Source organism: Streptomyces sp. NPDC007025, from assembly GCF_042869455.1.
Classification (GTDB): Bacteria; Actinomycetota; Actinomycetes; order Streptomycetales; family Streptomycetaceae; genus Streptomyces.
The window spans coordinates 172,001-349,674 of record NZ_JBIAFT010000009.1; the positions used below are offsets into that span (position 1 = coordinate 172,001).

Below are 177,674 nucleotides of genomic sequence, written 5' to 3' on the forward strand. Positions count from 1 at the left end.
GAGACCGGCGGGCGGACGCCGCCCCCGCCTCCGCCGTCGCCCGGCTCGTCGCCCGGGTCCTCGCCCTGCTCGTCGTCCGGCTCGCTCGCCTCGCGCTCTGCCGCCTTGAGCCGCTTGTTCCGCACCCGCTTGGCGAGGGCCTTCATCTCGGGCTGGCGCTCCTTGAAGTCGGCCACCAGCGGGGTCGCGATGAAGATCGAGGAGTAGGCACCGGCGGCCAGACCGACGAACAGCGAGAGCGCGATGTCGTTGAGCATGCCGCCGCCGAGCATGCCGCCGCCGATGAACAGCAGACCGGCCACCGGCAGCAGCGCGACGACGGTGGTGTTGATGGAACGCACCAGCGTGCCGTTGATGCTGCGGTTGGCGATCTCGCTGTAGGTGTACTTGGTCTGCTTGGTGACGTTCTTGCTGCTCTCCCGCAGGCCGTCGAAGACCACGACCGTGTCGTAGAGCGAGTAGCCGAGAATCGTCAGCAGACCGATCACCGTGCCCGGGGTGACCTCGAACCCGACGAGCGAGTAGACACCGACGGTGATCGTGATGTCGTGGATCAGCGCGATGAGCGCGGCGAGCGCCATCCGCCACTCGAAGGCGATGGCGAGGTAGATCACCACCAGGATCATGAAGATCCCGAGCCCCTGCCACGCCTTGTTGGCGATCTGCTCGCCCCAGCTGGGACCGACCAGCTGGGCGTCGATCTTCTCCGGATTGACCTTCAGCTCGTCGGCCAGCTCCTCCTTGACCTGGGTGGAGGTCTTGGTGTCGACGGTGGCGATCTGCACGCGCTTACCGCCGTCACCCAGCTCCTGGACGATGGCCGTGTGCCCGGAGACCCGCTCGGCGGCCTCCGTGGTCTGCTGCACGGACGCCGAGGTCTTGGGCGTGGTGAAGACGGCACCGCCCTCGAACTCGATCCCCATGTTCAGACCGCGGACCACGAGCCCGACGATGGCCGTGATGGTGATCAGGATGGAGAGGCCGTACCAGAGCTTGCGGTGCCCGACGAAGTCGTAACCGACCTCACCGCGGTACAGCCGGGCGCCGAGAGTGCCGAGACGGGACACCTCAGACCTCCTTCGGGTCGGTGCTGACGGTGCCACGGCCGCGCCGCAGCGGGGGCCGGGCTCCGAGCCGCTTGGGATCGAGTCCGGACCAGGGGTGCCCGTCGGCGAAGAACGGCTTGCGGGCGAGCAGCGTCATGACCGGCTTGGTGAAGAAGAAGACCACGACGACGTCGAGCGCGGTGGTCAGACCGAGGGTGAAGGCGAAGCCCTGCACCTTGCCCACCGAGACGATGAACAGGACGGCAGCGGCCAGGAACGAGACGAAGTCGGAGACCAGGATGGTGCGGCGGGCGCGCGGCCAGGCGCGCTCGACCGCGGGCCGCAGGGTACGGCCCTCCCGCACCTCGTCCCGGATGCGTTCGAAGTAGACGATGAACGAGTCGGCCGTGATGCCGATGGCGACGATGGCGCCGCAGACCGCGGGGAGGTTGAGCGCGAAACTCATCGCCGGCCCCAGCAGCGTCATGATCGAGTACGTCATGGCCGCCGAGACGAGCAGGCTGAGGATGGCGATCAGCGACAGGCCGCGGTAGTAGGCGACGAGGTAGACGATCACCAGCGCGAGCCCGATGGCGCCCGCGATGAGGCCCGCCTTGAGCTGGTCGCTGCCGAGCGCCGCGGTCACCGTGGTGACGTCCGACTCCTCGAAGGAGAGCGGCAGCGCACCGTAGGAGAGGATGTTGCCCAGTTCCTCGGCGGACTCCTGGGTGAAGCTGCCGGAGATCTCCGCGTTGTTGGTCAGCTTCTGGTTGACGGTCGGGGCCGACTGGACCTGGCCGTCGAGCGCGATGGCGAACTGGTTCTGCGGCTGCGGCTTCTTCATCAGCTTGCCGGTGATCTCACCGAACTGGTCGGAGCCCTTGTCGCTGAACGACATCTGGACGATCCACTGACCGCGCTGCTGGTCGAAGACGGCCTTGGCCTTGCTGACGTTCTTGCCCTGCACGGCGACCGGGCCGAGCGCGTACTTGATCGGGTCGTTGGCGTCGCAGGCGACGATCGGCTCGGATCCCTTGGTGCTCGCGGCCTTCTCGCTGGCCTTGGCGCGGGCCTCCTTGGTGGTGCAGTCGAGCGCGTTCAGCTGCTTGGCCAGCGCGGCCGGTACGCCGGGCTGCTGCGGCTGCTGGGGCGGCGCCGTGGGCGGCGGGCTCTTCTTGCCGCCGGACTCGCTCGCCGAGGGGGTGGGGCTCTTGTCCGTCGTGGCGGTCTTCGCCGTCAGCCCCTCGGTCACGGCCCGGCCCTGACCGGAGGAGTCGGAGGAGGGGTTCGCCTGGTCGCCCTGGCTGCCCTGCTCCTTCTCGTCCTTCTGCTGCTTCTCGTCCTTCTGGTCCTGGCTCTTGTCCTGCTTGCCGGAGCCGGAGGGCGAGGGGGACGAGGAGGGCTGGGGCTGCTGGGACTTCCCGACCTGGGCCAGCGTCAGCACGGGCCGGAACGCGAGCTGCGCCGTGGTGCCCACCTGCTTGCGCGCCTGCTTGGAGTTGGTGCCCTTGGGGATGTTGACGATGATGTGCCGGTCGCCCTGGGTCTGGACCTCGGCCTCCGTCACACCGAGACCGTTGACGCGCCGCTCGATGATGCCGACGGCGGTGTTCATGTTGGTCTTGTTGATCGCGTTGGGCTTGCCCGGCTGATTCTTCGCCTCAAGGGTGATGCTGGTGCCACCCGCCAGGTCGATGCCCAGCCGGGGCGTCTTGTGACCCGAGGCGAACATCCCCGCGACCAGCCCGGCCGTGATCACCAGAATCAGCCCTAGGGAGCGCCATGGCTTCCCCTTGGCGCCGGAGGCCCTGCGACCCCTTTTCGGTGCTGCCACCTTCTCGTCTCTCCCTGTCCAACCGCCCGTGCCGCCCCGCGAGTTCGGCCGGGCGCGGCACAGCGGCGCGCGAAGTGGTCTGTGGACGTGCTACGCCGCCGGACCCGGTCCTCTCCCCCAGTCCGGCGGCGCTGACCTTACTTGGAGTCGGCGTCCTCGTCCCGCTTGGCGTCCTCGGCCTCGGCGGTGTCGGCCTTCGCCGCCTCCGCGCCCTTCGGCTCGTCGGACGCGTCGGCGGACTCCTCGCCCTCCTGCTTCCCGGCCTCCCCGGCGGCGTCGCCGTCGGCGTCCTTCTTCCGCAGGTCGGGCTTCGCGTCGGAGGAGGCGTCGTCCTCGTCCCGGGTCAGCGAGGACGCGTCGTCCGGGACGACGGTGTCGACGTCGAACTCCTCGCCCTCGGGACCGTTCGTGATGCGGTCGAACTCCTCGTCGGAGAGCACGGCGCCGATGGCGTTCTTGGCGAAGAGCGCGTGCGTGCCGGGCTCGATCTCCACGAGGACGCTGTCCTCGCGGATCTCCTTGACGACGGCGTACATGCCCCCGATGGTGCGGATGCCCGTGCCAGGCTGCATCTGGTCACGCATCTCGGCGGCCTGACGCTGCTTCTTCTTGGCGGAGCGAGTCATCAGGAACATGGCCCCGATGATCACAATGAACGGGAGCAGAGCAATAGGATCCACGGCGGAAGATATTCCTTCGCATGGCCGCGTCTCAGCGGCCTGGGTATTCGGGGTGGGCAAGCCTCCGCTAAGGGAGGGCGTCGGCGGAGTCTAAGCGAGCCTTCGCCGATGGAACAACGTCAAGCATGGCACCGAGGTTCCCCGCCCGACGAGTCTCCGCGCCGTCACGCTCCGAACAGGCCCTGTTGTCCCGGCCCTCCGGAAACCGGCCCCGAGGACTGCTGAGGCGGGGTGAGACCCAGGTGAGCCCATGCGGCCGGAGTGGCCACGCGGCCACGCGGAGTGCGGGCCAGCAGTCCCTCGCGCACGAGGAACGGCTCGGCCACTTCCTCCACTGTCTCACGCTCCTCGCCGACCGCGACGGCGAGCGTGGAGAGGCCGACGGGACCGCCGCCGAACAGCTTCAGCAGCGACCCGAGCACGGCGCGGTCGAGCCGGTCCAGACCGCGCCCGTCCACCTCGTAGACCTCCAGCGCGGCGCCGGCCACCGCACGGGTGATGACGCCGTCCGCCTTGACCTGTGCGTAGTCCCGCACTCTGCGCAGCAGCCGGTTGGCGATCCGCGGCGTGCCCCGGGAGCGCCCGGCGATCTCGACCGCGCCCTCCGGGTCCGTGCGCACCTCGAGCAGCTCGGCGGAGCGGCGGACGACCTGCTCCAGCTCGGCGGGCTCGTAGAACTCCATGTGCGCCGTGAAGCCGAAGCGGTCCCGCAGCGGCGGCGGCAGCAGCCCGGCCCGGGTGGTGGCGCCGACCAGCGTGAAGGGCGGCAGCTCCAGCGGGATGGCCGTCGCACCGGGCCCCTTGCCGACGATCACGTCGACCCGGAAGTCCTCCATGGCCATGTAGAGCATCTCCTCGGCCGGGCGGGACATCCGGTGGATCTCGTCCAGGAAGAGCACCTCGCCCTCCTGGAGGGAGGAGAGGATCGCCGCGAGGTCGCCCGCGTGCTGGATGGCCGGGCCGGAGGTGATGCGGATGGGGGCGCCCATCTCCGCCGCGATGATCATCGAGAGTGTGGTCTTGCCGAGTCCGGGGGCGCCGGACAGCAGGACGTGGTCGGCGGTGCCCCCGCGGGCGCGCGCGGCGCGCAGCACCAGATCGAGCTGCTCGCGCACCTTGGGCTGCCCGATGAACTCGCCCAGCTGCTTGGGGCGCAGCGCGGCCTCGACCGCCTGCTCGTCACCGTCGACCTCGGCGTCGACGAGCCGTTCCTCGGAGCTCATCGCGTCACCGTGCCCGGTTCAGGGACTGCAGGGCGGCCTTCAGCAGCACACCGACCTGGGGCTCGGCCCCCTCCGCCGCAACCGCCTCGGCCTGCGGCGCGACGGCCGTGACGGCCTCGTCCGCCTCCTTGGCGGCATACCCCAGCCCGACCAGCGCCGCGTGCAGCTGCTCCTGCCAGCCCGCGGCGGCCCCGGCCGCGGCACGCGAGGCGGGCACCGTGCCCAGCGGCGCTCCGAGCCGGTCCTTCAGCTCCAGCAGCAACTTCTGCGCGCCCTTCTTCCCGATCCCGGGCACGGCGGTCAGCGTCTTCTCGTCCCCGCCCGAGACGGCCAGCCGCAGCGCGTCGGGACTGTGCACCGCGAGCATCGCCTGGGCGAGCCGGGGCCCCACCCCGCTGGCGGTCTGCAGCAGTTCGAAGGTCTGCCGCTCGTCCTCGTCGGCGAACCCGTACAGGGTCAGCGAGTCCTCCCGCACGACCAGCGAGGTGGCGAGCCTGGCCTGCTCGCCGATGCGCAGCCCGGCGAGGGTGCCGGGGGTGCACTGGACCGCCATGCCGACCCCGCCGACCTCGATCACGGCGGAGTCGGGGCCGAGCGCGGCGACGGGTCCCGAGACGGAGGCAATCATCGGACTGTGCCTTTCGTGCGGTGCTGCGGACTGCCGGACTGCGGACGGCGGGCACGTGCGGAGGGGGCCGGCTGCCGGTCGGCGAGGGCCTGCTGCAGCCGGTTGTGCGCGGGGCCCCGCCAGATGTGGCAGACCGCGAGAGCCAGTGCGTCCGCGGCGTCGGCGGGCTTCGGCGCGGCGGACAGCCCCAGCAGGCGCGTCACCATCGCGCCGACCTGGGCCTTGTCGGCCCGCCCCGAGCCGGTCACCGCGGCCTTGACCTCGCTGGGCGTGTGCAGCGCCACGGGCAGCCCGCGCCGGGCCGCGCACAGCATGGCGACGGCGCTGGCCTGCGCGGTGCCCATGACCGTGCGGACGTTGTGCTGGCTGAACACCCGCTCCACGGCGACCGCTTCGGGGCGGTGCTCCTCCAGCCACTCCTCCAGCCCGCGCTCGATCAGCACCAGCCGGTCGGGGAGTTCCGCCTCGGCGGGCGTGCGGACCACACCGACACCCGCCATGGTCAGCCGCCGCCCGGCCACCCCGTCGACCACGCCGACACCGCAGCGGGTCAGCCCGGGGTCGACCCCCAGCACACGCAATGCCCTCCCCCTCTCCGTACGTTCTGCGCAATCGTCCCTGTGTTCCCGCAGGTTATCGGGAAGCACCGACAGAACGCAGAACCGACGGCCCGGCGGAGGTGTCTCCGCCGGGCCGTCCGGAGCCGTTGCCGACGGTCAGGGCGCCACCCGCCGGCGCGGGCCGCCACCGCGTCGCGTCCGCGCGACCACTCGGGCGGCGCTGTTACGCGGCAGCGCCGTGTCGCCGCTTACGCGGCAGCGCCGTGTCGCCGCTTACGCGTCGACCTTCGCCATCACATCGTCGGGCACGTCGAAGTTGGCGAAGACGTTCTGCACGTCGTCGCTGTCGTCCAGCGCGTCGATCAGCTTGAAGATCTTCCGTGCGCCGTCCTCGTCCAGCTCGACCTGCATGCTGGGGACGAAGCTGGCCTCGGCGGAGTCGTAGTCCATCCCGGCCTCGACGAGCGCGGTGCGCACCGCCACCAGGTCGGTGGCCTCGCTGATCACCTCGAAGTTCTCACCGAGGTCGTTGACTTCCTCGACGCCCGCCTCCAGGACGGCGGCGAGGACGTCGTCCTCGGAGCGGTCGCCCTTCGGGACGATGACGACGCCCTTGCGGTTGAACAGGTAGGCGACCGAACCCGGGTCGGCCATGGAGCCGCCGTTGCGGGTCATGGCGACCCGGACGTCGGACGCCGCGCGGTTGCGGTTGTCGGTCAGGCACTCGATCAGCACGGCGACACCGTTGGGGCCATAGCCCTCGTACATGATCGTCTCGTACTCGGCGCCGCCCGCCTCCAGGCCCGCGCCGCGCTTGACCGCGCTGTCGATGTTCTTGTTGGGAACCGACTGCTTCTTCGCCTTCTGGATGGCGTCGTAGAGGGTCGGATTGCCCTCCACGTCAGCCCCGCCCATCCGGGCCGCGACCTCGATGTTCTTGATCAGCTTCGCGAAGAGCTTGCCGCGCTTGGCATCGATCACGGCCTTCTTGTGCTTGGTGGTAGCCCACTTAGAGTGGCCGGACACAGCCTCGCTCCTTCACAGTCCCAACTACTTCTCGACGCGGAGATCCTACCGCCAGCCACTCAGTGTGCCGACCGCACCATCTCCGTGAACAGCGCGTGCACCCGCTGGTCACCGGTGAGCTCCGGGTGGAAGGCGGTGGCCAGCAGATGGCCCTGCCGGACGGCCACCGGGTGGCCGCCGCAGGAGGCCAGCGTCTCAGCCGCCGCCCCCGTCGACTCCACCCAGGGGGCACGGATGAAGACCCCCTCCACCGGGCCGCCGGGCACGGCCGGCATGTCGACCGCCGCCTCGAAGGACTCGTTCTGGCGCCCGAAAGCGTTACGGCGGACGATCATGTCGATGCCGCCGACGGTCTCCTGCCCGGAGCGGGGGTCGAGAATCTTGTCGGCGAGCATGATCATCCCGGCGCAGGAGCCATAGGCGGGCATCCCCCGGGACACCCGCTCGCGCAGCGGCTCCATGAGGCCGAAGGTGACCGCGAGCTTGCTGATCGTGGTCGACTCGCCGCCCGGGATGACCAGGCCGTCGACGGCGGCGAGTTCCTCGGGACGCCGGACCTGCACAGGTTCGGCGCCCGACGCCCGGAGGGCGGCCAGATGCTCGCGGACGTCGCCCTGGAGGGCGAGCACGCCGATGGTCGGCGCAGACACGGTCACGGTGCGGTCCTTCTTCGTCGCTGGGCTGTTCACCGGGCGGAGCCCGGTCCTCGTGCGGGGGGCAGGCCGGGGGCCGCACCGGTGAGCGCTGCGGCCTCCCGGCGCGGCACCGGGCGGGTCACCAGCCGCGGCTGGCGTAGCGCTCCGTCTCCGGCAGAGTGTCGCAGTTGATGCCGACCATGGCCTCGCCCAGGCCACGGGAGGCATCGGCGACGATCTTGGGGTCGTCGTAGAACGTGGTGGCCTTCACGATGGCCGCCGCGCGCTTGGCCGGGTCGCCGGACTTGAAGATCCCGGAGCCGACGAAGACGCCCTCGGCACCGAGCTGCCGCATCAGCGCCGCGTCCGCCGGGGTGGCCACACCGCCCGCGGAGAAGAGCACGACCGGCAGCCTGCCCGCCGCCGAGACCTCCTTGACCAGCTCGAACGGCGCACGCAGCTCCTTGGCCGCCGCGTAGAGCTCGTTGTCGTCCAGCACGGTCAGCTTGCCGATCTCGTTCTTGATCTGGCGCATGTGCCGGACGGCCTCGACGACGTTGCCGGTGCCCGCCTCGCCCTTGGAACGGATCATGGCCGCGCCCTCGGCGATCCGGCGCAGGGCCTCGCCCAGGTTGGTGGCGCCGCAGACGAACGGCGTGGTGAAGGCGAACTTGTCGCTGTGGTTGACCTCGTCGGCCGGGGTCAGGACCTCCGACTCGTCGATGTAGTCGACCCCCAGCGCCTGGAGGACCTGCGCCTCGACGAGGTGGCCGATGCGGGACTTGGCCATCACCGGGATCGAGACGGCTTCGATGATGCCCTCGATCATGTCCGGGTCGGACATCCGGGCCACGCCGCCGTCCTTGCGGATGTCGGCGGGCACGCGCTCCAGGGCCATCACGGCGACGGCGCCGGAGTCCTCGGCGATCTTCGCCTGCTCCGGCGTGACGACGTCCATGATCACGCCGCCCTTGAGCTGCTCGGCCATGCCCCGCTTGACGCGGGCGGTGCCGGTCTCGGGACGCTGTGCCGCGGCGGAGTCGGTGGCGGTGGACGGAGTTGACACGTTCGACCTCGCTGAAGGGGTGATGTTCGAGGGACCGCTCAGGTCCGAGAATCCACCCTCTCGAACCGGGCGGCCTGCGAAAAGGGCCAATCGCCGGGCTGTGGCCTGTACGGCTCGCACGGCCCGCGACAGGCCCGCGAGCGCACCGGCGCCCCGGCCGGGCCGGTCACTCCGCGGAGGGCTCCCGGCCCGGGTCGGCCGGCAGCAGCGGGGGCCCGTCGTCCATCTCGAACGCCAGCGGGAAGGGCGCGTGCCCGGCCAGCCGGAACCAGCGGACCGTACGGTGCCGCCGCAGCGCGCGGGCCGCACGCACCGCGTCGTTGTGGAACCGGCGCGCCATCGGCACCCTGCGCACCGCCGCGCTCAGCTCTGCGGCCGTCTCCCGGCCGCCCGGAGCCGCCCGGACGGCCTCGAACTGGGCGCTCTCGGCGAAGACGGCGCGCAGCGCCTGGCTCAGCTCGCTCTCCGCGACCTCGCGCTGGTCCTCGGCGGCCTGCCGGGCACCGTGCGCGGCCTGGTGCAGCACCATGGAGGCCGCCGGGTCCAGGACGCCGGCGGTGGCGAGTTCCTGGGCGATGGAGGCGCGGCGCAGCAGGGCGGCGTCCAGCGCGGCCCTGGCCGCGTCGATCCGTGCGTGCAGCCGGTCCAGCCGCCCGGCGGTCCAGCTCAGATAGACGCCCACGAGGAGCAGCGCGACGACGATCCAGATGACGGTGGTGAGGGTGGGCATCTCGGTCCCGGGGCTCAGTCCCGCGCGAGGCCGAACCGGGCCCGCAGCCCGGTGCGCTCGTCGGGGGCGACGGAGGCGGCGCCGTCCGTGACCGTCTCGTAGACGGCGAGGATGTCGGCACCGACGGTGGACCAGTCGAACCGCCGCACGTGCCGGGAGCCGCGCTCACGCAGGTCGGTACGGCGTGCGGGGTCGGCCAGGAGGCGTACGGCGGAGTCGGCCAGCGCGTCGGCGCGGCCGACCGGGAACAGCTCTCCGGCCGCTCCCCCGTCGAGCACCTGCTCGAAGGCGTCCAGGTCGCCGGCGAGCACCGGGGCACCGGCCGACATGGCCTCCACCAGGATGATCCCGAAGGACTCGCCCCCCGTGTTGGGCGCCACGTACAGGTCCACGCTGCGCAGCAGCCGCGCCTTGTCCTCGTCGCTGACCATGCCGAGGAACTCCACGCTCCCGCGCATGGCGGCCGGGAGCTGCGCCACCGCCTCCTGCTCGTCCCCCCGTCCGGCGACCAGCAGCCGGGTGCCGGGGGCCGCCTCCAGGATGGCCGGCAGCGCCTTCATCAGCACCGGCAGGCCCTTGCGCGGCTCGTCGATCCGGCCGATGAAGCCGATCGTGCGGCCGTCGGGGCCGCCCTGCCAGGCGGGCTCGGGCTCGGCGCGGGAGAAGAAGCCGACGTCCACCCCGTTGGGGATGGTGACCGCGTCGCCGCCCAGATGTTCGACCAGGGTGCGGCGCGCGTACTCGCTCACCGCGATCCGGGCGCTGATCTTCTCCAGCGCCGGCTGGAGGATGGGATACGCGGCGATCATCGCCCGGGAGCGCGGGTTGGAGGTGTGGAAGGTGGCGACGATGGGCCCCTGCGCCGCCCAGCACGCCAGCAGGGAGAGCGAGGGCGTGGCCGGTTCGTGGATGTGCAGCACGTCGAAGCGGCCCTCGTGCAGCCAGCGGCGGACCCGGGCGGCCGACAGGAAGCCGAAGTTCAGCCGCGCCACCGAACCGTTGTACGGCACGGGCACCGCGCGTCCGGCCGAGACGACGTAGGAGGGCAGCGGCGTCTCGTCGTCCGAGGGCGCCAGCACGGACACCTCGTGCCCCAGCCGGATCAGGTGCTCGGCCAGGTCGCGGACGTGGAACTGGACCCCGCCGGGCACGTCCCACGAGTAGGGGCAGACGACTCCGATCCTCATCCGCGCCCCCGTTCCGCGGCCGGTGCGAGGTCGGCGAGCCAGAAGCGCTGGAGCATGTGCCAGTCCTGCGGGTGCGCGGCGATCCCCGCGGCGAAGGTGTCGGCCAGGGTCTGCGTCATGGCCGCGACCCGCTCCCGGCGTCCCTCGATCGGCGGTACCGGGATCGGCTCGTGGACCCTGGCCCGCATCCTGGGCGGCGCCTCGTACCAGAGCGTCACCGGCATCAGCAGCGCACCGGTCTGCTGGGCGAGCAGCGCGGGGCCCGCGGGCATCCGGGTGGCCTCGCCGAAGAAGTCGACCTCGATCCCGGCGGCGGACAGATCACGGTCGGCGACCAGGCAGACGAAGCCGCCCGCGCGCAGCCTGCGGGCCAGCGTGCCGAACGCGGAGGCGCCGCCGTGCGGCAGCACCTCCATGCCCAGGCTCTCGCGGTAGGCGACGAACCGGTCGTAGAGGGTCGCGGGCTCGAGGCGCTCGGCGACGGTGGTGAAAGGGGTACGGGTCGCGGTCACGGCCCAGGCGCCGGCCAGGTCCCAGTTGCCCATGTGCGGCAGCGCGAGCACGACCCCGCGTCCGGCGGCGAGCCCGTCGTGGAGCAGGTGCGCGTCCTCGACGTGGACGCTGTCGAGGATGTGCCGCTCACTGTAGGCGGGCAGCCGGAAGGACTCCATCCAGTAGCGCAGATACGAGCGCATCCCGGCGCGGGAGAGCTGCCGCAGCTCCGCCGGGGAGGCGTCCGGGACCACCCGGGCGAGGTTCGCCTCCAGCCGGGCCACGCCCTTGCCGCGGCGCCGCCAGGCCGTGTCGGCCAGGCTGCGGCCGAGCCCGGCGGCCGCCGGCCCGGGCAGCTTCCGGACGCCCGCCCAGCCCAGTCCGTACAGCGCGTCGGTCAGCCGGCCGCGCAGCGCGCTCAAGCGGTCCTCCCGGGTTCCTCCGCCTCGTCCTGCGCGGCGCCCGCAGCGGCCTTCCGCTCCTCCGCCTCGGCGACCTCGGCGGCCTCCCGGCGTACCGTCACCACCCGCTGGCCGAGCGTGACGGCGCTGCCGGCGGCGACCACCCACAGCGCGATCGGCAGCAGCACACCCATGTAGGGGACGCCGAAAGTGGCCTCGAAGCCGGACAGGCCCGCGAGCACCAGCGTGATCACCAGCCGCTCGGCGCGCTCCACCAGGCCGTTCACGTCCACCGGCAGTCCGATGCTCTCGCCGCGCGCCTTGGTGTAGGAGACGACCTGCCCGCTGGCCAGGCAGAACAGCGTCACGGCGCACAGCACCAGATCGTCGCCGCGTCCCGCGTACCACAGCGCGATCCCGCCGAAGACGGCCGCGTCCGCCACCCGGTCGAGCGTGGAGTCGAGGAAGGCTCCCCAGCGGCTGGAGCGGCCGAGCTGCCGCGCCATGTTGCCGTCCACCATGTCCGAGAAGACGAACAACGTGATGACGACGGTGCCCCAGAAGAACTCGCCCTGCGGGTAGAAGACCAGGGCTCCCGCCATCACTCCCAGGGTGCCGACCAGGGTGACGGCGTCGGGGCTCACACCCCGGCGCAGCAGCATCGCGGCGAACGGGGTGAGAACACGCGTGAAGAATGCACGCGCGTACTTGTTCAGCATGACCGTCCCTGGTGCGTCGAGAGTGAGCCGGATGACGGTGTGGCCACCGGGTGGCCCATCGTAGTCACGCGGCGGCGGCGCCCGGCGCACACGGTCGGGTAGTGCCGTGTTCCACGTATGGACGCCCGCAGGCGGCGGTGCAAAGCTCGAAGGACCGCGGTCCTTCGCGACCGCTCGGTCCCCCCAGCGTGCTCCAGCAGGTGACGACCGGAAGGCGGGACACATGGCCGAGAAAGCGCACGCGCACCCCGGAGCCGCCGGCAGGGCGACGGCGGCCGACCACCCCGGCTCGATTCGGAACGTGGCGCTGGTCGGCCACAGCGGAGCAGGCAAGACGACGCTGGTGGAAGCCCTCGCCCTGGCCTCGGGCGCGATCGACCGGGCCGGCCGGGTGGAGGAGGGCACCTCGCTCTCCGACCACGACGAGATCGAGCAGCGGCGGCAGCGCTCCGTTCAGCTCTCGCTGGTTCCGCTGCGCTGGGACGGCATCCGGGTCAACCTCCTGGACACCCCGGGGTACGCGGATTTCGTCGGGGAGCTGCGGGCCGGACTGCGCGCCGCGGACGCCGCCCTCTTCGTGGTCTCGGCCACCGACGGGGTGGACGGAGCCACCCGGCTGCTGTGGCGGGAGTGCGCTGCCGTCGGTATGCCGCGGGCCATCGTCGTGACCCATCTGGACGCCGCCCGCGCCGACTTCGAGGAGATGACCGCGAGCTGCCGGCGGGAGCTGGGCGGCGACGATCCGGACACCGTCGTCCCGCTCTACCTGCCGGCACCAGGCGCTCGGCGCTCCGACGGCACGGCCCCGGTCACCGGTCTGATCGGACTGCTCACCGGACGGCTGTTCGACTACACGGGCGGGGAGCGCACCGAGCGTGACCCGGACGAGGGACATCGGCAGCTCGTCGCGGAGGCCAGGAACCGGCTGATCGAGGGGATCATCGCGCAGAGCGAGGACGAGTCCCTGATGGACCGCTACCTGGCCGGCGAGGAGTGCGACACCAAGACGCTCGTCGAGGACCTGGAGAAGGCCGTGGCCCGGGGCACGTTCCACCCCGTGCTGGCCGCAGCCCCCGCCGCCGGGAGCGCCCGGCAGGGACTGGGCACCGTCGAGCTGCTGGAGCTGGTCACCGGCGGCTTCCCCACCCCGGAGGAGCACGGGATCCCCGCCGTCACGGCGGCCGACGGCACGCCGCTCCCGCCGCTCGGCTGCGATCCGGACGGGCCACTGGCCGCCGAGGTCGTCAAGACCTCCTCCGACCCCTACGTGGGCCGGGTCTCCCTGGTGCGCGTCTTCTCCGGCACCCTGCGCCCGGACGAAACCGTGCACGTCGCCGGGCACGGCGCCACTGCCCCGGACCGGGAGGGCCGTCCACCGCACGAGGAGGACGAGCGCATCGGTGCGCTCTCCGCGCCGTTCGGCAAGCAGCAGCGCACGCTGGACGCGGCCATCGCGGGCGACCTCGCCTGCGTGGCCAAGCTCAGCCGGGCCGAGACCGGCGACACCCTCTCCGCCAAGGACCGCCCGCTGCTGATGGCTCCCTGGCGGATGCCCGACCCGCTGCTGCCCGTCGCCGTCCAGGCCCACAGCAAGGCGGACGAGGACAAACTCTCCCAGGGGCTGGCCCGGCTCGTGGCAGAGGACCCGACGATGCGGCTGGAGCAGAGCCCGGAGACCCGACAGCTCGTGCTGTGGTGCATGGGCGAGGCGCACCGGGACGTCGCGCTGGAGCGGCTGCGGTCCCGCTTCGGGGTGCGGGTGGACACCGTCGAGCACCGGGTGGCGCTGCGCGAGACGTTCGCCGCGGCCGCCCGGGGGCGCGGGCGGCATGTCAAGCAGTCCGGCGGGCACGGCCAGTACGCCATCTGCGAGATCACCGTCGAGCCGCTGCCCGCGGGTTCCGGGATCGAGTTCGTCGACAAGGTGGTGGGGGGTGCGGTACCGCGCCAGTTCATCCCTTCGGTGGAGAAGGGCGTCCGCGCGCAGGCGGCCAAGGGGGTGGTCGCCGACTATCCGCTGGTGGACGTGCGGATCACCCTCGTCGACGGCAAGGCGCACTCCGTCGACTCCTCGGACGCGGCCTTCCAGACGGCGGGCGCGCTCGCGCTGCGCGAGTGCGCGTCCGGGGCGGGGATCGCGCTGCTGGAGCCGGTGGCCGAGGTGGAGGTCGTGGTCCCCGACGATTATGTGGGCGCCGTGATGAGCGACCTCTCCTCCCGGCGCGGCCGGGTGCTGGGCACCGAACAGGCCGGTGCGGGCAGCACGGTGGTGCGCGCCTCGGTCCCCGAGATCGAGATCGACAGGTACGCGGTCGACCTGCGGGCGATGTCGCACGGCACCGGCCGGTTCTCGCGCGGGTACGCACGGCACGAGCCGATGCCGCCGCAGCACGCGGCACGCGTGCTCGAGGCGGAGGGCGGCCCCGCAGCGCGGTGAGACGCGGAGGCGCCGCCGGTGGCCCCAGCCGGGGAACCACTCGTGCGGGCGGTCGCTGCCGGCGCCCTCCCTGAGGCAAGATGTGTGCCGACCGCGGCAGTTGGGAAGCCGTCTGGCGTGGTCGGCGGCACCTCACCGGGCCTGCGCCGGGTCGGCACCGGGTGCCGCGAGCCTGATCCGAGCGGAGTGGGGGCCCAGTGGCCGGATTCGACGATCTCAGCAGCCAGCCCGACGTGGCAGCGGAGTTCACCCCGGGGGCCCAGGTGCCCATCTCCGGGTCGGGCGGGCAGACGGCTGCGTCCCAGGCGCTGGCCTCGGCTGCCTACCGCGACGACGAGGTCGAGAAGCTGGTCGCGGCCAACCCCGACGCCGGTTTCAAGAAGCCGCGGCTCTCCCTGTTCGAGCCCAACCTCGGTGAGGCGTACTCCCGGGCGGTGCAGACCCGGCTGCTCGGCGGCGCCCGCGCCCCGCTCATCCAGTCCTTCGGCATCGAACCGCAGACCATCGTGGAGCACTGCCTGGCCGCCACCCGGGTGCGCAAGCAGCGCGACGCGCGGCTGACCGGCGTGATGGTGCTTTTCGGGCTGCTGTTCCTGCCCGGGGTGCTGCTGTGGCTGCTGGCCTTCCAGTTGCGCCGCATGATCGCCGGGTCCAAGGACAAGCGGGCCGGGGCTGTCGGCATGGTGGTGCTGGTCGCCGTCGGGGCGCTGGCGGTGCTCTTCGCGATCAAGCTCCCGGTCAGCGGCTTCTGGGGGATCTATCTGCGGGCGATGCTGATCGCGCCGGTGGTCGGCGGGATGTGGGCCAAGCAGATCTGCGAGCGGTACGCCAAGGATCTGCGTGCCCGGTGGCAGAGCCTGCTGGGCGGCACCGGAGTCGGCGCCAAGATCCCCGAAGCGGTGCCCCAGGACCCGGGCGACGCGGGCGCCGAGCGCATCCGGCTGGGCCTGGCCAAGGTCGCCGCCGAGCAGGCCGGCAACCTGATCTACTACGCTGGCCCCAAGGGGATACTGGGCATGGGGACCCGGTGGGGCAGTTGGCAGCTGGCCGAGGAGCTGACACCGGCGCGGGAGGGCGAGGAGATCAACCCGTTCCGCAGCTGGGACGTCATCCGCGCCATCCACGACCAGCTCCGCCTCCTGGAGCGCGGCCCGCTGCACACCGGCGGCTTCCCCACCCCTTCGATACGGCACTGGGTGGTCTCCCCCATCGCCGAGGGAGCCAAGGCGGTCAAGCACCCCGAGGGCCAGGAGGTCGAGGGGTACCGCATCAAGGACTTCGAGATACAGCGCATCTGCAACGAGCAGCAGTTCGGCGCCGGCAACCGGCACTATCTGGGCGTCCAGTTCGTGCTGTGGGACGGCCAGTTGGTGATCACCCTGTTGATCAGCGTCACGGTGCTGCACCACACCCTGCGCATCGAGGTCACCGGCCACGCCCTGGGGCCCGTCGACGGGCTGTTCACCAGCGGCCCGCAGGCCAAGACCAAGGAGGTCGCCAAGAGCGTCAAGTTCTGGGAGACCCGCACGGTCAACCTGCCCCTGGTGGAGACCAAGGAGGTGGTGCGGCTCGCCGCGCGGGCTCCGCTGACCTGGTTCCCGCCCGTGCTGGACTTCCTCGGCGGCAAGCTCTCGCTGCCCGAACCGTTCGGTCTGCGGCACGCCTGGGCGAAGAAGCCGTGGCGGCACCGCTTCATGGCCGACGACGCGATGCGCGCCGCGACGCCCGTGCTGCGGGTCGTGCACGCGGCCGCCATCAAGGTGCTGGAGGAGAACGGCTGCAACGTCGAGCGGTTCGGCTCCCGTTCGCTCAACCTGAGCGCCGCCGTGCAGGACGCCAAGCCGTTCAAGGCCGACGTCTACGAAGCCTGAAGCCGAAACCGGCGTCTGGGACGCCTGAAGCCGAAGCCGACGCCGAGGTGCACGGCGCCGGAAGGCGGACGCGGCCGAGGTCTACGGCGCCTGGCGGGACGCCCGCGGGATCACCAGGCCTCGGCCAGCATCGCGCGAGTGTCCGCCAGGAGCTGCGGCAGGACCCGGGTGTGGCCGACGACCGGCATGAAGTTGGTGTCGCCGCCCCAGCGCGGCACCACGTGCTGGTGCAGATGGGCGGCGATACCGGCACCCGCCACCGCGCCCTGGTTCATGCCGATGTTGAAGCCGTGCGCTCCGGAGACCCGCCGCAGCACGGTCATCGCGCGCTTGGTGAACTCCGCCAGCTCCAGGGTCTCGGCCTCGTCCAGTTCGGTGTAGTCCGCCAGGTGCCGGAACGGCACGGTCATCAGATGGCCGCCGTTGTACGGGTAGAGGTTGAGCACCGCGTAGACCTTCTCGCCGCGGGCGATGATCAGACCGTCCGCGTCGGACTTCTCCGGGATGGTGCAGAAGGGGCAGCCGTCCTCGGCGCCGGGGCCGCTCGGCTTGTTCTCCCCCTGGATGTAGGCCATCCGGTGAGGTGTCCACAGGCGCTGGAACTGGTCCGGTGCCCCCACTCCGATCTGCTGCTCCGGCTCACTCGTCATGCCCGCCAGCTTATGCGCCGGGCGGCGCGGGACACGAGGAGGGGGCGGACCCGCCGCACGGCCGCCCTCTCCCCGCGTCACAGCGGATTCACCCGGGGTCACACCTGGACACGGCGCTCCACGGCGTCGAGGATCTCCGCGATCGCCTCGTCCTGGGGGATGCCGTTCTTCTGCGAGCCGTCGCGGTAGCGGAAGGACACCGCGCCGTTGGCGACGTCCTCGTCACCGGCGATCACCATGAACGGCACCTTGGACTTCTGGGCGTTGCGGATCTTCTTCTGCATCCGGTCGGAGGAGGAGTCCACCTCCATCCGCAGACCCTTGGCCTTGGCGGCGGCGGCGAACTCCGCCAGGTACGGCACATGGTCGTCGCCGATCGGGATGCCGACCGCCTGCACCGGTGCGAGCCACGCCGGGAAGGCGCCCGCGTAGTGCTCCAGGAGCACGGCGAAGAACCGCTCGATGGAGCCGAACAGCGCACGGTGGATCATCACCGGCTGCCGACGGGAGCCGTCGGCGGCGGTGTACTCGAGGCCGAACCTGGCGGGCTGCTGGAAGTCGACCTGGATGGTGGACATCTGCCAGGTGCGGCCGATGGCGTCCCGGGCCTGGACGGAGATCTTGGGCCCGTAGAAGGCGGCGCCGCCCGGGTCCATGACCAGGTCGAGGCCCTGCTTGCCCGCGGCCTGCCGCAGCGCCTCGGTGGCCTCCTCCCACTCCTCGTCGGTGCCCATGAACTTGTCCGACTCGGGGTCGCGGGTGGACAGTTCCAGGTAGAAGTCGCCGAGGCCGTAGTCGCGCAGCAGGTTCAGGACGAAGGTGAGCAGGTTGTCCAGCTCGTCCGGCATCTGCTCCTTGGTGCAGTAGATGTGCGAGTCGTCCTGGGTGAAGCCGCGGGCGCGGGTGAGCCCGTGGACGACGCCGGACTTCTCGTACCGGTAGACGGTGCCGAACTCGAACAGCCGCAGCGGCAGCTCCCGGTAGGACCGGCCGCGGGCGCGGAAGATGAGGTTGTGCATCGGGCAGTTCATCGCCTTGAGGCGGTAGTTCTGCTCGTCGAACTCCAGCGGCGGGAACATGCCGTCCGCGTAGTGCGGCAGGTGTCCGGAGATCTCGAAGAGCCGCTCCTTGGTGATGTGCGGCGTGTTGACGAAGTCGTAGCCGGACTCCTCGTGCCGCCGGCGCGAGTAGTCCTCCATCACCTTGCGGACGACGCCGCCCTTGGGATGGAAGACGGCGAGCCCGGAACCGAGCTCCTCGGGGATGGAGAAGAGGTCCAGTTCGGTGCCGAGCTTGCGGTGGTCGCGCTTCTCGGCCTCGGCGAGGAACTCCAGGTACTGCTTGAGCTCGTCCTTGGTGGGCCACGCGGTGCCGTAGATTCGCTGGAGCTGCGGGTTCTTCTCGCTGCCGCGCCAGTAGGCGGCCGCCGAGCGCATCAGCTTGAAGGCGGGGATCTGCCGGGTGGAGGGCAGGTGCGGGCCCCGGCACAGGTCCTTCCAGCACAGCTCGCCACTCTTGGCGTCGAGGTTGTCGTAGATGGTCAGCTCGCCGGACCCGACCTCGGCCGAGGCACCCTCGGCGGCATCGGCCGCGTTGCCCTTGAGGCCGATCAGCTCCAGCTTGTACGGCTCGTCCGCCAGCTCCTCGCGGGCGTCCTCGTCGGTGGTGACGCGGCGGGAGAAGCGCTGGCCCTGTTTCTGGATCTGCTGCATCTTCTTCTCGATGCGCTTGAGATCGTCGGGGGTGAAGGGCTCGGCCACGTCGAAGTCGTAGTAGAAGCCGTCCTTGACGGGCGGGCCGATGCCGAGCTTGGCGTCCGGGAAGAGCTCCTGGACGGCCTGGGCCAGCACGTGCGCGGTGGAGTGGCGGAGCACGGCCAGACCGTCGTCGCTGGTGATCTCGACGGGCTCCACCTCGTCGCCGTCGGCCAGTGGACGGGCGAGGTCCCGCAGCTCGCCGCCGATGCGCGCGGCGACGACGGAACGCTCCCCCTCGAAGAGCGCGGCGGCCGTAGTGCCCGTGGTCGCCACGCGCTCTTCCCGCTCGGAATCGCGTTGGATGGTCACACGGACATCAGACACCGGTCTCTCCTGACTCTCACCTGGGATACGCGGCCCGCGCCGCGCCGTCGAATCGTACCGAGCGATGGCGCCGGACCGCGAAACGGTCGCGGCCCGCGAGGGGAACCGGCCGCGAAGCCGGCCGCGGCGGCGGGGGACCCGGCGGACGCCGCCACGGCCCGCACCCGGCCGCGGCACCCGGCGGGCGGGTTCGGCTGCCGGTCAGCCGCCCACGCCGCGCTCGAAGTCGTCGAGCGCAGTGCGCAGCCGCTTCAGCAGCCGCTCCCGGGCCTCCTCGGGCACCGGGACGGGGGCGACGTCGTGCGCGCCGCTCAACCGCCGGAAGCCGCCCCGGCTCTCCAGCAGCCCGGCGATCCGCAGCGGCAGCCCCACCAGGTGGGAGTGGACGGCGCGGAGGTAGCCCTCGTCGTCCAGCCGGGCCCGCACCTGGGTCACCTCGGCGCCGGCCAGCACGTCGAGGCGCACCGAACCGGGCTCACCGGGCCGGGCGCGGCGCAGCCGTACGACGGTTCCCGTGACCCGCACCGGGACCGGGGGCTCGACGCGCACGTAGTGCCGCCCGGCGCGTTCGAGTGCGGGCAGGTCGGCCGGGGTGAAGACGAGGGCGGGGGGCCGTCGCGGGCAGTCCCGGGGCGCTCCGGCCGTGCGCGACCAGGCGAGAGTGATCCGCACCTCTTCGGTTCCGCGTACCAACTGGCACAGCGCGTCGGTGAGTTCGGCGCAGCAGCCGTCGGCGACGGCGGCGTCGAAGTGCTCGGTGGCGCCGGTGGCGCGGTAGCGGCACACGGCCCGGGCGGTCGCCCGCAGCGCGCGGCACAGCACGGCCAGCTCCCGGCCGCCGCCGTCGGGTGGCCCGGGCGGGGCCGAGGCGGTCAGCGTCCGTCCCGCCGCGCTCTCCTCGGGGGCCTCCGCGTACCGCGCCCGCCGGGTGAAGGCGTCCGCCCGGCGGTCGCCGCGGGCGCCGTGGAATCCGGCGCTCCGCTGTGTGGCCAGGGCTCCGGCGCGGAGCATCGCTCGGGCAGCGGTGCCCAGCTTCTGGCGCGCCCGCCAGGTGGCTGCCGTGTTGCCGGCGGGCAGTTCGCGTCTCCAGTGGATCTCGTCGTCGTCGGCGGCGCCTCGCATCACGCTCTCCGTGTCCCCGGCCACTCCCCTCCTTCTCCTGACCGCGGGGCGGGGTCGCAAAACGGAGCGGACGGCGGCGGATCGGGGGCGCGGGACGGGCATACGAAAGGCCGCAGCGTCTGCTGACGCCGCGGCCTCGGATGCTGCCGTACGGATACCGGGTGGGCGATACTGGGTTCGAACCAGTGACCTCTTCGGTGTGAACGAAGCGCTCTCCCACTGAGCTAATCGCCCCGGGTGTTCCGCCGTTGGCCCGGCGGCACGTGCAGAACAATACAGGGCGTCTCACTCTTCATCCAAACCCCTTTCCAGCAGGGTCCGCAGACCGTGCAGACCGCCGCGCATCATCAGCCGGTGGTTGGCGACGAAGAGGGGCCGGGCGGGGACGGCCAGCATGCGCAGCAGGCGCCTCTCGACCTCCACGTCCTGGGCGAAGAGCGCGACGCTGCCGCCGTCGGCGGCGCGTACGCTCCAGCGGGCCCAGCCGACCAGGTCGCCGCTCATGCCGACCTCCAGGATCCCGGCCGCCGGGTCGCGGCGCCGCGCGTGGAGCGCGATCGAGAGCCGGTAGGGCAGCGCGGCCCGGATGCGAAGGAGACCGCTGTCCTCGCCGGTCCGGGCGAACCCGCGCACCTGGGGCCACCACGCGGGGTACGCGTCGAGCCGCTCCAGCGCGGCGTAGACCCGGCTCGGCGGGGCCGCGACCGGCCAGACGGCGCGGAAGCGGTAGTGGTTCGGATCCACGGGCCGACCCTCCCGGGAACGGGACTCTACGACGCAGGGCCCGGAAGCTGGTCGCTTCCGGGCCCTGCGCATGGCGTGGGCGATACTGGGTTCGAACCAGTGACCTCTTCGGTGTGAACGAAGCGCTCTCCCACTGAGCTAATCGCCCGCCGGCGGGCACAACATTACCGCATGTCAGCGGGTGGTCATGACCATCAGGAGGACTGCCGGGCCGCCTGCCGGGCCGCTTTGCGCTCCTTACGGGCCGCGCGGCGGTCCTTGAGCCACCGGGTGCCCTCCCGGTACTTGCGCTTGGTCCACCGCAGCACGTGCTGTGCCCAGACGAACTCGGTCGCCCAGACCGCCATCCCGCCGAAGATCACGAGCCAGCCGGGACCGGGCAGCGGAAGCATGATCACGCCGCCGGTCACGATCGCCAGACCGACGACGAAGACCACCACGCGCCAGCTCAGGTGCAGCGGCCTGGACGCCTGGACGAACCTCGGCGCGCGGGAGCCGAGGGGTTTCTCCTCCCGTACCTCGGGCGGCATCGCGTCACTCTCCGCAGTCATGACAGACAAGGTACCTGACTCGTTTCGGCCAGTGCCGGTTCACTGGAATGGCCGCACCTCCCAAACCTACAAGAGCCGTACGAAGGAATCGATTCCGTACAAAACAGTCAGAGGGGTTTACAACCGGCGCGTAGGTGGCATGTCGATTGCGCCGACGTGCGAATCCCCGAGCGCACACTGAGCGAAAGGCCCTGGCGCTTATGAACACAACGGTGAGCTGTGAGCTGCACCTGCGCCTCGTTGTTTCGAGCGAGTCCTCACTGCCTGTACCAGCGGGCCTGCGGTACGACACGGCGGACCCCTACGCCGTGCACGCCACCTTCCACACCGGTGCCGAGGAGACCGTGGAGTGGGTCTTCGCCCGCGACCTCCTCGCCGAAGGGCTGCACAGGCCCACCGGCACCGGGGACGTCCGAGTCTGGCCGTCCCGCAGTCACGGACAGTCCGTGGCCTGCATCGCCCTCAGTTCCCCAGAGGGCGAGGCCCTGCTCGAGGCCCCGGCGCGGGCACTGGAATCCTTCCTCAAGCGGACCGACGCGGCCGTACCGCCCGGTACCGAGCACCGCCACTTCGACCTGGACACCGAGCTCTCGCACATCCTCGCGGAGAGCTGAGACCGCCGGTCACCGCGGCCGTCCGACTCGGGGCGACGGCCGACGGTCCGGCAGCCGTGTGCCACGGCACCGCTTCGTGTAACGGCACACTGCGACGCCGCCGCCGCGTACTCGTACGCGGCGGCGGCGTCGCTGCGTACGGCGACGGCGCCGGCACCGTCCGGAAACACCCGCCCTCGGACCGGAGCCCAGCGACTAGGCTTCCCCCCAGGCCGGAGGATTCCCGGACACGGCAGGAGCGGCCCGTGCAGATCAACCACGACACCCGGTGCGCGCTCGACCAGGCGGTCGAGCTGCTGAACACCATGGCGGACGGCGAGAACCCCGACACGCTGGTGTCCGTGGCAGACCTGCGCTCCTACGCGGAGCGCACCAACGTCAGCGGGGTCGGCGCGCTGTCCGAGGACGACGTGCGTGCCGTCCGCGCGGTGCGCGAGCGCTTCGCACAGGTGTTCGTCACGGAGGACACCCGCACCGCGGCCGGGCTGCTCAACGCACTGGTCGCCGAGGCGGGCACGACACCCCAGCTCACCGACCACGACGACTACGACTGGCATGTGCACTACTTCGCGCCCGGCGCCTCCGTCGCCCAGCACCTGGCGGCCGACTGCGGCATGGCGCTGGCGTTCGTCCTCGTCGCGGGCGAGCGCGACCGGCTGCGGCGCTGCTCGGCACCCGACTGCCGGCGGGTCTTCGTGGACCTGTCCCGCAACCGCTCCCGCCGCTACTGCGACAGCCGTACCTGCGGCAACCGCCTCCACGTGGCCGCCTACCGGGCACGGCGGCGGGAGTCGTCCGGGGGCGGCGTCCCGCGCTGAGCGCGCGCACCACCCGCGACGCCCGCCGCTGCCCGGCTCCGGCCGGCCCGTCAGAGCAGCAGCAGGTCGTGCGCCCCGGCGGCACCGAGCAGCACCGCGATCACGGCGAGGAACAGCATCAGCGGCGGTTGGGAGAGTGCGTACAGGCATCCCTTGGGCTCGGAGGGCGGCAGCTCGTCGAGCTCGATCGCGGAGTTCGGCGTCGTGTCCATCTCGCCGCGATCATGGCGCAGCCCCGGCTGCACCGGACGACTGCTCCACCCCTTTCCCGGTGGTTTCCGCCGGAAAGCCCGCTGTGCCGCGGTCTCGCGTGCTAGGGCCGTCCGGCACGCGGGGACGGCGCAGGTGGCCGGCCCGAGTGGGCCGGGCGAGTCGGCGGAGGGGCTAGATGCCGTGCTTCTTGAGGATGGCCTCGATGTCGGAGAAGTCCTCGCCCGGCTCGGCGCCCTTGGCCTTGCCTGCCGCGGGCCTGCCGGGTGCGGGCTGCTGCCGGGTGGCCGGCTGGCCGGACGCGGCGCCGAGCGCCGGGGCTCCCGCGGCGGGCTCCGCGGCCCGGGTCTCCCGGCGGGACGCCGCCGATCCACTGCGGGCGGCGGCCGCGCGGCCGATGATCCACAGCACGACGGCGCAGGCCAGCACGGCGAATCCGGCCCAGACGGTGGGCTTGAGCACCAGATCGGCCGCCCAGCTGCCGACCGCCTTGCCGATCTTGCCGCCGAGCCCGACCAGGCCCGACATCGCCAGCCCGACCGGCACCAGCGCGACGGCGGCCAGTCGCGTGGCGGCGGCGAAGCGACGCCGCCACGCCGTGAGGAAGGCGATGGCCAGGCCGGCCGCGGAGAGCGCGGCGCAGACGGTGGTGGTGAGCATGTCTCCATGGTCGCACCGGCCGGGCGGTGGCGGCCATGGCCGGGGCCGCGGTTCAGGGAGATCTCCGGGTAGGCCCCCTCCTGGGGGCTGAGAGACTGTCGCCATGGACAACCCCACCGACTCCGGCACCACCCTCCCGCAGCCCCGCGCCACCCTGGAGGTCTGGTGCGAGCTGCAGTGCCCGGACTGCCACCGCGCCCAGACCGATCTGCGGGCCCTGCGGGAGCGGTACGGCGACGCGCTGGAGATCCGGCTGCGGCACTTCCCGCTGGAGAAGCACAAGCACGCCTATGCGGCCGCCCAGGCGATCGAGGAGGCGTACGAGCAGGGCAAGGGTGAGGAGTACGCCGCGGCGGTGCTGGCGCGCACCGGGGAGCTGACCGAGCGGGGCGAGGCGCTGCTGGTCGAGGTGGCCCGCGAGCTGGCCCTGGACGCGGAGGAGTTCGAGACGGCCCTGATCGACGGACGGCATCTGCTGGCTGTCGACGCCGACCAGGCCGAGGGCAGGGCGATCGGGGTGACGGGCACCCCGACGTACGTGGTCGACGGGCAGCGGCTGGACGGCGGCAAGAGCCAGGAGGGGCTGCGCGCGCGCATCGAGGAGATCGCCGACCGGCTGCTGGGGCGCTGAGCGGCGGCTGTCGCAGCGGCGTCCTGAGCGTCACAGCAGCGGCTTGAGGTAGTGGCGCTCCACTGTCCGGTAGCCCAGCGAACCGTAGAGCCGCCGGGCCGGTGTGTTGCCGGCGAAGACGTTGAGTCCGAGACGGTGCGCCCCGGCCTCCAGGCAGACCGTCTCCGCGGCCAGCATCAGGGCGCGTCCGTGGCCCTCGCCCCGCCTTCCGGGCCGCACGCGGACGTCGTAGACCCAGGCGTGGACATCGTCGCGGGGCAGCCCGGTGAAGCCCAGCCAGAACGTGCCGACGGAGGTGCCCTCGCTGCTGAGGACGCGCAGCGCGGCCCCCGCCGTGGCGGCTCCTTCCGGCAGGTGCGTGCGCCGCCCGGCCGCGGACCGGGCGAGGGCCTGCTCCCGGGAGTGGCCGTTCTCGATCAGCCCGGCGACGAAGGTCGCGGCCTGCTCCTCCCACCAGGCGTCGAACTCGGCGTCGGCCAGCGGGCGCAGCGCGCGGCCCGGGGGCAGCCCGGGGCGGGTGTGCGGCGACGGCAGCGACGTGATCAGATGGCTGCTGCTCTCCGCGTATCCGAGCGCGGCCAGCAGGCGGACTCCCGCGGGAGTCCGCTCACGGCTCCCGTCGGGCTCGGCGGACGACTCGGCGTCTGGGGTCAGCGGGACACTCGCCTCGACACGGGTGCAGCCCCAGCCGCGCAGCACCTCCTCGGCGGCGAGTGCCGCCACGGCGCCGCGGCCCCGCCGCCGCTCCCCCGGCTCGACGTACAGCCGCAGCCGCCCGGGCGCCGGGCCCTCCTCCGGCGCTCGGCTGAGGTGCACGGTGCCCACGGGGCGGGAGTTGACCCGGATCTCGTAGGCGCGCGCGCGTCCGCCCTCGGGCGGGCGGATTTCCGGACCGGTGGGGCGCAATGTGGTCGTCACGGTGCCGTTCTACCCGGGCGGCCGCCAGGTGCCCACCTGCTGCGCCGCGGATCGCGCGGACCGGCACGCGTCCCCGCGGCGGCCCGCGGCGCCGCTACGGGTCGATGTCGGCCGCCGAACGCTCCTCGAAGATCCGCATGGCCTTGGCGGTGACCGGGCCCGGCGCGCCGGGCAGGGCACGTCCGTCCAGCCGCGCCACGGCCTGTACGTCGCGCAGGCTGGAGGTCACGAAGACCTCCTCGGCCCGCTCCAGCGCCGCCATCGGCAGATCCGTCTCGTGCGCGCCCGCCCACTCCAGGACCAGGGCCCGGGTGATCCCCGCCAGGCAGCCCGAGGCGAGCGGCGGTGTGTGCAGCTCGCCGTCGAGGACGATGAAGACGTTGGAGCCGGTGCCCTCGCACAGCCGGCCGTGGGTGTTGGCGAACAGGGCCTCGGTGGCCGCCTGTTGCCGGGCGCGGGCGAGCGCGACGACGTTCTCCGCGTACGAGGTGGTCTTCAGCCCGGTGACCGCGCCCCGCTCGTTCCGGGTCCAGGGAACGGTGACGACCGAGGTGGTGTCCGGGCGGCGGGTCGCCTCGCCGAGCGCGACCACGAGGGTGGGGCCCGCCTCGCCGCGGTCCGAGCCGAGCGGCGAGACGCCCCCGGTGTAGGTGATCCGCAGCCTGCCGTAGGGCATCGGGTTGGCCGCGGTGACCGCGTCGCAGGCCCGCCGCACCTCGTCCGCGTCGGGCTCGGGCAGGCCGAGGCCGCGCGCCGAGGAGGCGAGCCGCCGCAGATGCCGGGTGAGCGCGAACGGGGTGCCCTCCACGGTCCTGAGCGTCTCGAAGACCCCGTCCCCGACTGTCAGTCCGTGATCGAACACGGAGACGTTCGCGCTGTGTGCGTCCTGGAGTCCGCCGTCGAGCCAGATCTTCACTGCTGTTCACCTCGGGGAGCCGCTGGGGGCCGCTGTGTCACCGGACGGGCACCGGGCGTCGCCGAGCCGCGCGCTGCGGCCGCGGTGTTCTTGTCGTTCCCGGCGTTCTTGGAGTTCTCGTCGTACTCCCCCGACGCTACCGCGAGCAGCCGGGAAGCCTTCAGTTCCGTCTCCCGCCATTCCTGCTCCGGGTCGGAGTCCCAGATGATCCCCGCACCCGTGCCGAAGCGCAGCAGCGGGCGCGGGTGGTCGCGCTCGATCCAGAACGTGCGTATGCCGACGGCCAGCGCGCCCGTTCCGCGGTCGGCGTCGACCCAGCCGATGCCGCCGGTGTACGGGCCGCGCGGCGCCGTCTCCAGCGCGTCGATCAGCCGCAGCGCGGAGGACTTGGGGGCGCCGGTGATCGAGCCGGGCGGGAAGGTGCCCGCCAGCAGGCGCGCCCATCCGCCGGCTCCGCGGGCGGCGGGTCCGGCGGCCTCCGGCAGCTCGCCCCGGACGGTGGAGACCAGATGGACCAGGTTCCGGTAGGGCTCGGGTGCGCACAGCGCGGGGACGGTGATGGAGCCGGGCACGCACACCCGGCCGAGGTCGTTGCGGACCAGATCGGTGATCATCACGTTCTCGGCCCGCTCCTTCTCCCCCAGGTCGGCCGCGGAGCGGCCGGTGCCCTTGATGGGGCCGGACTCGACGGTGCGGTCCGCACGCCGCAGATACAGCTCCGGGGAGGCCGTGGCGATCTCCACACCGTGGGCCGGCAGGCGCACGGTGCCCGTGTAGGCCGCGGGGGTGCCGACGGCGAGCCTGGCGGTGAGCTGATCGACGTCGGCGGCCCCGGGGGCGGGGTCCGGTAGCGGCGCTGACAGCACCCGGCAGAGGTTGACCTGGTAGACGTCTCCGGCGCCGATGGCGGCGCGGATCCGCCGCACGCCCTCGGTGTAGGCGGCGCGGTCCAGCGAGCTGACCCAGTCGCCGGGTGCCGGGCCCCGCCAGCGGCCGGGCACCGGCGCGGGGAGCGGTGCAGGGCGTACGTCGCCGAAGCGGGCGCAGCACAGCCCGCCCTCGTAGTCGGCGACGACGGCCCACCATCCCGAGGAGTCGAGCGCCTCGGGGTCGCTGGTCACGTCGCGGAGGTCGGTGGCGAGATGGCCGCCCAAGCGGGCGAGCGGGGTCAGATCGGACACGGTTTCGAGTCTATGAGGACGGCGGGGGCGGCCACGCTGCGCAAACGGAATTTGAGCTGGCACGGGAATCCGCTAAAGTTCAACACGTCGCCGAGGTGCACGCGCCCCGGGGACGGCCTCCCGGGTGCGTCCCGGAAAAGGCACTGCGGACGTGGCTCAGTTGGTAGAGCATCACCTTGCCAAGGTGAGGGTCGCGAGTTCGAATCTCGTCGTCCGCTCGATGTGGGGACCTCCCGGGCCCCCACACCTGGTGGAGTGGCCGAGAGGCGAGGCAACGGCCTGCAAAGCCGTCTACACGGGTTCAAATCCCGTCTCCACCTCCAAGGACGATTAGCTCAGCGGGAGAGCGCTTCCCTGACACGGAAGAGGTCACTGGTTCAATCCCAGTATCGTCCACCGGGTCCGGTCACCACCGGACCTTCCGCGCGGTTAGCTCAGCGGGAGAGCGCTTCCCTGACACGGAAGAGGTCACTGGTTCAATCCCAGTACCGCGCACGGACGATTAGCTCAGCGGGAGAGCGCTTCCCTGACACGGAAGAGGTCACTGGTTCAATCCCAGTATCGTCCACACCTGATCGAGGGCCCCGGCGGATTCGCCGGGGCCCTCGCCCGTGTTCCGGGCTTCCGTAACCGCGGGCGTCGCGGACTCCCGTGCTGCGAGGCGGATCCGCGCTCAGGAGGAGAAGAGCATCCGCCCGAAGCCGCGGCGCCCGTGGTGGCCGTGGTGCCCGTGATGGCCGTGGCCGTACGAGCCGTGCTGCGGCGCGCCCCAGGCCGGGCCGGCGGGGTAGCCCTGCGGTCCGGGCGGCGGAGGCGCCGACTGCCCCCACTGCGCCTCCATCCTGGTGAGAGCCTCCAGCTCGCCGTAGTCGAGGAAGATTCCCCGGCAGCTGCCGCACTGCTCGATCTGCACACCGCTGCGGTTGTACGTGTGCATCGGCGCACCGCACTTGGGACACTGCATCATTCGTCGGATTCCTCTCCCTACCGGTTGCCCACCGGATCCCTCACCGGTGACCGGACACCCCCGGCCCCGGTCGGCACTGCTCCAGCCTACGGCCCCCGGGCCGCGGGGAGTTCGGGACCTGCGAAAGAGCCGCGATCCGGGCGCACGCGGCCACGCACGCCTCCTCCGCTTCGTCCAGGGAACGCCCCTCGGTGCCGGCCTTCGCGACGCCGAGCGCCGCGCTCTGCACCGTCAACGCCCGGGCCGGCGCGTCGAGATACGGCCACGGGTCGGGACCGGCCAGGGCGTGCGGGAGGCGCTCGGCGCGGGCGGCACCGGCCGCCGCGGCGACGCCGACGGTCCGGGCGTAGGCGCCGAGGAAGCACTCCCACACCGCCGCCGGAAGGAGCCCGGCCGCGAACCAGGCGGCGGGCCGCGCCAGATCCCAGGCCGGGTCGCCGAGCCCGAGGTCGTCGATGTCGATGAGCTGCCAGGGCCCGTCGGGCCGCGGATGGCGGACGAGCTGGCCGAGGTGGAAGTCACCGTGGCACAGGGTGCGGGAGGCCGGACCCGGCTCCTCGTCCCGGCACCAGGGCGGCAGCCCGGCCCATGCGCGCTCGACGACATCCGCCGACGCGCCATGCGCGCCCCGGGGTGCGCGCCGCATCCGCTCCAGGGCCCGGGCCGCCTTGGCCGGGCCGCGCATCGGCGGCAGCGGACCGGGGAGCCGTGCGGGCGCCGGGAGCGGCGCCGTGTGCAGCCGGGCCAGCAGCACACCCGCCGCTCCCCAGGGCGCTGCCGCCGCGTCGTCCGGGTCGACCGGGGCGCCGAGGGGCCACACGCTGCCGAGCCGACCGCCGGGCAGCGGCGAAGTGGCGGCGCCGGAGGCGGGAGGCAGTAGCACCCCGCGGTACTCCGGGGCCGCCGCGACCCGGATCCGCACCTCCAGCGCGGGCACTTCCACGTCGGGCGCGTGCGCCTTGGCGACCCGGTCGCCGACCCGCACGACGGCGGCGTCGGGACGATCGGCGAGCACGTCGCCCTGCCCCCGGGGATCACCGGCGAGCATGGCGAGGGACCGGTGCAGCGCGGGGCTGCCGCCGGGGCTCTGAGGATCGGCCACGAGTACTCCACGGGTTCGACGAGGGCACCGCAGGGCGCGCCGCTGGTCCGGGGGCGGCGTCCGGAGTACCGGACCGGCCGCCGGATACGCGAGAGCCCGGGCAGCTCCCCAGCTGCCCGGGCCTCGTGCCGTCCGCCGCACCCCCGTCCCCACGGGGCTGTAGAGCCGGAAGTCCCCGACCCGGTCCGCTCCACCGGGCCCGGGGCCGCTCAGGACCCCAGCATTCCGACCACGGACGACGCCTGTGTCAGCACCATCCGGCCCCAGCCCGAGACGAGGCCGAGGAGGAGGGCGAGTGGCAGCACCATGGCGGCGGCCACCAGCGGATGGCGACGGCCGCCGGGGCGGACGCCGAACTCCGCGAGTGCCGCGCGCCGCCCCTTCCCCGCGGGCGCCGTGCGCCCGGCCGTGTACGCCATGATCCGCTCCTGATCGTTGTCTGGAGCGGCGGACGTCCGACCTCGGGGGACGAGTGCTGCGCCCGCCGCTCGACAACCACATTAGGCAGGGCCGCCCGGGGCGGCGTCATGCGCGCGTACCGACTCGGGGCCTCCCGCAGGATGACGTGCGACGGGGCCGCCTACTCCCCAGGGTGGAGGGCGTCCCCGGCCCTCCCAGGGTCTTCCCCCAGGGAGTACCGCCGGCCGGTCCCCCATGCGGCCCGAGGGGGTGAGTTCTCTCACTCCCGCGCCGCCTCCCGGCCCTGGCCGAGCCGGTTCCTCCGGCCCGGCGGGGCGGAGGGCGCAGGCAGTCCCGCTGCACTGTCGGCCGGCGCGCCCACCGGGCCCGTCACCGCGTCAAACACCGTGCCGCGGGGCCGGTTTGACGGCGCGGAACCGGGGGCGCGGAGGCGTGCGGAACCGGCGCGTCCGGTGGAGTCCCCTACGACGACCGGGCTCTGACATCCCGTCTGGCGCCGCGTGCGCGGCCTATCGTCGGCTCGCCGCGGCAGTCCGTAAGCTGTGGTCGTCAGACGGACCGGACACCGGTGGGCTGCTCCCCCACCGGATGCCGGAGGTGGGCCACCGCCCACCGGACACCGGAGGTAGGAACGGACATGGCGATGATGCGGCTCCGGCGCGAGGACCCGCGAGTCGTCGGCTCGTTCAGGCTCCACCGGCGCCTGGGAGCCGGCGGTATGGGCGTGGTCTACCTGGGTTCCGACCGGCGCGGCCAGCGGGTCGCGCTGAAGGTGATCCGGCCGGACCTGGCCGAGGACCAGGAGTTCCGCTCCCGCTTCGCCCGCGAGGTGTCCGCCGCGCGGCGGATCCGCGGCGGATGTACCGCCCGGCTGGTGGCCGCGGACCTGGAGGCCGACCGCCCCTGGTTCGCCACCCAGTACGTGCCGGGTCCCTCGCTGCACGACAAGGTGAACGAGAACGGCCCGCTGCCCGCCGCGCAGGTCGCCTCGATCGGCGCCGCACTCGCCGAGGGCCTGGTGGCGGTGCACGAGGCGGGTGTCGTGCACCGCGATCTGAAGCCGTCGAACATCCTGCTGTCCCCCAAGGGCCCGCGCATCATCGATTTCGGTATCGCCTGGGCGACCGGCGCGAGCACGCTGACGCATGTGGGCACGGCGGTCGGCTCCCCCGGATTCCTGGCGCCCGAGCAGGTGCGGGGCGCGGCGGTCACCCCGGCGACGGACGTGTTCGCGCTGGGCGCCACGCTGGCGTACGCGGCCACGGCGGACTCCCCGTTCGGGCAGGGCAGTTCCGAGGTGATGCTCTACCGCGTGGTGCACGAGGAGCCGCTGCTGGACACCGTGCACGCGGCGCTGGCCCCGCTCGTCCACGCCTGTCTCGTCAAGTCGCCGGAGGACCGGCCCAGCACGCTGCAGCTCTCGCTGCGGCTCAAGGAGATCGCCGCGCGGGAGGCCCGCGGTCTGTCCGACGGCGGGGATCCCGCCCCGGGCGTCCGGGCGGCATGGCACGGTGAGCGGCCGGGGACGGGCGGGCGGTCCGCGTCCGGCGCGCGGCCCGCCGGGGAGCGCCGCCCCCGGGACCCGATGCAGCAGCGGACCCAGCGGGACACCGTCGGCTGGGAGCGCGAGCGGGCGGCGAGCGCCCCCCGGGCCTCGACTCCCCGCCCGGCACGTTCGACCGCGTCCGGCACCCCGCGGGCCGCGCGGGCCGCGCGGGACGGCGCGCATCCGACGGGCAACGGCTCGCGCAGGGACGCGCGTCCGCCCCGCCGCCCGGCGGCGCCGGCTCAGCGGGTCGGCGAGCGGACGACGAACGGCAGGCCGGCCGGGCCGCGGCCCGCCGCCCGGCGCGGGCGCCCCGGCGGGCTCGGTCCGGCAGCCCGCAAGAGGAGGCTGCTGCGGCAGCGGCTCATCGTCTTCGTGACGGTGACCCTGCTGGTCGCCCTCGGCATCGCGGTGGCCCAGGGGTGCGAGGGTCCCAAGCGCGGGCTCGGCAGCAGCTCCGTGCAGGTGCCGTGACCGGGAAACGGCACCTGCCGTGACCGGGGTGGCCGCGGGTGCCGCGGCCCGGAAGCCGGCCTCGGGCGCGCGGGGCCGGCGGACCGGCGGCGCCTCCCGGCCGGGGCACCGTACCGACGGCGGGCTGCGTGCGGCCCCGCCGATGCTCCCGGTTCGTCTCAGCCGGCCTGCCGCGCGACCGCGTAGAAGGCGACGGCTGCGGCGGCGCCCACATTGAGCGAGTCGACACCGTGCGCCATGGGGATGCGGACCCATTCGTCGGCGGCGCGCAGCGCGCGGGTGGACAGTCCGCTGCCCTCGGCGCCCAGCAGCAGGGCCGAGCGGTCCCCGCAGCGCCGGGTGACGGTGTCGATGGGGAGGGCCTTCTCGTCCGGCGTGAGGGCGAGCAACGGGAACCCGGCGTCGCGCACCGTCTCCAGGCCCTGCGGCCAGCTCTCCAGCCGGGCGTAGGGCACGGCGAACACGGCGCCCATGGAGACCTTGACCGAGCGGCGGTAGAGCGGGTCGGCGCAGTCGGGGGAGAGCAGTACGGCGTCCATGCCCAGCGCGGCGGCGCTGCGGAAGACGGCGCCGATGTTGGTGTGGTCGTTGACCGACTCCATGATCACGATGCGGCGCGCGGTGGCCAGCAGGTCCGCCGGCTTCGGCAGCGGCTTGCGCTGCATGGAAGCCAGGGCGCCGCGGTGCACGTGGTAGCCGGTGACACGCTCGGCCAGTTCCGGGCTGACGGCGTAGACAGGCGCGGGCACCTCGTCGATGACGTCGCGCATGACGTCGATCCACTTCGCGGACAGCAGCATCGAGCGCATCGCGTACCCCGCCTGCCGGGCCCGGCGGATCACCTTCTCGCCCTCGGCGATGAACAGCCCCTCGGCGGGCTCGCGCCTGCGCCGCAGTTCGACGTCGGTCAGTCCCGTGTAGTCGCCCAGCCGGGGATCGTCGGGCTCGTCGACGGTGACGAGCCCGCCGGCCGGCCGGTCGCCGGGGGTGGTGCCGGGGGAGGATGAGGTGACCACAGGCCGATACCGCCCTGTCCCGCTCGAAGTGCCAATGCGTCGATACCGCCGCGTACGGGGCGGTTGTCCGGGGCGTGCCCGGCGGATCACGGTGCGGTCGGGCCCACCGCCACCACGTCGCCGATCACGATGACGGCCGGCGGCCGTATGTCCTGCGCCGCGGCGCGGTCGGCCGCCGTCGCCAGGGTGGCGTCGACCCGCCGCTCGGTGGCCATGGTGCCCTCCTGGACGATGGCGACCGGGGTGTCGTCGGGGCGGCCGTGCGCGCGGAGCGCGGCGGCGATGGCGCCGAGGTTCTCCACCGCCATCAGCAGCACGAGCGTGCCCCGCAGCCGGGCGAGCGCGGTCCAGTCGACGAGCGAGCGCGGGTCGTCGGGCGGCACATGGCCGCTGACGACGGTGAACTCGTGGGCCACACCCCGGTGGGTGACGGGGATGCCGACCGCGCCGGGCACACTGATCGCGCTGGAGATGCCCGGGACGACGGTCACCTGCACCCCTTCGGCGGCGAGCTGCTCGGCCTCCTCCATGCCGCGGCCGAAGACGAACGGGTCGCCGCCCTTGAGCCGCACCACGGACCGCCCGGCCTTGGCATGCTCGACCAGGACCGCGTTGATGGCCCCCTGCGCCATCGCCCGGCCGTAGGGGATCTTGGCCGCGTCGATCACCTCGACGTGCGGCGGGAGTTCGTCCAGCAGGTCGCGGGGGCCCAGCCGGTCGGCGACGACCACGTCGGCCTGGGCCAGCAGCCGGCGGCCCCGCACCGTGATCAGGTCCGGGTCGCCGGGTCCGCCGCCGACGAGGGCGACGCCGGGGGTTCGGGGCCCGCGCTGTTCCGCGCCGAGCGTGCCGTCCCCGAGCCGGGCCACGACAGCGTCCCGGATGGCGGCCGCGCGGCGCGGGTCGCGTCCGGCCGCGCCGTGCTCCCCGCTGGTGAGGACGGCGACGGTGATGCCGTCGCTGCGGCCGGTAGCCGGGGTCCACGCGGTGCCCCGGTCCGCGTCGTCCGCGCGGACGCACCACACCCGGCGGGCCTCGGCCTCCGCGACGATGGCGGCGTTGACGGCGGCGTCGTCGGTGGCCGCCAGCGCGTACCAGGCCTCCGCGAGGTCGCCGTCCCGCCAGCCGCGGCGCTCCCAGGCGATCTCTCCGGCCGTCGCCATCGCTTCGACGGAGGGCGTGGCCTCGGGCGCGACGAGGGTGACCCGCGCACCCGCCGCCAGCAGCGCCGGGAGGCGGCGCTGCGCCACGGTGCCGCCGCCGACCAGTACGACGCGACGGCCGTCCAGGCGGAGTCCTACGGGGTAGGCGGGCGTGGCGGAGGTTTCCGACATCTGGGACGGCATCCTTCTCGAGAGGGCGGGCCGGCTCGTCCACCGAGCCGAGGACGACGCCGCTGCGGCGGTGGAGCGGCGGGGACGGTGAGGAACAGCCTATGCGGGACCGCCGGGCGGCGCTGTCTCGCAGGTCACGGGGTGGGTCGGGCACCCCCGCGCTCCTGGCGGGGTGCCGACCCGCGCCGGACGGGCCGCTTCGGCGTGCACCGGAGCGGCCCGTGGCGCGGGGCCGTTCAGCTCTTCTCGGTGACGCCGGCCGCGTCGAACGTGGCGACCTCGTGCATCGCGCGGGCCGCGCTCTGCACCATGGGCAGGGCCAGCAGCGCGCCCGTTCCCTCGCCGAGCCGCAGGTCGAGGTCGAGCAGCGGGCGCAGCCCCAGCTTGGTGAGCGCGGCGACATGGCCGGGCTCGGCGCTGCGGTGCCCGGCGATGCACGCGGCGAGCGCCTCGGGGGCCACGGCTCGCGCCACCAGCGCGGCGGCCCCCGCGCTGACACCGTCGAGGATGACCGGGGTGCGCAGCGAGGCACCGCCGAGGATCAGCCCGACCATCGCGGCGTGCTCCAGTCCGCCGAACGCCGAGAGCATCCCGAGGGGGTCGGCCGGGTCGGGCTGGTGCAGTTCCAGCGCACGGCGCACGACCTCGACCTTGCGGGCGTGCGTCTCGTCGTTGATGCCCGTACCGCGCCCGGTGACCTCGGCGGGGTCCGCGCCGGTGCAGGCGGCGATCAGCGCCGCGGAGGCGGTCGTGTTCGCGATGCCCATCTCGCCGGTGAGCAGTGCCTTGTTGCCGGCCGCGACCAGATCGCGGGCGGTCTCGATGCCCACCTCCAGGGCCCGCTCGACCTCTTCCTGGGTCAGCGCGGGGCCGGCGGTCATGTCCGCCGTCCCGGCCCGTACCTTGCGCGGCAGCAGACCGGGGGTGGTGGGCAGTTCGGCGGCGACGCCGACGTCCACGACGCACACCTCGGCACCCACCTGATTGGCGAACGCGTTGCAGACGGCGCCGCCGCCCAGGAAGTTGGCCACCATCTGCGCGGTGACCTCCTGGGGCCAGGGGGTCACGCCCTGCTGGTGCACCCCGTGGTCCCCCGCGAAGACCGCGACGGCGGCCGGTTCGGGCACCGGGGGCGGGCACTTGCGGGAGAGGCCGCACAGCTGGGCCGAGATGATCTCCAGCATGCCGAGCGCCCCGGACGGCTTCGTCATCCGCTTCTGCCGCTCCCACGCCTCGCCGAGGGCCTTGGCGTCCAGCGGGCGGATGGTGCTGAGCGTCTCGGCCAGCATGCCGGTGGGCTCGGCGCCGGGCAGCGCGCGGCGCCCGTAGGACTCCTCGTGGACCACCCACGACAGCGGGCGCCGCTTGGACCAGCCGGCCTGCATCAGCTCCGGCTCGCCCGGGAACTCGTCGACGTAGCCCACGCACAGGTAGGCGACGACCTCCAGATGTTCGGGCAGTTCCAGCGCGCGGACCATCTCGCGCTCGTCGAAGAAGCTGACCCAGCCCACGCCCAGGCCCTCGGCCCGCGCGGCGAGCCACAGGTTCTCCACGGCCAGCGCCGAGGAGTAGGGGGCCATCTGCGGTTGCGTGTGCCGCCCCAGCGTGTGCCGCCCGCCGCGCGTCGGGTCCGCGGTGACGACGATGTTGACGGGGGTGTCGAGGATCGCCTCGATCTTCATCTGCTTGAACTGCTTCGCCCGGGCCTTGGGCAGCGACTTGGCGTACGCCTGGCGCTGGCGCTCGGCCAGCTCGTGCATGGCGCGCCGGGTCTCCTCGGAGCGGATGACCACGAAGTCCCAGGGCTGCGAGTGCCCCACGCTGGGCGCGGTGTGCGCCGCCTCCAGAACGCGGAGCAGCACCTCGTGCGGGATCGGGTCGGGGCGGAAGCCGTTGCGGATGTCGCGCCGCTCGCGCATCAGCCGGTGCACGGCCTCCCGCTCGGCCTCGGCGAACCCGGGTGCCGGCTCGCCCGCGGGGACGGCGGATGCGGGCTGGTCCTGCGCGGCCCCGCCCTCGGGAGCCCCGCCGTCGGTGGCCTCGTTCACGAGGCCTTCGTTCTCGGGGCCTTCGTCCTCGGCGGACTGATCGACCGTGCGTTCACCGTCGGCGGCCGGGTCGACGGTGGCGGCGTCGGAGGCCGGTTGCCCTGCGGGCTCCGGCGCGCCGCTGGGCTCGGGGGCGGTGCCCTCGTCCGCGGCGAGTGCCCCCTCCGGCGTTCCGGCGGGCGCCTCGGGCTGGGCTTCGGGGGCGGCTGCGGCTTCGGGCACGGGTCCGGCCGGAGCGGTCTCGGGAACCGGGGCCGCCGCATGCGTGGCCTCGGCAGCGGCAGCGGCTTCCTCGGACGGCACGGGGCCGGACGCGGCACCGGATTCCACGGCCTCGGCGGACGGGCTGTCGGCGGCCTGCGCCGCGACGGACGGATCGTCGGCGGGCACGGCGGCGCTGTCGGCGGGGGCCGGGGACGCGGTACCGGGCCCGGTCGGCGAGGTGCCGGGGGCGTACTGCTCGGCGGCGGCCGGGTCGGACGCGGGGGTGCCGGCCGCGGGCACCGGCTCCGCGGCGGGCTCTCCGCCGGAGGCGTCGGCGTCCCCGGCGAGCGGCTCGGGCGCGGCGGACGGAGCGGGCTCCGCGGCGGGCTCCGCGGCGGGCTCCGCGGCAGCGGCGGAATCGTCCGCCACTGCGTCCGGGACCTCGGCGGTGGGCCCGGCCGGGCTCTGCGGCGCCTCTCCCTCGGCTGCGGCCTCCGGCGCCGCCGCGGCCGGTACCGCGCCGGCGCCGTGCGCTGCGGCCTCGGCAGCCGGTGCGGGGACGGCAGCCGGTGCGGGGACGGCGGCTTCGGAGGCCGCGGTGGCGTTCTCGGCGGGGCCGGGGTGCGCGTCCGCCGGCGTCCCGGGAGCAGCGGCTTCGGGGACTGGCATGGGCTCGGGCTCCTTAACGGGCTGCGCCTCGGACGCGGTGGTGCCCGGGGAGTCTGGTGCTGTTGCCTGCTCGGGGATCACGGGGCTGTCCGGCCGGGGGCCGGCGGGCTGCTCCGGGTCCTGGTTTATCGGAGGAGCGGTCGAGGGCGGAACGGCCGCCTCCTGCTGCGGCAGCGGTTCGCCGCCCTGCGCGGGAACGGTGGGCGCCTCACCGGGCTGCGCCTCCCGGCGCGGTCCGGGCACGGTGTCGTTGACGGGGCCGTTCTGTCCGGGCGCCTCTCCTTCCGGTTCCGGGGAGACCGTGGCAGCGGCAGCCGGATCGCTTTCGGCGGGCGCTTCGCGGGGCTGGGCGGGAGGCTGCTCCGTGTCATCCGCCGGCCCTTCCGGCGGTGCGGGAGCCGCGGCGGCGTCGGCCGGGGTCGGCGCCGCGGGGGCGTCGGCAGCGGCCTCGTCGGCGGGGACGCCGGCCTCGGCAGGGACGGGCTGCGGGGCCCGGCCGTCCTGCTGGGGCGGGAGCTGGCCCAACTGCGGTCCTGGCAGCGGTTCCTCGGCGGAGAGTGCGGGCTGGTCGGGCTGCGGCGCCGGGTCCTGCGCGGCGGCGGCCGGGGCGGCCTGCGCGGCGGTCTCCGGTACGGGCTGCCCGGCAGCGGGCTGCTGGGCCGCTGACTGCTGGGGCTCCGGTGGGGCCTGCGCTCCGGGGTGCTCGGCGGCCGGTGCGGGCGGAGCGGACTGCGGGGCGGCGGACTGGTCGGGCGCCGCCGGAGCGGCGCTCTGCGGGTCCATGACAGCAGGTGCTGTCCCCGGGAGGTCGCCGGACTGCTGTCCGGCCGGAGCGGCGCCCGCCACCTCCGCGGGCTGCGACTCCGCGGCCTGCGCCTCCTGTGCTGCGGCGGAGGGCACGGAGTCCTGCTGAGCGGGCGTCGCGGGCTGCGACTCGGCAGCGGGACGGCTCTCCCCGGCGGCGGACGGCTGCGGCGCGCCCTGCACCGGCGCGGCCTGCGGGGCCGAGGCGGCGGGCCGCGCGGCGGCGCGTTCGGAGAGCGGGCGCACGGTGCCGGACTGCTCGGGCACCGGCGGCCCGAGGTGCAGCGGGCGGCGCGGGCCGGAGCCGGAAGTGCTCTGCGTCGCGGGGGGCGCGGGCTGCGGCTGCTGGGGGGCGCGGACCGCGGTCATGTCGTACGCGCCGGAGTCCCGGCCGTCGACCTCGTGCGCTCCCTGGGCCGGGCCCGCCGCCTCGATCTGTTCCGCGGCCGGGACGGGCTGGGCCGCGGCCTGGGCCTCCTGTTGGTGCGCGGTGTCCTGCTGCCCGTATCCGTGCTGCGGCGCGTACGCGTCGGCGCCGGTCGCGGCGTGCGATGCCGGGGCGCCGTCCGGTCCGTACTCCGCTCCGGAGGGGAACCCGCCGTCCTGCGGCAGGGGGGCGGCGTCCTGCTGCGGCTGCCCGTACGGGCCGTACCCGTATCCGCCCTCCTGCTGGGGATGCGCTGCCGGCTGCCCGGGAGCGGGCAGCGGCTGCTCGTTCCAGGCGCTCTGCGCGGAGGGCATCAGCAGCAGGTCCTCTTCCTCCTGGATCTCCTGGGTCTCGTGGTTCGCATGAGGTTCGTGGTGAACGTGCGCGGCGTGAGCGGAGTGCGCCTGGGCCGCGTCCTGGACGTCGCCGCTGCCGTCGGCGAAGGAGTAGCCGCCGGAGTCCGGGATGTCCGGCTGTCCCTCCGGCTGCTGCCCGCCTGCGTTCTCCGGCAGCCCCTCGCCCGGGATCTGACCGGTGTCAGTCATGCGTTCCCCTCGCCCATCGCTAGTGCTCCTTCCAACCGGCGGACGGACCGCCGCGCCCCGCAGATGAAGAACGAGCACGCACTCTGTGCGGCACGTGCCTCCGGCTACACCATTCGGACAACGGCGGACGAAGCGTCAACCCCGAACGGTGGCACAACAGTCCATCAGCCTACCCGGCACGGGGAACCCCGCCCGCCAGGGGTGGGAGAGAAAGCGCACTTCGTCGCGGTTCGTCACGCACCACGTCACAGAAGTTCAGTTCCGCACAGCGGACAGCAGGAAGACGACGGAGCGTTCGGTCTCCGTCCACCCGGCGGTCTCCAGCCGCACCGACTGGAGCAGGGCGCACTCGACGGCGTATCCCCGCTCCCCGAGGGCCCGTCCGGCCGCCTCGGCCTCGTCCCGGGTGGTGGCGTGCGTGACGATGCGGGCGGGGCGGCGGTCCGCGACGGCGGTGACGGTGGCCGTGCCCCCGGCGCCGATCCGCACCACGTCGGGCTCGGGCAAGTCCTCCAGGATGTGCGGCGCGACGCCGTGCACGATCTCCAACTGGACGCCGAAGCGCCGCGCGGCCGCGTAGCCGCGACCGCAGGCGTCGGCGTCGCTGTCGACGGCGATGACCGCGGCCCCGAACCGCGCGGCCTCCACGGCGAACGCGCCGCTGCCCGCGCCGATGTCCCAGACGAGGTCCCCCGTGCGGGGCCCCAGCCAGGCCAGTTGGGCGGCGCGCAACTGCTCCGACTCGCCCGCCGGGCCGCCGCCGCTCCCCTCCGCCTGCTCTCCGGCGTACTCGGCCGTCGGCAGAGCCCAGCCGCGGACCGCGGGCGGGTAGCCGACCTCGTGACCCGCGAGCCATCCGGTGCCCTGGGTGGTGCCGCTGTCGGCGCCCGCCCCGCTGCCGCCGACGACGATCACCACGTTCGGGTCGCGCCAGGTGTGGTCGGCGACCTTGTCCGAGGTGAGGACGGTGACCTGCTCGCGCTCGGTGCCCAGAGCCTCGCAGATGACGAAGGTGCGGTGGACCCCGTTCAGCAGCAGGGCGAGTTCGGCGGGCCCGGCGCCGGGCGAGGTGAGCACGGCGACCTTGTTGTGCGCGCGGCAGACGTTGACCGCGCGGCGCAGCGTACGGCTGGTGGCGACCACGAGCTGGGCGTCGTCCCAGGGCATCCCGGCGCGGGCGAAGGCCGCGGCGACCGCGGAGACGGCGGGCACGACCTCGACCTCCAGGCCGTGCTCGGGGGCGCGCAGGGTGCGCACGACGCCGAAGAAGCCGGGGTCGCCGTCGGCCAGGACGACGGCCGTGCCGCGGTGGCGTGCGATGCGCCGCGCCGCGAGGGAGGTGCTGCCGAGCCGGATGCGCTCGGCGCGCGGCGGAACCTCGGGCAGGGCGAGATGGTGCGCCGCTCCGGCCACGAGGGTGGCCGCCGCGAGTGCCGAGCGGGCGGCGTCGGTCAGCGGCGAACCGTCCCACCCGATCACGGTGACGCGGTCGGCCATGGTGGGCTTCTCCTGGCTGGTCTGGGCACATCGCAGGTCGGGCCCACAGAGCGTACCCCCTGTCGCGGCGGGGCAGCGCCCACGCACCCCGCCGCGTCCGGCGCTCCGCGCCCCCGGGCCCAGCGGGGCCGTGTGTCAGTGCCGCCGGGGCCAGCCGGGGTGGGGCGCGTAGCCGCCGGTTCCGGCGAACTGGTCGAAGCTGCCGTCCAGGTCCTCGGGCAGCAGGCTCCAGACGATGAGGTCGGTGCGGATCTCCGCCCAGCCGCCCTGGGCCCCGGTCCGCGAGGCCCCGAAGTTCTCGGTGCGGGTGCGGGCTATCCAGGCGTTGCGCAGCACTCCCTCGCTGATGCAGCCCAGCTTCTGGGCCACCTGCTGGGCGGCGGTGTTGTCGGCCGCCGTGCGCAGCTCCAGGCGTTCGAACTTCTGGTCCTGGAAGAGCCAGTGGGCGACGGCGGCCAGCGACTCGGAGGCGTACCCCTCGCCGCGGGCCCAGGAGGCGGTGGCGTAGAGCGCGTGGGCGGAGAGCACGCGCCAGTCCGCGCCGTGCAACTCGACCAGACCCACGAGCCGCTGGGTGAGCAGTTCGGTCACGGCGAAGACGATGCCGTCGCCGGAGGTGCGTCGGGCGGGGGCGCCGCGGGTGACGAAGTCCCGGGCCCGGTCCCCGTCATAGGGCACGGGTGACGCCAGCCAGGCGGTGATCTGGTCGTCGGCCATCATCGCGGTCAGCGCGGGGACGTCCGCTTCCTCGAACGGGCGCAGCACGAGCCGGTCCGTGCTGATCGAGATGTCCGGGAAGGTCGAGGTCATGCGCCGCTCCTACACGTCGGGGTGCACAGCATGCAGCATCGGCACCGGGATGCGCAGCGCCGGGCCCGCCCCGACAGGCGGACCCGGCGCTGATCAGAGACTTGTCGACACGGGGACTTTCCCCGGTTCAGGCCGTGGGGTCACGATCCCACAGGCCCGAAGACCGGTTCGATCGCCCCCTGGTACTTGTCCTCGATGAACTTCTTCACCCGGGGGGAGTTCAGCAGCTCGGCGAGCTTCCGGATCCGCGGGTCGTCCTGCTTCCCGTCCTTGACCGCGAGGAAGTTGGCGTACGGGTTGCCCTCGGCCTTCTCCGCCACCAGCGCGTCCGAGGCCGGGTTGAGCCCGGCGTCGACGGCGTAGTTGCCGTTGACGACGGCGGCGTCCACGTCGTCGAGAGCGCGGGGGACCGCCGCGGCCTCCAGCTCCTTGAACTTCAGGCCCTTGGCGTCGGCGATGTCGCCGAGGGTGGCCTCGGGCCCCGCGCCGGGCTTCAGCCCGATGAGCCCGTGCTCGTCCAGCAGGTGCAGGGCGCGGCCCTCGTTGGTGCTGTCGTTGGGGACGGCCACGGTGTCCCCGGACCCGATGCCCCCGAGGCTCTTCTCCTTCCTGGAATAGAGGCCCAGCGGCTCCAGCTCGACGTTGACGACCGGCCTGATGTGGGTGTGCTGCTTCTCGTTGAAGTCGTCGAGGTAGGGCTTGTGCTGGAAGAAGTTGGCGTCGACCTCGCCGCTCTCGGTGGCGGTGTTGGGCACCACGTAGTCGTTGAACCTGCGGATGTCGAGCTTCAGCCCCTCCTTCTCGGCGAGGTGCTTCTCGACATACTCCAGGATCTCGGCGTGCGGGGTGGGCGAGGCGGCGATCCGGAGGGTCTGCTCGTCCTCACCGCCCCGGCCGGTGCCGTAGCCGATCAGGGCCAGCGGGACGACGACGGCCGCCGCCACCGCTGCGGTACGGCCGCGCCCCAGCCTGGCGAGCCGCCGCCCGGCGCCCCCGTCGGCGCCGCCTCCGCCGCCGCGAGCCGTCAGCAGCCGCACGACGGCGTCACCGACGAGCTGCACGGCGGTGACGACGACGATCAGCGCGACGACCGTGGCGACCATGACGCCGGTCTCGAAGCGCTGGTACCCGTACTGCACGGCCACCGAGCCGAGTCCGCCGCCGCCGACGGTGCCCGCCATCGCCGAGTACCCGATCAGCACGATCACGGTGGTGGTCAGTCCGGCCACCAGGGACGGCAGCGCCTGCGGGAGCAGCGCCTTGAAGACGACGGTGGGGGTGCCGCCGCCCATCGCCTGCACCGTCTCGACCAGGCCCCGGTCGACCTCCCGGACGGCGGTCTCCACCAGCCGCGCGAAGAACGGGATCGCGCCGATGGCGAGCGGCACCACGGCGGCCGTGGAGCCGACCGACTCGCCCACGACGAAACGGGTGAAGGGGATCAGCGCGATCAGCAGGATGATGAACGGCAGCGATCTGCCCACGTTCACCAGCGCGCCGAGCACGCGGTTCACGGGCGTGTTCCGCAGCATGCCGCCCTTGTCGGTGAGGACGAGCAGCAGCCCCAGGGGCAGGCCGCCGACCAGCGCGACGAGTGCGGAGCAGCCGACCATGTAGAGCGTGTCCCAGAAGCCCTGGAACAGCAGCGGCTGCATCTGTGACCAGCTCATTCGGCACCTCCCCCGGCGCGTGCGGCGGGCTGCCCGGCCGGGGCGGCCACCGCTTCCGTGCTCCGGTCGCCGGACGCCGCACCGGCGTCGTCCCCGGTGCCGCCGGCGACCGCGGCGACGTCGACGGTCAGGCCCTGCTCGCGCAGGAATCCGATCGGCACCACGTTCTCCTCGAATCCGCCGGGCAGCTCGATCCGCATCCGGCCCACCTGCTTGCCTGCGACGGTGTCCATGGCGGCGCCCAGGATGGAGATGTCGATGTTGTAGGTCCGCGACAGCTTGGAGATCACCGGCTCGGTCGCCGTCTCGCCGTGGAAGGTGACGTCGACGACCGTGCGGCCGGGCGCCGAGGGCTCCCCGCCGACCGGGAAGAGCTCACCGGCCAGTTCGGAGCCGGGCGTGGCCAGCAGCTCGGCGACGGTGCCGGACTCGGTGACGCGCCCGTTCCGCATCAGCGCGGCCGAGTCGCAGACCGCCTTGACGACGTCCATCTCGTGTGTGATCAGCAGCACCGTGAGGCCGAGCTGCTCCTTCAGGTCGCGCAGCAGCCGGAGGACGGAGCGGGTGGTCTCCGGGTCGAGCGCGGAGGTCGCCTCGTCGGAGAGCAGCACCTTGGGGTCGCCCGCGAGGGCGCGCGCGATGCCGACCCGCTGCTTCTGGCCGCCGGAGAGCTGGCCGGGGTAGGACCCGGCCCGGTCGGCGAGTCCGACCAGGTCGAGCAGCTCGTGCGCCTTGCGGGTGCGCTGCTGTCCGGAGTGGCCGAGGATCTCCAGCGGCAGTTCGACGTTGCCGAGCACGGTGCGCGAGGACAGCAGGTTGAAGTGCTGGAAGACCATGCCGATCCGGGCGCGGGCGGCGCGGAGCTCCTTGCCCGCGCGGTTGCCGCCGCCGGAGCGGGCGGCCAGGGCCGTGAGGTCCTGGCCGTCGACGGTGACGGTGCCGGAGGTGGGGCGTTCGAGCAGGTTGACGCAGCGGATGAGCGAGGACTTCCCGGCGCCGCTGCGGCCGACGACGCCGAACACCTCGCCTTCTTCGACGTGGAGGTCGACGCCGTCCAGCGCGGTGACCTCGCGGTCCCGCGTGCGGTAGACCTTTGTGAGGTCCGTTGTGGTGATCACAGAATCGTCCGTGGTGTCGGTGGGATGAGCGCTTGCGGTGCCGTCCGGGCAGGCGTGCGGCAGCGGTACGGGCAGAGCGGATCCACAGCTGCGTCGCACAGGGCGCGGGCGGTGTGCTCCCCGGCCTCCGGCCCGGCGGGCGGGGAGGGCGGGAGCGGCTCTGCCCGCGGTGCTCGGCACGCGGGCTCGTGACTCGCTTCGGGGCGCGAGTCGCCTCGGTCAGCTCAGGCGGGGGCCCTCAGCGGGCACACATTCGCCCGGTGGGCGACAGCCAGGCGCGCACAGGCATACAACGAGCACCGGGCGCCATCGTCGCCTCGGTCGCCAGGGTGCGGCAGCTCGTCGTGTTCATGGGGCAAAGTAAATCAGACCGGGCCGGCCGCACGGCGCACTCTGTCCGCATCGCGGACGGCCGGATGGACGCCGCTGGACATCGCTGGACACCGCACCGCCGTCCCGGCCGCGTTCAGTCCTCCGCGACGACCGTCACACCCGAGGCTGTGACCTGGGCCGTCACCGAACCGAGGTGCTCGACGACGACGTCGGCGCGCAACGCGTCGCGGGGGTGCGTTGTGGCCAACCCCACGGTGCCCATGCCCGCCCTGCGGCCCGCCTCCAGTCCGGCGGGCGCGTCCTCGAAGACCACGCACCGCGCGGGGTCGGCGCCCAGCCTCCGCGCCGCCAGCAGGTAGGGCTCCGGGTCGGGCTTGCCGCGGGTGATGTCGTCGGCGGCCACGAGAAGCGGCGCCTTGACACCCACCGCGCGCAGCCGGGCCTCCGCCAGTTCGCGGGTGGCCGAGGTGACCACGGCCCAGCTCCCCTCCGGCAGCGCGGCCAGCAGTCCGGCCGTACCGGGCAGTGCGACGGCGCCCCCGCGCGCCACGTCCTCGACCTCCAGACGGCCGATCCGGGCCACGGCCTCGGGGACCCGCTCGGCGGGCAGCAGGTCGCCCACGATGTCAGCGGCCGGGCGTCCGTGCAGCTCGACAGCGGCGAAGTCCTCCGGGCTGATCCCGTACTCCCGCGCCCAGGCCGTCCAGCAGCGGAGCACCGAGTCCATCGAGGAGAGCAGGGTGCCGTCGTTGTCGAACAGCAAGGTCACGGGGGCTTCGAACTTCATGCCGGGCAGCGTACGCGGGCGTCCGGGGGCGCACGTCGGCGGGCCCGGGCGCCCTTCTAGACTCCTTCGCATGCTCACCCCGCTCACCGTCACGCTCGCCGTGGCCGCGCTCGTGCTGGCCGCGTGGTGCGGCTGGGCGGCGTACCGCGACCAGCCCACCAAGGACTGGCACTTCCTCGGCATGGCCGTGGTGACCCTGCTCGCGCTGGCCCAGCTCGTGGTCGGCATCGTGCAGGCCGCGCGCGGCCACACGGCCGCCGACGGCTCGGTGATCTTCTTCTCCTACCTGGTCGGCGTGGTGGCCTGCGTGCCGGTGGTGGGGCTGCTCTCACTGACGGAGCGCACCAAGTGGGGCTCGCTGACGGTGGTCGCGGGCGCCGTCGTGCTGGCGGTGCTCCAGGTGCGGCTGTACGACATCTGGGGAGGCGGTACCGGTGGCTGAGGACACGAGGGACGAAGCGGCCGGCACCCCGGCGGACGGTACGGCGGATGCCGCGAGCGGGCGCGCGGGGATCAGCAGCGGGCCGGGCAAGCTCCTGGTCACGCTGTACGGGATCTTCACGGTGGGCGCGGCCTCACGCTCGGCCGTCCAGCTCTCCACCCGCTTCCACGAGGCGCCGCTGGCCTATCTGCTCTCGGCGGCCGCCGCGCTGGTGTACGCGTTCATCACGCTGTCCCTGGTGCGCGGCGGCGAGGGGGCCAGGCGGGCCGCGCTCGCCTGCTGCGCGCTGGAGCTGTTCGGCGTGCTGGCGGTGGGCACCTGGACCCTGGTGGAACCGTCCGCGTTCCCGGACGCCACGGTGTGGTCGGACTACGGCATGGGATACCTGTTCATCCCGGTGCTGCTGCCGGTGACGGGGCTGTGGTGGCTGCGGCGCGGCCACCACAGCCCGGCGGCTGCCGGAGCCTAGGCGCTGGCGGCGTACTCGGCGGCGTCCTTGGCGAGCGCCACCAGCGTCACGCGGCGGTCGCGCTCGGTGCCGACCGGGGTGTAGCCCAGCCGCCGGTACAGGCGCAGATTGCCCTCGCTTCGGCTGCCCGTCACCAGGTGGTAGCGCTTGGGTCCGAACGCGTCGGCCAGGTGGGACTCGACGGCGGCGAGCAGCCGCCCGCCCAGGCCGTGCCCCTGGAGACGGGGGTGCACGCACAGCCTGCCGATCCGCGCCGTGCCCTCGGCGTCGACCCTGCCGCGTACGGTGCCCACGACCTCCTCGCCCAGCCGGGCCACCAGCACGCAGCCCGCGGCGAGCTCGGCCTGCAGTTCCTCCAGCGTCTGGACCAGCGGCTCGATGCGGTAGTCGCCGTAGAGTTCCGCCTCGCTCTGGAAGCAGAGGTACTGGAGCTTCAGTATCTGTTCGGCGTCGCCTTCGTCCGCCGCAGAGATGGTCACGCTCATGCCCATGTGCGCATGCCTCCCCAAGTTGTGTGCGCACGGGCGCGGGAGAGTGAGGGTGCCGTGTCCGTGCTGTCTGCCCTGGTGACGCCGGTTGCCTCTCGCACCCTTCCCCTGGGTCCAGGTGGTGGAACCTGTGCCGCGAGCATTCTGCGCAGGCATTCCAGGCAGCGGGAACGCAGCGGCCCCAGCGCGCCCTGTGACATTCCCAACTCACGGGCGATTTGCGGGTATGTGGGGTCTTCCCGGGACAGCAGGGCGCCGAGCACGGCGGGGCAGCGCCCCGGCAGCCGGGCGACGGCCGCGGCCAGTTCGCGGCGGCGCTCGGCGGCCAGCAGCGGTGCCTCGGTGTCGCTGGCCGGATCGGCGGTGCCGTCGGACGCGGTGATCCGCTGCTGCCAGTCCGCGCGGGGCGGCGGCGGTCCGGCGGCCCCCGGCTGCTCGCACGGTCCGCGGGAGCCCCCGCGGGCCTCGGCGCGCACCGCGGCGGCCAGCCAGGCTGCGGGGTCGGCGGGCGGGCCGGACGCGCGCAGCCGCTCCAGCCAGCGCAACCGGACGCCCTGCAGCAGGTCCTCGGCATCGGTGCCGGGCAGCGCCGCGGCCTCGGCGGCGCACTCGGCCCACAGCAGTGCCCGCGGCTCCGGCTCCCGCGAGGCGGGCCGCGGCACGTGGGGTTCGCTCATACGCGGCTGCACGCGCGCCGCCCGTCCGCGGTTGCGGAACGGACGGCGCATCACTCGTGCGAGTGAGATCGGACCGGTCGGCCGCCTGGCTCGGAGGCACGGGCCGACGGGCAGCGTGCGAGGCGGCCCGGAGCGGTCAGCGGCGGTCGCGGAAGTCCGCGGCGGCCAGCAGCGCGGTGTCACAGTTGTCCGAGAAGATGCCGTCGATGCCTGTCTCGAACCAGCGCTTGAAGGCGCCGAACGCGTCGCCGTAGGCGTTCGGGTCGTCCCCCTTGCGGAAGTCGGCGGGCAGGAAGGTGTTCTCGTTGCGCATCGTGTACGGGTGCAGCACCAGCTTCCGGGCGTGCGCGTCGCGCACCAGGGTCGTCTCCTGGCCGAGCGAGCCGTCCTCCTCGCGGGGGATGATCAGGTCGAGGGTGGGGCCGATGCCCTGCGCGAAGCCGGCGATCCACGCCAGCCCTTCGGGCTTCACCAGGTCGGCGACGGTGCGCGGGTCGCCCGCCTCCACGAAGTCCCAGGGGCGCGAGGTGGGGCCGGAGAGCAGTACGACGCGGGGGCAGTCCACCAGCTTGTCCAGCCGCTGGATGCTGCTCGGCTCGAAGGACTGCAGGAAGTTGGGCGCGTGCGACTTGTGCCGCCCGTACCGCCGCAGCAGGGTGACCAGCCGCTTCTCCAGGCCGAGGCCCAGCTTGCGGAAGTAGGTGGGGTGCTTGGTCTCGATGTGCAGCCAGACCGGGCGCCCGCGCCGCCTGCCCTGCTTCTCGGCCCACTCCAGGACCTCGGCGAAGCTGGGCACCTCCCAGCGGCCGTCGTAGAGGGTGTTGCGCTGCCGCTGCTGCGGGATGCGTTCCTTGGCGCGCAGCGTCTTCAGCTCGCGGAGGGTGAAGTCCTCGGTGAACCAGCCGGTGAGCCGCTTCCCGTCGACCGTCTTGGTGGTCCGGCGGGAGGCGAACTCGGGGTGGTCGGAGACGTCGGTGGTGGCGGTGATGTCGTTCTCGTGCCGGCACACCAGGTGGCCGTCCTTGGTGGGGACGAGGTCCTGCTCGATGACGTCGGCGCCCATGTCGAGGGCGAGTTGGTAGGAGCCGAAGGTGTGCTCGGGGCGGTAGCCGCTGGTGCCCCGGTGCCCGATGACGGCCGGGGTCGGCAGCCGCCGGTGGCCGTGTCCGCGCCCGTCGGTGCGAGCCGCCGCGGCGTCCGCGGCCTGCGCCGTACCACCGCCGACCGCGACCGCACCCGTGCCCGCCGCGCCCAGCACCGCCGCGGCGCCGAGCACTGTTCTGCGACCCGGCTGCTGCTCCTGTCCCATGCGCTCTCCTCAGTCCCGGTGGCACCGATGTCCGGCCCTGCCACATGTCGGGCTGATCGTAGGACCGGCCGGGCGGCGGCGGGGAGACGTCCGTGCGAACACGGCCGAAACACCGGCCGGGCAGCGCGCCAGCAGCTGAGCAATACGGACGCAATCCACGTCAATTCCTCGTAACGGTGCAAGAAACCCGGTGTGCCGGGTACCCGGAGCGGCGAGTATCGTCCTCATCTGCGCTTCCGTGCGCATCGACCACGCGCACGGCCACACCGACTGGGCGGAGGGTCCGTTGTCCCGTTTCCGGCTGATCAAGGCAGTGCTCGGCCCGCTCCTGCGCGTGCTGTTCCGGCCGCGGGTCGAAGGGGCCGACCGCATCCCCGGCTCGGGTCCGGTGATCCTGGCCGGCAATCACCTCACGTTCATCGACTCGATGATCCTCCCCCTGGTGACCTCGCGGCAGGTCTTCTTCATCGGCAAGGACGAGTACGTCACCGGCAGGAGCCTCAAGGGGCGGCTGATGGCGTGGTTCTTCACCGGCGTCGGCATGATCCCCGTCGACCGGGACGGCGGACGCGGCGGCGTGGCCGCCCTGATGACCGGCCGCCGGGTGCTGGAGGAGGGGAACGTCTTCGCCATCTACCCCGAGGGCACCCGCTCCCCCGACGGCCGGCTCTACCGCGGCCGTACGGGCATCGCCCGGCTGGCCCTGATGACCGGCGCGCCGGTGGTGCCGTTCGCCATGATCGGCACGGACGAGGTGCAGCCGGGCGGCAACGGCCTCCCCCGGATCGGCGGCGGCCGGATCACCGTGCGGTTCGGCGAGCCGCTGGACTTCTCCCGGTACGAGGGCATGGACCGGGACCGCTATGTGCTCCGCGCGGTGACCGACGAGGTGATGAGCGACGTGATGGACCTGTCGGGCCAGGAGTACGTGGACGTCTACGCCACGAAGGCGAAGGCGGCCTGAGGAAGCGCCCGGGCCGCGGCGCGTCGTCCGCGGTCCGCGGGTCCGTCGGCCCCGGCGCGGGCCGGCTCCGACGGCCGGAGTCCGCGGCGTGCGTGCGGCGGCCGCCGCTCAGCTCTCCTCCAGCCGCTGCCCGCGCAACAGGCGCCAGGCCAGGAACGCGGCGGCGAGCAGGACGACGGCCCCGGCACCGGCCCCGTAGCGCAGTCCCTCGGTGAAGCTGTCGCGGGCGGCGTCCAGCAGTCCGGTCCCCGCGGCGGCGGGCAGCGCGTCCGCGGTCCGCACCGCCTCCCCCAGCGACTGCCGGGCGTGCTCGGCCGCGTCCGGGGAGACACCCGGCGGGGTGCCGAAGGAGCGGTAGACGCCGGTCACCACCGAGCCCAGCAGGGCGATGCCGAGCGCGGCGCCCAGTTCGTAGGCGGTCTCCGAGACCGCTGAGGCCGCGCCCGCCTGCTCCTTGGGAACGGTCGAGAGGATGACGTCCGCGGTCACGGTGAACGCCAGTCCCGCGCCCACCCCCACCACCAGCAGCACACCGCCCAGCAGCGGGTAGCTCGTCGTCGGCTGGAGCCACAGGCAGCCGCCGAGGGCGACGCCCACCGCGGCCAGCCCGCCGGAGACGGCTCCCCGCACGGAGGTACGACGGGCGACCCGGCCCGCGAACAGGCCCGCGACGACGGAGCCGATGGCCGCGGGCAGTTCGGCCAGACCGGCCTGGAGGGGGGAGCGGCCCTGCACCATCTGGAGGAACTGGGAGAGGAAGAAGACCAGCCCCGACAGCCCCAGGATGGTCAGCAGATCGGCGAGGACGGCGCCGCTGAAGCCGCGGTGGGCGAACAGCCGCATGTCCAGCAGCGGCGCGGGCAGCCGCAACTGGCGCCGCACGAACGCGTACAGCGCGCCCGCGCCGACCGCCGCGGCGCCCGCGGCGTCCCAGCGGAAGCCGTAGGCGGCGGTCTCCTTGACGGCGTAGACGAGCGCGATGAGACCCACCATCGACAGTCCGACGCTGGGCAGGTCCCAGGGGCCCGGCGCCGGATTCCTGGACTCCGGCAGCAGCTTGGCACCGACCAGCACCAGTACCCCCATCACCGGCAGGTTGATCAGGAAGACCGAGCCCCACCAGTAGTGCTCCAGCAGGAACCCGCCGACGACGGGACCGACGGCGGTGCCCGCGGCCGTCATCGCGCCCCAGATGCCCACGGCCAGGCTGCGCTCCCGCGGGTCGGGGAAGATGTTGCGGATCAGCGCGAGGGTGGCGGGCATCAGGGTGGCGCCCGCCACGCCCATCAGCGCCCGCCAAAGGATCATCGCCTCGGGGCTGTGCGCGTAGGCGGTGAGCACCGACAGCGCACCGAACGCCACCGACCCGGTCAGCAGCAGCTTCTTGCGGCCGATCCGGTCGCCGAGGCTGCCCATGGAGACCAGCATCGCGGCGATGACGAACGAGTAGACGTCGCCGATCCACAGCAGTTGGGTGCTGGAGGGCCGCAGGTCCTCGCTGAGGAAGGGCGCCGCCAGGCCGAGCACGGTGACGTCGATGCCGACCAGCAACACGGCGAGGACCAGTACGGCCAGCGCCAGCCACCGCAGCCGGGAGGGGCCGGTGTCCGCCGGGGTGCCGCCGGGACCGGCGGTCGTGGTGCTACTGCTCATTCCTCCACGCTCCGCCGTGCGCCGCCGAGCAGCAGCTCCGTGGTCATCCGTACCGAGTCGCGGGCCGCGACCCTGCCGTCCTGGACCGCCCAGGCCGAGGCGGTGATCAGGGCGTAGAGCGCTTCGGTCAGCCAGGCCGGGGACAGCTCGATCCGGAAGGCCCCCTGGCGCTGTCCGCGCTGGAAGAGGGCGCTGATGCGCTCGTCGATCCTGGTCCAGCCGGCGTGCTGCTCGCCGGGCTCGAAGAGCTGGTTCTCGGTGACCAGGAACCCGAGGAAGCCGGCCAGCGGCTCGGTCTCGGCGATGACCCGCCGCACCGCGTCGGCCGCGTCCCCCTCGTCCGTGCGGGCGGCGTCCAGTGCCGCGTCGAGGCGGCGGAGGCCGAGTTGTTCGAGCGCGCGGATGAGTGCCTCCCGCCCGGCGAAGTGCCGGTGCAGCGTCGCGCGGCTGATCCGGGCCGCCTTGGCGATGTCGTCCATGGAGGAGGTCGGCCGCCGGGTCAGGACGTCAGCGGCGGTGCTCAGCAGCTCTTCCCGATCCAGACTCATGAGACAACAGTACTCCATGTGAGACATGGATGTCGCACATGAGGCACGCAAAGCGCCCCGCCGCGGAAGTGCGGCGGGGCGTCGGCCGGGCCCGCGCGGGCCCGGCCGACGCGCGGCCGGCGCGCGGTCAGCGCGCGGTCAGCGCGGTCAGCGCCAGGCGCAGCTCCCCAGGGTGGCGCCCTTCTTCAGAGCTCGCTCGGCGGCCTTCTCCGGCAGCACCCGGGTCTTGCCGCGGCTCCCCTTGCCGGTGCACACCGCGGTGCGGTCCGCGTAGCCGGCGAGGTCCAGCAGGATCTGGTCCCAGTGCCGGTACTGCACGTCGTGGCCGCTGTCGTCGTAGCGGCGGGTGACCGGCTCGGCGGGCAGCGCGTCGGCCCAGCGGGCCTGCGTCGCGGGCGGGACGGTGGTGTCCTTGGCGCCCGTGTAGACGAAGGCCGGCGCCCGGAGTGCGGACAGGTCGGGGCCGGGGCGCTCGCAGTACAGCCGCTGCTCGTGGACCTGCGCCTCGGGGTCGCCCAGCTGGCCGCGCAGATAGTAGGAACGGGCGCCGTCCTCCTCGGCCCGGTCGGTGAACCCGGGGATCTTCCGCACCGGGCTGTCCTCGGGGAAGGCCCACCACGCGCGCGGATCGCGGATCTGCTCGCGGACGGCCGCCGCCAGCTCCGCGTCGCTCTTGCCGCAGTACCCGGGCTTCTCGCCGTAGGGCGGGAGCGCCGCCGCCAGGTGCAGGGAGGAGACGCGCCCGGGCGCGGCCGCGGCGAAGTGCGCCGCGTAGGGGCCGCCCCCGGAGATCGCGACCACGGGCGCCTTGCGGATGCCGAGCTTGTCGAGGACGGCGCGCACGTCGGAGGTGTAGTCCGCGAAGCCCAGCTTCGGGTCGAACTCCGTGTCGCCGAGACCGTTCCGCTCCACGGAGATCATCCGCAGGCCCAGCTTCTGCCGGGTGGTGCGCAGGAACTCCGTCATGCCCGAGGCGCGGGCCGTGGTGCCGGTACCGCCCATGAAGAGCACGGGGGTGCCGTCGCTCTCGCCGGTGTCCGCGTAGTGCACGGTGCGGCCCTCGTGGCGCAGCTGGTGCATCGGCGGGCCGAGCGGGTCGAACCGGTCCTGGACCACGGGCTTGGGCTTCCTGGAGGCTTCGGCCTGCGAGGCTCCGGCGGTGAAGCCGATTCCGCCGGCCACCGCGGCCACGGAGAGGGTGAGCGCCAGCGCGGCTCTCGATGCCTTTTTCATTTCTCGGTCTCCCAGTGTCTCAATGTGCGGAAGACCACCTGCCCCGGAGTCGGTTTAACATGCAACGAAATCCGCAGCTCTGCCGCTCCGCCCCCGGGGTGACCTGCGACGTCACTCCCAGGGCAGCTCGGCGCGGCGCCGCCAGTAGACCTCCGGCTCCTCCACGAGATCGCCCGGCAGGGCGAGTTGGGTCTCGTCCAGGTCGACCGCGGTGGCCAGCAGGTTGGCGTGCAGCGCGCCCACGGTGGCGGCGCCGGAGAGCACGACCCCGGCCCACGGCTGCCGCAGGACGGCGGCCAGCGCGACGGCATCCGGAGTGGCGTCAGCGGCCTCTGCCGCCAGGTGCAGGTCGCGGGGCTCCTGACCCCCTGCCAGCCGGCCGTTGGCCAAGGCCTCCTTGACCAGTACCGTCAGCCCCGCCTCGTGTGCCTCGGCCAGCGCGTCGGCGGCGGAGGTCTCCAGCAGGTTGTAGGTGCTCTGGACGGTACGGAAGAGCGGCTCGCCGTCCACCGTGACCGCCAGTGCCGCGCGGATGGCGTCGGCCTGCGCGGGGCCGCTGGTGCTGAAGCCGACCGTGACGCCCTCGGCGGCCAGTTCGGCAAGCCGCTGATGCAGCGCGGTGTCCGTCAGCGCGGGGCTGTCCGGGGTCACCGAGTGGATCTGGTAGAGGTCGAGCCGGTCCCCCAGCAGTTCCCGGCTCTCCGCGAGCTGCCGTTCGAACGCCGCCAGGGAGTGGTCCTTGACCTCGTGCACCTCGGCGTCCGTACGCCACTCGCCCACATAGGTGTAGCCCCACTTGCTGCCGACGACGACGTCGGCCTCCGGGTGCTCGCGCAGCCAGTCCGCCAGGAACTCCTCGGCACGCCCGTAGGAACGGGCCACGTCGAGGTAGCGCACGCCCTGCGCGTAGGCGGCGTCCAGGAGTTCGTACGTCCGGGCCCGCATCGCCTCGGGGGTGCGCTCCGCGGGCAGGTCCGCCTCCCGGCCGAGCGTGAGGTAGGCGGGACGGCCGACGGCGGCCAGCCCGAGGCCGAGATGGGCCGTCGGTGTGGTGGCAGAGGCGAGACGGGCGAAGGACATCGGCTGCTCCCGGCCGGACGGTGTCGAAGGTGGCGGCTCCGGACGTTCCACCGTACCCGGCATACGCCTCCGGACCCCGCACCCGGTGCGGGGGCCCGGAAGTGTCGCCGAGCGCGCTCCGGCACCGGGCGGACGCGCACACCCGCACGCCGTCCGCGGACCGGGATCCGGAGGGGCGGCGAGCGGCGGTCGGCCGGTCAGCGCTTGGCGTCCGCCCAGGCGCGCTGCCCGTCCAGGTCGGCGCGGAAGTCGGCGAGCTGCGCGGCCACCGCAGAGGGCGCGGTGCCGCCCTTGCCGTCCCGTGCCGCCAGCGCGCCCGGCACGTTCAGCACCTCGCGCACCTGGGGGGTGAGGTGCGGCGAGAGCGCGGCGAACTGCGCGTCGGTCAGCTCGTCCAGCTCGATGCCCGTACGCTCGCACTCCTGCACGCAGGCGCCCGCCACCTCGTGCGCCACCCGGAACGGGACACCCCGCTTGACCAGCCACTCGGCGATGTCCGTGGCCAGCGAGAACCCGGCGGGGGCCAGCTCGGCCATCCGGTCGCCGTGCACCGTCAGGGTCCCCATCATGCCGGTGAACGCGGGCAGCAGCAGCTCCAGTTGGTCGATGGAGTCGAAGACCGGCTCCTTGTCCTCCTGCAGGTCCCGGTTGTAGGCCAGCGGCAGCGCCTTGAGCGTCGCCATCAGCCCGGTCAGATTCCCGATCAGCCGGCCGGACTTGCCGCGCGCCAGCTCGGCGATGTCCGGGTTCTTCTTCTGCGGCATGATCGAGGAACCGGTCGAGAAGGCGTCGTGCAGGGTCACGAAGGAGAACTCCTTCGTGTTCCAGAGGATGACCTCCTCGGCGATCTTGGAGACGTCGACGCCGATCATCGCGGTGACGAACGCGAACTCCGCGACGAAGTCGCGGGAGGCCGTACCGTCGATCGAGTTCGCCGCGCTGCCGCCCTCGAAGCCCAGATCCGCGGCGACGGCCTCCGGGTCGAGGCCGAGCGACGACCCCGCCAGCGCGCCCGAGCCGTAGGGAGAGACCGCGGTGCGGGCGTCCCACTGCCGCAGCCGCTCCGCGTCCCGGGCGAGCGCCTGGGCGTGCGCCAGGACGTGGTGCGCGAAGAGGACGGGCTGGGCGTGCTGGAGGTGGGTGCGGCCCGGCATCGCCACCTCCGGGTGCGCCTCGGCGAGGCCGACGAGCGCACCCTGCAGATCGGCCAGCAGGCCGCCGAGGACCCGGGCGTGGTCCCGCAGGTACATCCGGAAGAGGGTGGCGACCTGGTCGTTGCGGGACCGGCCCGCGCGCAGCTTGCCGCCGAGGTCCTTGCCCAGCCGCTCCAGGAGCCCGCGCTCCAGGGCCGTGTGCACGTCCTCGTCGGCGATCGTGCCCTGGAAGTCGCCGGAGGCGACATCCCGTTCGAGCGCGTCCAGGCCGTCGAGCATCCGGCTCAGCTCGTCGCCGGTGAGCAGCCCGGCCGTGTGCAGGACGCGGGCGTGGGCGCGGGAGCCCGCGATGTCGTACGGCGCCAGGCGCCAGTCGAAATGGACCGATGCGGAGAGCTTTTCGAGGGCCTCCGCCGGGCCGTCCGCGAAGCGCCCGCCCCAGAGGCGGACGTCCCCGTTGTCGGCGCTGTCGCTGTTCTCGCTGCTCACTGGTGGGTGCCTGTCCGTGTGGTGGTGGAGAGTAACCCTGCCCCGCCCTTCCCGACGAACGGAAGGGCGGGGCAGGGCCGACGAGCTTACGCCTGCTGGTCGCGCTTGGCGGCCATCTTGCTGCTGAGGCCGAAGATCTCGATGAACCCCTTCGACATCGACTGGTCGAAGGTGTCCCCGGTGTCGTAGGTGGCCAGGTTGAAGTCGTACAGCGACTGGTCGGACCGGCGGCCGGTCACCACCGCGCGCCCGCCGTGCAGCGTCATCCGGATGTCGCCCGAGACGTGCTGGTTGGCCTCGTCGATGAAGCCGTCCAGGGCCCGCTTGAGCGGGGAGAACCACATGCCGTCGTAGACCAGCTCGGTCCACCGCTGCTCGACCTGCCGCTTGTAGCGGGCCAGCTCGCGCTCGACGGTGACGTTCTCCAGCTCCTGGTGGGCGGTGATCAGCGCGATGCCGCCCGGGGACTCGTAGACCTCGCGGGACTTGATGCCCACCAGCCGGTCCTCGACCATGTCGATCCGGCCGATGCCCTGGGCTCCGGCCCGCTCGTTGAGCTGCTGGACGGCCTGCAGGACGGTGACGGGCTTGCCGTCCAGGGCGACGGGCACGCCCTTCTCGAAGGTGATGACGACCTCGTCGGCCTCCCGCGGGGTGGCGGGGTTGGAGGTGTACTCGTACACGTCCTCGATCGGGGCGTTCCAGATGTCCTCGAGGAAGCCGGTCTCCACCGCGCGGCCGAAGACGTTCTGGTCGATGGAGTAGGGCGACTTCTTGGACGTCGCGATGGGCAGGCCCTTCTCCTCGCAGAAGGCGATGGCCTTGTCCCGGGTCATGGCGTAGTCGCGGACCGGCGCGATGCACTTCAGCTCGGGGGCGAGGGAGGAGATGCCGGCCTCGAACCGCACCTGGTCGTTGCCCTTGCCGGTGCAGCCGTGCGCGACCGTGCCGGCGCCGTGCTTCCGGGCGGCGCTCACCAGGTGCTTGACGATGGTGGGCCGGGAGAGGGCGGAGACCAGCGGGTAGCGGTCCATGTAGAGCGCGTTGGCCTTGATCGCCGGCAGGCAGTAGTCCTCGGCGAACTCGTCCTTGGCGTCGGCGACCTCGGCCTCGACGGCACCGCAGGCCAGCGCGCGCTTGCGGATGACATCCAGGTCCTCGCCGCCCTGGCCGACATCGACGGCGACGGCGACGACCTCGGCACCGGTCTCCTCGGCGATCCAGCCGATGCAGACTGAGGTGTCCAGACCGCCTGAGTAGGCGAGTACGACGCGCTCGGTCACTGGCTTCTCCTTACGTGCATGCGCTGACTGGTATAAGTATGCACTCCACCGTATGTTTCGTCAACGCGTGCCTGACCTGCGACAACGCGCGCGTGACGGAGAACGCAGGCGCCCGGTACCGCCGGACCGGCCTCTCTGCCGCCGGAGGCGCGGGAGGGGCCCCAGCCGCCCGCGACGGGGGACGCACCGGCGACCGGGGCCGCCCCACGCGGCTACCCCATGGGCCGAGCGGCTACCCGATGGCGCGTACCAGGAGCGTCCCCACCGTCCGCGGACCCGGCGGCGCCTCGACGACGCGGACCGTCGGCGCGATGAAACCGTGCTCGCCGTCCTCCTCGGGGAGGCCGGGCACGGGGTGCAGGTAGCAGCCCACGACACGGTCGCACCGTTCCGTGTGCCCATAAGGGTGCAGGATGAAGGCGTGCCGGCCCATGTCGACGGTGCTGCTCGGCGAGCGCAGCCGCCCTCGTTCCGTGCGCAGGCGGCGAGGAACGCCCCGGTCTGGGCGACGATCCGCTCCGCGAACGGGGAGGTCGAACCCGAGGTGGTTCTTGACGATGCGGCTCGGGAGACGGTCGGCCCTGTCCGCGCCGAGGATCGCTCGGCCTGTCATGGCCTCCATGGCGCACGCCAAGGGACCACCCCTTCTGTGGCGTCCGGCGTGCGGTCGCACGCCGGACGCGGTTGGCCTTGCCCCTCGGTGACCGACGCGCGTTGCACTGGACCCCCTGTGCACGACGGTCCACCTGGGTGGGGTCAGGGGGCGTGCAGCAGCCGCGCCCCGGCGTGCTTCTCCCGCCAGTGGAGGTGCAGGACGTCGTGGAGGACGGCCTCCAGCTTCGGCTCCTCCTGGTGCTGGGCGCGGGTGATCTGGGAGCGGTACTGGTCGCAGTAGACGCACGGCACGTGCTCGCGGTCCGCCGAGTCCGGGTCGACGTTGGTCACGGTCATGGCGTGTCGTCCGGTTCGGCGATCTCGACGGGCAGGGCGGCGCTGCGGTCGGGGCATGCGGCGAGGAGGGCCAGGGCGGCCTCCATCTGCTGGCACCAGTTCTGGGGCAGGCTGTCGAGCGGCACGGTGAACAGGGCGAGATCGCTGTGGAGTCGGGCTGCTTGTTGCAGGTCGGCTGCGTAGTGGGTTCCGCTGCCGGCGGGCCAGGTCAGGTTCTGGTGCCGGGCGTGCCAGGCGAGGCGCCGCAGGCAGTCGGCGCGGGCGCCGGGCCCGGCGAGGTTCCATAGGGCGTGGAGGAAGGGCGAGTCCAGGCTGCGACGGCCGTGCCGGTGCAGGTGCTCGCGCAACTGGCGGCGCAGGGACTGGACGGGGCTGTCGGGATTGTCAGGCACGGGGCTTGTCCTTCGGGGAGTCGCATACGCGGCAGCGGATGCGGACGACGCGGCCCTGGTCGTCGGCGCCGGACGTGGGGCTGAGCGGCTTCTTGCACCGCGGGCAGGCGCCGTACCAAGTGCCGCGGCGGGCCGTGGACGTTGCGGGTTCAGTCGGCATGGCGAGCGCCCCCTGGTCGGCAGCGCGGACACGCGCAGGGCGGCCACACCGAGCTGACGGGGCAGCGCCTGCCGCCGCGGAGTGTGCGCTGCCGGGTCCAGGTGCGTCCGCCGTCGCGCGAGACGCGCAGGCGCAGCCGGCTCACCGCCGGGCTCCCACGCGGTGGGGCACCGCGGTGTCGTAGGCGGCCCGCTGGGATGCCTCGGCCTCGGTCAGGTCATCGACCCGGGCCGTCCACTCCGCACCGTGCGGGGTGACGAGCCGGACGTGCTCGGCGTCCAGGACGGTCTGCACCCGGCCCACCCACGCGGGCTCCGGCGGCATCCTCTGCCGAGTGGCCTCGTCCACCACGTAGTCACCGCGCCCATAGCGGGCGGCACCCGCGGTCATCGCACAGCCAGGGATTGGCTTTTGCCGCATACGGCCACTGGCCAACTTCGGGTCCGGCCGCCGTAGGTCATCTGCATCGCGTCTGCGGGCGACAGTTCACCCTGCACGACCCCGCGCACTATGCACGCCTCGCCATGGAGACGGGCGGTATTGATCGCCAGTTGGGCAACGCCCTTCAGTGACCTGTTCTGGAGCATTCCACAGCCCATCTGCGTGCCGGTTTCGGACACTCAGATGGTGCAGTGGAAGAGTTGCCACAACTGCTACATGGTGTGGCAGCTCCGCTCACCCGGTCATACCGCGCGACACCAGAGCGCGTAGTCGGAGATATCCTCACGATCGGCACGCTTCAACCGGCGAAGTGTGGCGATGTCCTCACGAACCCACCTGTGATCACGCACATGCTGAGGGGCGATCCGCCGCGCCAGCTTCAACGACTCGAACGCGTCTTCCACCAGACCAGCCCACAGCTGAGCACGGGCAACCTCGATGTAAAAACCCGATCGGCGTTCGGCAGGAAGGTCGCGCGCAGGGGCCCATCTGTGCGCGATATCCAGCGCCCGCTGAAGGTGCTGACCCCCCAGGCTCACGGCCAGAGACACCTCGTGCACGCGAACCGAGGAAGGACCGAATGCGGTGCCGTAATAGAGCCCTTCGGATACCGCATCAGCGCATCGGCGAGCCGCGCCGATGTGCAGCATGGCCGCGTCTTCACGCCTTGCACGACCCGCGATGACTGCTGCCCGCATATGGAGCGCCCCGCGAGTCGCCGTCACCGTGTCTTTCCCCGTCCGAGGTGCGGTGTCCAAGGCGTTCTCCAGCGCACGTAGTCCTGGGCAGTGAGCCTGAGCAGCGAAGAACGTCTCGCAGCGCACGTAGGCGACAGTCACATCGAGCAGCGGATCCTCTGCCGTCGGCGCAGCCCACCTCATGAGTTCCACCAACCGCGCCGACAGATCCTGGTAGCCGAACTTGTAGGCCACCGCGTCTGCTGTGCGATACGCCGCGACTAGAAGCCGGGCAGCCTCCGGTCGGTCAGCGCCACTCGCTCCGTCCAGCGCCCTTGCAAGCTCTTCCAGAAGCCCCGGCAGATTGCGGGCGATACGCAGGTACTGGGCCCCGACCCGCCAGTCGACCGCCTCTGATACCGCCGCGCGCAGCTCATCGAGGGAGCGCACTGGCCCGTCCTCCGGCAGGTCGTACGTTGCGATCACCCGGGACAGCGCAGGGATCTCGTCGTGCACGCGGGAATCAGTGTGCCCACGGTGCCCCAGCAGGCGCGCCGGATCCACACTCAAGGCCGCGGCCAGCGCATCGAGGACATCGTCCCCCGGCATCCGCGCACCTCGCTCGATCGCGCGCACCGTGCTGTAGGAGACGCCCGCCGCATCGGCCAGTCCCTTCTGCGTCAAGCGGACGAGTCGACGGGCAGCAGCGATGCGCTTCCCGATCTCGTAGCGCGGGTCCACGGGCATGCTGGTACTCCGTTCCGTGCAGCCACAGAGAACGGTAGCGGTTGGCGCCCCTTCAGATTGAGCCTTCGGTGGGACACCACGTCTGAGAAGCCAACGCCTCGGGCAAGTCGAGAATGCTGCCTACTCGGAAGTCTGGTGCCGGGTTGTCCATGTCCGCCCACAAGTGGCCCCAGGGGCCGCGGCGAAGCAGGCAGGTGCGCAGTCCCGCGTGTGCGGCAGGCGCCACATCGTTCGCCGGATGGTCGCCCACGTACAGAGTGGCGGCCGGTTCGCTTCCCGCCGTCGCCAGAATGCGCTCGAAGAAGGCCGCGGCAGGCTTTGCGCACCCCCACTCACCGGACGTGGAGATCGTGTCGGCCGGAAGGTCGAGGCTCCGCAACAGCTGGCCGACACGGGCTGTCTGATTCCCCGCAACGTGCACCCGGTAGCCGGCAGAGCGGAGGGCTGCCAGGCCCGGCCGCACGTCGCTGTACAGATCTGAATCGTCGAGGATCTCGCCGAGACCAGCAGCCTCCATCGCTGCCCGCTCCGAAGCCAGATCCATGCCAGGGCGGAGCAATCGGATGGCGTCCGCGTTGTCCCGCCCCTGGGCGACAACTGCCCCGACGAGGGCTGAGAGCGTATGCCGCGGGACGTCGAGCCAGTCGGCCCAGCGCCCCCAGTGGCGGTCGTCGCGGGTGAGGGTCTCCCCGACATCGAAGACGATGCTGGTAATCATCAGCGTCAGCCTACGGGTGCCCTGCCTTGCACTGCGGTGCACCCGGGACCGCAAGGACCGGGCGCTGCGGCGCACGGCGGTGTCCCGCGGACCCACCCTCGGGCGGATGCACGATGACCGGTGCCGCTTGGACACGCCCCTCGCTCAGCCTCGCTCGCCCAGCACTTCCGCCAGCACCCGGGTGTGGGCGAGCGAGAGGTCCTTGGAAGCCGTCAGCAGGGTGAGCACCCGGGCGCCGGAGGCCGCCCGGAGGAGCTCGTCGAGGCCCTCGGCTCCGGCGTCCGTGGCCAGTTCGGCGCGGTAGCGCTCGGCGAACTCCGCGAAGCGCTCCGGGGTGTGTCCGTACCACTTGCGCAGCTCGGCGCTGGGGGCGGCCTGCTTGCACCAGGCGTCCAGTGCGGCCTCCTCCTTGCGCAACCCGCGCGGCCAGAGGCGGTCCACGAGGACGCGGGCGCCGTCCTCGGCGGGCTCGGGCGTCTCGTAGACGCGGCGGACCCGGATCCTCGGCTTCTTCTCGGCAGCCATGCGGCCAGGGTGCGGCCGGTCACCCGGCTCCGCATGTTGACGCCGTTCACATCGTTGTTCTAGATTCCCGCCATGACAGACTTCGCGGCCCTCGCCCGGCAGACGTGGCACCAGCTCGAACCCGGCTACGCCTCCGTCTACTTCTCCCCCGAGGTCGCCGCGCGGACCGGCGCCCTCGGCTACGACACCGGAGTGCGCTGGCCCTCCTACTTCGCCCTCCGCGCGGCCCCGCTCGGGGCCGCCACCGCCCCGCTGGTGACAGCACTCTTCTACAGCTTCGACCCACGCACGGTCGCCGAGCACGTTCCCGGCGTCTGGCGGACCGCCTCGCCCGAGGCCGTGCTGGAGGCCCGGATCCGGGGCGTGGACGCGACACTGCGCACCATGCTCGGCGACGGCCTCGCCGACCCGGGCCTCGCCGAGGCGGCCGAGCTGGCCCGTACCGCCGCCGAGGCGGCCGACCTCGCGGGCCGTCCGCTGGCAGCCGCCAACGCCGCGCTGGAGTGGCCGGCCGAGCCGCATCTGGTGCTGTGGCAGGCCGCGAACATCCTGCGGGAGCACCGCGGCGACGGCCACCTGGCGGCACTGCAGGCCGCCGGACTGGACGGCTGCGAGGCACTGGTGTCCTTCGCGTCGATCGGTGCGGCACCGGTGGCGAACTTCGCCTCGCGCGGCTGGAGCGAGCAGGCGTGGGCGGCGGCCCGTGCCCGGCTCGCCGACCGGGGGCTGCTCGACGCCGACGGCGCCGCCACCGAGCGGGGACGCGCGGTGCGGGACGAGGTGGAGCGGATGACCGACGAACTGTCCGCAGGGCCGTACCGGACGCTGGGCGAGGCGGGCTGCGCACGACTGGCGGAACTGAACCGACCCGTCCTCTCGGCCGTGGTCGCCTCCGGGCTGCTGCCCGCGCAGTCCACGCTGGGCATCCTCACCGTCCGCGCGCCCGGGCCGCGGTGAACCGGACCGGGGGAGCGGATCCCGGCCTCCGCTCCCCCGGCCGTCTCCCCCAACGGCACCCGGGGCGGGCCCGGATGCCCCACCACTCGCGGATCACATCGCGAGACAGCTCTTGCCAACCGGCCCCACCAGGGCGTTCTCTCTGCGGGTGCGAACCGGACAGCAGAACACCCCGCCCCACTCCGACGACTCCCCCGAGACGGCCGCCGAGCAGCGCGGAGCGCGCCGTGCGGTGACGCTCTTCCCGCTCCTGGTCCTGCTGGCGGGCGCGCTCGGCCTGCTCAGCCCCGGCAGCTTCACGGGCGGCGCCGAGGCGGTGCCCTACCTGCTCGGGGTCGTGATGTTCTGCATGGGGCTGACGATGACGGTGCCGGACTTCCGGAGCGTCGTCCGCCGTCCCTGGGCGGTCGCGCTGGGACTGGCCGCCCAGTACCTCGTGATGCCGGGGCTGGGCTGGCTGGTCGCGCAGGGCCTGGGCCTGTCCCCGCAGCTCGCCGCCGGGCTGATCCTGGTCGGCTGCTCGCCGGGCGGGACGGCGTCGAACGTCGTGACGTATCTGGCGCGCGGCGACGTGGCGCTCTCGGTCTCGGTCACCTCGGTCTCCACGTTCGTCGCGCCGCTGCTGACTCCGCCGCTCACGCTGTTCCTCGCGGGCGAGTTCCTGCCCGTGGACACGGGCTCGATGGTCGGCGACATCGTCAAGACGGTGCTGCTGCCGGTCCTCGGCGGGCTGCTGGTCCGGCTGCTCGCCGGGCGCGCCGTCGAACGGGCGCTGCCCGCGCTGCCCTGGCTGTCCACGGCGACCATCGCGGTCATCGTCACCATCGTGGTGGCGGGCAGCGCGGGCACCATCAAGTCGGCGGCGGCGCTGGTGTTCCTGGCGGTGGTGTTGCACAACGGCCTGGGCCTGGCGCTCGGTTACGCCGTGGGGCGGCTGTCCCGGCTCGGCGAACCGGCCGGGCGCGCGCTGGCCTTCGAGGTCGGCATGCAGAACTCGGGGCTGGCCGCCTCGCTGGCCGCGGCGCACTTCAGTCCGCTCGCGGCGCTGCCGGCCGCCGTCTTCTCCGTGTGGCACAACGTCTCGGGCGCGCTGGCCGCCGCCTGGTTCGCCCACCGCGACCGGAGCGCCGCGGCGCGGACGCGCACCGGCGCGGGCCGCCCGGCGGACTCCGGAGCGGCGGACCCGGCCGGCTCCGCGGACTCCGTCCCGGCCGATTCCGGCCCGGCGGCAGCGGGCGGAGCCGACAACGCGGAGTCGGCCGCCGGACCGCACTCCGCGGGGTGAGCGCGCCGTCCCGGCCCGCTCGGCGGTCGGCGCTCAGCGCTCCTTCTGCGCCAGCGCCAGCAGATGGTCGGCCAGCGCCTGGCCGCCCTCGGCTTCGCGGCTGATCAGCAGCAGGGTGTCGTCACCGGCGATGGTGCCGATGATCTCGTGCACTCCGGCCTGGTCGATGGCGGAGGCGAGGAACTGCGCGGCGCCGGGCGGGGTGCGCAGGACGACGAGGTTGGCGGACGCCTCGGCGGAGATGAGGAGTTCGCCGGCCAGCCGGGCCATCCGGGCCTCGGTGGCCGACTCGCCCAGCGGAGCACGCGGGGTGGGGTCCCCGCCCTCGGCGGGGACCGCGTAGATCAGCTCGCCCCCGGTGTTGCGGATCTTGACGGCGCCCAGTTCGTCGAGGTCCCGGGAGAGGGTGGCCTGGGTGACCGTGAGCCCGTCGTCGGCCAGGAGCTTGGCGAGCTGGCTCTGCGAGCGGACCGGCTGCCTGCTGAGAATGTCGACGATGCGGCGGTGCCGGGCCGTCCGGGTCTGCGGGACGGCCTGTCCCCCGTGCTGCTCCTCGGTCATCGTGCGCGTACCCCTCTGGTTCGTCTGCCTTCGGATCATCCTCTGCCGGCCGCGGCGCCGGACGCTGCCGCGTCGAGGACGGCGGGCAGCGCGCTGACGAGCGCGTCCACCTCCTCCTCGCCGACGATCAGCGGCGGAGCGAGCCGGAGGACGTCCGGAGCGACCGCGTTCACCAGGAAGCCCGCATCCTGCGCCGCCTGCTGCGCGTGCGGCGCGACCGGCTCGGTGAGCACGATACCCAGCAGCAGCCCGGCACCGCGGACCTGCGCGACCCTGGGATGGCCCAGTCCGGCGACGCCGTCGCGCAGCCGGGCGCCGACCCGCTTGACGTGGTCGAGCAGTCCCTCGGCGGCGATGGTCTCCAGTACCGCGAGTCCGGCGGCGCAGGCGACGGGGTTGCCGCCGAAGGTGGAGCCGTGCTGGCCGGGCTCCAGCAGTTCGGCCGCGGCCCCGAAGCTCAGTACGGCGCCGAGCGGCAGCCCGCCGCCCAGCCCCTTGGCGAGCGTGATCACGTCCGGCTCGACGCCCTCGGCCTGGCAGGCCAGCCAGTGCCCCGTCCGGCCGATGCCGGTCTGGATCTCGTCCAGCACCAGCAGCGTGCCCGTGGCGGCGGTGATCTCGCGGGCCGCGGTCAGATAGCCCTCGGGCGGGACGACGACGCCGTTCTCGCCCTGCACCGGCTCGATGATCACGAAGGCCGTGTCCTCGGTGACCGCCGCGCGCAGCGCCTCCGTGTCGCCGTAGGGAACGTGGGTGACGTCGCCGGGCAGCGGACGGAAGGGGTCCTGCTTGCCGGGCTGGCCGGTCAGCGCGAGGGCTCCCATGGTGCGGCCGTGGAAGCCGCCGTGGGTGGCGACCATGCCGGTGCGGCCGGTGCGCCGTCCGATCTTGAAGGCGGCTTCGACGGCTTCGGCCCCGGAGTTGGCGAAGTAGACCCGCCCCGGCCGGCCCGCGATCTCCAGCAGTTTCTCGGCGAGCAGCACCGGCGGCTCGGCGATGAAGAGGTTGGAGACGTGGCCGAGGGTGGCGACCTGGTCGGAGACGGCCCGCACGACCGCGGGGTGGGCGGTGCCGAGCGCGTTGACGGCGATGCCGCCGACGAAGTCGAGGTACTGCTTGCCCTCGGCGTCCCACAGCCTGCTGCCCTCGCCGTGAGTCAGAGGGACGCGCGGGGTGCCGTAGTTGTTCATCAGAGCGCCCTGCCACCGGCCGGTGAGGGCGGAGTTGTCGTGCGTGATGGTCATGCGGGGCCCTCCGCGTCATCGTCCACGGTCAGCGGCGCGCCGGGCGGGGTGTGCCGCGGCGCGGGAACGGCGTCGGGCACGACCATCGTGCCGATGCCCTCGTCGGTGAAGATCTCCAGCAGGATGGAGTGCGGCACCCGGCCGTCCAGCACCCGGGCGGTGTGCACTCCGTTGCGTACGGCGTGCAGGCAGCCCTCCATCTTGGGCACCATCCCGCTCGCCAGGTCGGGCAGCAGCTTCTCCAGCTCCGCGGCGGTCAGCTCGCTGATCACGTCGTCGCTGTTCGGCCAGTCCGCGTACAGGCCCTCCACGTCGGTGAGGACCATCAGCGTCTCGGCACCCAGCGCCGCGGCGAGCGCGGCGGCGGCGGTGTCGGCGTTGACGTTGTAGACGTGGTCGTCGTCCGCGCTGCGGGCGATGGAGGAGATCACCGGGATCCGGCCGTCCGCCAGCAGTGCCTCGATCGCTCCCGTCTCCACGGAGCTGATGCGGCCCACCCGGCCGAGGTCGACGGGCTCGCCGTCGACCTCGGCCAGATGCTTGGTCGCCGCCATGATGCGGGCGTCCTCGCCGGTCATCCCGACGGCCAGCGGACCGTGCTGGTTGAGCAGGTTGACCAGCTCGCGCTGGACCTGGCCCGCCAGCACCATCCGTACGACGTCCATGGTCTCGGGCGTGGTCACCCGCAGCCCGGCGCGGAACTGCGACTCCAGTCCGAGCCGGTCGAGTTGCCTGTTGATCTGCGGGCCCCCGCCGTGCACGACCACGGGGCGCAGCCCGGCGTGCCGCAGGAAGACGACGTCCTGGGCGAAGGCCGCCTTCAGCTCCTCGTCCACCATCGCGTTCCCGCCGAACTTGATGACGACGGTCTTGCCGTGGTGCCGGGTCAGCCAGGGCAGCGCCTCGACGAGGGTCTGCGCCTTGGGCAGCGCGGTGTGCTTGCGGGCGCTCGGCTTCCGGGTGCTCATGACGAGTACGCGCTGTTCTCGTGGACGTAGTCGGCCGTCAAGTCGTTGGTCCAGATGACGGCGGACGCGGCTCCGGCGTGCAGGTCGGCGGTGATGCGGACCTCGCGGAAGCGCATGTCGACCTTGTTCCGGTCCTCGCCGACGGAGCCGCCGCGGCAGACCTGCACCCCGTTGATGGACACGTCCAGCGCATCGGGGTCGAAGGCCGCGTCGGTGGTGCCGATGGCGGCCAGCACCCGGCCCCAGTTGGGGTCCTCGCCGTGCACGGCACACTTGAGGAGGTTGTTGCGCGCGATGGTGCGGCCCACCGTGACGGCCTCGTCCTCGTCGGCCGCGCCGACGACCTCGATCCGGATGTCCTTGGAGGCGCCCTCGGCGTCCCGGATGAGCTGCTGCCCCAGGTCGGCGCAGACCGCCCGGACCGCCTCGGCGAACCCGGCCGCCTCCGGCCGCACACCGCTCGCACCGGAGGCGAGCAGCAGCACCGTGTCGTTGGTGGACATGGCGCCGTCCGAGTCGATCCGGTCGAAGGTGGTGCGGGTGGCGGCGCGCAGCGCGGCGTCCAGTTCCTCGGCCGGCAGGTCGGCGTCGGTGGTCAGCACGACGAGCATGGTGGCCAGGCCCGGCGCGAGCATGCCCGCGCCCTTGGCCATCCCGCCCACGGTCCAGCCCGCGGGGTCGGAGACGACCGCGGTCTTGTGCACGGTGTCGGTCGTCTTGATGGCGAGGGCGGCCTTCTCGCCGCCGTGCGCGGAGAGCGCGGCGGTGGCGGCCTCGACTCCGGGCAGCAGCGCGTCCATCGGCAGCCGCTCTCCGATCAGCCCGGTGGAGGCGACGGCGATCTCGGCGGCGCTGTGCTCGGTGCCGGTGGCGGAGGTCAGCGCCGCGGCGGTCTTCTCCGCGGTGGCGTGGGTGTCCTGGAAGCCGGGTGCGCCCGTGCAGGCGTTGGCGCCACCGGAGTTGAGGATGACGGCGGAGACCCGGCCGCCCTTGAGCACCTGCTCGGACCAGAGCACCGGCGCCGCCTTGACACGGTTGGCGGTGAAGACTCCGGCCGCGGCCTGGAGCGGTCCGGTGTTGGCGACGAGCGCGAGGTCGGGGGTCCCGCTCTGCTTGATTCCGGCGGCGATGCCCGCAGCCGTGAATCCGCCGGCCGCTGTGACGCTCATGGTGCGACTCCGATCGTGGAAAGTCCCAGTCCCTCGTCCAGGCCGAGGGCGATGTTCATGCTCTGCACGGCACCGCCCGCGGTGCCCTTGGTGAGGTTGTCGACCGCGCTGACGACGACGATCCGGTCCGCCTCAGGGTCCAGGGTGACCTGGAGGTGCACCGCGTTGGAGCCCTGCACGGAGGCGGTGGCGGGCCACTGCCCCTCCGGGAGCAGGGTGACGAAGGGCTCGTCCTGGTACGCCTTCTCGTAGGCGGCCCGCACCTGCTCGGCGGTGGCGCCGGGGGCGGCCTTGGCGGAGCAGGTGGCGAGAATGCCGCGCGGCATCGGGGCGAGCGTCGGGGTGAAGGAGACGGTGACCCGGCGTCCGGCGGCCGCCGAGAGGTTCTGGACCATCTCGGGGGTGTGCCGGTGGGTGCCGCCGACCCCGTACGGGCTCATCGAGCCCATGACCTCGCTGCCGAGCAGGTGCGGCTTGAGTGCCTTGCCCGCGCCGGAGGTGCCGGTCGCCGCGACGACCACGGCCTCGGGTTCGGCGAGGCCGGCCGTGTAGGCGGGCGCGAGCGCGAGGGAGACGGCGGTGGGGTAGCAGCCGGGGACGGCGATCCGCCGGGCGCCGCGCAGCGCCGCACGGGCGCCGGGGAGCTCCGGCAGGCCGTAGGGCCAGGTGCCGGCGTGCGGGGTGCCGTAGAAGCGTTCCCAGGCGGCGGCGTCGGCCAGCCGGAAGTCCGCGCCGCAGTCGACGATCAATGTCTCGTCGCCGAGCTGCTCGGCGACGGCCGCCGACTGCCCGTGCGGGAGGGCGAGGAAGACCACGTCGTGGCCGCGCAGCAGCTCCGCGGTGGTCTCCTCCAGCACCCGGTCCGCGTAGGGGACCAGGTGCGGCTGGAGGGCACCGAACCGCTGCCCGGCGTTGCTGTTCCCGGTCAGGGCCCCGACCTCGGTCTGCGGATGCCCGGCGAGCAGGCGCAGCACCTCGCCCCCCGCGTACCCGCTCGCTCCCGCCACTGCCGTGCGCACTGCCATGAGTCCTCCTCCTCGAAGGCATGACTATACGCAGGACAGCAGTTTTATGCAATGAATCGTGTGATCAACCGCCCGAGGTCGACGCGCAAACGAGGGCGGCGGCTCACGGAGCGCCCCCACCCGGCCTGCCCGCTCACAGGTTCCCGCCCGCACAGGCAAAAAATAGTAGCCATGGACATAGTAGCCATGTACTTTATTGGCCATGAGCAACGGCTCGCCGGGGCCCACGCCCGGCTTCCTGGTATGGCGGCTCGCCAACAAGTGGCGGGTCGCAGTGGATCGCGCGGTGGCTCCGCTGGGCCTCACCCACGCGCAGTACTGCCTGGTCGCGTCGCTGCACGGCATGCAGCACACCGGCGAGCGGCCCAGTCAGCGCCGGCTCGCCGACCACACCGGCCTGGAGGCGCTGTACGTCTCGAAACTGGCGCGGGCCCTGGAGTCGGCCGGGCTGATCGAACGCACCCGCGACCCCCGCGACCCCCGCGCCGTACAGCTCGCCCTCACCGAGCGGGGCCAGGCCGTCACGCGGGAGGCGATCGCAGTGGTGCAGCAACTGCTCCACCAGCTGCTGGAGCCGCTCGGCGGCCTCGACGGCCCGCGAACGGAAGCGTTCACCGACGAGCTGACAACCCTGCTCGACGTACCTCTCGCACCGTCCGCGCCGGACGACGTCACCCCTCAGAGCGACGGCACCACACAGAGGAGAGCACCATGACCACCACGGCACCCGCGGCCGACGCCCGCATGCTCGGCCTGGCCCACCATGCCGCCCGCGGCGTCCTGGAACATGTCCTGGCCCGGCACGGCCTCACGTTCGAGCAGCAGGTGGCCCTGCGCACCCTCGTCACCGCCGGTACTCCGCTGACGGCGGACGACGCCGTCGCCCGGGTCCGGGACTCCCTCAAGGCCGATCCGGTCGACATCCGTGCCACTCTCGACGAACTGCTGGCCAGACAGTCGATCGTCGCGGACGGCGCGCACCTTCTCCCCACCGACTCCGGTCGGGAGTTGCTCGCCGCCGTCGGGGCGGAGACCGCGCCCCTCGCCGCTTGCATCTGGGGCGGCATACCGGACGAGGACCTGGCGGCCGCCGGCCGCGTCCTCGCCCTGGTCACCGAGCGGGCCGACGCGCAGCTCGCGGAGCTGACCGCCTGACCACCGACCGGCGGAACGCTGCGCCGGTGACCCGGAGTGTTTCAGCCGGCGTGTGCACGCCGGCTGAAACACTCCGTCACAAGGCCCCGTCGGCCGCGCCGGGACCGCGCAGCGCCCGGCCGCTACTGCTGCCGGGTGGCCTGCCGGTCCGGCCTCACCTCAGGTGGCGGGTGAAGAACCGGGCCGCGGCCTCTCCCGCGAACTCCGGGACGCCGGTGTGGCCGCCCATGTTGGCGTGCAGGGACTTCTCCTCGGAGCCGAAGGCGTCGAACAGGTCCAGGGCGGCCTGCCGGTCGTTGCCCTCGTCGTCCCACTGCAACAGGACGTGCAGCGGAACGGTGACCCGCCGGGCCTCCTCGAACATGACGCGCGGTACGAGGCTCCCGGCGAAGAGGACGGCGGCCGCGATGCGCGGCTCGACGGCGGCGAGGCGGATGCCGATGGAGATCACTCCCCCCGAGAACCCGACCGGGCCGCCGATCCCGGGCAGCGCCAGCAGGGCGTCCAGGGCGGCCCGGCATTCCGGGACGGCCTCTTCGACGAGGGGGAGGACGAGGGCGTCGACGATCTCCTCGTCGACCGTACGGCAGGCCTCCTTGGCCCGGCGCAGGTCGGCGCGGGCCTGTTCGAGGACGGGCAGACGGGGCCGGTCGCCGCTGCCGGGGAGTTCGACGGTGGCCGTGGCGAACCCGTCCGCCGCGGCGTGCCGGGCCCGCGCCGCCAACCGCGGGTACATCCTGCGCAGTCCGAGCGTGGGGTGGCCCAGCAGGATCAGCGGGACCGGTGCGGAGGCGGTGGCGGGTGTCCACAGGATGCCGGGGATCCCGTCGAGGGTGAATTCACGTTCGAGGACGCCGTCACCGAGGGGCTGTTCGGAAGTGAAACGCATGGTCGTACCTTTCGGGAGTGCGCGTGATCGGCGCTCCCGGACGACCTATCGCCCGGCCGTGACCCCGGAGGGGAGCACCCATGTCGAAACGTTCACGGGTACCACCTCCTCGTCCTCTCGCACGGCCACCGGGAACCTAGCAGCGGACGCCGCGGGAGCGCCTACGGTTTTCCGGGCCCGCGTCACCCCGGCGGCTGGGGGAGCTTGGCGGCGACGGCGTCGAGGACCCAGTCCAGGCCGTTCGCGAAGGACGTCCCGGCGTCCACCTCCGTACCGTCGTGCACGGCCTTGGCGAGTGCCGGGAAGCGGCCGGTGGCCAGCATCTTCGTCACATGCGGCCCGTGGGCGCGCTGCCAGTCGCGGTCGGACAGGCCGGTGGCGCGCTCGGCCCGCAGGTTCGCGATCTCGCGCCTGATCGCGCCGGTGGTGTAGGCGCCGACGGTCTCCACGGCCCGCATGACGGTGTCGAGGCCGGCGAGGCCGTCGAGCGCCGACAGTCTGGCCTCGGTGACGGCGAGGCCGTTCGGCCCCAGGGTCGGGCGCCCGCCGAGCAGGTCGGCGAGCCATTCGTGGCGGAGCGCCGCCTGCCTGGTGCGGTGGGCGAGGACGCGCAGCGCCTCGCGCCAGTCGCCGGGCTGCTCGGCGGGGAGGATCTCGCCCTGGACCTCGTCCACCATGAGGTCGAACAGCTCCTCCTTGGTGGAGATGTAGCGGTACAGCCGCATCGGACCGGCGTCCAGCCGGGCGGCGACCTTGCGCAACGACACCGCTTCCAGCCCGCCCTCGTCGGCCAGCCCGACGGCGGCGGCGACGATCCGCTCGCGGTCGAGCGGCACGGGGCGAGTCGGCGGTTCCGGCCGGTCCCACACAGTCATGGGGACACCCTACTGTTGCGATACGCCGTATCGACACAATACGGTGTATCGCCATGAGCTATCGCATCGCAGTGGTCGGGAGCGGCCCTGCCGGTCTGACCTTCGCCCGCGTCCTGCACCGCCACGGCCACCCCGTCACCGTCCTCGAACGCGACCCCTCCTCCGACGCGCGTCCTCCCGGCGGCACGCTGGACCTGCACGAAGGGCTGGGCCAGCGCGCGCTGGAGAAGGCGGGACTCCTCGCGGAGTTCCAGCAGGTGTCCCGTCCCGAGGGGCAGGCCACGCGCATCCTGGCCCCCGACGGGACCGTGCTGCGCGACTGGCAGCCCCACCCCGAGGAGCGGGCCAATCCCGAGATCGACCGCGGTCGGCTCCGCGACCTGCTGCTCGGCCCGCTGGACGTGCGCTGGGGGCAGGGCGTGACACAGGTGGTGCCGGGGACACGGGACGGTGTACGGGTCCGCCTCGCGGACGGGCGGGAGGAGACGTTCGACCTCGTGATCGGCGCGGACGGCGCCCGGTCCCGCACCCGTCCGGCGGTCTCGCCGGTGACGCCGCACTACACCGGCGTCACCTTCGTCGAGACCTCCCTGGACGACGTCGACACCCGCCACCCCGACCTCGCCCGGCTGGTCGGCGACGGTTCCGTCGCGGTGTACGGCGCGAACCGGGCTCTGGTCGCCCAGCGCAACAGCGGCGGCCACGTCAAGGTGTACGCACAGTTCCGCGCACCGCTGGACTGGCATGCGGACCTGGACCTCGCGGACGGAGCGGCGGTACGGGCGCATCTGCTGGCCCTGTTCGACGGCTGGGCCGCTCCCGTCCTCGACCTCCTCCGCCGCGGCACCGCCTTCGTCCACCGCCCGCTGTACGTCCTCCCCGTGTCCCACACCTGGACGCACGTCCCCGGGGTGACGCTGCTGGGCGACGCCGCCCATCTGATGCCCCCGCTGGGGGCGGGCGCGAACCTCGCGATGCTGGAGGGCGCCGAACTCGCCGAGTCCCTCGCCACCGGTTCCGGGGATCCGGACGAGGCCCTCCGTGCCCACGAGGAACGCATGTGGGCCCGGGCCGGCAGATGGGCGGAGCTGACCACGGCCGGTCTGGAGCGCCTCGTGAGTCCGGACCCGGCCCAGGCCGTCGCCCTCTTCGACGAAGTCCAGCCGTCCTGACGCCGACGGCCGACAGGCCCCCCGCTCCGCGGGGGCGCGGAAAATGCCTCGCACCGCCGGCTGCCCCACCGTGATACTCCCTCCCATGCCTTCCTTCTCCGACTTCGACACCCGCGGCTACCGGACCGTGGATGTGGCCACCGGCTACGGCCACTGGGTCAGTACGTACGAGGACACCGTCGAGGACGTGATGGACCTCGCGCTGCTGGCCGAACTGACCGTGCCCGCCTGGAGCGGGGTGCGGCGCACCGCCGATCTGGGCTGCGGCACCGGGCGGACCGGCGCGTGGCTGCGGCAACAGGGCGTCACCGGCCCGCTCGACGGGGTCGACCTCACCCCGCAGATGCTGGAGCGGGCCCGTGCCAGGGGCGCACACGACCGGCTGCTGGAGGGCGATGTACGCGCCACCGGACTGGAGTCGGGCGCCTACGACCTGGTGATCTCCTCGCTGATCGACGAGCATCTGCCCGATCTGCGGCCGTACTACCGGGAGGCCCGGCGGCTGGCCGCCCCGGGCGCTCACTGTGTGGTCGTCGCCTTCCACCCGCACTTCATCATGGCCTCCGGCATGCCCACCCACTTCACCGACGCCTCCGGCGAGGACATCGCCATCGAGACCCACGTCCATCTGCTCAGCGACCACGTGGCGGCGGGACTGGGCTCCGGGTGGCGGCTCGTGGAGATGCGCGAGGGGGTCGTCGACGAGCGGTGGCTGGCCCGCAAACCGAAGTGGTCGAAGTTCCGCAACCACCCCGTGTCGGCCGCGCTGGTGTGGGCGCGGGAAGACGGCTGACCATCACGCGGACGGTAAGCCAAACGACGGGCGCCGCGGGGTTTGCCTTGGAGCACGCTCCAGCGCCTAGCGTCCCTGGCGGATCCCACGGAGCACCCGGCCCGGTATCCGTTCACCGCGTTTCTCTTTCCCCTTCAGGAGGTACCGACATGACCCTTCCCACCCGCCACCTCGGCGATCTGGCCGTCTCCGCACAGGGACTCGGCTGCATGGGGATGAGCCACGCCTACGGCAAATCCGACGAGGCCACCTCCGTGGCCACCCTTCACCGGGCACTCGACCTGGGCGTGAACCTGCTGGACACCTCCGACTACTACGGTGAGGGCGCCAACGAGGAACTTGTCGGCCGCGCCGTCGCGGGCCGCCGCGACGAGGTGGTGCTGGCGACCAAGTTCGGCTTCGCCAACAAGCTGGACGACCCCATCCGCATCCGCGGCGACGCGGCCTATGTGCGCCAGGCGTGCGAGGCGTCGCTGCGGCGGCTGGGCACCGACCACATCGACCTGTACTACCAGCACCGCGTGGACCCCGAGGTGCCCATCGAGGAGACGGTCGGGGCGATGGCGGAGCTGGTCGCCGAGGGCAAGGTGCGCCACCTGGGGCTGTCCGAGGCGAGTGCGGAGACGGTCCGGCGCGCCCACGCGGTGCATCCGATCAGCGCCCTGCAGAGCGAATGGTCGCTGTGGACCCGCGACCTGGAGGACGGCACGGCCCAGGTCTGCCGCGAACTGGGCATCGGGGTGGTGCCCTTCTCGCCGCTCGGCCGGGGCTTCCTGACCGGCCGCTACACCTCGGTCGACGCCATGGAGGAGTCGGACAGCAGGCGCGGCATGCCGCGCTTCGCCGGGGAGAACTTCGACCGCAACCTGGCGATCGTCGCGCGGCTGGAGGAACTGGCCGAGCGGCGCGGCGTCACGGCGGGGCAGCTCGCCCTGGCGTGGGTGCAGCACCGGGGCGACACGGTGGTGCCGATTCCCGGCACCCGGCGGCAGAAGTATCTGGAGGAGAACGTGGCGGCGCTCTCGATCTCGCTGACCGCACAGGAGTTGGCCGACATCGAGACGGCGGCTCCGCGGGACCGGATCGCCGGTGCCCGCTACGACGACGACGGCCTGGCCTTCGTCAACGGCTGACCGGCAGCCGGTCGGTGGTCGCGCGGGGTACGGCGCGGAAGGCGGCGGGCGCCGGGAAGGCCGCATGCGGGTCGCGGCCGCGGGCCGAACCGGCAGGGCCGCATGCGGGTCGCGGCTGCGGGCGGTCCGGGGCGGCGCGGTTCACGGCAGGTCGAGGTGCCAGGCGCCGGCGCCGCCCGCGAGGGCGAGGGTGGCGAGCGGATGCGCCTCGACCTGCCAGTAGGCGTGCGGCGGGGCCTTGAGCACGTAGCAGAGCGCCGCGCGCAGGACGGACGGTTCGGTGACGGCCACCGCCTGGTCGCCGTCGCCCACCGGACGGGTGTCGAGCCAGCCGCCGATCCGGCGGATGAAGGACAGCAGGGACTCCCCGCCGTGCGGAGCGGAGCACGGGTCGGCGTACCAGCGGTGCACGGCCTCCGGCTCCCGTGCCGCCACCTCGGCGAGGGTGGCGCCGCGCCAGCGGCCCATGTCGCAGTCGAGCAGCGCCGGCTGGGCGAGCGGCGCGAGGCCGAGCACGGCGCCGGTCTCCCGGCAGCGCGCCGAGGGCGAGCAGTAGCGCAGTTCGGCAGCGGCGAGGTGGGAGAGCGCGGGGGCCCTGCGCACGACCTCCTCCCAGCCGGCGGCGTCCAGGGAACGCTCGTCGTCGAAGCGCACGTTCGCCACGGAAGAGCTGCGGCCCGCGGCGAGTAACGTCATTCGCACGTGCATGCGCCGAGAGTAAGGCCGGACGGCCCGGTGTTCGAGAGGCGGACGTCCGGCAGTTGTGTGCGTACCGCGCGTTCGGACGCGGCCATGCGGGCAGAGCACGCGAAGCGGGCGGCGCCGTGGCGGCCGGGCCCACAGCCGAACTCGGAACCGACTCGTTCCGGCGAACACCCAGCAGGCCTCCATGGCATGGGATGCCGGTCGGCGGCCGGGTGGGGACTCACGTATCGTCTCCCGATATCGGAGTGCGTCACGTCAGCGGCTGTGCCGACCGAGGGAGTGGCCATGAGCAAGCCGTCGACCACCGACGGGATGCCGGACGAGCTGAGCCGCCGACTCGGGGTGCCGGACGCCGTGGTGGTCGGTCTGGGGTCGATGATCGGGGCGGGGATCTTCGCCGCACTCGCCCCCGCCGCACGGTCGGCCGGCTCCGGACTGCTGATCGGCCTGGCCCTCGCGGGGGTGGTCGCCTACTGCAACGCCACGTCCTCGGCGCGGCTCGCGGCCCGGTATCCGGCGTCGGGCGGTACGTACGTCTACGGCCGGATGCGCCTCGGCGACTTCTGGGGCTACCTGGCGGGCTGGGGGTTCGTGGTGGGCAAGACCGCCTCCTGCGCGGCGATGGCGCTCACCGCCGGCTCGTACGTGTGGCCGGGTCAGGCCCACGCGGTGGCGGTCGCGGCGGTGGTGGCGTTGACCGCGGTGAACTACACCGGCGTGCAGAAGTCCGCCCTGCTGACCCGGGTCGCCGTGGCCGTGGTCCTGGCGGTGCTCGCCGCCGTGGTGGTCGCCGCGCTCACCTCCTCGGCCTCGGACGCGGCCCGCCTCGACGTCGGGGACGACGCGACCTTCGGCGGCGTGCTCCAGGCGGCGGGCCTGCTGTTCTTCGCCTTCGCGGGCTACGCACGGATCGCGACCCTGGGCGAGGAGGTCCACGACCCCGCCCGCACCATCCCCCGGGCTGTCCCGATCGCGCTGGGCATCACCCTGGCCGTCTACGCCCTCGTCGCCGCCGCAGTCCTGACGGTGCTGAGTCCGCAGGAGTTGGCGGAGGCTGCCGCACCGCTCTCGGACGCGGCCAGGGCGGCAGGCGCAGACTCACTCGTACCGGTCGTACGCGTCGGTGCCGCCGTGGCCGCGCTCGGTTCGCTGCTCGCGCTGCTCCTCGGAGTTTCCCGCACCACCCTGGCCATGGCCCGCGACCGGCACCTGCCGCACGTCCTGGCGGCGGTCCACCCGAAGTTCGACGTGCCGCACCGCGCCGAGCTCACCGTCGGCGCCGTCGTGGCCGTCGTCGCGGCGACGGGGGACGTGCGTGCGGCGATCGGCTTCTCCTCCTTCGGCGTTCTCGTCTACTACGCCGTTGCCAACGCCTCCGCCTGGACCCTCACCGCCGCCGAGGGCCGCCCGGCCCGGATCGTCCCCGTGGCCGGGTTCGCCGGCTGCCTGCTGCTGGCTCTCGCCCTGCCGTTGTCCTCGGTGATCGCCGGGACCGCGGTGTCGGCCGCCGGTGCCACCGCCTACGGAGTCCGGCGCGCGGTGGCCGGGCGCACGCCGTGACCCGGTGCCGGTCAGGCGGTCGTCCGCCCGATCGGCCGGGCACCGCGGCGGGAGGGGGCCACTGCCCGGCAGCCGAGGGACACGACGCTCAGCCCACCGGAACGGCCGCGACGGCTTGCCAGGGCCTGTCCGACGACGAGCTCGCCCACCGCCCGCAGCAGCTCCACCCCGGCACCCGCATCAACCGGGTCATGGCCATGTTTCCCGGCCGCGAGCGCCCGACTCGTGGCCCTCGTCCACGAATCCGCCCGGTCGCCCCACGCGACGCCGGAGCCCGCGGGACGCTGACGACCGGAACGTCACGGCGCCTCGTCGCCCAGAACCTCCCGGGCCAGTTCCTTCAGCGCCTGCCGGTCCTCCGCCAGCGCCTGCTTCCCGGCCTCGGTCGCCTTGTACACCCGTCTGGTACGGCCGTCGACCACCCGCTGCTCGGACACCAGCAGCCCGTCCGCCTCCAGCCGGTGCAGGGTCGGGTACAGGGTCCCGGGACTGATCCGATAGCCGTGGCCCGCCAGTTCCTCGGTCATCCACGCACCGTGGATCTCCTCCTCGGCCGCGTGGTGCAGGATGTGCAGCCGCACCGCGCCCCGCTGGAACTCCCGCACCCTGGCCACCTCCGGCAGCGACGAAGCCGATATCGGCATCCGATCCTACGCACTGGAACGGCTCGGTCGACCTTTCCCGATGCCGCCTCGGCCACGGATACCTCCGAGCCCGTCATGGCCGGCAGCACCCCCTCGGCCGCCCCGCCGCCGCTTCCCCGACCGACACCGTGCCGAACGGGTGTGGCGCCGGGACGCTCAGATCTTCAAGATCGACTCATTGCCCCTTGTCCCGTACCCCGGGCGTCACACTCCGATCGGCCTCCTTCACCGCGCGGTCTCGGCTCAGCCCCGCGCGAGCACTTCGGCGCAGGCCGCGCCCAGGCGGCGTACCCCCTCGACGATGTCGCCCTCGGCCGCCGCGGGGGCGAAGGTGAGCCGGATGTGCGGGGCCGGGGACTCGGCGGCGAAGTAGGGACTGCCGGGCGCGACGGCGACACCGGCGCGGAGCGCGGCGGCGGTCAGCACGCCCTCGTCGGTGCCGTCGGGGAGCCGCAGCCACAGGTGGTAGCCGCCGCGCGGGGCGTGCGCCAGGCCCAGTGCGGGCACCTGGTCGGCGAGCGCGGCGAGGGTCAGTTCGCGGCGGGTGCGCAACTCGGCGGCGACGGTGCGCAGATGACGGGGCCAGGCGGGGGCCCCGACGAGTTCGAGTGCGGCCTCCTGGAGCGGCCGCGGCACGAAGAAGGTGTCGACGATCTGAATGGCGCGCAGCCGCTCCAGCACCGGCCCGCGGGCGGCCAGCGCACCCACCCGCAGGCTCGGCGAGGTGGCCTTGGTCAGCGAGCAGATGTGCACGACGACACCGTCGGGGTCCTCGGCGCGCAGCGCGGGCGGCAGCGGCCCGGCGTCCTCGTGGGCGAGGTGCCGGGCGAAGTCGTCCTCGACGAGGAAGGCGCCCGCCTCGCGGACCGCGCGCAGCACCTCGCGGCGGCGGCCCGGCGCGAGGACGGCGCCGGTCGGGTTCTGGAACAGCGGCTGGCAGACGAACACCCGCGCGCCGCTGGCCCGGAAGGCGTCCGCCAGCAGGTCGGGGCGTACCCCCTGGGTGTCCACCGGGACCGGTACGGGGCGCAGCCCCGAGGCTCGGGCCGCGGCGAGCATGCCCGGGTAGGTGGGGGATTCCACGAGCACAGCGGCGCCCGGGGGCGCGAGGGCGCGCAGCGCGGTGGTGAGCGCGGACTGGCCGCCCGCGGTGATCAGTACGTCGGCGGCGGCGACCGTGCCGCCGGGGCCACCGATCTCGCGCGCGAACCAGCCGCGCAGCTCTTCGAGTCCTTCCAGGGGCGGCCGAAGCCAGGCCCCCGGGCGGCGTCCGGCGCGGGCGAGCGCGGCGGCGAGGGCCTGCGTGGGCTGCAGGCCGGGCGGCAGATAGCCGCCGTTGAGTTCGAGCACTCCGGGCGGGGGCACGTCCAGCGTCGTGGTGACGCCGGCCGCGTCGACGCTGCGGGGCACCTGGTCGCCGGAGGCGTCCGCGCTCAGCGCCACTTCCTGCCAGGAGGTGTCGCCCCGCTGGAGCAGCGCGCCGTCCGGGCGGCGGGAGGGGGCGCGGAAGGCGCCGACGCCGGGCCGGGTGACCACCAGCCCCTCGGCCACGAGCACCCCGAGTGCCCGCGAGACGGTGACCGGCCCGGCCCGGAACCGGTCGACCAGCGACCGACTGGACGGGAGCTTTTCACCCGGGGAGTAGCGGTCCAGCTCCCCTCGAAGGGAAGCGGCCAGTTCAGCAACACTGCTACGCTCGACCATGAGAGACAACGATAGCGCTATCCGATCCGCGCGGATAGCGGACCCGGCCCCGGACCTGACAGCGCCGACAGCGGCCCCGCGTCCCGCCCTCGCGACCGCGCCCGCGACCACCCCCGCGCCGAAGCGACCGGGCCCGGCCCCCGCACCCGGCACCCCGGCGACCGGCACCGGCGCGGTCCTCGCCGTGCTGGGGGTCGTCTTCTTCTCCCTCACCTTCCCCGCCACGAGCTGGGCGCTGGACGGATTCGGCCCCTGGACGGCCGCCGCGCTGCGCTCCCTGCTCGCGGGACTGGTCGCCACGGGCGTGCTCGCGGTGCGGCGGGTACCGGTCCCGCACCGGCGGCACTGGGGCGGGCTCGCGATCGCCGCCTCCGGCGTCGTGATCGGATTCCCGCTGCTGACCACGCTCGCCCTGGAGACGACGACCACCTCGCACGCCGCCGTGATCGTGGGCCTGCTCCCCCTGACGACCGCGCTGTACTCGACCGTACGGACCGGTTCACGTCCCGCTCCGCTGTTCTGGGTGGCCGCGCTGATCGGCGCCGCCGTGGTGGTGGCCTTCGCGGTGCAGCAGAGCGGCGGCGCCCTCGCCGTCGGGGACCTGTTCCTGTGCGGAGCGCTGCTGGTCTGCGCCGCGGGCTACGCCGAGGGCGGCAGGCTGGCGCGGGAACTGCCCGCACTGGAAGTGATCGGGTGGGCGCTGGTGGCCTGCCTGCCGGTGGCCGCGGTCGGCTCCGCCGTCGCCCTGGCCCACGAGCCGGTGGCGCTGACCTCGCATTCCGTGCCGGGTCTGGTGTGGGGCGCGGTCGCCTCCCAGTTCATCGGCATGCTCCTGTGGTACCGCGCGATGGGCCTCGCCGGAGTGGCCCGGACCAGCCAGGTGCAACTCGCCCAGCCGCTGCTTACGCTGGTATGGGCGGTGCTGCTACTCGGTGAGCGCCTGTCCCCCGCCGCACCCGCGGCGGCGCTCGCCGTGCTGGTGTGCATCGTGGTCGTACAGCGCAGCCGCGCCTGACCACCGGGAACAGGAGGGCAAGTCCATGCGAGCGAACACGGGCGACCAACTGCTGATGCACGGACGGACCGTGGGGCAGCACGACCGTACGGCGGAGATCCTGGAGGTCCTGGGCACCCAGGGCGAACCTCCGTACCGGGTGCGTTTCGACGACGGCCACGAAGCCGTGGTCTCCCCCGGCCCGGACTCGGTCGTGCAGGGCCACCGGGAACCGCACGGTCAGCAGCGCTGACCGCCGTCGGAAGAACCCCCGCGGGACGGCCACCGCTCCGGCCCCCACACCGGAGACGGCTGCCCGTGTCCGGCCGGGCCGGGGCCCTCGCCCCGGCACCCACCCTCGGCAGGAGCACCCCACTCCGCACATAGGTGACCTTTCGCACCCGCCCCACCCCGCCTGTGCCGGCACAGGTAACGTCGGGCGGCGGAGCAACGTGTCCCGGCGGCCCTCACGACACTCGGGACGGGTTCGCTGCGGACCGTGAAGTTCAGCGAAAGGCACGAGGTGACGGAGTCTGTAGCCGGCGTAGCACGCGTCGGAGTGGTGGGCTGTGGGCAGATGGGTGCGGGTATCGCGGAGGTGTGTGCGCGGTCCGGCCTCGAGGTGATGGTCGCGGAGACCACCGGTGAGGCCCTGGAGCTCGGCCGCACCCGGCTGGTCAACTCGCTCGGCAAGGCCGCCGACCGCGGCAAGATCAGTCGTCAGGAGTGCGACGAGACGCTGGAGCGGCTCTCCTTCACCACCGACCTGGGCGACTTCGCCGACCGCGATCTGGTCATCGAGGCCGTGATCGAGAACGAGCAGGTCAAGACGGAGATCTTCCAGGTGCTCGACCAGGTGGTGACCCGCAGCGACGCCATCCTGGCCTCCAACACCTCCTCGATCCCGCTGGTGAAGCTCGCCGTCGCCACCTCGCGGCCCGACCAGGTCATCGGCATCCACTTCTTCAACCCGGCGCCGGTGCAGCAGCTCGTCGAGCTGATTCCCGCCCTGACCACCGGCGAGGAGACCGTCAAGCGGGCCGAGTCCGTGGTCGGCCAGGTGCTGGGCAAGCACACCATCCGGGCACAGGACCGCTCCGGCTTCGTCGTCAACGCGCTCCTGATCCCCTACCTCCTCTCCGCCATCCGGATGTTCGAGTCCGGGATCGCCAGCCGCGAGGACATCGACAACGGCATGGAGCTGGGCTGCGCCCACCCGATGGGCCCGCTCAAGCTCACCGACCTGATCGGCCTCGACACCGTCGCCTCGGTCGCCGACTCGATGTACGCCGAGTTCAAGGAACCGCTCTACGCCGCTCCCCCGCTCCTCCAGCGCATGGTCGACGCGGGCCGCCTGGGCCGGAAGGCCGGCGCGGGCTTCTACACCTACTCCTGACAGGGGTTCCGCCGCCACGTGGTGCGGGGTGCCGTCCGGTCCCGGACGGCACCCCGCACCGCTGTCCGCGGAGTTCCTCGCCGGGAGAACCTCAGCCGAGGCATGCCGGGCCTCAACAGCCCCTGCACACACGGGAGACGGCGGCGGAGGATCGCCACCCCGGCCCCACGCGGCGTACCGTTCTGAGTGTCCAGGTCGGAACGAGGAGTCCCGTATGCGCCCACACACTGACGACAGCACCGGCGCACGAGTAGCCCGGACCAGGAAGACCCGGCGGCTGACCCAGCGCGGCCTGGCGAGCCGTGCGGCGGTCTCCTACTCGACCGTGACCAAGGTCGAACAGGGCGTCATGGCCGCCTCTCCGGCTGTTCTCGGTGCGTTGGCCCGCGCGCTCTCCGTGCCGGTGACCGAGCTGACCGGCCAGCCCTACATGGACGAGCTGCGCGCCGAGCAGGTCGACGGGCTGATCCAGCCCCTTCGCGAAGCGTTCGACCTGTACGACGTCGGCGCGGACCCCGAGGTCCGGCCGCGAAGCGTCGCCGAACTGCACGCCGAGAGCGAGCGCCTGTGCGCTGCCGCCCGGCGCGCCGAATTGCGGCAGGTGACCGCGGCCCTCCCCGCGCTGCTCACCGAACTGACCGCGGCCGCCCACGAAACCGACACCGAGCAGGCATGGAAGGCGCTCGCCGCCTCCTACCGCACCGGTCACGACGTGGCCACGAAGTTCGGCATGCTGGACCTGTGCACCGTCGCACTGGAGCGGATGGAGTGGGCCAGCGTCCGCGCCTCCGACCCGGCGGGAAGCGCCGTCCGCCAGTGCATGCGCGGCCTGGTGTACCTGCGCGGAGGGGACTATCGCACCGGGCTGCGGCTGGTGCAGTCCGGCATGAGGACCATCGAACAGGCGGACCCCGGGCTGGAGCGCGAGGTCGTCACCGGTCGGCTGCACCTCGGCGCCGCGGTCCTGTACGCCCGGGCCGGTGACGACCGGGCCGACGAGCACTTGGACGAGGCCGAGAGGTACGCCGCGCGCACCGGCGAGCAGCAGACCACTCGGTGGCTGTGCTTCGGGCCGAAGAACGTCGCGGTGCACCGTGTCAGCGTCCATGCCGAACGGGACCGGTACGCCGAGGCGGTCGAAGCAGCCGAGAAGTTGAGCCCGTCCGGGCTGCCGGCCTCCCGAGTCGCGCACCACTACGCGGAGGTGGCACGGGCTCAGATGGTGATCGGCCGGACGGACGACGCTTTCGGGTCGCTCCGGATCGCCCGGTCCGTCGCGCCGCAGCAGACGCGATTGCACCCGCTGGTGCGGGAGACGTTCGCCGGACTGGAGTCGGCGAAGCGTCGACTGCCGGACAGCTTCCTCTCCTTCGGAGCCTGGCTGAAGAACTGACGGGGCGTGAAGCCCGGGCCCGAGCCATCACTCGGCGATGACAGTTCGGGGCCGACCACTCCGTGACGATGTAGCCGGACGCACACGTTTCGGCATGGAGTGGATCATGGGTCGGACTCATCAACGCGGTGACTACCTGGTGGACGAGGCCACGCGGCAGACCGTGCCGCCCGAGCCCGGCTGGGTGGGCCGCGTACAGCAGTTCCTCGGCGAGCCGCCGCCGCGGTACGTCCTGGTGCCCCCGACCGGCTACGCGTGGCGGGCCCGTCCGAAGCACGTGCGGGCCCGCCACCGCAGGGGAACGCGCGGACCACGACGCCGCATCGGACCGCAGGCGTCGCGGGCCGCGCGAACTCGGCCGTCGGCGCGCCCGGAGCCGCACCGCATGAGCGCCCTGAGGATCCGCGTCTCCCGCGACGGCGGCCGGACCTGGAGCCGGTGGCGCACGCTGCGCGGCGGCAGGCACTGTGCCGTGAGTGCCGACTGGGGGCCCTGCCGGTGCCCGCGCTGCCGGGAGGGACGTGGCCGGGATGCCGCCTGAACCCGCGACGACCACGCCCCGGGGCCGCACCTGGTACGGCGCCTGCCCCCGATGCAAGCAGCCCTTGGAGCTGACCAGCGGACGCGACGAAGCGGGTCGCGTCGTCAGCGCCCGCTGCCGCCGCTGTCCGACTCCCGCCCGCTCACCCGCCCGCCAGGAGGACCGCTGATGCCCGGGACCGCCGATCAGGACGGCACACCATGACCGGCCGGGACGTGCCGAGCGGCCTGCTGGAGGTCGTGTCCGGCGGGCTCGGGCGGTACTGGGACGGCACCGGCGTGACCGCGCCCGCCGCATGGACGGACGCAGCGCTCGCCGACCGGACCGCGGCCCTCACCGGACTGGCCTGGCAGGCGCGCGGTGCGGGGAGCGCCCATCCGGCCACCCACGCCGCCAGCCGGCTGGCCCTCGCCGCCGCGCAGGAGGCGTGGGCCTGGGGGCTGGCCCTCGCAGCGGGCGCGGACATCCCGCCGTTCCGGCTGCTCCCCCGCTGGCTGGCGCACGATCCGCCGGATGTGCAACTGGAGGCGTGCGTCCGGCTTCTGGCGGCCGCCCGCACCGGTGTACTGCCCGCGGCCCCCTACCGCTGCGCGGTCTGCCCGGCGGATCAGAACCTCCACCTGGTCGTCCACGTCCGCTGCACCGGGCCCGGTCTCCAGGAGTGGCGCTGCGGCCTGTGCGTCCGGCTGCCCGTCGACCCGGACACCGTCCCCGAGCCCCTCGACGTCCTGTACCGGCGTCAGCCGGGCCGGGACGACGACCGGCCGTGACCGGGTGTGCGCAGCCCGCGCCGGTACCGGCCGGGCCCGGGAGCGTGCCCGGGCCCGGCAGCCCGGCGTCACACGGCGGGGGTGTCGGCGTGCGGTTCGCCGCCCGGCTGGTCCGGGTCGTCGTCGTCGGAACTGCCCGACGCGTTGGGCGGTCCGGAGGAGCCGCTCGGCGTTCCGAGCGGCTTGTCGGGCTTGCTGTCGGAGGGGGCGGGCGCGGTCCGGTCCGGCACCTCCAGCGTCGGATCCGGCGCGCCTTCCGGCGCCTCCGGCGTGCCACCCGGCGCGGCCGCGGGCGGGTCGCCGGGCTTCTTGAGCTTCTCGACCGTCCGGCGGCGGGCCGCGTCGACCGAGGTCCGCACAACCGAGAGCGGCATGGCGACCGACTCCAGGGATTTTCGCTCGGCGTCCACGCCGAGGAACGTCTCCGCCAGACCTCCGATGATCATGATGCCCGCGCCGATCAGGAAGCCGATGTAGAGCCTGCCGCGTTCGGTGCCGTCGCCGATGAGCCAGCCGTAGAAGTAGGGCCCGGTGGCTCCGGCGGCCTGGCCGATGGCGAAGAAGAGCGCGATGGCCTTGCCGCGCACCTCCAGCGGGAAGATCTCACCCGCCGTCAGGTAGCCGGAGGAGGCGCCCGCGGAGGCGAAGAAGAAGATGATGCACCAGGCGGCGGTCTGGGTGGTCGCGGTCAGCACGTCGGCGACGAAGAGCGTCGCGGTGACGCCCAGTGCGCATCCGGAGAAGAGGTAGGTTCCGGCGATCATCCAGCGCCGTCCCACGATGTCGAAGAGCGGCCCCAGAATGATCGGGCCCAGCAGGTTCCCCGCGGCGAACGCGAGCAGGTACATCGGGGCGTCCTTGTCGGCGACGCCGTAGAACTTCGTCAGTACCAGGGTGTACGTGAAGAAGATCGCGTTGTACAGGAACGACTGCGTGATCATCAGCGTGGAGGCGAGCACGGCACGCTTGGGGTACCGGCGGAAGAGCACCCGCAGCAGCGTGACGTAGGTGCTGTGCGCCGACTCGCTGATCTCGATGGCGTCCTTGTCCTCGACCGGCGGCAGCTTCTTGCCGTGGGCGCGCACGGCGGACTCGATCCGGGCGATGGCGGCCTCGGCCTCGGCCTCCCGCCCGTTCATGATCAGCCAGCGGGGACTCTCGGGCAGATGGCGCCGGACGAACAGCACGGAGAAGCCCAGCACCGGGCCGAGCAGGAAACCGATCCGCCAGGCGACCGCGTCGTCGAAGGAACTGAGGATCACCAGCTCGGCGACGGTGCCGACCATGGCGCCCGCCCAGTAGGTGCCGTTGACCAGCAGATCGACCCGGCCTCGGAAGCGGGCGGGCATCATCTCCTGGATCGCCGAGTTGATGGCCGCGTACTCGCCGCCGATACCGGTTCCGGCGATGAAGCGGGTCAGGTACAGGAAGGCGTCCCAGCCGGGGCCCTGCCCGTAGGTGAGCGCGGTCAGTCCGCTGCCGAACAGATAGACGCCGAACGTCAGCAGGAAGAGTTTCCGCCGCCCGAAGCGGTCGGCCATCCGGCCGAAGAAGAGCGCACCGGTGACCTGGCCGACCAGGTAGACGGTCGCGATCAGCCCCGCCTCGCTGGAGGAGAGCCCCAGGGTGTCCGAGCGGGTGAGGACCGAGGTGACCGAGCTGGCGACCGTGATCTCCAGGCCGTCCAGGATCCACGCACAGCCCAGCGCCGCGATCATCTTCGTGTGGAAGCCGGACCAGGGCATCCGGTCGATACGAGCAGGGATCAGGCTGCGGAGCGGTGTGTCCGCCGGACGGGATGATGAGTTCGCTGCTGCCACGCCGTCACCCGTAACCGCCGCCGACCGTCCATCAGAAGATCGTCCGGGCTTCTCACCCGAAAAGATGAGGGGACATCCGCCGGTGACGGATGTCCCCTCGAACGCCGGGTCGAGACTCGGTCAGGCGCCCCGCAGCACCGCGCCCGTGCGCTCGACCGCCTCGGCGACGGCCGCATCGCGCGCGGCGGACGCCTCCTCGGCCTTGAGCGTGCGGTCCGGAGCCCGGAAGCGCAGCGCGTAGGCCAGCGACTTGCGGCCCGCACCCAGCTGCTCGCCGGTGAAGACGTCGAACAGCCGCAGCGACTCCAGCAGCTCCCCGGCACCGGCCCGCAGCGCGCTCTCCACCGCGGCGGCCGGGACGGCCGCGTCCACGACCAGGGCCACGTCCTGCGTGGCCACCGGGAACGTGGACACGTGCGGAGCCCGCACCGGGCCGCCGCCGGCCCGCTCGACCAGGTCGAGGTCCAGCTCCATGGCGCAGGTGCGCTCCGGCAGGCCCAGCGCCTTCAGCACCCGCGGATGCAGCTCCCCTGCGTGCCCGGCCAGTACCTGCGCGCCGTCCAGCAGCACGTACAGCGCGGCACAGCGCCCCGGGTGCCAGGGCGCGTAGGCGGCGCTCTCCACGGTGAGCCGCACGCCCGCCTCGACGGCGACGGTGCGCGCCGCCTCGACGGCGTCGGCCCAGGTGGCGGGACGGCCCGCGCCCCACCATCCGGCGCGCTCCCGGGAGCCGGCCAGGACGGCGGCCACGTGCCGGGGCTGCTCCGGCAGCGCGGCGTCCAGCGCGTCCAGCTCCTCCCGGGTGGGCCGCCGGGTGACCGGGGGCCGTCCGGCCGCGGCGCCGGTGCCGGTGGGCAGGAAGACCAGGCCCGTCTCGAACAGCGCCAGGTCGTGGCTGCCGCGCCCGTCGTTGCGGCGCAGCGAGGCCAGCAGGCCGGGCAGCAGCGTGGTCCGCAGCCCGGGCTCCTCGTCCGAGAGCGGATTGACGAGCTGCACGGTGCGCCTGCGCGGGTCACCCGCCTCCAGGCCCAGCGCGTCGAAGGCCGCAACCCCGACGAACGGGTACGACGGCGCCTCCACATAGCCCGCGCCCGCCAGCGCGCGGCCGACGCGGCGGTGCAGCCGCTGGCGCTCGGTCAGCCCGCGGCCCGGCAGCGGCCTGGGCAGCGTGGCGGGCAGGTTCTCGTAGCCCTCCAGCCGGGCGACCTCTTCGGCCAGATTGTTCGGGTCCGTCAGGTCGGGCCGCCAGGACGGCACGGTGACAGTCAGCTCGTCCGGCGCGCCCGGGGAGCCGGACGGCGCGGTGTTCCCGTAGACGTCGCAGCCGACCTGCTGGAGGCGGCGCACGACCGTCTCGCGGCCGTAGGCGACGCCCGCGACGCGGTCGGGGTGGTCGGCGGCCATCCGGACCGTACGCGGCCCCGAGGGAGTGGTGATCTCGGTGACGCCCGGGTCGGCCGTGCCGCCCGCGAGGAGCTTGAGCAGGTCGACGGTGCGCTGCGCCGCGGCTGCAGCCGCCTGCGGGTCGACGCCGCGCTCGAAGCGGCGCGACGCCTCCGAGGAGAGCTTGTGGCGTCGTGCGCTGCGGGCGACGGAGACCGGGTCGAAGTGCGCGGCCTCGATCACCACGTCCGTCGTACCGGCGGTGGCACCGTCCGGACCGGCGGCCGCGTCGGCGATCTCGGTGTCGGCGCCGCCCATCACGCCGGCCAGGCCGATGGGCCCGCGGTCGTCGGTGATGACCAGGTCGCCGGCGTCGAGCGTGCGCTTGACCCCGTCGAGGGTGATCAGCTTCTCGCCGCTCTCCGCGCGGCGCACCCCGATGGCGCCCTGGACACGGGAGCGGTCGTAGGCGTGCAACGGCTGGCCCAGTTCCAGCATCACGTAGTTGGTGATGTCGACGGGCAGCGAGACCGGGCGCATCCCGGCCTTCTGCAGCCTGCGCTGCAGCCAGATCGGGGACCGGGCCCCGGGCCGCAGCCCGGAGACGGTGCGCGCGGTGAACCGGTCGCAGCCCAGCGGGTCGGCGACCCGCACCGGGTAGCCGTCCGCGGTCGGCGGGGGCACGTCCAGCAGTGCCGGGTCGCGCAGCGGCAGCCCGTAGGCGGTCGCCGTCTCCCGGGCCAGGCCGCGGAGCGAGAGGCAGTAGCCGCGGTCGGGCGTCACCGCGATGTCGAGGACCTCGTCCACGAGTTCGAGCAGCTCGATCGCGTCGGTGCCGGCCTCGTGCTCCGGCGGCAGCACCAGGATCCCGCCGTGGTCCTCGCCCAGGCCCAGCTCCCGCTCGGAGCAGATCATGCCCTCCGAGACGTGTCCGTAGGTCTTCCGCGCGCTGATCTCGAACCCGCCGGGCAGCACGGCGCCCGGCAGCACGACGACGACCTTGTCGCCGACGGCGAAGTTGGTGGCCCCGCAGATGAGGTTCTGCGGCTCCCCGGTGCCGTTCGCCGCGCCCACGTCCACCTGGCAGTAGCGGATGGGCTTCTTGAACCCGGACAGCTCCTCGACGGCCAGCACCCGGCCCACCACCAGCGGGCCCTTGAGCCCGGCGCCGGTCCGCTCCACCGTCTCGACCTCGAGCCCGGCCGCGATCAGCCTGGCCGCAACGTCCCGGCCGGTCTCGGAGGCCGGCAGGTCGACGTACTCCCGCAGCCACGAAAGCGGCGCCCGCATCAGATCTCCATCCCGAACGGCAGGGTGAAGCGCACATCACCCTCCACCATGTCTCGCATGTCCTCGACGTTGTGGCGGAACATCAGCATCCGCTCGATGCCGAACCCGAAGGCGAACCCGCTGTAGCGCTCCGGGTCGACACCGCAGGCCGTCAGCACCCGCGGGTTGACCATGCCGCAGCCGCCCAGCTCGATCCAGCCCTCGCTGCTGCACGTACGGCAGGGGTTGTCCGGGTCGCCCACGGAGGTGCCCCGGCACACGAAGCACACCATGTCCATCTCGGCGGAGGGCTCGGTGAAGGGGAAGTAGGAAGGCCGCAGCCGGGTGCCCAGTCCCTCCCCGAACAGCGCCGAGACCATGTGGTCGAGGGTGCCCTTCAGGTCGGCCATGGTCAGCCCCTCGTCGACGGCCAGCAACTCGACCTGGCCGAAGACGGGGGTGTGCGTGGCGTCCAGCTCGTCGGTGCGGTAGACCCGGCCGGGGCAGATGACGTAGACGGGCAGTTCGCGCTCCAGCAGCGAGCGGATCTGCACCGGGGAGGTGTGGGTGCGCAGCACCACGCCGGAGTCCTCGGCGCCGCCCGGACCCCGCACGAAGAAGGTGTCCTGCATGGTGCGGGCCGGATGGTCGGGGTCCAGGTTGAGCGCGTCGAAGTTGAACCACTCGGCCTCGACCTCGGGCCCCTCGGCGACCTCGTAGCCCATCGCCACGAAGACGTCCTCGATCCGCTCGGACAGCGTGGTCAGCGGGTGCCGGGCGCCGGCCGGGCGGCGGTCGTGGGGCAGCGTGACATCCACGGCCTCCTCGACCAGCACGCGCTCGTCGCGCTCGCGCTCCAGCTCCTCCTGCCGGGCCTTGAGGGCCTTGCTGACGGCCCCGCGGGCCTGTCCGACCCGCTTGCCCGCTTCCGCCTTCGCCTGCGGCGGCAGCGCGCCGATCTCGCGGTTGGCCAGCGCCAGCGGGGAGCGGTCCCCCGCGTGCGCCGCCTTGACCTCGCGCAGCGCCTCCAGATCCCCGGCGGCGGCGACGGCGTCGAGCGCCTCGTCCCTGGCCCGGTCGATCGCTTCCGGTTTCAGTGCCTCGACCTCGACTGGGTCGTACGACTTGTTGGGTGCCGACATCTCTTCCCGTGTTTCCGATTGGTGGCTGCGCCCCGCCGTGCCCGGTGACTGTGCCGGGGCCCGAGTCTAAGGGGGGCCGCCCGGTGGCGGACACGCGGAGGCCGCCGGGCCTGCGGTGCCTGGTTGCGGAGTCGGCCCGTGCGCGCCGGTGCAGCTCGGTCTCAGGCCAGGAAGGCCGGGGCGCCCACGGGCAGGATAAATCGGAACCGGGCCCCGCTCGCGCCCGCGTCCTCGGCTCCCGCACCGGCCCGGGGCCGCGAGGCCGCCTCGGCGTGGTCGGCGCCCTGCGCCCGTTCGACGGTGATGACGCCGCCGTGCGCCTCCACGATGCCCTTGACGATGTAGAGGCCCAGGCCCGTACCGCCGCGCCTGCTGCCGCGCCAGAAGCGGGTGAACACACGGCTCATGGACTCCTCCGGGATACCTGGCCCCTCGTCGCTGACCGTGACGGCCGTCCCGGCGGCGCCGGGCTCCCGCGGGGACGACGCGGGGCGCACCTCGATGGTGACAGTTCCCTCGCCGTGCCGCACCGCGTTTTCCAGCAGGTTGGCGAGCACCTGCTCGATCTTGTCGGGGTCGGCCCACAGGTCGGGGAGCGAGTCGGCGATCCGCGTGCGGAAGCGGGAGGCGGGCTCGCCCGCGGCGATGTGGGCCTCCACGTGCCGCCGCACCACGGCCGGCAGGTCGAGCCGCTGGCGGCGCACCTCCAGCCGACCGGAGTCGATGCGGGAGATGTCCAGCAGCTCGGCGATGAGCCGTGTGACGCGGTTGGCGTCCGCGTTGACGGTCTCCAGCATCAGCCGCTTCTGGTCGTCGGTGAAGCGCTCCCACTTGGCCAGCAGCGTCGCGGTGAATCCCTTGACGGAGGTGAGCGGCGAGCGCAACTCGTGCGCGACGGTGGCGATCAGCTCCGCGTGGCTGCGCTCGGTGCGCCGTCTGGCCTCGGTGCCGCGCAGCGTGACGACGACCCGCTCGACCGGCCCGCGCGGGCGGTCCCGTACATAGCGCGCCGCGACCAGCACCTCGTGGCCGCCGGGCAGCAGCAGGTTCCGCTCGGGCTGCGCGCTGCGGATCGCGAGCCCGCCGTACGGGTCGGTCAGCCGCCACCAGCGGCGCCCGTCCAGGTCCTCCAGCGGGAGCGCGGTGTGCAGCGGACTGCCCAGCGCCTCCTCCCGGGACCGCCCGGTGATGCGGGCCGCCGCGGCGTTGAAGCAGACGACGCGCCCGGCGCCGTCGGCGACCACGAGTCCGTCAGGCAGGTCGTCGGGCTGCACGTCCATGCCGTTCCGCCCCTCCTCCGGCGCCCTCGGTACCCGGCGCCCGGGGGCGACACCCTACTAGCTCTGGGTGACCGCGTGGCACCTCAGCGGGCACGGGGGCATCTCAGCGGGCCCGCTGGGCGCGCGCCGAGGCGTAGAGGCAGACGGCGGCGGCCGTCGCAAGGTTGAGGCTCTCGGCGCGGCCGTGCAGCGGCACCCGCACCACGGCGTCCGCCAGCGCCCGCGTCGCCTCCGGCAGCCCCCACGCCTCGTTGCCGAACACCCAGGCGGTGGGGCCGGCCATCGCACCGGCGTCGAGCTCCTCGTCCAGGTCCCGCTCACCGGCGCCGTCGGCGGCCACCACCCGCACCCCGGCCCCGGACAGCGCCCGGGCCGCCTCCTCGACGGGGACGCCGACGGCGACGGGCAGGTGGAAGAGCGAACCGGCCGAGGAGCGCACCGCCTTGGGGTTGTACAGGTCCACCGAGGCGTCGGTCAGCACCACCGCGTCGGCCCCGGCGGCGTCCGCGCAGCGCAGCACGGTGCCCGCGTTGCCGGGGTCGCGCACATGCGCGAGGACCGCGACCAGCCGGGGGCGGGCCGCCACGATCTCGGCGAAGGGCCGGTCGACGAAGCGGCAGAGTCCCACGACGCCCTGCGGGGTGACGGTGTCGGACATCTCCGCGACCACCTCGTCCGAGGCGGTGAGCACCGGGACACGGGCCGCCCGGACCGCGTCCAGCAGGTCCGCGTGCCGGTCGGCGGCCTCCGGCGTCGCGTAGACCTCGACCAGGTGCTCCAGCGCCTCCCGCACCGCCTGCGGCCCCTCGGCCAGGAACCGCCGCTCCTTGCCACGGAAGCTCCGTCTGCCGAGCTTGCGGGCGGTGACGACGCGGGGCGACCGCAGCGAGGTCAACTCGGGGGGCATGGAGGGTGCTCGCTCACTTTCGGAGAGGGGCGGGCAGCATCCGCCGCCGCACACAGTTCTCGCCGCCGCGGCGGAGCCACGGCGGCGAGGGTGCGGCGACAGGGCCGAAGGTGTCGGGTCGAAGGCGTCAGCCGGAGGTTCAGGCGGCCTTCGGCGCGTTGACGTCGCTCGGCAGCGCCTTCTGCGCGACCTCGACCAGCGCGGTGAAGGCCGCGGCGTCGTTGACGGCGAGGTCGGCCAGCATCTTGCGGTCGACCTCGACGGAGGCGGCCTTCAGACCCTGGATGAAGCGGTTGTAGGTGATGCCGTTGGCGCGGGCAGCGGCGTTGATCCGCTGGATCCACAGCTGACGGAAGTCGCCCTTGCGCTTCTTGCGGTCGTTGTAGTTGTAGACGTAGGAGTGGGTGACCTGCTCCTTCGCCTTGCGGTACAGGCGCGACCGCTGGCCGCGGTAGCCGCTGGCCTGGTCCAGGATCGCCCGGCGCTTCTTCTGAGCGTTGACCGCCCGCTTGACGCGTGCCACGTGATTACTCCTTGTTGGCGGGTCCGGGAAGGGGCTTCACTGCCCGGCCCGAGTCGATGGGGTCCCGGTCGTGCGGGGACTTACTTGCCGAGAAGCTTCTTGATCTTCTTGGCGTCGGCCGGGGCCGCTTCGGTCTTGCCGGCAAGGCGGCGCGTCAGCGTGGACGGCTTGTGCTCGAGAAGGTGGCGGCGGCCGGCGCGCTGGCGCATCACCTTGCCGGAGCCGGTGACCTTGAAGCGCTTGCGGGCACCACTGTGCGTCTTGTTCTTCGGCATGTCGCCGTTTCACTCCTCGTCGGGACGCTCCCGGTGCCCGGCGGGCAGGCGGAAGCGCCGTTCGTTCGTTTCGGGTTCCAGGGCGGGTGCCCCGGGAGTGCTCACGCCTCGGCAGGCTCCTCGGCGGACTCCTCAGCGGGTGCGGCCCCCTGCTGGCGCTCCGCCTTGCGGGCGGCCTGCGCCTCGCGGGCCTCGGCCATCGCCTCGGTCTTCTTCTTGTGCGGACCGAGAACCATGATCATGTTGCGGCCGTCCTGCTTCGGGTTGGACTCCACGAAGCCCAGGTCCGCCACGTCGTCCGCGAGCCGCTGCAGCAGTCGGAAGCCCAGCTCGGGGCGGGACTGCTCACGACCGCGGAACATGATCGTGATCTTGACCTTGTCACCCTGCTTGAGGAACCGGACGACGTGACCCTTTTTGGTGTCGTAGTCGTGCGGGTCGATCTTCGGCCGGAGCTTCATCTCCTTGATGACCGTGTGCGCCTGGTTCTTGCGCGCTTCACGGGCCTTCATGGCCGACTCGTACTTGAACTTGCCGTAGTCCATGAGCTTGCACACCGGCGGACGGGCGTTCGCCGCGACCTCGACCAGATCGAGGTCGTACTCCTGGGCGAGCTCCAGGGCCTTGGCAAGCGGCACGATGCCGACCTGCTCGCCGCTGGGACCGACGAGTCGCACCTCGGGGACGCGAATGCGGTCGTTGATGCGGGGCTCGGCGCTGATGGGGCCTCCTCGGGTACACCGCGCGAGCGTCTGGCGGACGGCCGCGCATGAGTCTGTAATCAGTTGGTGACCACCGCACGCGGACGCGAAAAACGCCCCGGACGGGTCACAGGCGGGGCTCCTCACAGACCGGGAGCACCGCCGCGGAAACCGCGGGGCGCAGCCTGACCTTTGACCCGCGGCCCGAGGGGCCACCAGGTGGGAGAGCGGAGCCTCCACTTGCGGGCTGGAGGCGGTCCCTGTCGCTGGCGGCGGGGACGGACTTCAGCCGGTCGATTTCCCAGCATAGCAGCAGGGGGCCGGGAACGCCGCCCGGCACCCGCCGCGACGCGGCAAGTGCCGTCGGCCTTCGCGGCTGTCGCGCCGGGGCCGGGGCCCCGCCGCCGGTGCGGCGGCGGGCCGCGCGGACCGTACGACAATACGGGAGCGGCGGGGGCTTAGGGTGATCCGCATGAGTGACGCCGCAGCCGCCGGGGAGCCCTCCGGTCAGACTCCCGACTTCGACAACCTGACCCGCGACATCGCGGACGTACCGGCCGTCGAGGTGATCACCACCGTGGCGGTGCATCTGATGAGCTCCGCCGCCGTCAACCTCGGCCTGGCCGAGGAGGGCGCGCAGCACAAGGACCTGGACGAGGCGCGGAAGCTGATCCAGGCGCTGGCCGGGCTCGTCACCGCGAGCGCCACCGAGATCGGCTCGTACCACGCCGCGCCGCTGCGCGACGGCCTCAAGTCGCTCCAGCTCGCCTTCCGCGAGGCGTCCGCCGTCCCGGACGAGCCGGGGCAGGGTCCCGGCGAGAAGTACACCGGGCCCGTGCACGGCTGAGCGGCGGGACCGCTGCCGCGCGAGGCCGTCCGAGACCCTGCGCATCTCAGTCGACCCTCGCCTCGCGGCGCGGCCGGCGGTTGGGCTGCGGGTGCGTGACCACGTGTACGTAAGCCGCCACGGCCCCGCCCACCAGCGGTGCGACGATGAACATCCACAGCTGGGTCAGGGCCGCTCCACCGGCGAAGAGGGCGGGCCCCAGGCTCCGGGCCGGGTTCACCGACGTGCCGGTCAGCGGGATGCCGACCAGGTGGACGACGGCCAGCGCGATACCGATGGGCAGCCCGTCGAAGCCGACCACCGCCACCTTGTGGGTGACCGCGAGCACGGTGTAGACGAACAGGAACGTCAGCACCACCTCTGCGACGAAGGCGCCGCCGGTGTTGATGTGCACCGCCGAGCGGTCGCCGAAGCCGTTGCTGCCGAAGCTTCCGCTCGTCTCCAGGCCCGGCACCTGCTTGGCGACCAGGAACAGCAGCGCGGCGCCGGCGATCCCGCCGACCAGCTGCGAGACCCAGTACTTGACCGCCAGCTCCAGATCCAGCCGTCCGGCCAGGAACATCCCCAGCGTCACCGCGGGGTTGAGGTGGGAGCCGGAGATCGGGCCGATGGCGTACGCCATGGCCAGCATCACGAAGCCGAACGTGAGCGCGATGCCCAGCGAGCCGACGTACTCGGCCGCCAGCACGGCGGCGCCGACGCCGAAGAACACCAGCAGCAGAGTGCCCAGGAACTCCGCGGCGATCGGCTGTGGCTTGTCTTCCAGGTCTCTGAGCTGTTCCGGACTGGCCTGGAGCGACTTGACCTGCATGTCGACCTCCCGTGGGGGTCGTCGGAGACGGCCGGGGGTCGGACATTCCCGGCATTCCTCCTGAGTGTCCGACGCGGCCGCCCGGCTCGCACGTCGAGGCGGCCCGGCCGGCCCCCGCCCGGACGGCGCCGGACCCGCCCGTCAGGCCGGGTCGGCGGGACCGGCGCCGTCCGCCGGCCCGCTCCGGTCGGCGCGGGTCCGGTCGGCGCGGTAGAAAGCCGCCTCGGGCAGCGGGCTGCCCGGCGGCAGGAACGCCAGGTCGAGACCCCGGGTCAGCCGGGCGCGCAGCGTCTCGTCGGCCGCCAGCGCACCGGCCACCCGCTGGGCGAGGGACTGGAGCTCGGCACCGGGCGCCGGGGCGAGGGCGAGCACGGCGTCCCCGGAGCCGTCGGCCCTCCCGGGCGCCAGATGGGCGCCGAGCACCGCGGGCTCGGCCGCCAGCACCGCACGCAGCGCCCCGGCGACGGCGGGGTCGGCGGAGACCGACGTGTGGACCCGCCCCTCGGCCAGCGCGTGCAACGCCGCCCCGGTCAGCTCGTAGGGCACCGGACCGGCCAGGTCGAGGAGCAGCGTGTCCGCCTGCTCATGGGCGACCGCCTGGAGCGCCTGCCCCAGCGGTACGGCCACCGGGCGCGCGTCGGGCCGCCAGCGGGACAGCGCCTCGGTGGAGGTGAACGCGGGCAGCGCCCGCCGCCCGCCGGGCGCGTTCAGCGTGGGGACGGCCATCTCGCTGGTCTTGTCGCGGCGCAGCCCGTCCTCGCCGGTCTCGGCCTCGGTCAGGACGGCGACGACGGGGACCAGGAGCCGCGCCTCGCGCAGCGCCTCCAGGATCCGGGGCTCGGCCCCCGGTGCCCGGCCCTCGGCCTCCCATGCGGCGAGCGCCTCGGCGAGCGCCGCATCGGCGGTGCCGTCGTCACGGGAGAAGGCCGATGCGGGAATGTTCTTGAGCGCCACGCACCGAGCGTATCGGGTGCCGGAACCGCTGAGCTGCGGGAGGGGGCGGGCACCGGTAGCGTCGGCGGGATGAACGCGCGAGGAGGGACGGCGGGCGGCGCGCACGCGGGGGCACGCCCGCCGGAAGCCGAGCGGAAGGTGCCGCAGCCGGACGCGGCGCGGCTTCCCGAGCCGGCTCCCCCGGCGCGGCTGTCCCTGGCCGCGCAGCCGCTGGAGTGCCCGCAGGAGGCGGTGGCGCGCGGCGCGGACGAGGTGTTCGTCGCGGCGAGCGTGATGAAGGTGCACATCCTCGCGGCGCTGGCGCTGCGGGTGCAGGGGGCTCTCGGAGACCGGGCGCGGGAGGTGACGGCCCAGGAGCGGGCGTGGGCCGCAGCGATGATCGAGCGCAGCGACAACGCCGCCGCGAACGCGCTGTGGCAGGCCGCCGGAGGCGCCGCGGGCGTCACCGCGGCCGGACGGCTGCTGGGAACGACCCGCACCCGCGCGGCTCCGGACGGGCGCTGGGGGCTGAGCACCACCACGGCCGCGGATCAGCTCACGCTGCTGCGCGCCGTGCACGGGCGCGGGCCGCGGCGGGAGGTGCTCGCGCCGTGGGCGCGGCGGTGGGTGCGGCACCTGATGAGCCGCGTGATCCCGGAACAGCGCTGGGGTGTCACCGCGGCCGCCGATCCCGGTGCCGGGGCGCCCGGGGTACCGCAGGGCGAGGTGAAGAACGGCTGGCTGCCGCGCACGGCGACCGGCCTGTGGGTGATCAGCAGCGTGGGGCGGGTGACCGCGGCGGGCCGCCCCTGGCTGCTGGCGGTGCTCTCGGACGGGCACCCCACCCGGCAGGAGGGCGTCACCGCTGTGGAGCGGGCCGCCCGCGACGCGGTGCGGGGGCTCACGGACCGGGCGGGCCGGCGACCGGCCCCGCGGAGCGGCGGAGCAGCCGGGCCGGCTTCCGGGGAGTGAACCCGCGGTGCACGGCGACGGCGGTGCCGATCAGCACGGCCCCCGCCGCGCCCGCCAGGATCGCGAACCAGCCGGGTCCGCCCTGGTCCCCGGCCCGCGCGGAGCCGAAGTACTGCTTGCGGTACGAACCCACGGACGGCCGCTGGGCGCGCGGCTCGATGTGGGAGCCCACCTCGATGGCCGCCGCCGGGTCCACCAGCCCGGTGCCGACCGCGTCGCTGCGCCCGCCCTCCGGGGTGTGCCCGGCGGTGTCCGAGATCAGCTCCTTGATCTGCGCCGGGCTCAGCTCGGGGTGGGCGGCCCGCACCAGCGCGACGGCGCCGGAGGTGAAGGCCGCGGCGGCGCTGGTCCCCCAGCCCTGGTAGTAGCTGCGGTCGGGGTCGGCGATGAGGATGTCCTGGCCCGGCGCGGCCACGGTGGCGTACCAGCGGCGGGTGGAGAAGGAGGCCCGCGCGCCGTTGCGGTCGACCGCGGCCACGGCGATCACGCCGGGGTAGGCGGCGGGGTAGGAGATGTGGTCGCCGTCCTCCCCTCCGTTGCCGGCCGAGGCGACGACAACGGCGCCCTTGCGCAGCGCGTAGCGGACGGCGGCGTCCTCGCGGGCGTCGGGATGCGCGGAGTCGCTGTCGTCCCCGAGCGAGAGGTTGATGACGTCGGCGCCGTGGTCGGCGGCCCAGCGGATGCCGTCGGCCAGCGCGGTCTTGCGCCGGTCGCGGGCCTCGGCGCGCTGCGGGTCCTTCTCCTCCAGCAGCACCCGGACCGGCAGGATGCGGGCCTCGGGCGCGATGCCCAGCACCCCGTCCTCGCCGTCCTCGCCATGGCCGTGCCCGGCGATGATGCCGGCCATGGCGGTGCCGTGCCGGGCCCAGGCGCGGTCGCCCTTCCCGGCGCCCATGCCGACCATGTCCTTGCCGGAGCGGACGTTGCGGTGCAGGTCGGGGTGGTCGGCGTCGACGCCGGTGTCCAGCACGGCGACGGTGACACCGCGGCCCTTGGTGGTCTTCCACGCCTCCCGGGCGTGCAGCGCGTCCAGCGCCCACTCCTTCTCCTGGAGGCCGGCACCCCGCGCGTGCGCCGTTCCCGCGGTGAGCGGGCCGAGCGCCAGCACGGCGCAGAGCAGGGGCAGCAGCGTACGCAGCAGAGGCTTCATCGGCTCCCGTCCTCGGCGCTCGCGTCCCCGCCGCCGTGGCCGTCGGCGGACTCCTCACCGGCCCGGCCCCGGTCCTCGGTGACCCGGGCGCCCTTCGCCGCCGTGTCGGCGTCGCCGGACTCCCGCCGGACGGTGGCCTCGCGCAGCCGGCGCTCGATCCGGTCGGCGATGCCCTGGGCCTCGTGGCCGAGTCCGGCCTGCGCCGCGGCCGAGGTCTCGGCCTTGCGGGTGGCGTCGTTCGCCGACTGCGGGTCGGTGACGACGCGGCCGTCGGCGAAGCCAGAGACGGAATAGACCACGACAGGCGCGTCGCGGAGCACGTGCACCGTCCAGCTGGCGCGCTGCGCGTCACCGAAGTCGGCGGCGACCGTGCCGCGGGCGGCGTACGGACGAGGCATCAGATCGGTGCGCCGGCCGAGGTTCTGGGCGGCGAACCGCTGCCGCAGGTCCCGCATGGCGGCCGGGTCGGCCTTGGTGAACATCAGCCCGACCGTGGTGACGCTGCTGGAGGTCTCGTCGGCGTAGGTGGCCCGCACCAGCCGGGCGCAGCCGACCGGGGTGAGCGCCTTGGCCAGCAGCGGGTCGAAGGCGTGCGCGCAGCCGCTGTCGGGGGCCACCGCGACGCGGGTCCAGCGGCGGTCGGCGCCGCCGGGTCCGGCGCCCTTCCCGTCCAGGGTGCGCGGGAACAGGTCGTCCACCGGGATCTCGTGCCAGGCGGCGCGGGCCCCGTCGAACCCGGCGGCCACCGAGTGCCGTCCCGCCTCGTCCCCGGACAGCAGCGTCCCTGCGGCCGCTCCGCCCAGCAGTCCGACGCCGAGCACGAGGCAGACGGCGACGACGAGGGAACGCACCGTCAGCGGGGAGTGTCCGAAGGGCGCGGCGGTCAGCATCGGGCGCAGCCTGGCGGGCCCCCTCGGCGCGGGCGGCGGCATGGGGGGCGGGTCGGCCGGTGCGGCGGGCCGCCGGGGCGGCACGGAGGCGCCGGTGCGCTGCGGCCCCGTCCCGGTCCCGGCCCCCCTCCCGGTCCCGGTACCCGGACCGCGGCCCGGGCCGGGCGGCGGCTGGGCAGGAGCGCTCCGCGGCCCCGCGGCGGCACCGGCCGCGGCCGACGGAACGGCAGCGGCGGGCGGAGCGGCGGGACGCGGCGGAGCGGCCGGGGGCGGCGGGACGCCCGGTTGCGGCGGAGCCGCGGGTCGGGGCGGAGCGGCGGGAGGGTCGGGGACGGCAGCGCGGTCGGCGTCGGTGCTCATGTGCGGCGCCCCCCTCCGTGCGATACCGCCCCGCACGAACGCCGGTTCGCGCGTGCGTGTTCGTCGTGGCGGCGTTGAACAGTTCGCCGCGTGCGTACCGTCGCAGCGTGCGGCGTCACTCTACGGTGCGCACCGGGAGGGACGGCAACCCGGCCGAGCTGTGCTGACGCACCCGACGCGACGGGGCTGCCGGGGTGTTGCGGCGCTCCGGGGCTGTGCGGGCGCGGGCGCCTCTGGCAAGCTGCGAGAGTGTTCGATACGACTGCCGCTCCCGCCGCCGACCGCGCCCGGTACGACCGTGCGACCGCCCATCTCGACGCGCCTCTCGCGCTCGTCGACCTGGCGGCGTTCGACGCCAACGCGGACGATCTCGTACGGCGGGCCGGCGGCAAGCCGCTGCGCGTGGCCAGCAAGTCGGTCCGCTGTCGCGCCCTGTTGGAACGGGTGCTGGTCAAGGACGGGTTCCGCGGGGTGATGGGCTACACCCTCGCCGAGTCGCTGTGGCTGGCCAGATCGGGCGTCGAGGACGTGCTGCTGGCCTACCCGTCGGCCGACCGCGCCGGTTACGCGGAGCTGGCCTCGGACCCGAAGCTGGCCGCCGCGGTGACCGTGATGGTGGACGACCCCGCGCAGCTCGCCCTGATCGACGCGGCACGGGACGGCGGCACCGAGCCGATCCGGGTCTGCCTCGAACTGGACACCTCGCTGCGGCTGCTGGGCGGCCGGATCCGGGTCGGGGCGCGCCGCTCCCCGCTGCACTCCCCCGCCGAGCTGGCCGACCTCGCGCGCACCGTGCAGCGGCGCCCCGGCTTCCGGCTGGTCGGCCTGATGGCGTACGAGGGGCATGTGGCGGGCGTCGGCGACGCGGTGCCCGGTGCCGCGCTGCGCTCCCGCGCGGTGCGGCTGATGCAGCGCACGGCCCGCCGCGAGCTGGCGGCACGCCGCTCGGCGGCGGTACGGGCGGTCCGCGCGGTGGCACCGGACCTGGAGTTCGTCAACGGCGGCGGTACGGGCAGCGTGCAGCACACCGCCGCCGAGGAGGCGGTGACGGAGATCGCGGCCGGCTCGGGACTGTACGTGCCGCGGTTGTTCGACAACTTCACCTCCTTCACCGCTCATCCTGCCGCCCTGTTCGCCATGCCGGTGGTGCGCAGGCCGGGGGTGGGCGTGGTCACCGTGCTCGGTGGCGGCTATCCCGCCTCCGGTGTCGCCGGGCGCGACCGGCTGCCCGAGGTGTACCTGCCGGCCGGGCTGCGCTACGACCCGCAGGAAGGGCCCGGCGAGGTGCAGACTCCGCTGCTGGGTCCGCCCGCCGACGACCTGCTGATCGGGGACAAGGTGTGGTTCCGGCACGCCAAGGCCGGTGAGCTGTGCGAGCGGTTCGCGACGCTGCACCTGGTGGAGGGCGACCGGGTGACGGACGCGGTGCCCACCTACCGGGGCGAGGGCATGACGTTCCTGTGAGGGAGGAACGGCGGCAGGGGCCCGGCACCGGACGGTCGCCCGGGTCCCGCCGTCAGACGGCCTCACGGTTGCCGTCGTCGGCGCCCTCGCCCAGCCCGGTGCGGACCACGCCCTTGCGCAGCTCGTCCAGATCGGAGGCGGGAGGCGCCTCGGACGCGATGTCGACACTGCTCCACAGGGCGAGGAGCCCGCCCTTGACGTGCGGTGAGCGGAAGACCACGGCCTCGACGTAGGCGTCCGGCTCCAGCTTGTTCTCCACCCGCCAACGCACTCGGTACCCGGGCTGGCCGGCGACCGTGACCGCGCCGGACTCGACGACCTTGTGGTCGGTGATGCCGCCGTACGCCTTCTTGGAGTACGACTGCTTCGCGTTCTCGGCCACCTGGAGCTCGGCGGCCCCCTTCAGCGCCTTCTCGCCCTCCCAGCCGCTGGAGACGGGCAGCAGCTTCGCGCCGCCGCGCACACAGTTCGTCTCCTCCCCGGGGCAGCGGTAGGCGGCCCGGTGCGCGACGAAGCCGGATTCGGGGTCGGGCCGCTCCCATCCCTCCGGGACGGTCAGCCCGACGCCGAGCCCGGGTTCGGGTACGACGTCACCGGGTGAGCTCTCCGGCGCCGGGGACTCCCGGTCGCCGCGGTCGCCGGGCGGGTCGTCCTCGCCCTCCGGGCCGGTGGACTCCGGCGACGGGGAGGAACTGGCGGCCGCCTTGGGCTCCTCGTCGTCCGAACCGCCCGCCACCAGCACCCCGCCCACGGCGAGGGCGGCGACCAGCACGACCGCGCCGACGATGCCCGCGATGAGCGGACCGCGCCCGGCCTTCCCGCCGCCGGGTCCGGCGGCGGCGCCCGCGGCGGGCCGGGTGTGCTGGGTCCAGGTGGTGCCGTCCCACCAGCGCTGCTGCGGCGGAAGCGGGGGCGTATGCCCGGGATCGGGGTACCAGCCGGGCGGGGTCGTCATGCTCACGCCCGCACCCTAGGGCACAGGCGTACGAGGCCGCCGGGCGCCCCCGGGGGGGGGTGCGGGTCCGCGTACCCGCACCCCCCGGTGCCCTACGCGGCGCCGTGGGCGGTGTCGAGCTGGTCCGGGATGATCGAACCGTCGTTCCTGCGCACCGGACCGAGCGAGCCGTCGGGACGCGTGAAGCCCTCGGTGGAGCACGGGTAGGGCTCCCGCTTGCGGGGCAGCGGTTCGATGAACATCGGGTTCACCGCCCAGCGCCCGTCGGCGTCGTCGTAGCCGCGGCACATGATCTCCGGCTTGTTGCGGTTGAGCACCAGGTGGGTGCCCGTCGCGTCGCCGACGAAGGTGACGTCGGTGTCCGCGTCACCGCCGCCGATCGCGATCCGGTGCCGCCGGTCCTGCTTCTGCCAGGCCCGGGGCCCGTGGATACCGAAGATCTCCTGGTTGATCACGCACCGCTTGCCCTCGATGTAGGGGATCATCTCCCCCTTGCTGGGGGGCATGCCGCCGCAGCCCTCGGTCCAGGTGGTGATCCGGCCGTGCTCGACCACACTGCGGATGGCGAAGGTGTGCCGGCGGTCGATGCCGACTCCGCGCGCCCACTCCTCGGCCACCGGCTCGGAGCCCGCCGAGACGATGTAGACCTCGAAGCCGGCCTTCTTCAGCGTGCGGACCAAGTCCTGCTGCTGCTCGTAGTAGCGGCTGTAGGCCGGCACGGTGTGGGTGCCCACCCGCTGCGTGCTGCCGACGGGGGCGGCCAGGGCCTCGTCGCGCGCGGCCCTGGCGTAGGAGCGCAGCTCCGGCACGGTGTGGCCCGCGAAGAGCTGCGGCACCCAGGCGTACTGGGGAACGGTGCGCCGGTGGTTCCACTTCCCGGCGAACGCCTCCTCGCCGGCCATCGTCTCGGCCTCGCCGCGCACCTGCAGGATCTCGTCGGCGCATGCGTCGTCGGTCGAAGTGGGCAGCGGGTGCCCCACCGGCACGTCGGTGCCGCACGCCTCGGTGAGCGCCCGGTCGGCGGCGGGGGTCAGCCACGTGCTGGTGTCGGACCAGCGCTCGGGGCGCAGGATCTTGTCGTGCCGCAGGGCCCAGGCGATGGTGGCGTCCGTCGAGTCGTTCTTGACGATGGTGTTGTCCCAGTCGAACGCGGCGACCGGACGGCGGCTGCCGCGCAGGTGCCCCGAGCAGGTGCCGCGTTCGTCGATGGTGCGCTGCAGCTTGGCGCGGTTGGCGCCGTGCCAGGGGAGTTCGGTGGAGAGCTGGGGGCAGTGGCGGCCGCCGCCGTGCCCGGCTGCTGCCTGCGCCGGGACGGGCGAGAGGGTGGCGGCGAGGGCCGCGGCCGCGATGAGGCCGGTCAGGACGGATCTGCTGCGCATGTGGCGCCCCTCCTGGGCTGTCGACAGTGACTCTGTGCACGCTACATCGATGACGGGCGCGCGCTGCTCCGGCCCGCCCGCCGCGCCGCGTCTCCCGCGCCGGCGCTGCGGGCGGTGCCGGAGCCGGCCGCTACTGCGGGGTGACGTAGGCGCCCGCGATGCCGCCGTCGACCAGGAACTCCGCCGCGTTCACGAACGAGGAGTCGTCGCTGGCGAGGAAGGCGACCGCGGAGGCGATCTCCTCCGCCTCGGCGAACCGGCCCGCCGGCACGTGCACCAGCCGCCGCTGCGCCCGCTCCGGGTCCTTGGCGAACAGCTCCTTGAGCAGTGGGGTGTTCACCGGGCCGGGGCACAGCGCGTTCACCCGGATGCCCTCGCGGGCGAACTGGACGCCCAGTTCGCGGGACATCGCCAGCACCCCGCCCTTGGAGGCGGTGTAGCTGATCTGCGAGGTGGCGGCGCCCATCACCGCGACGAACGAGGCGGTGTTGATGATGGAGCCCCGCCCCTGGGCGCGCATGTACGGCAGCACGGCCTTGCAGCACAGGTAGACCGAGGTGAGGTTGACGTGCTGGACGCGCTGCCACGCCTCCAGCCCCGTCTCCAGGATCGAGTCGTCGTCGGGCGGGGAGATGCCCGCGTTGTTGAAGGCGATGTCGACCGAGCCGAAGGTCTCGTGCGCGGTCCGGAACAGCGCCTCGACCTGGTCGGGGTCGGTGACGTCCACCGCGGCGTACCGGCCGCCGACCTCCCGGGCCGCGGCCTCGCCGCGCTCGGCGTCCACGTCGGCGCAGACGACGTTCGCCCCCTCGGAGGCGAGGCGGCGGGCGGTGGCGAGGCCGATGCCGCTGCCCGCGCCGGTGACCACGGCCGTACGCCCGACCAGGCGGCGGCACACGGCGGTCTCGTTCTCGGTGGCGCTCACTGGCTCTCCTCGGTGCTGATGAAGACGTTCTTGGTCTCGGTGAAGGCGGCGAGCGCGTCGGGCCCGAGTTCCCGGCCGAGTCCCGACTGCTTGTAGCCGCCGAAGGGGGTGGAGTAGCGCACGCTGCTGTGCGAGTTGACGGACAGGTTGCCGGCCGCGACCCCGCGCGAGACGCGCAGCGCGCGAGCGCTGTCCCGGGTCCAGACCGAGCCGGAGAGCCCGTAGTCGGTGTCGTTGGCCAGCCGCACCGCCTCGTCCTCGTCCTCGAAGGGGACGACGACCGCCACGGGTCCGAAGACCTCCTCCACCGCGGCGCGCTGCCCCTCGGCGTGCGCCAGCACGGTGGCCGGGTACCAGTAGCCGGGGCCTTCGGGGACGCTGCCGCGGATGAGCGCGGGCGTCTCCTCGGGGACGTATGCGCGCACCCGCTCCCGCTGGCGGGCCGAGATGAGCGGGCCCATGGCGGTGGCCCGGTCGGCGGGATCGCCGGCCCGGAAGGCCTGCACGGCGGGCTCCAAAAGCTCCAGGAACCGGTCGTGCACGCTGCGCTGGACCAGGATGCGGCTGCGCGCGCAGCAGTCCTGGCCGGTGTTGTCGAGGAAGGAGCCTGGTGCGGAGGCCGCGGCGCGCTCCAGGTCGGCGTCGGCGAAGACGATGTTGGGGCTCTTGCCGCCGAGTTCGAGCGTGACGCGCTTCACGGACTGCGCGCAGCGGGCCATGACGCTCTTGCCGACGGCGGTGGAGCCGGTGAAGACGACCTTGGCCACCCGCGGATGGTCGACCAGGGCCGTGCCGGTGACGGCCCCCTCCCCCGGCAGCACCTGGAAGAGCCCTTCGGGCAGCCCGGCCTCCCGCGCCAGTTCGGCCAGTCGCAGCGCGGTCAGCGGGGTGTCCTCGGCGGGTTTGAGGAGCACCGCGTTCCCCGCGGCCAGCGCGGGCGCGCTGCCCCAGGCGGCGATCGGCATCGGGAAGTTCCACGGGGCGATCACGGCGACCACGCCGAGCGGTTCCGCGAAGGTGAGGTTCACGCCCCCCGCGACCGGGATCTGCTGCCCCGTCAGGCGCTCGACCCCGCCCGCGGCGTAGTCGAGCAGGTCGCGGACGTTGGCCGCCTCGCCGCAGGCGTTGCCCAGCGGGTGTCCGGCCTCGCGCATCTCCAGGACGCCGAGTTCCTCGATGCGCCCGTCGACGGCGGACGCGAACCGGCGCAGCAGCCGGGCCCGGTCGGCGGGTGCCAGCGCGGCCCAGGTGGCCTGGGCCGCTTGCGCGCGTTCGACCGCGCGGTCGACTTCCTCGGGGGTGGTGACGGGGACGGTGGTGAGCACCTCCTCCGTCGCCGGGTTGACGATGTCGAGCTGCTCGGCTCGGGGCGGGGTGGGTTCTTGCTGCTCGTGCTGCACTCGGTCGGTTCCTCACATGCGCTCGAAGGAGCGGTAGCGCTCCCAATCCGTCACGGCGGTCTCGAAGGCCCGCTGTTCCACCCGGGCCATGTTGAGGTAGTGGTCGACCACTTCGCTGCCGAACGCCTCCCGCGCCGGTGCGCTCCCCTCCCACAGCTCGGCGGCCTCGCGCAGGGTGGTGGGCACATGCGCGGCGTCGCCGGTGTAGGCGTTGCCGGTGCAGGCGGCCGGGAGCTCCAGTGCGTTGTCGATGCCGTGCAGCCCCGCCGCGATCATCCCGGCGACGGCCAGGTAGGGGTTGACGTCGCCGCCGGGCACCCGGTTCTCCAGCCGGTGCCCCGCGCCGTGGCCGATGACGCGCAGGGCGCAGGTGCGGTTGTCGGGGCCCCAGGCGACGGCGGTGGGTGCGAAGGAGCCGGGCTGGAACCGCTTGTAGGAGTTGATGTTCGGCGCGTACAGCAGCGTGAAGTCCCGCAGGGCCGCGAGCTGTCCGGCCAGGAAGTGCCGCATCAGGGGCGACATGCCGTGCTCGCCCTGCGCGTCGGCGAGGACGGGCCGTCCGTCCGCGTCCCGCAGTGAGAGGTGGATGTGGCAGGAGTTTCCCTCGCGCTCGTCGTACTTGGCCATGAAGGTGAGCGCGTGGCCCTGCTGGGCGGCGATCTCCTTGGCGCCCGTCTTGTAGATGACGTGCTGGTCGCAGGTGGTGAGCGCGTCCGCGTAGCGGAAGGCGATCTCGTGCTGGCCCAGATTGCACTCACCCTTGGCCGACTCGACGACCATGCCCGCGGTCGCCATCTCGTTGCGGATGCGGCGCAGCAGCGGCTCGACGCGTCCGGTGCCGAGGATGGAGTAGTCGACGTTGTACTGGTTGGCCGGGGTCAGACCCCGGTAGGCGCTGTCCCAGGCCTGTTCGTAGGTGTCCTGGAAGACCATGAACTCCAGTTCGGTGCCCACATACGCCTGCCAGCCGCGCTCGGCGAGCCGGTCGAGCTGCCGCTGCAGGATCTGCCGGGGCGAGGCGACGACGGGGCTGCCGTCGTGCCAGGCGAGGTCGGCGGTGAGCAGCGCGGTGCCGGGGTTCCAGGGGACGCGGCGCAGCGTGCCGGTGTCGCCGTGCATGGCGAAGTCCCCGTAGCCGCGCTCCCAGGAGGACATCTCGTAGCCGTCCACGGTGTTCAGCTCGACGTCGACGGCGAGCAGGTAGTTGCAGCCCTCGCTGCCGCCGTCGAGCACGTGCTCCAGGAAGTAGGGGGCGGCGAACCGCTTTCCCTGGAGGCGGCCTTGCATGTCGGTGAAGGCCAGGACGACGGTGTCGATCTCGCCCGCCTCGACGAGTCTCCTCAGCTCCGAGACGGCGAGCGGTGGTGTGCGGTCTGCCACGGGTGGGCCTCCTGTCGGTCCGCGGAAGCCATAAGGTAGCCGTGCATACCTTTGAAACGGAAGAGGGTCACCGGAAAGGAAGAGGCTGCGATGCCGGAGGACGACAGACTCGGCACGGTGCTGCGTACCGTACACGCGGGCAACGGGTTCGAAGAGGCACTGGAGCAGATCCTGCAGATCGTCCGGCTGGGCCTGGTCGCCGAGGGCGAGCGGCTGCCCGCCGAGCGCGAGCTGGCCGAGCGGCTCGGGATCAGCCGCGTCACCCTGCGCGAGGTGCTGAAGGTGCTCGCCGAGCAGGGCGTGGTGGCCAGCCGGCGCGGCCGGTACGGCGGCACCTTCGTCCTGCCGCAGCCGGCCGCCGAGGGGAGCGGCGCCGGGCCGGGCGAGGTGCGACTGCCGGCCGGGGCGCCGGAGCTGGCCGACACCCTCGTCTTCCGCGAGGTGCTGGAGGCGGGCGCCGCGGAGGTGTGCGCCACCCGCGGCCTGTCCGCGGCGGAGGCGGCCCGGCTGCGGGAGGCGCTGGACGCCACCCGCGAGGCGGCGCTCCAGGACTACCGGCGGCAGGACACCCTGCTGCACCTCACCCTCGTGGAGCTGGCCGGGTCCCCGTCGCTGACCGCACGGTACGCCGCCGTGCGGGCCAAGCTGAACGAGCTGCTCAACCACATCCCGCTGCTGGTGCGGAACCTGGAGCACGCCCAGCAGCAGCACGCGGCACTGGTCGCCGCCGTCCTGGAGGGGGACGGCGAGGGTGCCCGCGCCATCGCCCGCGAGCACTGCGCGGGGACGGCCTCGCTGCTGCGGGGGTTCCTGAGCTGAGGCACCGCGGGCGCGGAGTGGATGCGGAATGCCCGGTGTGCCCCGCGGTGCCGGGTGCGGTTACCGCCCCTTCACGCACGGGGGTTGCGCTGCACACCCTCCGACCACAAAGGTATGCCAGCACACCAATGGCTCACCGCGGGAGTGTGGCACATGACCCAACAGTCCGAGTCCCCCGACCGGGACCGCGCCCCGGCGACGCGGCCCGACCCGGATGCGGCGTACCTCGAACGCCGCACACTGCGGCGCGGCAGCGCCGGCCCGCTGCTGCTGACCGGGCTCGGCGTCGCCTACGTCGTCTCCGGTGACTACTCCGGCTGGAACGCCGGCCTGGCCGAGGGCGGCTTCGGCGGCCTGGCCGTCGCCGCGGTCCTGATGGGGCTGATGTACACCTGCATGGTCTTCGCCCTGGCCGAACTGTCCGCCATCCTGCCCACTGCGGGCGGCGGCTACGGCTTCGCACGGCGCGCCCTGGGCCCCTGGGGCGGCTTCCTGACCGGCACGGCCATCCTGATCGAGTACGTCCTGGCACCGGCCGCCATCGTCTGCTTCATCGGCGACTACATCGAATCCCTGGGCCTGTTCGGGCTGGAGTCCGGCTGGCCCGTCTACCTCGCCTGCTTCGCCCTGTTCATCGGCGTCCACCTGTGGGGCGTCGGCGAGGCGCTGCGCTTCTCGCTCGTCGTGACCGCCGTCGCGGTCGCCGCGCTGCTGGTGTTCGTCCTCGGCGCCCTCACCGACTTCCACACCAGCGCGCTCGACGACATCCCGGTGGACCACGGCGCCTTCGGCTCCGGCTCCTGGCTGCCGTTCGGCGTGCTGGGCATCTGGGCGGCCTTCCCCTTCGGCATGTGGTTCTTCCTCGGCGTGGAAGGCGTGCCGCTGGCCGCCGAGGAGACCAAGGACCCGGCCCGCACCCTGCCCAAGGCCATGGCCTGGTCGATGGGCATCCTGCTGCTGCTCGCGCTGCTGACCTTCGTGACCGCGACCGGGGCCCGCGGCTCGGCCGCCGTCCAGGACGTCGGCAACCCGCTGGTGGAGGCCCTGCAACCGGACGGCGAGGCCACGGCACTCTCCCGCGTCGTGAACTACGCGGGCCTGGCGGGGCTGGTGGCCTCCTTCTTCTCCCTCATCTTCGCCGGCTCCCGCCAGCTCTTCGCCCTCTCCAGGGCCGGCTACCTGCCCCGCTTCCTCTCCCTCACCAGCCGCCGCAAGGCCCCCTACCTCGGGCTGCTGCTGCCCGGAGCGCTGGGCTTCGGGCTGGCGGCGAGCAGCGGCGACGGCGCCACGATGCTCAACATCGCCGTCTTCGGCGCCACCATCTCCTACGCGCTGATGTCGCTCTCGCACATCGTGCTGCGCAGGCGCGAGCCCCATCTGGAACGCCCCTACCGCACCCCCGGAGGCGTGCTGACCTCCTCCGTCGCCCTGGTCCTGGCCCTCGCGGCCCTGGTGGCCACCTTCCTGGTCGACAAGCAGGCAGCATTGATCGCACTGGCCGTCTACGCGGTGGCGGTCGGCTACTTCGCCCTCTACTCCCGCCACCGGCTGGTGGCGGCGGCACCCGAGGAGGAGTTCGCGGCCCTGGCCGAGGCGGAGGAGGAACTGCGCGACTGACCGTCGCGGGCCGCGCGTCGCGCCCCTCCGGTGCGCTCCGGCCGAACCGCCGGAGCGCACCGGGCGGGCGCGGCCCCCGTCCGCACCCGCCCTCGTACGGGGCACCCGGCGTCAGGAGCCGGAACACCCCGAAGAACACAGCCGACAGGAGAGAGACCCCGTGGCACCACCCCTCATCGGCATCACGACCTATCTGGAACCGGTCGCACGCTGGGGCGACTGGCAGCTGCCCGCCGCACTGCTGCCCGCCTCCTACCACCGGATGGCGCAGCGCGCCGGAGCCCGCGCCGTACTGCTCCCGCCCGACGAGGACCCGGACGCGGCGGCCGACACCCTCTCCCGGCTGGACGGCCTGGTCACCGCGGGCGGTCCGGATGTCGACCCGGCCCGCTACGGCGCCGCACGCGATCCGCACACCGGCCCCGGATACTCCGAGCGCGACGCCTGGGAACTCGCCCTCACCCGGGAGGCGCTGTCCCGGCGCGTGCCGCTGCTGGCGATCTGCCGGGGCATGCAGCTCCTCAACGTCGCCCGGGGCGGCACCCTCGTCCAGCATCTGCCCGCCACGGCGGCCCATCGCGGCGCCCCCGGGGTCTTCGCCCCCCACGAGATCGCACCGGTCCCCGGCACACTGCTCGCCAAGGTGCTGGAGGAGGCGGCGGCCGTGGCCGTGCCGACCTACCACCACCAGGCGGTGGACACGCTCGGCGAAGGCCTGGTGAGCACCGCGCACGCGCTGCACGACGGCACCGTCGAGGCCCTCGAACTCCCCGGCGCCGACCACTTCGTACTCGGCGTCCAGTGGCACCCGGAGGCCGGTGACGACCTCCGGCTGATGACGGCACTCACCACGGCGGCAGCCGCCGCCGGCCTCAACCGGTGAGGGCCAGCAGCTGACGGGCGGGCCCCGCCGGCCGGGCGCCGCGCGGCCAGACCGCCCGCAGCGCCCGGCTCAGCCCGGGTCCCTCCACCGCGACCTCGATCAGCCGCCGCGCGGCCAGCTCCTCCCGCACCGCCAGCTCGCTGAGCACGGCCGGTCCCGCGCCGCTGACCGCGGCGGCCTTGACGGCCGTGGTGGAGGCCAACTCCAGCAGCGGCGGGCCGAGCCCGCCGTGTGCGGCGAGCGCGGCGTCCAGGACCTGCCGGGTACCGGAGCCGGGCTCGCGCAGCACCAGTCCGGTGGCGGCCAGTTCGCGGAGCGGGACCGGCTTGCGGCGCCGGGTCCACGGGTGCCCTGGCGCCACGACGACCAGCAGCCGGTCGTGCCCGATGACGGTGCCGTCCAGGCCCGGCGGCACCCCCAGTCCCTCCACGAAGCCCAGGTCCGCCTCCGCATCCAGGACCGTGCGGGCCACGGCCGCGCTGTTGCCGGCCCGCAGCCGCACCGCGGTGTCCGGCCGCTGGGCGCGCAGCGCGATCAGCCAGCCGGGCAGCAGATACTCGGCGATCGTCATGGAAGCGGCGACGGTGAGCCGGGAATCGCGCCGGTCGCGCAGCGCACCGACACCCGCGTCGAAGGACTCGGCGGACTCCACGATGCGCCGCGCCCAGTCGGTGACCAGCACACCGGCCTCGGTCAGCCGCGAGCCCCTGGGCGAGCGCTCCAGCAGGGTGACCCCGAGCATCCGCTCCACGGAGCGCAGCCGGGCGCTGGCGGCCGGCTGGCTGACCCCCGTCTCGCGCGCCGCGCGGCCCACACTGCCCAGCCGGGCGACGGCCAGCAGCAACTCCAGCGCGCCCAGATCCGGGACCCGGCGGGCCAGACCGCCGGACACACCCTCCCTCTCAGCCATAGGGCCAGCTTATGTCCCCATAGGGGCATGGCCCCTTCTGCCCGCCCCTGCTCCGGAGGAGCGTGGCCGCATGACCGCATCCGCGCACGCCACCGCCGAGACCGACTCCCCAGGCTCCGCACCGCCGGCAGCGGCCGAGCACCCGCCCGGACCGCGGCTGCGCGCCCTGGGGCCGAACTGGTACGCGGCGGTGATGGGGACCGCCATCGTGGCCACCGCCGGGACCGTGCTGCCGCTGCATCCGCCACGCGCCCTGCTGGACGGTGTCTGGGCACTGGCCGCGGCAGCGCTGGCGGTACTGCTGGCGTTCCGCGGAGCGCACTGGCTGCGCCACCGCGACCGGGCCCGCGCCCACCTGCTCGACCCCGCGATCGCCCCGTTCTACGGCTGCCTGGCGATGGCGCTGCTGGCGGTCGGCGGCGGCGCGCTGGCACTGGACGTCCCCGGGGCCGCCCGTCTCGACGCGGCGCTGTGGACGTCCGGGACGGCGGTCGGGCTGGCCACCACGGTGACCGTGCCCTATCTGATGATCACCCGGCACCGGGTCGAGCAGGGCAGCGCCGCCCCGGCCTGGCTGCTGCCGGTGGTGGCCCCGATGGTCTCCGCCGCGCTCGGCCCGCCGCTGGCCGCACACCTGCCCGCGGGCCCGGGGCGGCAGACCCTGCTGCTGGGCTCCTTCGCGCTCTTCGGAACGAGCCTGCTGGCGACGCTGCTGTTCCTGCCGCTGATCCTCTCCCGGCTGCTGCACCACGGCCCGCTGCCGGCGGCGCTGACGCCCTCGCTGTTCCTGGTGCTCGGGCCGCTGGGGCAGTCGGCGACCGCGCTCGGCAACCTCGCGGACGCGCAGCCGGGCACGTTCGGGGCGCTGTCGGTGCTCTACGGCGTGCCGGTGCTCGGCTTCGCACTGCTGTGGCTCGCGCTGTCGTCGGCGCTGGTGGCGCGCGCGGCACGCCGGGGCATGGCCTTCTCGCTGACCTGGTGGGCGTTCACCTTCCCGGTCGGCACCTGTGTCACGGGGGCCGCGGCGGTGTGGCGGCACACCGGAGCGGCCGCGTTCGGCTGGCTGGCGGTGGGCCTCTACGCACTGCTGGTGGCCGCCTGGGCGGCCGCCGCCGCCGGGACGGTGCGCGGACTGATCAGCGGAGCGCTGCTCGCAGCGCCGCACCGAGCACCTGCGGCGCCCGCACCAGCGACGGCCCGTACCAGGTGAGGTGGCGGCCGCTGCACAGCGCGGCCGGTGTCCCCGGAAACGCCTCGGGCCCGTCCTCGGCGGTGAACCGGTAGGGCTCGTCCGGCAGGACGACCACCTCGGCACGCCCCGGCGCGGACAGCTCCGCGAGCGGCACCCGCGGATAGCGCTCCGCGTGCCCGGCGTAGCGGTTGCGCACCCCGAGGTGGGCCAGCAGATCACCGGCGAAGGTGTCCCGGCCCAGCACCATCCACGGCTTGCGCCACACCGGTACGACCGCGCGGACGTCGAACTCGGCCCGCGCCCGGGTCCAGGCCTCCTCGGCCTCGTCGAGCCAGGCCGGGCGGGAGAGCCCGCAGCCCTGGGTGAGCACCCGGTGCAGTTCCGCGAAGCCCTGCTCCAGCGTCCGCACCTCGGTCACCAGGACCCGCAGCCCGGCTTCCCGCAGGGCCCGCAGATCCGCGGGCCGGTTCTCCTCCTCGTTGGCGAGCACCAGGTCCGGAGCCAGCCCCGCGATGGCCGGGACGTCCGGGTTCTTGGTGCCGCGCACCCTGGTGACGGCGAGGTCCCCGGGGTGCGAGCACCAGTCGGTGGCCCCGACCAGGAGTTCGGGCGCGGTGGCCGCCACCGCCTCGGTGAGGGACGGCACGAGCGAGACAACGGACCGGCACGGCATGTGCAGCACCCTATGCCGCCGCTCCGGACGGCCCCACCCCCTGGGGCCCGGCCCGCGGCCCCGGCGGGCCGGCGGCCGCACGCCGGCGGTCCTGCGCGCCCGGACGCCGGGCGCCCGGAACCGGAACTGCACCAGCGGCGCCCCGCAGCAGGCGCCCTCAGCCGACGGGCGCCAGCTCGTCCTCCAGGCCCGGGTGGGCGTCCAGCCACTTGCGGGCGGACTTCTTCTCCTTGCCCTTGCCCTTGCCGCCCTTCTGGACGGCCGCCTCCAGGGAGCCGAGGTCCTGCTCGGACATCGTGAAGTCCTTCAGCCAGCCGTACAGCTCGGGGAAGTCCTCCTTGAACCCCTTCCGCGCGGTGACGTGGATGTGGTCGCCCTTGCCCCAGGCGCCCTTGGGGTCCTTGAGTTTCTTCATCGGATATGTGCTGTAGACCCAGTGCGGCGTCCAGGTGGTGGCCAGCACCGGCTTCTTCCGCGCCACGGCGCGGTCCACGGCCGAGAGCATGGAGGAGGTGCTGGAGGAGACCACCTTGTACTCGCCCTCCAGGCCGTACGCCTTGAGGACCTTGTCCTGGAGGATCTTCATCTCACCCGCGCTGGACTCGATCCCGATGATCTTCCCGTCGAACTCCTTGCCGCGCCCCTTGAGATCCGCCAGCGAGTCGACGCCCTTGACATAGGAGGGCACGGACAGCTCCAGCGAGGTGGGACCGTACCAGGAGCCGACGTCGGTGAGTCTGTCCCGGTACTTGCGCCAGTACTGCTCGTGGGTCGTGGGCAGCCAGGCGTCCGTCTGGAAGTCGATCCGGCCCTGCGCCATGGCGGTGAACAGCGGACCGGGGTCGAGCTGCTCGACCTTCGGCTGGTAGCCGCGGTCCTCCAGGATGTTCTCCCACAGGTAGGTGGTCGCGACCGCCTCGTCCCAGGGGAAGTAGGCCATGCTGACCGACTTCCCCGCGTCCTTGCCCCGCTTCTTCGCACCGCCGGGCACCGGCACCATCTTGTCCAGGAACCCCGGGTGGGCGTTCAGCCACTTGGCGGCGGCCTGCTGCTCCCGGCCCTTGGAGGCGTCCTGGATGGCAGTCTCCAGCGAGGTGAGCTGCTGCTCCGTCAGATGGAAGTTCTTCAGCCAGCGGGCCACGACCGGGTCGTCCTGGGCGAAGCCCTTGCGGGCGACGTTGTAGAGCTTCTCCCCCTTGCCGAAGGCGCCCTTGGGATCCTTGAGCTTGGTCAGGTCGTATTTGGCGTACGCCCAGTGCGGGGACCAGAGCGTGACGACGACCGGCTGCTTCTGCTGGATGGAGCGCTTCAGCTCGGCCAGCATCGAGGAGGTGCCGGAGGAGACCACCTTGTACTCGCCCTCCAGGCCGTACGCCTTGAGGACCTTGTCCTGGAGGATCTTCATCTCACCCGCGCTGGACTCGATCCCGATGATCTTCCCGTCGAACTCCTTGCCGCGCCCCTTGAGATCCGCCAGGGACCGCACCCCCTTGACGTAGGAGGGCACGGTCAGCTCCAGCGAGGTGGGGCCGTACCAGGAGCCCAGCTTCTCCAGCTCGGAGCCGTACTTGTCCCAGTACTGCTGGTGCGTGGTGGGCAGCCAGGCGTCCGTCTGGAAGTCGGTCTCGCCCTGCGCGAGGGAGGTGTAGAGCGGGCCCGGGTCGAGCTGCTTGAGCTGGGGACGGTAGCCGCGCTGCTCCAGCGCCTCCTTCCACAGATACGAGGTGGCGATGGCCTCGTCCCACGGGATGTATCCCATCTTCAGCTGCTTGCCCTTGCCCACATCGGTGCCACCGGCGGACGGCGCGGAGGAGCCGGACTCGGCCAGGCTCAGCCCGCCCGCCGCCAGCGCCAGTGCCAGGAGGCCCGCGAGCGCGGCGAGCGTGCTCGGCCGGTAGCGGACGAACCGCATCCGGCCCATCATGGCGGCGGTCCGGGCCGCCGCGCGGCGGCCGAGCGGCGAGACGCGCATGCTCAGGGCGCCGGTCATCCGGTCCAGGTAGATGGCGAGGATGACGACGGCGATGCCGGCCTCGACGCCGAGGCCGATCTGGACCTGGGTGACGGCGGCGTAGATGCGCTCGCCGAGCCCCGGTGCTCCGGCCAGACCGGCGATGACGACCATCGACAGGGCCAGCATGATGACCTGGTTGATCCCGGCCATGACGGTCGGCAGCGCGAGCGGGAACTGCACCCGGGTGAGGGTCTGCCGGGGGCCGGTGCCGAAGGCGTCGGCGGCCTCCACCAGCTCGCTGTCGACCTGCCGGATGCCCAGCTCGGTCATCCGGACGCCCGGCGGCATCGCGAAGATGATCGTCGCCAGCAGGCCGGGAGTGGTGCCGACGGAGAAGAAGATCACGCCGGGGATGAGGTAGACGAAGGCGGGCATCGTCTGCATCACGTCGAGCACCGGGCGCACGGCGGCGCTGACCGCCTTCTTGCGCGCTGCCAGGATGCCGATCGGTACCGCGAAGAAGATGGTGATGACCGCGGCGGCCAGGACGAGCGACAGCGTGGACATCGCGTCGTCCCACAGCCCGAAGGAGTCGATCAGCACGAAGCCGGCGAAGGCGACGACGCCCGCGAGGAGTCCGCGCAGCCAGAAGGCGATGACGGCGAAGATCCCGGCCAGCAGCAGCGGCTCGACGCTGCCGAGGATCATGTTGATGCCGTCGTAGAGGCCGGTCAGCACCGTGTTGATGGCGTCGAACAGCCAGCTCAGATGGGTCTGCAGCCAGTCGACCGCGCTCTCGGCCCAGTTGCCCGGATGGAATTCAGGCACCCGCGCTCACCCCGTTCCCGTCCTCCTCTGCGGGGGGCGACTCCACCCGCGGCTCCTCGGCCAGTGCGGCGAGCAGCAGCTCGCGGTCGACGACACCCACGGGGGTGCCGGACCCGTCCGTGACGGTCAGCGGGTGCTCGCTGGTGGAGAACGGGGTGAACAGTTCGGCCAGCGGCGTCTCGGCCGTGACCGTCGGGACGACGGCGGTCGGCGGACCGCCGTCGGGCGGGGCCGCTCCGCCGCCGTCCGCCTCCCGCATGATGGCGCCCGCGGTCAGCACCCGGGAGCGGTCCACGTCCTGGGTGAAGGAGGCGACGTACTCGGTGGCGGGCCGCAGCAAGATGTCCTCCGCGGTGCCGATCTGCACGATCCGGCCGTCGCGCATCATCGCGATGCGGTCGCCGACGCGCATGGCCTCGTTCAGGTCGTGGGTGATGAAGACGATGGTCTTGTGCAGCGACTGCTGCAGCTGCAGCAGCTGGTCCTGCATGTCGCGGCGGATCAGCGGGTCCAGCGCACTGAAGGACTCGTCCATGAGCAGCAGGTCGGCGTCGGTGGCCAGCGCGCGGGCGAGCCCGACGCGCTGCTGCATGCCGCCGGACAGCTCGTCCGGCCAGGAGTGCTCCCAGCCCTGGAGCCCGGCCAGGTGCAGGGCCTCGGTGGCGCGCTGTTCGAGTTCCTCGCCCGGGACGCCCTGCACCCGCAGCCCGTAGGCGGCGTTCTCCAGCACGCTGCGGTGCGGGAAGAGCGCGAAGTGCTGGAAGACCATGCTGATCCGGTGGGAGCGCAGCCCGCGCAGTTCGCGCGGGCCGAGCGCGGTCAGGTCCTCGCCGTCGAACAGGACCCGTCCCGAGGTCGGGACCAGCAGGCCGTTGAGCATCCGCAGCAGCGTCGACTTGCCCGAGCCGGAGAGGCCCATGACGACGAATACCTGCCCTTCCGCCACCTCGAAGGAGGCATCGATCACCGCGGCGACCGTGCCTTCGGCGCGCAGTTCCTCGCGGTCCGCGCCGGCGCGCAGCCGGGCCACGGCCTCATCCGCCTGTCTCCCGAACACCTTGTACAAGTGTTCGGCTCTCAGTCTGGACACATTCACCCTCTTGACTGCGACAACAGTTATCCCGGCCTGCCATCCGTCTCGCCATGGAGCGCTGTAGATCGCTGCAACCGACGCACACCAGAAAGATGAATCACTCATGAAACTTTTGTCGGACTTGTCCTGCTCCATGAGCGTGACCCCGAATCGGGCCTCCCGCTCCCCACGGCGTCCAAAGGGGTGGAAAAGCGACCCGAGTGACACTCGGGAGCAGCGCCCGACCACCGGGCGTCACCTGTCGGCCCGGTACGGCATCATCGGCTCGTGACCACCACAGCGAACGCAGCGCACACCGGGACAGGACACACCGCGAACGGCCGCAGGCTGATGCTCCTGGACACCGCCTCGCTCTACTTCCGCGCGTACTTCGGCGTCCCTGACACGGTCCGCGCACCGGACGGAACCCCCGTCAACGCGGTACGCGGCCTGCTCGACTTCATCGCCAGACTCGTCCAGGACCACCGCCCCGCCGCACTGGCCGCCTGCATGGACGCCGACTGGCGCCCCGCGTGGCGGGTGGAGCTGATCCCCTCCTACAAGGCGCACCGCGTCGCCGAGGAGGCCCCGGGCGGGCCGGACGAGGAGGAGACCCCCGACACGCTGGGCCCGCAGGTGCCGGTGATCGAGCAGGTGCTGGACGCGATCGGAGTGGCCCGGCTCGGCGCCGCGGAGTACGAGGCGGATGACGTGATCGGCACCCTCGCCACCCGCGCCACCGGCCCCGTCGACGTCGTCACCGGCGACCGCGACCTCTTCCAGCTCGTCGACGACGCGCACGCCGTGCGGGTGCTCTACCCCGTCAAGGGCGTCGGCAGCCTGGACGCCTACGACGACGCGGCCCTGCGCGCCAAGTACGGGGTCGACGGAAGGGGGTACGCCGACCTGGCAGTGCTGCGCGGCGACCCCAGCGACGGACTGCCCGGGGTCCGCGGCGTCGGCGAGAAGACGGCCGCCAAACTGCTGGCCGAGTACGGCGACCTGGCGGGCATCCGCGCCGCGGCGGCCGACCCGGTCTCCCGGCTCACCCCCGCCCAGCGCACCAAGTTCCAGGAGGCCGCCGACTATCTGGACGTCGCGCCCACCGTGGTGCGGGTGGCGCGGAATGTCGCCCTCCCGGACACCGACCTCACCCTGCCGCGCGGCCCGCGCGATCCGGAGCTGCTGGAACAACTGGCCGAGCGCTGGGGACTGGGCGGCTCGCTGCGGCGGCTGCTGGAGGTCCTGGCGGACTGATCCGCCCCGGAGGCCGATCTGTTAGCTTAGGTATACCTAAGTTGCTCTGTGTCCAGGGAGGCCCCGTGCCCGAAAGCCCGGCCCGTCCAGCCCGCAAGAAGCCGCAGCTCCACCACGCGCGCGTGGTCCGCACCGAGCGACTGACGCCGCACATGGTGCGCGTGGTGCTCGGCGGCGACTCCCTTGCGGGTTTCCCGGCCGGTGAGTACACCGACCACTACATCAAACTGCTGTTCCCGGTCCCCGGCGTGCACTACCCGGAGCCCTTCGACATCGCGCAGATCCGCGCCGAACTGCCGCGCTCCCAGTGGCCCGCGACGCGCACCTACACCGTGCGCGCCTGGGACCCGGCCGCGCGGGAGATGACCGTCGACTTCGTCGTGCACGGCGACGAGGGACTGGCCGGCCCCTGGGCCGCCTCCGCCGCCGCCGGCGACGAGATCCGCTTCCTGGGACCCGGCGGCGCCTACGCGCCCGCGCCGGAGGCCGACTGGCATCTGCTGGCCGGCGACGAGAGCGCGCTGCCCGCCATCGCTGCCGCCCTCGCCCGGATGCCGTCCGGTGTCCCGGTCAGAGCCCTCATCGAGGTCGCCGCAGTCCAGGAGGAGCAGCCGCTGGAGGCACCGCCCGGCGCCGAGGTGCACTGGCTGCACCGGGGCTCGGCTCCCGTGGGCGAACGGCTCGTCGCGGCCGTCCGCGCCCTGGAGTTCCCACCGGGCCAGGTGCAGGCGTTCGTCCACGGGGAGGCCGGCTTCGTCAAGGAACTCCGCGGCCATCTGCGGCTGGAGCGGGGCGTCGCACGCGAGCAGCTCTCCATCTCCGGCTACTGGCGGCTCGGCGCCGACGAGGACAACTGGCAGGCGTCGAAGAAGGAGTGGAACGCCCGCGTCGAGGCCGAGCAGGAGCAGCGCCCCGCCGCATGAGGACGGCCCCGCCCGCGTGACGCCCCGCCGCCAGCCGCACGGCGGAGCCGCCCGCGGGCGGGGGCCATCAGCGCGGCTCCAGCGGCCCCCTGGGGCAGTGCCGCGGCCCCGACACGGGATTGCACCGCACGGCCCGATCCCGCGGCCCCGGCAACTCGGCCACGTAGTCGGACCCGTACCGGGCGGCCAGACCAGGGACCGGGAAGTCGGTGCTCACCATCTGCGCTCCCGACGAGAGGGCGTCGCGCAGCATCCCGGTGCTGCCGCTGCCCGCCTGCTCCAGCGGCACGTCCGAGCGGGTCCGCACGTAGAACCCGCGCCGCACCAGGTCTCGGATGACGGCCTTGCCCTCGCCGGTGGGGTCATTCACCTTCATGAAGGCGGCGTCGGGCCGGCCCGGCTCGGAGTCGGTGAACAGCACCCGCCCCTGCAGGCTCTCGCGGCCCCCGGCCCGGTAGGCGTCCTGGATCTCCCGGCCGTCGTTGTCCATGAAGAACATGACCTGCCCCCGGGTGTCACGCACCTTGGGCCAACCGTGCCGGAGCACCGACTGCTCCAGCGTGCGCCCGGGGCGCCGGATGTCGTCCGGCGTCAGCGTCGCCTCGTCGGGGAAGACGGACCGGATCTCCTCGTCCAGCGCGTCGAGCATCGCCGAGTCCCAGGGCGGACTCTCGGCCCCGCCCTGCTCCTCCAGCCGCGGATCGGTCTGCTTCAGCTCCAGCAGGATCGGCACCGCGACATGACCGGGACGGCGCTCGGACCACTGTTTGACCTGGCGCAGGCAGCCGCGCAGGGTGACGCAGGTCGAGCGGTAGTCGAAGTCCGCCCAGTGCAGCACCTTGAAACCTGGCTTGCGCAGGTCCGGGTCATCGAGCGGCGGCAGTCCGGCCCGCTTGCGCAGCAGCGGATCGGCGTAGAGACCGCCCTCGGGGTCGGGGAAGACGTCGAGTTCGATGCCGCGGGCACGCTGCCGGGCGAACTGCTCGGGCAGCGAGGAGTGACTGTAGAGCAGGTTCTGCCAGTTGGGGTCGTAGCGGGACATCAGGTTCTGCTCGGCGAGCGAGGTCGTCTCGCGGTGATAGCTGTTGTGCGTGGCCATGGCCTGGAGCTGGGTCAGCCGCAGGTCGCCGGCCGGATCACGGTGGCCGCCCCGCCCGGCGGCACCGTCCGGCTGGGCCGCGGCGGAGGTGGAGGTGAGCGCCGCGAAGGCGGCCACCGCGGTCATGGCGCAGATCCAGCGGCGGATCGCGGATCCGGCTCGGGATCGGGTGCTGCTCGTACGCACTGGGCCCCCTGTCGAGTACGGGAAGCGCGCGGACACGCGCGCCGGACGGAGCCTGCCGGGCCCGTGCGGCCGCCCGGTGCCCGCCGGTTGACGCACGCCTGAACATCCCGCCCCCGGGCCCGGCCGTCAACACCGCCTCGTCCGGGCGTGGTTCGGCGGAACGGCCGGACCCGGGCGGCGCTCCGCGGCGGCACGGCCTGCTCCGGGGCGCCCAGCGACAGCGCGGCACCCCTGGGAAGGGCACTCCCGTGTGTCCGCGAGCAGCGCAGCCAGCCGGTCCCGGGGTCCGGACTCGCAGCGAGCGGCCAGCGGCCAGCCGCCAGCCGCCAGCCGCCAGCCGTCAGCGCACGCTGGTGTACGCGACCACGCCGCGCAGCATGCCCTCGATCGCCCTGCGCGCGTTCCGGGGCACCGTGCCGCCGTCCGGCGCCGCGGCGGCCAACTGGCCGAGGACGTCGATGACCTGCTTGCACCAGCGCACGAAGTCACCGGCGGGCATGTCGGCCTCGCGCAGCACGTCGTCGAGTCCGTAGCCGTCCGCCCAGCGGAAGGCCGCCCAGGCGAAGCCCAGGTCGGGCTCGCGTTGGCCGACTCCCTCGGTGGCGGTGATCCGGTGCTCCTCCTCGAGCGCGTCCAGCCGCCCCCAGATCCGCACCATCTCCCCCAGCGCGGCACGGGCCCGGCCGCCGGGGAGCTTGGGAGGCAGCGCGTCGTCATTGCTGCGGGCCTCGAACACCAGCGCGGAGACACAGGCGGCCAGCTCGGCGGGGGGCAGCCCCTCCCACACGCCCTCGCGCAGGCACTCCGAGGCGAGCAGGTCGAGTTCGCCGTAGAGCCGGGCCAGCACCCGGCCGTCCTCGGTGACCTGGTCACCGGAGAGGTAGCCGAGCTCGGAGAGCAGCGCGTACACCCGGTCGAAGGTGCGGGCGATGGTGTTCGTACGGCCCTCGATGCGGCGCTCCAGCTGGCGGGTGTCGCGGCGCAGCCGGGTGTAGCGCTCGGCCCACCGGGCGTGGTCCTCGCGCTCGTCGCAGCCGTGGCAGGGGTGCCGGCGGATCTCCGTGCGCAGCCGCTCGATCTCCGGGTCGTCGGCGGCGGCCGAGCGCTGCTTGCGATGCCGCTCGGGCACGTGGTGGCCCGCCTTGCCGCGCAGCGCGGAGGCCAGATCCCGGCGGGACTGCGGGCTGCGCGCGTTGAAGGACTTGGGGATGCGCATCCGCTCCAGCGGCTCGACGGGCACCGGGAAGTCGATCGGGCCGAGCCGTTTGACCTGCCGCTGTGCCGTCAGGACGAGCGGCCGCGGCCCCTCCTGGCCGGTGCTCCCGTCGTATCCCCTGCGCGCGCCCGAGCCGCGGCCGCCGCTCACCCCGGCGTCCAGCACCAGCGCCAGCCCCGCGTACTTCCCGGTGGGCACATGGATGACGTCGCCCGGCCTGAGCTTCTCCAGAGCCGCTGCGGCCTGCGCCCGGCGCTGGTTGGCACCCTGCTTGGCCAGCTCCGTCTCGCGGTCCTTCAGCTCCCGGCGCAGCCGCGCGTACTCCTCGAAGTCCCCCAGATGGCAGGTCATGGAGGCGCGGTAGCCCGCCATGCCCTCCTCGTTCTTCTGCACCTGCCGGGAGATGCCGACCACCGAGCGGTCGGCCTGGAACTGCGCGAAGGAGGTCTCCAGCAGCTCGCGCGAACGGTGCCTGCCGAACTGCGCGACGAGATTGACGGCCATGTTGTACGACGGCTTGAACGACGAGCGCAGCGGATAGGTGCGCGCACCGGCCAGCCCCGCCAGCGCGGCGGGGTCCATACCGCGCTGCCACAGCACCACCGCGTGCCCCTCGATGTCGATGCCGCGCCGTCCCGCACGCCCGGTGAGCTGGGTGAACTCACCGGGGGTGATGTCGGCGTGCTGCTCGCCGTTCCACTTGACCAGCTTCTCCAGCACCACCGAGCGGGCCGGCATGTTGATGCCCAGGGCGAGTGTCTCGGTGGCGAAGACGGCCTTGACCAGGCCGCGCACGAACAGCTCCTCGACCACCTCCTTGAAGGTGGGCAGCATGCCCGCATGGTGCGCCGCGATGCCCCGCTCCAAGCCCTCCAGCCACTCGAAGTAGCCCAGGACGTGCAGATCCTTGTCCGGGATGTCGGCGGTGCGCTCCTCGACGATCTCCCGGACCCGGCCGCGTGCCGCGTTGTCGTTCAGCCGCAGACCCGAGTAGAGGCACTGCTGGACGGCGGCCTCGCACCCCGCCCGGCTGAAGATGAAGGTGATGGCCGGGAGCAGCCCTTCCGAGTCCAGCCGGTCGATCACCTCGGGCCGGCCCGGTGTCCAGATCCGGGCGCGCTGTCGGCGCTCCCGCTCGCGGTCGGCCTCCCGCTGCGGGCGGCCGCCCCGGCGCCGGTCGCGGCCGCCTCCCACCCGGCTGTTCTCCATCCGGGCCATCCGCATCAGGTCGGGGTTGACCTCGCGCTTGTCGCCGGACTCCTCGAACAGGTCGTACATCCGGCGGCCGGCCAGCACGTGCTGCCACAGCGGCACCGGGCGCTCCTCGGAGACGATCACCTGGGTGTCACCGCGGACGGTGTCCAGCCAGTCGCCGAACTCCTCCGCGTTGGAGACGGTGGCCGAGAGCGAGACCAGGGTGACCGACTCGGGAAGGTGGATGATCACCTCTTCCCAGACGGCGCCCCGGAAGCGGTCCGAGAGGTAGTGCACCTCGTCCATGACCACGTAGCCCAGGCCCAGCAGGGACTTCGAGCCCGCGTAGAGCATGTTCCGCAGCACCTCGGTCGTCATCACGACGATCGGGGCCTCGGAGTTGACGCTGTTGTCACCGGTCAGGAGTCCGACCTTGGCGGCTCCGTACCGCTTGACCAGGTCGTTGAACTTCTGGTTCGACAGCGCCTTGATGGGGGTCGTGTAGAAGCATTTGCGGCCCTGGGTGAGGGCCAGGTGGACGGCGAACTCGCCCACGATGGTCTTGCCGGAGCCGGTCGGCGCTGCGACCAGCACACCCTTTCCCGCTTCGAGGGCTTGGCACGCCTCGATCTGGAAGGGATCCAGAGCGAAGTCGTACAGGTCACGGAAGGGCGCGAGAGCGGTGGCCTGGTCGGCGGCACGCTTGCGTGCCGCCGCGTACCGCTCCGCGGGGGACAGATCCTCGGTCATCGTGTCTACGAGCCTACCGGCCGACTCCGACAGACTCACGATCTTTACCGGCCCGCGCAGCGAATCCCGTGGTCAGCGAGGTGGGCACTCCCCGGCCGGGACCCGCGCCGCGGGCCGTCCGGGGGTGCGGCCGGGGCGCGGGATGGGCCGGGGCCTCGGGCGGCGGGCTCGCTCAGGTGGCGTCGTCGAAGCCGCCGGGCGCGCGCCCCCCGCCGTCCCGGCGGTCCTCGCCGTCGTGACGCGGTCCGGGCAGCCCCTCGGCGGTGCCGATGGCCTCAGGCGTCAGGTCCAGCGGGGCCGCCTCCTCGTCGTCGAGCCCGGCGTCGGGGTTGCGGCGGCTGCGGCGGCGGTCGTTGAAGAGGCTGATGCCCACGGCGCTGAAGTACAGCAGCACGATGGGGGCCGCCAGCGCGCACATCGTCAGCGGGTCACCGGTCGGGGTGGCGACCGCCGCGAAGACGGTGATGCCCACGACCATCCCCCGCCACCAGCCCAGCAGCCGCTTGCCGGTCAGTACCCCGCCGAAGTTGAGCAGCACGAGCAGCAGCGGCAGCTCGAAGGCGAGGCCGAAGACGATGACCAGCCGGGTGACGATGTCGAGGAAGTCGTCCAGTGGGATGAGGTTGCCCGTGTTCTCCGGGGAGAAGTCCAGCAGCGTCTTGGCGGCCTTGGGCAGCAGGACGTAGGCCAGGCAGGCGCCCGCGAGGAAGAGCGGGACACCGGCGGCCACGAAGGAGCGCGCGTAGCGCTTCTCGTGGCGGTGCAGGCCGGGAGCGAGGAAGCCCCACAGCTGGTAGAGCCAGACCGGGGAGGCGACGACGACACCCGCGGTCAGCGCCACCTTCAGCATGATCGTGAAGGGCGCGATCAGGCCGTTGATGGTGATCTCGGCGCAGGTCTCGCCTTCCGCGGCGGTCTCGCCGAAACCCTTGGTGCAGCCGACCGAGTCCCGCACCGGATTCATGAGGAAATCTGCGATCTGCTTGTAATACACCATCGCCACGATGGTGACCACGAGGATGGCCAGCACCGACTTCATCAGACGGTTGCGCAGCTCCCGCAGATGGTCCGCCAGAGGCATCCGCCCCTCGGGGTCCTTCTGCTGCTTACCCTGGTTCCGGGCGGACTTGAGCAACCCTCGTCCTCGGTCTCGAAGTGTCGGTTACGGCCTGCCGGACCGCGCCGCGGTGCCACGGAGCGGACGGCGGACACGGCCGGTGGTGCGGCCGGGCTGCTCAGCTCTGCTTGGGCTGGTCCGCCGGTTCGGCGACGGGGCGCGAGGTCGCGACGTCGCCGGGAGCGGCCTGGATCGTCCGCGGGGGCGACTGCTGCGCCTCCCCGGACTTGTCCGCCTCGCCGTCGGAGGAGCCTTCCTTCTTCATCTGCTTGGCTTCGCTCTTGAGGATCCGGGCCGACTTGCCGAGCGAACGGGCCATGTCCGGGAGCTTCTTGGCGCCGAACAGCAGCAGGATGACAAGGAGGATCAGGACGATCTCCATGGGCCTCAAACCTGCGATCATGTGCCACTACCTTCTCGCCGGGGCGGCGTGTTCCGTGCCTGCCGGATGAATCGGACTGGCTGCATCGTGCGGACGTGCCGACATCGATCGTAACCCTGCGGAGTGAACGCCAGGCAATCCCCGTGCATCCGCCCGCTTGCGTACTCCGGCGCTCGTCGACGCGGCACCTGGCAGCCTACCGCTCCCGGATCCGGAGCCGGAGAGGGGCCGTACGTCGGCTATGTCTCGTTCTGCCCCTGTGTGCGGCCGGAGGCGCGACCGGCCCCCGCCTCCCGGCCGGTGCGCGCGGCCAGCGGCACCGCCGCCCGCTCCAGACTCTCCGCCGCCCGCGTGATCCGCTCGGAGCTGTCGCCGACAGCCCGGGAGAAGCGCCGCACCTCCAGCCCCACCCGTACGGCGAGCACCCCGAGCACGGCGATCCCGCAGAAGGCGAGCGCCAGGAAGAACATCGGCCAGAGCATGCGGCCAGCCTAGTGCCCCCGGTGCCACCCGCTCAGCCCGGCACTCCCGGCGCCGCGGCGGCCGTCGCGGCGGCCCCGTAGGCCTCCCCGTAGGCAGCGAGGGCCTCGCGCGCCGCCTCCCGTGCGCTGCGGGCGAGCTCCTCCGGGGCCGTGATCCGGCCGTCCGCACCCAGGCGGAGCGCCAGGCGCCGCAGCGAGGCGGGATCGGGGGTGCGCAGCGTGATGCGCAGGCCACCGTCGGCCAGCTCCTCGGCAGAGTCGTGCGGGTAGTACTCCGCGACCCAGCGCCCACCGGGACCGACCTCCACCACGACCTCCGGATCGGTGGCCGCGGGCTGCACCAGACCGGCGCTCAGGTCCCGCGGCTCTATCGGTGGCGGGTCCGAGCGCTCGTCCAGCAGCTTGATCTCGGCGACCCGGTCCAGCCGGAAGGTGCGCCGCGCCTCGGAGAGCCGGCACCACGCCTCGACATAGGTGTGACCCACGGCGAACAGCCGGATCGGGTCCACCTCGCGCTCGGTCAGCTCGTCCCGGGCCGGCGAGTAGTACCGGATCCACAGCCGGCGGCGCTCGGCGATGGCCCGGTCCACGTCGGCGAAGACGCCGCCTTCCGACTCGAAGGTGACCGAGAGCCGCGAGCTGGCGCCCGCGCTCTCCCCCGCCGCCGTCTCCAGCTTGGCGGTGGCCCGCTGCAGCGCCTCCCGGTCGCTCTCCCGCAGGCCCGGCAGCGTGGCCACGGCGCGGGCCGCGACCAGCAGTGCCGTCGCCTCGTCGGCGGCGAGCCGGAGCGGCTGCGCCGTGTCGCTGCCCAGCGCCTCGGAGTTGCGCCACCAGATGCGCTCCCCGTCGGTGTCGATCTCCAGCAGATCGCCGCCGCGGAAGCTGGTGCCGCACATGGGCAGCACGTTCAGGTCGGAGATCAGCTCGTCGTCGGAGATCCCGAAGGCGCGGGCCACCTCCTCGACCCGGGCGCCGGGCCGGTCCCTGAGATAGGTGACCAGCGAGAGCATCCTGCGGGTCTGATCGATGGCGTTGGCCGCCATGTTCCGCTCCTCCCTCAGCCCTGCGCCACGGCGCGCAGCCGGTCGATCACGTCCGCGCGCAGCTCGGCGGGCTCCAGCACGACCACGTCCGGTCCGAACTCCACCAGCCAGGCATCCAGCCCGTGCCCGTACGGGATCTCCAACTCGTCCCAGCCGTCGCCGAGTTCCCGGGTGTGCAGGGCGCGGGAGCGCAGCGGATAGCCCGCCCCGGTGCGTAGCCTGACCCGGGCGGTACTGGTGGCGCCCTCCCCCGCCCAGCGCTCGACGGTCTCGCGCACCGTCACCTGATCGGGTACCGCAGCGGTGAAGGCCCCGGTCCGGGAGCGGACCGGGCCGGTGATCCGCGAGAGCCGGAAGACCCGCTCGGCCTGCCGCTCCCGGTCCCAGCCGGCCAGATACCAGTGCCCGCGCCAGCACTCCAGGGTCCAGGGCTCGACCTGGCGCTTCTCTGAGCGGGCCGCGTTGGACTTGCGGTAGTCGAAGACGACGGGGCGGCGGTCCCGGCACGCCAGCATCAGCGGCTCGAACGCGGCCTCCCGCGCGGGAATGTGCGGCTCCAGGGTGCTGGGCTGCCGCTCCCCGCCCTGCTCGGGCAGTGCGCCGGGCGGCATCCCGCCGGCGGCGTGCAGCTTCTGCAAGGCCCCGCTGGCCGCGGCGGCGAGCCGGGCCTGCTGCCAGACCCGGGCGGCGAGACCGAGCGCGGTGGCCTCGGCGGCGTCCAGGATGATGGGCGGCAGCCGGTTGCTGTCCCGGCGGGCGACATAGCCGGTCTCCCCGTCGAGATTGTCGACGGTGTCGATGACCAGACCCAGCTCGCGCAGATCGTCCTTGTCGCGCTCGAACATCCGGCTGAAGGACTCCTCGGTCCCGGTGGACCCGTCCCCGGGACCGGACGCCGAGCCCGAGCCGAAGGCCTCGACGTAGGCCTCGATCGACGCGCGCAGCTCACGCTTGGTGAGTGGGCGGCGGGCCCCCAGCAGGCACAGCGCCAGATTCATCAGCCGCTCGGCCTTGGCAATCGCCATGGGTTCCCTCGTGCCTCTCTGATGCTGTTCTGGACCCTCGACCGTACCGCCGGCGCGGCGCGAGGCAAAAGCCGGGAGCCCCGCGGCCGACGGGGCTCCCGGCTGATGTACCGGACGTCGTCAGACCGACACGAGGTCGCAGACGAAGATCAGCGTCTCGCCCGGCTTGATCCGTCCGCCGCCCGCGCCGCGCTCGCCGTAGGCGAGATGCGCGGGGATGGTCAGCCGGCGGCGGCCGCCGACCTTCATGCCCTGGACGCCCTTGTCCCAGCCGTCGATGACCTGGCCGGCACCGAGCTGGAACTGGAGCGGCTTGCCGCGGTTCCAGCTCGCGTCGAACTCCTCACCGGTGGAGAAGGAGACGCCCACGTAGTGCACGGAGACGTTGTCCCCGGCCTTGGCCTCGGGGCCGTCGCCCTCCCACAGGTCCTGGATCTCCAGGTCGGAGGGCGGCTCGCCCTCGGGGAAGTCGACCTCGGGCTTGTCGATGCTCACGAAATTGCTCCTACGAACGTATCTGCGGGACAACCGCGCCAGTCTGCCACGGACCCGGTCACTTCACGTCGAGCACGTCCACCGAGAAGACGACCCCGTCCTTGAACTGCTTGCGCTGCTCCTTGGGGAACGCGTCCTGCGGCACCGAGATCACCACGCGGCTGCCCGCCTTGACGCCCTTGAGCCCTTCCTTCCAGCCCGGGATCTGGGCGACGGGGATCTCCTGCGGCGCACCGTTCTGCGCCCAGGTGTCGTCCAGCTGCTTGCCGCCCTTCCACGCCTTGGCCGTGAAGTGGGTCAGGATCGTGCTGTCCGCACCGACCTCCTTGCCGCTGCCCTGCACGATGGTCTCGCTCACCAGCTTGTCCGGAGCCGAGTCCTTGCCCTCGGGCATCTTGATCGAGGGGGCCTTGTTCTTCTCGACCTTGGTGCTCACCTCGGGAAGCTGCGGGTTCTGCGGCTTGTCCACCGGCTTGCCGTCGATCTCGCTGGGCGCGATCTTCTCCAGGTCGACGACGAAGACCAGCGTGGAGTCGCCGGGGATCGTCGGCGGCTGACCCTTCTTGCCGTACGCCTTGTCCGGCGGGGCGACGATCTCGACGCGGCTGCCGGTCTTCTTGCCGACCAGCGCCTCGTCCCAGCCCTTGATGACCTTGCCGGTGCCGATCTGGAAGGTGGCGGGCATCTTCCGCTTCCAACTGCTGTCGAACTCGTCGCCGTTCCACAGCTGGCCCACGTAGTGCGCGCTGACGGCGTCGCCCTTGCGCACCTTCTGCCCGTCGCCGCTCTTGAGCACCTTGGTCTTCAGGTCGGAGGGCGGATCGCCCTCCCCCTTGTCGATCTTGGGCTTCTTCCCCCAGGATCCGCTCACCGCCGGCGGGCTGCCCTTGGAGTCGGAGGAGCTGTCGTCACTCCCGCAGGCCGCCGCCGAGACGGCCAGCAGCGGAACGACCAGGAGAGCAGCGGCACGCCGGGCGGCGCGCCCGCGCGGGGTCCGGAAGGCTCGCGGGGTACGGGGGGTCGAGCCCCCGGAGAAATACAACATGAGTCCCACTCACGGGTATAGGGATGGTCCTGCGGAGATGACAGCCTACGACCCAGCAACGAGGCTGCCACCGCCCACGACACGGCACCGCACACCGGTGGTCAACTCACGCTGACACACGCCGAGGGCGGCCCCGCAGCCCGGGACCGCCCTCGGCGACACTCGCGGCCGCCGCACCGGACAACCGTCACATGCCCGCGATCAGCTTCTCCACCCGCTCGTCCACCGACCTGAACGGGTCCTTGCACAGCACCGTGCGCTGCGCCTGGTCGTTCAGCTTGAGGTGCACCCAGTCGACGGTGAAGTCCCGGCGCTGCTCCTGGGCCCTGCGGATGAAGTCGCCGCGCAGCCGGGCACGGGTGGTCTGCGGCGGCACCGATTTGCCCTCGAAGATCTTGACGTCGTCACAGATCCGGGCCGCCCTGCCGCTGCGCTCCAGCAGGTAGTAGAGACCGCGGCGGCGGTGGATGTCGTGGTAGGCGAGATCTATCTGCGCGATCCTCGGGTGCGACATGGTGATGTTGTTCTTGTTCCGGTACCGCTCGATGAGCTGGTACTTCATCACCCAGTCGATCTCAGTGTTGATCTTGTCCAGCTCCTGGGTGCGCACCGCCTCCAGGGCCCGCCCCCACAGCTCCAGCACCTGCTCGACCCGGCCGGTGCGGATGCCGCGCCGGTCGCAGAAGTCCAGCGCCTTGTCGAAGTACTCCTGCTGGACCTCCAGCGCGGACGCCTCCCGGCCGCTGGCCAGCCGCACCTTGCGCTGGCCCGTGATGTCGTGGCTGACCTCGCGGATCGCCCGGATCGGGTTCTCCAGCGTCAGGTCCCGCATCACCGTGCCCGCTTCGATCATGCGCAGCACCAGATCGGTGGCGCCGACCTTGAGCAGCATCGTCGTCTCCGACATGTTGGAGTCGCCGACGATCACGTGCAGCCTGCGGTACCGCTCGGCGTCCGCGTGCGGCTCGTCCCGGGTGTTGATGATCGGCCGCGAGCGGGTGGTCGCCGAGCTGACGCCCTCCCAGATGTGCTCGGCACGCTGGCTGACGCAGTAGACCGCACCGCGCGGGGTCTGCAGCACCTTGCCCGCGCCGCACACCAGCTGCCGCGTCACCAGGAACGGGATGAGCACGTCGGCGAGCCGGGAGAACTCCCCGTGCCGGGCCACCAGATAGTTCTCGTGGCACCCGTAGGAGTTGCCCGCCGAGTCGGTGTTGTTCTTGAAGAGATAGACGTCGCCCGCGATCCCCTCCTCGTGCAGCCGGCGCTCGGCATCGACGAGGAGGCCCTCGAGAATGCGCTCACCCGACTTGTCGTGCGTGACCAGCTCGGTCACGTTGTCGCACTCCGGAGTGGCGTACTCCGGGTGCGAACCCACGTCCAGGTAGAGGCGCGCGCCGTTCCGCAGAAACACATTGCTGCTGCGGCCCCATGACACAACACGGCGGAAGAGGTACCGCGCCACCTCGTCGGGGGACAGCCGGCGCTGGCCCCGGAACGTACATGTGACGCCGTACTCGTTCTCCAGCCCGAAGATTCGGCGGTCCATGCCTGAACATTACGCCTGCGGGAAGGATCTGAAACCGGGTTCGCCGCAGCCGTTCCGATCAGTTTCCGCACCTGGCAGGCTTTCCGGAGGCGCGCCCGCGGTACGCGGCTCCCCCGTCCGGGCCCCGCCGCGAGTGTCCGCGCCCAGGGATGCCGGTGCGGCCGGCGCGTCGGCCGGCCGCACCGCCGCGGAAGCCACGAACGCCCCGCCGGACACCGCCGCACCGGCGGACGGTGGCTCCTCCGGGGGTGCCAGGAACCGCCGCGCCGCCACGACGACGGCCACCGCCGCCACCCCGCCGGCCCCGGCCAGCGCGAAACCCGCCCCCGTGCCGCCCCGCTCGATGACCGGGCCGACCGCGGCCGTGCCCGCAGCGGCACCCACCCCGAACGTCGTCACCAGCCAGGAGAACGCCTCGGTCACCGTCCCCGACGGAGCGTGCCGGTCCACCACCACGAAGGCACACGCCAGGGACGGGGCCAGGAAGAGCCCGGAGAGCGCGCCCAGCACCGCCATCACCGGAGTCCCCGGCACCAGCGCCAGCGGCAGGTTGCCCAGCGCGAAGAGGCCCACCAGCACCCGCAGCCGCCCCTCGTGGCTGCCCGGCCAGCGGCGGGCGCCGTAGCTGATCCCGCCCACGAGCGCTCCAGTGCCCTGGGCCGCCAGCAGATAGGTGGAGATCAGCTTGTCGGAGTGGTCGTCGGCGTAGGAGACCGCGGCCAGCGCGAAGGTCCCCAGCGCCAGCCCCACGAAGAAGAACGAGGCCAGCAGCACCTTCAGCCCCGGCGAACGCAGTGCCCCCAGCCAGTGCGGCTTGCGCGGTGCGGAGCGCCAGCGGCGGGACGGCGGGGAGAGGACCACCGAGACGGCGCCCAGCAGCCCCAGGCCGTTGACCACCAGCAGCGCCGCGGCCTCGCTCCACCCGGCGACCAGCAGCGTCACCAGCAGCGGGCCCACCGCGAACATCACCTCCTGGGCGACCGCGTCCAGCGCGTAGGCGGTGTGCACCTGCTCCTCGCGCCGCAGCACGCTGGGCCACAGCGCCCGCAGCCCGCCTTCCAGGGGCGGGGTGAACAGGCCGAAGACCAGCACGCACCCGAGGGCGAGCGGCAGCGAGCCGATCCCCGCCAGCGCCAGCGTGCCGGCGCCCGCGGCGGACGCCGCTGCGGCGGGCAGCATCACCCGCGGCTGCCCGAACAGGTCCACCAGCCGCCCCAGCATCGGCTGCCCGAACGCGGTGGCGAGGCCGTAGCCCGCGGACAGCGCCCCCGCGAGGGCCATGCTGCCGCCCGCGGCGCGGACGAACAGCGCGATGGCGATCGGCCCCGTGGCGTTCGGCAGTCTGCCCACCAGCGTCCCCGCCAGCAGCCGCACCGCGTGTCTGGCCCGCAGCAAATCGGCGTAACCCGTCGCCATCCGCCCCCACCCCTCCACTCCAGTTTTACGTATAACTACCGCGCTATACGTACCATGCCCAGGCAGCAGCGGTGAAGGAGTTTTCCGTGCCAGGACAGCAGTCGGCAGCCGGCCGCGAGCGCGGCACCGGAGGGGGGGCCCCCCGGGGGGGCGGGCCCCCCCCCCCCCGCCCCCCCCCCCCCCCCCCCCCCCCCCCCCCCCCCCCCCCCCCCCCCCCCCCCCCCCCCGCTGGGTTGGTGGTTTCGGCGCGCGCCCCCCCCGGGGGGGGGGGCCGCCGGGGGGGGGCCGGGGGGGGCCCCCCGGGGGGGGCCGCCCCCCCCCCCGGCGGCCCCCCCGACCGGGACGCCGCGGACCGGGGCCGCGGCCGGAACCGTCCCACCGGGCACGACGTCGCCGGTGCGGCAGGCGTCTCGCAGGCCACGGTCTCGCTGGTGCTCGGCGGCAAATGGGAGGGCAGAGTGTCCGCCCGGACCGCCGAGGCCGTCCGGGCCGCGGCCCGCGAGCTCGGCTACCGCCCCAACCTGGCAGCGCGGACCCTGCGCCTCGGCCGCACCCGCACCGCGCTGCTGGTGGTACCGGCGCTGACCAACGAGTTCTTCGCCACCGTGCACCGCGGGGCGGCCGAAGTCGCCGGAGCCCACGACTTCGGCATCGTCCTCTACCCCTCCCCCGAGGGGGTCGACGCCGCCCCCGATCCCTTCGCCTCGGCCCGCACCGCACTCGACGGCGTCATCGCCTCCTCCATGGCACCCGAGGCCCTCGCGGCGCTGCGCGGCGAAGGACTGCCCGTGGTGATGCTGGACAGCGACGAGCGGACCTGCGACGCCACCGTCAACGTCGACCTCGCCGACGGCATGCGGCAGGTGGTGGCCCATCTGCTCGGACTCGGCCACCGCAGGATCGCCCACATCGCCGCCGACGTGGACTCCTGGACCTTCGCGGAACGGGCGCGGGCGCTGCGCGAGGAGCTGACCGCAGCCGGCGCCGCCCTGGTGCACACGGAGCGCGGGGCACTCGGGGTGCCGGGCGGGCTGGAGGCGGCGACCCGGGCGCTGACGGCACACCCGGGCAGCGCGTCGGACGCGAGCGGCGCCCGTCGGCACGCCACGGACGCACCCGGCCCGGCAGGCGAGGGTGACGCCGACGTACCGCCGACGGCACTGGTGTGCGACGACGATCTGCTCGCCGCCGGGGCACTGAAGGCCGCGCGGCGGCTCGGACTGCGGGTGCCGGACGACGTCTCGGTGACCGGGTTCGACGACCTGGCCCTGGCGACCGCCGTGGAACCGGAGCTGACGACCGTCCGGTTGCCCGCCGAACGGGTGGGAGCCGCGGGCATGCGGACCCTGCTGGAGATTCTGGAGGGGCGGGAGCCGGAAGCCGTGCGGCTGCCGGTGCGACTGGTGGCACGCGGATCCACCGGCCCCGCCCCCAGCCCGGCTCTCCGCGGCCCGTCCCGGCCCCCCGGGCCGCGTTAGACCCCGGGAGTCCGGACGCGACCGGGTCCGTCCACCGGTCGGCCCTCCGTGCCGCAGGGGCCCCGACCGGACCCAGGACCGTTCCGGGGGCGCCCGGGCCGTGCGGAAGGACACGACCGCCCCGGGCAGACCCGCACAGCCCTGTTCCGCCCCGCGATCCGCCTTCCGGGCAGCCGCGGGGCGGAGCAGGGCCGGGGACTACTCCTCCTCGCCGCCCTCGGCTTCGCCCTCCGCCTTGCCGGTGGCCTCCGGGGCAGGGGTCTCCTCCAGGAGACGGGCCACCTGCCCGGCCGGGACGCGCTTGAACTTGCGCCGCTGGGAGCGCTCGCGGTCCAGGACGGCGACCTCCAACTGCTCGGCGGTCAGCGTCCGCTCACTGCCGTTGCTGTCCCGCTTGAGCGCCTCGACAGCGAGCTTGAGGGCCTCGCCCAGCGACATTCCCTCCCGGTGCCGCTGGTCCATGTAGCTGCCGATCTGGTCCGAGTTGCCGCCGACCGCGACCGAGCCGTGCTCGTCGACGATCGACCCGTCGTGCGGCAGGCGGTAGATCTGGTCGTCCTCGGGGGCCGCGCCCACCTCGGCGACGATCAGCTCGACCTCGTAGGGCTTCTCCGCGTTCGCCGAGAAGATCGTGCCCAGGGTCTGGGCGTACACATTGGCCAGCCCGCGCGCCGTGACGTCCTGGCGGTCGTAGGTGTAGCCGCGCAGATCGGCGTAGCGGACACCGCCGATCCGCAGGTTCTCGAACTCGTTGTACTTGCCGACCGCGGCGAAGGCGATCCGGTCGTAGATCTCGCTGACCTTGTGCAGCGCGCGGGAGGGGTTCTCGGCGACGAAGACGATGCCGTCCGCGTACTGCAAAACGACCACGCTGCGTCCGCGCGCGATGCCTTTGCGGGCGTACTCGGCGCGGTCCGCCATCGCCTGCTGGGGTGACACATAGAACGGCGTCGACACCGGCTATCCGTCCCTTCCTGTCCGAATGAGTGCTCTAGGAGACGGGGGCCTGCGGCCCGTTGGGCAGCCGGAGGCGGCCGTCGTGCACCGTCTGCGCCAGCCCGGAGACCTCCTCCTCGCCCAGCCTGCGGTACCCGTCCTCCGTGATGGTCACCACCACCGGGTAGATGCGGCGCGTCATGTCCGGACCACCGGTGGCCGAGTCGTCGTCGGCGGCGTCGTAGAGCGCCTGGAGGACCACGGTCGCGGCCTGCTCCTGGGTCATCTCTTCCCGGTAGAGCTTCTTGAGCGAGCCGCGGGCGAAGACCGAGCCGGAGCCGACCCCGGCGAAGCCCAGCTCCTCGGAGCGGCCGCCCGTCACGTCGTAGGAGAAGATCCGGCCCGCACCGCGGTCCAGATCGAAGCCGGCGAACAGCGGCACCACGGCCAGCCCCTGCATGGCCATGCCCAGATTGCCGCGGATCATCGTGGAGAGCCGGTTTGCTTTGCCCTCCAGCGAGAGGGTGGATCCCTCCACCTTCTCGAAGTGCTCCAGTTCGAGCTGGAACAGCTTCACCATCTCCACCGCCAGCCCCGCGGTGCCCGCAATGCCCACGGCGGAGTGCTCGTCGGCGGGAAAGACCTTCTCGATGTCGCGCTGCGCGATGACGTTACCCATCGTCGCCCGCCGGTCCCCGGCCAGCACCACACCGCCCGCGAAAGTCACTGCCACGATCGTGGTGCCGTGCGGCGCCTGCACGGCACCCTCCACGGGAGGCAGCGGCCGGCTTCCCGGCAGCTGCTCCGGCGCGTGGTCGGAGAGGAAATCCATGAACGACGACGACCCTGGCGTCAGGAAGGCAGCAGGTAGACGCCCGGTGCTACGAATTTCGGCTTCCACACGTTTCCTTCCACGTAGGCGACCGCACGCCGCATGACGTCCGGCCGATCCCTGAACTGCCCCAGTGCGGCATTGCAGCTGAAGCACAGTACGCCCCGGACCCTACCCGTCTCATGATCGTGGTCCACATGCTCAGGAGCGGGCCCGGGACAGATCGGGCAGTTGCCGAACCGGCCATCCAGCAGACTCCGGCGCTGCTCGACGGTCATACCGTAGGTGCGATTGAGATGTCCGGCCCGTCCGGCAACTGCTCGGCACTTCTCGCACCGAGTGGAGAGACCATCCGAAGCAGTCGCATCGCGATGCCTTTCACCGAACGACTTCACCTCCCCATATGAACGGAACGGTTTGGAACCAGTCGGCACCGTGGGGTACTTCAACATGCGCCGCTCGCGCCGCTTCCGCCGGTCCCACTGCTTTGCATACGCACGAGCGCATGGTCGGCAGTAGTCCTGCGAACCGTCGGCCCGCCCCCGGTGACGCCCGAACGCCGCCGGGGACACGCGACGCTCACCACGCGGACAGCGCTCGGTTCCTTCTTCTTCCACGAGGATCACCCTTCACTTTGAAGGGGATTTCATTGTCCACCCTTTTGGACAAAGGAGCGCACAAAGTCCTCTGCGTTCTCCTCGAGCACGTCGTCGATTTCGTCCAGTACGGAGTCCACGTCGTCGGAGAGTGCCTCCTGGCGTTCCTTGAGATCCTCGGAGACCTGTGCGTCCTGGGTCTCCTCCTCGGTCTCCTCGGTGTGACGCGTGGACTTCTGCTGTCCGCCGCCGCTGTCCTTGGTCGCCATATCCCTCACCCCGCTCGGTTCGGTGGTGTACGCGGAACGTACAAGATCAGACCCTACAAGCCGGGACCGGCTTCGGCTCCTTCGTTGTGACAACGTCCGGCAACCACCTCGATGATTCCCGGACCGGGCACCGAATAGCCGCGATTCAGCCGCCCGAAAGCACCTTCACCAGCTCTTCCGCGGTGCGGCAGCGATCCAGCAGCTCCTTGACGTGGTTCCGGGTGCCCCGCAGCGGCTCCAGGGTGGGCACCCGCTGCAGAGAGTCACGGCCGGGGAGGTCGAAGATGACCGAGTCCCAGGAGGCGGCGGCCACGTCGTCGGCGTACTGCTCCAGACAGCGGCCGCGGAAGTAGGCCCGGGTGTCCTCCGGGGGCTTGAAGGCGGCCTCCTTGACCTCTTCCTCGGACAGCAGCCGCTGCATGCTCCCGCGGGACACCAGGCGGTTGTAGAGGCCCTTGTCGGGGCGCACGTCCGCGTACTGGAGATCCACCAGATGCAGCCGGGGCGCGTCCCAGTCGAGGCTGTCGCGCCGCCGGTAGCCCTCCATCAGCTCCCGCTTGGCGACCCAGTCCAGCTCGCCGGCCAGGCTCATCGGGTCCCGCTCGAGCCGCCCGAGCACGTCCTCCCAGCGGGTCAGGACGTCGCGGGTCTGCTCGTCCGCGTCGGTGCCCCAGCGCTCCTCGACGTACTTGCGGGCCAGCTCGTAGTACTCCATCTGGAGCTGTACCGCGGTCAGTGTCCGGCCGTTGCGGAGGGTGATCAGCCGTTCGAGTGTCGGATCGTGCGACACCTGGTGCAGGGTACGGACGGGCTGGTCGACGGCGAGGTCCACGGCGATGAACCCGTCCTCGATCATGGACAGCACCAGGGAGGTCGTGCCCAGCTTGAGGTAGGTGGAGATCTCCGAGAGATTGGCGTCCCCGATGATCACGTGCAGCCGCCGGTACTTCTCCGCGTCGGCGTGCGGCTCGTCCCGGGTGTTGATGATCGGCCGCTTGAGTGTCGTCTCCAGCCCGACCTCGACCTCGAAGTAGTCGGCGCGCTGGCTGAGCTGGAAACCGTGCTCGCTGCCGTCCTGGCCCAGTCCCACCCGTCCCGCGCCGCACACGACCTGCCGGGACACGAAGAAGGGCGTCAGATGGCGGACGATCTCCGAGAAGGGGGTCTCCCGCTTCATCAGGTAGTTCTCGTGCGTGCCGTAGGAGGCGCCCTTGTTGTCGGTGTTGTTCTTGTAGAGGTGGATCGGGTTGGTCCCGGGGACCTCGGCCGCCCGCTCGGCGGCTTCCGCCATCACCCGCTCGCCCGCCTTGTCCCACAGCACCGCGTCCCGCGGGTTGGTGACCTCGGGCGCGCTGTACTCGGGGTGGGCGTGGTCGACGTAGAGCCGGGCGCCGTTGGTGAGGATGACGTTGGCCAGCCCGATGTCCTCGTCCGTGAGCTGGCTGGCGTCCGCCGACTCGCGGGCCAGGTCGAAGCCGCGGGCGTCCCGCAGCGGGTTCTCCTCCTCGAAGTCCCAGCGGGCGCGCCGCGCCCGGTGCATCGCCGCCGCGTAGGCGTTGACGACCTGGGACGAGGTGAGCATGGCATTGGCGTTGGGGTGGCCCGGCACGGAAATGCCGTACTCGGTCTCGATGCCCATTACGCGCCGTACGGTCATGCTTCCCTCCTTGCCTGACGGCGGCCCGCCGGTGGACAGCCGTTCAAGTCCCGCTGCGCATCCGTCCCGTGTGCGGCCCCCTCCTGCGCACTGCGCGTCGCGGCGGTGGGGAAAGCCTATGACGCACGGAGAGGAGTGGGGAGATCACTCTGCGGAATTCCTCGGCGCTCCGGGAAACAATCCGGCTGCGGGTACCCCGGGCGGGGCCCCGCAGCCGGAACCGGATCTCGCTACAGGTACTGACCGGTGTTGGCGACGGTGTCGATGGACCGGCCGGTGTCCGCGCCCTGCTTGCCGGTGACGAGGGTGCGGATGTAGACGATCCGCTCCCCCTTCTTGCCGGAGATGCGGGCCCAGTCGTCCGGGTTGGTGGTGTTGGGCAGGTCCTCGTTCTCCTTGAACTCGTCCACGCAGGCCGACAGGAGATGGGAGACGCGCAGACCCTTCTGGTTGTGGTCCAGGTACGCCTTGATGGCCATCTTCTTGGCCCGGCCGACGATGTTCTCGATCATCGCGCCGGAGTTGAAGTCCTTGAAGTACAGGACCTCCTTGTCACCGTTGGCGTAGGTGACCTCCAGGAAGCGGTTCTCCTCCGACTCCGCGTACATCTGCTCCACGACCGACTGGATCATCGCGGCGCAGGCGGCCTCCACATTGCCGCCGTGCTCCGCGACGTCGTCCGCGTGGAGCGGCAGGTTCGAGGTGAGGTACTTGGAGAAGATGTCCTTGGCGGCCTCGGCGTCCGGACGCTCGATCTTGATCTTCACGTCCAGCCGGCCGGGACGCAGGATCGCCGGGTCGATCATGTCCTCGCGGTTCGAGGCACCGATGACGATGACGTTCTCCAGCCCCTCCACGCCGTCGATCTCGGAGAGGAGCTGCGGGACGATGGTGTTCTCCACGTCCGAGCTGACCCCCGAGCCGCGGGTGCGGAAGAGCGAGTCCATCTCGTCGAAGAAGACGATGACGGGTGTGCCCTCGCTGGCCTTCTCCCGGGCCCGCTGGAAGACGAGGCGGATGTGCCGCTCCGTCTCGCCCACGTACTTGTTCAGCAGCTCGGGGCCCTTGATGTTGAGGAAGTAGCTCTTGCCCTGGGGCTTGCCCGTCACCTCGGCGACCTTCTTGGCCAGGGAATTGGCCACCGCCTTGGCGATGAGCGTCTTGCCGCAGCCGGGCGGGCCGTAGAGCAGGACACCCTTGGGCGGACGCAGTTCGTGCTCGCGGAAGAGGTCCGGGTACAGATAGGGGAGCTCGACCGCGTCCCTGATCTGCTCGATCTGGCCGCCGAGGCCACCGATCTTGGTGTAGTCGATGTCCGGGACCTCTTCGAGGACCAGTTCCTCGACCTCGCTCTTGGGCACGACCTCGAAGACGTAGCCGGAGCGGCTCTCCAGCAGCAGGGCGTCGCCGGCCCGCAGCGTGGCGTTCAGCAGCGGCTCGGCGAGGCGCACCACGCGCTCCTCGTCCGTGTGGCCGACGACCAGGGCGCGCTCTCCGTCCTCCAGGACTTCCTTGAGGGTGACGATGTCACCCGCGCGCTCGAACTCCATGGCCTCGACCACGTTGAGCGCCTCGTTGAGCATGAGCTCCTGGCCGCGCCGGAGCGACGGGAGGTCGACGCTCGGGCTGACGTTCACCCGCAGCTTGCGGCCGCCGGTGAAGATGTCGGCCGTGTCGTCCTCGTTGGCCTGCAGGAAGACGCCGAAGCCCGCGGGTGGCTGGGCGAGTCTGTCGACCTCTTCCTTGAGGGCCACGATCTGGTCACGCGCCTCGCGGAGCGTGGTGGAGAGCCGCTCGTTCTGGGCGGACACACCGGCCAGGTTGGTCTGCAGCTCGACGATCCGCTCCTCGAGAATACGAGTGTGCCGCGGAGAGTCGGCGAGCTTGCGGCGCAGGACGGCGATCTCCTGCTCAAGGTAGGCGACCTGGCCGGACGGGTCTTCGGAACCCCGACCGGGCCGGGCGCCGCGGTTGGTGTCGTCGTCGTGGGCTGCCACGGTCCTCACCTCCTCCAGGGGGAGCTGGACGCTTCGACCCTACCTGGGCCGGTGCGGGTTGAAACCCCTAGATCACAAAGACGGTCGGGGCGTGTCCGATCTTCACCCTTGCGCACTCCCTCAGGACTGGGAATACCCACCCACAACCATCTGAAAGCGACCGGTTGCGGGGTCGAGACGTTCAACACCCGTCCAGTGCGGCGCTGTTTCGGCCCGAGCAGGACCCGAGCGGGATGCGAGGCGGCCATCCCGGCCGACGGCCCGCGGAGCCCCTCAGACGCGGACGCCGCCACCCGCCACGGGGCCGGGACGGAGGGCGAACTTCCCCTCCTGCCACTCCCACTTGACCTTGCGCCGCCGGTCGGGGCAGCAGCGAGGCACCTCGGCGGAGGAATAGCCGAGGAGGGTGGCGGAGACGGTGGTGCCGCGCACGGTCAGGTCCTGGACCGACATGCCCTCCCGCTGCTCGACGAGGGTGGCGGCGAGCCGCGGGGGCCGGTCGGCGGCGGAGCCGGCGAGCACGTAGACGGCGCTGGGCGGGGTGCCTCCGTGGGCGCGGCAGCGGACCACGGCGACGGTCTCGGTGGCGCCGTCGCCGTCGAAGTCGGCGGAGGCGGTGTCCAGCACCTCCGGCTTCGCCGCGCCCCGGCCGCAGTCCAGCGGGTAGTGGGCGCGGGCCGGGTCGGGGGCCCGGCCGGTACCGGCGGGGGCGGGGGTGGCGGTGGCGGGTCGCAGGAGCGCCGTGCCGCCGAGAACCGCGGCGAGCGCTGCGGCGGTGGCGAGCCAGTGGGCCGTGCGGGTACGGGTGTGCGGCAGTTCCGTCACTCGGGGTGACTCCTGGGGCGGTGCGAGGCGGACGCGGGGAGGACGCGGAGGAGGTGCCTCGCATGGTGCCACAGGTCACACTGTCGCGGAACGGCTGGGTCCCCTTGATCCTGTCGCGCCGCTCAACGCGGCTGCCCCGCAGCCGGGTTCGGTCCGGGTGCGGGGCAGCGGGCGTGTCGCGGCGCGGGGCCGCCGGGGGGGCGGCGGGGGGGCGGGAGGGCTAGGAGGTGCGGCCGCCGGACTGGCTGCCGGGGCCGGTGTAGTCCTCGCCGTAGGCGCCCTTGGCGGGGCGGCGGCGGCGCAGCGGCGGCTCGACCCCGTCGGCCAGTCGGCGGGCGGTGAGCAGGAAGCCGGTGTGGCCGATCATGCGGTGGTCGGGGCGGACGGCGAGGCCCTCGATGTGCCAGTTGCGCACCATCGTCTCCCACGCCTGGGGCTCGTTGAAGGTGCCGAATTCACGGATGGACTCGACCATGCGCGCCATCTGCGTGGTGGTGGCGACGTAGGCGCACAGGATGCCGCCGGGCACCAGGGCCTTGGAGACGGCCTCGAGGCACTCCCAGGGGGCGAGCATGTCGAGGATGACCCGGTCGACGTCGGCGTCGGCGAGGTTGTCCTGGAGGTCACCGACGGTGAGTGTCCAGGCGGGGTGGGGGCTGCCGAAGTAGCGCTCGACGTTCTGCCGGGCGATCTCGGCGAAGTCGGCTCGGCGCTCGTAGGAGTGGAGCATGCCCTGGTCGCCGATGGCGCGGAGCAGAAAGGTGCTCAGCGAGCCGGAGCCGACTCCCGCCTCGACGACGCGGGCGCCGGGGAAGATGTCGGCCATGGCGAGAACCTGGCCGGCGTCCTTGGGGTAGACGACGGCGGCTCCCCGGGGCATGGAAAGGACGTAGTCGGGGAGCAGGGGGCGCAGCGCGAGGTAGGCGACGTTTCCGGTGGTACGGACGACACTCCCCTCGGGCGCACCGATCAGCTCGTCGTGGGGAAAGGCTCCCTTGTGGGTGTGGAAGCTCTTCCCCTCTTCGAGGGTGATCGTGTAGTGGCGTCCCTTGGGGTCGGTGAGCTGGACCTGGTCCCCGACCTTGAAGGGCCCGCGACGGCGGGCGGCACCGGTCGGTTCGGACATGCGCACAGCCTAGCCGGTCCCCGGAGTGCGACCGGGGGGAGGGCTCGGGGTCAGCCGGGCGGCCCGGCCGGGGTGTGGTCGGGGCGCTTGGACATGGCCTCGACGAAGGCGCGCTCGACGTCGGCGGTGGAGAGCACTCCGTAGATCTCGCCGGTCTCCTCCACGACCAGGTACTCGGTGGCCGGGGTGGCGCGGAGCCATTCCAGCAGGTCCTCGCCGGCGAGCTCGGCGGGGACCCGCATGCCGTCCTTGAGGTCCTGCGCGAGGGTGCTGACGGCGACCCAGGGGCGGCGGTGCTCGGGGACGGAGCCGATGGCGGCCTCCCGCACCAGGGCGAGCGGGTCGCCCCGGCCGTCGACGACGACCAGGGCGCGGGCCCCGGCGGCGGTGGCGCGGCGGAGGGCCTCGGAGAGCGGGGTGTCGGTCTCGACGGGGACGGCGCGCCGGGTGAGGGTGCGGGCGCGGAGCCGGGGGAGGCGTTCGCGCAGCCGGGCCATCCGCAGGCTGTTGCCGGCTCCGGTCCAGATGATGGCGGCGAGGATGGCGGCCAGCAGCGCGTCGGTGAGGGAGTCGACGCCGCTGACGCTGCCCCGGGAGAGGCCACCCGCGTGGGTGGCCAGCGGCAGGCCGATCAGGACGGTGACGGCGAGTGCGCGGCCGACCCATGCGGCGGCGACGGTGCCGGTCATCGGCTTGCCGCTGATCTTCCAGACGACGGCGCGCAGCATCCGGCCGCCGTCCAGGGGGAGGCCGGGCAGCAGGTTGAAGACGGCGACGAGCAGGTTGGAGATCATCAGGCCGGCCAGCAGTACCCCGGGCACGGTGCCGGGTTCCACGGCGCGCATCGCGGCGTAGAAGACACCGGCCAGGACGAGGGAGAGCAGGGGCCCCACGAAGGCGAGGACGAATTCCCGGCCGGGGGTCTCGGACTCCTTCTCGATCTCGGAGACGCCGCCGAAGAACTGGAGCTGGATGCGGCGGACGGGGAGCTTGAAGCGGAGTGCGGCGACGGTGTGGGCGAGCTCGTGGACCAGGACCGACGCGTAGAAGGCGACGGCGAAGAAGAGCGCGATCAGGTAGCGCACGGCGCCGAGCTCGGGCAGCACCCGGTCGAGCTGGCCGCCGAAGACCCAGGTGATCAGGATGGCGACGAGGAACCAGGAGGGCGCGACGTAGACGGGGACGCCGAAGGGGCGGCCCATCAGGATGCCGCCGCCCGGCGCATCGGGACGTACAGGTGTGCGAGGGAGCGCCCGGCGGGGCTCCGGCCCCTCGGGACCGCTCCCCTCGCCGGAGCCGCCGTACCGCGGCTTCCCGTCGTTGTCCTCGTCCGCCACGGGTTCCCCTCTGCTGCTTCCCTCGCCCCGCGCCGTGCGGCTGCCGCAGCGTTCTGGTGCGGCGGTCATCCGGCGCGAGGGGTCTGCCGTCGATGGTAAGTGTCCGGTGTCGGTGGTGGGCCGTAGGGTCGTACCCCATGAGAACCAGCGCGGCCACACCGCCGACCTCGCTGTCGCCCTCCCGGGCGGGGGACTTCATGCAGTGCCCGCTGCTCTACCGCTTCCGGGTGATCGACAAACTGCCGGAGAAGCCCTCCGCCGCCGCCACCCGGGGGACGGTGGTGCACGCGGTGCTGGAGCGGCTCTTCGACGCGCCGGCGGCGGAGCGCAGCACGCGGCGGGCCCGCTCCCTGGTGCCCGGGGAGTGGGAGCGGCTGCTGGCCAAGCGACCCGAGCTGGCCGAGCTGTTCGCGGAGGACACCCCGGACGGGGCCCGGCTGGCGGAGTGGCTGGCCGAGGTCGAGTCGCTGGTGGAGCGGTGGTTCACGCTGGAGGACCCCACCCGGTTGGAGCCCGCCGAGCGGGAGCTGTTCGTGGAGGCCCGGCTGGATTCGGGGCTGCGGCTGCGCGGGATCATCGACCGGGTGGACGTGGCGCCCACCGGCGAGGTGCGGATCGTCGACTACAAGACGGGCAAGGCGCCGCGTCCGGAGTACGCCGAGGGTCCGCTGTTCCAGATGAAGTTCTACGCCCTGGTGCTGTGGCGGCTGCGCGGCGTGGTGCCGCGGCGGCTGCAGCTGGTCTTCCTGGGCAGCGGCGACGTCCTGACCTACGACCCGGACGAGGGCGATCTGCAGGCCACCGAGCGCAAGCTGCTGGCGCTGTGGGACGCGATCGGACGGGCGACGGAGACGGGCGACTGGCGGCCGCGGCCGAGCAAGCTGTGCGGCTGGTGCGACCATCAGGCGCACTGCCCGGAGTTCGGCGGCACTCCCCCGCCCTACCCGCTGACGATCCAGCCGCGGCTGCCCGAGCCCCGCCCGGCCGCCGAGGAGGAGGGCGGCACCGGCGAGCCGGCGGCCGACGGCGGTGCGGCGGGCGGCCCGGACGGGGCGCGTGCCGCCGGGCCGACGGAGGGGCAGCGGGGCGGCTGAGTGAGAATGGGGCGACCGCTGCCGTCCTGTTGAGGAGTTCCTGTGGCAATCCGCGTACTGCTGGTCGACGACCAGCCGCTGCTGCGCACCGGCTTCCGGATGATTCTGGAGGCCGAGCAGGACATAGCGGTGGTCGGTGAGGCGGGGGACGGCCTTCAGGCGCTGGACCAGGTGCGGGCCCTGCAGCCCGATGTGGTCCTGATGGACATCCGGATGCCCCGGATGGACGGGGTGGAGGCCACCCGCCGGATCACCGGACCGGCCAAGGACGGCCCGGCCAAGGTCCTGGTGCTCACCACCTTCGACCTGGACGAGTACGTGGTGGAGGCGCTGCGGGCCGGTGCCAGCGGATTCCTCCTGAAGGACGCACCCGCCGGTGAGCTGGTGCAGGCCATCCGGGTGGTGGCGGCGGGCGAGGCGATGCTGGCGCCGAGCATCACCCGCCGGCTGCTGGACAAGTACGCGGGGAAGCTGCCCTCGGGCGAGGAGCCGGTGCCGGACACCCTGCACCAGCTGACCGAGCGCGAGGTGGAGGTGCTGAAGCTGGTGGCGCGCGGGCTGTCGAACGCGGAGATCGCGGCGGATCTGTTCGTGAGCGAGACGACGGTCAAGACGCATGTCGGCCACGTGCTCACCAAGCTGGGGCTGCGGGACCGGGTGCAGGCCGCGGTGTACGCCTACGAGAGCGGACTGGTGCGGCCCGGCTCGGCCTGACGGCCGCACCGCGGATCCGCCGCCCCGCCCGAGCGGCCGGGCGCGGGCCGCGGCGCCCCCGTCGGGGCCCTGCGGCCCGCGTCGGCGGCGCTGCGTTCTCCCGCCGCCGCGGCGGCGGGGTCAGGAGTCGCGGCCGCGGCCCAGCTCCCACAGCTGGAGCACCGAGGAGGAGTTGAGGGCCCATTCGACGCCGGTGATGTCGTCGCGGGCCGCGAGGTACTGCTTGCCCTGCCAGAGCGGGAGCAGCGGCACGTCCTTGGCGACGATGTCCTGGACGCGGCCGAAGGTGCCGGTGGTGGCGGAGCGTTGGGTCTGGCGGCGGCTCCTGGGCACGAGCTTGTCGCGGATCTCGTGGTTGGTGTAGGGCGAGCCGAGGAAGTTGTCCTTCTCGAAGAAGGGGGCGACGAAATTGTCGGCGTCCGGGAAGTCCGGGTACCAGCCGTAGCCCCACACCTGGTACTTGCCGTTCGTCGCCGCCGGGCGGAAGGTGTCCCACTTGACGCCCTTGGTCCGCACGTCGAACAGTCCGCTGCCGTTGAGCTGCTTCTTGAGGACGGCGAACTCGTCGGCGGTGGCGCCGCCGTAGTGGTCGGTGGTGTAGGTGAGGGTGAGCTTGACGGGCTTGTCGATGCCCGCGTCGCGCAGGGTCCGTTCGGCCGCCGCCTTGCTGGGCTCGCCGTAGGTGTTGAAGAACGAGTTCCGGTGTGCCGGGAGCCCGGCGGGCACGATGCTGTAGAGCGGCTCGGTGCTGCGGTCGTAGGCGTCCCGCACGATCTTCTTGCGGTCGACGAGCTGGGCCATGGCCTTGCGGACGGCCTTCTTTCCTGCGGTCGGGTCGTCGGTGTCGAAGGCGAGGTAGCGGATCTCCTGGCCGGGCTGCTCGACGAGTTCGACGCCCTGTTCCTGGGCGTCGTCGAGTCGGCTGACCTGGTCGGGGGAGATGGTCCGGCCCATGACATCGATGTCCCCGGCCTTGAGCGCCTTCTCCATGCCCTGTGCGGCGTCGAAGAAGCGCATCTCGATCCGGCCGTTCCGCAGCTCCAGTTCCCCGCTGTAGTGCGGGTTCTTCGCCAGCACGGCCGACTCGGCGTCGATGTGCTCCAGCGCGTAGGGACCCGAGCCGACCAGCGCGTCGCCCTTGGTGAGGGAATCGGCCGGGTAGGTCCGGCTGTCCACGATGGCGGCGGCCGGGGTGGTCAGCTTGTACGGGAAGGTCGCGTCGGGCCGCTTGAGGTGGAAGACGACGTGGCTCTTGCCCTCGGCCTCGACGCGGTCGAGGTTGCTGAAGAGGACGGCAGGGCCGCCCTTGTGGTTGATGCGCTTGACCCGCCGCAGCGAGAACTCGACGTCCTCGGCGTCCAGGGTCTGCCCGTTGGAGAATGTCTGGCCCTTGCGCATCGTGCAGCTGTAGACCTTGTTCGCCGCGTCGGTGAAGCCGCACTCGGCTGCGGCGTCCATCACCGGCGAGGTACCGGTGCGCGGGAAGCGCAGCAGCGTCTGGAAGGTGTTGCGCATGACGCCCCAGGCCGCGACGTCGTAGGCCGCCGCGGGGTCGAACGGGGCCGGCGCGTCCTTGCCGACCGCGAAGTGGTCCGTCGTGCCGACGACGATGGCGTCGCCGCCTGCGCTCCCGCCCTTCTCGGACCCGCATCCGGCGAGCAGCGGCGTGAGCATTCCCGCGGCAAGCACGGGCAGCACCACAGTTTTACGGTTCATGGTCGACGATCTCCTCGGCCGGCCGGGTTTGCTGCAGGGAGGAATGGCCGGTACACCGACATTAATCGTCCGCTCCGGCGGCTTTCGCAGCGCAGGCCGCGGAACCGGTTTCACGCAGCGGAACCAGCACCTTCCTGTCCGCTATCCGAACGCTGGAACGTTTTCCGCGTCACTCCATCAATACGGACACAAAGGAAGGACATTCCCCCCTCCCGCCCCAGGGGCACCACAGCAACGGCCGCGGGTCGAGGGGTCCACGCGTGATGAACGTCACTGGACCAATCTGCGCACCGGACACCGGAGTTCGACATTCTGCGGAGCCCGGGACAATGGAATCCGGCGCCCCGCGGGTGCGGATTTCCCACCCTGCGCGGAATGGCATCGCCGCGGAATGATCAACTCAGCGCGCGACCATGATCCGCGAACGGAGGAATTCGAGATCGACTTCTTCGAGTGAACTCACAATGCTGCGACCGGACTTGGGCTCGATCGGCGCGATGGACGGCACGGCCACCACGTGGCAGCCGGCGGCCTCCGCGGCGGCGACCCCGGTCGCGGTGTCCTCCAGCACCGCACAGCGCACCGGATCGGCCCCCAGCCGGCGCGCGGCGGTCAGATACGGGTCGGGGTGCGGCTTGGTCCGTGCCAGCTCGTCCCCGGCGACCGTGAAGGCGAAGTGCTCGTGCCCGATCCAGGTGAGCATGCGGTCCACGACCGTGCGGTGCGAGGCGGACACCAGCGCCGCGGGGATCCGGTGCGCGGACAGCTCCGCGAGCAGCCTGCGGGCGCCGGGCATCAGTGGGACGCCGCGCTCCAGCCGCTCGGTGAACCTGGCGTTCAGCAGCACGCTGAGCTCCTCCAGGCCGATGTCGGCGGCGGTCGCCTCGATCAGGAAGCCGGCGCTGCGCGACATGGGACCGCCGACGACGACGCTGCGCCACTCCTCGCGCAGCTCGTGCCCCAGCTCGGCGAAGACCGCGACCTCCGCGTCCCACCAGAAATCCTCGGTGTCGACGAGCGTGCCGTCCATGTCCAGCAGTACGGCCTCCAGCTTGGGCTCCTCACCCGTGAGCGTGGTGACGGCGGGGGATGGACCGGCCATCCGCGAACACCTCCCGAAAGCGACGACTCCACAAGGGACGACAAGGCCGATCGTCCCCTCCGCCGGAACCCCGGAGGGCTCCGGTTTCCGGCGGAAGCGGACGACCGGCCTGTACCGGACCGATCAGTATATGACCTGCGCCCTCATCGGGCGTTGAAATACTTCGCCTCGGGGTGGTGCAGCACGATGGCGTCGGTCGACTGCTCGGGGTGCAGCTGGAACTCCTCGGACAGCTCGACGCCGATCCGCTCCGGCCGCAGCAGCTCGGCGATCTTGGCGCGGTCCTCCAGGTTCGGGCAGGCTCCGTAGCCCAGCGAGAACCGCGCTCCCCGGTACTTCAGATCGAACATGCCCTGCATCTGGTCGGGGTCCTCACCCGAGAAGCCCAGCTCGCTGCGGACCCGGGCGTGCCAGTACTCGGCGAGCGCCTCGGCCAGCTGCACGGAGAGGCCGTGCAGCTCCAGGTAGTCGCGGTAGGCGTCGCCCTCGAACAGCTCGGCGGTCTTCTCGCCGATCCTGGAACCGACGGTGACCACCTGCAGCCCGACCACGTCGGTCTCGCCGGACTCCTCCGGACGGAAGAAGTCCGCCAGGCACAGCCGGCGGCCGCGCCGCTGCCGGGGGAAGGTGAAGCGGGTGCGCTCGTTGCCCTGCTCGTCCAGCAGAATCAGGTCGTCACCCTTGGAGTAGCAGGGGAAGTAGCCGTAGACGGCGGACGCCTCCAGCAGGTTCTCCGTCTGCAACCGCTCCAGCCAGCCCCGCAGCCGGGGGCGGCCCTCGGTCTCCACCAGCTCCTCGTAGGACGGCCCGTCGCCCTTGCGGGACTCCTTGAGCCCCCACTGGCCCTTGAAGAGGGCGCCCTCGTCCAGCCAGGACGCGTAGTCCTGCTGCCGCAGGCCCTTGATCACCCGGGTGCCCCAGAAGGGCGGCTCGGGGACGGGATTGTCGACGGCCACGTCGGAGCGGACGGAGCCGTCGTTCTCCTCCGGCTCGGGGATGTCGAGGTCCCGCTTGGGGACCCGGCGCTGCTTGAGCGCGGGCAGCTCGGCGCCGGGCACGCCGCGCTTGACGTCCATCAGGGCGTCCATGAGGCTCAGCCCCTCGAAGGCGTCCTTGGCGTAGCGGACCTCGCCCTCGTAGATCTCGTGCAGGTCCTGCTCGACGTAGGCCCGGGTGAGCGCGGCGCCGCCGAGGATGACGGGGAAGTCGGAGGACATCTTGCGCTGGTTGAGCTCCTCCAGGTTCTCCTTCATGATCACCGTGGACTTCACCAGCAGCCCGGACATGCCGATCACGTCGGCCCGGTGCTCGGCCGCGGCGTCCAGGATGGCGCTCACCGGCTGCTTGATGCCCAGGTTGACCACCTGGTAGCCGTTGTTGGACAGGATGATGTCGACGAGGTTCTTGCCGATGTCGTGGACGTCGCCACGGACCGTGGCCAGCACGATCGTCCCCTTGCCCGCGTCGTCCTCGGACTTCTCCATGTGCGGTTCGAGGTGCGCGACGGCGGCCTTCATCACCTCGGCCGACTGCAGCACGAACGGCAGCTGCATCTGTCCGGAGCCGAAGAGCTCACCGACGACCTTCATACCGGCCAGCAGCGTGTCGTTGACGATGTCGAGCGCCGGACGCTCCTCCAGCGCGGAGTCCAGGTCGGCCTCCAGCCCGTTGCGCTCGCCGTCGATGATGCGCCGCTGGAGGCGCTCCTCCAGCGGGAGGGCGGCCAGCTCCTCGGCCTTCCCGGCCTTCATCGACTTGGCCGTGGCGCCCTCGAACAGCTCCATCAGCTTCTGCAGCGGATCGTAACCCTCGCTGCGCCGGTCGTAGACCAGGTCGCGGGCAACGGTCACCTGCTCGTCGTCGAAGCGGGCGATCGGCAGGATCTTGCTGGCGTGCACGATCGCCGAGTCCAGCCCGGCCTTGACGCACTCGTCGAGGAAGACGGAGTTGAGCACGATCCGGGCGGCGGGGTTCAGGCCGAAGGAGATGTTCGACAGGCCCAGCACGGTCTGCACGTCGGGGTGCTTCTGCTTGAGCAGCCGGATGGCCTCGATCGTGTTGATGCCGTCCTTGCGGGACTCCTCCTGGCCGGTGCAGATGGTGAAGGTGAGGACGTCGATGAGGATGTCCGACTCGTGGATGCCGTAGTTGCCGGTCAGATCCGCGATGAGGCGTTCGGCGATGGCGACCTTGTGCTCGGCGGTGCGGGCCTGGCCCTCCTCGTCGATGGTCAGCGCGATCAGCGCCGCCCCGTGCTCGGCGGCCAGCTTGGTGACCTTCGCGAAGCGGGACTCGGGGCCGTCGCCGTCCTCGTAGTTCACGGAGTTGATGACGGCGCGGCCGCCCAGCATCTCCAGACCGGCCTGGATGACGTCGATCTCCGTCGAGTCCAGCACGATCGGCAGCGTGGAGGCGGTGGCCAGCCGGCCCGCCAGCTCGGTCATGTCCGCGACACCGTCCCGGCCGACGTAGTCGACGCACAGGTCGAGCATGTGGGCGCCCTCGCGGATCTGCTCCCGGGCCAGCTCGACGCAGTCGTCCCAGCGCGCCTCCAGCATCGCCTCGCGGAACTTCTTCGAACCGTTGGCGTTGGTCCGCTCCCCGATGGCCATGTACGAGGTGTCCTGGCGGAAGGGCACCGCCTGGTACAGCGAGGCCGCGGCCGGCTCCGGCTGCGGGGTGCGCGCGGCGGGCTCGCGGCCGCGCACCCGCTCCACCAGCTGGCGCAGGTGCTCGGGCGTGGTCCCGCAGCAGCCGCCCACCAGGGACAGGCCGTAGTCGCCCACGAAGGTGTCGTGCGCGTCCGCCAGCTCCTCGGGGGTGAGCGGATAGCTGGCGCCGTCCTTGCCCAGCACCGGCAGACCGGCGTTCGGCATGCAGGAGAGCGGGACGCGGGAGTGCTGGGCCAGATAGCGCAGATGCTCGCTCATCTCGGCGGGGCCGGTGGCGCAGTTCAGCCCGATCATGTCGATGCCCAGCGGCTCCAGGGCAGCGAGGGCCGCGGCGATCTCGGAACCGAGCAGCATCGTGCCGGTCGTCTCCACCGTGACCGAACACAGCAGCGGCAGGTCGGCGCCGGCCGCCGCCATGCCGCGGCGGGCGCCGATGACGGCCGCCTTGGTCTGCAGCAGGTCCTGGGTCGTCTCCACCAGCAGCGCGTCGGCGCCACCGGCGATCATGCCCTCCGCGTTCTGCTGGTAGGCGTCGCGCAGGGTGGTGTAGGGGGCGTGGCCGAGGGTCGGCAGTTTGGTGCCCGGGCCCATGGAGCCCAGGACCCAGCGCATCCGCCCGTCTCCGGACTCGAACTCCTCGGCGACGTCGCGGGCGATCCGCACGCCGGTCTCGGACAGTTCGAAAATGCGCTCGGTGATGTCGTACTCCCCCAGCGCCGCGTGGTTGGCGCCGAAGGTGTTGGTCTCCACGCAGTCCACGCCGGCGGCGAAGTACTCCTGGTGGACCGCGCGGATGATGTCGGGGCGGGTCACGTTCAAGATCTCGTTGCAGCCTTCGAGCTGTTCGAAATCCTCCAGCGTCGGATCCTGCGCCTGGATCATCGTCCCCATCGCTCCGTCGGCGACGACCACGCGCGAGGCGAGTGCGCTGCGGAGCGCCTCGGCCCGGGTGGAGGACGGAGTTGCGGACGTGCTGCTCGGCGACGAGGCCATGGAAGAGGCTCCCTGGGTTGCGACGGCTGTCGGCTTTGCGCGCCGGTGAGGCAGCGCACCCGGTCAGCGTAGCGGGCGGACGCAAGAGCGCAGGTCGACATTCCGACCATCGGACACTCCGGCGCTCGATCCGGGCTCGATCCCGACTACCGCCGCGTCGACATCAAGCGATACCGTTCGACATTGTCGAATCCACACATCGAATCTCAAGGCAGCAGGTCAGGGAGGACCGATGGCCCGGACCATCCAGTCGCTGGAACGAGCGGCGGCCGTACTGCGGTTGCTGGCGGGCGGCGAGCGGCGGCTCGGACTCTCCGAGATCGCCTCGGCGCTCGACCTGGCCAAGGGTACGGCGCACGGGCTGCTGCGCACCCTCCAGCAGGAGGGCTTCGTGGAGCAGGAAGCGGTCACCGGCCGCTACCAGCTCGGGGCCGAGCTGCTGCGACTGGGCAACAGCTATCTGGACGTGCACGAGCTGCGGGCCCGCGCCCTGGTGTGGACGGACGACCTGGCCCGCTCCAGCGGGGAGAGCGTCTATCTGGGCGTGCTCCACCAGCAGGGCGTGCTCATCGTGCACCACGTCTTCCGCCCCGACGACAGCCGCCAGGTGCTGGAGGTCGGCGCCATGCAACCACTGCACAGCACGGCCCTGGGCAAGGTGCTGTGCGCGTTCGACCCGGTGGCGCACAGCGAGGCGCTGGACGGGCGGCGCACGGACTTCACCGAGCGCACCGTCACCGGCGAGGACCGGTTCGAGACGCTGCTGGAGACCGTCCGGGCGCGCGGCTGGGCGGCGGACGTCGAGGAGACCTGGGACGGCCTCGCCTCGGTGGCCGCGCCGATCCACGACCGGCGCCGGATGCCGGTGGGCGCGGTGGGCATCACCGGGGCCGTGGAGCGGGTGTGCGAGGGCGAGGAGCTGCTTCCGCGGCTGGTGGCGGCCGTCCGGGACACGGCGCGGGCGGTCTCCAGGGACCTGGGGGCGCGGCGGTTCTGAGCGTTCCGGGCCGGCACCGGCGCGGGCTCCGGAACGGCCCCCTCCAAAGAGTCCCGGGAAGGCGCCGGGAGGGCTCCGGCGCGACCGCCCTGAGCCGCCCGGAGGGCCGCGCGCACCGTCTGGCCCTCCCGAGGTGCCGCCACCGCTGCGTGGCCGCAGGATGACAGCCAGGAGTCATCGGTCACAGCCCCTTGACGGGACTCTTACGAAGGAGAAAAGTTGCCGTTCGGCGGTCGACATTGTCGAACACCGGACGATCATCACCGGTCCGCCCATCCCCTCGGCCTCCGGCCGGGAGGTGCCCCCATGGACAAGGACAAAGGAGTCGCGGGTGTCCAGCCTCGACATCTTCACGAGTGAGGTCACCGGCACGATGGTGCTGATCCTCCTCGGTGGCGGCGTGGTCGCCGCAGTCAATCTCAAGCGCTCGAAGGCGTTCGCGGCCGGCTGGGTCGCCATCGCCTTCGGCTGGGGCTTCGGGGTGCTCACCGGTGCCTACATCGCCCAGCCGTCCGGCGCCCACCTCAACCCGGCCGTCACCCTGGCGCTCGCCATCAAGGGCGACACCCCCTGGAGCGACGTCCCGCTCTACATGGGCAGCGAACTGCTGGGCGCCATCCTGGGCGCCGTACTGGTCTGGGTGGCCTACTACAGCCAGTTCCAGGCCACGCTCCGCGAGCCGGACATGGTCGAGATGAAGCACGCGAACCCCGGCCCCGTGCACGGCGTCTTCTTCACCTCCCCCGAGGTGCGCAACGGCCTGCTGAACTTCCTCACCGAGGTCATCGCCACCTTCGTGCTGATCTTCGCGATCCTCACCCAGGGCCTGGTCAAGGACGCCGACGGCACCATCGGCCTCGGCAGGATGGGCGCCCTGATCACCGCGCTGGTCGTCGTCGGTATCGGTCTCTCGCTCGGCGGGCCCACGGGCTACGCCATCAACCCGGCCCGTGACCTCGGCCCCCGGCTGGCGCACGCGGTGCTGCCGCTGCCGAACAAGGGCGGCAGCGACTGGAGCTACGCCTGGGTCCCGGTGGTGGGGCCGCTGGCCGGCGCCGCCATCGCCGCGGGGCTCTACAACCTCGCATGGGCCTAGCGCGCCCGGCCGACCGCCGAGACGACCCGATGACGCAAGGGAGCACACACACCATGAGCGAGACCCACAGCACCCACGCCTCCGCGCACGGCGGCGGGCCCTTCATAGCCGCGATCGACCAGGGCACCACCTCCAGCCGCTGCATCGTCTTCGACAAGGACGGCCGCATCGTCGCGGTCGACCAGAAGGAGCACGAGCAGATCCTGCCCAAGCCGGGCTGGGTCGAGCACGACGCGGCCGAGATCTGGACCAACGTCCAGCAGGTGGTCACCGGCGCGCTGGAGAAGGCCGGAGTCACCCGGGAGGACGTGCTGGCCCTGGGCATCACCAACCAGCGCGAGACGACCGTCCTGTGGGAGAAGGCGACCGGCCGTCCGGTGCACAACGCCATCGTCTGGCAGGACACCCGCACCGACGCGCTCTGCAAGGAGCTGGGCCGCAACGTCGGCCAGGACCGGTTCCGCCGCGAGACCGGGCTGCCGCTGGCGTCCTACTTCGCCGGGCCGAAGATCCGCTGGCTGCTGGACAACGTCGACGGGCTGCGCGAGCGCGCCGAGAACGGCGAGATCCTCTTCGGCACCATGGACTCCTGGGTCATCTGGAACCTCACCGGCGGCCCGAACGGCGGCAAGCACGTCACCGACGTCACCAACGCCTCCCGCACCATGCTGATGAACCTGCACACCATGGCCTGGGACGAGAAGATCTGCGCGTCCATCGGCATCCCGATGGCGCTGCTGCCCGAGATCCGCTCGTCCTCCGAGGTGTACGGCGAGGCCACCGGCGAGCTGGCGGGGCTGCCCGTCGCCTCCGCGCTGGGCGACCAGCAGGCGGCGCTGTTCGGCCAGACCTGCTTCGAGCAGGGCGAGGCCAAGTCGACCTACGGCACCGGCACCTTCCTGCTGATGAACACCGGGCACGAGCCGGTCAACTCCTACAACGGCCTGCTCACCACGGTCGGCTACCGCATCGGCGACCAGCAGCCGGTCTTCGCGCTGGAGGGCTCCATCGCGGTCACCGGTTCGCTGGTGCAGTGGATGCGCGACCAGATGGGGCTGATCAACAGCGCGGCGGAGATCGAGACCCTGGCCAGCTCCGTCGAGGACAACGGCGGCGCCTACTTCGTCCCGGCGTTCTCCGGCCTGTTCGCCCCGTACTGGCGCTCGGACGCACGCGGTGTCATCGCGGGCCTGACCCGCTACGTCACCAAGGCGCACCTGGCGCGCGCGGTGCTGGAGGCGACGGCCTGGCAGACCCGGGAGATCGTCGACGCGATGCAGAAGGACTCGGACGTCGAGCTGGCCGCGCTGAAGGTGGACGGCGGCATGACCGCCAACAACCTGCTGATGCAGACCATCTCGGACGTCCTGGACGCACCCGTCGTGCGCCCGATGGTCGCCGAGACCACCTGCCTCGGCGCGGCGTACGCGGCCGGGCTGGCAGTCGGCTTCTGGTCGGACACCGACGAGCTGCGGGCCAACTGGAAGCGCGCCGCGGAATGGACCCCCCGCATGGACGCAGAGACGCGTGAGCGGGAATACCGGAACTGGCTCAAGGCCGTGGAGCGGACCATGGGCTGGATCGAAGAGGAGAACTGAGAGCGATGAACACCTCGCAGAGCGTCCCCACCCTCGGGACGCACCCGACTGCCGGCAGCAACCCTGGCCGGGCAGAGACCAGAGGGCTGCTCGCGAACGCGACGTACGACCTCCTGGTCATCGGCGGCGGCATCCTGGGCACCTCGGTCGCCTGGCATGCGGCGCAGTCGGGACTGCGGGTGGCCATGGTGGACGCCGGCGACTTCGCCGGCGCCACCTCCTCCGCGTCCTCGAAGCTGGTGCACGGCGGTCTGCGCTACCTGCAGACCGGCGCGGTCAAGCTCGTCGCGGAGAACCACCACGAGCGGCGGGTACTGGCCAAGGACGTGGCACCGCACCTGGTCAACCCGCTCACCTTCTACCTGCCCGTCTACAAGGGCGGCCCGCACGGCGCCACCAAGCTCGGCGCGGGCGTCTTCGCCTACTCGGCGCTGTCCGCCTTCGGCGACGGCGTCGGCCGGGTGATCTCCCCGGCGAAGGCCGCCGCCGACAACCCGGCGCTGCGCACCGACGACCTCAAGGCGGTCGCGGTCTACGGCGACCACCAGATGAACGACTCGCGGATGGCCGTGATGACCGTCCGCGCAGCCGTGGAGTCGGGCGCCGTGGTCCTCAACCACGCGGAGGTCACCGGGCTGCGCTTCACTCGCGGCCGGGTCACCGGAGCCGAGCTGCGGGACCGCACAGACGGTGCCGAGTTCGGCGTGAACGCGCGGCTGGTGCTGAACGCGACCGGCCCGTGGGTGGACCACCTCAGGACGATGGAGGACAGCGGCGCGGCGCCCTCGATCAGGCTGTCCAAGGGCGCCCACCTGGTCCTCAAGCGGAAGTCGCCGTGGGGCGCGGCGATGGCCACCCCCATCGACAAGTACCGCATCACCTTCGCGCTGCCGTGGGAGGACCAGCTGCTGCTGGGCACCACGGACGAGGAGTACACCGGCGACCCGGCCGACGTGCGGGCGACCGAGGCCGACATCCAGCAGATCCTGGACGAGGCCGCCTTCTCGGTGCGGGACGCCGATCTGGACCGCGATCTGATGACCTACGCCTTCGCCGGGCTGCGGGTGCTGCCCGGCGGCCCCGGGGGCGTGGAGTCGGCCAAGCGGGAGACCGTCGTCACCGAGGGCCGGGGCGGGATGCTGTCGGTCGCGGGCGGCAAGTGGACCACCTACCGGCACATCGGCCGCACGGTGATGGACAAGCTGGAGAAGCTGCCCGGCGGGGCGCTCGCGGCGTCCATGGAGAGCGCGGTGCCGGTCAAGGACCTCGTGCGGCGGACGCCGCTGCCGGGGATCGCCAACCCGAACGCGGTCGCGCACCGGCTGCTGGTGGACCGGGAGCCGGGCGTACGGATGGACCCGCTGACCGCCCGTCAGCTGGCCACGCACTACGGTTCGCTCTCCTTCGACATCGCCCGGCTGGTCAACGAGGACCCGTCGCTGGGCGAGCGCATCCACCCCGACGGGCCGGAGATCTGGGCCCAGGTCGTCTACGCACGCGACCACGAGTGGGCCGAGACGGTGGACGATGTGGCGCGCCGCCGCACCACCCTGACGATCCGCGGCCTGGACGACGAGAAGGTCCGCGGCCGGATCGAGGAGCTGCTCGGGCAGCGCGGCTGAGACCGCGCCGAGCGCACCGCAAGGGGGTGTACGCCGTCGAACGGCGTACACCCCCTTGCTGCGGTCCGGGCGCCATCCGCCCCCGGGCACCGTGACGTTGTGCGGATGGGATCACCAGTTCGGCAAGTTCGTAACGAGCGGGTTCCCACCGCCCGGTCACGCGGTGCGGCGTGGCACTGTCCTCCGCATGAAAGGCAAGACGAACGCGGGCAGCGGGACACCCGCGGCCGGACCCGTGCGCCGCCGCCTGCGGATGCCGGGGCGCACCCGGGCACGGCGGGCCGCGGGGTGGACGGCACTGGCGCTCGTGGTCCTCCTCGTCCTGCCGACCGCCGGCGCGGCGGCGGCGCTACGCGCCTGCTACGCGGGCGAGGTGTCCGCCGAAGCGCGCTCCCGGGGCCGGGACGCGCTGTGGCTGGGCCACGCCTGGGTGGACGGGCGCCGGGACGAGGCGGACCTCGCGGCGCTCAAGCGGCGGACGGCGGGCACCGGCATCCGCGACCTGTACGTCCACACCGGGCCGCTGTCCCACGACGGCTCACTGCCGAAGAAGCGGTACCCGCGTGCGGAGTGGCTGCTGAAGGCCGTCGAGCGGGAACTGCCCGGAGTGCGGGTCCAGGCGTGGCTCGGGGACCGGCTCGCCTACGGCCCGGACGCGGACGGCGGGCTGCGCACGGCCGACCCGCAGACGCGGCGCACGGTGGTGGCGAGCGCCCGGCAGGTGCTGGCGGCGGGCTTCGACGGGGTGCACTTCGACCTGGAGCCGCTGCGCTCGGAGGACGCCGGCTATCTGCGGCTGCTGGACCGGCTGCGCCCGGCGGTCCGGGCGCACGACGGCGTGCTGTCGGTCGCAGCGCACCAGATCGATCCGCTGCCTGGGCTGCACCATGTCTCGGGCGGCGTCTTCGGACACGGCAAGTGGTGGTCGCAGGATTACTTCGGCGAGGTCGCGCGGCGGGTGGACCAGATCGCGGTGATGTCCTACGACACGGCGCTGCCCGCCGAGAGCCTGTACGGCGGCTATGTGGCGCAGCAGACGGCACTCGCGCTGGAGGCGGCGCCCGCCCGGGTGGACGTGCTGATGGGGCTGCCCTTCTACCACACGGACGACATGGGCCATCACGCCGCGGCCGAGACCGCGGCCGCGGCGGTGCGCGGGGTACGGCTCGGGCTCGGCCGCGAGGACCGCGACCGTGCGCGGTTCGGCGTCGCGCTCTACGTCGACTTCGCGGCGACGGAGCAGGACTGGCGCGCCTACCGGCGCGGCTGGGGCGCACCGGCGACACCGGCCGGAGCACGGCACACACAGACTTCGGAAGCCCAGGGGAGGCAGCGTTGACCGTCACGGACGAGGCGATCGAGAAGATCAAGGGGATGATCGTCTCGGGGGCGCTGGGCCCCGGCGACCGGCTGCCCAGGGAGAGCGAACTGGCCACCGAACTGGGCCTGTCGCGCAACTCGCTGCGGGAGGCGGTCCGCGCGCTGGCGCTGATCCGGGTGCTCGACGTACGCCAGGGCGACGGCACCTATGTGACGAGCCTGGATCCGCAGGTGCTGCTGGCGGCGATGAGCTTCGTGGTGGACTTCCACCGCGACGACACCGTCCTGGAACTCCTGGCCGTGCGCCGCATCCTGGAGCCGGCGGCCACCGCGCTGGCGGGCACCCGGATCGCGGTGGCCGAACTGGACGCACTGGAATCCGAACTGGACGCGCTGGAGTCCGAGCTGGCCGCCCCGGCCCCGGAACCGTCCGTGGGGCAACTGGTCGCCGCGGACCTGGAATTCCACCGGCGCATCGCGGCCGCCTCCGGCAACTCCGTACTGGGTTCGCTGCTGGACGGCCTCGCCGGCCCGCACACCCGGGCCCGGGTCTGGCAGGGGCTGACCCGGCAGGAAGCGGTAGGCCGCACCCTGCACGAGCACCGGCAGATCCTCGCGGCCCTGCGTACCGGCGACGCGGAAGCGGCGCGCTCCTGGTCGATCGTGCACATCGCGGGCGTCGAGCAATGGCTGCGCGCGGCGCTGTGACGCCGGACGCCGCCGCCTCTGCGGAACCGGCACCCTGCCCCGGACCGGCGCGGCCGCGGGACCTGCCGGTCGGGTGGGCGGCGGGTCCGGATCGGAGGCGTGCGGGGGCTGCGGGTCGCGTGCGTGCACGCCGTAGGCTGGGCCCCGCACGAAACGGCCGGCGGCGGTCCGGGGGACGGAGTCCGCAGCGGTATCGCCGGCCGCAGGCGACAGCGAGCTGAGGAGGCACTGGGTGATCGAGCTGGAGGGGGTTCCCGAGCTGGTCGACCCAGTCATGGTGGCCGCGTTCGAGGGGTGGAACGACGCGGGCGACGCCGCGTCCGGCGCTGTCGCGCACCTGGAACGGGAATGGAAGGGCGAGGTGTTCGCCGCGCTGGACGCGGAGGACTACTACGACTTCCAGGTGAACCGCCCGCAGGTCTTCCTGGAGGACGGCGTCCGCAAGGTCACCTGGCCCACCACGCGGCTGTCCGTCATCCGGATCGGGGACGCGGACGGCAAGGGCAGGCGGCGCGACCTGGTCCTGGTGCGCGGCATCGAACCGAGCATGCGGTGGCGCTCGTTCTGCAACGAGATCCTGGGGTTCGCGCACGAGCTGGGGGTCGAGCTGGTGGTGGTGCTGGGCTCCCTGCTCGGTGACACTCCGCACACCCGGCCGGTCCCGGTCACCGGCGTGACCTCGGACTCCGATCTGGCCCGCACGATGAACCTGGAGGAGTCCCGCTACGAGGGCCCGACCGGGATCGTCGGCATCCTCCAGGAGGCCTGCACCCATGCGGGCGTCCCGGCGGCCAGCCTGTGGGCGGCCGTACCGCACTACGTCTCGCAGCCGCCCAACCCCAAGGCGACGCTCGCCCTGCTCAACCGGCTGGAGGATCTGCTCGGGGTGCGCGTCCCGATGGGTGAGCTGACCGAGGACGCCCGGGCCTGGCAGATCGGCGTCGACCAGCTCGCGGCGGAGGACAGCGAGGTGGCCGAGTACGTCCAGTCGCTGGAGGAGGCCCGGGACACCGCCGAACTGCCGGAGGCCTCGGGAGAGGCCATCGCCAAGGAGTTCGAGCGCTATCTGCGGCACCGCGACGGCTCCGGCTCCGCCGACGGCGGCTCGGCGCCCGGCGCGTCCCCCTCGCTGCGGGACCCGGGGCACCAGTCCCCTCCCCCGCCGCCCAAGCCCGGTGGCGAGCCGCCGCGGCCCGGTGAGCCGGACGAGGACGAGTGACCGGCGCTCCGCCGCTCCGGGACCGGCGCCGCCGCACGGCGGCGCCGGGTGCGGAGACGACGGCCGGGGCCCGGGCATGACGGGCCTCCCGGCCGCGGGACACGGCCGGGAGGCGGGAGACAGGGGACGGTTACAGCGCGACGCCCAGCAGCGCGTCGACCGTGCGGGAGACCAGTCCGGGAGCACCCTCGTCGGTGCCGCCCCGCTCGGCCTGCTGCTCGGCCCACGCGTCGACGGCGGCCAGCGCGGCGGGGGTGTCGAGATCGTCCGCGAGCGCGGTCCGCACCGCCTCCAGCATGGCCTCGGCGGGCGGTCCGTCCGGCCGCGAGACGGCCGAACGCCAGCGGTCGAGCCGCTGCTGCGCCGCCTCCAGCACCGCGTCCGTGTACTCCCAGTCGGCGCGGTAGTGGTGCGCCAGCAGGGTGAGCCGGATGACGGCCGGATCGACGCCGTCCTTGCGCAGTTGTGAGACGAAGACGAGGTTGCCCTTCGACTTGGACATCTTCTCGCCGTTCAGAGCGACCATCCCCGCGTGCACATAGCTGCGCGCGAACGGGAACTCGCCGGTCAGCGCCTGCGCGTGGGAGGCGCCCATCTCGTGGTGCGGGAAGGCCAGATCGGACCCGCCGCCCTGGATGTCGAAGCCCATGCCCAGGTGTTCGAGCGCGATCGCCACGCACTCGATGTGCCAGCCGGGGCGTCCGGGGCCCAGCGTGCCGCCGTCCCAGTGGGGTTCGCCCTCGCGGGCCGCCGTCCACAGCTGCGGGTCGAGCGGGTTCTTCTTGCCGGGGCGCTCAGGGTCGCCGCCGCGCTCGGCGGACAGCAGCCGCATCGTTTCTGCGTCGTAGTGCGAGACGGCTCCGAAGTGGGCGTCGGACTCGACCGAGAAGTAGATGTCGCCGTCGAGTTCGTAGGCGGCACCCATGTCCCGCAGTCGTTCGACCAGCGGCACGATGTGGGGAATGGACTCCACGGCGCCGATGTAGTGCTTCGGCGGCAGCATCCGCAGGGCCGTCATGTCCTCGCGGAACAGCGCGGTCTCGCGCTCGGCGAGCGCCGTCCAGTCGATGCCCGTCGCGACCGCCCGCTCCAGGAGTGGATCGTCCACGTCGGTGACGTTCTGTATGTAGTGCACCTGGCGCTTGGTGTCGAGCCACACGCGCTGCACGAGGTCGAACGCGTTGTAGGTCGCCGCGTGTCCGAGGTGGGTGGCGTCGTAGGGGGTGATGCCACACACGTAGAGGCGGGCGACAGGACCGGGGGTGAGGGTCACTCGGCCACCGGTCGCGGTGTCGTGGATGTCGAGGTCGCGGCCCTGTCCAGGCAGGACGGGGACCTCGGTAGCGGGCCAGGCATGCATGCCTTGAGCCTAACCCGGACTGGTGTTCCGTATCCGTCCGGATGGACGCCGTTCGAGGTCCGCGGGCGCGGACGGGGCCCGCCCGACCGTTTCGGGACCGGTCGGGCGCGGCGCGGGACACGGCCCGAGCTGCCCGCCAGGCGCCCTCCGGGGCCGTTCCGGCCCCGCCCGGGCCGGGCGCGGGCGGCAGGTGTCAGACAGGTGGCCAGGGGACGGCGGGCCACTCACCGCTCGGCAGCGGATGCCGTCCGGAGCTCAGCAGCGCCTCCACCCGCTTGCCCACGGCCTGTACCTCGGCCTCGGTGAGCAACTCGGCCAGCCGCGCCGCCAGCGGAGCCTCCGCCGCGTCCACGGCCTCCGCAGTCTCCGGGCGGCCACCCGTGTCGGCACGGAGCGCGGTGGAGAGCCTGCGCAGCGCCTCGACGGCCTCGCCGGTCAGCTCCTCGCCCGCCCAGCCCCACAGCAGGGTGCGCAGCTTGTCGTCCACGTGGAAGGTGACGCCGTGGTCGATGGCGTACAGCGCGCCGTCGGGCCGGGGCAGCAGATGGCCGCCCTTGCGGTCGCCGTTGTTGAGCACGGCGTCGAGCACCGCCAGCCGGCGCAGCCGGGGGTCGTCGGCGTGCACGAGCAGCGCGGTCCGGCCACCGCCGACGTCCGCGAAGCCGACCGCCTTCCAGCCCTCGCCCGGCTCCTCGCCGTCGACCAGCGCGAGCAACGGGGCCGGCTCCCCCTCCGGCCCGCTGCCGGGCCCGCGCTCCGGCTCGTCGTCCGGCCCGCGCTCCGACGCGGCCTCGGCCGGCTCCCCGGACGGCACGTTCTCCCCGTCGTCATCGGCGTCCGGCGGCTCACCCACCCAGACCTGGCACATGCCCGGTCCGTAGGGGCCGTCGCGCAGCACGGTGGCGGGTATCAGATCCCAGCCGGTGGCGCGGGAGACCTCGTAGGCCGCGACCTCGCGCTGGGCGAGGTTGCCGTCGGGGAAATCCCACAGCGGCCGCTCACCGGCCACGGGCTTGTAGACGCAGGGCAGGCTGCTCCCCGCATGCTCGACGGTGCCGAACAGCACGGTGTTGGACGCGGCAGTGATCTGTCCCCGCACGGTGAGCGTGCCCTGCCGGAGCAGCTCGCGGGTGGCCTCGGCGGCCGGTGCCGTGCCGCTCATTCGCCCCGGCGGTATCCGTTCTGGCGCGGACATACGTGTCCCTCCGGATCGAGCGGCAGGCTGCACAGCGGGCACGGCGGCCGGCCCGCGTTGACGACCTCCATCGCCCGCTTGGCGAAGGCCCGGGCCATGTTCCCGCTGATCCGCACCCGGAGCATCGGGGGCCCGTTCTCGTCGTCCTGGAGCAGCCGCTCCTCCGCGTCGGCCAGGTCCTCGTCCTCGCCGGGCTCCAGCTCCACGATGGCCTGCGCCTCGACGACCATCCGCTCTCCGTCGCCGTCCCAGGCCAGGGCCATGGTGCCGACCCGGAACTCCTCCTCGACCGGGCTCTCCAGCGGCCCGGTGTCATCGACCTCGGAGGGGGCGACGGCGGGCACGGGCGCACTGCCGCCGGAGCGGCGCACCACCTCGTCCAGCAGCTCGTCGATCCGTTCGGCGAGCGCTTCGACCTGCGCCTTCTCCAGGGCCACGCTGGTGGTGCGGCCCCCCGCGCTGGCTTGGAGGAAGAAGGTGCGGCGGCCAGGCAGACCGACGGTACCGGCGACGAACCGGTCCGGCGGATCGTACAGAAATACCTGACGGGACACGTTCTGCTCCGTTGGGTTCGACAGCTTGAGTGGCTTCGGACATCCGCACCCTACTGTGCGTTCCGATCATCGTGCTCACGCGCTTCCGCCGACGGTCGCATCGCCCTCCCCCGCGCTCGCGGCGGCGCCCTGCTCGCCCGACTTCTCCGGTGGCGCGAGGGAGGCCAGTTCCCCGGTGTCGCCGAGCCGCAGCACGAAGGGGCGCAGCGGGGTGTAGGTGAGGGCCGTGGCCGAGCAGGGGGAGACGGATATCCGCTGGAAGAGGTCGAGGTGCATGCCCAGCGCGTCCGCGACGATCGACTTGATGATGTCGCCGTGCGAGCACATCAGATAGACGGCGTCCGCACCGTGCTCGGCCTCGATGCGGGCGTTCCAGGCGCGGACCGCGTCCACGGCCCGTGCCTGCATGGCCCGCAGCGACTCGCCGCCGGGGAAGGCGGCGGCGGACGGGTGGCCCTGGACGGTGGCCATGAGGGGCTCGTCGTTCAGTTCGGCGAGCTTGCGGCCCGACCAGTCCCCGTAGTCGCACTCGGTGATGCGGTCCTCGGTGTGCACGGGCAACTCGGGGCGGGCGGCGGCCAGCGGCGCGAGGGTCTCCTGGCAGCGGCGCAGCGGGCTGCTGACGGCCGCTGCCAGCGGGATGTCGCGGAGCCGGTCGGGCAGACCGGCGGCCTGCCGCTGGCCGTGACCGTCCAGGGCGACTCCGGGCGTGCGGCCGGCCAGCAGTCCGTCGGTGTTCGCTGTGGACCTGCCGTGGCGTACGAGGATCAGCGTCGGCATGCCGCAACCCTAAGCGAGGCGCCGTCGGCGGCGCTGCGCAGTCCTCGCGGCGGCTCCTCGGCTCTCGCGGCGGCCCCCGGTTGTGCGACGGTCCGGAAACGGCAGAATGCGAGAAGTGATCGTCGACTGTGCGCTCTACCGGCAGGGGCGCCGAGCCGAGCGCCCGCAGGACTTCTCGGCGGCGCTGCGGGAGGCCCGGTCCGCGGCCGAGACGTTTCTGTGGATCGGCCTGCACGAGCCGACCGAAGCGGAGTTCGACCGCGTGACCCGGGATTTCGGGCTGCATCCGCTGGCCGTCGAGGACTCGCTGCACGCGCATCAACGGCCGAAGCTGGAGATCTACGCGGACTCGCTCTTCCTGGTGCTCAAGCCGGTGGACTACGACGAGGGCGACAGCACGCTCAGCACCGGTGAGCTGATGGTGTTCGTGGGCGACTCGTTCGTGCTGACCGTCCGACACGGCCGGACCAACCCGCTGGGATCGGTGCGCGCCCGGCTGGAGGACGACCCGGAGGTGCTGCGGCACGGTCCGACTGCCGTGATGTACGCGGTCAGCGACACCGTGGTGGACCACTACCTGGAGGTCGCGGCCGCGCTGCACACCGACCTGGAGGAGCTGGAAGCCGCGGTCTTCGCCAGGAACGCCCGGGCGGGCAGCCGGGACACGGCGGGCCGGATCTACGAGTTCAAGCGGCGGGCGCTGGAGTTCCGGCGGGCGACGACGCCGCTGACCGACCCCATCACCCGGCTGACGGGTGCCCGGGTCCCCTTCGTGCACAAGGACGCGCGGGTGTTCTTCCGGGATGTGGCCGACCACCTCTCGCGGGTGAACGAGCAGGTGGAGTCCATCGACCGGCTGCTGACGGACATCCTGTCGGCGTATCTGGCGCAGATGGGGGTGCGGCAGAACGACGACATGCGCAAGATCTCCGCCTGGGCCGCGATGTTCGCCGTGCCCACGGCCCTCGCCGGGGTGTACGGGATGAACTTCGCGCACATGCCGGAACTGCACCAGGTGTGGGGCTACCCGGTGACGCTGCTGCTGATGGTGACCATCTGCGTGGTGCTCTTCCGGATCTTCAAGCGCCGCGACTGGTTCTAGGGACTTCGCGGATCAGCCTTCCTGCTTCCCGGGCCCGGTCCCGGTTCCTGATCCGGGGGCGGTACGCCAGGGGCGGCGTGCGGGGCTCAGGCGTACTCGGCCGCCGCGTCCGCCTGCCCGGTGCCCAGTGCGTCGCGGCGCTCGGGCATCCGGAGGGCGACCAGCCGACGCCAGCCGCCCAGCCGCTCCCAGCCGTACCGGCCGTGGATCCCCAGCGCGACGAGCCCGTAGCGGAGCCCGGACCAGCCCAGGATGCGCGCCATCCGGCTCATGACGGCCAGGCTGACGTCCCGGTAGACCTTGATCTCGGCGAGCGCGCTCTCGCGCAGCAGGGCACGGATGGTGCGCGCGTGCCCGGCGCGGGCCAGCCGCAGCAGTTCCTCGTGGCAGTAGGCGAGGTGGTTGTCCTCGTCCCGGGAGATCATCCGCACCGCCCGGCCGAGCTCCGGGTGGTCGCCGACCGCCTTGGTGAGCAGGGCCATCTCCTCGGCGGCCCGCTGCTCCGTGACCCGGCTGTGGGCCAGGTAGGCGAGCACGTCGTGCTCGGTCAGCGGCTCGTCCCGGCGCAGCTTCTCGTGCGCCAGGCCGATCCCGAGGCCCTCCAGGATCATCGTGTAGTCGGTGTCGTCGGGGATCTCGGCCGCCTCCAGGCCGCGCTTGTTCAGCAGCGCCAGGAAGATGCGGCCGTGCTTGTCCTCGTCGGCCCCGTGCCGGACGATCTTGGGCGCGAGACGGCGGGCGCCGTCGGGGACGAGCGCGGCGATGCGGGCGTTCTCCCAGCCGCCCTGCGCCTCGCCACTGGCCGCGACGGAGCAGAAGAGCCGGAAGGACTCGTCGTTGTCGAGGATTTCCTGGAACAGACTCCTGGCCGAGAGCATCGCCGCCACCTCCGTGCACGAGTTCCCTTACAGCACGACATCCCGCGAAGAACGAGTCAAATGCCGCGTACGCGAACAGGCAACATGTGAGCGGTCCGGCTGCGCCGATCGCAGGAGCCCCGCGGCCCGCCCGCGTAACCGCACCGGCCGGGCCGCGTTGTGCTCCATGACGGCCGTGGCGGGGCCGCCCCCCGAGCCCCCACCACGGCCGCAGAATTCTTCGGGCGCGTTACGCCTTCGGGCTGTACCGCGCCCTCGCACCCGGGCGCATGGCCGGGGGCCGCTCGGATCCGGCGGTGCCGCCCGCGCGGGAGGCCGGCAGTCCGCCGCTAGGTGGCGACCCCGGCCTGCTCCAGCGCGTCGACCCCGGCGCGCAGTCCGGCCAGCCGCTCCTCCAGCGAGAACCCGGCGGGGGCCAGCGAGAGCGTCGTCACCCCTGCGTCCGCGTAGGCCCGCATCCGCTCGGCGATCCGCTCGACGGGGCCGATCAGGGTGGTGGAGTCGATCAGCTCGCGCGGAATCGCCGCAGCGGCCCCCTCCTTGTCCCCGGCCAGGTACTTCTCCTGGACCTCGGCGGCCTCCTTCTCGTAGCCCATGCGCTGGGCGAGCTTGTTGTAGAAGTTCTGCTTGCGGCTGCCCATGCCGCCCACGTAGAGCGCGGTGTAGGGCCGGAAGAGGTCGGCGAGCGCGTCGATGTCGTCGCCGACGGCCATCGGGACGGTCGGGCACACGTCGAAGCCCTCCATCGTCCGGCCCGCGGCCTCCCGGCCCGCCCGCAGGTGCTGGAGCGTGGTCTCCTCGGCGTGCTCCGGGGAGAAGAAGACCAGCAGCACACCGTTGGCGATCTCGCCGGTCTGCTCCAGGTTCTTGGGGCCGATCGCCGCGATGTAGAGCGGGATCTCCTCGCGCTCCGGGTGGACGGTCAGCTTGATCGGCTTGCCGGGTCCGCCGGGCAGCGGAAGCGTCCAGTGCTGCCCCTCGTAGGACAGCCGCTCCCGGGACATGGCACGGCGGATGATCTCGACGTACTCGCGGGTGCGGGCCAGCGGCTTGTCGAACTTCACCCCGTACCACCCCTCGGAGACCTGCGGGCCCGAGACGCCCAGGCCGAGCCGGAAGCGGCCGCCGGAGAGCGAGTCGAGCGTGGCGGCCGTCATGGCGGTCATGGCCGGCGCCCGGGCCGGGATCTGGAAGATCCCGGAGGCCACGTCGATCTGCTCGGTGTGGGCCGCCACCCAGGTGAGCACGGTGGCGGCGTCCGAACCGTACGCCTCGGCCGCCCAGCACACGTCGTAGCCGAGCCGGTCGGCCTCCTGTGCGACGGCGAGGTTGTCCGCATCCATCCCGGCACCCCAGTAGCCGAGGTTGATGCCCAGTCGCATCCCCATCCCGCACCCACTTCCCTTACTGATCAGTAATGTCCCTGACCCCCGGACTCTAACGCGTGCCACAACTACGCTCAACGCCCATGGAGCGAAGGCACCTCGGCCGCACTGGCCTGCGCGTATCCCGGATCGGACTGGGCACTCTGGGCTGGGCGCGCGGCGGCGTGAGCGACCGCGCGGACCCCGGCGTGGGAGACGAGGCGCGCCCGCGGCACGACCAGCACGTACGCAACGCCGCCGACCAGCTCAAAACGTTCTGGGAAGCGGGCGGCACCCTCGTGGACACCGCGGACGTGTACGGGGAGGGCGAGGCCGAGTACCTCCTGGGGCGGCTGATGCAGGACCTGGTCCCGCGCCACGACCTGGTGATCGCCACCAAAGCGGGGGGCGTGCCCGACCCCGAGCGCCCCTTCGACTGCTCGCGCGGCCACCTGCTGAGCGCGCTGGACGCCTCCCTCGACCGGCTGGGCACCGACCACGTGGACCTGTGGCAGGTGCACGCCTGGGACCCGTACACACCGCTGGAGGAGACACTCCAGGCACTCGACACGGCCGTCAGCAGCGGACGCGCCCGCTACGCCGGGGTGTGCGACTTCTCCGGCTGGCAGCTCGCCAAGGCGGGCACCTGGCAACGGGCCGCACCCGGAGTGCGGCAGCCGCTGGCCGCCACCCAGATGGAGTACTCGCTGCTGCAGCGCGGCGTCGAACGGGAGGTGCTGCCCGCCGCGCAGGACCTCGGCATCGGGCTGCTGCCCTCCTCGCCCCTGGGGCGCGGAGTACTGACCGGCAAGTACCGCGAACCCGGCCCGCCGCCGACCGGCTCGCGCGGCGCCTCCGAGCGGCTGGCCGCCTTCGTGGAACCCTATCTGGACGGGACCGCGGCCCGGATCACCGACGCGGTGGCCACCGCGGCCGACGGGCTCGCGCTGCCGCCGCTCCAGGTGGCCCTGGCCTGGGTCCGCGACCGGCCCGGAGTGGTGGCACCGATCGTCGGCGCACGCACGGCGGAGCAGTTGGCGCAGGCGCTGTCGGTGGAGGGCCTTAGTCTTCCAGACGAGATCCGCGCGGCCCTGGACGACGTCTCGGCCCCCGTGCACCGCTACCCCGACCATGACTGGAGCGAGCTGTGAGCAACGAGAAGGCAGCCGAACTCCTCGCGGCCGTCCGCGCGGTGGAGAGCGGCGAACGCTCCGCCACCTCCTTCTTCAACGAGCCCGCCGCCGCGCCGCCCTCCCGCAGCGGGCCCCGCGCACAGCCGGGCGGCCCGGAGTCCGGCGCCGCGGGCAGCCCCACCGGTGCCCGCGGCTCAGCGGTGCCCCCGCCGGGGCGTGCGGAACGCGCCGGCCGGCAGGACGGCCCGGTCACCGTCCCGGAAGGAGTGCGCGCCCTGCTGGCGGAGAGCGGGGCTCCGGAGGGGCTGGCCCAGCGTGTGACCGAGACGCTCGGGGAGGGCGCGGAGAGTGTGCTGCGCGCCGACCCCTGGCAGCTCCTCGCGGTTCCCGGGGTGCTCCCCGAGCAGGCCGACGGCTTCGCCCGGGCGCTGCTGGGCGACGAGGCCGGGCCGGACGACCCGCGGCGGGCGGTGGCGCTGGTGGTCCGGCTGCTGGAGCGCGCGGCGCTGCGGGGCGACACGGTGCTGACGCCGGACGCCCTGGGCAGGGGCCTGGCCGGGCACGCGGTACCGGACCCCGAGGAGGCCGTACGGCAGGCCGTGGACGCGGGAGCCGTCCTGGTCTTCGAGGACGCGCTGGACGCGGGGCCGGTGCCTTCGGCCATGGCCGAGGGCGAGGCCGAGGAGGAGGAGCGCCCGGTCGCCCTCCTGGTGGGCCTGGACCGGTACGCGCTCGCGGAGGAGAGTCTCGCGGACGCGCTCGCCCGCGTCGCGGGGACGTTCGGGTCCGCGGAGCCGGCCGGCGGTCCGGGGGACGCGGTGGACTCCACGGAAGCGGCGGAAGCGGTGACGGTGGAAGCAGCGGACCGTGCTCCGGGTGGGGTCGCGGGGGCCGACGACGGCTGGGCGGCTGCCGCCGGGAGTGCCCCCACCTCCTCGGGGCGCGAGCTGATCCGTGCGGTGGCCGGAAGCGGGCTGGTCACCCATACGGGGGGTGAGGCGTCCCGTGCGGAGGTCGCCGCCGTGGTGGTCGCGGCGCGGGCGCTCGGGCTGCGTGCCGCAGTCCTCACCCATACGGATGAGGGGCGGGAGCGCATGGCCCGCCTCCTCGCCGAGCGCTCAACCTCCCACCCGGACAACGGTCCGGGCAGCACCGCGGGTGGCGGCGATCCGGCCCCCGACTGCGCCACCGTCGCCGGGGTGCTGGCGGGCACGGACGGCCCGGAGCGGGACGCGGAAGGGGCGCTCCGCGTCGATGTGCTGGCCGTCTGCGACGCGCCGCAGTTGGACGCGGAGACGGGCGCGGCGCTGCTGGAGGCGCTGCCGGACGGGGCACGTCTGCTGCTCAGCGGAGACCCGGGCGTGCTGGGCGCCGCGGGCCCCGGGCAGGTGTTCGGGGACCTGATGGCGGCCCGGTACTGCCCCCACGTCGCTTCCCGCACCCCGGATCCCGGCCCGATCGGCGAGTTGGTGTCGGGCATCGGCATCGGAGAGCTGAGCCAGGTGGCGGCGCCCGGCAAGGAGGTGGTGATCGTCCCCGTCGCGGACCCCGGCGAGGCCGTCCACCGGACGGTGCAGCTCGTCAAGGACTCGGTGCCCCGTGCCCTCGGCGTCCCGTCCGCCGGGACCCAGGTGATCACTCCGGGGCACGGCGGTTCCGCGGGCACCCGCGCGCTCAACGCCGCCCTCAAGGAAGTGCTCAACCCGGGTCCGGGCCGCTTCGGCGGCTTCGACCCCGGTGACCGGGTCGCCCACTCCCCCGCGCCGGGCCGCACACGCATCGGCACGGTGTCCTCGGCCGACGCGGACGGCCTCCAACTGGCCTGCGGGGACCAGCGGGTGACGGTCCCGCCCGAGCGGGTGCCCGAAACGGTGCGGCACGGCTGGGCTGTGACGGCCCATCAGGCCGCCGGGATCCGCTGGCCCGCCGCCGTCGTGGTGCTGCCCGGGGACGCCACGGAGGCGCTGACCCGGGAGTGGGTCTACACGGCTTTCAGCCGGGGCGAGCGTCATCTGTCGGTCGTGCACGGAGCGGGCGACGCGCTCCCCCGCGCGGTGGCCTCGGCCGCGGCGCGGGAGCGGACGACCCGGCTGCGGACCCTGCTGACCGAGTCCGCCCGCGCCGCCGAGGCAGCGCGGGCGGCGGAGGCGACAGAAGCGGCGGAGGCGGCCGCCGGCTGAGCCGGGACGGCAGCGACGCCGGAGCGGTCCGCCGTACTGCCCGCGCTACCTGCGGCGGGCGGCGGACACACCACTGCCGGCGCCGTCACCGTCCTCGCCCTCACCGTCCTCGTCGTAGCCGTAGCCGTAGCCGTCCCGGTCGTAGCCGTCCTCGTCCGCTTCCTCGCTCTCGCCGCGGGCCTCGAGAACCAGGTCCTCCTCGTCCTCGTCGAAGACGGAGGAGACGTCGAAGCGGCAGACCACACGCTGCGGATCGGCCTGGTCGAACGGGTTCGACAGCCACTCGCCGGGCTCGGCGGGCTCGTCGACCGCCGTGACCCAGAGGGTGGAGTCGCCTTCCTCCAGGCCGAACTCCTTGTGGCGGGTGGCGATCTCGTCCGGCTCGAACTCGCCGAAGAGCACACCGAGCGCCGCGTGCACACTGTTGCTCGGTGCCGCCCCCTCAAACCGCTCGTCCTCCGCGGAGTCCGGGTCCAGCTCGGTGATCCGCTCGGCCTGGGCCTGCAGCCGGTGCGGCTCGGAAATGACATAGTCCCGTCGGATCAGGACGCTCAGCGCAGTGGGCACATCGGGTCCGGTGTAGGCCGGCAGGCTCTCGCTGCTGGGGATCTCGAACGGGGTGACCTCGTCGTAGACCTCGTACAGCAGCTCGTCGTAGGTCTCGCCCGCGGCGGCCAGCGCGTCGAAGGCGGCATAGACGGCGGAGTCGAGTTCGGCGGCGTACTGCTCAGCCGACGACGCGTCCCGCTCACCCGCACCGCCCGCTCCGGCAGGCACCCGGGACTCCCCCGCGCGGCGCTCGACGGCTTCGAGGTGCCGGTCCAGCGCGGCTTTGACCGCTTCGGCGGCGGCGCGTACGTCGGCAGCGGTGGGCTGCGCAGCATCAGACATAGTGCAGACGCTATCGGCAGACGGGGTCCGCACGCACAATGGAGACGATGCCGGAATACGAATTTCGCGATGTGTACGTCCCGCGGGGCGTCTCCCGTAAGGCCGCGACCCAGCTGCTGACCGACCAGGCGGAGTACGGGCACTGGGAACTGGCCCGTACCCGGCTGTATCCGGACGGCAGCCGTCGGGTGCGGCTCCGCCGCCGCATCATCCGCCAGCTTCGCCCGACCTGGTGACCGCCGGTCGCAGATTCCCGCTGGTCATGGGTGCCCGCACGGTGCGGGGTGACCTTTGGCGCGGAGCGGGAGAACCCCGAGGGGAGCCCTGCGGGAGAGCCGAGAGGGAGCGGGCCCGGCGGTGCGGGGCCCGCTCCCTCGGCTTGTCCGGCGCGGTGGCCACGGCCGCGGCGCCGGAACACCGGCCCGCGCGTCAGGTCGCGGAATGCCGGTCGATCACAGCGCCGGGGTCAGCGCTGCGCCCCGATCAGCGCTTGGCTGCGGGCCGGGAGCGCCGGTAGAGCACGTACCCTCCGGCGAGCATGCCCAGGCTGACGGGCGCGGCGATGCCGAGCTGCGAGCCGGCACCGGTGTGCGCGAGCTCCCCGCCGCCTTCCGGGGTGTCGGAGTCGGAGACCTGGGCCGCGGCAACGGTCTCCGGCGTGGACGGAGCGTGCACCTCACCGGAGCTGCCCGGCTGGGTGGGCGTCTGCGGAGTGGACGGCTCGCCGGGTTCGTCGGGCGTGGTGGGCTGCTCGGGCTCGTCCGGATCACCGGGCTCATCCGGGTTCCCCGGCTCGTCCGGATTACCGGGCTCATCCGGGTTCCCCGGCTCGTCGGGGTTTCCGGGCTCATCCGGATTACCGGGCTCGTCGGGCTCATCCGGATTACCCGGCTCATCCGGATACCCGGGATCGGTGGGCCCCGGGTGCGATGGATTGGCGCAGCCGTTGCCGTGCGCCGGGTTGAGCGCGCCGACCACGTCCACGGTGTTGCCGCAGACGTTCACCGGCACGTCGACCGGCACCTGTACATCGTTGCCCGAGCCGACGCCGGGCGAATCGTGGGCGGTGCCCTGCGCATGGGCCCCGCTTCCGCCCTGCTGGCTGCCGCCACCGTTTCCGGTGCCGTTCCCGCAGCTGTTGCCGGACGCCGGGTTGAGCAGCCCGAGGACGTTGACGGTGTTGCCGCAGATGTTCACCGTGACGTTCACCGGCGCCTGGGCGGTGTTGCCGGAGAGAACTCCGGGCGAGTTCGCGCCGGCGCCCTGGGCGCCCGAGTCGGCGAACGCGGTCCCCCCGGAGACCGCGAGAAGACCGCCGGCGGCGGCCATGGTGATCAGGCCCTTTCTGGTGCCCTGACGCATGATGTTGGAATCCCCTGCCTAGTGGTGGCTGTTGGTGACCGGCCAGGGGGAGGCGCACCTGCGCACCCTCCCGCCCCCCGAGACCCGAGGGCCCCGGAGCGCGTGGCGCGTGCTCCGGGGCCGCTCAGATGCACGTGCCTCATCGATCTCGTCGGATGAGGCGTGACGTCACTGGTTGACGCAGGTGTTGCCGAAGGCCGGGTTCAGCAGCCCGATCACGGAGATCGTGTTGCCGCAGGCGTTCACCGGCACGTGGACCGGGACCTGCACGGTGTTGCCGGAAACGACGCCGGGGGAGTTCACGGCGGCGCCCTGCGCACCGGAGTCGGCAACGGCCATACCCGCACCAGCCAGCACAAGACCGCTGGTGACAGCCGCGGCGGCGATGACCTTCTTGATCATTATTCCTCCTAGTTGGCAATACGACCCCAGCAGGGGGTCGCACTCCCTGTAACGAGGATGGAGGAATGAGGCTACGAACTGACTGGATCATTCACCCGTCCCGGTTACTTCCGCACGCGCTGTCGATTTCGGACCCCACTGCATCACCCCTCCGGAGGAGCACCACCCGGGAACCGTGCGAGGATCCGGACGTTGATCGGAAAAACGCCGGTCACAGCAGCCGATCAACGCCACGCGTCGGCGCCCCGGTGGGTGTCACGCCTGATCCAGGAACCGGTCGAGCACACGCACACCGAACTGGAGTCCGTCGACCGGGACACGCTCGTCCACCCCGTGGAACATGCCCGCGAAGTCGAGCTCCGGCGGCAGCTTCAGCGGCGCGAAGCCGAAGCAGCGGATTCCCAGATCGTCGAAGGACTTGGCATCGGTGCCGCCCGAGAGCATGTACGGCACGGCGCGCGCGATCGGATCCTCCGCCCGCAGCGAGGACTGCATGGCGTCCACCAGCGCACCGTCGAAGGTCGTCTCCAGCGCCCGGTCGGCGTGCACGTCCTCGCGCCGCACCCGCGGCCCCAGCAGCCGGTCCAGATCTGCCAGGAACTCCTGCTCGTGCCCGGGGAGGAACCGCCCGTCCACATGCGCGGTCGCCTGCCCGGGAATGACGTTGACCTTGTAGCCGGCCCCGAGCTGGGTGGGCGCGGCGGTGTTCTGCAACGTCGCACCGATGATCTTCGCGATGCCGCCGAGCCGGGCGAGCGTCTCCTCCATGTCCTCCGGGTCCAGCTCGACGCCGAGCGCGTCGGAGAGCTCGTCCAGGAAGGAGCGGACCGTCTTGGTCACCCGCACCGGGAACTTGTGCCGGCCCAGCCGCCCCACGGCCTCGCACAGCTCGGTGATCGCATTGTCGTCGTTGGTCATGGACCCGTGGCCGGCCGTGCCGTCCACGGTGAGCCGCATCCAGTGCATGCCCTTCTGCGCCGTCTCCACCAGATACAGCCGCAGATCCTCGTTGACCGTGAAGGAGAACCCGCCCACCTCCCCGATGGCCTCGGTGACCCCCTCGAAGAGGTCGGCGTGGTTGTCCACCAGGTGCCGCGCCCCGTAGACCCCGCCCGCCTCCTCGTCCGCGAGGAAGGCCAGCACGACGTCGCGGGGCGGCTTGCGCCCGGCCCGCATCCGCTCCCGCACCACCGCCAGCGTCATCGCGTCCATGTCCTTCATGTCGACGGCGCCGCGCCCCCACACGCAGCCGTCCGCGATCTCCCCGGAGAAGGGATGCCGCGTCCAGTCGTCGGCATTGGCGGGCACCACGTCGGTGTGCCCGTGGATGAGCAGGGCCGGGCGGGAGGGATCCTCGCCCGTGATCCGCGCCACCGTCGAGGCGCGGCCCGGGCTGGACTCGATGATCTGCGGCTCCAGCCCGACCTCGGCCAGCTTCTCGGCGACGTACTCGGCCGCCGCCCGCTCCCCGGGACCCTCGTTGTTGCCGTAGTTGCTGGTGTCGATCCGGATCAGCTCACGGCAGAGGTCGACGACCTCACTCTCGGCGCTAGCGGCACTCGCGGTCGCGGCACTGTCGGCACTCACACTGCCTCCTCTTCTCGCAGGTAGACCCCCATCCTCCCGCCCGAACCCCGGCGTCCCAAGAGCCGGGTGATCGCAGTCCTCATCGGGTGCTAAGGTTTAACCCGTCGCAAGGCCGCTCACAGGCCAGGCGGCACACCCGGTCGGGGTGGCGGAATGGCAGACGCGCTAGCTTGAGGTGCTAGTGCCCTTTACAGGGCGTGGGGGTTCAAGTCCCCCTCCCGACACGTACCATACGCACACGCGGCGGCTGGACGTGACTCAACAGTCACGGTCAGTCGCCGTTCGTCGTATGTGAGGAACAGACCGAACGCTTCGTAGATCGGCCGCTTCTGTGCGGGGTCGGCTGCGAGGAGCCGGTCTTTCATGTCACCGAGCGTGCGGATCATGGTTTCAGCTCTGCTTGGGATACAGCGCCCCTGGGTCGGCCCCTGTGAGCAGCGCACGGTGGACAGCCGGAACCGAACGCGGCGGGGTTCCCAGAGCCTCACGCCCGAAGGACCGCCCAGCCTGGCTGAGATCAACGCCATGCCCTCAGTGCTCGATCCCGCTCGGCGGCCGGACCCTGGACTGGTGGTGGCGCACGACCTGCTGGGCCGGATTCTCGCGCTCAACGGTGGCAGCCCTCGTGAGGCCGGCCGACCCGGCGAGCCGGGCGAGACCGTCTACTTCGCTCCCGATTCCTTGCCTGGGAGCCGCTGGTGCGGGCCACTCAGCATGGCTCTCGTGGATTCCCTCCGGGGACTCGGTCGGTTCTACGAGGGACTGCGGTGGACCGGATGGCGCGACGAGATCTCCGCGCCCAGGAGCAGACAGGGCCTGTCGTTCTTCCTACCGCTGTGGTCGGCCGAAGCCCGACGACGTGCTCTCTCCGAGACCAGCCACCGCGCCGGGGCCATGGCAGAACTTCTGGGTTTGAGCCGCAAACTCACCCCTTCTGCTCGACGGTGTCGATCCGGGTTCGCCTCGGGGTCGCACGATGTCTCTTCAGCTCGATCGCCGACAGCGGATGAGGATGGCGGCGACGCGACGTCGGCGAAGGCCAGGAAGTATGCGGCCTCGCGCTCGTAGCGGCGGTGGAGGGCGGTGGCCACCCGGACGGCCAAGCCACCGTCCGCTCTTCAGGGTCCGACGAGGGCGGCTCAGCCGGTGGGGGGACTCAATGCTCTTGCAGGCAATGCGGAGGATGAGGTTCCGGGGCCGGACCCATCGGTGCAGGCAGCCGTAGCACACCCGTCAGGCCCCTCTGTGTCGCGGCCTGTGTGGTGACTGAGTCGCTCGCGCACCGCGACCAGTCCAGGCGACTGCGGGCGCCGAACTCGTCCGGGACCAGACGGCGGTGCTCCCCCACCCCAGGGCCCGGCTCCACTCGGCGCATCGCCGGTGCGCGGTCGGCCGGAGGGGACGCGATCGGTTCAACTTCGCCATGAAGGTCGGGCTCGGGAGGTGCACGTCGATGTTCGGAGTGCGTGCCTCGTTCGAGAACGGAGCCTGTCAGACATAGAGGTCTGACGGCCCTCCCCCGAAACGGGCCTGAGATCAGGTACTCAGGAGTGAGTAGGACGAACGCATGGCCCGCGTCGGGCCGCTGTTGAGCGGCCCGACGCGGGCCCGAGGGTGAGCGGTGTCGCGTCCGGTTACGGCACGGGCGGGATCGGCACGAAGGTCAAGGCTGCCGTGGCCGAGGACGAGGCGTAGCATCCCGATCCCACGAAGGACGCGGTGTAGGTGGGCGCGGTGACCGCGGTGGCGGGCACCGTACGGGTGGGCGGAGCGAGGGTCGCCACGCCGTTGGCGTCGGTGACCGCCGTACCGAGCACGATCGGGCCGACGACCGAGTTGGCCCGGAAGGTCACCGTCATGCCGGGGATCCCGGCGTTGGTGCTGGAGTTCTTGAGTGTGGCGCTCATGGTCTGGATCACGAGGGTGCCGTTCAGGCGAACCCGGATCTGTGCGGGTGCGGCGGTCATGGTGGTGGCGACGGTGGTCGAGGTGATGGCCACCGTGCCGGTGGAGGCCGTGAAGCAGGCCGCGCCGTTGTAGTGGGCGGTGATGGTGCCGGAGGTCAGCGATGTGCTGGAGAAGCACGCCTTACCGGTGGCGTCCAGTGCCACGGTCACGTTCACTCCGCCGGGTCCGGTGAAGGTCACCGTTCCGGTCGGCGTGCCCGAACCAGGAGCGTTCGTGGTCACCGTCGCGCACACCGTCACCGACTGACCGCACACCGACGGATTCGGCGACGCGGTCACCGCCGTCGTCGTGGCCGCCGGATTGACCGTGACCGTGACAGTACCGGTCGACGGATTGAAGCACGCCGCCCCGTTGTAGTGAGCCGTGACAGTGCCCGAGGCCAAAGA

The 177,674-nt window shown here is 72.8% G+C and carries 161 protein-coding genes and 8 tRNA genes (1 of these 169 cut by a window edge); 52 read left to right on the top strand and 117 right to left on the bottom strand.

Annotated features, from left to right (window positions below):
* The 13 genes from secF to pgsA all read right to left on the bottom strand — a co-directional run.
* Nucleotides 1–1,067 carry the 5' portion of a protein translocase subunit SecF gene (gene secF, locus ACFYMO_RS19110; RefSeq protein WP_366771999.1) on the bottom strand. It extends 118 nt beyond the left edge of the window, so the window shows 1,067 of its 1,185 coding nt (coding positions 1–1,067); its start codon is at nt 1,065–1,067; its stop codon lies beyond the left edge, outside the window.
* A gap of 1 nt (nt 1,068) precedes the next feature.
* Nucleotides 1,069–2,880 carry a protein translocase subunit SecD gene (secD, locus tag ACFYMO_RS19115; RefSeq protein WP_366772000.1) on the bottom strand — a complete coding sequence of 604 codons (1,812 nt, stop codon included), beginning with the start codon at nt 2,878–2,880 and terminating at the stop codon, nt 1,069–1,071.
* Between the two features lie 137 nt (nt 2,881–3,017).
* Nucleotides 3,018–3,560, bottom strand: coding sequence for a preprotein translocase subunit YajC (yajC, locus tag ACFYMO_RS19120; protein ID WP_366772002.1), 543 nt, complete (start codon nt 3,558–3,560; stop codon nt 3,018–3,020).
* Nucleotides 3,561–3,724: 164 nt separating this feature from the next.
* On the bottom strand, nt 3,725–4,783 hold the full coding sequence (gene ruvB / locus ACFYMO_RS19125) for a Holliday junction branch migration DNA helicase RuvB (protein WP_019359686.1): 1,059 nt from the start codon (nt 4,781–4,783) through the stop codon (nt 3,725–3,727).
* A 4-nt stretch (nt 4,784–4,787) separates the two neighbouring features.
* A complete protein-coding gene (ruvA, locus tag ACFYMO_RS19130; RefSeq protein ID WP_366772003.1) occupies nt 4,788–5,411 on the bottom strand; it encodes a Holliday junction branch migration protein RuvA in 624 nt (207 codons plus the stop codon).
* Entirely contained in the window at nt 5,408–5,992 is a 585-nt protein-coding gene (gene ruvC / locus ACFYMO_RS19135) for a crossover junction endodeoxyribonuclease RuvC (protein WP_366772004.1), read from the bottom strand. The genes ruvA and ruvC overlap by 4 nt, the downstream gene beginning before the upstream one ends.
* Nucleotides 5,993–6,244: 252 nt before the next feature.
* Complete coding sequence (locus ACFYMO_RS19140) at nt 6,245–6,997, bottom strand: YebC/PmpR family DNA-binding transcriptional regulator (RefSeq protein WP_366772006.1); 753 nt, start codon at nt 6,995–6,997, stop codon at nt 6,245–6,247.
* A 59-nt stretch (nt 6,998–7,056) separates the two neighbouring features.
* Complete coding sequence (gene pdxT / locus ACFYMO_RS19145) at nt 7,057–7,647, bottom strand: pyridoxal 5'-phosphate synthase glutaminase subunit PdxT (protein ID WP_366772050.1); 591 nt, start codon at nt 7,645–7,647, stop codon at nt 7,057–7,059.
* Nucleotides 7,648–7,771: 124 nt separating this feature from the next.
* The gene (gene pdxS, locus ACFYMO_RS19150) at nt 7,772–8,698 is read right to left on the bottom strand and encodes a pyridoxal 5'-phosphate synthase lyase subunit PdxS (RefSeq protein WP_366772007.1); all 927 of its coding nucleotides are present in this window, start codon (nt 8,696–8,698) and stop codon (nt 7,772–7,774) included.
* A 166-nt stretch (nt 8,699–8,864) separates the two neighbouring features.
* Nucleotides 8,865–9,428 (bottom strand): hypothetical protein, encoded by a 564-nt coding sequence (locus tag ACFYMO_RS19155; RefSeq protein WP_366772009.1) that lies wholly within the window; start codon nt 9,426–9,428, stop codon nt 8,865–8,867.
* 14 nt (nt 9,429–9,442) lie between these two features.
* Nucleotides 9,443–10,615, bottom strand: a complete 1,173-nt coding sequence (locus ACFYMO_RS19160) for a glycosyltransferase family 4 protein (RefSeq protein WP_366772010.1) — start codon at nt 10,613–10,615, stop codon at nt 9,443–9,445.
* Nucleotides 10,612–11,529, bottom strand: a complete 918-nt coding sequence (locus ACFYMO_RS19165) for a phosphatidylinositol mannoside acyltransferase (protein ID WP_366772011.1) — start codon at nt 11,527–11,529, stop codon at nt 10,612–10,614. The genes ACFYMO_RS19160 and ACFYMO_RS19165 overlap by 4 nt, the downstream gene beginning before the upstream one ends.
* Nucleotides 11,526–12,227, bottom strand: a complete 702-nt coding sequence (gene pgsA / locus ACFYMO_RS19170) for a phosphatidylinositol phosphate synthase (RefSeq protein WP_366772012.1) — start codon at nt 12,225–12,227, stop codon at nt 11,526–11,528. Before pgsA ends, ACFYMO_RS19165 begins: the two co-directional genes overlap by 4 nt.
* A gap of 223 nt (nt 12,228–12,450) precedes the next feature.
* Here pgsA and ACFYMO_RS19175 point away from each other — a divergent pair, with 223 nt between their 5' ends.
* Together ACFYMO_RS19175 and ACFYMO_RS19180 are read left to right on the top strand one after the other, a co-directional pair.
* Entirely contained in the window at nt 12,451–14,664 is a 2,214-nt protein-coding gene (locus tag ACFYMO_RS19175) for an elongation factor G-like protein EF-G2 (protein ID WP_366772013.1), read from the top strand.
* Between the two features lie 197 nt (nt 14,665–14,861).
* The gene (locus tag ACFYMO_RS19180; protein WP_366772014.1) at nt 14,862–16,535 is read left to right on the top strand and encodes a hypothetical protein; all 1,674 of its coding nucleotides are present in this window, start codon (nt 14,862–14,864) and stop codon (nt 16,533–16,535) included.
* A gap of 110 nt (nt 16,536–16,645) precedes the next feature.
* Here the strand turns inward: ACFYMO_RS19180 and ACFYMO_RS19185 are convergent, their stop codons facing one another.
* The 7 genes from ACFYMO_RS19185 to ACFYMO_RS19215 form a co-directional block, all read right to left on the bottom strand.
* The gene (locus ACFYMO_RS19185; protein WP_026005225.1) at nt 16,646–17,185 is read right to left on the bottom strand and encodes an HIT domain-containing protein; all 540 of its coding nucleotides are present in this window, start codon (nt 17,183–17,185) and stop codon (nt 16,646–16,648) included.
* 98 nt (nt 17,186–17,283) lie between these two features.
* On the bottom strand, nt 17,284–19,266 hold the full coding sequence (gene thrS / locus ACFYMO_RS19190; RefSeq protein WP_388547593.1) for a threonine--tRNA ligase: 1,983 nt from the start codon (nt 19,264–19,266) through the stop codon (nt 17,284–17,286).
* Between the two features lie 201 nt (nt 19,267–19,467).
* Entirely contained in the window at nt 19,468–20,412 is a 945-nt protein-coding gene (locus tag ACFYMO_RS19195) for a hypothetical protein (RefSeq protein WP_366772016.1), read from the bottom strand.
* A 138-nt stretch (nt 20,413–20,550) separates the two neighbouring features.
* Nucleotides 20,551–20,622: transfer RNA gene (locus tag ACFYMO_RS19200), tRNA-Val, on the bottom strand.
* Between the two features lie 51 nt (nt 20,623–20,673).
* Complete coding sequence (locus tag ACFYMO_RS19205) at nt 20,674–21,132, bottom strand: SRPBCC family protein (RefSeq protein WP_388547596.1); 459 nt, start codon at nt 21,130–21,132, stop codon at nt 20,674–20,676.
* Between the two features lie 76 nt (nt 21,133–21,208).
* Nucleotides 21,209–21,280 (bottom strand) — tRNA-Val (locus ACFYMO_RS19210).
* Nucleotides 21,281–21,326: 46 nt separating this feature from the next.
* A complete protein-coding gene (locus tag ACFYMO_RS19215) occupies nt 21,327–21,683 on the bottom strand; it encodes a TIGR02611 family protein (RefSeq protein WP_078534389.1) in 357 nt (118 codons plus the stop codon).
* Between the two features lie 200 nt (nt 21,684–21,883).
* Here ACFYMO_RS19215 and ACFYMO_RS19220 point away from each other — a divergent pair, with 200 nt between their 5' ends.
* Entirely contained in the window at nt 21,884–22,297 is a 414-nt protein-coding gene (locus tag ACFYMO_RS19220; RefSeq protein ID WP_026005227.1) for an SsgA family sporulation/cell division regulator, read from the top strand.
* A gap of 245 nt (nt 22,298–22,542) precedes the next feature.
* Nucleotides 22,543–23,115, top strand: coding sequence for a CGNR zinc finger domain-containing protein (locus tag ACFYMO_RS19225; protein WP_366772019.1), 573 nt, complete (start codon nt 22,543–22,545; stop codon nt 23,113–23,115).
* 50 nt (nt 23,116–23,165) lie between these two features.
* Here ACFYMO_RS19225 and ACFYMO_RS19230 read toward each other — a convergent pair whose 3' ends face one another.
* A complete protein-coding gene (locus ACFYMO_RS19230) occupies nt 23,166–23,327 on the bottom strand; it encodes a hypothetical protein (protein ID WP_276474314.1) in 162 nt (53 codons plus the stop codon).
* 172 nt (nt 23,328–23,499) lie between these two features.
* On the bottom strand, nt 23,500–23,985 hold the full coding sequence (locus ACFYMO_RS19235) for a hypothetical protein (RefSeq protein ID WP_366772020.1): 486 nt from the start codon (nt 23,983–23,985) through the stop codon (nt 23,500–23,502).
* Nucleotides 23,986–24,088: 103 nt separating this feature from the next.
* Between ACFYMO_RS19235 and ACFYMO_RS19240 the strand changes: the two genes are divergently transcribed.
* Nucleotides 24,089–24,616, top strand: a complete 528-nt coding sequence (locus ACFYMO_RS19240) for a DsbA family protein (RefSeq protein ID WP_388547602.1) — start codon at nt 24,089–24,091, stop codon at nt 24,614–24,616.
* Between the two features lie 30 nt (nt 24,617–24,646).
* Here ACFYMO_RS19240 and ACFYMO_RS19245 read toward each other — a convergent pair whose 3' ends face one another.
* The 3 genes from ACFYMO_RS19245 to ACFYMO_RS19255 all read right to left on the bottom strand — a co-directional run bounded on the left by ACFYMO_RS19245 (nt 24,647) and on the right by ACFYMO_RS19255 (nt 27,631).
* Nucleotides 24,647–25,534, bottom strand: a complete 888-nt coding sequence (locus ACFYMO_RS19245) for a GNAT family N-acetyltransferase (RefSeq protein ID WP_366772022.1) — start codon at nt 25,532–25,534, stop codon at nt 24,647–24,649.
* Between the two features lie 94 nt (nt 25,535–25,628).
* Nucleotides 25,629–26,450: an aminodeoxychorismate lyase gene (locus tag ACFYMO_RS19250; RefSeq protein ID WP_366772023.1), complete on the bottom strand. Its 822-nt coding sequence runs from the start codon at nt 26,448–26,450 to the stop codon at nt 25,629–25,631.
* The gene (locus ACFYMO_RS19255) at nt 26,447–27,631 is read right to left on the bottom strand and encodes a chorismate-binding protein (protein WP_366772024.1); all 1,185 of its coding nucleotides are present in this window, start codon (nt 27,629–27,631) and stop codon (nt 26,447–26,449) included. The genes ACFYMO_RS19250 and ACFYMO_RS19255 overlap by 4 nt, the downstream gene beginning before the upstream one ends.
* 145 nt (nt 27,632–27,776) lie before the next feature.
* On the opposite strand from ACFYMO_RS19255, the gene ACFYMO_RS19260 reads away from it, so the two are divergent.
* From ACFYMO_RS19260 to ACFYMO_RS19280, 5 genes are all read left to right on the top strand, one after another.
* A tRNA-Gly gene (locus tag ACFYMO_RS19260) sits at nt 27,777–27,849 on the top strand.
* A gap of 31 nt (nt 27,850–27,880) precedes the next feature.
* Nucleotides 27,881–27,954 (top strand) — tRNA-Cys (locus ACFYMO_RS19265).
* Between the two features lies 1 nt (nt 27,955).
* A tRNA-Val gene (locus ACFYMO_RS19270) sits at nt 27,956–28,027 on the top strand.
* Between the two features lie 27 nt (nt 28,028–28,054).
* A tRNA-Val gene (locus tag ACFYMO_RS19275) sits at nt 28,055–28,126 on the top strand.
* A gap of 1 nt (nt 28,127) precedes the next feature.
* Nucleotides 28,128–28,199, top strand: a tRNA-Val gene (locus tag ACFYMO_RS19280).
* A gap of 105 nt (nt 28,200–28,304) precedes the next feature.
* On the opposite strand, the gene ACFYMO_RS19285 is transcribed toward ACFYMO_RS19280, so the two are convergent.
* From ACFYMO_RS19285 to ACFYMO_RS19295, 3 genes are all read right to left on the bottom strand, one after another.
* Nucleotides 28,305–28,595 carry a zf-TFIIB domain-containing protein gene (locus ACFYMO_RS19285; protein ID WP_366772051.1) on the bottom strand — a complete coding sequence of 97 codons (291 nt, stop codon included), beginning with the start codon at nt 28,593–28,595 and terminating at the stop codon, nt 28,305–28,307.
* Nucleotides 28,596–28,638: 43 nt separating this feature from the next.
* Complete coding sequence (locus ACFYMO_RS19290; RefSeq protein WP_388547607.1) at nt 28,639–29,700, bottom strand: phosphotransferase family protein; 1,062 nt, start codon at nt 29,698–29,700, stop codon at nt 28,639–28,641.
* 209 nt (nt 29,701–29,909) lie between these two features.
* A complete protein-coding gene (locus ACFYMO_RS19295; protein ID WP_388547609.1) occupies nt 29,910–30,119 on the bottom strand; it encodes a hypothetical protein in 210 nt (69 codons plus the stop codon).
* Between the two features lie 638 nt (nt 30,120–30,757).
* Between ACFYMO_RS19295 and ACFYMO_RS19300 the strand changes: the two genes are divergently transcribed.
* Nucleotides 30,758–32,140 carry a protein kinase gene (locus ACFYMO_RS19300; protein ID WP_366772027.1) on the top strand — a complete coding sequence of 461 codons (1,383 nt, stop codon included), beginning with the start codon at nt 30,758–30,760 and terminating at the stop codon, nt 32,138–32,140.
* 158 nt (nt 32,141–32,298) lie between these two features.
* Here the strand turns inward: ACFYMO_RS19300 and ACFYMO_RS19305 are convergent, their stop codons facing one another.
* The 8 genes from ACFYMO_RS19305 to ACFYMO_RS19340 all read right to left on the bottom strand — a co-directional run bounded on the left by ACFYMO_RS19305 (nt 32,299) and on the right by ACFYMO_RS19340 (nt 45,402).
* Nucleotides 32,299–33,156 carry an RNA methyltransferase gene (locus ACFYMO_RS19305; RefSeq protein WP_366772029.1) on the bottom strand — a complete coding sequence of 286 codons (858 nt, stop codon included), beginning with the start codon at nt 33,154–33,156 and terminating at the stop codon, nt 32,299–32,301.
* A gap of 86 nt (nt 33,157–33,242) precedes the next feature.
* Entirely contained in the window at nt 33,243–34,490 is a 1,248-nt protein-coding gene (cobA, locus tag ACFYMO_RS19310) for a uroporphyrinogen-III C-methyltransferase (protein ID WP_366772030.1), read from the bottom strand.
* Nucleotides 34,491–34,726: 236 nt separating this feature from the next.
* Nucleotides 34,727–39,187, bottom strand: coding sequence for a nicotinate-nucleotide--dimethylbenzimidazole phosphoribosyltransferase (gene cobT / locus ACFYMO_RS19315; protein WP_388547614.1), 4,461 nt, complete (start codon nt 39,185–39,187; stop codon nt 34,727–34,729).
* Between the two features lie 255 nt (nt 39,188–39,442).
* Nucleotides 39,443–40,684 (bottom strand): precorrin-6y C5,15-methyltransferase (decarboxylating) subunit CbiE, encoded by a 1,242-nt coding sequence (gene cbiE, locus ACFYMO_RS19320; protein WP_366772033.1) that lies wholly within the window; start codon nt 40,682–40,684, stop codon nt 39,443–39,445.
* Nucleotides 40,685–40,819: 135 nt separating this feature from the next.
* The gene (locus ACFYMO_RS19325) at nt 40,820–41,494 is read right to left on the bottom strand and encodes a GNAT family N-acetyltransferase (RefSeq protein ID WP_366772034.1); all 675 of its coding nucleotides are present in this window, start codon (nt 41,492–41,494) and stop codon (nt 40,820–40,822) included.
* Between the two features lie 140 nt (nt 41,495–41,634).
* On the bottom strand, nt 41,635–43,164 hold the full coding sequence (locus tag ACFYMO_RS19330; protein ID WP_388547618.1) for a MetQ/NlpA family ABC transporter substrate-binding protein: 1,530 nt from the start codon (nt 43,162–43,164) through the stop codon (nt 41,635–41,637).
* Nucleotides 43,161–44,282 carry an ATP-binding cassette domain-containing protein gene (locus ACFYMO_RS19335; protein ID WP_366772035.1) on the bottom strand — a complete coding sequence of 374 codons (1,122 nt, stop codon included), beginning with the start codon at nt 44,280–44,282 and terminating at the stop codon, nt 43,161–43,163. Before ACFYMO_RS19335 ends, ACFYMO_RS19330 begins: the two co-directional genes overlap by 4 nt.
* Nucleotides 44,283–44,748: 466 nt before the next feature.
* A complete protein-coding gene (locus tag ACFYMO_RS19340) occupies nt 44,749–45,402 on the bottom strand; it encodes an HAD-IA family hydrolase (protein WP_388547622.1) in 654 nt (217 codons plus the stop codon).
* 70 nt (nt 45,403–45,472) lie between these two features.
* Between ACFYMO_RS19340 and ACFYMO_RS19345 the strand changes: the two genes are divergently transcribed.
* Nucleotides 45,473–45,844, top strand: coding sequence for a hypothetical protein (locus tag ACFYMO_RS19345; RefSeq protein WP_366772037.1), 372 nt, complete (start codon nt 45,473–45,475; stop codon nt 45,842–45,844).
* On the top strand, nt 45,837–46,313 hold the full coding sequence (locus ACFYMO_RS19350; protein ID WP_366772038.1) for a hypothetical protein: 477 nt from the start codon (nt 45,837–45,839) through the stop codon (nt 46,311–46,313). The genes ACFYMO_RS19345 and ACFYMO_RS19350 overlap by 8 nt, the downstream gene beginning before the upstream one ends.
* Here the strand turns inward: ACFYMO_RS19350 and ACFYMO_RS19355 are convergent.
* The 3 genes from ACFYMO_RS19355 to ACFYMO_RS19365 form a co-directional block, all read right to left on the bottom strand.
* Complete coding sequence (locus ACFYMO_RS19355; protein WP_388547626.1) at nt 46,310–46,804, bottom strand: GNAT family N-acetyltransferase; 495 nt, start codon at nt 46,802–46,804, stop codon at nt 46,310–46,312. The genes ACFYMO_RS19350 and ACFYMO_RS19355 overlap by 4 nt on opposite strands.
* Nucleotides 46,795–47,478: a sigma-70 family RNA polymerase sigma factor gene (locus ACFYMO_RS19360; protein ID WP_366772040.1), complete on the bottom strand. Its 684-nt coding sequence runs from the start codon at nt 47,476–47,478 to the stop codon at nt 46,795–46,797. The genes ACFYMO_RS19355 and ACFYMO_RS19360 overlap by 10 nt, the downstream gene beginning before the upstream one ends.
* Nucleotides 47,479–47,614: 136 nt before the next feature.
* Entirely contained in the window at nt 47,615–48,787 is a 1,173-nt protein-coding gene (locus tag ACFYMO_RS19365) for a glycerophosphodiester phosphodiesterase (protein WP_366772041.1), read from the bottom strand.
* 286 nt (nt 48,788–49,073) lie between these two features.
* On the opposite strand from ACFYMO_RS19365, the gene ACFYMO_RS19370 reads away from it, so the two are divergent.
* Nucleotides 49,074–49,751, top strand: a complete 678-nt coding sequence (locus ACFYMO_RS19370) for a 1-acyl-sn-glycerol-3-phosphate acyltransferase (protein WP_026005231.1) — start codon at nt 49,074–49,076, stop codon at nt 49,749–49,751.
* A gap of 108 nt (nt 49,752–49,859) precedes the next feature.
* On the opposite strand, the gene ACFYMO_RS19375 is transcribed toward ACFYMO_RS19370, so the two are convergent.
* The 13 genes from ACFYMO_RS19375 to ACFYMO_RS19435 all read right to left on the bottom strand — a co-directional run bounded on the left by ACFYMO_RS19375 (nt 49,860) and on the right by ACFYMO_RS19435 (nt 61,802).
* Nucleotides 49,860–51,404 (bottom strand): MFS transporter, encoded by a 1,545-nt coding sequence (locus ACFYMO_RS19375; protein ID WP_388547630.1) that lies wholly within the window; start codon nt 51,402–51,404, stop codon nt 49,860–49,862.
* On the bottom strand, nt 51,401–51,952 hold the full coding sequence (locus ACFYMO_RS19380) for a helix-turn-helix domain-containing protein (protein WP_366772044.1): 552 nt from the start codon (nt 51,950–51,952) through the stop codon (nt 51,401–51,403). Before ACFYMO_RS19380 ends, ACFYMO_RS19375 begins: the two co-directional genes overlap by 4 nt.
* A 147-nt stretch (nt 51,953–52,099) precedes the next feature.
* Complete coding sequence (locus ACFYMO_RS19385) at nt 52,100–53,185, bottom strand: alpha/beta fold hydrolase (protein ID WP_019360053.1); 1,086 nt, start codon at nt 53,183–53,185, stop codon at nt 52,100–52,102.
* A 111-nt stretch (nt 53,186–53,296) separates the two neighbouring features.
* Nucleotides 53,297–54,265 carry an aldo/keto reductase gene (locus ACFYMO_RS19390; protein WP_027760481.1) on the bottom strand — a complete coding sequence of 323 codons (969 nt, stop codon included), beginning with the start codon at nt 54,263–54,265 and terminating at the stop codon, nt 53,297–53,299.
* 197 nt (nt 54,266–54,462) lie between these two features.
* Nucleotides 54,463–55,908: an argininosuccinate lyase gene (gene argH, locus ACFYMO_RS19395; protein WP_019360055.1), complete on the bottom strand. Its 1,446-nt coding sequence runs from the start codon at nt 55,906–55,908 to the stop codon at nt 54,463–54,465.
* Nucleotides 55,909–55,994: 86 nt separating this feature from the next.
* Nucleotides 55,995–57,191 carry an argininosuccinate synthase gene (locus ACFYMO_RS19400; RefSeq protein WP_019360056.1) on the bottom strand — a complete coding sequence of 399 codons (1,197 nt, stop codon included), beginning with the start codon at nt 57,189–57,191 and terminating at the stop codon, nt 55,995–55,997.
* A 232-nt stretch (nt 57,192–57,423) separates the two neighbouring features.
* Nucleotides 57,424–57,804: a hypothetical protein gene (locus ACFYMO_RS19405; RefSeq protein WP_366774753.1), complete on the bottom strand. Its 381-nt coding sequence runs from the start codon at nt 57,802–57,804 to the stop codon at nt 57,424–57,426.
* 143 nt (nt 57,805–57,947) lie between these two features.
* Nucleotides 57,948–58,142 (bottom strand): hypothetical protein, encoded by a 195-nt coding sequence (locus ACFYMO_RS19410; protein WP_366774752.1) that lies wholly within the window; start codon nt 58,140–58,142, stop codon nt 57,948–57,950.
* On the bottom strand, nt 58,139–58,534 hold the full coding sequence (locus ACFYMO_RS19415) for a hypothetical protein (RefSeq protein WP_366774751.1): 396 nt from the start codon (nt 58,532–58,534) through the stop codon (nt 58,139–58,141). The genes ACFYMO_RS19410 and ACFYMO_RS19415 overlap by 4 nt, the downstream gene beginning before the upstream one ends.
* 301 nt (nt 58,535–58,835) lie before the next feature.
* On the bottom strand, nt 58,836–59,114 hold the full coding sequence (locus ACFYMO_RS19420) for a hypothetical protein (RefSeq protein WP_388547637.1): 279 nt from the start codon (nt 59,112–59,114) through the stop codon (nt 58,836–58,838).
* 263 nt (nt 59,115–59,377) lie between these two features.
* The gene (locus tag ACFYMO_RS19425; protein WP_366774749.1) at nt 59,378–60,559 is read right to left on the bottom strand and encodes a helix-turn-helix domain-containing protein; all 1,182 of its coding nucleotides are present in this window, start codon (nt 60,557–60,559) and stop codon (nt 59,378–59,380) included.
* A 52-nt stretch (nt 60,560–60,611) separates the two neighbouring features.
* Nucleotides 60,612–61,277 carry an HAD family hydrolase gene (locus tag ACFYMO_RS19430; protein ID WP_366774748.1) on the bottom strand — a complete coding sequence of 222 codons (666 nt, stop codon included), beginning with the start codon at nt 61,275–61,277 and terminating at the stop codon, nt 60,612–60,614.
* Nucleotides 61,278–61,421: 144 nt separating this feature from the next.
* On the bottom strand, nt 61,422–61,802 hold the full coding sequence (locus ACFYMO_RS19435; RefSeq protein WP_366774747.1) for a DUF488 family protein: 381 nt from the start codon (nt 61,800–61,802) through the stop codon (nt 61,422–61,424).
* A gap of 72 nt (nt 61,803–61,874) precedes the next feature.
* Here ACFYMO_RS19435 and ACFYMO_RS19440 point away from each other — a divergent pair, with 72 nt between their 5' ends.
* Entirely contained in the window at nt 61,875–62,759 is an 885-nt protein-coding gene (locus ACFYMO_RS19440; RefSeq protein WP_366774746.1) for a hypothetical protein, read from the top strand.
* Between the two features lie 142 nt (nt 62,760–62,901).
* Nucleotides 62,902–64,044 carry a bile acid:sodium symporter gene (locus ACFYMO_RS19445; protein WP_388547738.1) on the top strand — a complete coding sequence of 381 codons (1,143 nt, stop codon included), beginning with the start codon at nt 62,902–62,904 and terminating at the stop codon, nt 64,042–64,044.
* Between the two features lie 33 nt (nt 64,045–64,077).
* On the opposite strand, the gene ACFYMO_RS19450 is transcribed toward ACFYMO_RS19445, so the two are convergent.
* The 5 genes from ACFYMO_RS19450 to argC are packed head-to-tail and all read right to left on the bottom strand — an operon-like array spanning nt 64,078 to nt 69,011.
* The gene (locus ACFYMO_RS19450; RefSeq protein WP_366774744.1) at nt 64,078–64,605 is read right to left on the bottom strand and encodes an arginine repressor; all 528 of its coding nucleotides are present in this window, start codon (nt 64,603–64,605) and stop codon (nt 64,078–64,080) included.
* 35 nt (nt 64,606–64,640) lie between these two features.
* Nucleotides 64,641–65,849, bottom strand: a complete 1,209-nt coding sequence (locus ACFYMO_RS19455) for an acetylornithine transaminase (protein WP_366774743.1) — start codon at nt 65,847–65,849, stop codon at nt 64,641–64,643.
* Nucleotides 65,846–66,817, bottom strand: coding sequence for an acetylglutamate kinase (argB, locus tag ACFYMO_RS19460; protein WP_366774742.1), 972 nt, complete (start codon nt 66,815–66,817; stop codon nt 65,846–65,848). Before argB ends, ACFYMO_RS19455 begins: the two co-directional genes overlap by 4 nt.
* Nucleotides 66,814–67,986, bottom strand: coding sequence for a bifunctional glutamate N-acetyltransferase/amino-acid acetyltransferase ArgJ (gene argJ / locus ACFYMO_RS19465; RefSeq protein ID WP_366774741.1), 1,173 nt, complete (start codon nt 67,984–67,986; stop codon nt 66,814–66,816). Before argJ ends, argB begins: the two co-directional genes overlap by 4 nt.
* Entirely contained in the window at nt 67,983–69,011 is a 1,029-nt protein-coding gene (gene argC, locus ACFYMO_RS19470) for an N-acetyl-gamma-glutamyl-phosphate reductase (protein ID WP_366774740.1), read from the bottom strand. Before argC ends, argJ begins: the two co-directional genes overlap by 4 nt.
* 202 nt (nt 69,012–69,213) lie before the next feature.
* Between argC and ACFYMO_RS19475 the strand changes: the two genes are divergently transcribed.
* Together ACFYMO_RS19475 and ACFYMO_RS19480 are read left to right on the top strand one after the other, a co-directional pair.
* Nucleotides 69,214–69,726: a winged helix DNA-binding protein gene (locus ACFYMO_RS19475; protein WP_366774739.1), complete on the top strand. Its 513-nt coding sequence runs from the start codon at nt 69,214–69,216 to the stop codon at nt 69,724–69,726.
* Entirely contained in the window at nt 69,723–70,166 is a 444-nt protein-coding gene (locus ACFYMO_RS19480; protein WP_366774738.1) for a MarR family transcriptional regulator, read from the top strand. Before ACFYMO_RS19475 ends, ACFYMO_RS19480 begins: the two co-directional genes overlap by 4 nt.
* Before the next feature lie 154 nt (nt 70,167–70,320).
* Here ACFYMO_RS19480 and ACFYMO_RS19485 read toward each other — a convergent pair whose 3' ends face one another.
* On the bottom strand, nt 70,321–71,055 hold the full coding sequence (locus tag ACFYMO_RS19485) for an alpha/beta hydrolase (RefSeq protein ID WP_366774737.1): 735 nt from the start codon (nt 71,053–71,055) through the stop codon (nt 70,321–70,323).
* Nucleotides 71,056–71,237: 182 nt separating this feature from the next.
* Nucleotides 71,238–71,930, bottom strand: a complete 693-nt coding sequence (locus tag ACFYMO_RS19490) for a TetR/AcrR family transcriptional regulator (protein WP_366774736.1) — start codon at nt 71,928–71,930, stop codon at nt 71,238–71,240.
* A gap of 53 nt (nt 71,931–71,983) precedes the next feature.
* On the opposite strand from ACFYMO_RS19490, the gene ACFYMO_RS19495 reads away from it, so the two are divergent.
* The 3 genes from ACFYMO_RS19495 to ACFYMO_RS19505 all read left to right on the top strand — a co-directional run bounded on the left by ACFYMO_RS19495 (nt 71,984) and on the right by ACFYMO_RS19505 (nt 75,028).
* Nucleotides 71,984–73,102, top strand: a complete 1,119-nt coding sequence (locus ACFYMO_RS19495) for an NAD(P)/FAD-dependent oxidoreductase (RefSeq protein WP_366774735.1) — start codon at nt 71,984–71,986, stop codon at nt 73,100–73,102.
* An 85-nt stretch (nt 73,103–73,187) separates the two neighbouring features.
* Complete coding sequence (locus ACFYMO_RS19500; protein ID WP_366774734.1) at nt 73,188–73,895, top strand: class I SAM-dependent methyltransferase; 708 nt, start codon at nt 73,188–73,190, stop codon at nt 73,893–73,895.
* Between the two features lie 149 nt (nt 73,896–74,044).
* On the top strand, nt 74,045–75,028 hold the full coding sequence (locus tag ACFYMO_RS19505; protein WP_366774733.1) for an aldo/keto reductase: 984 nt from the start codon (nt 74,045–74,047) through the stop codon (nt 75,026–75,028).
* Between the two features lie 141 nt (nt 75,029–75,169).
* On the opposite strand, the gene ACFYMO_RS19510 is transcribed toward ACFYMO_RS19505, so the two are convergent.
* Complete coding sequence (locus ACFYMO_RS19510; protein WP_366774732.1) at nt 75,170–75,736, bottom strand: histidine phosphatase family protein; 567 nt, start codon at nt 75,734–75,736, stop codon at nt 75,170–75,172.
* 282 nt (nt 75,737–76,018) lie between these two features.
* Between ACFYMO_RS19510 and ACFYMO_RS19515 the strand changes: the two genes are divergently transcribed.
* Nucleotides 76,019–77,293, top strand: coding sequence for an APC family permease (locus tag ACFYMO_RS19515; RefSeq protein ID WP_366774731.1), 1,275 nt, complete (start codon nt 76,019–76,021; stop codon nt 77,291–77,293).
* 299 nt (nt 77,294–77,592) lie between these two features.
* Here the strand turns inward: ACFYMO_RS19515 and ACFYMO_RS19520 are convergent, their stop codons facing one another.
* Together ACFYMO_RS19520 and ACFYMO_RS19525 are read right to left on the bottom strand one after the other, a co-directional pair.
* Nucleotides 77,593–77,898 carry a PadR family transcriptional regulator gene (locus tag ACFYMO_RS19520; protein ID WP_388547741.1) on the bottom strand — a complete coding sequence of 102 codons (306 nt, stop codon included), beginning with the start codon at nt 77,896–77,898 and terminating at the stop codon, nt 77,593–77,595.
* A gap of 282 nt (nt 77,899–78,180) precedes the next feature.
* Complete coding sequence (locus ACFYMO_RS19525; RefSeq protein WP_366774729.1) at nt 78,181–79,641, bottom strand: PLP-dependent aminotransferase family protein; 1,461 nt, start codon at nt 79,639–79,641, stop codon at nt 78,181–78,183.
* Here ACFYMO_RS19525 and ACFYMO_RS19530 point away from each other — a divergent pair.
* The 5 genes from ACFYMO_RS19530 to ACFYMO_RS19550 all read left to right on the top strand — a co-directional run bounded on the left by ACFYMO_RS19530 (nt 79,640) and on the right by ACFYMO_RS19550 (nt 84,735).
* The gene (locus tag ACFYMO_RS19530) at nt 79,640–80,656 is read left to right on the top strand and encodes a DMT family transporter (protein WP_366774728.1); all 1,017 of its coding nucleotides are present in this window, start codon (nt 79,640–79,642) and stop codon (nt 80,654–80,656) included. The genes ACFYMO_RS19525 and ACFYMO_RS19530 overlap by 2 nt on opposite strands.
* 25 nt (nt 80,657–80,681) lie before the next feature.
* Nucleotides 80,682–80,888, top strand: a complete 207-nt coding sequence (locus ACFYMO_RS19535; protein WP_366774727.1) for a DUF1918 domain-containing protein — start codon at nt 80,682–80,684, stop codon at nt 80,886–80,888.
* Nucleotides 80,889–81,158: 270 nt separating this feature from the next.
* Entirely contained in the window at nt 81,159–82,031 is an 873-nt protein-coding gene (locus ACFYMO_RS19540) for a 3-hydroxybutyryl-CoA dehydrogenase (RefSeq protein ID WP_276478810.1), read from the top strand.
* Between the two features lie 214 nt (nt 82,032–82,245).
* A complete protein-coding gene (locus tag ACFYMO_RS19545; protein ID WP_388547651.1) occupies nt 82,246–83,424 on the top strand; it encodes a helix-turn-helix domain-containing protein in 1,179 nt (392 codons plus the stop codon).
* 741 nt (nt 83,425–84,165) lie between these two features.
* A complete protein-coding gene (locus tag ACFYMO_RS19550) occupies nt 84,166–84,735 on the top strand; it encodes a hypothetical protein (RefSeq protein WP_366774364.1) in 570 nt (189 codons plus the stop codon).
* Between the two features lie 68 nt (nt 84,736–84,803).
* Here the strand turns inward: ACFYMO_RS19550 and ACFYMO_RS19555 are convergent, their stop codons facing one another.
* The 8 genes from ACFYMO_RS19555 to infC form a co-directional block, all read right to left on the bottom strand.
* Entirely contained in the window at nt 84,804–86,480 is a 1,677-nt protein-coding gene (locus ACFYMO_RS19555) for an MFS transporter (protein WP_366774365.1), read from the bottom strand.
* A gap of 195 nt (nt 86,481–86,675) precedes the next feature.
* Nucleotides 86,676–89,228 carry a phenylalanine--tRNA ligase subunit beta gene (pheT, locus tag ACFYMO_RS19560; protein WP_388547654.1) on the bottom strand — a complete coding sequence of 851 codons (2,553 nt, stop codon included), beginning with the start codon at nt 89,226–89,228 and terminating at the stop codon, nt 86,676–86,678.
* Nucleotides 89,228–90,349 (bottom strand): phenylalanine--tRNA ligase subunit alpha, encoded by a 1,122-nt coding sequence (gene pheS / locus ACFYMO_RS19565; RefSeq protein WP_360303280.1) that lies wholly within the window; start codon nt 90,347–90,349, stop codon nt 89,228–89,230. The genes pheT and pheS overlap by 1 nt, the downstream gene beginning before the upstream one ends.
* 161 nt (nt 90,350–90,510) lie before the next feature.
* Nucleotides 90,511–91,629: an ATP-binding protein gene (locus tag ACFYMO_RS19570; RefSeq protein ID WP_366774367.1), complete on the bottom strand. Its 1,119-nt coding sequence runs from the start codon at nt 91,627–91,629 to the stop codon at nt 90,511–90,513.
* Between the two features lie 103 nt (nt 91,630–91,732).
* Nucleotides 91,733–92,536 carry an RNA methyltransferase gene (locus tag ACFYMO_RS19575; RefSeq protein ID WP_366774368.1) on the bottom strand — a complete coding sequence of 268 codons (804 nt, stop codon included), beginning with the start codon at nt 92,534–92,536 and terminating at the stop codon, nt 91,733–91,735.
* A gap of 139 nt (nt 92,537–92,675) precedes the next feature.
* Nucleotides 92,676–93,059 (bottom strand): 50S ribosomal protein L20, encoded by a 384-nt coding sequence (rplT, locus tag ACFYMO_RS19580; RefSeq protein WP_019360089.1) that lies wholly within the window; start codon nt 93,057–93,059, stop codon nt 92,676–92,678.
* Nucleotides 93,060–93,139: 80 nt separating this feature from the next.
* The gene (rpmI, locus tag ACFYMO_RS19585; protein ID WP_019360090.1) at nt 93,140–93,334 is read right to left on the bottom strand and encodes a 50S ribosomal protein L35; all 195 of its coding nucleotides are present in this window, start codon (nt 93,332–93,334) and stop codon (nt 93,140–93,142) included.
* A gap of 101 nt (nt 93,335–93,435) precedes the next feature.
* Nucleotides 93,436–94,116, bottom strand: coding sequence for a translation initiation factor IF-3 (gene infC, locus ACFYMO_RS19590; RefSeq protein ID WP_388547745.1), 681 nt, complete (start codon nt 94,114–94,116; stop codon nt 93,436–93,438).
* Between the two features lie 391 nt (nt 94,117–94,507).
* Between infC and ACFYMO_RS19595 the strand changes: the two genes are divergently transcribed.
* Nucleotides 94,508–94,882, top strand: coding sequence for a DUF1844 domain-containing protein (locus tag ACFYMO_RS19595; RefSeq protein WP_276474372.1), 375 nt, complete (start codon nt 94,508–94,510; stop codon nt 94,880–94,882).
* Between the two features lie 46 nt (nt 94,883–94,928).
* Here ACFYMO_RS19595 and ACFYMO_RS19600 read toward each other — a convergent pair whose 3' ends face one another.
* Together ACFYMO_RS19600 and ACFYMO_RS19605 are read right to left on the bottom strand one after the other, a co-directional pair.
* Entirely contained in the window at nt 94,929–95,693 is a 765-nt protein-coding gene (locus ACFYMO_RS19600) for an MIP family channel protein (protein WP_366774369.1), read from the bottom strand.
* Between the two features lie 141 nt (nt 95,694–95,834).
* A complete protein-coding gene (locus ACFYMO_RS19605) occupies nt 95,835–96,647 on the bottom strand; it encodes an SseB family protein (protein ID WP_366774370.1) in 813 nt (270 codons plus the stop codon).
* Between the two features lie 69 nt (nt 96,648–96,716).
* Here ACFYMO_RS19605 and ACFYMO_RS19610 point away from each other — a divergent pair, with 69 nt between their 5' ends.
* On the top strand, nt 96,717–97,598 hold the full coding sequence (locus ACFYMO_RS19610; RefSeq protein WP_366774371.1) for a serine hydrolase: 882 nt from the start codon (nt 96,717–96,719) through the stop codon (nt 97,596–97,598).
* Here the strand turns inward: ACFYMO_RS19610 and mycP are convergent.
* Both mycP and ACFYMO_RS19620 read right to left on the bottom strand, forming a co-directional pair.
* Nucleotides 97,528–98,748, bottom strand: coding sequence for a type VII secretion-associated serine protease mycosin (mycP, locus tag ACFYMO_RS19615; protein ID WP_366774372.1), 1,221 nt, complete (start codon nt 98,746–98,748; stop codon nt 97,528–97,530). The two genes, ACFYMO_RS19610 and mycP, sit on opposite strands and share 71 nt — an antisense overlap.
* Nucleotides 98,745–99,638 (bottom strand): hypothetical protein, encoded by an 894-nt coding sequence (locus ACFYMO_RS19620; RefSeq protein ID WP_366774373.1) that lies wholly within the window; start codon nt 99,636–99,638, stop codon nt 98,745–98,747. Before ACFYMO_RS19620 ends, mycP begins: the two co-directional genes overlap by 4 nt.
* A 609-nt stretch (nt 99,639–100,247) precedes the next feature.
* On the opposite strand from ACFYMO_RS19620, the gene ACFYMO_RS19625 reads away from it, so the two are divergent.
* Nucleotides 100,248–101,462 carry an amino acid deaminase/aldolase gene (locus ACFYMO_RS19625; RefSeq protein WP_388547665.1) on the top strand — a complete coding sequence of 405 codons (1,215 nt, stop codon included), beginning with the start codon at nt 100,248–100,250 and terminating at the stop codon, nt 101,460–101,462.
* A gap of 52 nt (nt 101,463–101,514) precedes the next feature.
* Here the strand turns inward: ACFYMO_RS19625 and ACFYMO_RS19630 are convergent, their stop codons facing one another.
* From ACFYMO_RS19630 to ACFYMO_RS19650, 5 genes are all read right to left on the bottom strand, one after another.
* On the bottom strand, nt 101,515–102,417 hold the full coding sequence (locus tag ACFYMO_RS19630; RefSeq protein WP_388547748.1) for a DUF2510 domain-containing protein: 903 nt from the start codon (nt 102,415–102,417) through the stop codon (nt 101,515–101,517).
* 92 nt (nt 102,418–102,509) lie between these two features.
* Nucleotides 102,510–103,796, bottom strand: a complete 1,287-nt coding sequence (locus ACFYMO_RS19635; RefSeq protein WP_366774375.1) for an HAD family hydrolase — start codon at nt 103,794–103,796, stop codon at nt 102,510–102,512.
* 130 nt (nt 103,797–103,926) lie between these two features.
* Entirely contained in the window at nt 103,927–104,721 is a 795-nt protein-coding gene (locus tag ACFYMO_RS19640) for a 3-oxoacyl-ACP reductase (RefSeq protein WP_388547668.1), read from the bottom strand.
* Nucleotides 104,718–106,121, bottom strand: coding sequence for an aldehyde dehydrogenase family protein (locus tag ACFYMO_RS19645; RefSeq protein WP_366774377.1), 1,404 nt, complete (start codon nt 106,119–106,121; stop codon nt 104,718–104,720). The genes ACFYMO_RS19640 and ACFYMO_RS19645 overlap by 4 nt, the downstream gene beginning before the upstream one ends.
* A 12-nt stretch (nt 106,122–106,133) precedes the next feature.
* Nucleotides 106,134–107,501 carry a glutamine synthetase family protein gene (locus ACFYMO_RS19650; RefSeq protein WP_360302581.1) on the bottom strand — a complete coding sequence of 456 codons (1,368 nt, stop codon included), beginning with the start codon at nt 107,499–107,501 and terminating at the stop codon, nt 106,134–106,136.
* A 90-nt stretch (nt 107,502–107,591) separates the two neighbouring features.
* On the opposite strand from ACFYMO_RS19650, the gene ACFYMO_RS19655 reads away from it, so the two are divergent.
* The 3 genes from ACFYMO_RS19655 to ACFYMO_RS19665 all read left to right on the top strand — a co-directional run bounded on the left by ACFYMO_RS19655 (nt 107,592) and on the right by ACFYMO_RS19665 (nt 110,820).
* Nucleotides 107,592–108,320: an FCD domain-containing protein gene (locus ACFYMO_RS19655; RefSeq protein WP_366774378.1), complete on the top strand. Its 729-nt coding sequence runs from the start codon at nt 107,592–107,594 to the stop codon at nt 108,318–108,320.
* A 153-nt stretch (nt 108,321–108,473) separates the two neighbouring features.
* Complete coding sequence (eat, locus tag ACFYMO_RS19660; protein ID WP_366774379.1) at nt 108,474–109,937, top strand: ethanolamine permease; 1,464 nt, start codon at nt 108,474–108,476, stop codon at nt 109,935–109,937.
* A 160-nt stretch (nt 109,938–110,097) separates the two neighbouring features.
* Nucleotides 110,098–110,820 carry a gamma-glutamyl-gamma-aminobutyrate hydrolase family protein gene (locus tag ACFYMO_RS19665; RefSeq protein WP_366774380.1) on the top strand — a complete coding sequence of 241 codons (723 nt, stop codon included), beginning with the start codon at nt 110,098–110,100 and terminating at the stop codon, nt 110,818–110,820.
* Here ACFYMO_RS19665 and ACFYMO_RS19670 read toward each other — a convergent pair.
* On the bottom strand, nt 110,810–111,730 hold the full coding sequence (locus ACFYMO_RS19670; protein WP_366774381.1) for a LysR family transcriptional regulator: 921 nt from the start codon (nt 111,728–111,730) through the stop codon (nt 110,810–110,812). The two genes, ACFYMO_RS19665 and ACFYMO_RS19670, sit on opposite strands and share 11 nt — an antisense overlap.
* Nucleotides 111,731–111,800: 70 nt before the next feature.
* Between ACFYMO_RS19670 and ACFYMO_RS19675 the strand changes: the two genes are divergently transcribed.
* The gene (locus tag ACFYMO_RS19675; RefSeq protein WP_388547674.1) at nt 111,801–112,940 is read left to right on the top strand and encodes a C4-dicarboxylate ABC transporter; all 1,140 of its coding nucleotides are present in this window, start codon (nt 111,801–111,803) and stop codon (nt 112,938–112,940) included.
* Here ACFYMO_RS19675 and ACFYMO_RS19680 read toward each other — a convergent pair.
* The 3 genes from ACFYMO_RS19680 to ACFYMO_RS19690 form a co-directional block, all read right to left on the bottom strand.
* Complete coding sequence (locus tag ACFYMO_RS19680; protein ID WP_366774383.1) at nt 112,867–113,595, bottom strand: helical backbone metal receptor; 729 nt, start codon at nt 113,593–113,595, stop codon at nt 112,867–112,869. The two genes, ACFYMO_RS19675 and ACFYMO_RS19680, sit on opposite strands and share 74 nt — an antisense overlap.
* 157 nt (nt 113,596–113,752) lie before the next feature.
* Complete coding sequence (locus ACFYMO_RS19685) at nt 113,753–116,377, bottom strand: ABC transporter permease/substrate binding protein (protein WP_366774384.1); 2,625 nt, start codon at nt 116,375–116,377, stop codon at nt 113,753–113,755.
* On the bottom strand, nt 116,370–117,467 hold the full coding sequence (locus tag ACFYMO_RS19690; protein WP_366774385.1) for a betaine/proline/choline family ABC transporter ATP-binding protein: 1,098 nt from the start codon (nt 117,465–117,467) through the stop codon (nt 116,370–116,372). Before ACFYMO_RS19690 ends, ACFYMO_RS19685 begins: the two co-directional genes overlap by 8 nt.
* A 333-nt stretch (nt 117,468–117,800) precedes the next feature.
* Here ACFYMO_RS19690 and ACFYMO_RS19695 point away from each other — a divergent pair, with 333 nt between their 5' ends.
* Complete coding sequence (locus ACFYMO_RS19695) at nt 117,801–118,706, top strand: 5'-3' exonuclease H3TH domain-containing protein (RefSeq protein WP_388547751.1); 906 nt, start codon at nt 117,801–117,803, stop codon at nt 118,704–118,706.
* Nucleotides 118,707–118,771: 65 nt separating this feature from the next.
* Nucleotides 118,772–119,629, top strand: coding sequence for a siderophore-interacting protein (locus ACFYMO_RS19700; protein WP_366774386.1), 858 nt, complete (start codon nt 118,772–118,774; stop codon nt 119,627–119,629).
* 67 nt (nt 119,630–119,696) lie between these two features.
* On the opposite strand, the gene ACFYMO_RS19705 is transcribed toward ACFYMO_RS19700, so the two are convergent.
* From ACFYMO_RS19705 to ACFYMO_RS19755, 11 genes are all read right to left on the bottom strand, one after another.
* Nucleotides 119,697–120,854 carry a phosphatidylinositol-specific phospholipase C1-like protein gene (locus tag ACFYMO_RS19705; RefSeq protein ID WP_366774387.1) on the bottom strand — a complete coding sequence of 386 codons (1,158 nt, stop codon included), beginning with the start codon at nt 120,852–120,854 and terminating at the stop codon, nt 119,697–119,699.
* A gap of 400 nt (nt 120,855–121,254) precedes the next feature.
* On the bottom strand, nt 121,255–124,074 hold the full coding sequence (locus tag ACFYMO_RS19710) for a DEAD/DEAH box helicase (protein WP_366774388.1): 2,820 nt from the start codon (nt 124,072–124,074) through the stop codon (nt 121,255–121,257).
* 172 nt (nt 124,075–124,246) lie between these two features.
* Entirely contained in the window at nt 124,247–125,209 is a 963-nt protein-coding gene (tatC, locus tag ACFYMO_RS19715; RefSeq protein ID WP_366774389.1) for a twin-arginine translocase subunit TatC, read from the bottom strand.
* Nucleotides 125,210–125,309: 100 nt separating this feature from the next.
* Entirely contained in the window at nt 125,310–125,594 is a 285-nt protein-coding gene (gene tatA, locus ACFYMO_RS19720; RefSeq protein ID WP_366774390.1) for a Sec-independent protein translocase subunit TatA, read from the bottom strand.
* Between the two features lie 218 nt (nt 125,595–125,812).
* Nucleotides 125,813–126,055, bottom strand: a complete 243-nt coding sequence (locus tag ACFYMO_RS19725; protein WP_019356387.1) for a hypothetical protein — start codon at nt 126,053–126,055, stop codon at nt 125,813–125,815.
* Nucleotides 126,056–126,087: 32 nt separating this feature from the next.
* Nucleotides 126,088–127,098: a WYL domain-containing protein gene (locus ACFYMO_RS19730; RefSeq protein WP_366774391.1), complete on the bottom strand. Its 1,011-nt coding sequence runs from the start codon at nt 127,096–127,098 to the stop codon at nt 126,088–126,090.
* A 14-nt stretch (nt 127,099–127,112) separates the two neighbouring features.
* Nucleotides 127,113–128,123 (bottom strand): WYL domain-containing protein, encoded by a 1,011-nt coding sequence (locus ACFYMO_RS19735; protein ID WP_366774392.1) that lies wholly within the window; start codon nt 128,121–128,123, stop codon nt 127,113–127,115.
* A 120-nt stretch (nt 128,124–128,243) separates the two neighbouring features.
* Entirely contained in the window at nt 128,244–128,618 is a 375-nt protein-coding gene (locus ACFYMO_RS19740) for an FKBP-type peptidyl-prolyl cis-trans isomerase (protein ID WP_075000434.1), read from the bottom strand.
* A gap of 58 nt (nt 128,619–128,676) precedes the next feature.
* Entirely contained in the window at nt 128,677–129,663 is a 987-nt protein-coding gene (locus ACFYMO_RS19745; RefSeq protein WP_388547754.1) for an FKBP-type peptidyl-prolyl cis-trans isomerase, read from the bottom strand.
* A 187-nt stretch (nt 129,664–129,850) separates the two neighbouring features.
* Complete coding sequence (gene pafA, locus ACFYMO_RS19750; RefSeq protein ID WP_019356392.1) at nt 129,851–131,212, bottom strand: Pup--protein ligase; 1,362 nt, start codon at nt 131,210–131,212, stop codon at nt 129,851–129,853.
* 9 nt (nt 131,213–131,221) lie between these two features.
* Nucleotides 131,222–132,628, bottom strand: a complete 1,407-nt coding sequence (locus ACFYMO_RS19755) for an MFS transporter (RefSeq protein ID WP_366774394.1) — start codon at nt 132,626–132,628, stop codon at nt 131,222–131,224.
* A 236-nt stretch (nt 132,629–132,864) separates the two neighbouring features.
* On the opposite strand from ACFYMO_RS19755, the gene ACFYMO_RS19760 reads away from it, so the two are divergent.
* A complete protein-coding gene (locus ACFYMO_RS19760; protein WP_388547686.1) occupies nt 132,865–134,106 on the top strand; it encodes a LacI family DNA-binding transcriptional regulator in 1,242 nt (413 codons plus the stop codon).
* A gap of 198 nt (nt 134,107–134,304) precedes the next feature.
* Here the strand turns inward: ACFYMO_RS19760 and prcA are convergent, their stop codons facing one another.
* The 9 genes from prcA to ACFYMO_RS19805 all read right to left on the bottom strand — a co-directional run bounded on the left by prcA (nt 134,305) and on the right by ACFYMO_RS19805 (nt 143,681).
* Complete coding sequence (gene prcA / locus ACFYMO_RS19765; protein ID WP_075000437.1) at nt 134,305–135,063, bottom strand: proteasome subunit alpha; 759 nt, start codon at nt 135,061–135,063, stop codon at nt 134,305–134,307.
* Between the two features lie 34 nt (nt 135,064–135,097).
* On the bottom strand, nt 135,098–135,943 hold the full coding sequence (gene prcB / locus ACFYMO_RS19770) for a proteasome subunit beta (RefSeq protein WP_366772595.1): 846 nt from the start codon (nt 135,941–135,943) through the stop codon (nt 135,098–135,100).
* Complete coding sequence (locus ACFYMO_RS19775; protein ID WP_388547690.1) at nt 135,895–136,326, bottom strand: endonuclease VII domain-containing protein; 432 nt, start codon at nt 136,324–136,326, stop codon at nt 135,895–135,897. The genes prcB and ACFYMO_RS19775 overlap by 49 nt, the downstream gene beginning before the upstream one ends.
* Nucleotides 136,327–136,520: 194 nt before the next feature.
* On the bottom strand, nt 136,521–136,739 hold the full coding sequence (locus ACFYMO_RS19780; protein WP_019356397.1) for a ubiquitin-like protein Pup: 219 nt from the start codon (nt 136,737–136,739) through the stop codon (nt 136,521–136,523).
* A gap of 145 nt (nt 136,740–136,884) precedes the next feature.
* The gene (dop, locus tag ACFYMO_RS19785; RefSeq protein WP_366772593.1) at nt 136,885–138,396 is read right to left on the bottom strand and encodes a depupylase/deamidase Dop; all 1,512 of its coding nucleotides are present in this window, start codon (nt 138,394–138,396) and stop codon (nt 136,885–136,887) included.
* A 230-nt stretch (nt 138,397–138,626) separates the two neighbouring features.
* On the bottom strand, nt 138,627–140,393 hold the full coding sequence (gene arc, locus ACFYMO_RS19790; protein ID WP_366772592.1) for a proteasome ATPase: 1,767 nt from the start codon (nt 140,391–140,393) through the stop codon (nt 138,627–138,629).
* 273 nt (nt 140,394–140,666) lie between these two features.
* Nucleotides 140,667–141,218: a hypothetical protein gene (locus ACFYMO_RS19795; RefSeq protein WP_366772591.1), complete on the bottom strand. Its 552-nt coding sequence runs from the start codon at nt 141,216–141,218 to the stop codon at nt 140,667–140,669.
* A gap of 220 nt (nt 141,219–141,438) precedes the next feature.
* Complete coding sequence (locus tag ACFYMO_RS19800; protein WP_019356401.1) at nt 141,439–142,344, bottom strand: tRNA (adenine-N1)-methyltransferase; 906 nt, start codon at nt 142,342–142,344, stop codon at nt 141,439–141,441.
* Between the two features lie 50 nt (nt 142,345–142,394).
* Nucleotides 142,395–143,681 carry a site-2 protease family protein gene (locus tag ACFYMO_RS19805; protein WP_366772590.1) on the bottom strand — a complete coding sequence of 429 codons (1,287 nt, stop codon included), beginning with the start codon at nt 143,679–143,681 and terminating at the stop codon, nt 142,395–142,397.
* Between the two features lie 137 nt (nt 143,682–143,818).
* Here ACFYMO_RS19805 and ACFYMO_RS19810 point away from each other — a divergent pair, with 137 nt between their 5' ends.
* Together ACFYMO_RS19810 and ACFYMO_RS19815 are read left to right on the top strand one after the other, a co-directional pair.
* Nucleotides 143,819–144,775: a RecB family exonuclease gene (locus tag ACFYMO_RS19810; protein WP_366772589.1), complete on the top strand. Its 957-nt coding sequence runs from the start codon at nt 143,819–143,821 to the stop codon at nt 144,773–144,775.
* Nucleotides 144,776–144,817: 42 nt separating this feature from the next.
* Nucleotides 144,818–145,489: a response regulator transcription factor gene (locus tag ACFYMO_RS19815; protein ID WP_019356404.1), complete on the top strand. Its 672-nt coding sequence runs from the start codon at nt 144,818–144,820 to the stop codon at nt 145,487–145,489.
* 120 nt (nt 145,490–145,609) lie between these two features.
* Here the strand turns inward: ACFYMO_RS19815 and ACFYMO_RS19820 are convergent, their stop codons facing one another.
* The 3 genes from ACFYMO_RS19820 to metH form a co-directional block, all read right to left on the bottom strand.
* Nucleotides 145,610–147,205 (bottom strand): ABC transporter substrate-binding protein, encoded by a 1,596-nt coding sequence (locus ACFYMO_RS19820; protein WP_366772588.1) that lies wholly within the window; start codon nt 147,203–147,205, stop codon nt 145,610–145,612.
* Nucleotides 147,206–147,605: 400 nt separating this feature from the next.
* The gene (locus ACFYMO_RS19825; protein ID WP_388547698.1) at nt 147,606–148,307 is read right to left on the bottom strand and encodes an HAD family hydrolase; all 702 of its coding nucleotides are present in this window, start codon (nt 148,305–148,307) and stop codon (nt 147,606–147,608) included.
* Between the two features lie 143 nt (nt 148,308–148,450).
* Nucleotides 148,451–151,972 (bottom strand): methionine synthase, encoded by a 3,522-nt coding sequence (metH, locus tag ACFYMO_RS19830; protein WP_366772586.1) that lies wholly within the window; start codon nt 151,970–151,972, stop codon nt 148,451–148,453.
* Nucleotides 151,973–152,204: 232 nt separating this feature from the next.
* Here metH and ACFYMO_RS19835 point away from each other — a divergent pair, with 232 nt between their 5' ends.
* The 7 genes from ACFYMO_RS19835 to ACFYMO_RS19865 all read left to right on the top strand — a co-directional run bounded on the left by ACFYMO_RS19835 (nt 152,205) and on the right by ACFYMO_RS19865 (nt 160,532).
* Nucleotides 152,205–152,969: an IclR family transcriptional regulator gene (locus ACFYMO_RS19835; RefSeq protein WP_276474413.1), complete on the top strand. Its 765-nt coding sequence runs from the start codon at nt 152,205–152,207 to the stop codon at nt 152,967–152,969.
* 331 nt (nt 152,970–153,300) lie between these two features.
* Nucleotides 153,301–154,065, top strand: coding sequence for an MIP/aquaporin family protein (locus ACFYMO_RS19840; protein ID WP_360295962.1), 765 nt, complete (start codon nt 153,301–153,303; stop codon nt 154,063–154,065).
* Nucleotides 154,066–154,118: 53 nt separating this feature from the next.
* Nucleotides 154,119–155,663, top strand: coding sequence for a glycerol kinase GlpK (gene glpK / locus ACFYMO_RS19845; protein WP_366772585.1), 1,545 nt, complete (start codon nt 154,119–154,121; stop codon nt 155,661–155,663).
* A gap of 5 nt (nt 155,664–155,668) precedes the next feature.
* Nucleotides 155,669–157,285 carry a glycerol-3-phosphate dehydrogenase/oxidase gene (locus ACFYMO_RS19850; RefSeq protein ID WP_366772584.1) on the top strand — a complete coding sequence of 539 codons (1,617 nt, stop codon included), beginning with the start codon at nt 155,669–155,671 and terminating at the stop codon, nt 157,283–157,285.
* A gap of 187 nt (nt 157,286–157,472) precedes the next feature.
* Nucleotides 157,473–158,624 carry a glycosyl hydrolase family 18 protein gene (locus ACFYMO_RS19855; protein ID WP_366772583.1) on the top strand — a complete coding sequence of 384 codons (1,152 nt, stop codon included), beginning with the start codon at nt 157,473–157,475 and terminating at the stop codon, nt 158,622–158,624.
* Nucleotides 158,621–159,313, top strand: coding sequence for a FadR/GntR family transcriptional regulator (locus ACFYMO_RS19860; RefSeq protein WP_388547704.1), 693 nt, complete (start codon nt 158,621–158,623; stop codon nt 159,311–159,313). Before ACFYMO_RS19855 ends, ACFYMO_RS19860 begins: the two co-directional genes overlap by 4 nt.
* 232 nt (nt 159,314–159,545) lie before the next feature.
* Nucleotides 159,546–160,532, top strand: a complete 987-nt coding sequence (locus ACFYMO_RS19865) for a PAC2 family protein (protein WP_366772580.1) — start codon at nt 159,546–159,548, stop codon at nt 160,530–160,532.
* A gap of 130 nt (nt 160,533–160,662) precedes the next feature.
* Here ACFYMO_RS19865 and mshC read toward each other — a convergent pair whose 3' ends face one another.
* The 4 genes from mshC to ACFYMO_RS19885 form a co-directional block, all read right to left on the bottom strand.
* Nucleotides 160,663–161,892, bottom strand: coding sequence for a cysteine--1-D-myo-inosityl 2-amino-2-deoxy-alpha-D-glucopyranoside ligase (gene mshC / locus ACFYMO_RS19870; protein WP_366772579.1), 1,230 nt, complete (start codon nt 161,890–161,892; stop codon nt 160,663–160,665).
* Nucleotides 161,893–162,085: 193 nt separating this feature from the next.
* Nucleotides 162,086–163,087: an SCO1664 family protein gene (locus ACFYMO_RS19875; protein ID WP_388547709.1), complete on the bottom strand. Its 1,002-nt coding sequence runs from the start codon at nt 163,085–163,087 to the stop codon at nt 162,086–162,088.
* Entirely contained in the window at nt 163,051–163,641 is a 591-nt protein-coding gene (locus tag ACFYMO_RS19880) for a DUF3090 domain-containing protein (RefSeq protein WP_019356417.1), read from the bottom strand. The genes ACFYMO_RS19875 and ACFYMO_RS19880 overlap by 37 nt, the downstream gene beginning before the upstream one ends.
* A gap of 75 nt (nt 163,642–163,716) precedes the next feature.
* Nucleotides 163,717–164,421, bottom strand: a complete 705-nt coding sequence (locus ACFYMO_RS19885; RefSeq protein WP_366772576.1) for a histidine phosphatase family protein — start codon at nt 164,419–164,421, stop codon at nt 163,717–163,719.
* A gap of 106 nt (nt 164,422–164,527) precedes the next feature.
* On the opposite strand from ACFYMO_RS19885, the gene corA reads away from it, so the two are divergent.
* Nucleotides 164,528–165,523, top strand: a complete 996-nt coding sequence (gene corA / locus ACFYMO_RS19890; RefSeq protein ID WP_366772575.1) for a magnesium/cobalt transporter CorA — start codon at nt 164,528–164,530, stop codon at nt 165,521–165,523.
* An 86-nt stretch (nt 165,524–165,609) separates the two neighbouring features.
* On the opposite strand, the gene ACFYMO_RS19895 is transcribed toward corA, so the two are convergent.
* Together ACFYMO_RS19895 and ACFYMO_RS19900 are read right to left on the bottom strand one after the other, a co-directional pair.
* Nucleotides 165,610–166,401 carry a ferritin-like domain-containing protein gene (locus tag ACFYMO_RS19895; RefSeq protein WP_366772574.1) on the bottom strand — a complete coding sequence of 264 codons (792 nt, stop codon included), beginning with the start codon at nt 166,399–166,401 and terminating at the stop codon, nt 165,610–165,612.
* Nucleotides 166,402–166,730: 329 nt separating this feature from the next.
* A complete protein-coding gene (locus ACFYMO_RS19900; protein WP_388547757.1) occupies nt 166,731–167,783 on the bottom strand; it encodes an LLM class F420-dependent oxidoreductase in 1,053 nt (350 codons plus the stop codon).
* An 86-nt stretch (nt 167,784–167,869) separates the two neighbouring features.
* Here ACFYMO_RS19900 and ACFYMO_RS19905 point away from each other — a divergent pair, with 86 nt between their 5' ends.
* On the top strand, nt 167,870–168,916 hold the full coding sequence (locus tag ACFYMO_RS19905) for an aldo/keto reductase (RefSeq protein ID WP_388547713.1): 1,047 nt from the start codon (nt 167,870–167,872) through the stop codon (nt 168,914–168,916).
* Nucleotides 168,913–171,078 carry a helix-hairpin-helix domain-containing protein gene (locus ACFYMO_RS19910; RefSeq protein WP_388547716.1) on the top strand — a complete coding sequence of 722 codons (2,166 nt, stop codon included), beginning with the start codon at nt 168,913–168,915 and terminating at the stop codon, nt 171,076–171,078. The genes ACFYMO_RS19905 and ACFYMO_RS19910 overlap by 4 nt, the downstream gene beginning before the upstream one ends.
* Before the next feature lie 45 nt (nt 171,079–171,123).
* On the opposite strand, the gene ACFYMO_RS19915 is transcribed toward ACFYMO_RS19910, so the two are convergent.
* A complete protein-coding gene (locus ACFYMO_RS19915) occupies nt 171,124–171,969 on the bottom strand; it encodes a hypothetical protein (RefSeq protein ID WP_388547719.1) in 846 nt (281 codons plus the stop codon).
* A 47-nt stretch (nt 171,970–172,016) separates the two neighbouring features.
* Here ACFYMO_RS19915 and ACFYMO_RS19920 point away from each other — a divergent pair, with 47 nt between their 5' ends.
* A complete protein-coding gene (locus ACFYMO_RS19920; protein ID WP_075000463.1) occupies nt 172,017–172,205 on the top strand; it encodes a DUF5703 family protein in 189 nt (62 codons plus the stop codon).
* 247 nt (nt 172,206–172,452) lie between these two features.
* Here ACFYMO_RS19920 and ACFYMO_RS19925 read toward each other — a convergent pair whose 3' ends face one another.
* From ACFYMO_RS19925 to ACFYMO_RS19935, 3 genes are all read right to left on the bottom strand, one after another.
* The gene (locus ACFYMO_RS19925; RefSeq protein ID WP_366772570.1) at nt 172,453–173,331 is read right to left on the bottom strand and encodes a chaplin family protein; all 879 of its coding nucleotides are present in this window, start codon (nt 173,329–173,331) and stop codon (nt 172,453–172,455) included.
* A gap of 168 nt (nt 173,332–173,499) precedes the next feature.
* The gene (chpH, locus tag ACFYMO_RS19930; protein WP_019356427.1) at nt 173,500–173,733 is read right to left on the bottom strand and encodes a chaplin ChpH; all 234 of its coding nucleotides are present in this window, start codon (nt 173,731–173,733) and stop codon (nt 173,500–173,502) included.
* A gap of 255 nt (nt 173,734–173,988) precedes the next feature.
* Entirely contained in the window at nt 173,989–175,320 is a 1,332-nt protein-coding gene (locus ACFYMO_RS19935; protein ID WP_366772569.1) for a M20/M25/M40 family metallo-hydrolase, read from the bottom strand.
* A gap of 139 nt (nt 175,321–175,459) precedes the next feature.
* On the opposite strand from ACFYMO_RS19935, the gene ACFYMO_RS19940 reads away from it, so the two are divergent.
* Nucleotides 175,460–175,544, top strand: a tRNA-Leu gene (locus ACFYMO_RS19940).
* Between the two features lie 301 nt (nt 175,545–175,845).
* Nucleotides 175,846–176,388 carry a DUF2625 family protein gene (locus ACFYMO_RS19945; RefSeq protein ID WP_388547760.1) on the top strand — a complete coding sequence of 181 codons (543 nt, stop codon included), beginning with the start codon at nt 175,846–175,848 and terminating at the stop codon, nt 176,386–176,388.
* 566 nt (nt 176,389–176,954) lie between these two features.
* Here ACFYMO_RS19945 and ACFYMO_RS19950 read toward each other — a convergent pair.
* On the bottom strand, nt 176,955–177,674 hold a 720-nt coding region (locus ACFYMO_RS19950; RefSeq protein WP_366772567.1), incomplete at its 5' end, for an Ig-like domain repeat protein.

Bases quoted from the DNA above. Each gene is read 5' to 3' on its own strand.
- ruvB (WP_019359686.1), bottom strand. From the start codon at position 4,783: ATGAGCTCCGAGGAACGGCTCGTCGACGCCGAGGTCGACGGTGACGAG.
- ruvA (WP_366772003.1), bottom strand. From the start codon at position 5,411: ATGATTGCCTCCGTCTCGGGACCCGTCGCCGCGCTCGGCCCCGACTCC.
- ACFYMO_RS19155 (WP_366772009.1), bottom strand. From the start codon at position 9,428: ATGCCCACCCTCACCACCGTCATCTGGATCGTCGTCGCGCTGCTCCTC.
- ACFYMO_RS19160 (WP_366772010.1), bottom strand. From the start codon at position 10,615: ATGAGGATCGGAGTCGTCTGCCCCTACTCGTGGGACGTGCCCGGCGGG.
- pgsA (WP_366772012.1), bottom strand. From the start codon at position 12,227: ATGCTGAACAAGTACGCGCGTGCATTCTTCACGCGTGTTCTCACCCCG.
- ACFYMO_RS19175 (WP_366772013.1), top strand. From the start codon at position 12,451: ATGGCCGAGAAAGCGCACGCGCACCCCGGAGCCGCCGGCAGGGCGACG.
- ACFYMO_RS19185 (WP_026005225.1), bottom strand. From the start codon at position 17,185: ATGACGAGTGAGCCGGAGCAGCAGATCGGAGTGGGGGCACCGGACCAG.
- ACFYMO_RS19215 (WP_078534389.1), bottom strand. From the start codon at position 21,683: ATGACTGCGGAGAGTGACGCGATGCCGCCCGAGGTACGGGAGGAGAAA.
- ACFYMO_RS19220 (WP_026005227.1), top strand. From the start codon at position 21,884: ATGAACACAACGGTGAGCTGTGAGCTGCACCTGCGCCTCGTTGTTTCG.
- ACFYMO_RS19230 (WP_276474314.1), bottom strand. From the start codon at position 23,327: ATGGACACGACGCCGAACTCCGCGATCGAGCTCGACGAGCTGCCGCCC.
- ACFYMO_RS19235 (WP_366772020.1), bottom strand. From the start codon at position 23,985: ATGCTCACCACCACCGTCTGCGCCGCGCTCTCCGCGGCCGGCCTGGCC.
- ACFYMO_RS19240 (WP_388547602.1), top strand. From the start codon at position 24,089: ATGGACAACCCCACCGACTCCGGCACCACCCTCCCGCAGCCCCGCGCC.
- ACFYMO_RS19285 (WP_366772051.1), bottom strand. From the start codon at position 28,595: ATGCAGTGTCCCAAGTGCGGTGCGCCGATGCACACGTACAACCGCAGC.
- ACFYMO_RS19295 (WP_388547609.1), bottom strand. From the start codon at position 30,119: ATGGCGTACACGGCCGGGCGCACGGCGCCCGCGGGGAAGGGGCGGCGC.
- ACFYMO_RS19300 (WP_366772027.1), top strand. From the start codon at position 30,758: ATGGCGATGATGCGGCTCCGGCGCGAGGACCCGCGAGTCGTCGGCTCG.
- cobA (WP_366772030.1), bottom strand. From the start codon at position 34,490: ATGTCGGAAACCTCCGCCACGCCCGCCTACCCCGTAGGACTCCGCCTG.
- cobT (WP_388547614.1), bottom strand. From the start codon at position 39,187: ATGACTGACACCGGTCAGATCCCGGGCGAGGGGCTGCCGGAGAACGCA.
- cbiE (WP_366772033.1), bottom strand. From the start codon at position 40,684: ATGGCCGACCGCGTCACCGTGATCGGGTGGGACGGTTCGCCGCTGACC.
- ACFYMO_RS19325 (WP_366772034.1), bottom strand. From the start codon at position 41,494: ATGACCTCGACCTTCCCGGACATCTCGATCAGCACGGACCGGCTCGTG.
- ACFYMO_RS19330 (WP_388547618.1), bottom strand. From the start codon at position 43,164: ATGAGCTGGTCACAGATGCAGCCGCTGCTGTTCCAGGGCTTCTGGGAC.
- ACFYMO_RS19340 (WP_388547622.1), bottom strand. From the start codon at position 45,402: ATGAAGTTCGAAGCCCCCGTGACCTTGCTGTTCGACAACGACGGCACC.
- ACFYMO_RS19345 (WP_366772037.1), top strand. From the start codon at position 45,473: ATGCTCACCCCGCTCACCGTCACGCTCGCCGTGGCCGCGCTCGTGCTG.
- ACFYMO_RS19355 (WP_388547626.1), bottom strand. From the start codon at position 46,804: ATGGGCATGAGCGTGACCATCTCTGCGGCGGACGAAGGCGACGCCGAA.
- ACFYMO_RS19360 (WP_366772040.1), bottom strand. From the start codon at position 47,478: ATGAGCGAACCCCACGTGCCGCGGCCCGCCTCGCGGGAGCCGGAGCCG.
- ACFYMO_RS19365 (WP_366772041.1), bottom strand. From the start codon at position 48,787: ATGGGACAGGAGCAGCAGCCGGGTCGCAGAACAGTGCTCGGCGCCGCG.
- ACFYMO_RS19375 (WP_388547630.1), bottom strand. From the start codon at position 51,404: ATGAGCAGTAGCACCACGACCGCCGGTCCCGGCGGCACCCCGGCGGAC.
- ACFYMO_RS19380 (WP_366772044.1), bottom strand. From the start codon at position 51,952: ATGAGTCTGGATCGGGAAGAGCTGCTGAGCACCGCCGCTGACGTCCTG.
- ACFYMO_RS19385 (WP_019360053.1), bottom strand. From the start codon at position 53,185: ATGAAAAAGGCATCGAGAGCCGCGCTGGCGCTCACCCTCTCCGTGGCC.
- ACFYMO_RS19390 (WP_027760481.1), bottom strand. From the start codon at position 54,265: ATGTCCTTCGCCCGTCTCGCCTCTGCCACCACACCGACGGCCCATCTC.
- ACFYMO_RS19405 (WP_366774753.1), bottom strand. From the start codon at position 57,804: ATGACAGGCCGAGCGATCCTCGGCGCGGACAGGGCCGACCGTCTCCCG.
- ACFYMO_RS19410 (WP_366774752.1), bottom strand. From the start codon at position 58,142: ATGACCGTGACCAACGTCGACCCGGACTCGGCGGACCGCGAGCACGTG.
- ACFYMO_RS19420 (WP_388547637.1), bottom strand. From the start codon at position 59,114: ATGCGGCAAAAGCCAATCCCTGGCTGTGCGATGACCGCGGGTGCCGCC.
- ACFYMO_RS19425 (WP_366774749.1), bottom strand. From the start codon at position 60,559: ATGCCCGTGGACCCGCGCTACGAGATCGGGAAGCGCATCGCTGCTGCC.
- ACFYMO_RS19430 (WP_366774748.1), bottom strand. From the start codon at position 61,277: ATGATTACCAGCATCGTCTTCGATGTCGGGGAGACCCTCACCCGCGAC.
- ACFYMO_RS19435 (WP_366774747.1), bottom strand. From the start codon at position 61,802: ATGGCTGCCGAGAAGAAGCCGAGGATCCGGGTCCGCCGCGTCTACGAG.
- ACFYMO_RS19440 (WP_366774746.1), top strand. From the start codon at position 61,875: ATGACAGACTTCGCGGCCCTCGCCCGGCAGACGTGGCACCAGCTCGAA.
- ACFYMO_RS19450 (WP_366774744.1), bottom strand. From the start codon at position 64,605: ATGACCGAGGAGCAGCACGGGGGACAGGCCGTCCCGCAGACCCGGACG.
- ACFYMO_RS19455 (WP_366774743.1), bottom strand. From the start codon at position 65,849: ATGACCATCACGCACGACAACTCCGCCCTCACCGGCCGGTGGCAGGGC.
- argB (WP_366774742.1), bottom strand. From the start codon at position 66,817: ATGAGCACCCGGAAGCCGAGCGCCCGCAAGCACACCGCGCTGCCCAAG.
- argJ (WP_366774741.1), bottom strand. From the start codon at position 67,986: ATGAGCGTCACAGCGGCCGGCGGATTCACGGCTGCGGGCATCGCCGCC.
- argC (WP_366774740.1), bottom strand. From the start codon at position 69,011: ATGGCAGTGCGCACGGCAGTGGCGGGAGCGAGCGGGTACGCGGGGGGC.
- ACFYMO_RS19475 (WP_366774739.1), top strand. From the start codon at position 69,214: ATGAGCAACGGCTCGCCGGGGCCCACGCCCGGCTTCCTGGTATGGCGG.
- ACFYMO_RS19480 (WP_366774738.1), top strand. From the start codon at position 69,723: ATGACCACCACGGCACCCGCGGCCGACGCCCGCATGCTCGGCCTGGCC.
- ACFYMO_RS19485 (WP_366774737.1), bottom strand. From the start codon at position 71,055: ATGCGTTTCACTTCCGAACAGCCCCTCGGTGACGGCGTCCTCGAACGT.
- ACFYMO_RS19490 (WP_366774736.1), bottom strand. From the start codon at position 71,930: ATGACTGTGTGGGACCGGCCGGAACCGCCGACTCGCCCCGTGCCGCTC.
- ACFYMO_RS19495 (WP_366774735.1), top strand. From the start codon at position 71,984: ATGAGCTATCGCATCGCAGTGGTCGGGAGCGGCCCTGCCGGTCTGACC.
- ACFYMO_RS19500 (WP_366774734.1), top strand. From the start codon at position 73,188: ATGCCTTCCTTCTCCGACTTCGACACCCGCGGCTACCGGACCGTGGAT.
- ACFYMO_RS19505 (WP_366774733.1), top strand. From the start codon at position 74,045: ATGACCCTTCCCACCCGCCACCTCGGCGATCTGGCCGTCTCCGCACAG.
- ACFYMO_RS19510 (WP_366774732.1), bottom strand. From the start codon at position 75,736: ATGCACGTGCGAATGACGTTACTCGCCGCGGGCCGCAGCTCTTCCGTG.
- ACFYMO_RS19515 (WP_366774731.1), top strand. From the start codon at position 76,019: ATGAGCAAGCCGTCGACCACCGACGGGATGCCGGACGAGCTGAGCCGC.
- ACFYMO_RS19530 (WP_366774728.1), top strand. From the start codon at position 79,640: ATGAGAGACAACGATAGCGCTATCCGATCCGCGCGGATAGCGGACCCG.
- ACFYMO_RS19525 (WP_366774729.1), bottom strand. From the start codon at position 79,641: ATGGTCGAGCGTAGCAGTGTTGCTGAACTGGCCGCTTCCCTTCGAGGG.
- ACFYMO_RS19535 (WP_366774727.1), top strand. From the start codon at position 80,682: ATGCGAGCGAACACGGGCGACCAACTGCTGATGCACGGACGGACCGTG.
- ACFYMO_RS19545 (WP_388547651.1), top strand. From the start codon at position 82,246: ATGCGCCCACACACTGACGACAGCACCGGCGCACGAGTAGCCCGGACC.
- ACFYMO_RS19550 (WP_366774364.1), top strand. From the start codon at position 84,166: ATGACCGGCCGGGACGTGCCGAGCGGCCTGCTGGAGGTCGTGTCCGGC.
- ACFYMO_RS19555 (WP_366774365.1), bottom strand. From the start codon at position 86,480: ATGCCCTGGTCCGGCTTCCACACGAAGATGATCGCGGCGCTGGGCTGT.
- pheT (WP_388547654.1), bottom strand. From the start codon at position 89,228: ATGCGGGCGCCGCTTTCGTGGCTGCGGGAGTACGTCGACCTGCCGGCC.
- pheS (WP_360303280.1), bottom strand. From the start codon at position 90,349: ATGTCGGCACCCAACAAGTCGTACGACCCAGTCGAGGTCGAGGCACTG.
- ACFYMO_RS19570 (WP_366774367.1), bottom strand. From the start codon at position 91,629: ATGGACGTGCAGCCCGACGACCTGCCTGACGGACTCGTGGTCGCCGAC.
- ACFYMO_RS19575 (WP_366774368.1), bottom strand. From the start codon at position 92,536: ATGCCCCCCGAGTTGACCTCGCTGCGGTCGCCCCGCGTCGTCACCGCC.
- rpmI (WP_019360090.1), bottom strand. From the start codon at position 93,334: ATGCCGAAGAACAAGACGCACAGTGGTGCCCGCAAGCGCTTCAAGGTC.
- ACFYMO_RS19595 (WP_276474372.1), top strand. From the start codon at position 94,508: ATGAGTGACGCCGCAGCCGCCGGGGAGCCCTCCGGTCAGACTCCCGAC.
- ACFYMO_RS19600 (WP_366774369.1), bottom strand. From the start codon at position 95,693: ATGCAGGTCAAGTCGCTCCAGGCCAGTCCGGAACAGCTCAGAGACCTG.
- ACFYMO_RS19610 (WP_366774371.1), top strand. From the start codon at position 96,717: ATGAACGCGCGAGGAGGGACGGCGGGCGGCGCGCACGCGGGGGCACGC.
- mycP (WP_366774372.1), bottom strand. From the start codon at position 98,748: ATGAAGCCTCTGCTGCGTACGCTGCTGCCCCTGCTCTGCGCCGTGCTG.
- ACFYMO_RS19620 (WP_366774373.1), bottom strand. From the start codon at position 99,638: ATGCTGACCGCCGCGCCCTTCGGACACTCCCCGCTGACGGTGCGTTCC.
- ACFYMO_RS19630 (WP_388547748.1), bottom strand. From the start codon at position 102,417: ATGACGACCCCGCCCGGCTGGTACCCCGATCCCGGGCATACGCCCCCG.
- ACFYMO_RS19635 (WP_366774375.1), bottom strand. From the start codon at position 103,796: ATGCGCAGCAGATCCGTCCTGACCGGCCTCATCGCGGCCGCGGCCCTC.
- ACFYMO_RS19655 (WP_366774378.1), top strand. From the start codon at position 107,592: ATGCCGGAGGACGACAGACTCGGCACGGTGCTGCGTACCGTACACGCG.
- eat (WP_366774379.1), top strand. From the start codon at position 108,474: ATGACCCAACAGTCCGAGTCCCCCGACCGGGACCGCGCCCCGGCGACG.
- ACFYMO_RS19670 (WP_366774381.1), bottom strand. From the start codon at position 111,730: ATGGCTGAGAGGGAGGGTGTGTCCGGCGGTCTGGCCCGCCGGGTCCCG.
- ACFYMO_RS19675 (WP_388547674.1), top strand. From the start codon at position 111,801: ATGACCGCATCCGCGCACGCCACCGCCGAGACCGACTCCCCAGGCTCC.
- ACFYMO_RS19680 (WP_366774383.1), bottom strand. From the start codon at position 113,595: ATGCCGTGCCGGTCCGTTGTCTCGCTCGTGCCGTCCCTCACCGAGGCG.
- ACFYMO_RS19695 (WP_388547751.1), top strand. From the start codon at position 117,801: ATGCTCCTGGACACCGCCTCGCTCTACTTCCGCGCGTACTTCGGCGTC.
- ACFYMO_RS19705 (WP_366774387.1), bottom strand. From the start codon at position 120,854: ATGACCGCGGTGGCCGCCTTCGCGGCGCTCACCTCCACCTCCGCCGCG.
- ACFYMO_RS19710 (WP_366774388.1), bottom strand. From the start codon at position 124,074: ATGACCGAGGATCTGTCCCCCGCGGAGCGGTACGCGGCGGCACGCAAG.
- tatA (WP_366774390.1), bottom strand. From the start codon at position 125,594: ATGATCGCAGGTTTGAGGCCCATGGAGATCGTCCTGATCCTCCTTGTC.
- ACFYMO_RS19725 (WP_019356387.1), bottom strand. From the start codon at position 126,055: ATGCTCTGGCCGATGTTCTTCCTGGCGCTCGCCTTCTGCGGGATCGCC.
- ACFYMO_RS19730 (WP_366774391.1), bottom strand. From the start codon at position 127,098: ATGGCGGCCAACGCCATCGATCAGACCCGCAGGATGCTCTCGCTGGTC.
- ACFYMO_RS19735 (WP_366774392.1), bottom strand. From the start codon at position 128,123: ATGGCGATTGCCAAGGCCGAGCGGCTGATGAATCTGGCGCTGTGCCTG.
- ACFYMO_RS19745 (WP_388547754.1), bottom strand. From the start codon at position 129,663: ATGTTGTATTTCTCCGGGGGCTCGACCCCCCGTACCCCGCGAGCCTTC.
- pafA (WP_019356392.1), bottom strand. From the start codon at position 131,212: ATGGACCGCCGAATCTTCGGGCTGGAGAACGAGTACGGCGTCACATGT.
- ACFYMO_RS19755 (WP_366774394.1), bottom strand. From the start codon at position 132,628: ATGGCGACGGGTTACGCCGATTTGCTGCGGGCCAGACACGCGGTGCGG.
- ACFYMO_RS19775 (WP_388547690.1), bottom strand. From the start codon at position 136,326: ATGTTGAAGTACCCCACGGTGCCGACTGGTTCCAAACCGTTCCGTTCA.
- ACFYMO_RS19780 (WP_019356397.1), bottom strand. From the start codon at position 136,739: ATGGCGACCAAGGACAGCGGCGGCGGACAGCAGAAGTCCACGCGTCAC.
- dop (WP_366772593.1), bottom strand. From the start codon at position 138,396: ATGACCGTACGGCGCGTAATGGGCATCGAGACCGAGTACGGCATTTCC.
- ACFYMO_RS19800 (WP_019356401.1), bottom strand. From the start codon at position 142,344: ATGTCCGAACCGACCGGTGCCGCCCGCCGTCGCGGGCCCTTCAAGGTC.
- ACFYMO_RS19810 (WP_366772589.1), top strand. From the start codon at position 143,819: ATGAGAACCAGCGCGGCCACACCGCCGACCTCGCTGTCGCCCTCCCGG.
- ACFYMO_RS19820 (WP_366772588.1), bottom strand. From the start codon at position 147,205: ATGAACCGTAAAACTGTGGTGCTGCCCGTGCTTGCCGCGGGAATGCTC.
- ACFYMO_RS19825 (WP_388547698.1), bottom strand. From the start codon at position 148,307: ATGGCCGGTCCATCCCCCGCCGTCACCACGCTCACGGGTGAGGAGCCC.
- metH (WP_366772586.1), bottom strand. From the start codon at position 151,972: ATGGCCTCGTCGCCGAGCAGCACGTCCGCAACTCCGTCCTCCACCCGG.
- ACFYMO_RS19835 (WP_276474413.1), top strand. From the start codon at position 152,205: ATGGCCCGGACCATCCAGTCGCTGGAACGAGCGGCGGCCGTACTGCGG.
- glpK (WP_366772585.1), top strand. From the start codon at position 154,119: ATGAGCGAGACCCACAGCACCCACGCCTCCGCGCACGGCGGCGGGCCC.
- ACFYMO_RS19850 (WP_366772584.1), top strand. From the start codon at position 155,669: ATGAACACCTCGCAGAGCGTCCCCACCCTCGGGACGCACCCGACTGCC.
- ACFYMO_RS19855 (WP_366772583.1), top strand. From the start codon at position 157,473: ATGAAAGGCAAGACGAACGCGGGCAGCGGGACACCCGCGGCCGGACCC.
- mshC (WP_366772579.1), bottom strand. From the start codon at position 161,892: ATGCATGCCTGGCCCGCTACCGAGGTCCCCGTCCTGCCTGGACAGGGC.
- ACFYMO_RS19875 (WP_388547709.1), bottom strand. From the start codon at position 163,087: ATGTCCGCGCCAGAACGGATACCGCCGGGGCGAATGAGCGGCACGGCA.
- ACFYMO_RS19885 (WP_366772576.1), bottom strand. From the start codon at position 164,421: ATGCCGACGCTGATCCTCGTACGCCACGGCAGGTCCACAGCGAACACC.
- corA (WP_366772575.1), top strand. From the start codon at position 164,528: ATGCGAGAAGTGATCGTCGACTGTGCGCTCTACCGGCAGGGGCGCCGA.
- ACFYMO_RS19895 (WP_366772574.1), bottom strand. From the start codon at position 166,401: ATGCTCTCGGCCAGGAGTCTGTTCCAGGAAATCCTCGACAACGACGAG.
- ACFYMO_RS19900 (WP_388547757.1), bottom strand. From the start codon at position 167,783: ATGCGACTGGGCATCAACCTCGGCTACTGGGGTGCCGGGATGGATGCG.
- ACFYMO_RS19905 (WP_388547713.1), top strand. From the start codon at position 167,870: ATGGAGCGAAGGCACCTCGGCCGCACTGGCCTGCGCGTATCCCGGATC.
- ACFYMO_RS19915 (WP_388547719.1), bottom strand. From the start codon at position 171,969: ATGTCTGATGCTGCGCAGCCCACCGCTGCCGACGTACGCGCCGCCGCC.
- ACFYMO_RS19920 (WP_075000463.1), top strand. From the start codon at position 172,017: ATGCCGGAATACGAATTTCGCGATGTGTACGTCCCGCGGGGCGTCTCC.
- ACFYMO_RS19925 (WP_366772570.1), bottom strand. From the start codon at position 173,331: ATGCGTCAGGGCACCAGAAAGGGCCTGATCACCATGGCCGCCGCCGGC.
- chpH (WP_019356427.1), bottom strand. From the start codon at position 173,733: ATGATCAAGAAGGTCATCGCCGCCGCGGCTGTCACCAGCGGTCTTGTG.
- ACFYMO_RS19945 (WP_388547760.1), top strand. From the start codon at position 175,846: ATGCCCTCAGTGCTCGATCCCGCTCGGCGGCCGGACCCTGGACTGGTG.